The 230,686-nt window shown below is 47.8% G+C and carries 217 protein-coding genes, 3 tRNA genes and 1 other RNA gene (2 of these 221 cut by a window edge); 113 read left to right on the top strand and 108 right to left on the bottom strand.

The window, feature by feature from the left end; translation table 11 throughout:
• Both glnA and SIB74_RS05805 read left to right on the top strand, forming a co-directional pair.
• Nucleotides 1-821, top strand: the 3' portion of a protein-coding gene (gene glnA, locus SIB74_RS05810; RefSeq protein ID WP_063395811.1) for a type I glutamate--ammonia ligase. It extends 601 nt beyond the left edge of the window; the window shows 821 of its 1,422 coding nt (coding positions 602-1,422); the start codon falls outside the window, past its left edge; it ends in the stop codon at nucleotides 819-821.
• Between the two features lie 845 nt (nucleotides 822-1,666).
• Nucleotides 1,667-3,112 (top strand): M48 family metalloprotease, encoded by a 1,446-nt coding sequence (locus SIB74_RS05805; protein ID WP_063395813.1) that lies wholly within the window; start codon nucleotides 1,667-1,669, stop codon nucleotides 3,110-3,112.
• 139 nt (nucleotides 3,113-3,251) lie between these two features.
• Here the strand turns inward: SIB74_RS05805 and SIB74_RS05800 are convergent, their stop codons facing one another.
• Genes SIB74_RS05800 through mnmH form a run of 4 tightly spaced genes read right to left on the bottom strand, consistent with a single transcriptional unit; the run spans nucleotide 3,252 to nucleotide 6,845 of the window.
• Nucleotides 3,252-4,253 (bottom strand): AI-2E family transporter, encoded by a 1,002-nt coding sequence (locus SIB74_RS05800; protein ID WP_063395814.1) that lies wholly within the window; start codon nucleotides 4,251-4,253, stop codon nucleotides 3,252-3,254.
• On the bottom strand, nucleotides 4,250-5,332 hold the full coding sequence (locus SIB74_RS05795) for an AI-2E family transporter (RefSeq protein ID WP_011826272.1): 1,083 nt from the start codon (nucleotides 5,330-5,332) through the stop codon (nucleotides 4,250-4,252). Before SIB74_RS05795 ends, SIB74_RS05800 begins: the two co-directional genes overlap by 4 nt.
• 33 nt (nucleotides 5,333-5,365) lie before the next feature.
• A complete protein-coding gene (gene psb28 / locus SIB74_RS05790) occupies nucleotides 5,366-5,719 on the bottom strand; it encodes a photosystem II reaction center protein Psb28 (protein ID WP_011826271.1) in 354 nt (117 codons plus the stop codon).
• A gap of 25 nt (nucleotides 5,720-5,744) precedes the next feature.
• Entirely contained in the window at nucleotides 5,745-6,845 is a 1,101-nt protein-coding gene (gene mnmH, locus SIB74_RS05785) for a tRNA 2-selenouridine(34) synthase MnmH (RefSeq protein ID WP_063395815.1), read from the bottom strand.
• Nucleotides 6,846-6,884: 39 nt separating this feature from the next.
• Between mnmH and SIB74_RS05780 the strand changes: the two genes are divergently transcribed.
• Nucleotides 6,885-7,601 carry a GUN4 domain-containing protein gene (locus tag SIB74_RS05780; RefSeq protein ID WP_063395816.1) on the top strand — a complete coding sequence of 239 codons (717 nt, stop codon included), beginning with the start codon at nucleotides 6,885-6,887 and terminating at the stop codon, nucleotides 7,599-7,601.
• 64 nt (nucleotides 7,602-7,665) lie between these two features.
• On the top strand, nucleotides 7,666-8,136 hold the full coding sequence (locus SIB74_RS05775) for an ATP-binding protein (RefSeq protein WP_156486110.1): 471 nt from the start codon (nucleotides 7,666-7,668) through the stop codon (nucleotides 8,134-8,136).
• A gap of 109 nt (nucleotides 8,137-8,245) precedes the next feature.
• Here the strand turns inward: SIB74_RS05775 and SIB74_RS05770 are convergent, their stop codons facing one another.
• The 3 genes from SIB74_RS05770 to SIB74_RS05760 form a co-directional block, all read right to left on the bottom strand.
• Nucleotides 8,246-9,217, bottom strand: a complete 972-nt coding sequence (locus SIB74_RS05770) for a hypothetical protein (RefSeq protein WP_156486111.1) — start codon at nucleotides 9,215-9,217, stop codon at nucleotides 8,246-8,248.
• A 172-nt stretch (nucleotides 9,218-9,389) separates the two neighbouring features.
• Complete coding sequence (locus SIB74_RS05765) at nucleotides 9,390-9,689, bottom strand: DUF3104 domain-containing protein (RefSeq protein ID WP_063395818.1); 300 nt, start codon at nucleotides 9,687-9,689, stop codon at nucleotides 9,390-9,392.
• A gap of 195 nt (nucleotides 9,690-9,884) precedes the next feature.
• Nucleotides 9,885-10,139 carry a DUF6439 family protein gene (locus SIB74_RS05760; protein ID WP_036915335.1) on the bottom strand — a complete coding sequence of 85 codons (255 nt, stop codon included), beginning with the start codon at nucleotides 10,137-10,139 and terminating at the stop codon, nucleotides 9,885-9,887.
• A 54-nt stretch (nucleotides 10,140-10,193) separates the two neighbouring features.
• Between SIB74_RS05760 and SIB74_RS05755 the strand changes: the two genes are divergently transcribed.
• Nucleotides 10,194-10,463, top strand: a complete 270-nt coding sequence (locus tag SIB74_RS05755) for a hypothetical protein (RefSeq protein ID WP_063395819.1) — start codon at nucleotides 10,194-10,196, stop codon at nucleotides 10,461-10,463.
• 19 nt (nucleotides 10,464-10,482) lie between these two features.
• Here SIB74_RS05755 and SIB74_RS05750 read toward each other — a convergent pair whose 3' ends face one another.
• The 11 genes from SIB74_RS05750 to rsmA form a co-directional block, all read right to left on the bottom strand.
• The gene (locus tag SIB74_RS05750; protein WP_063395820.1) at nucleotides 10,483-10,803 is read right to left on the bottom strand and encodes a hypothetical protein; all 321 of its coding nucleotides are present in this window, start codon (nucleotides 10,801-10,803) and stop codon (nucleotides 10,483-10,485) included.
• A 96-nt stretch (nucleotides 10,804-10,899) separates the two neighbouring features.
• The gene (locus SIB74_RS05745) at nucleotides 10,900-11,973 is read right to left on the bottom strand and encodes a class I SAM-dependent methyltransferase (RefSeq protein ID WP_063395821.1); all 1,074 of its coding nucleotides are present in this window, start codon (nucleotides 11,971-11,973) and stop codon (nucleotides 10,900-10,902) included.
• Between the two features lie 524 nt (nucleotides 11,974-12,497).
• Complete coding sequence (locus SIB74_RS05740; protein WP_063395822.1) at nucleotides 12,498-12,737, bottom strand: Nif11-like leader peptide family natural product precursor; 240 nt, start codon at nucleotides 12,735-12,737, stop codon at nucleotides 12,498-12,500.
• 836 nt (nucleotides 12,738-13,573) lie between these two features.
• A complete protein-coding gene (locus SIB74_RS05735; protein WP_082818471.1) occupies nucleotides 13,574-13,768 on the bottom strand; it encodes a hypothetical protein in 195 nt (64 codons plus the stop codon).
• A 166-nt stretch (nucleotides 13,769-13,934) separates the two neighbouring features.
• Nucleotides 13,935-14,195, bottom strand: a complete 261-nt coding sequence (locus SIB74_RS05730; RefSeq protein ID WP_063395824.1) for a hypothetical protein — start codon at nucleotides 14,193-14,195, stop codon at nucleotides 13,935-13,937.
• Nucleotides 14,188-15,267, bottom strand: a complete 1,080-nt coding sequence (gene secF, locus SIB74_RS05725) for a protein translocase subunit SecF (protein WP_063395825.1) — start codon at nucleotides 15,265-15,267, stop codon at nucleotides 14,188-14,190. The genes SIB74_RS05730 and secF overlap by 8 nt, the downstream gene beginning before the upstream one ends.
• 3 nt (nucleotides 15,268-15,270) lie before the next feature.
• A complete protein-coding gene (secD, locus tag SIB74_RS05720; protein WP_011826255.1) occupies nucleotides 15,271-16,758 on the bottom strand; it encodes a protein translocase subunit SecD in 1,488 nt (495 codons plus the stop codon).
• Between the two features lie 3 nt (nucleotides 16,759-16,761).
• A complete protein-coding gene (locus tag SIB74_RS05715) occupies nucleotides 16,762-17,745 on the bottom strand; it encodes a pyruvate dehydrogenase complex E1 component subunit beta (protein ID WP_011129997.1) in 984 nt (327 codons plus the stop codon).
• 203 nt (nucleotides 17,746-17,948) lie between these two features.
• On the bottom strand, nucleotides 17,949-18,302 hold the full coding sequence (locus SIB74_RS05710) for a DUF3082 domain-containing protein (protein WP_011129998.1): 354 nt from the start codon (nucleotides 18,300-18,302) through the stop codon (nucleotides 17,949-17,951).
• Nucleotides 18,299-19,258, bottom strand: a complete 960-nt coding sequence (ispE, locus tag SIB74_RS05705) for a 4-(cytidine 5'-diphospho)-2-C-methyl-D-erythritol kinase (protein WP_063395826.1) — start codon at nucleotides 19,256-19,258, stop codon at nucleotides 18,299-18,301. The genes SIB74_RS05710 and ispE overlap by 4 nt, the downstream gene beginning before the upstream one ends.
• Entirely contained in the window at nucleotides 19,255-20,097 is an 843-nt protein-coding gene (rsmA, locus tag SIB74_RS05700) for a 16S rRNA (adenine(1518)-N(6)/adenine(1519)-N(6))-dimethyltransferase RsmA (protein ID WP_063395827.1), read from the bottom strand. The genes ispE and rsmA overlap by 4 nt, the downstream gene beginning before the upstream one ends.
• Nucleotides 20,098-20,136: 39 nt before the next feature.
• Between rsmA and SIB74_RS05695 the strand changes: the two genes are divergently transcribed.
• Nucleotides 20,137-20,505, top strand: coding sequence for a hypothetical protein (locus tag SIB74_RS05695; RefSeq protein ID WP_063395828.1), 369 nt, complete (start codon nucleotides 20,137-20,139; stop codon nucleotides 20,503-20,505).
• A 302-nt stretch (nucleotides 20,506-20,807) separates the two neighbouring features.
• Here SIB74_RS05695 and gdhA read toward each other — a convergent pair whose 3' ends face one another.
• Together gdhA and SIB74_RS05685 are read right to left on the bottom strand one after the other, a co-directional pair.
• On the bottom strand, nucleotides 20,808-22,163 hold the full coding sequence (gdhA, locus tag SIB74_RS05690; RefSeq protein ID WP_063395829.1) for an NADP-specific glutamate dehydrogenase: 1,356 nt from the start codon (nucleotides 22,161-22,163) through the stop codon (nucleotides 20,808-20,810).
• Nucleotides 22,164-22,405: 242 nt separating this feature from the next.
• On the bottom strand, nucleotides 22,406-22,786 hold the full coding sequence (locus tag SIB74_RS05685; protein WP_063396003.1) for a YraN family protein: 381 nt from the start codon (nucleotides 22,784-22,786) through the stop codon (nucleotides 22,406-22,408).
• A 638-nt stretch (nucleotides 22,787-23,424) separates the two neighbouring features.
• On the opposite strand from SIB74_RS05685, the gene SIB74_RS05680 reads away from it, so the two are divergent.
• The 4 genes from SIB74_RS05680 (at nucleotide 23,425) to SIB74_RS05665 (ending at nucleotide 25,976) form a co-directional block, all read left to right on the top strand.
• The gene (locus SIB74_RS05680) at nucleotides 23,425-24,357 is read left to right on the top strand and encodes a DMT family transporter (RefSeq protein WP_063395830.1); all 933 of its coding nucleotides are present in this window, start codon (nucleotides 23,425-23,427) and stop codon (nucleotides 24,355-24,357) included.
• Between the two features lie 231 nt (nucleotides 24,358-24,588).
• Complete coding sequence (locus SIB74_RS05675; protein ID WP_063395831.1) at nucleotides 24,589-25,065, top strand: pentapeptide repeat-containing protein; 477 nt, start codon at nucleotides 24,589-24,591, stop codon at nucleotides 25,063-25,065.
• A 22-nt stretch (nucleotides 25,066-25,087) separates the two neighbouring features.
• Nucleotides 25,088-25,513 (top strand): hypothetical protein, encoded by a 426-nt coding sequence (locus SIB74_RS05670; protein WP_063395832.1) that lies wholly within the window; start codon nucleotides 25,088-25,090, stop codon nucleotides 25,511-25,513.
• A gap of 268 nt (nucleotides 25,514-25,781) precedes the next feature.
• Nucleotides 25,782-25,976: a hypothetical protein gene (locus SIB74_RS05665; RefSeq protein WP_063395833.1), complete on the top strand. Its 195-nt coding sequence runs from the start codon at nucleotides 25,782-25,784 to the stop codon at nucleotides 25,974-25,976.
• A gap of 738 nt (nucleotides 25,977-26,714) precedes the next feature.
• Here the strand turns inward: SIB74_RS05665 and SIB74_RS05660 are convergent.
• Nucleotides 26,715-27,068: a rhodanese-like domain-containing protein gene (locus SIB74_RS05660; RefSeq protein ID WP_063395834.1), complete on the bottom strand. Its 354-nt coding sequence runs from the start codon at nucleotides 27,066-27,068 to the stop codon at nucleotides 26,715-26,717.
• 533 nt (nucleotides 27,069-27,601) lie between these two features.
• On the opposite strand from SIB74_RS05660, the gene SIB74_RS05655 reads away from it, so the two are divergent.
• Nucleotides 27,602-27,973 carry a DoxX family protein gene (locus SIB74_RS05655; RefSeq protein ID WP_063395835.1) on the top strand — a complete coding sequence of 124 codons (372 nt, stop codon included), beginning with the start codon at nucleotides 27,602-27,604 and terminating at the stop codon, nucleotides 27,971-27,973.
• 534 nt (nucleotides 27,974-28,507) lie between these two features.
• On the opposite strand, the gene SIB74_RS05650 is transcribed toward SIB74_RS05655, so the two are convergent.
• The 3 genes from SIB74_RS05650 to SIB74_RS05640 all read right to left on the bottom strand — a co-directional run bounded on the left by SIB74_RS05650 (nucleotide 28,508) and on the right by SIB74_RS05640 (nucleotide 30,347).
• Nucleotides 28,508-29,140 carry a hypothetical protein gene (locus tag SIB74_RS05650; RefSeq protein ID WP_063395836.1) on the bottom strand — a complete coding sequence of 211 codons (633 nt, stop codon included), beginning with the start codon at nucleotides 29,138-29,140 and terminating at the stop codon, nucleotides 28,508-28,510.
• A 464-nt stretch (nucleotides 29,141-29,604) separates the two neighbouring features.
• Nucleotides 29,605-29,790 carry a hypothetical protein gene (locus SIB74_RS05645; RefSeq protein WP_063395837.1) on the bottom strand — a complete coding sequence of 62 codons (186 nt, stop codon included), beginning with the start codon at nucleotides 29,788-29,790 and terminating at the stop codon, nucleotides 29,605-29,607.
• Between the two features lie 383 nt (nucleotides 29,791-30,173).
• A complete protein-coding gene (locus tag SIB74_RS05640) occupies nucleotides 30,174-30,347 on the bottom strand; it encodes a hypothetical protein (protein WP_156486112.1) in 174 nt (57 codons plus the stop codon).
• 26 nt (nucleotides 30,348-30,373) lie between these two features.
• Between SIB74_RS05640 and SIB74_RS05635 the strand changes: the two genes are divergently transcribed.
• The 4 genes from SIB74_RS05635 (at nucleotide 30,374) to SIB74_RS05620 (ending at nucleotide 32,795) form a co-directional block, all read left to right on the top strand.
• Nucleotides 30,374-30,823, top strand: a complete 450-nt coding sequence (locus SIB74_RS05635; protein WP_197459761.1) for a 23S rRNA (pseudouridine(1915)-N(3))-methyltransferase RlmH — start codon at nucleotides 30,374-30,376, stop codon at nucleotides 30,821-30,823.
• Between the two features lie 359 nt (nucleotides 30,824-31,182).
• Entirely contained in the window at nucleotides 31,183-31,443 is a 261-nt protein-coding gene (locus SIB74_RS05630) for a 2TM domain-containing protein (RefSeq protein ID WP_063395838.1), read from the top strand.
• Between the two features lie 232 nt (nucleotides 31,444-31,675).
• Entirely contained in the window at nucleotides 31,676-32,137 is a 462-nt protein-coding gene (locus SIB74_RS05625) for a cupin domain-containing protein (protein ID WP_063395839.1), read from the top strand.
• A gap of 181 nt (nucleotides 32,138-32,318) precedes the next feature.
• Nucleotides 32,319-32,795, top strand: a complete 477-nt coding sequence (locus tag SIB74_RS05620) for a LexA family protein (RefSeq protein WP_063395840.1) — start codon at nucleotides 32,319-32,321, stop codon at nucleotides 32,793-32,795.
• A gap of 113 nt (nucleotides 32,796-32,908) precedes the next feature.
• Here SIB74_RS05620 and SIB74_RS05615 read toward each other — a convergent pair whose 3' ends face one another.
• Nucleotides 32,909-33,547: a hypothetical protein gene (locus SIB74_RS05615; protein ID WP_063395841.1), complete on the bottom strand. Its 639-nt coding sequence runs from the start codon at nucleotides 33,545-33,547 to the stop codon at nucleotides 32,909-32,911.
• Nucleotides 33,548-33,673: 126 nt separating this feature from the next.
• Complete coding sequence (locus SIB74_RS05610; protein ID WP_413681795.1) at nucleotides 33,674-33,826, bottom strand: hypothetical protein; 153 nt, start codon at nucleotides 33,824-33,826, stop codon at nucleotides 33,674-33,676.
• Nucleotides 33,827-33,911: 85 nt separating this feature from the next.
• Between SIB74_RS05610 and SIB74_RS05605 the strand changes: the two genes are divergently transcribed.
• Nucleotides 33,912-35,186, top strand: a complete 1,275-nt coding sequence (locus tag SIB74_RS05605) for a Y-family DNA polymerase (RefSeq protein ID WP_063395842.1) — start codon at nucleotides 33,912-33,914, stop codon at nucleotides 35,184-35,186.
• 428 nt (nucleotides 35,187-35,614) lie between these two features.
• Here the strand turns inward: SIB74_RS05605 and SIB74_RS05600 are convergent, their stop codons facing one another.
• The 4 genes from SIB74_RS05600 to SIB74_RS05585 form a co-directional block, all read right to left on the bottom strand.
• On the bottom strand, nucleotides 35,615-35,911 hold the full coding sequence (locus SIB74_RS05600; protein ID WP_011826228.1) for a hypothetical protein: 297 nt from the start codon (nucleotides 35,909-35,911) through the stop codon (nucleotides 35,615-35,617).
• Between the two features lie 39 nt (nucleotides 35,912-35,950).
• A complete protein-coding gene (locus SIB74_RS05595) occupies nucleotides 35,951-36,205 on the bottom strand; it encodes a hypothetical protein (protein WP_036915281.1) in 255 nt (84 codons plus the stop codon).
• A gap of 345 nt (nucleotides 36,206-36,550) precedes the next feature.
• Entirely contained in the window at nucleotides 36,551-38,605 is a 2,055-nt protein-coding gene (dnaG, locus tag SIB74_RS05590; protein WP_063395843.1) for a DNA primase, read from the bottom strand.
• Nucleotides 38,606-38,790: 185 nt separating this feature from the next.
• Nucleotides 38,791-39,603 carry a CsgG/HfaB family protein gene (locus SIB74_RS05585; RefSeq protein WP_231906062.1) on the bottom strand — a complete coding sequence of 271 codons (813 nt, stop codon included), beginning with the start codon at nucleotides 39,601-39,603 and terminating at the stop codon, nucleotides 38,791-38,793.
• Nucleotides 39,604-39,823: 220 nt separating this feature from the next.
• On the opposite strand from SIB74_RS05585, the gene SIB74_RS05580 reads away from it, so the two are divergent.
• From SIB74_RS05580 to SIB74_RS05565, 4 genes are all read left to right on the top strand, one after another.
• On the top strand, nucleotides 39,824-40,738 hold the full coding sequence (locus SIB74_RS05580; protein ID WP_063395844.1) for a DMT family transporter: 915 nt from the start codon (nucleotides 39,824-39,826) through the stop codon (nucleotides 40,736-40,738).
• A 1,275-nt stretch (nucleotides 40,739-42,013) separates the two neighbouring features.
• Complete coding sequence (ruvA, locus tag SIB74_RS05575) at nucleotides 42,014-42,691, top strand: Holliday junction branch migration protein RuvA (protein WP_063396005.1); 678 nt, start codon at nucleotides 42,014-42,016, stop codon at nucleotides 42,689-42,691.
• Nucleotides 42,692-42,749: 58 nt separating this feature from the next.
• Entirely contained in the window at nucleotides 42,750-43,019 is a 270-nt protein-coding gene (gene rpsO / locus SIB74_RS05570) for a 30S ribosomal protein S15 (RefSeq protein ID WP_011130024.1), read from the top strand.
• 36 nt (nucleotides 43,020-43,055) lie between these two features.
• On the top strand, nucleotides 43,056-43,541 hold the full coding sequence (locus SIB74_RS05565; protein ID WP_063395845.1) for a PAM68 family protein: 486 nt from the start codon (nucleotides 43,056-43,058) through the stop codon (nucleotides 43,539-43,541).
• Here the strand turns inward: SIB74_RS05565 and SIB74_RS05560 are convergent.
• The 8 genes from SIB74_RS05560 to trpD all read right to left on the bottom strand — a co-directional run bounded on the left by SIB74_RS05560 (nucleotide 43,530) and on the right by trpD (nucleotide 53,677).
• A complete protein-coding gene (locus tag SIB74_RS05560; protein WP_063395846.1) occupies nucleotides 43,530-47,045 on the bottom strand; it encodes a DNA polymerase III subunit alpha in 3,516 nt (1,171 codons plus the stop codon). The genes SIB74_RS05565 and SIB74_RS05560 overlap by 12 nt on opposite strands.
• A gap of 76 nt (nucleotides 47,046-47,121) precedes the next feature.
• Complete coding sequence (gatA, locus tag SIB74_RS05555; protein WP_063395847.1) at nucleotides 47,122-48,582, bottom strand: Asp-tRNA(Asn)/Glu-tRNA(Gln) amidotransferase subunit GatA; 1,461 nt, start codon at nucleotides 48,580-48,582, stop codon at nucleotides 47,122-47,124.
• 36 nt (nucleotides 48,583-48,618) lie between these two features.
• Nucleotides 48,619-48,876 carry a DUF1816 domain-containing protein gene (locus SIB74_RS05550; protein WP_063396006.1) on the bottom strand — a complete coding sequence of 86 codons (258 nt, stop codon included), beginning with the start codon at nucleotides 48,874-48,876 and terminating at the stop codon, nucleotides 48,619-48,621.
• A gap of 83 nt (nucleotides 48,877-48,959) precedes the next feature.
• Entirely contained in the window at nucleotides 48,960-50,603 is a 1,644-nt protein-coding gene (gene rlmB, locus SIB74_RS05545; RefSeq protein WP_063395848.1) for a 23S rRNA (guanosine(2251)-2'-O)-methyltransferase RlmB, read from the bottom strand.
• Between the two features lie 14 nt (nucleotides 50,604-50,617).
• Complete coding sequence (locus SIB74_RS05540) at nucleotides 50,618-51,025, bottom strand: Mini-ribonuclease 3 (RefSeq protein WP_063395849.1); 408 nt, start codon at nucleotides 51,023-51,025, stop codon at nucleotides 50,618-50,620.
• Nucleotides 51,022-51,378: an STAS domain-containing protein gene (locus tag SIB74_RS05535; protein WP_082818472.1), complete on the bottom strand. Its 357-nt coding sequence runs from the start codon at nucleotides 51,376-51,378 to the stop codon at nucleotides 51,022-51,024. Before SIB74_RS05535 ends, SIB74_RS05540 begins: the two co-directional genes overlap by 4 nt.
• A gap of 73 nt (nucleotides 51,379-51,451) precedes the next feature.
• Nucleotides 51,452-52,591, bottom strand: coding sequence for a glutamine-hydrolyzing carbamoyl-phosphate synthase small subunit (gene carA, locus SIB74_RS05530; protein WP_063395851.1), 1,140 nt, complete (start codon nucleotides 52,589-52,591; stop codon nucleotides 51,452-51,454).
• Nucleotides 52,592-52,621: 30 nt separating this feature from the next.
• Nucleotides 52,622-53,677 carry an anthranilate phosphoribosyltransferase gene (trpD, locus tag SIB74_RS05525; protein WP_063395852.1) on the bottom strand — a complete coding sequence of 352 codons (1,056 nt, stop codon included), beginning with the start codon at nucleotides 53,675-53,677 and terminating at the stop codon, nucleotides 52,622-52,624.
• A gap of 500 nt (nucleotides 53,678-54,177) precedes the next feature.
• On the opposite strand from trpD, the gene SIB74_RS05520 reads away from it, so the two are divergent.
• Entirely contained in the window at nucleotides 54,178-55,929 is a 1,752-nt protein-coding gene (locus SIB74_RS05520) for an ABC transporter ATP-binding protein (RefSeq protein ID WP_063395853.1), read from the top strand.
• A gap of 327 nt (nucleotides 55,930-56,256) precedes the next feature.
• Nucleotides 56,257-56,568 (top strand): thioredoxin family protein, encoded by a 312-nt coding sequence (locus tag SIB74_RS05515; protein ID WP_197463281.1) that lies wholly within the window; start codon nucleotides 56,257-56,259, stop codon nucleotides 56,566-56,568.
• 598 nt (nucleotides 56,569-57,166) lie between these two features.
• On the opposite strand, the gene SIB74_RS05510 is transcribed toward SIB74_RS05515, so the two are convergent.
• Nucleotides 57,167-57,976 (bottom strand): ABC transporter ATP-binding protein, encoded by an 810-nt coding sequence (locus SIB74_RS05510; RefSeq protein WP_063396008.1) that lies wholly within the window; start codon nucleotides 57,974-57,976, stop codon nucleotides 57,167-57,169.
• 919 nt (nucleotides 57,977-58,895) lie between these two features.
• Between SIB74_RS05510 and SIB74_RS05505 the strand changes: the two genes are divergently transcribed.
• Nucleotides 58,896-59,621: an esterase/lipase family protein gene (locus SIB74_RS05505; RefSeq protein ID WP_063395855.1), complete on the top strand. Its 726-nt coding sequence runs from the start codon at nucleotides 58,896-58,898 to the stop codon at nucleotides 59,619-59,621.
• Nucleotides 59,622-59,710: 89 nt separating this feature from the next.
• Here SIB74_RS05505 and nadA read toward each other — a convergent pair whose 3' ends face one another.
• Entirely contained in the window at nucleotides 59,711-60,694 is a 984-nt protein-coding gene (gene nadA / locus SIB74_RS05500; protein WP_197463282.1) for a quinolinate synthase NadA, read from the bottom strand.
• A 55-nt stretch (nucleotides 60,695-60,749) separates the two neighbouring features.
• Here nadA and SIB74_RS05495 point away from each other — a divergent pair, with 55 nt between their 5' ends.
• The 3 genes from SIB74_RS05495 (at nucleotide 60,750) to SIB74_RS05485 (ending at nucleotide 63,743) form a co-directional block, all read left to right on the top strand.
• Entirely contained in the window at nucleotides 60,750-61,595 is an 846-nt protein-coding gene (locus SIB74_RS05495) for a TIGR04168 family protein (RefSeq protein WP_082818473.1), read from the top strand.
• Complete coding sequence (locus tag SIB74_RS05490) at nucleotides 61,589-62,665, top strand: hypothetical protein (RefSeq protein ID WP_063395857.1); 1,077 nt, start codon at nucleotides 61,589-61,591, stop codon at nucleotides 62,663-62,665. The genes SIB74_RS05495 and SIB74_RS05490 overlap by 7 nt, the downstream gene beginning before the upstream one ends.
• Nucleotides 62,666-62,942: 277 nt before the next feature.
• The gene (locus tag SIB74_RS05485; protein ID WP_063395858.1) at nucleotides 62,943-63,743 is read left to right on the top strand and encodes a glycoside hydrolase family 104 protein; all 801 of its coding nucleotides are present in this window, start codon (nucleotides 62,943-62,945) and stop codon (nucleotides 63,741-63,743) included.
• Between the two features lie 12 nt (nucleotides 63,744-63,755).
• Here the strand turns inward: SIB74_RS05485 and SIB74_RS05480 are convergent, their stop codons facing one another.
• Nucleotides 63,756-64,565 carry a TPM domain-containing protein gene (locus SIB74_RS05480; RefSeq protein WP_063395859.1) on the bottom strand — a complete coding sequence of 270 codons (810 nt, stop codon included), beginning with the start codon at nucleotides 64,563-64,565 and terminating at the stop codon, nucleotides 63,756-63,758.
• A 31-nt stretch (nucleotides 64,566-64,596) separates the two neighbouring features.
• Between SIB74_RS05480 and SIB74_RS05475 the strand changes: the two genes are divergently transcribed.
• On the top strand, nucleotides 64,597-65,814 hold the full coding sequence (locus SIB74_RS05475; protein WP_063395860.1) for a class I SAM-dependent methyltransferase: 1,218 nt from the start codon (nucleotides 64,597-64,599) through the stop codon (nucleotides 65,812-65,814).
• Here the strand turns inward: SIB74_RS05475 and aroB are convergent.
• Nucleotides 65,807-66,925: a 3-dehydroquinate synthase gene (gene aroB, locus SIB74_RS05470; RefSeq protein ID WP_063395861.1), complete on the bottom strand. Its 1,119-nt coding sequence runs from the start codon at nucleotides 66,923-66,925 to the stop codon at nucleotides 65,807-65,809. The two genes, SIB74_RS05475 and aroB, sit on opposite strands and share 8 nt — an antisense overlap.
• Before the next feature lie 84 nt (nucleotides 66,926-67,009).
• Here aroB and SIB74_RS05465 point away from each other — a divergent pair, with 84 nt between their 5' ends.
• The 3 genes from SIB74_RS05465 (at nucleotide 67,010) to ssrS (ending at nucleotide 69,347) form a co-directional block, all read left to right on the top strand.
• Complete coding sequence (locus tag SIB74_RS05465) at nucleotides 67,010-67,918, top strand: carbohydrate ABC transporter permease (protein ID WP_063396010.1); 909 nt, start codon at nucleotides 67,010-67,012, stop codon at nucleotides 67,916-67,918.
• Nucleotides 67,919-67,975: 57 nt separating this feature from the next.
• Nucleotides 67,976-69,157 carry a 5-(carboxyamino)imidazole ribonucleotide synthase gene (locus tag SIB74_RS05460; RefSeq protein WP_231906063.1) on the top strand — a complete coding sequence of 394 codons (1,182 nt, stop codon included), beginning with the start codon at nucleotides 67,976-67,978 and terminating at the stop codon, nucleotides 69,155-69,157.
• A gap of 6 nt (nucleotides 69,158-69,163) precedes the next feature.
• A non-coding RNA gene (gene ssrS / locus SIB74_RS05455) (6S RNA) lies at nucleotides 69,164-69,347 on the top strand.
• Here ssrS and SIB74_RS05450 read toward each other — a convergent pair.
• Nucleotides 69,342-69,632, bottom strand: a complete 291-nt coding sequence (locus SIB74_RS05450) for a DUF2103 domain-containing protein (protein ID WP_063395862.1) — start codon at nucleotides 69,630-69,632, stop codon at nucleotides 69,342-69,344. The genes ssrS and SIB74_RS05450 overlap by 6 nt on opposite strands.
• Nucleotides 69,633-70,442: 810 nt before the next feature.
• The gene (clpS, locus tag SIB74_RS05445; RefSeq protein ID WP_011826187.1) at nucleotides 70,443-70,739 is read right to left on the bottom strand and encodes an ATP-dependent Clp protease adapter ClpS; all 297 of its coding nucleotides are present in this window, start codon (nucleotides 70,737-70,739) and stop codon (nucleotides 70,443-70,445) included.
• Nucleotides 70,740-70,812: 73 nt separating this feature from the next.
• Between clpS and petN the strand changes: the two genes are divergently transcribed.
• The 4 genes from petN (at nucleotide 70,813) to SIB74_RS05425 (ending at nucleotide 72,560) form a co-directional block, all read left to right on the top strand.
• Complete coding sequence (gene petN, locus SIB74_RS05440; protein WP_011826186.1) at nucleotides 70,813-70,914, top strand: cytochrome b6-f complex subunit PetN; 102 nt, start codon at nucleotides 70,813-70,815, stop codon at nucleotides 70,912-70,914.
• 1 nt (nucleotide 70,915) lies between these two features.
• Entirely contained in the window at nucleotides 70,916-71,068 is a 153-nt protein-coding gene (locus SIB74_RS05435) for a hypothetical protein (protein ID WP_011826185.1), read from the top strand.
• A gap of 434 nt (nucleotides 71,069-71,502) precedes the next feature.
• Nucleotides 71,503-71,649, top strand: coding sequence for a hypothetical protein (locus tag SIB74_RS05430; RefSeq protein WP_413681794.1), 147 nt, complete (start codon nucleotides 71,503-71,505; stop codon nucleotides 71,647-71,649).
• Between the two features lie 38 nt (nucleotides 71,650-71,687).
• The gene (locus tag SIB74_RS05425; RefSeq protein WP_231906065.1) at nucleotides 71,688-72,560 is read left to right on the top strand and encodes a hypothetical protein; all 873 of its coding nucleotides are present in this window, start codon (nucleotides 71,688-71,690) and stop codon (nucleotides 72,558-72,560) included.
• Here SIB74_RS05425 and psb29 read toward each other — a convergent pair.
• Nucleotides 72,527-73,255: a photosystem II biogenesis protein Psp29 gene (psb29, locus tag SIB74_RS05420; protein ID WP_063396012.1), complete on the bottom strand. Its 729-nt coding sequence runs from the start codon at nucleotides 73,253-73,255 to the stop codon at nucleotides 72,527-72,529. The two genes, SIB74_RS05425 and psb29, sit on opposite strands and share 34 nt — an antisense overlap.
• A 59-nt stretch (nucleotides 73,256-73,314) precedes the next feature.
• Here psb29 and clpP point away from each other — a divergent pair, with 59 nt between their 5' ends.
• A complete protein-coding gene (gene clpP, locus SIB74_RS05415; RefSeq protein WP_071818070.1) occupies nucleotides 73,315-73,929 on the top strand; it encodes an ATP-dependent Clp endopeptidase proteolytic subunit ClpP in 615 nt (204 codons plus the stop codon).
• Between the two features lie 256 nt (nucleotides 73,930-74,185).
• Here the strand turns inward: clpP and ftsH (SIB74_RS05410) are convergent, their stop codons facing one another.
• From ftsH (SIB74_RS05410) to pyk, 3 genes are all read right to left on the bottom strand, one after another.
• Complete coding sequence (ftsH, locus tag SIB74_RS05410) at nucleotides 74,186-76,102, bottom strand: ATP-dependent zinc metalloprotease FtsH (RefSeq protein ID WP_063395865.1); 1,917 nt, start codon at nucleotides 76,100-76,102, stop codon at nucleotides 74,186-74,188.
• Between the two features lie 314 nt (nucleotides 76,103-76,416).
• Nucleotides 76,417-77,646, bottom strand: coding sequence for an ABC transporter permease (locus SIB74_RS05405; RefSeq protein WP_011826179.1), 1,230 nt, complete (start codon nucleotides 77,644-77,646; stop codon nucleotides 76,417-76,419).
• A gap of 6 nt (nucleotides 77,647-77,652) precedes the next feature.
• Nucleotides 77,653-79,437, bottom strand: a complete 1,785-nt coding sequence (gene pyk, locus SIB74_RS05400) for a pyruvate kinase (protein WP_063396013.1) — start codon at nucleotides 79,435-79,437, stop codon at nucleotides 77,653-77,655.
• A 79-nt stretch (nucleotides 79,438-79,516) separates the two neighbouring features.
• Between pyk and SIB74_RS05395 the strand changes: the two genes are divergently transcribed.
• Entirely contained in the window at nucleotides 79,517-79,846 is a 330-nt protein-coding gene (locus SIB74_RS05395) for a nucleoside triphosphate pyrophosphohydrolase family protein (RefSeq protein WP_063395866.1), read from the top strand.
• Nucleotides 79,843-80,391: a hypothetical protein gene (locus SIB74_RS05390; RefSeq protein WP_063395867.1), complete on the top strand. Its 549-nt coding sequence runs from the start codon at nucleotides 79,843-79,845 to the stop codon at nucleotides 80,389-80,391. The genes SIB74_RS05395 and SIB74_RS05390 overlap by 4 nt, the downstream gene beginning before the upstream one ends.
• Here SIB74_RS05390 and SIB74_RS05385 read toward each other — a convergent pair.
• The 3 genes from SIB74_RS05385 to ilvA are packed head-to-tail and all read right to left on the bottom strand — an operon-like array spanning nucleotide 80,382 to nucleotide 82,823.
• Nucleotides 80,382-80,681 (bottom strand): YggT family protein, encoded by a 300-nt coding sequence (locus tag SIB74_RS05385; protein WP_011826175.1) that lies wholly within the window; start codon nucleotides 80,679-80,681, stop codon nucleotides 80,382-80,384. The genes SIB74_RS05390 and SIB74_RS05385 overlap by 10 nt on opposite strands.
• 26 nt (nucleotides 80,682-80,707) lie before the next feature.
• Nucleotides 80,708-81,241 (bottom strand): SMC-Scp complex subunit ScpB, encoded by a 534-nt coding sequence (gene scpB, locus SIB74_RS05380; protein WP_011826174.1) that lies wholly within the window; start codon nucleotides 81,239-81,241, stop codon nucleotides 80,708-80,710.
• Between the two features lie 37 nt (nucleotides 81,242-81,278).
• Entirely contained in the window at nucleotides 81,279-82,823 is a 1,545-nt protein-coding gene (ilvA, locus tag SIB74_RS05375) for a threonine ammonia-lyase, biosynthetic (RefSeq protein ID WP_063396014.1), read from the bottom strand.
• Between the two features lie 117 nt (nucleotides 82,824-82,940).
• Here ilvA and dxs point away from each other — a divergent pair, with 117 nt between their 5' ends.
• Together dxs and SIB74_RS05365 are read left to right on the top strand one after the other, a co-directional pair.
• Nucleotides 82,941-84,875, top strand: a complete 1,935-nt coding sequence (gene dxs / locus SIB74_RS05370; protein WP_011826172.1) for a 1-deoxy-D-xylulose-5-phosphate synthase — start codon at nucleotides 82,941-82,943, stop codon at nucleotides 84,873-84,875.
• 4 nt (nucleotides 84,876-84,879) lie between these two features.
• Entirely contained in the window at nucleotides 84,880-86,097 is a 1,218-nt protein-coding gene (locus tag SIB74_RS05365) for an NAD(P)/FAD-dependent oxidoreductase (protein ID WP_063395868.1), read from the top strand.
• A 21-nt stretch (nucleotides 86,098-86,118) separates the two neighbouring features.
• On the opposite strand, the gene psaK is transcribed toward SIB74_RS05365, so the two are convergent.
• The 3 genes from psaK to SIB74_RS05350 form a co-directional block, all read right to left on the bottom strand.
• Nucleotides 86,119-86,379, bottom strand: coding sequence for a photosystem I reaction center subunit PsaK (gene psaK, locus SIB74_RS05360; RefSeq protein WP_011130065.1), 261 nt, complete (start codon nucleotides 86,377-86,379; stop codon nucleotides 86,119-86,121).
• Nucleotides 86,380-86,447: 68 nt separating this feature from the next.
• A complete protein-coding gene (locus tag SIB74_RS05355; protein WP_369818702.1) occupies nucleotides 86,448-86,741 on the bottom strand; it encodes a DUF3593 domain-containing protein in 294 nt (97 codons plus the stop codon).
• A gap of 41 nt (nucleotides 86,742-86,782) precedes the next feature.
• Nucleotides 86,783-87,085 (bottom strand): DUF2499 domain-containing protein, encoded by a 303-nt coding sequence (locus SIB74_RS05350; protein WP_063395870.1) that lies wholly within the window; start codon nucleotides 87,083-87,085, stop codon nucleotides 86,783-86,785.
• A gap of 72 nt (nucleotides 87,086-87,157) precedes the next feature.
• Between SIB74_RS05350 and csaB the strand changes: the two genes are divergently transcribed.
• On the top strand, nucleotides 87,158-88,222 hold the full coding sequence (csaB, locus tag SIB74_RS05345; protein WP_063395871.1) for a polysaccharide pyruvyl transferase CsaB: 1,065 nt from the start codon (nucleotides 87,158-87,160) through the stop codon (nucleotides 88,220-88,222).
• Between the two features lie 108 nt (nucleotides 88,223-88,330).
• Here the strand turns inward: csaB and SIB74_RS05340 are convergent, their stop codons facing one another.
• From SIB74_RS05340 to SIB74_RS05300, 9 genes are all read right to left on the bottom strand, one after another.
• Nucleotides 88,331-89,299 carry an ABC transporter ATP-binding protein gene (locus SIB74_RS05340; protein ID WP_063395872.1) on the bottom strand — a complete coding sequence of 323 codons (969 nt, stop codon included), beginning with the start codon at nucleotides 89,297-89,299 and terminating at the stop codon, nucleotides 88,331-88,333.
• Nucleotides 89,296-90,114 carry a carbohydrate ABC transporter permease gene (locus SIB74_RS05335; RefSeq protein ID WP_063395873.1) on the bottom strand — a complete coding sequence of 273 codons (819 nt, stop codon included), beginning with the start codon at nucleotides 90,112-90,114 and terminating at the stop codon, nucleotides 89,296-89,298. Before SIB74_RS05335 ends, SIB74_RS05340 begins: the two co-directional genes overlap by 4 nt.
• A complete protein-coding gene (locus SIB74_RS05330) occupies nucleotides 90,111-90,977 on the bottom strand; it encodes a carbohydrate ABC transporter permease (RefSeq protein ID WP_063395874.1) in 867 nt (288 codons plus the stop codon). The genes SIB74_RS05335 and SIB74_RS05330 overlap by 4 nt, the downstream gene beginning before the upstream one ends.
• Entirely contained in the window at nucleotides 90,974-92,242 is a 1,269-nt protein-coding gene (locus tag SIB74_RS05325) for an ABC transporter substrate-binding protein (protein ID WP_063395875.1), read from the bottom strand. The genes SIB74_RS05330 and SIB74_RS05325 overlap by 4 nt, the downstream gene beginning before the upstream one ends.
• Before the next feature lie 197 nt (nucleotides 92,243-92,439).
• Entirely contained in the window at nucleotides 92,440-92,676 is a 237-nt protein-coding gene (gene rpmB, locus SIB74_RS05320; protein ID WP_011130073.1) for a 50S ribosomal protein L28, read from the bottom strand.
• Between the two features lie 67 nt (nucleotides 92,677-92,743).
• On the bottom strand, nucleotides 92,744-94,654 hold the full coding sequence (gene htpG, locus SIB74_RS05315; RefSeq protein ID WP_063395876.1) for a molecular chaperone HtpG: 1,911 nt from the start codon (nucleotides 94,652-94,654) through the stop codon (nucleotides 92,744-92,746).
• A 90-nt stretch (nucleotides 94,655-94,744) separates the two neighbouring features.
• Complete coding sequence (locus tag SIB74_RS05310) at nucleotides 94,745-94,969, bottom strand: indolepyruvate ferredoxin oxidoreductase subunit alpha (RefSeq protein WP_063395877.1); 225 nt, start codon at nucleotides 94,967-94,969, stop codon at nucleotides 94,745-94,747.
• Between the two features lie 35 nt (nucleotides 94,970-95,004).
• On the bottom strand, nucleotides 95,005-96,183 hold the full coding sequence (locus tag SIB74_RS05305; protein ID WP_063395878.1) for an ATP phosphoribosyltransferase regulatory subunit: 1,179 nt from the start codon (nucleotides 96,181-96,183) through the stop codon (nucleotides 95,005-95,007).
• 22 nt (nucleotides 96,184-96,205) lie between these two features.
• Nucleotides 96,206-97,093: an inositol monophosphatase family protein gene (locus tag SIB74_RS05300; protein ID WP_063395879.1), complete on the bottom strand. Its 888-nt coding sequence runs from the start codon at nucleotides 97,091-97,093 to the stop codon at nucleotides 96,206-96,208.
• Nucleotides 97,094-97,331: 238 nt separating this feature from the next.
• Between SIB74_RS05300 and SIB74_RS05295 the strand changes: the two genes are divergently transcribed.
• A tRNA-Ser gene (locus SIB74_RS05295) sits at nucleotides 97,332-97,418 on the top strand.
• A 345-nt stretch (nucleotides 97,419-97,763) separates the two neighbouring features.
• Here the strand turns inward: SIB74_RS05295 and pstB are convergent.
• The 3 genes from pstB to pstC form a co-directional block, all read right to left on the bottom strand.
• Complete coding sequence (pstB, locus tag SIB74_RS05290) at nucleotides 97,764-98,582, bottom strand: phosphate ABC transporter ATP-binding protein PstB (RefSeq protein WP_063395880.1); 819 nt, start codon at nucleotides 98,580-98,582, stop codon at nucleotides 97,764-97,766.
• 68 nt (nucleotides 98,583-98,650) lie between these two features.
• On the bottom strand, nucleotides 98,651-99,571 hold the full coding sequence (pstA, locus tag SIB74_RS05285) for a phosphate ABC transporter permease PstA (protein WP_063395881.1): 921 nt from the start codon (nucleotides 99,569-99,571) through the stop codon (nucleotides 98,651-98,653).
• Between the two features lies 1 nt (nucleotide 99,572).
• Nucleotides 99,573-100,526, bottom strand: a complete 954-nt coding sequence (gene pstC / locus SIB74_RS05280; protein WP_063395882.1) for a phosphate ABC transporter permease subunit PstC — start codon at nucleotides 100,524-100,526, stop codon at nucleotides 99,573-99,575.
• Between the two features lie 147 nt (nucleotides 100,527-100,673).
• Between pstC and dnaK the strand changes: the two genes are divergently transcribed.
• The 5 genes from dnaK (at nucleotide 100,674) to SIB74_RS05255 (ending at nucleotide 105,664) form a co-directional block, all read left to right on the top strand.
• Entirely contained in the window at nucleotides 100,674-102,668 is a 1,995-nt protein-coding gene (gene dnaK / locus SIB74_RS05275; RefSeq protein ID WP_063395883.1) for a molecular chaperone DnaK, read from the top strand.
• A complete protein-coding gene (locus SIB74_RS05270) occupies nucleotides 102,652-103,554 on the top strand; it encodes a DnaJ domain-containing protein (protein ID WP_063395884.1) in 903 nt (300 codons plus the stop codon). Before dnaK ends, SIB74_RS05270 begins: the two co-directional genes overlap by 17 nt.
• A 51-nt stretch (nucleotides 103,555-103,605) precedes the next feature.
• Nucleotides 103,606-104,016: a DUF3110 domain-containing protein gene (locus tag SIB74_RS05265; protein ID WP_063395885.1), complete on the top strand. Its 411-nt coding sequence runs from the start codon at nucleotides 103,606-103,608 to the stop codon at nucleotides 104,014-104,016.
• 2 nt (nucleotides 104,017-104,018) lie between these two features.
• Entirely contained in the window at nucleotides 104,019-104,969 is a 951-nt protein-coding gene (gene murQ, locus SIB74_RS05260) for an N-acetylmuramic acid 6-phosphate etherase (RefSeq protein WP_063395886.1), read from the top strand.
• 266 nt (nucleotides 104,970-105,235) lie between these two features.
• Nucleotides 105,236-105,664: a peptidylprolyl isomerase gene (locus tag SIB74_RS05255; RefSeq protein WP_063396015.1), complete on the top strand. Its 429-nt coding sequence runs from the start codon at nucleotides 105,236-105,238 to the stop codon at nucleotides 105,662-105,664.
• 20 nt (nucleotides 105,665-105,684) lie between these two features.
• Here SIB74_RS05255 and ribBA read toward each other — a convergent pair whose 3' ends face one another.
• On the bottom strand, nucleotides 105,685-107,472 hold the full coding sequence (ribBA, locus tag SIB74_RS05250) for a bifunctional 3,4-dihydroxy-2-butanone-4-phosphate synthase/GTP cyclohydrolase II (protein WP_369818020.1): 1,788 nt from the start codon (nucleotides 107,470-107,472) through the stop codon (nucleotides 105,685-105,687).
• Between ribBA and argC the strand changes: the two genes are divergently transcribed.
• The gene (gene argC / locus SIB74_RS05245; RefSeq protein ID WP_063396016.1) at nucleotides 107,449-108,564 is read left to right on the top strand and encodes an N-acetyl-gamma-glutamyl-phosphate reductase; all 1,116 of its coding nucleotides are present in this window, start codon (nucleotides 107,449-107,451) and stop codon (nucleotides 108,562-108,564) included. The genes ribBA and argC overlap by 24 nt on opposite strands.
• Here argC and purN read toward each other — a convergent pair.
• Nucleotides 108,561-109,283, bottom strand: a complete 723-nt coding sequence (gene purN, locus SIB74_RS05240; RefSeq protein WP_063395887.1) for a phosphoribosylglycinamide formyltransferase — start codon at nucleotides 109,281-109,283, stop codon at nucleotides 108,561-108,563. The two genes, argC and purN, sit on opposite strands and share 4 nt — an antisense overlap.
• Nucleotides 109,284-109,518: 235 nt before the next feature.
• On the opposite strand from purN, the gene SIB74_RS05235 reads away from it, so the two are divergent.
• Both SIB74_RS05235 and SIB74_RS05230 read left to right on the top strand, forming a co-directional pair.
• The gene (locus SIB74_RS05235) at nucleotides 109,519-111,216 is read left to right on the top strand and encodes a PDZ domain-containing protein (RefSeq protein ID WP_063396018.1); all 1,698 of its coding nucleotides are present in this window, start codon (nucleotides 109,519-109,521) and stop codon (nucleotides 111,214-111,216) included.
• Complete coding sequence (locus tag SIB74_RS05230; protein WP_063395888.1) at nucleotides 111,198-112,136, top strand: N-acetylmuramoyl-L-alanine amidase; 939 nt, start codon at nucleotides 111,198-111,200, stop codon at nucleotides 112,134-112,136. Before SIB74_RS05235 ends, SIB74_RS05230 begins: the two co-directional genes overlap by 19 nt.
• Here the strand turns inward: SIB74_RS05230 and SIB74_RS05225 are convergent.
• Nucleotides 112,128-112,940, bottom strand: a complete 813-nt coding sequence (locus SIB74_RS05225) for a hypothetical protein (RefSeq protein ID WP_063395889.1) — start codon at nucleotides 112,938-112,940, stop codon at nucleotides 112,128-112,130. The genes SIB74_RS05230 and SIB74_RS05225 overlap by 9 nt on opposite strands.
• An 87-nt stretch (nucleotides 112,941-113,027) precedes the next feature.
• Between SIB74_RS05225 and SIB74_RS05220 the strand changes: the two genes are divergently transcribed.
• Entirely contained in the window at nucleotides 113,028-114,626 is a 1,599-nt protein-coding gene (locus SIB74_RS05220; protein WP_063396019.1) for a glucose-6-phosphate isomerase, read from the top strand.
• 6 nt (nucleotides 114,627-114,632) lie between these two features.
• Here SIB74_RS05220 and leuS read toward each other — a convergent pair whose 3' ends face one another.
• Together leuS and SIB74_RS05210 are read right to left on the bottom strand one after the other, a co-directional pair.
• Nucleotides 114,633-117,269: a leucine--tRNA ligase gene (gene leuS / locus SIB74_RS05215; protein WP_063395890.1), complete on the bottom strand. Its 2,637-nt coding sequence runs from the start codon at nucleotides 117,267-117,269 to the stop codon at nucleotides 114,633-114,635.
• Nucleotides 117,270-117,326: 57 nt separating this feature from the next.
• Nucleotides 117,327-117,548 (bottom strand): Hfq-related RNA-binding protein, encoded by a 222-nt coding sequence (locus SIB74_RS05210; RefSeq protein WP_063395891.1) that lies wholly within the window; start codon nucleotides 117,546-117,548, stop codon nucleotides 117,327-117,329.
• Nucleotides 117,549-117,574: 26 nt separating this feature from the next.
• Between SIB74_RS05210 and dapF the strand changes: the two genes are divergently transcribed.
• From dapF to SIB74_RS05185, 5 genes are all read left to right on the top strand, one after another.
• Nucleotides 117,575-118,546 (top strand): diaminopimelate epimerase, encoded by a 972-nt coding sequence (dapF, locus tag SIB74_RS05205; protein ID WP_082818474.1) that lies wholly within the window; start codon nucleotides 117,575-117,577, stop codon nucleotides 118,544-118,546.
• 127 nt (nucleotides 118,547-118,673) lie between these two features.
• The gene (locus SIB74_RS05200; protein WP_063395892.1) at nucleotides 118,674-119,873 is read left to right on the top strand and encodes a cysteine desulfurase family protein; all 1,200 of its coding nucleotides are present in this window, start codon (nucleotides 118,674-118,676) and stop codon (nucleotides 119,871-119,873) included.
• Nucleotides 119,874-119,910: 37 nt separating this feature from the next.
• Nucleotides 119,911-120,546: a DUF1995 family protein gene (locus tag SIB74_RS05195; protein ID WP_074159133.1), complete on the top strand. Its 636-nt coding sequence runs from the start codon at nucleotides 119,911-119,913 to the stop codon at nucleotides 120,544-120,546.
• A 122-nt stretch (nucleotides 120,547-120,668) separates the two neighbouring features.
• Nucleotides 120,669-121,184, top strand: coding sequence for a DUF4330 domain-containing protein (locus SIB74_RS05190; RefSeq protein WP_063395893.1), 516 nt, complete (start codon nucleotides 120,669-120,671; stop codon nucleotides 121,182-121,184).
• Nucleotides 121,181-122,500 (top strand): D-alanyl-D-alanine carboxypeptidase/D-alanyl-D-alanine-endopeptidase, encoded by a 1,320-nt coding sequence (locus SIB74_RS05185; protein ID WP_063395894.1) that lies wholly within the window; start codon nucleotides 121,181-121,183, stop codon nucleotides 122,498-122,500. The genes SIB74_RS05190 and SIB74_RS05185 overlap by 4 nt, the downstream gene beginning before the upstream one ends.
• On the opposite strand, the gene SIB74_RS05180 is transcribed toward SIB74_RS05185, so the two are convergent.
• Nucleotides 122,463-123,398: a hypothetical protein gene (locus tag SIB74_RS05180; RefSeq protein ID WP_063396021.1), complete on the bottom strand. Its 936-nt coding sequence runs from the start codon at nucleotides 123,396-123,398 to the stop codon at nucleotides 122,463-122,465. The genes SIB74_RS05185 and SIB74_RS05180 overlap by 38 nt on opposite strands.
• A 20-nt stretch (nucleotides 123,399-123,418) precedes the next feature.
• Nucleotides 123,419-123,892 (bottom strand): pantetheine-phosphate adenylyltransferase, encoded by a 474-nt coding sequence (gene coaD, locus SIB74_RS05175; RefSeq protein WP_011826135.1) that lies wholly within the window; start codon nucleotides 123,890-123,892, stop codon nucleotides 123,419-123,421.
• Nucleotides 123,893-123,966: 74 nt separating this feature from the next.
• On the opposite strand from coaD, the gene SIB74_RS05170 reads away from it, so the two are divergent.
• From SIB74_RS05170 to SIB74_RS05155, 4 genes are all read left to right on the top strand, one after another.
• Nucleotides 123,967-124,449 (top strand): flavin reductase family protein, encoded by a 483-nt coding sequence (locus SIB74_RS05170; RefSeq protein ID WP_041374810.1) that lies wholly within the window; start codon nucleotides 123,967-123,969, stop codon nucleotides 124,447-124,449.
• Nucleotides 124,406-126,409, top strand: coding sequence for an excinuclease ABC subunit UvrC (uvrC, locus tag SIB74_RS05165; protein WP_063395895.1), 2,004 nt, complete (start codon nucleotides 124,406-124,408; stop codon nucleotides 126,407-126,409). Before SIB74_RS05170 ends, uvrC begins: the two co-directional genes overlap by 44 nt.
• 66 nt (nucleotides 126,410-126,475) lie before the next feature.
• Nucleotides 126,476-127,063: a protoporphyrinogen oxidase HemJ gene (gene hemJ, locus SIB74_RS05160; protein ID WP_011826132.1), complete on the top strand. Its 588-nt coding sequence runs from the start codon at nucleotides 126,476-126,478 to the stop codon at nucleotides 127,061-127,063.
• Nucleotides 127,056-127,712: a PHP domain-containing protein gene (locus SIB74_RS05155; RefSeq protein ID WP_011826131.1), complete on the top strand. Its 657-nt coding sequence runs from the start codon at nucleotides 127,056-127,058 to the stop codon at nucleotides 127,710-127,712. The genes hemJ and SIB74_RS05155 overlap by 8 nt, the downstream gene beginning before the upstream one ends.
• A gap of 549 nt (nucleotides 127,713-128,261) precedes the next feature.
• On the opposite strand, the gene cobN is transcribed toward SIB74_RS05155, so the two are convergent.
• The gene (cobN, locus tag SIB74_RS05150) at nucleotides 128,262-132,041 is read right to left on the bottom strand and encodes a cobaltochelatase subunit CobN (RefSeq protein ID WP_063395896.1); all 3,780 of its coding nucleotides are present in this window, start codon (nucleotides 132,039-132,041) and stop codon (nucleotides 128,262-128,264) included.
• Nucleotides 132,042-132,120: 79 nt separating this feature from the next.
• On the opposite strand from cobN, the gene SIB74_RS05145 reads away from it, so the two are divergent.
• Both SIB74_RS05145 and metH read left to right on the top strand, forming a co-directional pair.
• Nucleotides 132,121-133,041, top strand: a complete 921-nt coding sequence (locus tag SIB74_RS05145) for a branched-chain amino acid transaminase (protein ID WP_063395897.1) — start codon at nucleotides 132,121-132,123, stop codon at nucleotides 133,039-133,041.
• A 57-nt stretch (nucleotides 133,042-133,098) separates the two neighbouring features.
• Nucleotides 133,099-136,743, top strand: coding sequence for a methionine synthase (gene metH / locus SIB74_RS05140; RefSeq protein ID WP_063395898.1), 3,645 nt, complete (start codon nucleotides 133,099-133,101; stop codon nucleotides 136,741-136,743).
• 95 nt (nucleotides 136,744-136,838) lie between these two features.
• Here the strand turns inward: metH and SIB74_RS05135 are convergent, their stop codons facing one another.
• Nucleotides 136,839-137,069: a hypothetical protein gene (locus tag SIB74_RS05135; protein ID WP_413681793.1), complete on the bottom strand. Its 231-nt coding sequence runs from the start codon at nucleotides 137,067-137,069 to the stop codon at nucleotides 136,839-136,841.
• 1,254 nt (nucleotides 137,070-138,323) lie between these two features.
• On the opposite strand from SIB74_RS05135, the gene SIB74_RS05130 reads away from it, so the two are divergent.
• The 6 genes from SIB74_RS05130 to rlmD all read left to right on the top strand — a co-directional run bounded on the left by SIB74_RS05130 (nucleotide 138,324) and on the right by rlmD (nucleotide 146,604).
• Nucleotides 138,324-139,283, top strand: coding sequence for a SpoIID/LytB domain-containing protein (locus SIB74_RS05130; protein WP_231906069.1), 960 nt, complete (start codon nucleotides 138,324-138,326; stop codon nucleotides 139,281-139,283).
• Nucleotides 139,273-140,118, top strand: coding sequence for an ATP adenylyltransferase (locus tag SIB74_RS05125; RefSeq protein ID WP_063395900.1), 846 nt, complete (start codon nucleotides 139,273-139,275; stop codon nucleotides 140,116-140,118). The genes SIB74_RS05130 and SIB74_RS05125 overlap by 11 nt, the downstream gene beginning before the upstream one ends.
• A gap of 88 nt (nucleotides 140,119-140,206) precedes the next feature.
• On the top strand, nucleotides 140,207-140,920 hold the full coding sequence (locus SIB74_RS05120; protein ID WP_063395901.1) for a sigma-70 family RNA polymerase sigma factor: 714 nt from the start codon (nucleotides 140,207-140,209) through the stop codon (nucleotides 140,918-140,920).
• A 382-nt stretch (nucleotides 140,921-141,302) separates the two neighbouring features.
• Complete coding sequence (locus tag SIB74_RS05115) at nucleotides 141,303-142,871, top strand: DUF3370 domain-containing protein (RefSeq protein WP_231906070.1); 1,569 nt, start codon at nucleotides 141,303-141,305, stop codon at nucleotides 142,869-142,871.
• 25 nt (nucleotides 142,872-142,896) lie between these two features.
• Nucleotides 142,897-143,964: a J domain-containing protein gene (locus tag SIB74_RS05110; protein ID WP_063395903.1), complete on the top strand. Its 1,068-nt coding sequence runs from the start codon at nucleotides 142,897-142,899 to the stop codon at nucleotides 143,962-143,964.
• 1,242 nt (nucleotides 143,965-145,206) lie between these two features.
• Nucleotides 145,207-146,604 carry a 23S rRNA (uracil(1939)-C(5))-methyltransferase RlmD gene (gene rlmD / locus SIB74_RS05105; RefSeq protein ID WP_063395904.1) on the top strand — a complete coding sequence of 466 codons (1,398 nt, stop codon included), beginning with the start codon at nucleotides 145,207-145,209 and terminating at the stop codon, nucleotides 146,602-146,604.
• Here rlmD and pheT read toward each other — a convergent pair.
• On the bottom strand, nucleotides 146,594-149,041 hold the full coding sequence (gene pheT, locus SIB74_RS05100) for a phenylalanine--tRNA ligase subunit beta (RefSeq protein WP_063395905.1): 2,448 nt from the start codon (nucleotides 149,039-149,041) through the stop codon (nucleotides 146,594-146,596). The genes rlmD and pheT overlap by 11 nt on opposite strands.
• A gap of 123 nt (nucleotides 149,042-149,164) precedes the next feature.
• Here pheT and rpmG point away from each other — a divergent pair, with 123 nt between their 5' ends.
• From rpmG to SIB74_RS05085, 3 genes are read left to right on the top strand one after another with little or no spacing between them, the layout of a single operon-like run.
• Entirely contained in the window at nucleotides 149,165-149,365 is a 201-nt protein-coding gene (gene rpmG, locus SIB74_RS05095) for a 50S ribosomal protein L33 (RefSeq protein WP_011826119.1), read from the top strand.
• Between the two features lie 38 nt (nucleotides 149,366-149,403).
• Nucleotides 149,404-149,625, top strand: a complete 222-nt coding sequence (gene rpsR, locus SIB74_RS05090) for a 30S ribosomal protein S18 (protein ID WP_011130118.1) — start codon at nucleotides 149,404-149,406, stop codon at nucleotides 149,623-149,625.
• A gap of 11 nt (nucleotides 149,626-149,636) precedes the next feature.
• Nucleotides 149,637-151,688: a ribonuclease catalytic domain-containing protein gene (locus tag SIB74_RS05085; protein WP_063395906.1), complete on the top strand. Its 2,052-nt coding sequence runs from the start codon at nucleotides 149,637-149,639 to the stop codon at nucleotides 151,686-151,688.
• 45 nt (nucleotides 151,689-151,733) lie between these two features.
• Here the strand turns inward: SIB74_RS05085 and SIB74_RS05080 are convergent, their stop codons facing one another.
• Nucleotides 151,734-153,545 carry an FAD-dependent oxidoreductase gene (locus tag SIB74_RS05080; RefSeq protein ID WP_063395907.1) on the bottom strand — a complete coding sequence of 604 codons (1,812 nt, stop codon included), beginning with the start codon at nucleotides 153,543-153,545 and terminating at the stop codon, nucleotides 151,734-151,736.
• Nucleotides 153,546-154,244: 699 nt separating this feature from the next.
• Between SIB74_RS05080 and metG the strand changes: the two genes are divergently transcribed.
• Nucleotides 154,245-155,789, top strand: coding sequence for a methionine--tRNA ligase (gene metG / locus SIB74_RS05075; protein ID WP_063396022.1), 1,545 nt, complete (start codon nucleotides 154,245-154,247; stop codon nucleotides 155,787-155,789).
• Nucleotides 155,789-156,973, top strand: coding sequence for an LPS export ABC transporter periplasmic protein LptC (gene lptC, locus SIB74_RS05070; RefSeq protein WP_063395908.1), 1,185 nt, complete (start codon nucleotides 155,789-155,791; stop codon nucleotides 156,971-156,973). The genes metG and lptC overlap by 1 nt, the downstream gene beginning before the upstream one ends.
• Here the strand turns inward: lptC and SIB74_RS05065 are convergent.
• The gene (locus tag SIB74_RS05065; RefSeq protein WP_063396023.1) at nucleotides 156,945-157,568 is read right to left on the bottom strand and encodes a cofactor assembly of complex C subunit B; all 624 of its coding nucleotides are present in this window, start codon (nucleotides 157,566-157,568) and stop codon (nucleotides 156,945-156,947) included. The genes lptC and SIB74_RS05065 overlap by 29 nt on opposite strands.
• A gap of 17 nt (nucleotides 157,569-157,585) precedes the next feature.
• On the opposite strand from SIB74_RS05065, the gene SIB74_RS05060 reads away from it, so the two are divergent.
• The 8 genes from SIB74_RS05060 (at nucleotide 157,586) to SIB74_RS05025 (ending at nucleotide 163,958) form a co-directional block, all read left to right on the top strand.
• Nucleotides 157,586-158,044, top strand: a complete 459-nt coding sequence (locus tag SIB74_RS05060) for a tellurite resistance TerB family protein (protein WP_082818484.1) — start codon at nucleotides 157,586-157,588, stop codon at nucleotides 158,042-158,044.
• 33 nt (nucleotides 158,045-158,077) lie between these two features.
• A complete protein-coding gene (gene psb32 / locus SIB74_RS05055; protein ID WP_063395909.1) occupies nucleotides 158,078-158,761 on the top strand; it encodes a photosystem II repair protein Psb32 in 684 nt (227 codons plus the stop codon).
• 10 nt (nucleotides 158,762-158,771) lie between these two features.
• On the top strand, nucleotides 158,772-159,920 hold the full coding sequence (gene pxcA, locus SIB74_RS05050; protein WP_063395910.1) for a proton extrusion protein PcxA: 1,149 nt from the start codon (nucleotides 158,772-158,774) through the stop codon (nucleotides 159,918-159,920).
• Entirely contained in the window at nucleotides 159,907-160,467 is a 561-nt protein-coding gene (locus tag SIB74_RS05045) for a bifunctional adenosylcobinamide kinase/adenosylcobinamide-phosphate guanylyltransferase (RefSeq protein ID WP_063395911.1), read from the top strand. Before pxcA ends, SIB74_RS05045 begins: the two co-directional genes overlap by 14 nt.
• Nucleotides 160,464-160,964 (top strand): tRNA (cytidine(34)-2'-O)-methyltransferase, encoded by a 501-nt coding sequence (locus SIB74_RS05040; RefSeq protein ID WP_063395912.1) that lies wholly within the window; start codon nucleotides 160,464-160,466, stop codon nucleotides 160,962-160,964. The genes SIB74_RS05045 and SIB74_RS05040 overlap by 4 nt, the downstream gene beginning before the upstream one ends.
• Nucleotides 160,965-161,083: 119 nt before the next feature.
• Nucleotides 161,084-162,085 carry a M23 family metallopeptidase gene (locus SIB74_RS05035; RefSeq protein WP_063395913.1) on the top strand — a complete coding sequence of 334 codons (1,002 nt, stop codon included), beginning with the start codon at nucleotides 161,084-161,086 and terminating at the stop codon, nucleotides 162,083-162,085.
• Between the two features lie 38 nt (nucleotides 162,086-162,123).
• Nucleotides 162,124-162,197 (top strand) — tRNA-Met (locus tag SIB74_RS05030).
• A 687-nt stretch (nucleotides 162,198-162,884) separates the two neighbouring features.
• The gene (locus SIB74_RS05025; RefSeq protein WP_063396025.1) at nucleotides 162,885-163,958 is read left to right on the top strand and encodes a peptidoglycan DD-metalloendopeptidase family protein; all 1,074 of its coding nucleotides are present in this window, start codon (nucleotides 162,885-162,887) and stop codon (nucleotides 163,956-163,958) included.
• 352 nt (nucleotides 163,959-164,310) lie between these two features.
• On the opposite strand, the gene SIB74_RS05020 is transcribed toward SIB74_RS05025, so the two are convergent.
• Entirely contained in the window at nucleotides 164,311-164,604 is a 294-nt protein-coding gene (locus tag SIB74_RS05020) for a hypothetical protein (protein ID WP_063395915.1), read from the bottom strand.
• Nucleotides 164,605-164,774: 170 nt separating this feature from the next.
• On the opposite strand from SIB74_RS05020, the gene SIB74_RS05015 reads away from it, so the two are divergent.
• Nucleotides 164,775-165,377, top strand: coding sequence for a peroxiredoxin (locus tag SIB74_RS05015; protein WP_063395916.1), 603 nt, complete (start codon nucleotides 164,775-164,777; stop codon nucleotides 165,375-165,377).
• Nucleotides 165,378-165,399: 22 nt separating this feature from the next.
• Here the strand turns inward: SIB74_RS05015 and SIB74_RS05010 are convergent, their stop codons facing one another.
• Together SIB74_RS05010 and ftsH (SIB74_RS05005) are read right to left on the bottom strand one after the other, a co-directional pair.
• Complete coding sequence (locus tag SIB74_RS05010) at nucleotides 165,400-168,162, bottom strand: UPF0182 family protein (protein WP_231906078.1); 2,763 nt, start codon at nucleotides 168,160-168,162, stop codon at nucleotides 165,400-165,402.
• 122 nt (nucleotides 168,163-168,284) lie between these two features.
• Complete coding sequence (gene ftsH, locus SIB74_RS05005; protein ID WP_063395918.1) at nucleotides 168,285-170,144, bottom strand: ATP-dependent zinc metalloprotease FtsH; 1,860 nt, start codon at nucleotides 170,142-170,144, stop codon at nucleotides 168,285-168,287.
• Between the two features lie 86 nt (nucleotides 170,145-170,230).
• Here ftsH (SIB74_RS05005) and rpmF point away from each other — a divergent pair, with 86 nt between their 5' ends.
• Nucleotides 170,231-170,407, top strand: coding sequence for a 50S ribosomal protein L32 (gene rpmF / locus SIB74_RS05000; RefSeq protein WP_063395919.1), 177 nt, complete (start codon nucleotides 170,231-170,233; stop codon nucleotides 170,405-170,407).
• Here the strand turns inward: rpmF and SIB74_RS04995 are convergent.
• From SIB74_RS04995 to SIB74_RS04985, 3 genes are read right to left on the bottom strand one after another with little or no spacing between them, the layout of a single operon-like run.
• Nucleotides 170,380-171,429 carry a hypothetical protein gene (locus SIB74_RS04995; protein WP_063395920.1) on the bottom strand — a complete coding sequence of 350 codons (1,050 nt, stop codon included), beginning with the start codon at nucleotides 171,427-171,429 and terminating at the stop codon, nucleotides 170,380-170,382. The genes rpmF and SIB74_RS04995 overlap by 28 nt on opposite strands.
• Entirely contained in the window at nucleotides 171,392-171,727 is a 336-nt protein-coding gene (locus tag SIB74_RS04990; protein ID WP_011130137.1) for a DUF565 domain-containing protein, read from the bottom strand. The genes SIB74_RS04995 and SIB74_RS04990 overlap by 38 nt, the downstream gene beginning before the upstream one ends.
• On the bottom strand, nucleotides 171,724-172,482 hold the full coding sequence (locus SIB74_RS04985) for an HAD-IA family hydrolase (protein WP_063395921.1): 759 nt from the start codon (nucleotides 172,480-172,482) through the stop codon (nucleotides 171,724-171,726). The genes SIB74_RS04990 and SIB74_RS04985 overlap by 4 nt, the downstream gene beginning before the upstream one ends.
• A 69-nt stretch (nucleotides 172,483-172,551) precedes the next feature.
• Between SIB74_RS04985 and recJ the strand changes: the two genes are divergently transcribed.
• The 16 genes from recJ to SIB74_RS04905 all read left to right on the top strand — a co-directional run bounded on the left by recJ (nucleotide 172,552) and on the right by SIB74_RS04905 (nucleotide 192,445).
• Nucleotides 172,552-174,450 carry a single-stranded-DNA-specific exonuclease RecJ gene (recJ, locus tag SIB74_RS04980; RefSeq protein WP_063395922.1) on the top strand — a complete coding sequence of 633 codons (1,899 nt, stop codon included), beginning with the start codon at nucleotides 172,552-172,554 and terminating at the stop codon, nucleotides 174,448-174,450.
• The gene (locus tag SIB74_RS04975) at nucleotides 174,447-175,814 is read left to right on the top strand and encodes a chloride channel protein (protein ID WP_063395923.1); all 1,368 of its coding nucleotides are present in this window, start codon (nucleotides 174,447-174,449) and stop codon (nucleotides 175,812-175,814) included. The genes recJ and SIB74_RS04975 overlap by 4 nt, the downstream gene beginning before the upstream one ends.
• 194 nt (nucleotides 175,815-176,008) lie before the next feature.
• Nucleotides 176,009-176,383, top strand: a complete 375-nt coding sequence (locus tag SIB74_RS04970; protein WP_063395924.1) for a YkgJ family cysteine cluster protein — start codon at nucleotides 176,009-176,011, stop codon at nucleotides 176,381-176,383.
• 52 nt (nucleotides 176,384-176,435) lie between these two features.
• Nucleotides 176,436-176,735 carry a TMEM165/GDT1 family protein gene (locus tag SIB74_RS04965; protein WP_063396026.1) on the top strand — a complete coding sequence of 100 codons (300 nt, stop codon included), beginning with the start codon at nucleotides 176,436-176,438 and terminating at the stop codon, nucleotides 176,733-176,735.
• Nucleotides 176,736-176,743: 8 nt separating this feature from the next.
• A complete protein-coding gene (locus SIB74_RS04960) occupies nucleotides 176,744-177,052 on the top strand; it encodes a TMEM165/GDT1 family protein (protein WP_063395925.1) in 309 nt (102 codons plus the stop codon).
• A 118-nt stretch (nucleotides 177,053-177,170) separates the two neighbouring features.
• On the top strand, nucleotides 177,171-179,564 hold the full coding sequence (locus tag SIB74_RS04955; protein WP_063395926.1) for an RNB domain-containing ribonuclease: 2,394 nt from the start codon (nucleotides 177,171-177,173) through the stop codon (nucleotides 179,562-179,564).
• Between the two features lie 3 nt (nucleotides 179,565-179,567).
• Nucleotides 179,568-180,176, top strand: coding sequence for a flavin prenyltransferase UbiX (locus tag SIB74_RS04950; RefSeq protein ID WP_011130145.1), 609 nt, complete (start codon nucleotides 179,568-179,570; stop codon nucleotides 180,174-180,176).
• Complete coding sequence (locus SIB74_RS04945) at nucleotides 180,173-180,706, top strand: hypothetical protein (protein ID WP_074159134.1); 534 nt, start codon at nucleotides 180,173-180,175, stop codon at nucleotides 180,704-180,706. The genes SIB74_RS04950 and SIB74_RS04945 overlap by 4 nt, the downstream gene beginning before the upstream one ends.
• A gap of 78 nt (nucleotides 180,707-180,784) precedes the next feature.
• The gene (locus SIB74_RS04940; protein ID WP_063395928.1) at nucleotides 180,785-181,294 is read left to right on the top strand and encodes a DUF2996 domain-containing protein; all 510 of its coding nucleotides are present in this window, start codon (nucleotides 180,785-180,787) and stop codon (nucleotides 181,292-181,294) included.
• A gap of 153 nt (nucleotides 181,295-181,447) precedes the next feature.
• Entirely contained in the window at nucleotides 181,448-182,908 is a 1,461-nt protein-coding gene (locus SIB74_RS04935; RefSeq protein ID WP_231906079.1) for a TldD/PmbA family protein, read from the top strand.
• Complete coding sequence (locus SIB74_RS04930) at nucleotides 182,908-184,296, top strand: TldD/PmbA family protein (protein WP_063395929.1); 1,389 nt, start codon at nucleotides 182,908-182,910, stop codon at nucleotides 184,294-184,296. Before SIB74_RS04935 ends, SIB74_RS04930 begins: the two co-directional genes overlap by 1 nt.
• Before the next feature lie 2 nt (nucleotides 184,297-184,298).
• A complete protein-coding gene (fmt, locus tag SIB74_RS04925) occupies nucleotides 184,299-185,327 on the top strand; it encodes a methionyl-tRNA formyltransferase (protein WP_082818476.1) in 1,029 nt (342 codons plus the stop codon).
• A 453-nt stretch (nucleotides 185,328-185,780) separates the two neighbouring features.
• Entirely contained in the window at nucleotides 185,781-186,263 is a 483-nt protein-coding gene (locus tag SIB74_RS04920; RefSeq protein ID WP_231906072.1) for a hypothetical protein, read from the top strand.
• Nucleotides 186,264-187,153: 890 nt separating this feature from the next.
• Nucleotides 187,154-188,464 carry an aromatic ring-hydroxylating dioxygenase subunit alpha gene (locus SIB74_RS04915; protein ID WP_063395932.1) on the top strand — a complete coding sequence of 437 codons (1,311 nt, stop codon included), beginning with the start codon at nucleotides 187,154-187,156 and terminating at the stop codon, nucleotides 188,462-188,464.
• Between the two features lie 147 nt (nucleotides 188,465-188,611).
• A complete protein-coding gene (gene mfd / locus SIB74_RS04910; protein WP_063395933.1) occupies nucleotides 188,612-192,193 on the top strand; it encodes a transcription-repair coupling factor in 3,582 nt (1,193 codons plus the stop codon).
• Nucleotides 192,194-192,322: 129 nt separating this feature from the next.
• Nucleotides 192,323-192,445 (top strand): hypothetical protein, encoded by a 123-nt coding sequence (locus tag SIB74_RS04905; RefSeq protein WP_255359773.1) that lies wholly within the window; start codon nucleotides 192,323-192,325, stop codon nucleotides 192,443-192,445.
• Between the two features lie 81 nt (nucleotides 192,446-192,526).
• Here SIB74_RS04905 and SIB74_RS04900 read toward each other — a convergent pair whose 3' ends face one another.
• The 3 genes from SIB74_RS04900 to SIB74_RS04890 are packed head-to-tail and all read right to left on the bottom strand — an operon-like array spanning nucleotide 192,527 to nucleotide 195,742.
• Entirely contained in the window at nucleotides 192,527-193,888 is a 1,362-nt protein-coding gene (locus tag SIB74_RS04900; RefSeq protein ID WP_063395934.1) for a S41 family peptidase, read from the bottom strand.
• A 37-nt stretch (nucleotides 193,889-193,925) separates the two neighbouring features.
• The gene (ispG, locus tag SIB74_RS04895) at nucleotides 193,926-195,146 is read right to left on the bottom strand and encodes a (E)-4-hydroxy-3-methylbut-2-enyl-diphosphate synthase (protein WP_063396028.1); all 1,221 of its coding nucleotides are present in this window, start codon (nucleotides 195,144-195,146) and stop codon (nucleotides 193,926-193,928) included.
• 44 nt (nucleotides 195,147-195,190) lie between these two features.
• Nucleotides 195,191-195,742: a uracil-DNA glycosylase gene (locus SIB74_RS04890; protein ID WP_063395935.1), complete on the bottom strand. Its 552-nt coding sequence runs from the start codon at nucleotides 195,740-195,742 to the stop codon at nucleotides 195,191-195,193.
• A gap of 308 nt (nucleotides 195,743-196,050) precedes the next feature.
• Between SIB74_RS04890 and SIB74_RS04885 the strand changes: the two genes are divergently transcribed.
• From SIB74_RS04885 to SIB74_RS04860, 6 genes are all read left to right on the top strand, one after another.
• On the top strand, nucleotides 196,051-197,229 hold the full coding sequence (locus SIB74_RS04885) for a pyridoxal phosphate-dependent aminotransferase (RefSeq protein WP_063396029.1): 1,179 nt from the start codon (nucleotides 196,051-196,053) through the stop codon (nucleotides 197,227-197,229).
• Between the two features lie 23 nt (nucleotides 197,230-197,252).
• Nucleotides 197,253-198,152 carry a putative selenate ABC transporter substrate-binding protein gene (locus SIB74_RS04880; protein WP_063395936.1) on the top strand — a complete coding sequence of 300 codons (900 nt, stop codon included), beginning with the start codon at nucleotides 197,253-197,255 and terminating at the stop codon, nucleotides 198,150-198,152.
• Nucleotides 198,149-198,892, top strand: a complete 744-nt coding sequence (locus SIB74_RS04875) for an ATP-binding cassette domain-containing protein (RefSeq protein ID WP_063395937.1) — start codon at nucleotides 198,149-198,151, stop codon at nucleotides 198,890-198,892. Before SIB74_RS04880 ends, SIB74_RS04875 begins: the two co-directional genes overlap by 4 nt.
• The gene (locus tag SIB74_RS04870) at nucleotides 198,889-200,454 is read left to right on the top strand and encodes a hypothetical protein (protein ID WP_063395938.1); all 1,566 of its coding nucleotides are present in this window, start codon (nucleotides 198,889-198,891) and stop codon (nucleotides 200,452-200,454) included. Before SIB74_RS04875 ends, SIB74_RS04870 begins: the two co-directional genes overlap by 4 nt.
• 22 nt (nucleotides 200,455-200,476) lie before the next feature.
• The gene (locus SIB74_RS04865; protein ID WP_063395939.1) at nucleotides 200,477-201,154 is read left to right on the top strand and encodes a GDSL-type esterase/lipase family protein; all 678 of its coding nucleotides are present in this window, start codon (nucleotides 200,477-200,479) and stop codon (nucleotides 201,152-201,154) included.
• A gap of 166 nt (nucleotides 201,155-201,320) precedes the next feature.
• Nucleotides 201,321-202,037, top strand: coding sequence for a sigma-70 family RNA polymerase sigma factor (locus SIB74_RS04860; RefSeq protein WP_231906073.1), 717 nt, complete (start codon nucleotides 201,321-201,323; stop codon nucleotides 202,035-202,037).
• Between the two features lie 4 nt (nucleotides 202,038-202,041).
• Here the strand turns inward: SIB74_RS04860 and SIB74_RS04855 are convergent, their stop codons facing one another.
• From SIB74_RS04855 to SIB74_RS04845, 3 genes are all read right to left on the bottom strand, one after another.
• Nucleotides 202,042-202,794 carry a DUF92 domain-containing protein gene (locus SIB74_RS04855; protein WP_063395940.1) on the bottom strand — a complete coding sequence of 251 codons (753 nt, stop codon included), beginning with the start codon at nucleotides 202,792-202,794 and terminating at the stop codon, nucleotides 202,042-202,044.
• A gap of 305 nt (nucleotides 202,795-203,099) precedes the next feature.
• The gene (locus SIB74_RS04850; RefSeq protein WP_063395941.1) at nucleotides 203,100-203,876 is read right to left on the bottom strand and encodes a 16S rRNA (uracil(1498)-N(3))-methyltransferase; all 777 of its coding nucleotides are present in this window, start codon (nucleotides 203,874-203,876) and stop codon (nucleotides 203,100-203,102) included.
• A gap of 8 nt (nucleotides 203,877-203,884) precedes the next feature.
• Entirely contained in the window at nucleotides 203,885-204,334 is a 450-nt protein-coding gene (locus SIB74_RS04845; protein ID WP_063395942.1) for a DUF3531 family protein, read from the bottom strand.
• Nucleotides 204,335-204,451: 117 nt separating this feature from the next.
• Here SIB74_RS04845 and SIB74_RS04840 point away from each other — a divergent pair, with 117 nt between their 5' ends.
• A complete protein-coding gene (locus SIB74_RS04840) occupies nucleotides 204,452-205,084 on the top strand; it encodes an ABC transporter ATP-binding protein (RefSeq protein ID WP_063395943.1) in 633 nt (210 codons plus the stop codon).
• Nucleotides 205,085-205,463: 379 nt separating this feature from the next.
• On the opposite strand, the gene SIB74_RS04835 is transcribed toward SIB74_RS04840, so the two are convergent.
• On the bottom strand, nucleotides 205,464-206,159 hold the full coding sequence (locus SIB74_RS04835) for a CPP1-like family protein (protein WP_063395944.1): 696 nt from the start codon (nucleotides 206,157-206,159) through the stop codon (nucleotides 205,464-205,466).
• Nucleotides 206,160-206,227: 68 nt separating this feature from the next.
• Between SIB74_RS04835 and SIB74_RS04830 the strand changes: the two genes are divergently transcribed.
• Entirely contained in the window at nucleotides 206,228-206,443 is a 216-nt protein-coding gene (locus SIB74_RS04830) for a hypothetical protein (protein ID WP_063395945.1), read from the top strand.
• A gap of 82 nt (nucleotides 206,444-206,525) precedes the next feature.
• Here the strand turns inward: SIB74_RS04830 and SIB74_RS04825 are convergent, their stop codons facing one another.
• Entirely contained in the window at nucleotides 206,526-208,208 is a 1,683-nt protein-coding gene (locus SIB74_RS04825; RefSeq protein WP_369818023.1) for a peptide chain release factor 3, read from the bottom strand.
• A 412-nt stretch (nucleotides 208,209-208,620) separates the two neighbouring features.
• A complete protein-coding gene (locus SIB74_RS04820) occupies nucleotides 208,621-209,301 on the bottom strand; it encodes a class I SAM-dependent methyltransferase (RefSeq protein WP_063396032.1) in 681 nt (226 codons plus the stop codon).
• Between the two features lie 126 nt (nucleotides 209,302-209,427).
• On the opposite strand from SIB74_RS04820, the gene nrdJ reads away from it, so the two are divergent.
• The 3 genes from nrdJ to SIB74_RS04805 all read left to right on the top strand — a co-directional run bounded on the left by nrdJ (nucleotide 209,428) and on the right by SIB74_RS04805 (nucleotide 212,822).
• A complete protein-coding gene (gene nrdJ / locus SIB74_RS04815; protein ID WP_197463290.1) occupies nucleotides 209,428-211,770 on the top strand; it encodes a ribonucleoside-triphosphate reductase, adenosylcobalamin-dependent in 2,343 nt (780 codons plus the stop codon).
• A gap of 172 nt (nucleotides 211,771-211,942) precedes the next feature.
• Nucleotides 211,943-212,209 carry a hypothetical protein gene (locus SIB74_RS04810; RefSeq protein WP_063395947.1) on the top strand — a complete coding sequence of 89 codons (267 nt, stop codon included), beginning with the start codon at nucleotides 211,943-211,945 and terminating at the stop codon, nucleotides 212,207-212,209.
• Between the two features lie 355 nt (nucleotides 212,210-212,564).
• On the top strand, nucleotides 212,565-212,822 hold the full coding sequence (locus SIB74_RS04805; protein ID WP_063395948.1) for a hypothetical protein: 258 nt from the start codon (nucleotides 212,565-212,567) through the stop codon (nucleotides 212,820-212,822).
• 44 nt (nucleotides 212,823-212,866) lie between these two features.
• Here the strand turns inward: SIB74_RS04805 and SIB74_RS04800 are convergent, their stop codons facing one another.
• The gene (locus tag SIB74_RS04800) at nucleotides 212,867-213,319 is read right to left on the bottom strand and encodes a hypothetical protein (RefSeq protein ID WP_011826057.1); all 453 of its coding nucleotides are present in this window, start codon (nucleotides 213,317-213,319) and stop codon (nucleotides 212,867-212,869) included.
• A 475-nt stretch (nucleotides 213,320-213,794) separates the two neighbouring features.
• Between SIB74_RS04800 and SIB74_RS04795 the strand changes: the two genes are divergently transcribed.
• Nucleotides 213,795-213,881: transfer RNA gene (locus SIB74_RS04795), tRNA-Ser, on the top strand.
• 97 nt (nucleotides 213,882-213,978) lie between these two features.
• Here SIB74_RS04795 and SIB74_RS04790 read toward each other — a convergent pair.
• The 3 genes from SIB74_RS04790 to SIB74_RS04780 all read right to left on the bottom strand — a co-directional run bounded on the left by SIB74_RS04790 (nucleotide 213,979) and on the right by SIB74_RS04780 (nucleotide 217,829).
• Nucleotides 213,979-215,064, bottom strand: coding sequence for a fatty acid desaturase (locus SIB74_RS04790; RefSeq protein WP_063395949.1), 1,086 nt, complete (start codon nucleotides 215,062-215,064; stop codon nucleotides 213,979-213,981).
• A gap of 833 nt (nucleotides 215,065-215,897) precedes the next feature.
• Entirely contained in the window at nucleotides 215,898-216,641 is a 744-nt protein-coding gene (locus SIB74_RS04785) for a type 1 glutamine amidotransferase (protein WP_063395950.1), read from the bottom strand.
• Between the two features lie 774 nt (nucleotides 216,642-217,415).
• On the bottom strand, nucleotides 217,416-217,829 hold the full coding sequence (locus tag SIB74_RS04780) for a hypothetical protein (RefSeq protein WP_063395951.1): 414 nt from the start codon (nucleotides 217,827-217,829) through the stop codon (nucleotides 217,416-217,418).
• A 950-nt stretch (nucleotides 217,830-218,779) separates the two neighbouring features.
• Here SIB74_RS04780 and fldA point away from each other — a divergent pair.
• Nucleotides 218,780-219,304 carry a flavodoxin FldA gene (fldA, locus tag SIB74_RS04775; protein ID WP_063395952.1) on the top strand — a complete coding sequence of 175 codons (525 nt, stop codon included), beginning with the start codon at nucleotides 218,780-218,782 and terminating at the stop codon, nucleotides 219,302-219,304.
• A 455-nt stretch (nucleotides 219,305-219,759) separates the two neighbouring features.
• On the opposite strand, the gene SIB74_RS04770 is transcribed toward fldA, so the two are convergent.
• The 4 genes from SIB74_RS04770 to SIB74_RS04755 all read right to left on the bottom strand — a co-directional run bounded on the left by SIB74_RS04770 (nucleotide 219,760) and on the right by SIB74_RS04755 (nucleotide 224,818).
• Nucleotides 219,760-221,355: an iron uptake porin gene (locus tag SIB74_RS04770; protein WP_063395953.1), complete on the bottom strand. Its 1,596-nt coding sequence runs from the start codon at nucleotides 221,353-221,355 to the stop codon at nucleotides 219,760-219,762.
• 353 nt (nucleotides 221,356-221,708) lie between these two features.
• A complete protein-coding gene (ppk2, locus tag SIB74_RS04765; RefSeq protein WP_063395954.1) occupies nucleotides 221,709-222,638 on the bottom strand; it encodes a polyphosphate kinase 2 in 930 nt (309 codons plus the stop codon).
• A 120-nt stretch (nucleotides 222,639-222,758) separates the two neighbouring features.
• Nucleotides 222,759-224,093, bottom strand: a complete 1,335-nt coding sequence (locus SIB74_RS04760) for an ATP-binding protein (RefSeq protein WP_063395955.1) — start codon at nucleotides 224,091-224,093, stop codon at nucleotides 222,759-222,761.
• The gene (locus tag SIB74_RS04755; protein ID WP_011130183.1) at nucleotides 224,093-224,818 is read right to left on the bottom strand and encodes a response regulator; all 726 of its coding nucleotides are present in this window, start codon (nucleotides 224,816-224,818) and stop codon (nucleotides 224,093-224,095) included. Before SIB74_RS04755 ends, SIB74_RS04760 begins: the two co-directional genes overlap by 1 nt.
• Before the next feature lie 193 nt (nucleotides 224,819-225,011).
• Here SIB74_RS04755 and SIB74_RS04750 point away from each other — a divergent pair, with 193 nt between their 5' ends.
• Nucleotides 225,012-225,485, top strand: a complete 474-nt coding sequence (locus SIB74_RS04750; protein WP_063396033.1) for an EF-hand domain-containing protein — start codon at nucleotides 225,012-225,014, stop codon at nucleotides 225,483-225,485.
• On the opposite strand, the gene SIB74_RS04745 is transcribed toward SIB74_RS04750, so the two are convergent.
• The 3 genes from SIB74_RS04745 to SIB74_RS04735 form a co-directional block, all read right to left on the bottom strand.
• On the bottom strand, nucleotides 225,482-225,883 hold the full coding sequence (locus tag SIB74_RS04745) for a hypothetical protein (RefSeq protein ID WP_063395956.1): 402 nt from the start codon (nucleotides 225,881-225,883) through the stop codon (nucleotides 225,482-225,484). The genes SIB74_RS04750 and SIB74_RS04745 overlap by 4 nt on opposite strands.
• Before the next feature lie 130 nt (nucleotides 225,884-226,013).
• Nucleotides 226,014-226,631: a DUF4335 domain-containing protein gene (locus SIB74_RS04740; RefSeq protein WP_063395957.1), complete on the bottom strand. Its 618-nt coding sequence runs from the start codon at nucleotides 226,629-226,631 to the stop codon at nucleotides 226,014-226,016.
• Nucleotides 226,631-227,230, bottom strand: a complete 600-nt coding sequence (locus SIB74_RS04735; RefSeq protein WP_011130187.1) for a DUF3038 domain-containing protein — start codon at nucleotides 227,228-227,230, stop codon at nucleotides 226,631-226,633. The genes SIB74_RS04740 and SIB74_RS04735 overlap by 1 nt, the downstream gene beginning before the upstream one ends.
• On the opposite strand from SIB74_RS04735, the gene SIB74_RS04730 reads away from it, so the two are divergent.
• The gene (locus SIB74_RS04730; protein ID WP_413681792.1) at nucleotides 227,229-227,792 is read left to right on the top strand and encodes an adenine phosphoribosyltransferase; all 564 of its coding nucleotides are present in this window, start codon (nucleotides 227,229-227,231) and stop codon (nucleotides 227,790-227,792) included. The two genes, SIB74_RS04735 and SIB74_RS04730, sit on opposite strands and share 2 nt — an antisense overlap.
• On the opposite strand, the gene SIB74_RS04725 is transcribed toward SIB74_RS04730, so the two are convergent.
• The 4 genes from SIB74_RS04725 to dapB form a co-directional block, all read right to left on the bottom strand.
• Nucleotides 227,783-227,995 (bottom strand): DUF2949 domain-containing protein, encoded by a 213-nt coding sequence (locus SIB74_RS04725; protein ID WP_011826043.1) that lies wholly within the window; start codon nucleotides 227,993-227,995, stop codon nucleotides 227,783-227,785. The two genes, SIB74_RS04730 and SIB74_RS04725, sit on opposite strands and share 10 nt — an antisense overlap.
• A gap of 21 nt (nucleotides 227,996-228,016) precedes the next feature.
• Nucleotides 228,017-229,162, bottom strand: coding sequence for an FAD-dependent monooxygenase (locus SIB74_RS04720; RefSeq protein ID WP_063395958.1), 1,146 nt, complete (start codon nucleotides 229,160-229,162; stop codon nucleotides 228,017-228,019).
• A 416-nt stretch (nucleotides 229,163-229,578) separates the two neighbouring features.
• A complete protein-coding gene (locus tag SIB74_RS04715; RefSeq protein ID WP_011130191.1) occupies nucleotides 229,579-230,235 on the bottom strand; it encodes a hypothetical protein in 657 nt (218 codons plus the stop codon).
• 17 nt (nucleotides 230,236-230,252) lie between these two features.
• Nucleotides 230,253-230,686, bottom strand: the 3' portion of a protein-coding gene (gene dapB / locus SIB74_RS04710; protein WP_063395959.1) for a 4-hydroxy-tetrahydrodipicolinate reductase. It continues 418 nt past the right edge of the window; 434 of the gene's 852 nt are visible here — the last part of the coding sequence; its start codon lies beyond the right edge, outside the window — the gene reads right to left on this strand; the stop codon is at nucleotides 230,253-230,255.

Below are 230,686 nucleotides of genomic sequence, written 5' to 3'. Positions count from 1 at the left end.
TGATGGGGCAATTAGGAATCCCGATGGAGAAGCACCACCATGAAGTTGCTGGTGCTGGCCAACATGAATTGGGGATGAAGTTCGCTGAGCTGATTGAAGCTGCGGACAACGTGATGATTTACAAGTACATCGTTAGGAATGTTGCACGTAAGTACGGTAAAACGGCAACGTTTATGCCCAAGCCGGTGTTCAACGATAACGGCACCGGGATGCATGTTCACCAGAGCCTCTTTAAAGGAGGCCAGCCCCTCTTCTTTGGAGAAGGCACCTATGCCAACTTGTCACAGACGGCTCGCTGGTATATCGGTGGCATCCTTAAGCATGCTCCCTCCTTCCTAGCTTTCACCAACCCCACAACCAATAGCTACAAGCGTTTGGTGCCAGGTTTTGAAGCTCCTGTAAACCTTGTTTATTCCCAGGGCAATAGGTCTGCAGCTGTTCGCATTCCGCTCACTGGCCCAAACCCGAAAGCCAAGCGTCTTGAATTCCGCCCAGGCGATGCCTTGGCCAATCCTTATCTAGCTTTCAGCGCAATGATGATGGCGGGGGTTGACGGCATTAAAAACCAAATTGACCCTGGCGATGGTTTCGATGAGGATCTATTTGAACTACCAGCAGAACGCCTTGCCAGCATCCCCACAGTGCCAGCTTCACTTAATGGTGCGCTCGAAGCATTAAATTCAGACAAGAACTACCTCATGGAAGGGGGAGTCTTCACTGAAGACTTCATTAACAACTGGATTGACATCAAATACGAAGAGGTGCAGCAATTGCGCCAAAGGCCTCATCCCCATGAGTTCACCATGTATTACGACGCTTAATAGTAATTGCAATTTGTGCTTAGATCTTAAGCCCCATTCGCGTTCTAAGAGAGCCAAAAGCCTCTGATTTATAGAATCAGAGGCTTTTTTATATGATAGATAATCAATTTGTAGTCAATTTATAATGCTTTTGGCCTATAATTAATGCAAGAGCTCAAAGCAAGTTTGAGAAGTTCCACATCTTTTCTCAAGTCCGACCTTAAGCCATAAGGAAAGGCCGATAACATCAAGAAAGAGCAAATTTTCATCCGGCTTGTCTTTGTTGATTACAAAATGATTGAAACAATGCTTTAATTGTTGATGAGCTTAGCAGATCTCTTTATGAGTGCTCTTTCGCCTCCAAAGTAGTTCTTGCAGCAGTTATTCTCAATTCCCTGCAGTTTTTTATCAGCTTTTACAGAAAGGATCCATTGCCAATCGATCTCTCCAAAGCTGGAGGGAAGGGTTTCGAATGCTAGAAATACAATGTTCCTGCAGGCTGGCATTTATTTAAACAATAATAATCTTGCTCTTGATGCGGCTGATCACAGATGAATGTATTTAGTGGAAGCTATTTCAGAGTGATTAGCGATCTGACTGCTAATTAAGCCTTCGAATTCCTAGAATCTTATTTAAAGGGGCCTATTCACATAGACCAAATAACAGTAATCTTTCGCATGATGCTTATGTAAATTAGGCTTTCGCAAAGTCAATCGCTATCATTGAACCAAGCTCAACTGGCAATGCAAGCTATCAGGGTTTCAATCGAATATTAATAGTAAGCAATTGCTTCAATTGTCCGCCATTAAGAGACGAGAGCTGTCAAAAGAGTTATTGTTTTTATATAAATAAAATAAACAAGGTAAATGAATTGGAATTTCGGCAATTTTCTTCCCATTCTTTTGCTTCCATTTATTGTCAGCAATGGTGCGGTTGGATTACCTGCGCAGGCGAACGATCTCAAAGAGAGAAAGAGTTTGGCATACGATAAAGCCAAGGAGTTGATGGATCCTGATCTATATTTTGTTTATCGCTTGACTGATCGTATTATTACTACAAATGCAATAAAAAGGCCTATTAGGGTTGCTGTCCGAACAGGAGCTAATTGCTCAGGAATGCTTGGCATTGATCCAAAAAGCGAAAAATGTAGAGCAATTAATCTTTTGCCTAGAATAGATCAAAGCTCAAATTTTGATATTTGGGCAGCTCAGGTTGTAGAGACCATGGCAGGCAGCCCGAATGCATTTGCGATGAGTAGCGCTGGAACATTCTATATAAATGTAGCGATGCTTAAAGAATTGACTGGCAAGATTGATCAGGCTGCCTGTGTTATTGGCCATGAGTTGGCTCACATAACACAAAATCATTCTGAAGAAATGGCCAAGAAAAATAAAGAGCTTGACAAAAAAGCCGGTAAGAAGATTGCTAGTGCAGTGCAAAATGCTCATAATGCACAGTCTGGTCAAAGAACAATGGCGTTAATATTTGGAGGAATAGCAGCCATAGGCGGAGATTCAAGTTCACTTCAACAGACTCAGTTTAATATCGCCATGCAAAACTTGTCTGCACAGCAAATAGCACCAACAATTGTTAATAAGGCAATGAAGTTAGCACCTGAATCTGGAGAGGCATTTGGCAAGATGCAAGGCTTGGCCCCTAATTTTGTCAAACGTACACTTCGTGATATCAATAACTATCTTCGCGATTATTCTTTAGAGTTGGCTGGCCTTTCCAGGCAACTCGAATATGAAGCAGATTTGCTTGGCCTTGAGTATGTTGCAACCGCTGGGTTTGAGCCATCTAAGTGCAAAAAGCTTTTTACAGAAACATTGCCTCATACTCAAGATAAATTGATCAAAAGATTGCTGCCTGAAGGAATCAAGGATCCAGGTGTAACAACAAAAACATCAGGAGGCTCTGATTCCTCTGGTCTGTCACTCGATGAGTTAAGAAAAAAAGCTTATGAAAAAAGTATTGCTGCTTCTAAAAAAAATCAAAAGGAATCAAAGAAATCCAAAAAGATTGAATCTGATGATATCCCTGATGATGTAATGGAATCACTTGAATCTACACATCCTGATGGGCTAGACCGAGCAAAAGCAATTGATAAACATCTAATGGATAGGAAACGGTTTGCTAAGCTTACGGCCACTGGAGCGGCTAAGCTAAATAGCCTATTCATGCGAAATTGGAGTTATGATGATCAATCAAATTCTGTTGTCATATCATCTGAGATGGTAAGGCCTGAGGACATAGGTAATTCTTTCACTGGCACGGCTGGTATTGACGTAGATAAAGAATTAGGGTTTTAGCAAGAAAGAGGTTTCCGATTGGAAAATAACAACGAAAACTGATCTATGCGCTAGTGTTGATAACAACCCTTAAAGTTTTGATTGTATTTTGATTTATTCATGAATGACTGCCTGATGCCAAGCGAATATTGTTGGATGATTATGCCCAACGATCCATGATCTGTTTAACAACCACCTGCTCCATTCCTACCTGCAAAACCACCACAAGTGGCAGGGCCAACAACACCCCTGGTAGGCCCAATAAGGCGCCCAAGCTCAGTTGAGCCATTAATGCCACGGTGGGAAGCAGGTTGACCGTACGCCGCAATAACAGGGGAGTGAGCAAAAACGCCTCAAGATTCTGCAAAATCAGCCGCAACACCAGCACTTGCAGCATCAGTAGGGGTGAAACAAGCAGGGCCATGGCCAATGGCAGCAGGGAGGCGGCCGTTGGTCCAATGGTGGGGACGAAGGTCAGCAAGCCACAGACCAATGCACTCAATAGGGCCAGAGGAACCTTGAGCAGTGCAAGCCCTGCCCAAGTGAGCACAAACACGCTGCTGGCTGAGATTGTCATCCCAGCCAGCCAGCCACCAAGAGCCAAACGGCATTGATCAAGCAATTCAGCCATCTCCTGTCGCGCAGGCCGAGGCGTTGCAGCAATCACCATTTGACGATGGGATAGAGGGTCTAGCGCTAGCAAGACAGCCAGCAGGCTCATCAACAACAACTGAATCAGGCTGTTGGCGGCCCCGCCTGCAACACCAAGCAATTGCGAGCCCAAGGGTTGGATCCGATCCCAGCTGAACTGTTCGGCAAAAGACTCTTCCAGATTCATCAGTCGCGGGTTGCTGACCAGCATCGATTTCAGCTTGGTCATCAGGGTGGGCACGAGGTTGCCCAACTCTTGAACCTGGGTGATCAACTCAGGCACCAGCAGCTGGAAAACCAAGGCACCACCAAGCAGCAGCACTACCAGCACCACTGCTAGCGAAAGGGGACGAGGCCAGGAGAGGTGGTCCTGAAGTTTCTCAATTAGGACATCAAGTGCTACTGCTAATACCACTGCTCCAAACAGCACCAACAACACCCAACGCAACTGCCAGGTGAGCAAAGCCAGCACCACCAGAGTGAGTGCGACAAGAAGGGTGCGGGCATTCATGGCGCCAATCGCTTTTTCTTCCAGGGATCAAGCAAATCGTGGATGACCACCTCGCGAATCAACACTTGCAGCACGACAGCGAGTGGCAGCGCCAACAGCAGGCCGAGAGGACCAAACACAACTGTGAATACAAACTGGGCTGTGAGAGTCAGCCCAGGCAACAATTTCACTTGGTGATGCATCACTGATGGAGTGATCACATAACTTTCCAGGTTCTGAATCACCACATACAGCCCAAGCACAGCGACTGCTTTCCAGGGTGCATCAAGTAGCGCTACCGACATCGGAAAGATCGTGCTCAAGGTAGGCCCCACATTTGGGATCACGTTGAGCATCCCAGCAAGCAAGGCATTCGCCATCACCAGCTTGATCCCAAGTAGTGAAAGGCCGATTGCTGCAAGCAGGGCCACGCAAAAGGAACTGATCAGTACACCCACCATCCAGCTGCTCAGCGCATCTCCGCATTGGCTCAGGATCGAGCGGGCTCGTCGCCTATAAAACGAAGGCAATAACGAGATGGCTACATCTCTGTATGCCGTCGGTTGCACCGCCACCATCAAGCTCATCGCCAACACAAACAGGAGTTGCACCAAGCCGCTGCCGAGGTTGCCTGCAAGGCCCAGAAGGCCTTGCAGGCCTTCCCTCACTCCTGAGGCCAAGCTTGCACCATCTGGTAATGCGTTTAACCCATTTGCAAACAGCTGTTCTTCCCAGCCACCCTTGCTGTTGTTAACTCCGTAGACCATTGCAGAGGTTTGGTTGATGGCGCCGATGGCCAGCTTCCAGAGTTCCTTAGCTGCTGAAGGTAGTTGTAAAAGCAATTGGTGGAATTGCTCTGTAAAGGGGGGCACCACAATGGCGGTCGCCATACTCACAACAAGCACAAGCGCGACTAAGCAGATCAGGAGGGCCATGCTGCGAGGCATGGGTTTCCTTGAGCGCAGCTCACCCACCAGAGTGCAGAGAGCCATGGCAAGAACAACGCCTGCAAAGAGGTGGATCAGCACCTCTCTAAGGCTCCAAAACAGCACACCCGCAGCCATCAGTGCAGCCAGAGCAAGCCATTGGGAGAATTTCACCCGTTTTCAGGCGGCAGCCTTTGCATTCTCGCCTTAGTTTTGGGAGTAGCCCAGACCGTTGCAAGCTGCATAGCGTTTGGCAAAACGCATGAAGCGTTCAAAATCCTCTTCTGATTTCCAGATATAGGTGACTTCAAGTGCGCTTGGTTGGCCATTCACAAAACGTGCATTCACCTCACGCGTCACGAGTTCGCCTTCTTCGTCGAGCATGAACATGCCGGTGATACCTGCCCACGTTTCCGGAGCCATGATTTCTGGCTGATCAAAGACAAAAAGAGCTCTGCCGGTACGGCCGTCACTACTGCGTGTGAGTTTGATGTCGGGAACGACAGGTTCATCAACACCACGTATGAACTGAATTGCCGCAGTTTTGTTCGCTTTAGCCATTGATCTCTACGACACGATATGGATCTTACGTTGAGCTCATAACCAGCTGTGGCTTGGGGCTTGATCTGACAAGCTCTCGTTCAATCAACATCTCAGCGGCTTTGGTTGTGTTCAGTCCGCAAAGATCCACGCTTTGTCTTTGAGGGGTCCTGCTTAGTTCGTAGTCATAGCAACGGTCGTAGTAATCCAACATGGCGCGACAGGCTTGGTCCCAGTTCTCAAGAGCGATTGCATCCAAGGCCTGTCGTGTGCGCTGTGGGCCTAAACGGCGGCTGATGCGTTGGGTCGCTTCCTGCAAAGACTCACGGCCATGCTGGCCATACACATCAACCAGTTGAGCAACCCGTTCATCAAGTGAACGGTTGATCTCCAGCACTGGTGCCATTTGCATCTGATGGAAAAGTGCTCGGGGGATTCTGCAACGACCCACCTGTGAACTTTCCGCTTCCAACCAGATTTCATCAGCAGAACTGTTTTGACAGCGCTGTAAATCTTCGGCAAGGAGATTTTCGTAATGTTCAGTGCTTGGTTGTGGGGGTAAGCCCAACCCACCAAAGCTGCTGCCCCGATGGTTCGCCAAACCTTCAAGATTGACTACAGCGACCCCCCGTTGTGCCATGGCAATGAGCAGATCAGTCTTGCCCGTGCCTGTTCGTCCACCGAGTAATCGCAAAGGCCAGGTTTGCTCAAATTGTTGCAGCACCCATCGCCGATAGCTCTTGTATCCACCCTCCAGAAGCACAGGCTTGAGATCCAGAAGACCCGCTAGCCAAGCAACACTCGCGGAGCGCATGCCTCCTCGCCAGCAGTAAATGCGTAGATCAGAGGCTGAGGCTTCTTCTGATTCAGGGGTTGGATCTCTGCTGAGTTTCGCCAGGGCTTCAGCAAGACCTGACAGCTTTGGACCTGTGAACTCAAGACCTAGCTTGATCGCTTGCTGACGACCTTTTTTTTTGTAAGTGATGCCGACAGCCGCCCGTTGCTCATCGCTGAAGAGAGCAAGGTTGATCGCACCTGGCCAATGCCCCTTATTGAATTCAGCTGGACTGCGAACGTCCACAACCGGACCATTGGCCTGACGGAATCTTTCGATCGAGTAAGGAGTATGGGTACCCATTCCTGACATAGTGGGCCAGCGGCGAGCCAGAAGAGCCGGTTTCGATCCATGATCTCCGGTCCCCCCCCCTCCACCAACCAGAGCGTTGAAGAACTACTGGAACGATTCACCAGTGGTTCAAAGCGTCAACGGCTCAGCTTGGTTAAAACGATTGAAGAACGGGCAGAAGAGCTGGCTGCATTAGCTCAAGCAGCTCTTGCCTCTTTTGACCCAGACGGAGACGACTGGGCTGCAGGATGGATTCTGCAGGTTTTTCAGCGTCATCAGCCACAGGTTTTGCCCAGCCTGTTGAGCAGTGAGTCGAGTGGCTGGTTCTCGACCCCATCAGCTGTGGGGATCGACTATGAGCCTTTGCAACGTGACCTACTAGCCGAAAACTTTGAGGAGGCTGATCGCTTCACCAGTGCAACGCTGCGCAAGCTCGCAGGACCTGGAGCCGAGCAGCGCGGTTACGTGTACTTCAGTGAGGTGCATGCGATCAATGGCCTCGACCTGGTCACAATCGATCGTCTCTGGACTGCATATTCACAAGGAAGGTTTGGGTTTACGACCCAAGCGCGCTTGCTGAACGCTCTCGATGGCAGATATCACAGTCTCTGGGCTCGTATTGGTTGGAAACATGAGGGAACATGGACACGTTATCCAGGCTCCTTTACCTGGTCTCTCTCTGCCCCTGAGGGGCATATGCCTTTAATTAATCAGCTACGGGGTGTGCGCTTAATGGATGCGGTGCTGCATCATCCATCACTTGTAGCCCGTCGTTAGAGCAGATTTCAGCTTGAGGCACCGGCCTAGACCACGCGAACGGTTATGGTCAAAACAGGTCTGAATGGTCCTGATGCCTTCCTGGTCACGGGCAGCTTCTAGGCTTCTATTCAGCGTTAGCCCCCAAGGGGTGGCCCCGCTGTTTCGTTGGGCTGACTTCATTCTTCCTTCAACCTTGCAGCTCACTCCTTTACTGGAGATCCTGCTTGAACCTGTTGCCTGTCAGGACACCAGCTATCGCCTACAGCTCGGATTGCAGGAGGCCTTGGTGAATGCAGTGCAACATGGCAATTGCGGAGATCCAGGCAAATCCCTGCGAGTTCGTCGAATCTTTACGCCTAACTGGATGATTTGGCAGATCCAGGATGAAGGGATCGGTGTACCACTCAATGCTCGAGTTGGTTGCCTTCCAGCTCAACTCGAGGCCAATAGTGGACGTGGCATGTTTCTGATTCATCAGTGTTTTGATGATGTGCGCTGGAGCCAGCGCGGCAATCGTTTACAACTTGCATGTCGACGCCCTAAAATCAATTAAAAACAAGCAATATTTCAAGGTAATTTTATTAAATCCAATCATGCTTAACGCTGATCGATATGAAACTAAAAATCTTTTCCACCCATAGGCTGATGCAAACTAGACCCTGCTAAGCAAGTAAGTCTGTTGTTGTTTTTGACAGGGTTTCCTCGGCGATTGAATAATTCCAACCATTTGGGGTGAGAACCGGAATCTTTAAAAATGTTGCACTTGCACCTATTATATTTTCGAAGGTAAGAGTCGCACTGGTTGGATCAAAATGAAAAGTAGCAGGCAGTTTATAGTCACCATCTATACTTGCAACAATAACATCTCCAACGCCTGGGATGGGTGCTCCAATCCCAACCCTGGCTGTGACTTTTGGTGTCAAACCCACATCGAATTCAAGGCCTGTTATTGGATCACTTGAACCAACAACTGAGACCGAGCCACTCCTGTTATTTTTCGTCTCAGAAGCATTAAATCCATTCGCTATACTCAGGTCTAATTTTGTAGCAAAATCTTGATCAAATTCCAGCTTCACCGTTTTGTTTGTTGCGGCAGGGTCGATCGTTATGTTTGCGTTAAAGTTCAAGCCAACTTCTCCTCCCACAACCAACCCTGGATAAGGCGGATAATTGATTGAAATAGGAGGCATAATTGTCGTGTCAGCCAAGCTAAATGTTCCTGTTTTTTCTCCAATTTCTAAAGTCATTGAGCCTCCCCAGTTCATGCCCAAATCGGTCCATGCTTTAATCTTCTGAACATCGTCAGCCCACTCCCAAGGCCAGTTACCCCAGTCAGGTAAGCTAACTCCTCCGTTTATACTTGGACTGCCGCTAAGCCCAAATGACATGTATGAATCAGAATCTCCTAATTTTATTTTTGGCAGGTTCCATGGAGAACTTAAGCCTACTGAATTACTGTTAGTATAAATATTTTCTATCAAGTCTTCTATATCTGTTCGATTTTGTATTCCAAATAGGGATATTGTATCAACTGTAACAGGTTCCTTCTTGCCATCAATGCTTACGAAGAAGTCGGTATCACTATCTACAAACTCATCGAATAGTGAGTGTAATGATTGCAAATAGTCCGCCATGCCCTGTTCCAATTGGAAATCACACCTTTATAGCTTTTGGCCTGCCCAGCTTGTTCAGGGTTGATATCATTTGGAATGATTAGGAACTGTCAACATGAAGACCACGACACGTCAGTTATAGCTTGTCTTGTCTTGATAAAAGCTTGAATGGCTATCAACTATTTTTTCGTGATCAGACATAGCGCATGAGCGCTTTGTCTGATGAACTGACTGATCGGACCACCTTCGTGACTTGATCAGCATTGACGGTTTTGATTACACCAGTATCAATACAAGCGACCTGAAATAGGGACGGGTCAGGGCCTCTCGCTCCAGGCACAATATGGATAATTTCTCCCATCCACCAACTCTCAGGCGCATGCCGTTGATTGTCTTGAACAATCACCACATCTCCACAGGTAACAGCAAGGAAGATTGATTCCTCTGGCAAAAAGCCTGGACCTACTTCTGCGGACCTCGATAGCGACGCCAACCTGTTCCATGCTAGTACATCTGTCCTAGCATGGATATCGCACTTTGCCTGGTTGAGTGATTGTGGGTTGCTTCGATCGCTGCAGGCCCGGCTACCGGCATGAATGGGAATTGCTCTGATGAATGTTTGAAGGTGAAGGTTTGAGGCTGAACTAGGACCATTGCTGTAAAGGCCATTCCTGTTGCAACAACCGTCTTAATCCCTGCCGCAACCAGGAGCTTTCAGTTCGCGCCTTAGCCAGCGCAGGCTTTGATCGGTAAGTGCCTCAACATCAGAGCGTTCTCCACCTTGAAGCAGCTGGACTAAGGCCCCAGCAAGAAGCTCTGCAGCTCTGCGGTCTGCATCTCCTTTTTGTTGATGCCAGTTGTGATCATTGAGGCTTAACTGAGCATGAAGTTCCATGGCCTGGCGTTGGACCTCAATTGGCCACTCAGCTTGTTTGATTCCCATCTTTATCAGCGGATCACTTGGTCTATTTTGCTTGTGATAGTAAAAGCCGTCTGAATGGTGATACGGCCACGTCAGGTTCGACTCCGTTGGCTGCATGGGCTGTCAAGGCTGATGCTTTTGGGGCATCGCCAGGACAGACTGAAACGATCTCCCAAGATGCTGGCAGCAAGACGGAGCAAACAGAGGAGGCAGCTTGCGCGTCAGATACTGGAAATACCTTCAGAGCAATGGTTGCGGCCTAAGTCATCTGGCGAGTGGATTTGGCGGGCCCTGCGTTGGGGTGGACCTGGAGTTGCCCTTGGTTGGTGGCTCAGCCAACGCTAATCATTTCGTTTGAGTTGAATCAAACTGCCACTGGCACAGCTTGATTGACCACCACTAGGGATCTAGAGGCATCAGGCGTGGCTCGCTCAAGTGCAGGACTTGGCATGTTGGCAGGTTGTCGAGGTCTTTCGCCGCGAATCCAGGCCTTGCGCAGGGTTCGCCGTCGTTGATCTTCTGCAAGCACCAGTCGGTCTGCAGCGGCTGAGGGGCTTTCACCGTGAAGTAATGCCGTTCGCAGGCAAATTCCAAACCCTTGAGCCTCGACTTGCACTTTGCCTTCCATTAAGACAGTTTGAAAGGTCCAGCCCTGTAACCACCGCAATTCAAAGGGATTACTCATGTTGTCCCTTCTGGAAAAAATACACCGGATTGTGCATCTAATAAGAGCACCCTATTTGTGAGGCTCGATTGAACTACCGAGTGTCAGGAAACCCGCTTAAGCGTTTTTCTTGAGCGGTTTGAAAGCAGTCCAAACTCGTGTCATGAAGTGAGACTCGGCAGCAATGCCCTCAAAACCGCTTGCTTGGAAACGTGCCTCAATGTTGTCGGAGATGTAATCGCGGTAGTACGGCTCATGAAATATTCGCCGGAAGTTCTCCATGGCAGGGATGAACTTGGGCGAGTCTTCCATTTGTACAGAATCTGCTAGGACCAAAACCCCGCCTGGTTCGAGCACTCGCCAGCATTCGTCAAGAACATTTTGCCGCGCCGAGCTCGGCAATTCGTGAAACAGGAAAACGCAGGTGATGCCTTGCACACTTTGATCAGCAAACGGCAGCTGTTCAGCATTACCGCGAACCAGTTGCGCGAGTTCTCCATTGCGGCTGTTGAGCGAGCGGCTGGCCTGACGTAAATAAGCTGCTGATAGATCCAACCCCAGCAGTTCCACTTTGGGTAGGGCGCTGCGAATCTGTTGCAGGGTTCGACCGGTTCCGGTTGCGACATCCAACACCCGAAGACTGGCGGAGCTGCGGCTTTGGAAGCGTTTCAGCCCGCGCTTGAGAGGCGCTAAAACCCTGCGCCGCATGGAGTCTGCCGTGCCGTTAAAGAGAATCTCTACCTGCAGGTCATAAAGCTCTGCAGAGTGGTCGCTTAGATAGCCATCGGTTTGATGATGAAAGTTTTGCAGGTAGTAATCGGGATAGATCTCTGAATCGACATCGTTCGGCAGATCATGAATATTGCGTGCCTTGCGCCGCTGCCATGTCGAGGGAAGATCTAACCAGATCAAGGGGTAACGGCTAGCCCATTCCAACCAAGGAGCTTCAAAGAGCTGCGTTTTTGGATAAATGCCTTGCTCAGCTTCATGCCAGTCAAGTTGCTCGAGAGCTGACATTGAGCTGCGCAGCTCCATCAGCAATTCTCGCGGAATCGGTTCAATGCTTGGCATCGCATCAGGTGCCAGCAATTCCATCAGCTTGGTGCTCAATTCCTTGTGGGCCAGGCCCGCAAGAGTCTTGCTCTGCTGAAGGGTTTGATAAGCGAACTTGGTGAGGCTTGGCTGCGCCATGAACCTGATTTGGGTGTGCTCTATGTCAGCGGATCAGCCTTGCAATTGCTGCCATTTCAGATTATAAGCCTTGCCTATTCAGTTAAGGATCTATGACAATGCATATGAAATGCTTCGCGAAGCTTTCGCTTGTGATTGCTTGAATCCTAATTTTTTGTTGATAAATCCAACAGATCATGATCTAGTTACGACAAAAGATTAATGGCTAAAGGCCTAATCGTAAGGATAATTCAGAATAGTCATTGGAAGTACCTATTGATTTTGTGGTAATCAATTAGCCTTTGAGATTGATGCTCATAGAAAGAGTATAGGCAGTCCAAATGTATGCTAAAGACATACATATTGGTAATAAAGAGTAATGCAAATGAAAGGCCATGTCAACAATGCTTGTGATGCTTTGCAATGAATCCCTTTGCAAACTTATACAGAGAGCATTCAGTTGATATTAGAAGCAATGAAGAGATGAATCATCTCACGAAAGGTTCTTTGGCCAGATCAGTTTAAATTGCTACTCGTCCACAATTTTATAGCCAGGGACGCTCATCTGTAGTTTGATTATTCAGCACTCCATCAGCCTGCTGAAGGTCCTTACTTTCTAAAGCCTGAGTTTGTTTTTTGAGGTTGTCCACTGTGATAGAGAATCCAGCTTCTTTGGCAAGCACCACAAACCAATGAGTGTCAACACGTTGTGCTTCAAGCTTCTGCTGAAGCACCGGATCTGATGCAACTTTGGAAAGCAGCGCTTTCAGATCCTCCTCTGGCATGCCGATCAAAGAATGAAGAAGACAATTATTTTACTATAAATGGGAAATAATCTCGAAGAGAATCATATAAGTCATTCATATTTACAGAGAGTTTTGCTATGGATAGCCTGTTTGGCTGGCCGATGTGCTTAGAAATAGTGTAAACCTGCTTTGCTTAGCTTCTTGCAAAGCTCTGTAGTTGAGCTTCTGTGGAGTTCATGCCTTTTTCAATGCTGAATGCTGTCCTGAAATAGGTCGCCTTGAATGAAAGAACACCATTGGGGCTGATTTCCTATTCTTGTGGTTGCAGGAGAAACGTTTGCAGTTAGGCGCTTGTGGATCTTGTGCCTAACCATTCTCGCGCACTGAGAAATTGGCTGAGGTGATGCATCCAACCAATCCTCAGCTATGAAGGTGGCATATGGAGACGAAACAGGCGACATGAATTGGAAGCGGTACACATGTACTAGCGCGCCAGTATGGCCTTGTCAACTCCAGCTATCACTGCGCTCTCAAGCCAGATCTGAATTGATGTGCAAGCCCATCGGTGCAGAACCCGCCCTTGTTGATTTAGTGAGAGAGGCCAGATCGTGGAGAGGGGCATCCCACAGGCCCCATGGATCAAGCTGGTAAGTCAGATCTAAAGTTCACTTGCCAATACCTGTGGGGATCAAAACCTGCTTGAGCTGCTAAGCCGAAATAGAAATCATCGAAGGGATTCTTTCAGCTGCCTTGCACAACGATGAATGCAGCTGAATAGGCTCAAAATGCCATTACTACCCATGCCTTCTTCCCCCTCAAATTAATAATCTCAACCCGAACTGATCATCGCCATTTCAGATAACAGTAGCTTCTCTTCATTGAGGATCGGTAAAGTGCACTCTGCAGCGATAACGAGTGTTGCCAAGCCCGACTTCAATTGTGGTGCACTTCTCCCCGCTGATCGTGGTATCTGCAGGTATTTGCTGCCTGGCCCGCTCGATGGCGTTGTTCTGATTCCAATCTGATTCAGCGTTAATACTGCCGGCCCAACTCAATGGGACAACAAGCACACTGATTAAAAAACTGTTGCCAACAGTGGAGCTTTCAGAGTGAGATGGAAGCTTGCAACATCAGTCTTTTGATTGAGGACATTATTCCCTTTATCAGCTTGCCAACAGGAATTCTAAGTCGTATCAATAACCTCGCGAAGAGATTATCCAAGACTTCATCCCTGCATCATTCAATTGGCCCTTTAATGTTGCCGCCAGCATCTGAACGCCGCCGCGAGACCCCATATCGCCGCCAAAGCGAAGGACTGCAAAACAGCACAATCACAGCAAGGCAGTGATGGCGAACAGCAAAAATCAACTGTGTAAAGGTGAAATGCTCCCAGAGCAAGAGAAACTCTGTTCGTAAATCCCAGAGAGACAGACCCAAAAGCAGAACGGGCAACCAACGATCGCCAGATAGGCCACGGGAGCGTGTCGTTTCAGCCATCTGACATCACATCTTCTCCCTCAAGCGGAGGCTGGGAGGAAGACAACGGCGGTTGTGGAGCCGCCGGAGGTGTTGATAAAGGCGCTTTCGGAGGACCACTGCCTTGCCAGAGGCTCAACAATGAAGGGGCTAGGGCAATACTCGACCAGCTACCAACCACCACTCCAAGAGCAAGTGCAACCGCAAACCAGTAGAGCGTCGCACCGCCAAAGAGGATCAGAGCGAGCAGAGGCAGCAGGGTCGTACCGCTGGTGTAGAGGGTCCTTGTGAGGGTCGCGGATACGGCACGATCAACCTGTTCCGTCAGTGGCAGTGAGTCATCTTCGCGACTGCGCTCACGAATCCGGTCAAAGACCACCACAGTGTCATTGACCGAGTAGCCGGCAATGGTGAGCAGCGCTACAGCGAAAAGGCTATCCACCTCAAGCGTTATCAGCAGGCCCAGCCAAGCGAATATCCCACAAACAATGATCACGTCATGGGCAAGGGCGACAAGGGCCAGAAGGGCATAGCGACGGTCGTAACGGAGGCTGATGTAGATGGCGATTCCCGTGAACGCCACCAAAAGAGAAATCAAGCTGCTGCGCAGCAATTGGCCTCCCAGACTTGGGCCAATGGTGTCGACCGATTGACCACCACTCTGAAACGGACCCGCTACAGGATCCATTGCCTTGATGACAGCCTGCCCCTGAGCCGCAGAGAGGAAGGGCAACCTCAAGACCAGAGACTGACCACCATCAAGAAGTTGAACCCTGGCTCGGGAGAGGTTTGGAGCAACCTTGTCTTTGTCAGCGGGTAACTCAAGAGCCCCCAAAACCTCTTCAACACTTTTGGTTTTCAGCGACTGACAGCTCTTGCTACAGCTGCGCTCAAGCTGGATTTGAGTTCCTCCAGTGAAGTCAAGTCCTGGACGAAGGGGAGCCCCAATCGAAGGGTTTAGCCAACAGAGGATCAAGCCCACCAAGCTGAAAACCACAAACAGGCCTGAGACTCCCCAAACGCGTCGTCGTTGACGACAAAGTTCAAATCTCAGTGGGCGTTGAGGAGTTCCTGAAGATGATGAAACAGCCATGGATCAGGCGAGAGAAGAAGGCAACTGTTTGGCAGGCAAAAAGTTGGTAGGTCGCCTCAAAGCCTGATAGCCCATCAAAAAACGCAGCAGAGTGCGAGTGCAGCTCAATGCCGTAAACAAACTGAGCACAACACCGATGCCGAGGGTGGCGGCAAAACCTTTAACCAAACCCGTACCCAGAAAAAAGAGCGCTGCGCAACTAATCAGAGTGGTGAGATGGCCGTCAACGATCGACGACAAAGCCTGGGAAAATCCAGTCTCGATCGAGCGAATCAAGGTGTTGCCACGCCGCAATTCATCTTTGACACGCTCAAAGATCAGCACATTGGCATCCACTGCCATGCCAATACTGAGGATGAAACCAGCAATCCCAGGCAGGGTAAGGATGACAGGAATCAGAGCATACATAGCCAGATTGAACAGGGCATAAAGACTCAATGCCAACACCGCCACCAAGCCCGCAAGGCGATAAGCCACCACCATGAAAACAGCCACCAAGGCGAGACCAGAGAGCGCTGCGATCAAGCTGCGGCGAATGTTTTCAGCACCAAGGGTGGGACCAATGGTTCGAACCTCGAGAATTTCTACTGGTAATGGCAACGAACCACCTCGCAACTGAACTTCCAGGTCGCGGGCATCTTCAGCATTGAAATTACCGCTGATCGTGGCCGCACCACCAGTAATGCCAGCGGCTCTGAACTGTTCCCCGACGCTGGCTTCACTGATCGACCTTCCATCAAGAACGATGCCAAGTAGACGACCTGTGCCAGCAATTGATTGTGTTAGCTCGGCGAATTGATCTCCGCCTTCTCGGTTGAAGCTAAGTGTCACCTCCCAGCTATCAGGAACGTTCTGCTGTTGCTGACGCCCAGCTGTAACTAGATCCTTCCCGGTTAAGGACGTGGGCTCGAAGAGTTCAGCGATCTTGATGCTGACTTTCTCATTTAACTGTTCCAGCTGCTCGATCTCACTGCCAACACTGCCTTGCAAACCAAAGGCCTGCTGCGCTTCAACAAGTTGCTGTTTGTCGAGTTCATCATCAGAGGGAGACTCTCCGGATATCGCACGCTCCTGCTTGGACTTGAGAATGCTCTCTACCTGTCGTTTTAGGCGCTGAAGGCCGCGAACCTCCTCTTCTGTGCCAGGTTTTTGAGCTCGAAACTCAAGTAAGGCCGTCTCGCCAAGCACCTTGGCAGCCCTGGTGGGATCCTGTTCTCCTGGAAGCTGCAACACCAGTTGATTGTCACCAATGGTCTGCAGTGTGGATTCGGCAACACCCAAGCCATTGACGCGACGATCCAAAACAGCTTTGACCGCCTCTAGCTGCTCGGCTTTCACGCGAGTGATCTCACCAGCGGGCTGCACTTCAAGAGTGAGCTGACTGCCACCACGAAGATCAAGGCCCAACTCAAGCGGAAAGCTTGCAGTGACAGAACCTGCCGCAATGGCAAGAGCAAGAATGAGCGCAAACCAGCCTTGTTGACGTGCCATCAATCAAAGCCCCTTAAGAACAATCTGCTTAGCCGCTTCAACAATCTGATGAGGCTGAATGATCGTGAAATTCTCCAATTTGCCGTTATATGGAGTGGGAATGTCCTGACTGGAGAGGCGAATTGGGCGAGCATCGAGTTCGTCAAAACACTGCTCAGTAATCAGCGCAATCAACTCAGCACCAATCCCACCAGTTTTCATACACTCCTCAACCACAATCACCCGATGGGTTTTACGGATGGAGCGAACAATGGTCTCCATATCGAAGGGCTTGAGACTAATCAAATCGATCAATTCCACATCGATGCCGTCTGCCTCCAACTGTTCAACAGCCTTGAGACAGTGATGACGCATACGGGAATAGGTGAGGATCGTGACGTCTTTACCCTCACGAACCAGATCTGCTTGATCTAGGGCACAGACATAATCACCGTCTGGGAGCTCCTCAATCAGGTTGTAGAGCAGCACATGCTCGAAAAAGAGAACTGGATTGTTGTCTCGGATCGCGGCTTTCATCAAGCCCTTGGCATTGGTTGGCGTGCTGCAAGCAACGATCTTGATCCCAGGCACAGCGTGAAAATAGGCCTCAAGTCGCTGACTATGTTCAGCACCGAGTTGGCGCCCCACACCACCAGGCCCACGCACCACGGTGGGAATTGTGAAATTTCCGCCACTGGTGTAACGAAGCATTCCCATGTTGTTGGAGATCTGGTTGAAAGCAAGCAGCAGAAAACCCATGTTCATGCCCTCCACAATCGGGCGTAGGCCAGTCATGGCGGCGCCAACGGCCATACCCGTAAAACTGTTCTCGGCAATCGGTGTATCCAACACCCGCAACTCGCCATATTTCTCGTAGAGATCCTTGGTGACCTTGTAGGAGCCGCCGTATTGGCCGACGTCCTCTCCCATCACACAAACATGCGAATCTCTGGCCATCTCTTCATCGATGGCATCTCGAAGAGCATTAAAGAGAAGCGTCCCTGACACGTTTTCGTTGCAATCCCGGCCATGCCGGTGGAAGAGGCCAAGCTATCTCAGCCTGAGCAGCATTAGCCTCCTGCGGCAAATGCTGAAAGCAGCAAAACGGACAGCAACAGGCCAGGAGAGAGCAACAGCACCAACTGACCAAGATCGTGAGGCGTCATCTGTAGAAGTCCTGAATCGGCAATCAGGCTGTCAACCCACAAAAGCTAGGCAGCATCTGGCTCCTTGCCAGCAAACAAACTGCGAATAAACACAAGGGTTAGTCCAAAACCAATGAAGGCAAAGCTGAATGTGGCTAGAAAGCACATGCCGATGATCAGGGTTTTAAACCCCGAAGCAATGCTTTGGGCAATCGCAGAGCTGTAATTAGGCGAATGAAGAGCGAAATAAGTCACTGTCTTCTGGCTCAAAATCAGGCAAAGCCAGGCAAAAAGTCCACTGGTGATCGCCCCAGAAAGAAAACTGAGCGGGCCCTTACGTGGTGTCGCAGGCGTCTCTGCCAATGTGTTGGATGACTCTGCATCTGCCTTCTCGAAAGAGCTGTTTTTGGAATCGCTCATGCTTCCAGTTTGATGCCTTCAGAGCGGAACGCGCAGCACCAACTGCTTAAACCAGCTGCGGCGAAGGCAGGCTGTTGGAGCTGAAGTGCAGCCTGAGCTGAAGCAACGTCAGCAAAAAGGGCAAAACAGCTTGGACCAGATCCACTCATCGATACTGCAAGAGAACCAGGCAAATCAGTGAGCAACTTCAATGTGGTTTGCACAGCCGAAACTTCGGGTGCAACCACCTCCTGAAGGTCGTTGCGCAGAGGTGGCGGATCATCAGCCCGTAAAGGATTCAGCCAAGAAGATTCTCTGAGCTGCTGACGACGTTGCTCAAAATCAGATTCCTTTGAAAGATAACGACTACTGAAAAGTTCCTTACAGCGTCCATAAGCCCAGGGGGTTGAAACGCTCACTGATGGATCCTTCACTAACACCACGGCCATTGATGCTTTCATCGCTTGTAGCGATTCCAACCTTTCCCCACGGCCGAAACACAATTGGCTTCCACCTGCCAGGCAAAAGGGCATGTCGGAGCCAAGCTCAGCCGCAAAACCTTCAAGTTGACGCTGAGAAAAATTGAGATTCCAGAGACCGTTTAACCCCACCAGTGTTGCTGCACCATCACTTGAGCCGCCCGCAAGACCAGCTCCAATTGGGATGCGTTTTTGCAATTCAATCGCGGCACCAAGGTCAGAGAACCCTGAGCGCTCGCGTAATAAATGCGCAGCTCGCACGATCAAATTGTCGCCAGCAGTGCTGAGGCTGGAATCATCGCAGCGAAGGCTGATGCTGCCATCAGCCGTATTGCGGAAATGAAGTTGATCAGCGAGTTCGATGCTCTGCATCACCATCGCTAGCTCATGAAAACCATCAGACCTCAGGCCAAGCACCTCAAGATGGAGATTGATCTTGGCTGGCGCCGAGACGCTAACCAGATGCCCTGAAGCAGCTGAAGGGTTAGATATGCTCATGGCTCAGGGTCTACTAGATCCGCCCGATTCAAACCCCTCGCCAATTCCACCCAAGTGGCAGGGGACAGTTCTTGGGGGCGTTGCTGAAGGCTGATGCCAAGATCATCAGCAAGAGCATTCAGTTCAGCAGCAGGAAGAACCTTGGCAAGAGTGTTGCGCAGCATCTTGCGCCTGGCCAAAAAAGCCTGACGCAGCAAAGACTCAACACGTTTGGCGAGCAGTGGCTCAAGGCGCTGTTCAGGAGCAAGAGGTTCAATCAAGATGACCTCAGAATGAACTTTCGGCGGCGGTTTAAAAGAGCGCGGCGGCACTGGGCAAACAGTTGTGCAACGAGCGAGCAACTGCAGGCGCACGCTTAGAGCACTAAAACAGCTCTGCCCGGGCAAGGCACGAATCCGTTGAGCGACTTCCTTTTGCAAAAGAAGCACAAGGCGTTGATAGGGATGATCAACAGGTCGATCCAAGCGACCGAGAAGACGCTCAAGCAGAGGACCGGTGATGTTATAGGGAATATTGGCCACCACTTTGGTCGCAGCACGGCCATCAGCAAGAGTCAATGGAACAGACAACACATCACCTTCTTGCAAGCTGAAGCGGGCTTGATCTGCAAAACGCTGCCTCAACCCAGAGACCAGATCGCGATCAAGTTCAACAGCATGAACAGCAGAGGCAGAAGAGGCCAGCAACCTTTCAGTGAGTGCTCCACGACCAGGGCCTACCTCCAGCAGACGATCATCTGGTTGAACATCAGCTGCATCGAGAATCTGAGTCAACACAGCGGCATCGATTAGCCAGTGTTGAGCAAAGCGCTTGCGAGCGTGATGTCCGGAAAAGGCCATCCCTTAACTTTGCACCAATCGGTATAGAGGGCGGCGCAATTGATTGAAGATCAAAAAAAGCTGCAGACAAAACTCGGAGTCAAACTCGCTGTTCCAATCAAAAGCGGCGATAGATCCCTGATTGTTCCAAGTCTGCGCACTGCATGGATTCTTGATTGGCATCAAAACAACTCAGCTCAAACAATTGGCTTCATCTATAGACCGACAACACCCTTTCCTGCTCATCCCACCAAGACGATCAAAATGGCGTGCTTTTGGAATCCGGGCTCGATTACACCACTAACAACATTGCCTCCACATGATTCAAGATCTATGCACGTGGTGGCGTTGAAATCTGGGATTCATCCAACCGAAACATCGATTGGAGAGCTTCTGCTGGTTTTACCGTCCAATTCTGATTCAAGCTAAAAAATCAACACAACCCTGTTGATCCACTGAGTTGCTTTAATTAGCAGCATCAATGTCAAAGTCGTCAATTCGAATCCAATCGAGTGTGTTTCGATATTGACGGTCACATCTAATAACGACTTCAAGGAAATCTATATTTTTATTGGTTTTTTGCAATCTATACAGGCACAATAAAAAAGAGAGATTATTAAAGTTCTATTATCATCAACCCGATACACAGAGTGTAAAAATCATGAAACTTTGCTTGTCCCTTTTGATTCGACCTCAGCCGAACATAATCATATGTATTCACTGATATAAAATCAAACAATTCCATAAGCCAGCATTGCATTAGCAACTTTCGTAAATCCGGCAATATTGGCTCCTGTAATGTAATCAGTGTAGTCTTCGAATTTATGACTATGCTGAACACATTTGGAGTGAATTTCCAACATGATTGACTTTAAGCGTTGATCGACCTCTTCACGACTCCAAGATAGACGCAATGCATTCTGACTCTGCTCAAGGCCAGAGACTGCGACACCACCAGCATTTGCAGCCTTGGCAGGAGCAAGTATTACTTTTGCATGACGAAATTCATGAATGCCGTCAAGATTGGTTGGCATGTTCGCACCTTCAACAACTGCTTTAACACCATTGTTGATCAGTTCCTGTGAATCTGCACGGTTAATCTCATTTTGAGTAGCACAAGGGAAGGCAATATCACAGGGAACATTCCATGGGCGCTTTCCTGCGTAAAAATCAACGCCTTTGTAGTGGTTAGCAAATTCATGGATTCGCCCACGGCGAACAGTCTTTAGCTCCTTGACAAACGCAAGCATCTCGAGATTAATGCCGTTTGGGACGTGTACAAAACCATCTGAGTCAGAAAGAGTAACAACTTTGGCTCCTAGTTCAATGGCCTTTTCAACTGCGTAGAGGGCTACGTTTCCAGAACCGGAGATGGAACATATTTTGTCAACGAGGGAGTCCTCTATATGATTGAGCATATTTTCACAGAAATAAGCACATCCGTAACCCGTCGCTTCAGTACGAACAAGACTTCCACCGAATGACAGCCCCTTGCCAGTCAAGATTCCACTAAACCGATTTTCAAGGCGCTTGTACTGACCGAACATATAACTAATTTCACGAGAACCGACTCCGATATCACCAGCAGGTACATCTGTGTCTTCACCAATATGTCTATGAAGTTCAATCATCAGAGATTGACAAAATCGCATTATCTCCCGGTCACTTTTACCTTTAGGATTAAAGTTAGATCCACCCTTCCCTCCACCCATCGGCAGACCAGTAAGACTGTTTTTAAAGGTCTGTTCAAAACCTAAAAATTTCAGTACACTCAAGGTGACATTGGGATGGAAACGTATTCCACCTTTATAAGGGCCAATGGAATTATTAAACTGTACACGCCATGCTCGATTTGTGCGGATATTGCCTGAATCATCTTCCCAGCAGACTCTGAAGATAACGACGCGGTCAGGTTCCGTCATCCGCTCCAGAATCTGTGCATCTTTGTAAACACGGTTGGAAAGAATAAAAGGAATTAGAGTTTCAACAACTTCATGGACGGCTTGATGAAACTCAGGCTCTCCAGGATTTCTCTTCATCAGACCTTTCATGAAATGATCTATCTCATGGCTAGTAGCATCAGACATCAGCTGTCCTTTCTCAAGAAGTCATTTAGTATGATTTCATGGCAAGCGCCTAAAGTGACTTTAATACAGAATATTATCCAGATCAGCTTAAAAGTATGACCAAGGCATTCTCAGGAATCATGAAAAACTTGGCAATAAACAGACAACAGCCTGATCCAGTTTTATGATGCATTTTATCCGCCTAGCAAATAGTTAAGGAACTGTCAGCAATCTGTCTTCAAGAGTTGAAGAATTGAGTTGCTTTAATCAGCAGCATCAATGTCAAGGTCGTCAATTCGAGTCCAATCGAGTGTGTTTTGACTCGGCGGTAAGGGCACCAACGCCAACACCAACTCCAAGCTGTGTTCAGCGAAGTAAGGATGAGTTGCCAGCCAACATCCAATCGCACGCTTCAATCTCAGCTGCTTTCCCTTGTTAAAGGCACACAATCCCCAATGATCTAATCCACGACAACGACGAGACTTCACTTCCACAACCAGCAGCCGTTGCTGCTTCTCAAGCACAAGATCTAACTCGCCATAGCGACATGACCAACGTTGGCTCACCAACTGCCATCCGTGTCTTTGTAGGAGGCGTAACACCCGCTCTTCGCCCCAACACCCCTTCCCGGTTGAATCCATCATTTGCTGCTGCATTCACATGAGAATTCCACCCATGCATCGATGCTGTACCAACACACAAAGCAGCATGTATGAATTCAACGCGAAAAGTTTAAGAGAATGATGCCCCAATCATTTCTTATTAAAGTGATAGGTAGATTCATTACTTTAAAGCTAAACCCAATAAGATAGGCAAAACCAGTAGTTTTTATTGCTGATAAGGTATAGATTGTGCTGCATTCAAAATCTATTCAATACACTTTTTGATTCGCCGGGCGATTGCCTTGTTTGATAGAATTGCAGTTTTTAGACTATTTGAAGAAGAACATTTTTCAGTGAATTTATTGAACGACTTGTATTTGAAGAGTTATCTCCACTTGGGTATTTTAAATTGAAGCGATTGAGGAATTTTGCTGGCAGCAGTGCAGAGTAAAGTCCTAATGCAAAGCAGCATGAATGAACGTCAATGCTAAATTTGTAAACAAGATGAGTTGAATAACGGTATTCTTATGCTTGTTGTTATTACAAGCTTTGGCTAATAAGGAATTTTTTTCAGATGACCTAATTGATAATGCTCAGATGATTGAGCTAAGCTTCCTTAATCATATGAACTAGGATGCCTCTTATGGCAGTAGGATTAAAAAATATATAGCTATAAAACGATGGGACAGACAAATCAAATTCAGGGATCTCGATCTCGATATGTACTTCTCGTCTTGATTGCTCTAATCTGGGGATCTCAGTTCTTACTTAATGATCTTGCTCTAGAGGTCTTTACTCCTCAAGCAGTTTCATGGCTTAGAGCGACGATTGGATTCCTAACACTGAGTGGATTCTTGTTTATCTTGCCTGAAGCTCACGACAATACGGTTTCAAAGATTAGTTATTGGCGTCGTATCCTTATGATTGGCTTCTTTGAAGCAACTCTTCCTTTCTTCCTTGTTGCCTGGGGTCAGCAACATGTCAACAGCGCTATTGCGGCGATCCTAATGTCACTCGTAGCAATCTTTACGTTGATTTTAGTTGTTGTTTTTGTTCGCAGTGAGCCAGTTACGAGAGGAAAGTTTATTGGTATTGCTCTCGGTTTTGCAGGTGTTGTTATCTTGCTATGGCCGCAGGTTAGCCAGTCTCAACAAGGTAATAGCCTACTTGGAAGTGCTGCAATTCTAACCGCTGCACTTAGCTTTTCGATTAGTCTTGTATTGATTAGAACCCTGCCAGAGATGGGTACTCCGATAAAAATTGCAAGAGATATACTTCTTTGTGGTGCCGTCGAGCTAGGTGCTCTACTGCTTTTGCTTGGCCAACCTTTAACGCACCATCCTCTAGAGAGTAATGCCATGCTTGCAATGGTTGCTCAGGGTGCTTTTGCTGGAGGTCTGGTTTATGTGTTGTATGTTCGTCTTGTTGGTCTTGCTGGAGCTTCATTTGCCGGCTTCGTTAACTATCTAGTTCCTTTAGTAGGAGTTTTTCTAGGAGTTGTTTTCCTGCAGAACAAGCTTTCAGCAAGTGCCTATCTTTCTCTGGTGATTCTAGCGCTTGCAGTCTTTGCGAGTGAGTGGAAGCCAACCCGTAAATTAGTAGGTAGGCAATAATCACAATAGTAAATCTTTAAACAGTCTTTTAGTTTTCAGATTGATTATAGAATTTACTGTTTTGCAATTAACATGATAAATTATCTACTTAGAGGATTCATGGCTAAATGTTGATAGATCTCGTAGGAGCGTTCATGGGGATGCGGATGCGTAGCTCAGCAAACTTCTTTCTCATGAGCCATCATTCCTCTACCTATAGACCTATGGTTTAACTATTTAACCCCTATCCCAATGTTCGCCCGACTACTTGGCTTTGCTGCTGCTGTCCTTCTACTTCTATTGCCACTGCAACCAAGCTGGGCAATCATGAATCATTCCCAACAGGTGTTGGTCAATGCAGATTTCTCGAACCAAGATCTGCGAGGCGACACATTTAATCTTGCCAACCTGCGCGAGGCCAATCTATCTGGGAGTGATCTAGAAGGATCCACCCTTTTTGGAGCCAAGCTTCACGATGCCAACCTCAGCAACACCAACTTGCGAGACTCCACACTTGATTCCGCCATATTTGATGGGACTGATCTCACCAATGCAGTGCTTGAGGACGCCTTCGCCTTCAACACCCGCTTCAAAAACGTGACCATTACAGGTGCCGACTTCACCAATGTGCCCCTGCGAGGCGATGCGCTCACAACGCTGTGTGAGGTGGCGGAGGGAACCAACCCGATCACAGGTCGCAACACTGCAGACAGCCTGGGCTGCAGGTAAATACTCCACGCCAACCACTCCGATGAGTTTCGATCCCCGCAGTCTTGATCGTCTACGTGAACTGGGTCGCCAGTTACCCCGGCCCTTGCCAACACCAGATGCTTCAAGTAAAGCAGAGCCTCGGGCAAGCAAACGTCGCCATCGCATCGAAACCGAAGACAATCCCCAGGCCCTCTTCCAGGAATTGATGCAGGTGAGCCCTGATGGCACAGTTCCTCCCCACTTGATGGCCCGCCTTAAGGACGCTGAAGCAAAGCGACAGATCCAGGAGCAGCCTGAAGGACTTCGCCAACAACAAGGCGAAATGAACCCCCTCGACAGATCCTCCCCCGCCAGAAAAGGTAAAACGACCGTTGCCAAAACACCCCCGCTGACGCCTGGCAGCACAGAGGAAAGTCTCTATGTTGCTTTCGGGCAGTTGCTTCTCGAACACGAAGACGAGATTTGATCGTCTTAGAACTGAATCCGGCTTGATCAAACCACGTGATGAAAGTGCTTAGCCTGGATAGGTTTCTTAAGACAATGATCGATGCAAGGGGCATCTGCAAAGAGGGCTTAGGTAAAGGTTTCATTAGCGAGAGAAGGCAACATTCACCTATAGATTCCTTCATTTGAAGGGTTGAGCTAGAGCAGAAAAGGGTTTAGATCTGAATTGTTAATTCCAGAACCTTTGGTTGGAGACTTTCCTTTAACTCTGATCATTTGAACCCTTTCCGATGAAGTACAACACTGGTTGGATTGTTTTGGTTTCCACTGGATTGCTTCGTGTAGCTCTTGCTGCAGTTTTAGCGGTAACAGCAATTCCATCAATGCGGATGTCCTTATCAAACCCGGTAAAAAAACAATTTGAACTCACCACAGGCCAAAGAGAGTTTTTCGGCAGTTTGATCAAGAAGTTGAATAAAGACTAATTCTAGTTTCTTTAAGTCTTTCAGCTGCTTCCATCGTCAAAGCAACAACACTTGCCTGTGGAGATACCAATCTGTAAAGGCGGGCAATTCTTGCCGTTGGTGGGAATGCTTGGCAATCAGATCATGCAATAGATCGATTTGGAACTCTATTCTGTAATAGCAAGGTCGCTGCGTAATGGTGAGATTTAACTACCTCACTCTAGGATCTTATCCTCTAAGATTGCTAGAAGCCTGGGAGGGTATTGTGTCATGTAAATAGCAAAAATTTACGCAAGATTGTAACAATTTCTGGTGACATTGCAAGCATAACGATGCTTCTATCTTTTCATACTCATTATTAACATATAATGCATGTAATCTCTTCAGCTTCAGGCTTTGTGAGCGGGTCTGCTCTTTCTCAGGCCCTCAATCTCACTCAATCAAGCACTCCTTCCTCAAAGCAGATTTCTCTGTTCGGTCAAAAATATTATGTCTGCCATGATCGAGCATTTGATCTGATCTTATCTAGCAACTTCTGCATTTAATGGCTGCCCTGCTCTCGAGAAGAGCCATTGGCCTTTTTTGCGTCTTTATTGACCTACCATCAAAACTATGTCTCGTGATCAGGCCTAGTTTTAACTGTTCAACCTCAGAACAGATCGAGCAAGCTGACAATTCTTTAGTTGATTTCTACATTAGAATAAATCTCGGCTTAGTTTTAGATCAATCTGGAGCTTTGCATGTGTTTTGAATCCTTGCTTAATAGCGGGGCACGCTTGAGTCGACATTGATGCTCCAAGCGTCGATTCCGCCTTCTAGATTCCAGACCTGATAACCATTATCCTGCTCTAAAAGCCAGCTCCCGAAGTTCCAACTGCGTATGCCAGCATGGCAAATCACGACGACAGGGCGGTCATTTGGTAATAGTTGAGGCAGAGTTTCCATCCAATCAGAAGATCGACTCAGCGGCAAATGCAATACATCGGCTGGGAATGGGGCTAACTCCAGCTCCTGGTCTTCTCTCACATCCACACAGATTGGTAGAGAGGACGAGTCGCTCAGCCAGCGATGCAGATCCTTTGCAGAAATAGGGGTTGGAGTGGGCTGATTCATCGTTAAATGATTGGCTTTCGATGTGAGCTTCGTTCATCACGATCCACTTTGATCGCCATTGGTACGGATGATCCTGCATTGCGGTTTGATGTAACGCAATGACTATGAATCAGCCGTAGCAAGGCTTGCCCCAGAGATCATGGCTAATACTTAGAGGCAATCACCTGAGTGTCTCACGGTCAAGTCAATGAAGATCATATTCATGACAGTACTGTGCCTCTTGACAGCCTGTAGGTTATGCATAGCTCTGCTGAGAATACTCCTTTCAACTCTATTGCTGCTATCAGACCATGGCACGAGCAGACAATGGATCTAGTGGGTGCTTCAGCAAAGCTTTAGCTGGCTCTGATGACCAAACGCTTTGGCTGATCGAAACCAGTAGAGCCCTCAGGCTTGGACTCGCTTATCTTCATTGCAGATAGCTATCAATCCATCAGGATTGCTTTTGTCAATGCCATTTTGGTAAGGAATCAAGTCCATTTGGGTCTGCACAACATCATTCGTTGATAATTGGCAGAGAACCAATCAGAACAATGCATCAACCACATGTATGGAAGTCAGTTGATTTCATCGGCAGGCTTTGTTTATCCGCTGTTTTTGTTGTCGCAGTACCTTCAAAGATTACCAAGTTCTCATCAGTAGTTGAAACAATTTCAGGGCAAGGGGTCCCAGCAACACTAGCACCCTTCTTGTTGTTGGCAGCAATTGCCTGCCTTGTTGTTGGCTCAGTACTTCTTGTATTTGGCAAGAGTCAAAAACTTGGAGCATCACTATTACTCATCTTTCTTGTGCCTACAACAATCATCTTCCACGCATTCCCCTTCCAGCCTAAAGCACTATTTATGAATCTTGGATTGATTGGTGGCCTTACTCTAGCCTTGACTAGACCAAAATTCCCCGAATGAGAAGGTTGGCGATAAATAGTAAATGATAGGTTTTTTCTATTGTTCATATGTTATTCATAGCCATAACATTTATTGTCTAGCAAGCTAACATCAAGGCTTATAGAACATTGTCGAATGGCAATATTCAATAGCTTTAAAGATAATATCAGCCTGCCTTGTTAACACAGCTCTAGCCTTCCATGACTTGAAAAATCTAATTTTAATTTAATGGTTTCTTGTTCTGCCTCATGATCAACTCGATACCAAAAAGTTTTGGCACTATAAACATGAATCTTATTTCTATCTGATTTAGCGTTCGGGATCTGTTTTGTTCATTAAAAATGCTCATTCTAATGCTACGATTAAATATTTAAGCCATATTCCATTCCATTAATCGTTTGCCCACTCCTTGTTTTGGCATGATCATCTTCACTTTTAACCACTCTTTTACACTTTAGATAATGCTTCGTGGTTTCATCGCTGCTTTGTTATTGACTTGATATCATGATAAATACTAATGCTGTTATGTTAGTTTTGCAGATCAGTAAAATCAACCTAAGATAAAGGACCTGAATTAGAATCCAGGTAGTCTGCCTGACCACTATCCAAATAAGGCTTGATGGTGTTATTGAAATCATCTTCGCTACAAGTCAGCATGATCAATCCGTTGCTTATTTCCCAATCCCAGTGTTGTTCTCTTTCTTGCTTGGCAAATTCTAAATTTCTTACTGTTACAGGTAATGAGGATGTGATTAGTCTAATACTCTCATTTTGTTGTGCTTCAATCCCGTCATTACACTCTTCTTCTAGAAAAGCATCCCATTGCTTAGCAATCGATTCCAATTCCTTATTATTAGAGTTTTCAGAAAGCCACTGCCTATTGAAATCACTAGCGCCAACATCTTCTCTGCCCTCCTCAAGAATAGACCTCAAGAGGTAGTCTTTATTCCGGTCAAAAAGTTCTATTTTTTGGCCATTCGACAAAAGCAGTAGTTGTGCTGGAGGGGGAGATTTATAGGCTCTGCCAATAGAAGGAAGGTCAAGCCCACCGATCCTTCCCTGAACATCATCCCAACAGTAATTTAACCAACGATCAACCCAAAAAACCTTATATGAGATCAATTGTTGTTGACTAAGGCTGAAGTGTTCATCAAGAAAGTCCTCTTGCTTGTTGCCGTTAGCGGTCATAAGGTCGATTTTTACTTTTCAATAGATTGGAGCGCCTCTACCTCGACCTGTAAAAGGTTTGAAGCCTAGGGATTGCATCCTAGCAATTCACGCTATCACTTAGGCCTATCACTATCACCTTTTATAGAAATTTAAGATAAAAAGTTGCTATTACTGTCATGAACATCACCACTGTCGAATGTTTGTCACAAACTTACTAACCACTACAATTAATTTGTTGCGGATAACAATATCTTTGAGCTTGATCTCTATCGCCCCTCGGCTCTTAGCTTTGTCTTCTTCTTAAGTAGCATCTTTAAGTGCCAGGAGAGGGTCGAAGCATTGTTTTCAAGTATACAACTTTTCAAGGTTAGTTGATTACTCGGTTTATCTTTAACTGCTACTGCAAGGCCAGAACAACCCCAGCTTATTTCGCTGCAGTTGTTCTCGTAGTCGTTTTAATCATCCGCCCAGTGTTGTCTCATTTAAATAAAACGACGTCGTTGAGTAGCTACAGGTCCGACATCAATACCAGTTGGCCTAAGCCAATATGGCCTTCTAACGTTGCCTTGAGTGCTAATACGTCTAACAACAAAGCCAACACGGCTGCCAGCAGTGATGTCTCCAAGTTGATCAAGGCTTAATTCTTGTTCGTGGCGTTCAATGGACATTGATTTACTCTGGCTGAGAAGGTTGTTTGTCTTCGATGCATTTAGCTTCTCGCTGATCATTCGCTCTGGAGGTGATCTGGCTCAAACGCAAGTGTGAGCTTGCTTATAGATCTCTAACTCCAGGGAATGACCCACTGGCGAATGGAGAACGCTTGATGCGGCTGTCTATTTCCTTTCCTTTTTTGTCTGTTGCTTTTTTCGCCATTTCCTCCAGGGAGGAACTGTGTGATCACAAGCGACACACCACAATAAAAAAAAAGGCAAAAACCAGCCAGTGCTGCCTCCGGCGAGCATCCCCCAGATCCCAATTGCAAATAAAGGCCAGGCCAACCATTGTGACCACTCCCTCGCATAGAGCTCCTGCCACTGCACCCAGAGCTGTCTCACCCTTCTCCCCGTTGACGATATTGACGTGTTAGCAAACCATTGGATGCTGTTATGACCTGTACTAATCGATCGCGCCATTGCCTGCCTTCTATGCGTTGCTTCGCTCTGCGGTATTCCGCCTGGAGGACTTCAAGCAAAATTCTCTTCTGGGGATCTGTTGAACAGTGCATCTAAGCGGGCATCATGGAGATGAATCTTGCTGCAGTTGTTCTTGAGAAACTGTGCCTTTAGAATTATCGCCGTTGGCAAGGTACGCAAAGGCTGGATTCAAGACGGACTAGCTATGTATCAAAAGCGCTTACCAGGACTCATGATCACAGAGGTTCGTGATGCATCTCTGCCGCGAGAAGCAGAAGCGATCCTGGCCGCATTGAATAGCAACGAAGTGCTGGTCCCTCTCAGCGAGGAAGGGGAAGCGCTCACTTCAGTGTCCTTTGCTAACCGCCTTGAAAAATATGGCTCTCAACGTCTTGCCTTTGTGATTGGTGGCGCTGATGGCCTATCAGCAGAGCTGAAAAACTCAACCCAATGGCAGCTCAGCTTGTCTGCGATGACGCTTCCCCATGAACTTGCTCGCCTGTTGCTTGTGGAGCAGCTCTACCGAGCCCAGACCATCCTGCAAGGAGGTAAATACCACAGGGGCTAATGATTCAGAAGATCTGAATTGCGAGCACTGATAAAACAGCTGCATTTGATTAATGCGATAACGCTTGAGCACACTGAAAAGGAAATCAGGTTATGGCAATGAAGATGCTCAAATGTAAGCCTGCTTCAGCAACATATGCCACAACACTTTCTCCAGAATGAAATTCAACCATCCTCCTAGTCTTTATCAGTTCCCAGCCTACGCATCTGTTACTTCTTGGCTAATCAATTAATATGAGAACCTTGAAATAGGATGCTGGTCAAGTTCATATCACTAATATTTACTTTGAGATGACTAAGCTTACAGTTTCCTTTAAACTGCTTATTGTCCATCAACCGATCAATTGAGGTCTTTTTGATATGCCTGACGAAGAAGTTTTACGCAAGAAAGCTTTATCACAACTCAGGAAGAAAAGGATATTGAAGAGGCAGGTTCAGACCTATTTCACTGTGAACCTTGCTCTGATTGTGATTTGGTTGCTAACTGGCATGGGCTACTTCTGGCCCATTTGGCCTGTTTTTGGATGGGGCATTTCTCTTGCTGTTCAGTCTTGGAAGCTTGCTCATCCAGAGAGAGACTTCAGCACAGAAGAGATCGAGGCAGAGATGCGTCGCAGTTGATTGAAATCAACAATATTTTATACGCCTATCATTGCAAAGAGCTCAGTTTGCCGAATGCCAAGAGTCTTGGCTGAGGTATAAGTGATCACTGTCCTGAGGAATATCATGGCCTTAATGTTTACCTATACCTTTCCTTATTTTGGTCAATTAATGATATTAAAGATATTTAATTGAAGAGAGCAGGCTAGACTATGAATTTAGTCCCCTCTCTTCACCCTTTTATTAAATTATCATGCAAAAACTATTACTTGCACCGTTAGCAATTATTGCGACTTCGACCATGTTATCAACGTCCTTAAATGCACATGAAAATGCTAAATATAGCAAGGATCTTGGTATTAAGATTGAAACACTTGTGCAAAGCACTAAGCAATGGGATGGAAATTTTCTCCCGCATTATCCAACCAGCAATGCTGAGATCACAGTTCTGCGTATCACGATTCCAGCCGGAGTTACCCTGCCATTGCATACCCACCCAGTCATCAGTGCAGGAGTAATCCTTCAAGGCACGCTTCAGCTAACTCTTCAAGATGGAACGACACGTCTTTTCAATCAGGGAGCTGCGCTGATTGAGACAGTGAATACAGTTCATACCGGAAAAAGTCTTGGTCCAAAAGATACTGTTGTTCTCGTCTTTTATGCAGGTAGCAAGCACCTTCCGACGACTGTTCAGGTGAAAACGCAAGCCCTTTGAGAAAGGTTCCTTAGGCAGCGCTTAAAACGTAAAAGCTGGCAGGTGCAACAGAGCAGCTCGATCAAGCACAAGCAATCTTGTAAAGAGGTTGCTACCGCCTGGGGGCACGCCCCTATCAAGCCAAATCAGAAAACCGCTCTGAGTGGAACAGGTGTACTATTAGGGTGATGCCGATGTTGCGATGGAGTTCAGCGAGCCTCTTCTTCATTTGCTCTCCGAGCGGAAGCAGCAGATCCTGCCATTAGCGAGTGAGCACGTGGCGGCAGGCTTCCCCTCCCCTGCTGAGGACTATATCGAGATCGGCATCGACCTCAACGAACAGTTGATTCGTCATCCAGCTAGCACCTTCTTCCTGCGTGTTAGCGGTCACTCAATGACAGGTGTTGGCATCCACAATGGCGACCTCTTAGTTGTCGACCGCAGCCTAGATGCACGCCCCGGTCACATCGTGGTGGCGATTCTTGATGGTGCCTTCACTCTCAAACAACTTGTCCGCCACCGTGGCGTACTGCGTCTAGAGGCCGCCCATTCCAATTACCCACCGCTGGATCTGGCTCGCTTCGGTGACGTGCAAATCTGGGGTGTGGCAGTGCATTCCATTCATAGCCTCAATCCTGCGCAGCAAACATCCCACTCAACACAACGCCTAGATGAATAGGCTCAAAATAGGCAAGACGATGAATCAGGCTGCCCAGTATAGCAATAGTGTTGTTGCTCATCTTTAAAGATATTGCCTTTAAATCGTATATAGAGATAGGCACGTTTGGTGCATCAAATGGCTGACTTTTGTTCACCCAGATCGCGCAAGGCAAGGATGCGATCAGACCAATAACAATGAGAGGAGCCTTTGAAATCCCATAACGTGTCGGTTAACTGACCAAGCCATTGACGCCTTTCTTGTTGTTCATTTGCCTCTTGATCGGAAACCCAAGCAGAAACAGAGCTGTGGGAATAATCCAGGGATTTCTCCTCCGGCCCCCTTGCCCAGCCAAGATCTTCCAGATACTCATGAACACATTCATCTACAAATACAAACCAATCATGCAAGTGCTTAATACCATTGGCTTTAATAGCTTTTTGTTGAAGCTCTGATGCTCCTTCTGGAGACTCAATATGGCCATGCACAGCTAAGATTTCTTCTCTGATATTGAGCCATTCGCAATCACCCTGTGATTGAAGCCCATAGTAACGATGACGGAACTGATCATCTTCCTTGCAAAGCCATTCGATCCAGACTTCTTCCATCAACTCTCTGATCTCTTGCCTATCTCCTCTCGATAGCCATTCAGAGAAGGTTTCCTTATTGACTCTCTGAATAATATCTTTCTGATGCTTGCTTAGAGTTGGTGCCATTGCAAATCTTTTTGTCTTGTTAGTTTTACAAAAGACCCGACCGACGCGGTTGCTCATAACATGGAATCAACCTATGTGGCCAGATCCAGCTAAGACGTCATAGACGACTTATCTGTAGACATTGTTAGGGATTCAGCTACTTCTAGCCGGCCATTGAGTCAGCATCCTCTATTGCAAAGGTCTCTAGGTCATAACGACAGGCTTGACGGTGGAAATCTTGAGGCAGACATGCAAGACCAATGCAGCCAAACAGCCAATCAAAGTGATGATTGGTCGCCAGTCTGCATTGACATTCTCCTCGCCACATCGACGACAACCATTGCGACTGGCTGTCACAGCAAAGCACGATCTCGCTATCAGGCAGAAGCTAGTGCGTCTGTACTAGCATGAGACATTCTTTCGCTCGCTTTCCTCCAGCGCCATGTCTCGGGTCACGGCCCTGATCGACGGCAACAATTTCTATGCCTCCTGTGAGCAAAGCCTTGACGCCTCGCTAATCGGTCGTCCTCTGGTCGTGCTCTCCAACAACGATGGCTGCATTGTTGCTCGCAGCTCCGAAGCGCGCGCTCTCGGTATCAGTATGGGCACGCCCTATTTCAAGGTCCGTCACAAATTGGACCGACTTGGCGTTGTCGTGCGCAGCTCCAACTACGCCCTCTACGGCGATATGAGCCAACGACTGATGAGCTTGCTGGAAGCCCATTGTGAGGAGCTGGAGATCTACTCCATTGATGAAGCCTTTGCTTATATCAATGGTCCCTCTGATGACAACCTAAAGCCCTGGGCCCGTCATCTACGGGCCCAGGTGCATCGCAACCTGGGCCTACCGATAGCAATCGGACTTGGCGCCAGTAAAGGTCAGGCCAAACTCGCCAACCACCTAGCCAAGGCCATACCGGCTCACGCTGGAGTTTTCAACCTGCTCACCGCTAGTGATCCAGATACATGGCTCGAGAGCGTCGCTATCGAAAATGTATGGGGCATCGGTCGCAAGTTAGCCCACTGGTGCCGACTTAGAGGCGTAACCAATGCCCGGCAATTGCGCGATATGCCACGTAGCAAACTTCATGCCCGCTGTGGCGTTGTAGGCATACGCCTACAACGAGAATTACAAGGTCATGCCTGCCTTCCTCTAGCCCTAGCCCCAACATCAAAACAGGAAACCTGCGTTAGCCGCAGTTTTAGCCGACCAATCGCCAATCCAGAAGAATTACGCCAGGCAATCGCAACCTACGTGGTGCGCGCCAGTGAAAAACTGCGACGACAACAGCAACGGGCCGGGACCCTCACCGTATTCACACGTACCAGCCCATTTGCGCCAGCGTTTTACAGCCAAGCCGCTACCATCCAACTGGATCTGCCAAGCAACGACACTGCAATCTTGCTAGCAGCAGCCCTGCCACTAGTAGAGCGAATCTACCGGCCCCATTGCCGCTTAAACAAAGCCGGGGTGCTGATGCAAAACCTACAGAGTGCAGACCATCTGCAACAACACCTGCTGGTAGCAGTTCATGCCGATGAGCAGCATCGCCGCGATCGACTAATGAACACCATCGACCGACTCAATCACCGTTACGGCAGCGGAACCGTGGGTTGGGTAGTTTGTGGCATGCAGCCAGGATGGAGCATGCGTCGTCATCAACTCAGCCGCGCGGCCACAACTCGCCTTAATGACGTGCCGTTGGTGCTGGCCTGAAACTTAGAATTGAATGTCAACAGATCTCATTAGTTAGGGGATTGGGCTGGATTTGATTTGCTCGGTTCCATCCACATCTCCAATCCATAAAGAATGCGCCATGCAGAGAAGAAAGAAGTGAGAATAAATAGAAAAGTTACTATGGAAAAAGTCTTGGTCATTAGGCGAACAACTGAGGACCTGGCTGATGGCCTAGAAGGCAACAAGTGCGTGGATTCATGAGCCAGGCAAGTAGAACAAATTATTGATGACCCTCCCGTCAGCCGAATACTCTTGGCAAATGCTTCAGTAATCTCAACAGATTTACCGCAAAGTCTGCAAAGGTGACTGAACGCCATTAAAATAATCTCAAGGCAGAATAACTGGTCTGCAGATATATAATGAAGAAGAGAGGTTTTGTTGTTTGATCATTAGGGGGTGCATGCATTTTAAAATTGCTGTAGAAGCTGCACCTCCTCTTCGCGACGATTCAACAGCAATACCATGCGCTCACCATGGCAAGCGAGGCCGGTCTGATGACGCAGCAGTTCAGTACTAGCCAAGGCGACCCCACAAGTTTCAACCAAAAGCACCGGCAAAGTTTCAGCATGACCTTGCATGCCCTGCAAATCAAGCGCCTGAAGCACTGCGCGTTTTGATTTATCCATTCCCAGCCGCTCAACAAGCTGAGGCCAGAGATGATTCACCGGCGTGCAACCAGCAAAGGCAATAGGGAAGTCACTCATCGGAGGCTAATCGCAGCAACCTTCGGATTAAAACAACGCTCATGAGGAAAGTTGTTGAACAGCTCCTGCAATCATCGCCGGGGTTACCGGAATCGTCTCGATTGCATCGGCGTTATCAAGATAAGCGTCGAAGGAAGAGTAGTGATCCACATGAGGATTCGCCCCGTCCTTCGCACAGGCTTCTGTCCAGTCGCCATCTTCAGGTTTTACCACGACATAAGCCTGGAGAGACTCCTCTAAATCACCTCCGTCACCAATTCCCTCACCGTGCCAAATCGCTTCGTAGAAGCTCATGCCATTAAATTTAAGAAGAGATCATCAGTTTAAAGAGCCATGGTGCAGTTAAAGGGCCTCAGCACACCTGCGTAGAGACAACCATCTGCTTAGAATGACAAGTGAGTTTCATCTTTAAGCTCCACAACTTGATGCCTTATCTGACAGCCCTACAAAGGATTCGCTGAGCTGCGCAGCTGTTGCTAATGGACTTAAACGTAGATGGTAAAACCTCGCTGAGCGGTGCATTCAAAAGCTAGAAAGGATGAGCGAGAAGATGCAAGCAGGAATCGTGATGGTCAATCACGACAACAAGTTCCTTGATATCGCCGATTGGCTTGTGAAGCGCATCAACAGACTGATGACCTAAGCCGGAATGACATCCTGGCCTGAGAAGCCACCACAACGCTGCTGATCTAAGTGACCAATGTGCTTGCGTTCGCTGTAATAAAGCTCCTGGAAACGCAACGCATCGCTGTTGAGCTCCTCAAACATTGCTTCGATACGCATTTCCATATCGACCGATTCAGTAGGTTGCTGTCGCTCTTCTTCAATCAAAGCAGCAATACAACGCTCAAGAGTTTCAAGACGCTGACCACCCCAGGCCTCAAGAAGATGACGACAACGCTTGAGGGATTTCTGGCGTTCTAGAGCCGCTGCTGTGCCCCGGAGCTGAAGCAGTGGTTTAGCCATAGCAGCCAAATGAACCTCGCCAGGCTCTAATAACGGGGTAAGACGAGCGACTAGAGCACTGTTCTCCAGGAGCAACTGATCGGTAAGCAGCCGTGGTAACTCAATATCCTCCAAATCATGACCAGAGTCAGTTCCTCGACTGATCGCCTCTAAACGTCCTGCACCAAGATTGGTTTCCTCCAAATCAGTGATCGCCGCCCAAAGCAAACGGTGATGTTGTAAGGCAAAATCCTCCAGCTCTCGCTGTCGTAACTCCCTGCGAATGGCAGCCCGATGATTTGAGCAATGGAGATATAACCTCAGGATTTCCGCCTCGCTGCGCTCCCGTTGACTGGCCTCGCCAGGTTGCTCATGGCGACTTGAGCGGCCATGCCAGCGCTGCCCTTTCACTTGCTGGCGCAGATCTTCCTCCAACTGCAAGGCCAACCGGCCCTGCCCACCGCTTAAGCGTTCGGCAACCTGTTGCAGGTAGTGGGTCCGTACGGCCGACTGGGGCAACTTGCCGAGCAATGCAACCAGGCCACTCACTGCCTGCTGGAACTGATCCGCTTGACTTAAATCACGGCCCTCCAAAACCTGTTGAATCTGCCAATCAAGCCAAAGAGGTGACTGATCTAATAGAGCCCTGTAATCGCCAGCACCATGATCTTTGAGAAATTCATCGGGGTCTTTGCCAGAAGGCAAATGAAGCACTCGTAATTCCAACTGGCCCTGCAAAGCCAGTTGCTCAACTTCGCCAATGGCCCGGTTCGCAGCACGAACACCGGCTCCATCAGCATCAAAATTAAGCACGATCCGCTTCCCTTCGCTGCAACGGCAGATCTGGGTGATCTGCTGACTACTCAAAGCAGTGCCTAAGGAGGCCACTGAATTGGTGACACCTGCAGCATGCAATGCAATGACATCGAAATATCCTTCGACTACCACAGCCCGGTCATCCTTACGGATGGCATTTGCCGCCCGATCCAGTCCAAACAAATGCTTGCCTTTCTCGAACACGTCTGTCTCAGGAGAGTTGAGGTACTTCGGCTCTGAGCCATCAAGACTGCGTCCGCCGAAACCAATCACCCGTCCCTGGCGATCGTGGATAGGCACCATCACACGATGACGAAAGCGATCGTAAAAACCTCCTCCACCCTTGCGCGCCACAACAAGCCCGGCGGCTTCCAGTAATTCAGCAGACAAACCTTCCACCTGCTGGAGGTGCTTGAGTAAACCATCCCATTGCTCAGGGGCATAGCCCAGCTCGAAGGATTCCAGGGTGACTTCACTAAGGCCCCGCTTCTCAGTGAGGTAATTCAGCGCATTTGCGCCAACTGGCGTACGTAGCTGGCCACGAAACCAACTGGCCGCCAATGCAAGCGCACGATGAAGCTTGTCTCGACGAGAGAGCTGCTGACGTAGTCGTTCCTGCTGGGGACCATCGACCGTTTCAACAGGAAGTTGATACTTGCGAGCAAGCTCCAGCACCACATCACCAAAACTCTGGCGCTGAAACTCCATCAGGAACTTGATCGAGTTTCCACCAGCTCCACAAGAGAAGCAGTAATAAAACTGCTTCGCTGGCGAGACCGTCATCGATGGTTTGCTGTCGTCATGGAACGGACAGATCCCTACGAATTCACGGCCCTTTTTCTTTAGAACCACATGTTCGCCAACGACATCAACAATGTCGGCACGCTCCTTGACGGCCTCGATCGTGCGCGGGTGAAGACGGGGGACGGGCATGACCTTATTTTGCTGGTTGCGCCGCGAGAGGTCGAGAAGACAACATGATCAGCAAAAGCAATCCATACGACAAGCAAGGCCGAGATCAATAAGAACTCAAAACCTCTTCAAAATCGTCCCCTCTGCATTGGCAGCGCAAACGGCTTAATCAGCCCTGCCGCAAAACGACAAAACTTTGATCGACATCAATCGAGTTGCAGCACATCACGTGTATTAGAGCGTCGAATTGCTTCCTGCTGCTGATAAGACGCCAAACAGCCATCACGAATCACCAATAGGCAATTCACATAATCAGCACCATCAATGAGAGCTGCGCGAATGGCTTTTGCTGCGGGAGTGCGATTACTTTCGCTGGATGATTCTTCGTAACTAAAAGTGCCTGCAGCCGCAAGGCCATAGGCCCCTGCCCCTCTTGCACCGGTTGCACCTCCTACAATCCCAGCCAAGGGAGCCAAAGATCCGCCGGAGCCTTTCTGCTTAGCTGTGCTGGTCGCACGCCCCTCAACTGTTCGCGCACCGACAACCTCTCCAGTGGAGGAATCCACCACCCGTAGGTCGATGGAAACATAAGCCTTGGATTCCGAAACAGTCTTCGAGCCTCCAAAACCCATAAAGCGCATCCCACTTCCAGATTGCTTTGTTTCAACCCCATCCTCGTAGCCACTCACACGCCCCATAATCAAATAGCGGGCGCCACGCATTTGACGGCTACGTGCGGCGTCTCCGTCGTTTCGCACAATCCCCAACTCGGCAAGCTCTTGCTCAGAGAGGACCGCCTTGAGATTCTGCCGTTCCACGACAGTTAGTCCACCAGCAAGGGCTAGTTCATTGGAAAGAGCATCCGCGAGCTGACGGCTCACACGCGGGCTCCACCAAGACAACCTTCCTACCTGGTTTTTAAAGTCGGGTACAGAAACCGTTGGGCCAGCCCAGGCGGCTACTGGAACAAACACAAAGGAAGCCACCACAGCAGCAACTCCAAAGGAGGAGAGTTTCACGGCTTTTGAATCCATTAGAGATTTGTAGTCGGGCAATTTAAAAAGAATTAGGAGAGTGGGTTGCTTCTCGTAAAGCAACGCGACTTGTCATCACCAATTTGGAACGTCATGGCGATCTCAATCCTATTGCTGGTCTTTCCTTGCGGCAAAGGCTTTCAGGGATGGCCTCTTCTGTTGTGTTGTTGACTATGCCATTGCCTCAGTTCTGCGGATGAGATGAATGATGTCGATGCAGGGCAACAACCAACTGCAGACAAACAGCCAATGGCGTGGGTTCAAATCACTCCTGCTCGCCGCTCTGGCCTTCAGCTTGATGACCGTTTGCGTCAAACACCTTGGTGGTCGTTTACCGGTCGCAGAAATTTTGTTCGCAAGATCTCTGATCAGCTTGGCAATTACTCGGTTCATGCTCAGTCGGGTTGGGGTTTCCCCCTGGGGACACCGTAAAAGGTTGCTGTTATTGCGCGGGCTGCTGGGCACAGCGGCATTGTTCTGTGTATTTGACGCCTTGGCGTCCTTACCCCTTGCTACCGCAACCGTTCTGCAATACACCTATCCAACATTTATTGCGTTAGCGGCATGGATGTTTTTAAGAGAAAGAATCCATCATCGTATTGGCATAGCAGTACTTCTCGGTTGGTTGGGGATCACTCTTATTTTAAAACCAGAATGGCTTGGCACAAGCTTCACCGGTTACTCCCCTTTATCTGTCTCTATTGCACTTTCAGGTGCTCTATTTACAGCTCTGGCCTACGTCTGCGTACGTGAGCTTTCCAAGCAGGAACATCAACTCGTGATCGTTTTCTACTTTCCATTGACATCAGTACCAATAGCCTTGCTCTTCCTCGGGAATCAGGGAGTCTTGCCACTTGGAATCGATTGGCTCTGGATAATGGGCATTGGCCTATTTACCCAACTTGGACAAATCTGGATTACCGAGGGATTAACTCTTTTGCCAGCAGCCACAGCAGGTTCAATTGGCTATTTCCAAGTTTTGTTCGCAACTTTCTGGGGTGTACTGCTGTTTGCTGAACCCGTTGATGGCTGGTTCGTGATTGGAGCTCTGATGGTATTAGGAGCAACACTCATCAGCTTCAGAAGCAGACAAGAGAATATCCAAAAGCAACCAACATGAGAAAAAGATTGCGACCTCAATCTTGTTGATTGAGCTGTAAACAATCGGATGGCAATTTCCGTAAAAAATCCTTAAAGCATGCCTGTAAGAACGCCTGATGAGAACTAAATCTCGTCACCTGTAAGACGTCGAAACCTGTCGTAGGCAGTCCAGGATGGAAGGGAGTCTTACAGCCCCCTTCCTGGTCCTAAGACAGGTGAAGAACGTAGTGTTTTCGACTGGTAAGGACTGTTCCGTTGGAGAGATAAATCCTGTCCTCTAGATTTCTCCTAATCTTTATGTGTTACACCAGAACCGGAACCTGTTGGGTCATAAGGAATCCTACCTTTCTTTTGTCTGTTAGTTACTCTCGGAATCTCAATTCACGCACTAAAGACTCCACTACTAACATCCTTCAATTCGTCAGTTGAGAGTTCCTCCGACTTTTGTTCCCAGTACTGAGAGCTCCTCGTTTCTTCGTCAGTTATTAGGTGTTTATGCTAGATCTTTTAATGATAGACTCTATGAGGAAGTAATGAAGTTACCTGTATCTAAAAGAGATAGAATCTTTACTGGTCTCTTAGTTATTGTGATTGGGACTCAAATCTCTACTGCAGAATAGGAGCACAGGATAAATGGATATCTAATGCTGATAGAGGTCTATATTAGATAAGGTGAGTGGGGAGGAGAGAAATGGGGAACCTGACTTGAAAGGCTATTTGTAAAAAAAAAATAATTAGGTTCTCCTCTCGGTCTGTGAACCTTGCTCAATAGATGAGGTTGTCTAGCTTAGTCATAGGTATAGGCCATACGGTATCCGGGTTCTAGTTCTTCTTTTAGTAGATCGTTTGGGTTTCTTTTCTGAAGATGGTTATCAATAGACAGGCAAATGCGACTCACCCTTTTTGAAAATGCTCTAGAAACTATTCAAACGAACTTTCTACAGTCAGTGAATCACCAGGTAGCTGTTAATTAAAGTCACCCATTACCCTCAAGACCCAATGCTCACGTAGGTGACTGTCATCTCGCTTTTTAACATGCACTCGGCCCATGTCTGCTGAATTCCCCGTCTCAAGATCTAGGCGGCTGGTAAGAGCCGTTTGCAACAACTCAATCTGTAGTACCAGGGCTTCCGGCTTACATCCACTAGCAAGGCTACTGATGACTATTGCAGGAATTGAGTTTTAGACCGGTCACGCAAAGCAAAACAAGCTCCATACGCTCTGAGCAGGACCTCGAACGATCAAGCAGAGGCTGGACAGATCAGGCAGTATGTATGACATCAAGAGCAACCTCATGATCGGCTGGCTGCAAGGGCAAAAAGTAGAAGCCTGGCAGCAAGGGACTCGGCAAGGAGTCGTTTTGGCATGTGCTGGTGTTGGTTACGAGGTTCAGATTGCGCCGCGCCATCTCAGCGGAATGGAGCACGGGCAAAACACATTCATCCTCTGGATCCATCAGGTGCAGCGTGATGATGGATCCAGCTTGTTTGGCTTCCCGGAACGACGAGAACGGGACATGTTTCGTACCTTGATTGGTGTTAGCGGAGTGGGGCCCCAGATGGCCCTCGCTCTTCTAGAGGAATGTCAGACCGGAGAACTTGTAGAGGCGATTGTGCAGGGAGACCTACGCAAGCTTTGTCAGGCTCAAGGTGTAGGCAAGCGCACAGCCGAACGTCTTGCGGTGGAATTGCGCACAAAGTTGGCTGAATTTAGTTGTCGTGATCCTGGAATGTCCCTGGTGGATAACGGTGTGATCGATTCGCACCAGCTCAAGGATTCAAGTCTGCATGAGCTACAGATCACCCTCGGGGGCCTTGGTTACGAAGATCTTGAAATACGCCGTGCCATAAGGGCTGTGGCCAGCGGTGCTGCAATAGGAGCCAGGGACATGCCTGAGTCTGTTCCCGCCATCGACGACACTGACGCCTGGCTGAGAGCAAGCCTGCGCTGGCTTAGTCAGGAAGCTGCCTAAACAATGGTCCTCAAAGAGTTAGATTGTTTTTTTGGTCTCTTAGGGCAAAACGCCAAGCATGTCGCTCGATACAACAGAAAAGCAACAGCTGATCAACGCCAACCAAACCCATGGCACCGATACGGGGTCTGTGGAGGTGCAAGTGGCAATGCTTAGCGAGCGGATTACCAAGCTCAGCTCGCACCTGCAGGAGAACAAGCACGACTTCTCATCCCGTCAGGGACTGCTCAAGATGATTGGTCGTCGCAAGCGCCTGCTCAGTTATGTACGCGGAAAAAGTGAACAGCGCTACAACGGCCTGATCACCAAACTAGGCATCCGCGGTTAAATCCCTTTTGGCGATTTCCCTCTAATTCTTAAGCAGATGGCCGAACGAAGCAAAGCTATGCCTTTCGGGCCTGACAAGAGCGGAACGGCCAACAAAAGCCTGCCCCAAAAGGGATCCAAATCGCCACAGATCAAGAAAGCAAAAGCGACCTCCAGCAGTCAGCAGGCCATTCCCAAGCCGGTGGCCAATCGCATGCTGCGGCGCGTGATCTTTGCCTCGGGTCTTCCTACTGCTGCAGGGATGGGTGTTTTTGTAGCTAGTTATCTGATTGTGAGCCGAGGCATTGCTGATATCTCACCATTCATCACGCTGATTACTTCAGGAGCTTGCTTCCTCGTTGGCTTGATAGGACTGAGTTATGGGGTTCTATCTGCCAGCTGGGAAGATGCCCCAGGCAGCCTGCTTGGACTGGAACACATTGGTCGCAACATAGGAAGAATGCGCGATTCAAGGAAAGCTAATCAACCAGGCTCAAAATCAGAGACCAAGCCAAAGGAATCCGGACAAACATCAGACAAATAGTCGGTCGCTGCATCGAGCTTTGAATGCTTGCTGTTGAAGGGAACTGAGTGCAGCAGAAGCGTCACGAACGCAGAACTGATGACCTAGGCATACGTAACGCACCTGGGGACCCTGGCGAACCGCTGCCACCACGGGTACCCGCACGCCAAATTCATCCTTGGCTGGGCGATGCTGATGGAGACATTCCCGAAGCTTGTGCTGCACAGTGATGTCACAGGCTTCATCAGGCATCAACTCCACCAACAGCAGTCGAAGGTCATCGATGGCGCGGCAATCATCAATGATCAATTGGATACGGTCGTCGCGACGATCAACAGAGCCCCAGATAAGCAGTCGCGCTTCCAACATGAGGTGATCTGATAGACGGGCATAGCTTTTTGGGAACACCACAGCTTCGCAACCACCGGTGAGATCCTCAATCTTGAGAACTGCCATGCGATCGCCCTTGCGGGTTGTGACTTGGCGCATCTCCGTCAGCATCGTGATCACACTGACCTTCGCCTTGTCAGGCTGATCCTCAAGGCTGGCAAGACCAATGGGCGCCAGCAATTGAGCTGGAGCAGTGAGCTGCTTGAGAGGGTGATCAGAAAGGTAGAAACCAACCAACTCTTTTTCAAGTCTCAGCTTTTCAGTCGGTGGGTAGTCGGGAACCGGTGCTGCCTTGGGTGCAGTGCTCAGCTCATCAGACGTTTGCTCTTCTGCTGCTCCAGCCACAAGATCAAATAGGTTGCCCTGACCACTTAGTCGATCACGGGCACGAGAAGCAGCCCAGTTGATCAGAAGCTCCAAGTCGGCAATTAACTGGGCCCGGTTCGATTCAGGGTCTATGGCATCTAGGGCTCCGCAATGAATAAGAGATTCCAACCCGCGACGATTCAGAACATTGGAAGGCAGACGATCACAGAGATCGGCAAGGGAGACAAAGGGGCCATCACCATCGCGATTGGCAATTAGCTGCCTGATTGCACCATCGCCAAGATTTCTCACAGCAGAAAGACCAAACAAGATGCGATCACCAGCAGGGGTGAAATCAATCCCTGAAGCATTCACATCTGGCGGCATCACTTCAATCCCCATCGCATTGCAATTCGAGATATAGCGCTGCACCTTGTCACTAGCGCCAGCATTGACTGTCAGTAATGACGCCATATAGGCGACTGGATAATGTGCCTTTAAATAAGCAGTTTGATAAGTAACAGCGCCATAAGCCGTTGAGTGACTCTTGTTGAAGCAATATTCGGCGAACAAAACCATTTGGTCGAATAGCTCATCGGCGATCTTCTTATCAACACCACTTCGACTTGCACCTTCAACAAAAATACTGCGATGTTTCTGCATCTCTGAAACCTTTTTCTTGCCCATTGCACGCCGCAGCAAGTCAGCTTCGCCGAGAGAATAGCCAGCAAGATCCTGAGCAATCTTCATGATCTGCTCCTGATAAACCATGATCCCGTAAGTCTCCTTAAGGATTGGTTCAAGGGCAGCATGAGCAAAATCAATTGCCTCCCGACCATGTTTCCGATTGATAAATTTTGGAATCAATCCGGCATCCAAAGGACCTGGTCTGTACAAAGCTAAAATTGAGGAGATATCTTCAAGAGATGAGGGGCGAAGGTCACGCACAATCTGTCTCATCCCACTCGATTCAAGTTGAAAGATGCCCTCAAGATCTCCCCTTGCAAGTAAGGCAAAAGTTTCAGGATCCTCTGGAGGCAATTGATCAGGATCAATTCTCTCTCCATTGCTGACTTCAACAAGCTCAAGTGTTTTGTCAATCATGGTGAGATTCTTGAGCCCAAGAAAATCCATCTTCAATAACCCCATCGATTCCACATCCTCCATGAAGTATTGAGTAATTACCTGTCCATCGTTATTACGCTGAAGCGGTACAAGATCATCTAGGGGCTCAGCAGCAATGACGACTCCAGCGGCATGAACGCCAAAGGTTTTATTTGTACCTTCAATGCGCATCGCCATATCGACCCATTTTGTAACTACTGGATCGTTCTGATACTTCTCACGGAATTCAGCATTCGGCGAATCGCTGCCGATCATCGCAGCTAGCTTTGCAGGCTTTCCCCTTACTACGGGAATAAGCTTGGCAAGTCGATCGGCATCTCCATAGGGAATATCAAGCACCCGGGCTACATCCTTCAAGACTGCCTTGGAGGTCATTCGGTTAAAAGTGATAATTTGAGCAACCTTGTCTTCGCCGTAACGACGAGTGACATAGTCGATCACCTCACCACGACGCTCAATACAGAAATCAGTGTCAATATCAGGCATCGACTTACGCTCAGGATTAAGGAATCGCTCAAATAACAATCCGTTTTGAACAGGATCAATGTTGGTAATACCAAGGGCATATGCCACGAGTGAGCCAGCGGCTGACCCCCTCCCTGGTCCTACTGGAATGCCCTGTTCACGTGCAAAGCGGATGTAATCCCATACCACCAGGAAATAGGTGGGAAAGCCCATCTGTTCCATCACGCCAAGCTCATAGGTGAGCCTTTCGCCGTAATGGTCATCAATTGGATCTGCCGTTGCCAGTTTCAACCTTTGCCGTAGCCCCTGCTCTGAGACCTCGTGTAGATAACTCACGGCGCTATGTCCTTCAGGAATAGGGAAACGAGGCATCTGATAACTACCGAGGATTGAGTATTCCTCAACCTTTTCGGCAACGGCTGCTGTGTTGGCAATAGCCTCTTGCAGCACATCAGGCTCGAGATGATCGGCGAACAGCCGTCCCATCTCCTGTTCAGACTTGATGTATTCAGTACCTGTGTATCGCAGACGCTTCTCATCACTGATCAACTTGCCTGTCAGTACACAAAGCAGGGCGTCATGGGCCTCCACATCGTTCTTGCTGAGGTAATGGGCGTCATTGGTCGCAATCAGCTCAATCCCTAGCTCTTTGGCGATGCTCACAATCTCCACATTGACGATTCGGTCTTCCGGCGAGCCGTGATCCTGAACTTCGAGATAGAAGTCTTTGCCAAAGACCTTCTGGTACCAACGGGCCACATCCTTTGCTACATCAATGCGACCGCGCAAGATGGCTTGAGGAATCTCCCCACCAAGACAAGCGGTGGCAACAATTAACCCCTCGCTATAGGCCTTGAGCAGTTCTTTATCAATGCATGGTCTTGCAAAGATGCCTCGGCCGCGCATACCGCGCAGATGGCTAATGCTGGTGAGTTTCACAAGATTGCGATAGCCAACAGCGTTCTTAGCAAGCACCACCAGGTGATACCGACGCTCCTTCTTCGGTTGTGGATCCTCAATGGACCCGTTGATCACATACATCTCATTGCCGATGATCGGCTTGATCTCAGCGTTCTTACAAAGCTTCAGCAGTTCAATGGCGCCATACATCACACCGTGGTCGGTGAGTGCCAGAGCGGGCATGCCTAGCTCCTTGGCTCGCTTCACCATCTGGGGGAGCTGTGTAGCTCCGTCCAGAAGGCTGTAGTCGCTGTGGTTGTGAAGAGGAACGAATGCCATGCCCCCAGCCTAGGAGGAGGCGCAAGATGCAGGGTTGTTCATGTAGCCAAACGCTGCATCTAGCGCAAGAGATCGTTTAGGGAATGAAGTTTCCCTGCGGGTGATTTGCCATCACGTTTGCTGATTGCTCATAGTGAAAAGCCACTTGTAGGAGGCGTGACTCCTCCAGCACATTGGCAATCAACTGCACCCCGATGGGAAGGCCATCGTCATCGAATCCACAGGGAAGACTGATGGCAGGCAAGCCAGCCAGGTTGGCTGGGATAGTCAGCAGGTCAGCCAGGTACATGGCAAGTGGATCATCAGCGTGGGCACCGACTTGGAATGCAGTGGTAGGTGATGTGGGTGTCAGCAGCACATCGACCGTTTGGAAGGCAGCATCAAAATCTTGACGGATCAATGTGCGGACCTGCTGGGCTTTCTTGTAGTAAGCATCCATGTAACCAGCCGACAGGGCATAGGTGCCGATCAGGATGCGTCGCTGCACCTCGCTACCAAAACCCTCTGCGCGACTTCGGGCTGTCATCGAGGCTAGAGCATCAGCTCCTTCAGCTCGGTAGCCGTACTTCACACCGTCGTAACGCGCCAAGTTGGCTGAAGCCTCCGACGGGGCAATCACGTAATAGGTGGCGATGCCATCGCTAAAGCGTGGGCAACTCACTTCAACCAGTTCCGCTCCCAAGGATTGCAGCTTCTCTGCAGCTGCCAAAACTGTTCTCTTCACTTGCGCATCCAAGCCGTTCTGATCAAAGCACTCTCGAATCAAGCCGATGCGTACACCAGACATTGGTTGCGAAAGGGCAGAGCAATAATCGGGAACAGCAACATTGAGACAAGTTGAGTCACGAGGATCAGATCCTGCGATCACTTGTAAAAGCTCAGCAGCATCGGCCACGTTGGTCGTGAACGGTCCAACTTGATCAAGAGAACTGGCAAAAGCCACCAAACCCCAACGACTGACGCGGCCATAGGTGGGTTTAAGGCCTACGACCCCACAGAATGAGGCAGGCTGACGGATTGAGCCCCCAGTATCCGAACCCAAGGCAGCCATGCATTCACCTGCCGCAACAGCTGCTGCACTGCCACCAGAACTGCCACCCGGCACCCGGCTGATATCCCAGGGATTGGATGTAGCCCCAAACGCAGATGTCTCGGTCGAGCTACCCATGGCGAACTCATCGAGATTTGTTTTCCCGAGAAGCACAGCACCGGCCTGCCAGAGGCGCTCAGTGACGGTGGATTCATAGGGCGGCACAAAGGTTTCCAGCATTCGACTGGAACAGGTGGTGCGTATTCCTTTCGTGCAGAGGTTGTCCTTAATTGCCAAAGGCACACCAGCCAGAGGTGGCAGAGACTCACCTGCAGCCAAGGCCTCATCGATGCGATCGGCATCGGCACGAGCTCGCTCTGCTGTGACATCCAGAAAAGCGTGCAGAGTGGGATCCACCGCTGCGATACGAGCAAGTTGGTGATCTGTGAGTTCCCTGGCGGAAACCTCGCCGAGCTTTAGTTGCTGACGCCATTCAGCGATCGCCATCGGCTTGCGGTGCTGTGCTGTGCAGCAGCGACGCTATCAGTCGTCTGACCAGCCTTCGACTGCGATCGTCAGCGGCTCGACGCGACGACACCGCACGAGGGTGTGATTCACAGACGCAGGTCCCTCAAAAGAGAGATCCGCAACAAAGGTCGACAGCTTGACCTCAAGACTCTTTCGGGTCAAAAAAGGGCCGAACCAATAGGTGACATTTGGTTCACGGGTTTCAACCCTGGCCCACCAAGCCAAACCAAAGACATTGACGAGGCTACGCAGCGGCCTAATCAATGAACCCATGATTGAGGTTGGCGGATGAGCATTATTTTGCCTCGTCATGTCCCAATTGGTTTTTCGCTGTCGGCTGCCAAGGAACTTTTGGATCAACCCTGAACACTCTCTTCATCAGGTGACTGATCCTCACGAACGTCAAAATTGCAAAGCTGACTGGTCAGCAAATCCTCATCCTCAATCGAAGTTCTTTCTGCCTGCAAATCCCCTATTTGGCGATCCATCGGTGGCTCATCATCTTTGGAACAAAGTTGCTGGTTGGCCAAGCTGGACGGCAAAGCCTCACCAAACCGCTCAATCTCATCCGGCTGATGGATTGGCGAATGATTGGTTTTGGCAATGGGTTCTGACTCCACGGAAATGGAGTCGCAAGAGATCACCGGCAAAGGGCATTGAGGCCGAACGATCCTGGGTGATGGAGCTTGGCCATGAACCCCCTTCATCCAGCCACGACGAGCAACCTCGTATAAACACATCGCAGTAGCAACAGAGGCATTCAGACTGGGAGTAACCCCTCGTAATGGAACGCGTACAAGCTGATCACAATGGCGACGAGTTAGGAGAGAGATCCCCTGCTTCTCTGATCCCGTCACGATCACTAAAGGTCCGTCTAGATCGACATCTGGAAGGGTGATGTCCCCTTCCTCCGCCAGGCCAATAACTCGATATCCCGCTTGCTTCAGTGCTTCTAGAGAGCGATTGAGATTCACGACACGCGCTACTGGTAGATGCTCCAAAGCGCCTGCTGCAACCTTGGCCACAGAACCAGTGAGACCAGCACTTCGTCGTTGTGGGAGAACAACCCCATGGGCGCCAAGAGCCTCTGCAGAACGAATAATGGCGCCGAGATTGTGGGGATCCGTTAGGCCATCGAGGGCAAGCAAAAGGGGCGATTCCCCAAGACCCGCACATCCCTCGATCAGACTTTGCAAATCAAGGGTCTCCGCTGCAGCAGTCTGCAGAACAATTCCTTGATGCACAGCACCACCTGTGAGTTGACCGAGACGAGCCCAGGTGACCTCTTCAACAAGTACTCCTGAGGCTTTGGCCTCACGAAGCAATTGCAAAAACCTTGGTGCGCTTCGTAAATCTGATGTGCACCAGATGCGATGAATCGGACGCCCAGCTTCCAGAGCAGCTTGGCTGGCATGACGTCCCCAAAGCAGATCATCGGCAGCAGCCGGTCCGAATGCTTCCGCTTCTGGAACGCGATCCGAAGTAGATGGATCTAATCTTTTTGAAGACAACAGCCTGTCTGTAGGACGTGAACGTTCTCCCAAGGAGGAACGTCTCCCTAGCCGTTCATCGCTACGACGTCGTGATGGTCTCTCATCACGAAATCGACGAGCCTCTTTTCTGTCAGTTTCATTTGCACGCCCCTGCTCAGAGCGAGGACGATCCCGGCTAAAACGCCCCTGCTCAGATCGAGGACGGTCCCGGCTAAAACGCCCCTGCTCAGATCGAGGACGGTCCCGGTTGAAACGGCCCTGCCCAGAGCTCTCACCATTGAATACTTTTGAAGGGCTATCACCAGATTCTCCATCAGGCCTGGAGCGATACACCCCTCGCGGTCCAGAGGAACGACCACCCGATGGCCGGCTGCCGGAAGAGCGGCTTCCGTAAGCAGAACGACCAGAATCCCCCTCGCCATCCCGTCGGATGCCACCAGGACGACCTCCTCTAGGACGACCACCGCGAGGGGGGTTTCCTGAACGGCGATCAAAGCGGGAGCTCATAAGAAGTGAAGAAGCTATAGCCAGTCTTGTTCGGTCTCCTCCAGTTGATCCAAGAGCTGCGCAAGCCGCGCCGGATTCTGCAAAAAGAGCCAGCCAACCATTGTCTCAAATCCTGTGGCCTTGCCGTAGGTCGCTGCATCTCCACGGCGTGGTCCTCGTCCGGATTTGTTACGACCTCGCCGTACCAAATCCTTCTCAAGATCTGAAAGATGCGGATCTAAACGAAGCAGAGCTTCTGCCTGAGCAGCGGCCTTAACCTCGTCAACAACAGCTCGATGTAGATCTTCAGATCTGCCAGGTTGGTAACAATGACGCAGACGCTGATGCAATTCCCAAACAGCATCACCAAGCCAAGCCAACTGCAACGGTCCCAGTTCATTAGCACCGCCAATCGCTGATTGACTCCGAATCCAATTGTTCAAGCTTTCAACTGATTTAAAGCTGTACGCAGATCAACTGCCAGGTGGAGAAAATCCTCAAGCCGCACAAGCTTCACGGTTTGGACCACCCTTGCATTGCCTACAAGGGCAAATGACCGTTTGGCATCGGTGCACTTCTTGGCAGTTTGAACCAAAGCCCCTAGGCCAGAAGAGTCAAGAAAGTCAATCTTGTTCAGGTCAATAACCAAAGGAGCAGGATTGGCCAGGAGCACATCCTCGACGTAGGTGATGAACTGCTTCTCGGAATAAGCGTCTAGCTGGCCAGTGAACTGGAACACCAGACAACCCTGCCGCCGTTCAAAACCCCCTCTTAGAGAAACGGTCAGTCGCTGCAATTCGGTGATGGGACCAGTCCCCCGGGACGCAATGGCACGAAGTGTAGTGATACTGAGTGATCCGCACCACGCTTCAGCGACGATCTGCCATCAGCTCAACAAAGTGAGCGAAGTGGTGGTCTGCATCATGAGGACCAGGACTCGCCTCCGGGTGGTATTGCACACCAAAAACAGGTCGATCCCGATGCGCTATTGCGGCAACAGTGCGGTCATTGAGATTGAGATGGGTCACAACCACGCTGACCTGTGACAGAGACGAGGCGTCAAGTGCGAATCCATGGTTTTGACTGGTGATCTCCACCTGCCCCGTTGTGCCGCAGGGATGGTTGAGCCCGCGATGGCCATAGGCCAATTTGAAAGTACGGCCACCCATGGCAAGCCCAATAATCTGATGACCTAGGCAAATACCAAACAGGGGGATATCAACCTTATTGAGAAGATCTTTAACCAGGGCAATACCACCAGTCACGGCAGCAGGGTCACCAGGTCCATTAGACAGAAATACGCCCTCGGGTTGTGAACTCAACACGGTGGCTAAATCGGAACTGGCCGGCAGTACGGTGACCTCACAACCGTGAGCGACCAAACGGTCGAGTATGGCCCGCTTGATACCGAAATCAATCGCGACAACGCGATAGGGCGAATCAAGGTGTCGCTTCAACCTTTGATCAAAGCCCACAGCACAAGTCGATCTCCAGCTGTATGGATCTTTTGTTGAGACCTGATCTGCAAGGTTTAATCCCTCCATCGATGGAGCCTGCTGCAACAGTTCCATCAGCTGCTTAGGGGTGGAACCATCGCTGCTTATGACGCCATTCATGGCTCCGACCTCGCGCAGATGTCTCACAAGCGCCCTGGTGTCAACACCTGAGATACCAACAACTCTTTGCTCCTCAAGCCAAGTCTGCAGCGACTGTTGGCAACGCCAACTGCTCGGCGTTGGGGAGAGTTGACGGGCGATGACACCCCTTGCATGAGGCCGGGATGATTCTTGATCATCAAGATTTACGCCTGTGTTGCCCAACTCTGGATAGGTGAATGTGACCAACTGACCGGAGTAACTGGGATCCGTAAGTACTTCCTGGTAACCCGTCATGCCGGTGTTGAAAACCACCTCGCCCATCGCGGCACCGCGATGACCAAAGGCCTCACCCTCAAGCACCGTGCCATCAGCAAGCACCAAGAGCGCCGAATTTCGCGATGAAGCAATCATCAGCAGAAGGATCCCGAAGTCATCGCAGTCTCATTCTCCAATTTGATGATCAAGTGCCATGCGGAGCCCTTCTAGCCGCTGCCAGGGGAGGCCCTCCTGCAGGCAAGTCTTTGCAGCAGAAACACCTGCTCGTAAATCATCTTGTAGGCCAGCAGCCCAGAGCACTAGGGCTGTGTTCAATGCCACCACATCCCTTTGAGGGGCGGTGCCGCCTCCCTGAAGTACAGCGGAAAGAATCGCTTGATTTGTTGCCAAATCACCCCCCTGGAGAGCCTGCAAAGGAGCTCGAGTAAGCCCGAGTTCTGCCGAATCGATCGATGCTTGTCGCACATGACCATCCTCAAGCAAACGCATTGCATTGACTCCCTCCAACGACGCTTCATCAAGGCCACCGGCGCCATGGACAACAACAGCCCGCTGCAAGCCAAGCCGTTGCAATGCTTCCGCCATTGGATTGAGCAGCTCAGCCTTAGCTACCCCGAGAACTTGGGCATTCGGTTGTAAAGGATTCACCAGTGGACCCAGAAGATTGAACACGGTGCGCACTCCAAGGCTGCGCCGCAACGGGGCCAAGTTGACCAAAGCGGGGTGCCAGGCCGGGGCAAATAAAAATGTGACGCCTACCTCAGCCAGGGCCTCCACCACAGAGACAAGAGGAGCCTTTAGCTGCAGACCCAGGCCCTCGAGAACATCTGCTGAACCGACTTTGCCACTTGCACTGCGATTGCCATGCTTAGCCACATTCGCCCCGCAGGCGGCAGCAGTAAACGCCACTGCGGTTGAGATGTTGAAGGTATCTGCACCGTCGCCACCTGTTCCACAGGTGTCGACCATAGGGATGTCTGGCAATGGGCAAGGCAAGGGACAAGCACCTCGCAACACCTGGGCCATGCCTGACAACTCACTTCCGGTTACCCCCTTGGCTCGCAAAGCTGCTAGAAACGCACCGGTCTGCACAGGGGTTAGTTGTTCCGCCAACCAAGCCTCCATCAAGGCAGTTGCTTCCACCTCGGGAAGGTTTTGTCCCTCGAGCAACATCTCGAGGATTTGCGACCAAGAGGGAGAGGCAATAGCTGAAGTAGGCATCGGAGCAGAAAAAAACCCGGGTGCGAAGCACTCCGGGCCGGGTGATGGGGACAACACCACTATCCCCTAAAACTTTGCTACTGGCGAGAATCTCTACAAGAGAACAGCAAGAAAGAACTCTGATCCATCCAAACGGCGCTATTGAAGCTGGATAGGAACGACTTTCTGAGCGCTGGAACTAGCGCCAAGGCCAAAGGTCTCAGCTATTTAGCGCTGCGTCATGCAATCCCAAAAACTTGAGGATCTTGAGAAATTCACACTAAAAATCTTGCACCCTTTAAGAACAATGACCCGAATCAACAATCAGGGCATAGAGACCAGATCGACATCCGGAGGTCATTCGTTATTGAGCAGCAACGCTGCTTAATCGCAAGCATTCACCTGGATTGGATGGTTCTAATGCTGATTAGCTAAGGATCTGTGATCGCAACGTTTCAAGAATCCCCCTAGGCTCGCTCATCAAACTGGCTGCATAGGTTGAACCATGTAGCGATACCTGCATGGCAGCATTTCGCCTCGATCTCATTGGTCGTTATCTAAAGCCACATCGCCGCACTGTGCTGATGGGTGCAATGGCCCTCGTGGTGGTGAACATTGTCAGCGTCATCATCCCCCTAGAGGTGAGGCGCATCATTGATGATCTCCAAGAAGGCTTTGCCATCACTGACGTGATGCGTCAGGCCAGCTGGATAGTGATTCTCGCCAGCATCATGGGCATCGTGCGTTTGGTGTCTAGGCAACTGGTGTTCGGTGTCGGTCGCCAAGTGGAGGTGGACCTGCGCCAGCGCATCTTTGACCACATGCTTAGGCAGGAACCAGGCTGGGTGCAGGAGACCGGTAGTGGTGAAGTCATCAGCCGCGCAACCAGCGATGTTGAAAACATTCGTCGTCTACTTGGATTCGCGATTCTTAGCCTTACCAACACTGTGTTGGCTTACTGCTTCACTCTTCCAGCGATGCTGGCCATCGACCCAGGGTTAACCCTGGCCGCGATCTCTCTCTATCCAGTAATGCTGGGCACTGTGCGCCTGTTTGGGGGGCGAATGATGCGCCAACAAAAACGCCAGCAGGAAGCTCTATCAAGTCTCAGCGAACTGATCCAGGAGGATCTCTCAGGCATAAGTGCAATCAAGATCTATGGCCAGGAGCAACCTGAACAGGATGCCTTTGCTGAGCGAAACAACACCTACAAAGACAGTGCTATTCGCCTGGCACGAACTCGCAGCACCCTCTTCCCCTTGCTGGGTGGAATCTCTTCGGTTTCACTGCTCCTACTTTTGGCACTTGGCAGCGGCCAACTGGAACAAGGCACCCTCAGCATCGGCGGATTGGTGGCCTTGATCCTTTTTGTGGAGCGCTTAGTTTTTCCTACTGCACTTCTTGGTTTCACCCTCAACACTTTCCAGACCGGTCAGGTGAGCTTGGAGCGTGTGGAAGAGCTTTTGCAGCGTATACCGATGATTCGCAACCCAACCACACCATTAATCCTGGAGACGCCGCTCAAAGGTCGAATCGAAGCACGTGAACTGCGGATTCGCTACGACAAAAGCAAGACCGACTCGCTGTCGGGACTGAGCTTTGTGATCAATCCAGGTGAACTCGTCGCCGTGGTGGGGCCAGTGGGATGTGGAAAAACGACCCTGGCAAGAGCTCTCGGAAGGATGGTGGACGTTCCAAGGGGGCAACTTTTCATTGACAACCATGATGTCAATGATTTGCTGCTCGAGGATCTACGCAGCAATGTGGCACTTGTTCCGCAAGAGGGATATCTATTTACCAGCAGCCTCGCCGATAACCTTCGTTACGGCGATCCTCAGGCCTCCATGGAGCGAGTTGAAACATCTGCGAGGCAGGCCCGACTGATGGATGACATCAGGGGCTTCCCGGATGGATTGGAAACGCTTGTAGGCGAAAGAGGCATCACTCTTAGTGGCGGGCAGCGTCAACGAACTGCTCTTGGCAGAGCACTTTTAGTGGAGGCTCCTGTTGTGGTTCTTGATGACGCTCTAGCAAGTGTTGACAACAAAACAGCTGCTTCAATTCTGAGCTCGATTCGTGCCCAACAGAATCAGACAATCCTGATGATCAGTCATCAGCTTTCTGCTGCAGCGGCCTGCGATCGGATTCTTGTTATCGAACAAGGACGGCTTGTACAACACGGCCATCACACTGATTTACTTGCTGTCCAGGGACCATACCGCCGGCTATGGGAACGGGAGCAGGCCAGTGATCAAATGGAAGCCGTTGCCTAATCAAATAAAGCTATTATCAATGGAATGGGTTGATAACAATGGAAGGCTAATACGTATGTTGTTAATACAAATCTAATAACCTTCTAAAGCACAGTGCACTAAGCATAAGATTGGTAGTATTGCTATTTTCTTTTGTACTACAGAGCTGTGAAAATCTATTTTTTAGTTTCTAGGTAGTCATTACGATCAAGCCAATTTAACTTAATACAATTAACTTCCATCGATTAGTCTTCTCTTAATGTAAGAAACCTTTAGTAAATCTGCCTTTCTGTTTGCTTTGTATTTTATGGTAGCCTATTGTCTAGCTATCATTATCAGCCGAGCTTCATGGGATCAATCACAGTTTTAAAGTTCAGCTCAGAGGATTGTGGTACTTGTCACCGTATGAGTCATTACGATGAGGCAGTCAGTAAAGAGCTTGGCTATTCCTTTGTAAATGTCATGCTTCAGGATACAGATATTTATCGCCGCTACCGGCGATTGCTTCTTGCCCAATACCCAAATAAGGTAGGTATGGGTTGGCCTACTTACCTGATCGTTAGTGATCCAGAAGGTGAATTTACAATCCATGGTGAACTTAAAGGAGGCATGCCAAAGGGAGATTTTCGCAACAGACTGTCCTCAATTGAAATCAACTAACATCTCTACTCTTTTTAATGTTTGATTTTTATCCTGTTAGTTACTTAGATATATATTTGTCTTACATTATATTTAGAACTTTTGTTTGATTTATTGCTTATCATTAATAACCCCACATCATACTTAGTCTAATCCTTTGGATGTACTCTTCATTCTTGTATGTTGTAGCCATTTCATTTATCTTTCTGTCTCCGTCCTGAAATTTCCCTTTGATGCATTTCTGTTCTTTCGTTGATAACCTTTGTTATGTACTCTATTATATAATTTTATGAGCTCTAGATCCTGTAGTTATTGTGGAGGAAGAATGTTTAGAGCTGACCGTTCTCTTGCCGGACGGTTGGTTTGCAACAGCTGTGGAGCACCATTAGGGCCTAATGTTCGTAGGCGACAAAGCATGTCATTAAGAAAGTTCCAATTAAGTTCGAAATTGAAGTTGCGATGGCTGATTATTCTAGCAATCTTTGCCATAAGTTTATTGATTATTTTAATGTGAACATGATTACTTTAGTGCCTTAAGATTGCTTTGAGTATATGCATTCGCAAAATAAAATCTTATATAATTATTCTTGATAGTTAATAATGTCTTTGGCTTGAGTTCCTATGGAAGGCTTTTTAACTGTCCAGGCATTGCCTGATAATGTCCATTAACATAAATAATTTCTAGTGGTGTTTCATATAGATTTCCTAGTGGTTCTGATTTTAGTAGATCATTAGGTGCGCCATCCCGAATGATTTCTCCTTTCTTTAGGAATATGACTCGTTGCATTTCCTCTACTATATCTTCAACACGATGTGTTATTAAAATTATCGTTGTTTTGCCTTTGCACAACATGCGAATACATGCCAGTAACTGGTGTCGTGATTTCAGATCGAGTCCATTTGTGGGTTCATCCAATACCAATATTTCCGGCTTATGTATCATTGCTCTGGCAATTAATAAACGACGTTTTTCTCCATCTGATAATTGACCGAATGGTCTCGAATATATCTTTTGCAATCCTAGCTCTGACATTAGCTTCTGCACTTTTTTGATCTCTTCCTCTTTTTGTATACGGTTAATGTTGATTCCTATTGACCCATAAAATCCAGATAAAACTACATCCTTAGCTCTAATAAAGTCTTGGGTGCGTACCTCCAGGTCAGTCGAAACCACTCCAATACGTGTACGTAGCTGATTGACTTTAATTGTTTGATCTCCGAAGATACTTATCATAGAATCGGTTTTGACTATGGGATATATATTGCGACTGATTAATTTTACAAGTGCTGTTTTACCAGATCCATTAGGCCCTAAGATTGCCGTGTTTTCTCCTTGAATTAATCTTAATGTTAGGTTTCTGAAAACCTGGGTAGGTCCAAGCCAGGCCTCTACGTTCTTTATTTCTAGCCATGGTGTTTCGTCTGTCATTAGCTTAAGACTAGAATTTCTACAATTCCTATGCACGTATATTATTATCTTTCTTTCTATACAGTCAAGCAACTGCTGACTTGATTATAAATATGCAATAACAAAGTTTGACTCATGCTTCCTGCTCTCTCCTGTTAGTCATATATCCTATAATGTAAATAACCTAGCATTTAACAGATCATACCTTTTCCTTCTTTCCATAGTCAATTGTTCATTAATATTTCATCCAATATTGTTCAGGCTTCAGAATATATTTCATGATGTCATTCCTAATCCTAGTAACTTTATCCATGCCCCTTTAACGGCTTACCCGTGCGTTAACATCGCGATGATTCTGCTCTGTTAAATTTGATTTGCATTTGAATAAAAAACTCTTCCGTATAGAGTAATTTATTATAAAGTGAAAGAATGAAGCAATCTATTTTCTTTCGCCTCATTGCTTCGATAACATTTTTGCTGTCTAGTTATTCATGGTGGCTTCTTTATAATCAACAGTCTCTTTGGTGGGTCTTGCTAGGGCTAATGTTACTTGTTACATTGATAACTTCGATTTTTGGTTTAAAGTCTGTTCGCAGGATTCTAATCGTGCCTGGCTTGAGTCTCCCAGTCTCAGATTTCCTTCTCACCTCCTCTGCCATTGGATATTTCACTTCAGCTTTAGTTGGATTTACGATTATAATTTTGCAACTACCAATTAATGATAAGAGCTTTATGATCTTCCCCCTACTTATCGCTATATTAATATTTGGAGGAGTAACACTCGGTATTTACCAAGATCAGATTTGATCACCTTTGATTTTTCATGATTATTACTAACTTTTCATTTTTTATACTATCGGCATCTGTTTAAATACTTTTATGCATCTTACAACAGTCACCTTATCTCAATCATCGCTCCTCTCCCTAATTAAGTTACTCCATGCAACCTGTCGATCCTAATCAACCTGTTTTAATCCTTGGCGGTTTCTTAATCACAGATGAGGCCTATGCATCCTTGGCTGGCTGGATTCAGAGCCATCAAGGTTCGATTGTAAGGGTCGTACCTTCATCCAAATTTGATTGGCTACTCACTTCATGGGCCATAGGCTGGCGAAGACTCCTTGATCGTGTTGATGCAATTGTTCAAGATCTTCAGTCTCTATCCCATACCGGAAAGGTGACACTTATTGGTCATAGTTCTGGAGGTGTAATGCTACGCCTTTATCTTGGAGATCAGCCCTTTTCTGGTCGTGTATATGCAGGTCATCTAAGATGTAATCGCTTAGTGATGCTTGGCAGTCCTCATCAAGCTGTTCGTGCCACACCTCTACGCGCCCTTGTTGATAAACGCTATCCGGCTTGTTATTTCTCACATGAAGTCGATTATATTTCAGTCGCTGGCCGCTTATTACTAGACACTCCATATGCTAGCCAGTTTGCAAAGCGTAGTGCAGCAAATTCTTACCAGAGTATCTCAGGTGATCCTCAATCGCCTGGGGATGGATTAGTACCGCTTAGTTCCGCATTGCTTCTTCAATCACGAAAACTAGTCCTTGAACATACAGCCCATGGTGGTCTATTTGGGAACTCCTGGTATGGATCTCCAGATCGAATAGAACAATGGTGGCCTATCGCCATGGGATTTAATCAAGGGATCAATGCTTAAGTTTACGCATTAAACGCATTTATTCTCAATATCTAATATCTTTATTGTCCCTTTAGACATTAATCATTTTGCTTGTAGCGAGTAGTAATTTATTTTGCTTTCATGTTTAACATGCGTTGAATCGGAATAAGCGCCTTTTGACGTACTCCCTCTTCAATTTCTATTGATGGCTTCATTGTGCTTAAGCATCTCCAGAGTTTTTCTAGTGTATTTAGTCTCATGTAAGGGCATTCATTGCAGCTGCAACCGTCAATACCTGGAACATCCATAAATCCTTTGTTTGGCATCCTCTGTTTCATCTGGTGCAGGATGCCTGGCTCTGTTAGTACGATAAATTTTGTGCCAGGGTTTGTTTCTGTATATTCAAGTAATTTGCTCGTTGAGCCAACATAATCCGCCAATTCTAGTAGATTTTCTAGGCACTCCGGATGAGCTATTACTTTAGCTTCGGGGTGCATCATTTTTAGTTTTAGCAAAGCTTCTTCGCTGAATGTTTCATGCACCATGCAGCGTCCAGGCCAGATCGTCAGTTCTCTTCCGCTCTGCTTTTGAACCCACCTGCCCAGGTTTTGATCCGGTGCAAATAGGATCGGTCGATCCTTTGGTAATTGGCTTACAAGAGCTACAGCATTGCTACTCGTGCAGATCAGATCGCTTTGGGCTTTAACAGCAGCTGTGCAGTTGATATAGCTCACCACAATGTGGTCTGGGTGCTTGTCTCTGAAAGCAGCAAACTCATCGGCAGGGCAGTCATCAGCAAGGGAGCACCCCGCTTCGAGATCCGGTAGCAATACAATTTTTTCCGGGCTGAGAATCTTTGCTGTTTCTGCCATGAAGTGCACCCCGCAGAACACGATCACATCAGCATTTGTGCTAGCAGCTCTACGTGAGAGTTCCAGGGAGTCGCCAATGAAATCGGCGATGTCTTGTATCTCTGGATCCTGGTAGTAGTGAGCCAGGATCACGGCATTGAGTTTTTTGCGTAGCTCAGCAATGGCACCCTTGAATTCTTTTCTAGTTGATGGCACTGGAGAGACCGTCTTGGCGGTGCAAACAGCGGTCATTCGGACCATCTAGGGCAGTATGGCCATAGCCTAGACATTTGCCCTGTCACACCAGAGCCTCGCCATCGTTGGAGACCTCCATGGTGTATGGACTCCTGATGATCAGTATTTACTGACTGAACTTCAGCCAGACGCTGTGTTGTTTGTAGGTGATCTCAGCGAAGGTGACCTCAAGTTGGTCAAAGCAATACAACAGCTTCCTCTGCCGACAGCTGTCATTCTTGGTAATCATGACCATGGACGTGATCACAGTGGCGAAGTCCTCCGACGTCAATTGACGTTATTAGGTGACCGTCATTGCGGTTGGAGTTTGCGCCAATGGCAGTCTCCACCGATTGCTGTCGTTGGTGCCCGCCCTTGTAGTGCTGGTGGTGGCTTTCAGCTTGCTAAAGCCGTTCAGGCGATCTTTGGCCCAATGTCGGCGAGTGAATCTGCTGATCGGATTGAGGCCGCTGCTAAACAGGCACCATCCCAATGGCCATTAGTGATATTGGCTCATTCCGGTCCGACGGGCCTCGGCTCAGATGCTCAAAGCCCTTGTGGTCGCGATTGGAAAGTACCCGCTCTCGATTGGGGTGATCAGGATCTTGCGATGGCCCTTGATCGGATCCGTAAGGATCGGGTGCCAGATCTGGTTGTCTTTGGCCACATGCATCACGATCTAAAACGCGGAACAGGTTTGCGGCAAACCTGCGTTCAGGATCGTTTTGGCACTGTCTTTCTCAATGCTGCTTGTGTTCCGCGGCGTGGCAGTGATTCCTCTGGTCGTCAGTTGTGTCACTTTTCCTGGGTCGAGTTTCTTGATGAACAACTAAGCCAGGTGAGCCACCGTTGGTTTCTTCCAGATTCATCCTTGGCCTATGAACAGATTCTGTTTGAAAGAGCAACACCATTGGTGAAACAGTGCTGATTTACCTCTGCTTGAGCAGCCATGGCTATGGGCATGCAGCACGCCAGGCATCTGTACTTATAGAACTGCATCGCCTTCAGCCGCAATGGCGCTTGGTAGTGAGCACGGATGTGGACTTCCAATTCCTCAACCTTGCGCTCCAAGGTGTCCCTTTCGAACACCGCAAACTGCGCTGGGATGTGGGCATGGTTCAGGCGAATGCCTTAGCCATTGACCAAATAGCCACTCTCAAGGCTTTGCAGGAACTTGAACAACACATTCCTGCCCAGATTGCGGCTGAGGTCTCTTGGATCCAGTCTCAACACATGTCGGTGCTTGTACTTGCTGACATTCCACCAGCTGCCGCTGAGTTAGCTGATCAGCTTGGCGTTCCTTTGGTATGGATGGGCAACTTTGGTTGGGATGAGATCTACGCTCCTCTTGGTGATTCTTTTCTTACCCACGCTGAAGCTGCGGCAGCTGAATACTCACGTGGGCAGAAGTTGTTACGTTGCCCATTCTCTCTTGCAATGGACTGGGGGTTGCCTGAACAGAGCCTTGGCATAACTGCGTCTTCACCTCGATCACTACCGCTAGGACTCCAGCAGAAACTTGAATCTTTTAAAGGTCCAATCGTGATGGTGGGATTTGGCGGGCTGGGTTTGGCGCTCGACTCAGAGTTGTTCCAACGCTGGCCTGATCATCTCTTTTTGATGCCCAAACCACGATCTGTTGGCACTTTTCTGAGCATGCAATCACCTGGCAATGTTTTCTATCTACCCAGGTCAATTCGAGTTGTCGATGCTCTTCCTTACTGCTCTAGGCACCTTGGGAAGCCTGGTTACAGCAGTTTCTGTGAAGCCATCAGCTTGGGTGTCGGTCTCCATGTGGTTCTTCGAGAAGGCTTTGCAGAGTCCAGGGCGCTGATCAACGGCTTGCAAAGCCATGCAGCCCATCGGCTGCTTGAGCGCGAGTCCCTCGAGCTTGGAGAATGGGAGTTAGATCAACCATTGATACCAGCGGCTCAGCAACCGCTGGAAGTCGATGGATCGATGGCGGCAGCAAGCGCTGTAGTTGAACTGGCCGCTTAATCAGAATTACTAATCAAAAACCTTAGATCGTTCAATTTGTACAACGCTGATTCTTCAACTTGGATGTCAGCGATCTTTGGCTCCAACTGAACAGTTGTCACGTGTGGACGACTTGCGCACCGGCATACGCGGACTGTCCCTTTGGGCTAGCTTCGTCAAAGTCAACCCGATTGTTAAATAATTTGGTTTAATAGTCACCCTTGGCTCGTCGGCAACTCCCATTCGCTTCTGGGAATTGCCCAAACCTTCCCCCAGTCCAAGGTTTTTTGTTCTCTGAATGCAACGAATGATCGCTCCTGCATCGACTGTCTATCGTCTTCTCTCAGCAGTCGCAGCTGGTTTTCTCCCTTTCTCAATAGCAGCTGGAGCAGCGCAAGCAACTGCAACTGGAGCAGCGCAAGTAATCAATATCCCTATCCCTCCCCCAGTTTCAATTCCCTCTGTTGAGCTAACAGTACGTTCCCAGTCGCTAAGTACTCCAGAAGAGGTTTCCTCAGCAGCATTGCCATTTGTGATCACCCCGGAACGTCGGGCCCTTCTCAACACCATTCGCTTTGCCGAAGGTACCTGGAAGAATGGACATGACCTTGGCTATCGAGTGATGTTTGGTGGAGGCCTCATGGCCTCACTCGATCGACATCCCAATCGAGTCATTTACTCCTCTCGTTACGCAAGTGCAGCTGCAGGGGCTTATCAATTCATGCCTTTTACCTGGGACATGGTGACGCGCAGCCTTGGTTTGCGTGGTTTCGGTCCAGAAGTTCAGGATCAGGGTGCGCTCTTTCTTGTTCAACGTCGCAAGGCTTTAGGGCTTACCGATTCAGGGTTTATGACCCCTCTATTAGCAGCAAAACTTGCGCCTGAATGGGCTTCATTCCCCACTCTGAGCGGGAGGAGTTACTACGGTCAGCCTGTGAAACGTTTTGCCAGCTTGCTTGGTTTCTACAAGTTCAACTTGGCGCAGCTCAGGTCGATTAGGGATCAGCGCCGTCAAGATCTTGCTGAACCTGGTAATGACGCAGCTAGGAGACCTGTCTGCACCCCCCCCACAATTCTTTGCAGCATTCAAAGCCGCTGATATCAATTGAAGCTAAGCCTCTGACTCTGGCTTTTGCCTACCCCCCAATGTTGCTTGAGCAATAACGTATGCCGCTACAGCTCCTCCCAAAAAGCCCAGCCCGTTGCGCAGTAGCGGTAGAAGATCGCTAGTTCGCGATACGACAGGGGCAATCCCGAAGATTCCAAACAACATGATCCACAGCGGGGAAGCGAGCAATAACCAAGGCCAAGCGATCAGTTCACCTTCTTTCCTGGGGTAGGAAGCAAAGCCAGCAACCAAACCACCAATGAGTGATGTGGTGAATGTCAACAACCATTGCTCCAATGGCAGCCCGGGAACAAATTGACAACCACCTCTATCCAAACAGGTTTCTACGGCATTGAGTGAATCGAGGATGGCGATGTCCTCGCCGTGATCCTTCACGTAAAACTGGTTTCCATAGCGGGTTTGCAGCTCTACCCAGTAGGTACGAGGCATCAGTGCATATAACGCATCACCCACGTTGAAGTTGAGCAGATTTCCACCGCGTGGGTCGGCGACAACAAGCAAACTACGTTCATCAAGCCCCCAGTATTCTCGAACTGCAAGCCCAGGAGTTCGTTCGTACTGGGTCAGTACACGTAATTTCCAGCCTGTTCTCGTTTCAAAATCGTCTAGTGATTTTTCCAGGTTGGTGAGTTGGCCTTCGCTGAAGACCTTCCCCAGATCAATCACTGGTGTTTGCTGCTGGGGAAGTAGTTCAGGGTTGTCATAGGCGTAAACCGATCCTGCGCAACACAGCAAGCAAAGCAAACATGCCAGCAGGCTTTTAAAGGGTCTTTGCCTCTGATGTGCTCCCATGGGCTTGTCTCAGTGACAGGCATTCTCTCTAATGGATCTCTGCTCTGTGCCTTGTCCAGCTTGGTTGGCCAATCGAATAGTTCAGGCGGGAGGAAGCATCAGCTTCTATCAGTACATGGACTGGGCCTTGCATGACCAGGTCTATGGGGCCTATGCCTCCGGTCAGCTTCATATTGGTCGCCAGGGTGATTTCGCGACTTCTCCTTCCTTAGGCGCTGACTTTGCCCAACTTTTGGCCATGCAACTGGCTGATTGGTTCCAGCAACTTCAGCAGCGTGTTGACAAGGGAAGGCCTCTATCGTTGATAGAGGTGGGTCCTGGTGAAGGCGATTTAAGTGCTGATCTGATCTCAGCCCTGGAGGATCTTTGCCCAGCGCTGATACCAAGGCTGGAACTGGTTTTGGTGGAGAGCAATAAGGCCATGGTCCAGCGACAACGAGAGCGACTGAAATCTGTCACCACTGTGCCGATTCACTGGCGAAGTCTTGATGAGTTGGCTCAAGCTCCCGCTATCGGCGTGATGCTTGCTCATGAAATGTTGGATGCTCTGCCGGTGGAGCGGTTGGTGTGGCGCGATCAACGTTTATGGCGTCAGGGTGTTTGTCTTGAGAACGTCGATTCGGTTGCGCAGCTTCGCTTCACTGAGCTTTCTCTTACAGACGCTTTGCATTCAGCTTTAACTGAGGCCCGAATGTTTTGGGGCATTCAGATTCCCCCTCCTGATGCTGACGATGGTTGGTGCAGTGAATGGCATGGTGAACTGAAATCGTGGTTGAGTCAGGCAGCCTCTGCTCTGCTTTACGGCCCCTTACTAATCATCGATTATGCCCTCGAGGCCCGTCGTTATTACAGCGCGATGAGACCCTGCGGAACTCTGATGGCTTATCGCCAGCAGAGAGCTAGTGGCGCATTACTTCAAGATCCCGGTCTGTGGGATCTCACTGCACATCTGTGTCTCGAAACTCTTCAACACCAGGCCGAACAGCAGGGTTGGACCTTTCTCGGTGAGTCTCGACAGGGGCAAGCACTCTTGGCACTTGGCTTGGCAGAGAGGCTTCATGCTCTCCAAAGTCTTCCTACCAGTCAGCTCTCTGCTGCCCTCAATAGAAGGGAAGCACTGTTGCGTCTTGTTGATCCAGCCGGTTTGGGAGAGTTTCGTTGGTTGGCATTTGAGTTGAGGCCCAAACCTTCTGTTGATGCCGAGGTCAGTGAACTTCGCTGCCGGTTCCTAGAGGAACCAGTTAGCTGAGCTCTGATAGGCATTTTCGGATTTCTTCTCTGCTTACGTCATTTTTGATTTCGACGTTGCCAATGCCGGTGGGAATCACAAAGCGAAGCTTTCCATCTTTGACCTTTTTATCCCCTTGCAGGGTATACAGCACCTCCTCTGGATCAAGCTTGGGCCAAGCAATCGGCAGCCCTGCCTTTGCGATCAGAGACTTTTGCCTGTTGGCATCATCCCTGTTCCAGCTCTGTCGCAACACCGCCAGCTCCCCAACAGCCACCATGCCGATGGCGACAGCTTCACCATGCAGCCAGGTTCCATAGCCGCAGAGGGTTTCCACCACATGCCCGAAGGTGTGCCCGTAGTTAAGGATGGCGCGTAGTCCGCCTTCTCGTTCATCTGAGCTCACCACTCTCGACTTCGCGAGTGCTGAACGTTCGAGAATTTTCTCCAGTAGGTCTGGATGGAGTTGTGATGGTGTGTTCAGTTCTGGAATGCCTTCTAGGAGTTGAAAAAGTGCTGCATCACCGATCACCCCGTATTTGATCACCTCGGCCATCCCTGCCCGGAATTCACGTTCCGGCAATGTATTCAGAGTTGAGGGATCGATTAATACAAGCCTTGGTTGGTGAAATGCTCCGATCAGATTTTTCCCGCCCGGGTGATTGACGCCTGTCTTGCCACCAATCGCGGCATCCACCATTGCCAGAAGGGTTGTAGGAAGTTGCACCACCGAGATACCTCTTAGCCAAGTGGCTGCTGCAAATCCAGTCATGTCGCCCACGACCCCACCGCCAAGAGCAACCATCAAGGATCCTCTTTCTAGCTTTGCTTCATAGGCTGCATCGTGAATTAACGCCACGCTCACTGGCGTCTTTTGATCTTCTCCGGCCTCGATCACCAGCAGAGTGGGCCTGTACCCGCTGTCCCTAAGGCTTTGGAGGCAAAGATCACCATATGGTTCAGCAACATCAGCATTGCTTACAACCAATACCTTGATGCCCTCTTGCAGCCCAGCACGCCGAAGCTCCTTCCCAACACCCCGCAAGCCTTCACCCCCAATGACCACCTCGTAGCGCTGGTGGCTCAGTGCTACGGGGATGCGTTGGGCGTCGATATTCACGAAAGCGGACATGAAAGAGCAAGTCTGCTGATCTCAGTTTGCCGGGTGGCATCAAACGCTCCCACGTAATCTCCTGTCAGTACAGGCATTGTGGTGATGGCTGGCCCTCTGTTTCGGGGAATAAGACAGTCTTGGCGGACCACTCTCGCGGCATGGGTATTCCTCTTGCCTGCGCTCGTCCTGCTCAGCTTGTCCGTGCTGATACCAGCGCTGATGGCTCTTGTGATGAGCTTCACCAAAACAGGTCTTGACGTTACAGAACCCCTTGTCTTTGTGGGTTTGGCCAACCTGCGACGTCTTGCTGGTGATCCGATGTTTTTTAAGGTGCTGATCAATACTTTGATCTACCTGATTGGGGTGGTTCCACCGATTGTTTTGGGTTCTCTTGCACTGGCGGTGTTGTTGAACCGCTCTTTACCAGGTATCCATTTTTTACGCGGTGCGTTCTACACACCCGTGCTCGTGTCGATTGTGGTTGCGGCCATCGCATTCCGTTGGCTTTATGCAGAGAACGGTCTTATCAATGGCTGGCTTTCTGCCTTTGTTGGCACAGATTTCGTGCCGATTGGTTTTCTCACGAATCCATTTTTGGCACTCCCGGCAGTGATGCTGGTAACCCTGTGGAAGGGGCTTGGCTATTACATGGTGATATTTCTTGCTGGCCTCCAAGGAATTCCTAAAGAGCTTTATGAGGCAGCCGAACTTGATGGCAGTGATGGTTTGCGCAAACACCTCGACATCACACTTCCGTTGTTACGGCCTTACGTGACCTTGGTGGCGGTGGTCTCATCGATTGCGGCTACAAAAGTGTTCGAAGAGGTGTTCTTGATGACTCAGGGAGGACCCGCCGACACCACTCGAACCCTTGTTTACTACGTTTACGACCAGGCATTTGCTGAGCTTGAGATCAGTTATGCCTGCACGGTGGGCTTGGCGCTTTTCCTTTTGGTCTTGTTGCTCACTGCTGTGCGGTTGACCTTCGCTGGTGATCAGGGCTTGCTCTGAAATCTCAATTTTGTTGGGATGCAATGCTTGCATGATTGCGTGGTTGATTCTCTCTGCATGAGCAGCGTTACAAGCCCAATGATTGGGGTCGTCGGTGGTGGTCAGTTGGCTCAGATGTTGGCGCAAGCAGCAAAAAGACGCGCTGTGGATGTTGTCGTGCAGTCGGGATCGGCAATCGATCCCGCTGCTATTGAAGCAACTCGACTTGTCTTGGCCGACCCAGTGGATGTAGAAGCTACTAGCAAGCTCGTGCAGGGCTGTTGTGGCGTCACGTTTGAGAACGAATGGGTCGATATTGAAGCTCTGATTCCCCTTGAACAACAAGGGGTGTGTTTTTCTCCGTCTCTTACTGCGCTTGCTCCATTGGTCGACAAAATCTCGCAGCGTCAGTTGCTTCGTGAGCTTGATCTTCCTAGCCCTAATTGGACTTTGCTGAGTTCGATTTCTTTTGATCAGCCCGAGCTTCCTACGGAGTGGAACTTTCCGGTGATGGCCAAGTCAAGCCGGTGGGGATATGACGGCAAAGGAACCAAGGTTCTCAAGAGTGTCGAGGATTTGTCGCAACTTCAGCGCTCAGTGGATCCAACTCAATGGCTGCTTGAGAGCTGGGTGGCGTTCGAAAAGGAATTAGCCATTGTTGTTAGTCGAGATGCTCAGGGCCGTGTTCGTAGCCTGCCACTTGCTGAGACTCATCAGTTCCAACAGGTGTGTGATTGGGTGATTGCACCTGCGAGTGTTGATCATGCTGTGGAAATGATGGCCTACAACATGGCAGCTTCTCTTCTAACAGAGCTCAATTACGTGGGCGTGCTTGCTGTTGAATTTTTCTACGGACCAGAGGGACTACAGGTCAATGAAGTTGCACCTCGCACTCATAATTCCGCACATTTTTCGATCGAAGCCTGCAGCAGCAGCCAGTTTGATCAACAACTTTGTATCGCGGCGGGCTTGCCAGTGCCTGCAACCGATCTCCATGCACCTGGCGCCTTAATGGTGAACCTTCTAGGTTTGCAACAAGGGGCTGAGTCCTCTCTAGATGAGCGCCTAGCGAAGCTGCGTAGTTGTGATCGCTTCCATTTGCACTGGTATGGAAAAGATTCTGAAACTCCAGGACGCAAGCTCGGTCATGTGACCGTGCTGCTTCATGGTGTTGATGCGCCCAGCCGTCAGCTCGAGGCGGAAACTGCCTTAAAGCATATTCGCTCAATCTGGCCGACGCAGGACACCGTTTGCGCTTAAATTCTGCTTGAACTGCTGTGTTGGTGACGGCCTTTTTCTAGTGCTCTGATCTGACTCTCTTTCGATTTGGGGAGACTGTCGTGAAGGTGACGTAGACCGGACTTGCTTCCGGAAACGAAGCCCCACTTTGCTTCCCCTTCTGGTTCTTCCAGGTCGAACACTGGGGCTCGCACGGCATGGCGGTTCACCTCTTTTGAACGCCAGGACGGCTGTGATTCAGTCGTTTCAATAATGATGCTTCGTCCAGTTTGGTGACTACAAAAACCTCCTGAGCTGAGCTGCCAAGTCTGGCAACCAGTTTGAAACCACCCTTGATCGGCGTTGTAATTCTGAGGCGAAGTTCTGGACAATGACCTTTGACGCGTCGGATGACGGCTGGTGTAATCGTTTGAATGTTCTTCTCCTCTGAAAGGCCCTTTAACCAAGGAATGAGACCCTCTACGTAGGTGCTGTGCGTGATTACAACTCGGCCCATCTCAACTTTTTCGCTGTAATTGAATCAAACTAGCCAAAGTTTCAAGGAGAAAGCAGCTCTGTTTGAGACGCGATACTTAAATCCTTTATTTTCTTGCGGTGGTTTCGACCCCAATCAGTCTACTTTTGCTCCCAGGCAAAGCCCTCCCCGCAAGGTTTATGGCGAAGAGATTCACCCGTTGTCTATCCACCCTGGCGTGGTTGTGTTCTATGTAACGGAGTGGGGTCTAACCCTTTTAATTGAGTCTATAGGCTCGATTTCATTTTCCTTGCTCTTGCTAGTATGTTCATTCAAAGCCCAGATGTATTCTGGGTATATTATAAACCCAAAAGTTAAGAATAGTTCTTCTTTTGAGCAATCCCTCAGCAACTATATTACGAATCAAGCTTATAAGCTTGATTCGGCTTTTACTTGCTAAAGTAAGTATTTTGAGCTCATAGAGTAATATTCAATTAACTATTTGCTGATGACTGTCGAGCATTGGTCATGATCGTGCCATTAGAGCATTGTCATCTTTAGATTTTTCAAAACAGTCTTGGCTGATTTTCCTTGTGTTTGCTAATGGAAGTTGAACTATCTATGTTCATTAGGTTGTCGATACTTTTCTTTTTATGGCAGGATCTGTTTCTTTTAAGTTAATCAATCGTAATTTTTTATATTAAAGCTTTAAAGATTTTGTTCCATGCACATTGCCGTAGGCATTGAGCCCTCAATGTTTTTGCCGTTGCTGCTTGACGAGCCTTTTATCAGTCTTGCAAAAAGGAACAAGTTCACTGAGCTGCATTGAACGTTGATCAGCTTTGCCCTGTTTCAGCACCGTTCAAGTGGTGCCATCGTTAGCCCCTCCCCAGACAGTTGCTGGTGGTAGAGCTCGGCCTGCTCAAGTGGCCCACACCAGACCTCAGCTGAACCTTGACCGTCGATTTGATGCGCAAGATTCCAGGCTCTCTCCTCGCTCATACCTGGAATGATCCTTCGCAGACAATCGACGACGTGCTGAAAGGTGTTTACATCATCGTTGAGCACTATCACGCGGGCTTGCGGATACCTCTGAGTTTGCTTGGCACGTTCAAGAAGTGGCGTAGAACCAGGAGTCGCGAACGTCATGACTGATGAAAGGCTTTGACGTGTAAAATGGTTGAAGCCTTAACAGGCTAAGCCAATCTGAATTTCGTCTTCTATGTTGTTCACTCTCGCCTGGGCCTCACTGGCGGCTGTGTTCAGTTTCTCTATCGCCATGGTCGTGTGGGGACGTAATGGCGACGGTTCACTGAACTTCTGAGGTGCCTGAGGCTTTCCAAAGCCTAGGGACCAATCAGCTTCTCGCTGGAGCAGCTGTCGTCCTTTTGGCTTTTGTGACCATTTCGGTTGTCTATCTTTCAGTCGTTGATCGGCTTGATCGTCGTAGGCGCAAAAAGACAAATGAGAAAGTTTGATCCCCAGCTGCCATAAGGAAAGGGTGATTGGATGTCTCTGCACTCCCTAGGCCATTTAAGGCTGAAGACGATTGTCTACATCCCTTGTCGCTTTCCTGTCAGTTCGGCGGGGATTTTCTCGCTGCTTTTGATCCCAACGATCGTTCTCCTGCTTTTCAAGGGGCATCTGACATCTAGCCGCACAGACAGGTTAGGGACATTTGCTCCGTTGATGACAGAGATGACGTTGATCCAGAGTTTTCGAGGAGATCCGCAACGCCAAGCCCCGCGTCTATGGCAGGACCGCCTTGGGATGAACCTGGCCAAGGACCTTTGGCGACGTCAGGGTCGGGGTCTCTGGTGGCAGGCGTGGGCAAATGATGGTGAGGCTTATCTGCTTCTGCCAGAGATCCTTTGGCCGATGAGTGTTAATTCAAGCATTGCTTTTAAGCGTCTTGATGACATGGTTGTCATCGCTTCAGATGGCTTGCATCGCCAACAGCTACTCCAAAGCCTTGGTGAAGGATTTGTTCATTCTCCTGCTGGTCAATCGTCTTTACAGCGTTTTTGTAATTCTGTTCTACAACATGGGCCAGCGGTGACCTGGAGTCCCGATGGCTTGGCTTCAGTGAGTGGAGCCATGGCACCTCTCTTGCAGATTTCACGCTATGGATGTTTGTCATTGCGATTGGACCGTAATCAACTCAAATGGCAAGGAGTTGTTGGTTATCGTCCTTTTGGTTTGGCTCCAGTTGGCATCGATGCCAGCCCTTTTCAGTATCGCCCTATGGCGATTAAATTAGCAGCGAGACCTGATATTGATCAGGCTTTGCTGAATATGCAAGTGAAGAGTATGGATTTGCTTTTTGGCAGTTTGCTTTCGAAGCAGATTATTCAGGATTCTCTTGATAAGAACTATGGCATAAATCAGCAATTAAGAGTGAGACTGGCATCATTACCACTTGATTTTAGCTTAGGCAAGCAGCGTAAAGGCCCTTTTCAAGCCAGTATTCAACTTCAACTTGATCTACCAGAGGGCTCTTCAGGATGGCAGCCAGTCATCGATACTATTAGTCAACGTCTGGAAGCTCGAGACTTCATTAGAGAAGGTAAATCTGTTGTGCAAAAAGATCTAAATATTGATGTTGACTTTTCAGGACTTACGCTCTGGCGCCAACCTTACTCGGATGGTGAGAGAATAGTTGGTGGGTGGGTTTGGCGACAACAAAATGGAAAACCTACCCGTTTTGGCATTGCTCTTGGCGATTCACCCATGCTGACTGATATCTCTAATAAACCTATCGAACTAGTCCATCCTGATGTCATGAAACTGACTGCTGATACGGCTGGATTGTATCGGTTAGGCTTACTTAATGGATTCTGGCCTGCCCCCGTAAAACAAGCTAAGTTGTTAACGATGAACCTAAGTTATTTGCGGGGTGCCAAACTCAAAAAAACAGACTGGTGGTGGATGTCAGGTCAGCTGATATTGGAACAAGCTTCAACCCCCTGAGACATTTGGTCTGATGATCCAGTGTTGAGTTTTTCAGATTCCTTTTGTTCCCGTTTGCGACGTTCAGATTCGAGAATTTGTTCAGTTAGTTCTACAGCCTGGGCCATCTTCTCGAGGTTGGACTTGTAGAGGTTCAGATCTTTTTCGACTCTGGCTTTAGTGAATCCAACTGATTCACTTAGTTCATGGGCGATCTGGCTCAGTTTTTCGGGATCAGAGGATTCATCACCTTGGGCAGATGCGAGAAGGCTTAGCAACCCCACGGCCATTAGGCGTGAGTAATGAAAGGTGTTGCTGCCAGTATTACGTAATGCCTGGGCGAGAGCTTCAGGAGCCCCTTTGCCTTGTTGTTGGATCCAACCTTGGACCTCCTCAAGATCGTGACCACGGACCGACTCAAGAGTTTTTTGGGCCTGCTTGCGCAAAGCATTTGGGTCGAAGCCGCAGCTTCGACATAGTGCATCGAACAAGGTCTTGACGTGAGCTTCTGGTCGGTAACCACGGGTGAAGACATCAAAAACTTGGCTAAGGCCAATAGCAAAGAGTGCGTCAGGGTGGAAATGCTTCTGGTGGCTCAGGAGATGCAGCTCGACAAGAAGTTCATCGGTTGTACGTCTGTACAGCGAGGGGATGACATGAGGGAAATCATGATTAAACGCACGTTTGCTGTCAGCAATGGTCTTTCGGTCACTCAAGTGCTTGGCCCGACCTTTTCGCATCCGACCATAGCGCTGCTCACGGCGCCGTTAAGATCGTGAAAACCGAGCAGAGCAGCATGATCCCGATTGTGATTGAAGAGTCGGGCCGTGGGGAAAGGGCCTTCGATATTTATTCGCGCCTCTTGCGTGAACGGATCATCTTTCTTGGCGAGCCTGTAACAAGCGATTCGGCAAATCGAATTGTCGCTCAGATGTTATTTTTAGAGGCGGAAGATCCTGAAAAAGATATTTATTTGTATATCAATTCACCAGGAGGTTCAGTATATGATGGCCTTGGAATATTTGACACGATGCAGCATGTCAAGCCAGATGTTCAAACCGTATGTGTAGGACTTGCAGCAAGTATGGGAGCGTTCCTTCTCTGCGCGGGAGCAATGGGTAAACGCAGCAGTTTGCAACATTCTAGAATTATGATTCATCAGCCGCTTGGTGGCGCCAGAGGGCAGGCGAGTGATATTCGTATTCAGGCTGATGAGATTCTCTTCCTTAAGGATCGATTGAACCGTGTATTAGCAGATCGTACAGGTCAACCGCTAGAGAGAATTCAAGAAGATACCGATCGAGATTTTTTCATGTCTCCCGCAGAAGCTGTTGGTTATGGACTTGTCGATAGTGTGATCGATAAGCGTCCGGTTCATTCAGTCAATTGACAAGGCTGCCTTGTGATAGATAGGTATTGCTAGGCAAAGGATTTTCTAATGGATATTTATCAATCCATCCACCCTGAAGGAATCGATTGACTTGTTCATAATTATGAAAACATAGTTTTCATGCCTAAACTTGGCATCAAAATACTTTTTATTCTTAAAATAAATATTTTATCTTACAATGAGCAACCATGCATTGTAAGGATCTATTCGCTGTTACTTGGTTTCTTGAATGATGATTATTTAGCTGTTATTTCGATTAGCTCTGAAGGATAGGTATGCTTCTTTCCTTCTCTGGAACAGATGTAAATTCTGCTACTACTGAAGTGAATTCTTCTCCGTCTATGGTTTCCTTTTCGATGAGGATTTCAACGAGTCTATCCATAGCCTCCCGATGTTGCTTGACGATTTTTACAGTTTCGCTATAGCAAAGCTTAACCATTTCCCGAACTGCCTCGTCTATTTGGCGGGATATTGCATCTGAGATCTCGCTTCGAGTCATCAGGTCACGTCCAATAAATACTTCTTGATTCCCGCTCTCCAGAGCGACTGGTCCTAAATCGCTCATGCCAAAACGTGTCACCATTTGGCGTGCCATGGATGCAACCTGCTGGATGTCACCACCTGCACCTGTTGTGATCTCTGCATCGCCAAAAACAACATCTTCTGCTGCCCTGCCTCCTAGTGCTCCCATGATTCGAGCCTTGAGTTGGGCACGAGTAACCAGCATTTGCTCTTCATCCGGAGAAAACCATGTCAGCCCCTGAGCCTGACCTCGTGGTATCAGAGTCACTTTTTGGACAGGGTCATGATCTTTAACTAATGTTCCTATTAGTGCATGCCCAACTTCGTGGTATGCGATCAATCTCTTGCTACGTCCATCAGTGAGTGGGCGCCCTTCCATGCCCGCGATGATTCTGTCAACGGCATCGTCAATTTCATCAAGGCTGATAGCCTTTTTACGACGACGAGCTGTGAGGATTGCCGCCTCATTAAGTAGGTTGGCAAGGTCTGCCCCGGTGAATCCAGGTGTGCGTCGGGCTACATTCTTTAAGGAAAGATCTTCTTCAAGTTTCTTGTCACGTGCGTGCACTTCAAGAATTGCAAGTCTTCCTTTGATATCTGGTGAATCCACACTGACTTGCCTGTCAAAACGCCCTGGTCGCATCAGCGCAGAATCCAGTACATCAGGACGGTTTGTTGCTGCAATAATGATGATTCCGCTATTACCTTCAAATCCGTCCATTTCTGTTAAAAGTTGGTTGAGAGTTTGTTCTCGCTCATCATTCCCGCCACCTATTCCGGCACCACGTTGTCGGCCTACTGCATCAATTTCATCAATAAAGATTAGGCAGGGTGTGTTCTCTTTTGCCCGCTTGAATAAATCTCGGACTCGACTCGCGCCGACACCAACGAACATTTCTACAAATTCCGACCCAGAGAGTGAGAAGAAGGGAACACCTGCTTCTCCTGCAATTGCTTTAGCAAGAAGGGTTTTGCCAGTACCTGGAGGCCCTACCAGCAGAACACCTCTTGGAATCTGAGCACCTACCGAGGTGAAGCGTTCGGGTTTCTTCAGGAAAGTCACCACTTCCTCAAGATCCTGTTTTGCTTCACTTACACCTGCAACATCATCAAACTTGACTCCAGTTTCAGCTTCCATTGCGAAGCGGGCTTTTGTCTTGCCGAACTGCATTGCCTGCCCGGGGCCGCCAGGCATTGAGCTGGATCGACGGGCCAGCAGAATTAGGCCGCCAATGAGGAGTAGAGGGAAGAGGAGATTGCCTAATAAGCCAAGCGCCGGCGGAGTGGTACGAGCAGGATGAATATCGAAACTGATCCCCTCGCTTTTGAGTGTATTGATTAACTCTGGGGCAAGACCGGGGAGATCAACTCTTAGTCGTTGTATGCGATTGTCGAGTTCGGGATCTACGGCTTCTACTACTGCATTCCGTCCACCGTCGTAAATGTCCACGGCGGTGACCCTTCCTGCTTCCACATAGTCGAGGAAGCGGCCGTAGCTCATCCGCGTAACCGCAGCATTGCGCGGAGCCATAGTGGTGTTACTCGGCTGCTCTCCTGTGAGCTTGCCATTTCCTAAAATTTGCCAGGCGAGCAGTAAGGCAACACCGATGGGCAGCAGCCAGAGAGCAATGAGACGCCAGCGTTGATTCATCTGCTAGAGGATGGTTCACTGACTGTAACGGTGTCGATGGTTAGGTCGTTGGTTGCTAGATCTTCTTCAGGCACCATCTTCCTCAGCTTTTGAGCTCAGATTCCCACTTCCGCTTTAGATGCTGCTTTGAGCAACCAATATCTGTGAGCTAAAAACCGTTTTTTATAGAAATAACCCTTTGGCTGCTTCAGTCATGAATCCCCATCAGCCTGCTTTGCTTGCGTTAGGCGCTTGACTTCATTGTTTTCGCTGCTGGGGAGTTGTGATTGCTATCACCTTTTTGCTTTGCCTATTCTCTGAAAATCAAAAAGGATTTACAAGCGTCGGAGGGCAACGATTGGGTCAAGTCTTGCTGCACGTCTGGCGGGCAAAACACCGAAGATCAAACCAATTGATCCCGAGAGAGTGACGGTGATTAGAACGACGCTTATTCCGATTGATGCCGGGAGAGGGGTCAAAACTCCGATTGTTGTGACGGCGCCAATACCTACAGCTGTGCCGATGACACCACCAAAGCTTGCAAGAACGAGTGATTCGATCAGGAATTGGCTCAATACATCGCTATTACGAGCTCCTAGGGCCTTCCTTAGTCCGATTTCCTCAGTGCGTTCACTGACCGCAACCAGCATGATATTCATGATTCCGATTCCTCCTACTAGCAGCGATATCCCTCCGATTGCTGCCAACATGAGTGTTAGTCCTCCGGTGATTGTGTTGACGATGCTGAGGGCATCTTTCTGTGATCGAACTGCAAAGTCGTCATCTCGCAGGATTCGATGTCGTTGACGGAGCAGGTTGGTGATCTGGAATTTTGCAGCCCCCGTGCTTTCTTCATTCTTGGCTTCCACACTGATAAAACTAAGGCTGACGCCATAGGTTGGATCTCTGCCTGTGAGCCGGCTCACCATTGTTGTGAGCGGAATGTAAGCGTTTTCATCTTGATTGTTTCCAAACACCGCTCCTTTAGGAGCCATTACACCGATCACTTCAAAGGATTGATCCTTAATTCGTAGAGTCTTACCGACTGCCGCACTCGTTGGAAATAGTTTGTTGACAAGGTCGGGACCAATCACAACCACCTTGCGTGCGCTACGAAGATCAAGATCACTAATAAATCTTCCACGAGCTACTTCGAAGTTGCGCACTGGTAGAAATGCTGGGGTCACCCCAGAGATTGAACTCGTAGCACTTTGGGCACCCGCTTGAATTACCTCGCTTGAGCTGATCTGCGGTGCAACTTCTTTCACGCTTGGAACTTGCTCAGCGATTGCATCTGAATCTTCGATCACGAGATTTCGCGGGAAGGCCACACCGCGACGACGAGTGTCGTTGTTGCCAGGCACCACAAACAACACATTGGCGCCCAGGTTGCTTAGTTGAGACTCAGCCAGATTCTGAGCTCCCCTGCCAACACCTACCAGGGTAATGACAGAAGCATTGCCGATCACAATGCCGAGCATTGTCAGGAGACTCCGTAGGCGATTGGCTTTAAGGGTTGAGAACGCCATGCTCACCGTTTCGATGAGCGGAAGGGAGCTATTCATGAACCCTCAGAGCATTGAGTCGGGCTTCATTGGCAGCTTGCCGCCTGTGCCGCGATGAACTTTGCCATTACTGAGCTGCATTGTTACCACCTCTCCTTCAAGCAGGTTTCTCGTGGCATGTGCTATCCCAATGATGAAAGGAATCCCTAGGCGTTTTGAGATCACGGCTGCGTGGGATTCCTCTCCTTCTTGTTCTGTAATCACTCCTGCAGACTTTCTGATTGCATCGAGATAGTCATCGCTTGTTTCATGAATGACCAGAATCTCCCCTGGTTCAATTTTTGTTGAGTCGTTTGGAGAGAAAGCAAATCTGACCTTGCCGCTAACGGTTCCATTGCCAATACCGATCCCTTGGCCAAGCACTGCACTGACAATTCCTACTTTGACAAGATCTGTGGACCCGCTCACGCCAGCAAGGGTTCCTGCAGTTTGAATTGTTAGATCTCCTTCTTTGAGAAGACCCAATTCCTGGGCAACAGCAATTGCAGCACTGAAGGTTGCAGTGGTGCTTTTCTGGGTTGGGACAAGCAGTGGGGTGACACCCCATGCCAATTGAAGTTTTCTTGCTACAGCCAATTCGTTGGTGACGGCCAAAATTGGCGCTGCTGGGCGGAATTTACTGACGTTGTGTGCAGTGGCACCACTTTCAGTTAGTGGCACGATTGCTGCCGCGTTGAGATGACTGGCGATGCTGCTTACGGCTGAACTAATCGCGTTGGAAATGGTGCTGGCCAGATAAGTTTCGATTGGACGCTGTGGATAGTCCCGTTCAATCCGTCTGGCAATGGTGGCCATCGTTTGAACTGCCTCCACTGGATAGTCTCCTACAGCGGTTTCGTTCGAGAGCATCACTGCATCAGTACCATCAAGGATCGCATTTGCTACATCACTCACTTCTGCTCTGGTGGGCCTCGGGCTCGAGGCCATCGAGTCGAGCATCTGGGTGGCTGTGATGATTGGAATTCCAAGGCTGTTGGCCTTGCGAATCAAATCCTTTTGCAGTAGAGGCACCTCTTCGGCTGGCATCTCAACGCCTAGGTCCCCCCTTGCAACCATGACTCCATCACAGAGAGGAAGGATTGAATCGATTTGATCAATCGCCTCAAATTTCTCGATCTTCGCGATCACTGGGGTGCTGTGCCCATGATCCCCGATGAGTTTGCGGATCTCTTTCATGTCCGAAGGGTTTCGCACAAAGCTCAGTGCGACCCAGTCCACCCCTTGCTGGAGGCCAAAGGCGAGATCTTGGCGATCTTTCTCTGTAAGGGCGCGAACCGATAGCTGTACATCAGGGAAATTCACTCCCTTGTTATTTGAGAGCACCCCTCCCACTGTGACGATGCAGTGCAAGGTTTGTTCGCTTTGATCGATTTTTACGACTTTCATCTCCACTCGACCGTCATCAAGCAAGATTCGACTGCCGGTCGTGACTTCGTCTGCAAGCTTGTCGTAAGTGACGGTTGCCACTGACTGATTGCATTGAACTTGTTTGGAGGTCAGTGCGAAGGGATCGCCATTGGCCAAAGTGATAGGCCCCTTATCAAAACGACCCAGGCGAATTTTGGGGCCTTGTAAGTCTTGAAGAATGCCAATGTGCATCCCCAATTCATCAGAGACCTGGCGGATGGTGGAGATGCGCTTGGCGTGCTCGTCATGGTCGCCGTGTGAGAAATTCAGCCGGAAGGTGGTAGCACCTACCTGAACGAGTTCTCGGATTCGTTCGGCGGTCTCGGTTGCCGGACCTATGGTGGCAACGATTTTGGTCCGTCGTGTCAGATCGATCTGGGCCATCAACGGGACCTGAAACATCGCGGAAACTACCATCCAGGCCTCAACACGTAGTTGTTGACAGCGTTGCCAATGTTTTTCTATGGACATTAATCATTACCAGCATGGAGCTCGAGCTACGGCCAGCTATCCGAATGTGGGTCAGAACCCGATTTATCCAACCCTTGGGCTCGCAGGTGAGGCAGGTGAAGTCGCGGACAAGGTCAAGAAGGTCCTTCGCGATCAACAAGGTGTTTTTGACCTGGATACGCGCCAAGCAATCAAGCTTGAGTTGGGAGATGTGCTTTGGTATGTAGCCCAGTTGGCTAGTGAGCTGGGCTTTGATTTAGAAGATGTGGCACAAGCCAATCTCGATAAGCTGACTAGCAGGGCATCACGTGGCCAGATCTCAGGGAGCGGTGATCAACGATGAAGATGAATTTTTTGCAAAGCTCCATCTTGAAGGCAGTGCTCACTGCAGTTTTACTGGTTTTTAATCTGGTTTTCAGTGATCAAGCCTTAGCGGCAAACCTCAGCTTGGATCAGTTGAGTATCGATGCTTGTGCACAAACAGATCCAGGTGCGCAGCCAAGCCTGACTAGGCCTGTCGGCGCAAGTTGCTATGTGCTTTCAGGTGAGGTGACCAATCCAGGCAAGTTTGCCGTGATTGATAGTGATGTCTTTGCTCAGATCTTGGATCCAAGTGGTGAACCTGTATTGCCAAACCGTGCTCGCGTTGGTTCTATTGGCGATGTGCAACCCGGGTCAAGTTCTTTTGCATTGCGGTTGGCGATTCCGTCAGGAACGCCAGGGCCTTTACAAGTGAAGGGGGCAAAGGCAAAGGGATTCAAGGCTCCCGTTCGTACTCGTGCTGGCGACGATGATGAGCTGCTACCGCTTGAAGAGGCTGTAGACCCTGGTCTTTTATGGGGAACCAAGGCAGTGATTCCTGTGGACCAACCACTAGATCAGCTGTAATAGCTCATTCCACTATTCAAGATCGCCACACTTGCGCTATTCAGCATTTGTTGCAGAAGACTCAGGGCTACTAACGCCAGGATCGCTGATAGATCCAAGCCTCCAAGGGGAGGAATCAAACCACGAAAAGCATTGAGGTAGGGGTCTGTGATTGAGCTAACGGTGCTCAACACTGGATTCGCCCAGTCAAGATTAGGGAACCAGCTCAGCAGCACGCGCACGATAAGCACCAGTGAGTAGATCTCAAGTGTCTGGGCTAGCACCTGTAGCAACGTGGCCAGGATTTGCATGGGTGAAGACAACTATTCTGAGAACTCTATGCAACCTGAGAGGGTTCGGCTGTACCTAAATCAGGAAGTACTGAGAAGGTTCGATGGAACTTTTCAGAGAGCGTGAGCCAATAAGACCTGCCCTCGCTCTGTCGTTTGCGTTCGATGAAGTTCTGAGCAACGAGTTCTTTGATGTGGTCGTAGGCGCCTGATCCCCGTAAATCGACCAGCTCCGATTGAAGAATTCTTTTTTTCAGGGCAATGGTGGCCAGGGTTCTGAGTGTTGCTATGGAAAGATCAACGGGTAAAAGGTGGTGGACCAGCTCGCCAAGGCCTGGACACAATTGAAGGCTATATCGACCATTGTTCTCTTGGATCTCTAAGGCTGTATCTCTCTGTGCATAGCCTGCCATCAGCGCAAGTAGAGCTTGCTCAATCAGATCCTCAGTCTCATTGGCTAGCTCTGCCATCTCTTTGAGCGTTACAGGGCGACCCTTCAAATAAAGAATGGCCTCTAAACGTGCTGGTAAGGAGAAGCTGGAGACCTCATCCCTCTCTTGAGCTGGGGAATCGGTGGCCATGGCAGGCCCTGCTATGGAATATGCCAAGTTACCGCGATCAAACGGTCTGTGCACCCAGAAATAAGCAGTAGGCGGGGTTGTTGGTTTCTTCCCAGTTTGGGTAGCCCAGATCGTCAAGAAAGCGCTGCCAATTTTTCATTTCGTTGTCCTGGACCAACACACCTACAACGATCCTGCCGACATCTGCTCCGTGATTGCGGTAGTGGAAGATGCTGATACTCCATTCGGGGTGAAGGGCACTAACAAAGGTCATAAGAGCTCCTGGACGCTCAGGGAACTCAAAGCGATAGAGCAGTTCTCGACATCCATCTCGGCAAAGGGTTTTTGCTGAGGCAGGAAGCCGGCCACCCACCATGTGACGAAGGTGCCCTTTGGTCAGCTCGTCGTTGCTGAGATCAAGGCATGGGAATCCTGACGACTGCAGTCGCGTTAAAAGTTTGGTTCGATCATTGAGGTCGAAAACCTGTACACCGATGAATATTTGGGCTCTATCCCCCTCTGCCATTCGGTAACTGAATTCGGTGAGATTTTTTCCCGCTAGGACGTTGCAGAGCTTGCGCAGGCTGCCTGCCTGCTCTGGGATCTCTACCGCGAGTATTGCTTCCCTTTCTTCCCCTAGCTCTGCTCTTTCGGCGACAAAACGGAGCCGTTCAAAGTTCATGTTTGCGCCACAGGCCACGGCCACAAGATTGCGGTCTTGAAGATCACGTTTGGCGATATCTGCCTTCATGCCAGCAATTGCCAGTGCGCCAGCTGGTTCAAGAATTGAGCGGGTATCTTCAAAAACATCTTTGATCGCTGCACAGATTTCATCAGTGCTTACCGTCACCATCGCGTCTATATGCATCTGAGCTAATGAGAAGGTGTGTTTGCCTACTTGACGTACAGCGACTCCGTCGGCAAATAGACCTACTTTTGGCAGCTGAATGCGTTCACCAGCTTCAAGAGAGAGCGTCATTGCTGCAGCGTCGTGGGGCTCGACACCAATAATTTCGACTTGCGGCCACAAGCTTTTGACATAAGTGGCAATCCCGCCGATCAGTCCGCCACCGCCAACTGCGACATAGATTGCATCTGGTGGATCTTGGATCTGGCGCAGGATTTCTAGAGCAATCGTCCCTTGCCCAGCAATCACCTCTGGATCATCAAACGGGTGGATAAACGTGAGTCCATCTTTTTCGCTTCGACGCATGGCCTCTTGATAGGCCTCGTCGTAGGTCTCTCCATGAAGTGCGACTTCAGCGCCAAGAGCACGGACTGCCCGTACTTTCATTTCGGGTGTGGTAATCGGCATCACAATCACAGCTCTGCAATTGAGATAAGAGGCGCTCAGTGCCACCCCCTGAGCGTGGTTTCCAGCACTTGAAGCAATCACGCCACGCTGCAACTCCTCTTTACTGAGAAGGGACATGCGGTTATACGCACCACGAAGCTTGAAGGAGAAGACTGGCTGTAGGTCCTCACGTTTCAACCAGATCTTGTTCTGAAGACGGCGACTGAGGTTTTTTGCCAGTTCCAGGGGGGTTTCATGGGCTACGTCATAGACACGTGCCCTCAGAATCCTCTGTAGATAATCGTCCATCACGCCAGTCTTGCAATATTCAGATCCGGCAACTGTTTGCACTTGCCAGGGTTGCTTTCGCCGTTCTATAGCTGAGAAGACCTAGATTGAATGGGTTGGAGTGGGACAGGAACGCGAATGCGTCTGAGCGAGTTAACCCATCCGAATCAGCTTCATGGCTTGAGCATTGCCGAGCTTGAGGATGTAGCACGTCAGATACGGGAACGCCATCTTGAGGTGGTGTCCACCAGTGGAGGTCATTTGGGGCCTGGGCTCGGTGTTGTTGAACTCACCCTTGCTCTTTATCAAACTCTTGATCTAGATCATGATCGAGTTGTATGGGACGTTGGCCATCAGGCTTATCCACACAAGCTGATTACTGGCCGATACGGCGACTTCAATACCTTGCGTCAGCAGGGTGGTGTCGCTGGCTATCTGAAGCGTTGTGAAAGTTCTTTCGATCATTTTGGTGCCGGCCATGCCAGCACCTCGATATCAGCAGCACTGGGCATGGCCGTTGCTCGTGAGCGTCGTGGTGAATCGTTCAAATGCGTAGCTGTAATTGGTGATGGGGCTCTTACCGGCGGCATAGCACTAGAAGCGATTAATCATGCCGGCCATATGCCCAACACACCTTTTCTGGTTGTTCTCAACGACAACGACATGTCGATTTCTCCGCCAGTAGGAGCGTTGTCGACCCATCTAAATCGCATGCGCCACAGTGCGCCTGTGCAGTTCATCTCGGATAGCGTCGAGGAGAGGGTCAAGAGTCTGCCTTTCATGGGAGGGGAACTGCCTGCCGAACTAGACCTGCTCAAGGGCAGTATGCGCCGATTATCCGTGCCGAAGGTAGGGGCTGTTTTTGAGGAGCTTGGCTTCACCTACATGGGCCCTATTGATGGCCATGACATTGAACGCATGGTTCGAACCTTTGAGACGGCTCACAAGGTTGGTGGTCCTGTACTCGTTCATGTGGTTACGACCAAAGGCAAGGGCTATCCATATGCCGAAGCAGATCAAGTTGGCTATCACGCCCAATCAGCGTTTGATCTAATTACTGGTAAAGCTCTTCCCTCAAAAGGAAAGAAACCACCGAGTTACAGCAAGGTGTTTGGCGAGACGCTCATTAAGCTTTGTCAGCAGGACAGCACTGTCGTTGGGATCACAGCCGCGATGGCCACAGGTACTGGCCTTGACCTCCTGCAAAAGGCTGTTCCTGAGCAATACATCGATGTAGGTATCGCTGAACAGCATGCTGTAACTCTTGCTGCTGGGATGGCTTGTGAGGGGCTCAAGCCTGTGCTGGCGATTTACAGCACATTCCTGCAGCGCGCCTTCGACCAATTGATTCACGACGTGGGAATTCAGAACCTGCCAGTGACCTTTGTGATGGATCGCGCAGGCATTGTTGGCGCTGATGGACCGACCCATCAGGGTCAGTACGACATCAGTTATTTCCGCGCTATTCCTAATTTCACCGTGATGGCGCCCAAGGATGAGGCTGAACTTCAACGCATGTTGGTGACATGTCTTCAGCATCAAGGCCCTGCAGCTCTCCGTATTCCAAGAGGATCAGGAGAGGGAGTACCTCTGCTTGATGAAGGCTGGGAGCCTTTGGCAATTGGTCGAGGCGAAGTGCTTTGTGAAGGTGATGATCTATTAATCGTTGCTTATGGAGTAATGGTGCCTGCTGCCATGATCACAGCTCAGCTGTTGCAGGAAGCAGGTGTCAAGGCCACTGTGATCAATGCTCGCTTCCTAAGACCACTTGATCAAGCCTTGATTCATCCGTTAGCCCGTCGTATCGGTCGTGTCGTCACGATGGAGGAGGGTGCTCTTGCGGGTGGTTTTGGTGCGGCTGTGGTTGAGTCCCTTAGTGATCAAGATGTCTTGGTGCCAACGTTCCGAATTGGAATCCCTGATCAATTGGTAGACCATGCCAGTCCCCAACAGAGCCGGGAAGCACTGGGGCTCACACCAACACAGATGTCTGAACGAATTCAAGAACACTTTTGCTTGAATTCGCAGCCTTCTCTTGTAGGGCAGGAAGCACCGCAGGCCCTGTCAACCTGATCAATTGACTGTTTTGGTAGCAGGTGCAGGGCCAGCAGGAGCCCGACTTGCACAACGACTTGCTAGCCAGGGGATTGCGGTAACTCTTGTTGAACGCCTAAGAGAAGCCAATCAGAATGCCTTTTCTAGTGCTGCCATCCCTATCCAGGCGGTGTCTGATCTCTGCATTCCTGCTGAAGCAATTGCCAGCCATTGGAATGGCTGGCAATTGGTGGATCCAGATGGAATTCAACATCAATGGTGGTCTCAACATGACCTTGGTGTGGTTCTCAACTTCGGCTCGCTACGTCATCAGCTCTGGCAGCAAGCTATAGAAGCAGGTGTTGAATTTTTATTGGGTTGGCGTGTTCACTCCGTTCTTACGGTCAATGACGGCGCAAACGTTGAATTGATTGGTCCAAATGGCTTGTGTCAGAGAAGGAGAGTGAGCTGGGTGGTAGATGCCACAGGCCATCGCCGCCTTTTATTGGGTTCAACTGAAGCATCCAAGCCTTCCGATACCGATTGCATGCTTGAAGGGGCTGGCGTTGAGTGGATCCTGCAGGGTGATCAAAAAACAACAGCTCTCTGGCGTGACCGGGTTTGTTTTTTTTTGGGATGCCAGTGGATTCAACATGGTTATGGCTGGATTTTTCCCATGGCTGGTAATCAGTTGAAGGTAGGAGTTTGCCGTCTACCTCCACCAATGAAGGAGTGCCTCGAACCGATGAGCAGCATCTTGAACCGCCTGCTTATCAAGAACCAGCTTGATGAGTTACCAGTTATCGATAGACATGGCGGAATCTTGCGCAGCAGCTTAAGGCGCAGTGAAGCTCACGTTGTTGGCAGGATTGTTGGAGTTGGCGACGCTATTAGTACTGCCAATTTGCTTGGCGGAGAAGGCATCCGTCATGCTCTCGTTAGTGCAGAGGTGCTTACTCCTTTGCTTGTTGAAGCCTGCTGTCATCCATCCAGCTCAAATCAAGACAAAGACAACAAGGTCTTGATGCAATTTGAACGGCTCCTGCGTCTTCGTTTGGGTTGGCGCTGGAATCTTTCAGGTCGCTTGGCTAAGCGAACATGGTGGGGTTTGTGCGATCAAAAAGGCGATCGACGCTTGGCTCGATTGATTAATGGGCTGTCAATGCGAGTCAGCGCTGAAGATCTGAGCCGATTGCTGTTCGAATACCGCTTTGAGCGCTACGGACTCCGTCTTCTTCCTTATTTAATGGGCTGGCGATGAATTCGCCAGCCCTAGTGCTTTTCAGAGAACGCCGCGTGAAGCTAATCCGAGGATTGTGCCCATGCCAAGGATGTGGCCTAAGCATTGGGATCCGACAACGGAGGCGTGGCTCATGCCTCCATAGAATTTGTTGTTAGGCATGTCGAAGCCTTCATTTTGGTGTTCGATGTTGGCCTTAGCAATGACAAATGCGAGCACGTTGCAAGCGATCATCACCATGCCCACCGCAGGCGACCAGGTGAATGTGGAAGGAGCTGCAGCAGCCAGGAGGTGCGTGAACATTTAGACCGTGGAAGCGACGCCTTATTGTCCGACATTGATCGCAGTTCTTGGCATAGAAGCCATACCTCTTAAGAGTTTTTCACCACCTGTTGTTGGCCAGCACGGATAAATCCCAAAACCACGAGGGCATCGCTTAGCACCAGAAAGGCTTCTGCTGCCCCATGGAAAGCATCAACTTCAACCAGTTCAAGTCCGTAAATTTGATCAGCCAGGATCGCAAAAATGATTGTCATAAACACAAAAAGAAGCGTGAGCCGGAATCCCCAGATGGATAGTCTTGGCAAGCTCTTGCTCTGTTGAGCCCACCACAGGAAACCGAGATAGGGAATTAAAGAAAGGCCATATAGAGGACCTGGGTCCATCTCAATGAGGGAGTTCAAAATCTCAGTAGAAGTGGCAAAAATCATGATTGCTGTCGTTCTGAACGCAACAAATTCCAGGTGGCTGCGGCCAAACAGCAGTTGCCAATCAGCGTCAGCCAAGCTTGGAGCACAACAATTCCGCTAAGGGCTTTGCTGTTGTCAAAAATATGCCAGGTGATGGCTGTCATGGCACTCACCAAGTTGGGGAGCATTGCTAGAGCCAACCATGACATTGCCCTGCTTTGGTTCCTTCTCCCCCATTGCACCACCAGCACAATCGCAAGCATCCATTCGAACAAGGATGCGAGGTGGATCCACCAGGTGCCTAGAGATAGGGCGTGCACGTGATTCGCTCGATGGCAGCAGCCTAGGGAGGCTTGGTCGCCGTTAATGTTTGATGCAGCTATTGCTTGGCTATGGCAGTTCAGGCAAAGCAATGCAAGGCAGTGCTGTTATGCGGCTACTACGGCGAGCACAACCTTGGCGATGATGCTCTTTTGCAGGTTTTACTTCAGGAGCTTCCCTCACATTTGCAGCCTTGGATCACGGCAAATGATTCAAATGTGATTAAGGCCTTAGCTCCGAAGGCTCAAGTCATTAACCGACGCTCATTGCTGGAGACCATTAGGGCACTTTTTCAAGTTCAGGGTTTGATTCTTGGTGGCGGCAGCTTGCTGCAGGACAGCACGAGTTTTAAGAGCCTGATCTACTACTTGATCTTGATTGTGATAGCCCAACAACGTGGTGTTCCTGTTGTGCTTTGGGGCCAGGGCCTGGGGCCATTTCGTCATCACGTGAGTCGATGGATGGTTAGGAGAGTCCTACGTAGGGTGCAGGCGATCAGCTGGAGAGATCCAGAGTCTTTTCAGTTTGCTCAGCAATGGTGCCTACCCTCTCCGATGCTGATGGCACCAGATCCAGTTTGGCAACTTCCCTCTAGGCGCTGGCAGGGTGGCCAAGCAGTTGTGCTTTGTTGGCGTCCCACGTCAATGCTTGATCACTTTGGCTGGCAGCATTTGCTCCAAGCCCTTGAGATAATCCTTAAAGATATTGATGCTCCAGTTCATTGGCTTGCTTTTCATCAACGTCAGGATGAACAGCTATTCCGACAACTAGATAGACAAGGACTGATCAGTTCCAGCTTGAGATTAAGAAGTCATTCCTTTGCATTTGATTCACTAACAGATGTTATGAATCAGTTCTCGATGGCCAGATTGGTTCTCCCCATGCGACTGCATGCACTCATCCTGGCCCAATTGGCTGGTAGTCCCACAGTGGCACTCAGCTACGACCCGAAGGTGTCATCTGCAGCTGTGATGGCAAATGTGCCCTTTACTGATTTGCAATCGTTGCCTGATATTCGTTTGCTTGCTGGACTATGGAGGCAGGCCTTAGATGTTTCTCCAGACCTGGGAAAGATCGAAGCAATCCGCAAACAAGCTTCTCAACACAGCAAGATATTAGACAAGGCCTTTAATTAACGTTTACGCTTCACCCCTTTGATTATTATTAACCATAAAATGACTATGAATTTTATTGATCAACACAATTCTGGATATCCTTTACGAATAAAATCTTGTGAACTCTTGTCAGCATCTTCCTCCTGAACTGGCATCGAACTGATGTTCTCTTTCTGGGGACCAATTGAGCTTAATGGTCTCAGGAATTGTGATCTCACTAGCGCAAAGCATCCTTAGTGGACCTCTGTTGCTCTCAAGAATGAGCAACTGGGATGTTCCCAGCCACTCCCTGTAGACAAGACGGCAAGCAATCCCTTCTGAACTTAGTTGAAGATGTTCTGGTCGAATTGCTTTGATAATGCCTGACTCTGCTGGCAGAAGGTTGATCTGAGGGCGTCCTATAAAGCTGGCCACAAAGAGTGATAATGGATTGTGGTAGAGCTCTTGGGGAGTACCAATTTGCTCTATCTTTCCATCTCGCATTACGGCAATTCGATGTGCCATGGCCATGGCTTCATGTTGATCGTGTGTGACGTAGATAACGGGCTGACTGCCTTGAAGAATCAAACGGCGTAACTGAGGTCGCAGATCTTCTCGCAGTTGAGCATCCAGATTGCTCATTGGCTCATCAAGTAAATACACCAGAGGGTCTCTGAGCAGAGCTCTGGCGAGGGCCACTCTTTGACGTTGCCCACCTGAGAGTTCTGCCGGATGTCGCCCTGCAAGATCCTCTAATTGCATTAATGCCAGAACAGATTCCACTCGTTGCTTGCGATCATTGGCGGCTATTCCACGAACCTGAAGACCAAGTGCAAGATTGGCGAAAACTGTGAGATGGGGAAATAATGCATAGCTCTGAAACACCATGCCGATGCGTCGGTCAACAGGTGACACCGTCGTGACATCCTCGCCAGCGATAGTGATCGAACCTTCGTTGGGCTGGTCGAGTCCAGCTATCAGCCTGAGAGTGGTGCTCTTGCCACATCCACTTGGTCCAAGTAGGGCAAGGCATTCACCCTCACCCACTTCAAGGTCTAGATGACGGACAATCCAGTTTCTACCGAAACGGCGACCAATGTTTTGTAGAACAAGATTCATCCTTTAATCGCTCCCTGTGTCAGACCGGAAACGATCTGTCGCTGAAAGATGAGCACGAGTAACAAGAGTGGCAGAGCACCTAGAACGGTGGCAGCTGCATAAGCGCCATAGGGAATTGAGTAGACCGATGAACCTGCAATTCGTGCTATGGCAACAGGAAGTGTTAGCAGATCAGCTCTACTAATCCAGGTTAATGCGATTGGATATTCGTTCCAGGAGAAGAGAAAGACCAAGATGGCAGTGCTTGCGGTTGCAGGACCTATTAAGGGAATTAATACCCAGCGCAATCTCTGCCATAAGCCCAGACCCTCAAGCCTCGCGGCTTCTTCTAGTTCAGAAGGTAGATCGCGGAAGGCTGATAAAAGCAGCAGCACTGCCAAGGGCATCGACAAGCCAGCGTAGGGAAAACTGAGCGCAAGCAAATTGTTCCCGAGGTTGAAACTCCTTGCAAGTTCTAATAATGCCAAAAAAAGCAGAACATATGGAAATAAAGCCGCACCAAGCAGTATAAATCTAGCCATTCTGGCAATATTTTGCGAGACTTTTGAAAGAGAATAGGCGGCTGGAATGGCTATCAGTAGGGTTAATCCTGTTGAGCTAATGCCAACGATGACACTGTTCAATAGATAACGCCAGAAGGGAGGGTTGGTTGTCAATACCTGGCGATAGTTGTCAAGTGTCCAACGCTGATTATGCTCAGCCAATGGTTGTAGAAGAGCTTCATGGGTGCAAAAAGATGTATAGAGCTGCCAAAGCAGAGGCGCTAAAGACCAAAGCAGGAGAACAGTGATCCAAAGATTTCGCTGACGAATCATTTCATTGCCTCTCGCCAATGGCTGGCCTGTTTGATGATTAGAAAAACAAGCAGACAGGCAATAACAAGTAGAAGAAACCCGCTGATCATTACCGTGGCGCTATAGCCAAAATCGAGGAATCGCATTGCGTTTAAATAAGCATATAAAGCAAGGCTTTCCGTGCTTCCTGCAGGACCCCCACCAGTCATCACCTGAATCAAGTCGAAAACGCCGAAGGCCTGCGCAAGGCGAAATAAAAGACTAAGGAGTAAATAAGGCTGCAAGAGCGGCAAGGTGATCTGAAATAGTGCGGCACGTGGATGGCCACCTTCGAGATAGAAGGCTTCGTAGAGATCATTGGGAATGGTTTGCAAGCCAGCCAAAAGAATCAGAGCCGCAAATGGCGTGGTCTTCCAAACATCACCAACAACCGTGGCAAGCCAGGTGATATTTGGATTCGAAAGGATGTTTAGAGGTTGTAGTCCAATCAGTTCTGCGAATTGTTCAATAGGGCCGTAAGGTGTATTAAAGATCCAACGCCAGCCAAGAGCCATTACAGTAGTTGGCAGAGCCCATGGGAGCAAACTTATGGCCCTTACAACACCTCGACCACGCCAACGCTGATCGAGTAAGAGGGCTATCGCTATAGCAAGTAATAGTTCTAGGCTGACTGAAACGGTTGCGAAACGGGCTGTCTGATAGGTGTCTTGCCAGAAGCGTTGGTCGTGCAGTAGACGAAGCCAATTCGCACCATGATTGGGAATCGCAACTAAGCCTGTGAGGACTGAATCAGCATGGAAGCTCAACCAGGAATAACGAAGTAGAGGGATACCAAAGACGAAGGCAATTAATAGAGATGCCGGGAATAGAAGCAATTGGATCATTTAGTTTCTCTTGCCGCCATAAGAATCTTCTCGGTGTTTGCTTGGGCGTTGGACATTGCATCGCTAACGCTGGATTGGCCTGTTAAAATTGAGCTCAGATTTCGTTGTAGTACATCACTAATCTGTGCATATAGAGGAGTTGCTGGACGTTGATCAGTGCTTTGTAGGGCATTAGCAAGCTCCGGAAGAATTTGTGATTTTGAGAGCAGTTCTGGGTCTTTAAATAGTTCTGCTTTGGTTGGGGTATAGCTGTCGTTCAAGAACAGTCTTTTTTGTGCAGATGTTGATGTGAGGAAGGCAATGGCCTCTGCTGCAGCTTGTGGATTAGATGAGCCCTTGAGGATCGAGAAGCCCCAGCTACCTAGGGTTGATGTGGATCGATTGGCAGCGGTAGCAACCATCGTGGTTACTCCAACATTGCCTCTAACATCGCTGTTAGGCTTCTGCAGTTCTCCCCAGGCATAAGGCCAGTTACGCATTAGCGCAACATCTCCAGACTTAAAGGCTTGAAGAGTTTCATTTTCGGCATAGTTGATCACTGCTTCGGGGCTCACTCCACTGCTGATCAGTTCACGCAACCAACTTGCAGCCTGAAGACTTGCGGAGCTGTCGAGGCCAACATTATCGGTTTCGGGTTCAAGCCATTGTCCTCCAAATCCGTCAAGAACTTCTAGAAATACACAACTTAGGCCTTCATATTGACGGCCTTGCCAGACATAGCCATTAGCAATACGGCCTTCTTTTTGGAGCTTAAGACTAACTTTAATGAGTTCCTCAGGGGTACGCGGTGGTTCACTCATCAAATCTGTCCGCCAATAAAGCAATCCCATGTCAGCCACAAGTGGCCATCGATACAGTTTCCCGTCGAAATTATTTCCAAGCATTGCCCCCGGAGCAATGGAATCAATCTGTTGTTGATCGATCCATGGATCCAAGGGAATAAGCCATCCTGCGGCGGCGTATTTCGGCAACCAAGTTACATCAATTAAAAGTGCATCGAATGGACTTTTACCTAAAAGAAGACTGCTGATGGCTAAATCCGATACTGCTTCTGTTTCAAGTGGACCTCGAGTCACCTGAAGTTGGATCCTGCCGTGATGATCTTTGTTGAATTTTTGGACCAGATCAGTTGTTGACTCAGCAAATGGAGCTGGCATTAAGATGTTGATCTGAACAGGGCGAGTGCTCAGGGCCCAGCTTGCAAATAGTGCAACGCTGGTCAAAGAGAACAGCAGAGCTATTTTCCAAAATGTCCTTCTCTTCATGGTTGCGTAGCTTCTATTTTATCAACCAAACTTTTCATTTGCTCTTCTGCCCAATCCTTGACTGTGCATGAGTCGACAGTAGCAATCGTTATCACATTGTTATTTTCTGCACTTGTATGCATGTTTAGCAATTTCAGACAAGTTAATGCCATTCCCCATCATCTTGATGGTAACTAGTTTGCTGAATTATTTAGTGATTAGATCTTGTTCAGGTCAATCCCTAACGATTTGGCATAGACACCGAGACCCTTTTTTTGGATGGTTTTAAGTGCACGGGTGCTTACACGTAGTTTCAACCAACGGTTCCCTTCAGCCCACCAGAGGCGCCGCTGCTGCAGGTTGGCCTGTTGCAGCTTCTTTGTGCGGATGTGGGAATGGCTCACAGCCATGCCGTTGTTGGCGCGAGTTCCAGTGAGCTGACACACCCGGGACATGTCTTGATCCTCTACAGAGCTAGGGCGCTGAACCCAAACTAAGATTTTATCAAATCCTCCCCTCCTTTTAAAAAGCCCGATCCATCAGCTGTCCCATTAACACAGCACTACGGCTTTGGAATCCAGCAAGTTCATTGGGCTCCAAACCTCCTACACCGAGGCGAGCCATGTCGTATAGGTGACGGGCTAAGCCTTGTGCCAAGGTTTCGGTTGGAGACACACCTGAAGTGCTGACCAGCACGGATCCAGATTTAAGTTTCACAAGTCCTTCGACAAGTGGATGACGACGATTGACAAGAAGGACATGATGCTCGGGAAGGCCTGGCAGCCTTTGATCCATGAGAGCTCCAAGGTCGTTCATACGTCGCATCTGTTCTGGCAGCAGAATCATTGCTGGAGGTGCGTTATCTCCCTTAAGTGCTTGTACTTGAATGGTCACCTTGTCGTTATTTAGTGCTTGCTTCATTAGAGTTCTCAGGCTTTCAGACTTGGTCTCTCCTTCCTGATCAGTTAGTTCAGGTTTGTCGTCTTTAAGAGTGTCATCCAGTTCGGCATCAACGCGCTGGAATCGGAGGTCGTTATGACGAGCTTCAAGCCATGGGAGGAATTGGCTGTCTATAAACGTTTCGGTTTTAAGAATTTCAGCACCCTGTGAAGTCCATAAGCTGAGGGCACTCGCTTGGGCCACTTCATCCGTGCAGTAAAGAATGCGATTGTTTGCTTCTGTACTCAGACGACTTTGGTATCCACTCAGCGTAGTAAAGGCTTTTTCGCCACAAGGAATTGGGTCTGGAGTGGCCCCATCTGTTTCTGTTGAAGCCAGAGCAGTCGTGCCAAACATGATTAGGTCGGCAACTTGATCAGCAAACTTTTCATCTTCCATTGATCCTATTTTGACGAAGGGTGCTAATGCATCCCATGCTTCAGCATAAAAAAGAGGTTGTTCCGCCTTTAATCCTCGCAGGCGATCGGCAACTTTCTTTGCAACAAAATTGCCAATAGATCTAACACGTCTGTCTGTCTGTAATGCGCTACGACTGACATTAAGTGGGATGTCAGGTGAGTCGATCACACCTCTTAGCGGAAGGAGGTAGTGTGGTACTACTTCTTTAATTGAATCACTGACAAATACTTGATTGCAGTAGAGTTTTATCTCACCTTTTTCCCAATCTGCGCGACCACCAATCCGAGGGAAATAGAGAATACCTTGAAGGTTATAGGGGTAATCAGTATTTAGGTGTACCCATAGAAGAGGATCACCTTGGAATGGATATAGATAATTATAGAGTTCGATATACTCCTGATCAGTGATTTCTCTTGGGTTGCGCCTCCAAAGTGGATTTCGCTTATTAATTGACTCGCCTTCGAGTTTTACCTCAATAGGCATAAAGTCACAGTATTTTGTGATCAGAGTACGGATTCGACTTGGCTCGATGTATTCCAACTCTTCATCCATTAGATGAAGGATGACATCGGTTCCTGCTTCATTGCGTTCGGCCTCTTGAATGTTAAATCTTGGTGAACCATCACAACTCCAACGAATAGCTTTACTCCCGGAACAAGCAGACTTAGTGACTAGCTCTACATGTTTCGATACCATGAAAGAAGAATAAAAACCCAACCCAAAATGACCAATAATTCCGTCACTTTCCTGCTTGTATTTTTCAAGGAAGTCTTCTGCACTTGAGAAGGCAACCTGATTAATGTACTTCTTAACTTCATCGGTTGTCATGCCGATTCCGTTGTCAGAAATAGTGAGTGTCTTTGCTTCTCGGTCAATCTTGATATCTATGACTCCTTCTTCAACTTCAGTGCAGTCACCTGCTATGGCTGCCATGCGTCTTTTGCTTATTGCATCGACGCCATTGCTGACTAGCTCCCTCAAGAAAACCTCGTGGCCGGAATAAACGGCTTTCTTGATGATCGGGAAAATATTCTCGGTGTGAATCTGGATCTGACCTTCTTCCAGCACAGTCATTGGTTTCACTTTTTAGGATTTGACCTTAGGTAGTCTTTGCCTCATGTCTCAAGCTGGTTTTAGGTGGGGTGACCGTACCTAGTGATTAACTCAGCTGCCTCGCTGTAGGTCACCTCGCTCCTCGGGAAGGACAGCTCCTTCTACGGGGCAGACCTGGAGGCAGATACCGCAATCAATGCAGATGTCGAAATTAATCAAATAGAAATTTCTTCCTTTGTCGTTTTTGCCTTGACCAGGCTGAATGCAGCCGACAGGGCATGCCTGCGCACAGTCAGCAACCCCTTCACAAATTTCTGTCACGATGCTGTGTGGCATGGCCTTGCAGATCGGACGACGAGATTCTCGAGATCCTAATGATCTAACCAGTCCAGTGTGCTACAACCCCGATCTGCTAGACGGCTGAAGGCTTCTTCACGATCGTGACAGGCTTCAAGTTCAACAACGGCACGCTGGCCCTGTTTGTGCCAGTGACGCTGACGCTTGAGTGCATGTTCCAGCGTTGCTTGCTCGCCATAGGCAACAAGGGTTGATTCAACAGCTTCATACGCTTTGATCTCCTTGGTAAGCAGTTCACGAATATCGTCTATGGCGAAACTAAAGCCCACCCCTGCTGCTTGAAGCCCTTTGGCACCGCAACGAGCTACAAGGTTGTCGTATCGCCCCCCACGAGCAATCACGACAGGTGCAGCATCGCTTTGACATACCAACTGAAACACCAGCCCGGTGTAGAGCTCAAAATGGGGCTGAAAGGTTGGATCCAGTTGCAGGTCAATCCCCTGATCAGCGGCCAGTGGACCCATCTGCTCAAACAGCCTTTGCAGGTTATTGAGTGCTTGCTGAGTTCCAAATAGGCCTGATAAGCGTTCGAGCACGTCTAGGGGTTCACCACGGCACTCCAAGTGATGGAGGAGGCGCTCGAATTGATCATTCGGCAGTTGCAGGTTTTCAAGCGCAAGGCGGTCGTAGTGGATCAATGCTGTTCTTATTTTTTCGCGCAGATCGTTTTGAAATGGCAGCATGATGAGATCCATTAATGCTGTGTGGCCAACGAGTAAACGAGGCTGGTGTTGTTTACTCAGTTCGAGAGTCTCCACTGCTGAAAACAACAGGGAAAGAAGTTCCATTTCCGCATTGATGGGTTCGACCCCGAAGAGCTCTACACCGCTTTGAAGGTTTTCTTCGATGCAAAGGCTTCCTTCATCAGCAGTACGGCTTTCAAAAATTGTTCCTGCAGCCCATAGCCTCAAAGGACGAGGTCTTTGTCTAAGCCTTGTACAAGCGGCGCGGGCAATTGATGCTGTCATCTCTGGTCGTAGCCCAAGGGGTTCATCGGCCACCAATCGCACGATGTCCTGACTGGCAATAGCACCACCAGCTTTCAAGGTTTCGAGTCGCTCGACCCTTGGAGGAGAGACTTCGTCGTAGCCCCATAGCCGATAAACCTCGGCAAGTCGCTGGCTAAGTTTTTGGTTTAGCTCGACCTGCTGGGGGTTCAGATCGCGAGCACCCGCTGCCGGTTGCAGGGCCATCCCTGATTTTCTCGGAGTGACTTCAGGATCCCATGCCCCTGAGTTCGGGAGCGCCAAATGAATCTGCTTCTAGGGGTTTTACTTTGCTGAGTTGATCAACAAGCAACTTCTGCATTCCAGGCGGACAGGCCAGCACCCTGCCACTATTCAGATCAAATGTGTCTCCGCGGTAATCAGTCACCTTCCCTCCAGCTAGCTCCACCAGGGCTACTCCAGCAGCAAGATCCCATGGAGCAAGGCCGCGTTCCCAATAACCATCGAGTCGTCCAGCTGCCACAAAAGCCATGTCCACTGCTGCTGCACCACCACGTCGCACGCCACGTGTTCGGTGTGTCATCCAGCAGAATTCGGCGTAGTTGTTGTCTAAGCGGTTTTGCCTGTCATAGGCAAAACCAGTCACAAGCAAGGAATCAACCAGACTTTTGCATGATGAAACCTTGATCGGTTTTTGATTGCAGAATGCACCCAGGCTTGGGGCTGCCCAGTAGATCTCTTTAAGGAAAGGCACAGCTATGGCGCCAAGGATTGGTGTTTGCCGCCAAGTGAGGCCAATCGACGTAGCGAAGAACGGATAGCCATGAGCGAAATTGGTTGTTCCATCTAGTGGGTCAACACACCAACAAAGCGAGCCTTGGCCAGCAAATGATCCGCTTTCTTCTGCGAGAACGGCAATGTTAGGAGTTTCCTGCTGGAGAATTTCGAGTACACACTTCTCAGCGGCTAGATCTGCATTGGTGACAAGATCGCCACTTCGACCCTTGGTTTCGATGCTTTCAAGATGTCCATAGTGGTCCATCAAAATGGCACCACCACATTCAGAGGCCTTACGCGCTACCCCTGCAAGGCGAGCCAGATCTTCATCGTTCAAGCCAGCTTGCTCAGCAGCAAGGGAACAGTTCAGAGTCGTCAAGCTTCACTCCGTATCAATTTGGGATGTCATCAGGAATTTATAGATTGAATGATCCTCTGAACCTCAGTCCATAGAGGGTATCTTGATCCTGAGTTTCCGTTTCCAGTGGAAGGATTGCTTTGTGCTCTCAAAGTTAGGTCATCTCGTTTGTCGCTAGTGGACTGGGATTCTGTGTTTTGGTGTCATGTATGGGTCAACTGGAGAGCCCTGCTACATTCACGAGGGCCTGAAAGCCGCTGGAGAGGTGGCCGAGTGGTCGAAGGCGCAGCACTGGAAATGCTGTATAGGGGCAACTCTATCGAGGGTTCGAATCCCTCCCTCTCCGTTTCAAAGGAAGTCTGATTCCGTCTGATGCGGTATCAGACTTCTTTTTGGCACGTTCTTATAGCAGTCGTTTTTGGGCATTATCGGGCTGTCATCCGTCTGATGCAGTCTCGTAGTGTCTGACAGGTTTTTTGGTTTTGTATTCGTAGCGTGTCGGCACGAAGACCAAGGCGTTTGTGCACGAGCAGCGAGAATTAGGCAATCGATGTCGTGCAACTTTGCTATTAATGCCTTGTATTAAAGTAGGTTGTAATATTATTTGCTTCTAGAGATTAGTTGATATTTATTACTCGCCACTTCAAAGCAAGCTATAAACTTTGTATCTTTAATAATACCATCACCCCCTTCAACCAAAGCGGCCGGAAATATAATTCTGAGTAGCCTCCTGAGCAGGTGCATGGAAGATTTTTTCTGTTTCATTGAACTCGACAAGATAACCAACTTTTCCTGATCCACCTTCCTGTGCCTCAGCATTGAAGAAAGCTGTAAAATCACTAACTCGAACAGCCTGTTGCATATTATGAGTGACGATTACAATGGTAAATCTATTTTTTAACTCATGCATTGTCTCTTCAATTTTAAGTGTAGAGATAGGGTCGAGAGCTGAACAGGGTTCATCCATTAAAATGACTTCTGGTTCAATAGCGATTGTCCTTGCTATGCATAGCCTTTGTTGTTGACCACCCGATAGAGAGCAGCCACTCTCCTTAAGCTTATCCTTGCATTCATCCCATACAGCTGCTTGACGAAGTGAGCGTTCAACAAGCTCATTCATATCACCTTTATATCCATTAATTCTTGCTCCAAATGCAATATTTTCATAGATACTTTTAGGGAATGGATTGGGTTGCTGAAATACCATTCCAATGCGTCTGCGAACCTCAACTGGATCGATATTTGGGGAATATAAGTCGTCTCCATCAAACATCACTCGACCTGTAAGAGAACATCCTTCTATTAAGTCATTCATGCGATTTAGAGATCGCAGAATTGTTGATTTACCACATCCAGATGGTCCGATTAAAGCTGTAATTTTGCCGCGGGGTATCTCGCAGTAAACATGCCGCACGGCTTCAAATTCATTGTAACTTATAGTGACGTTCTGAAGTGATATGCAGGGATCAGTTGAAATCTGCTTTAGCCGCGGAGAGGAAGTGGCTGTCATCGATCAGCGCGCGATTAATAGTGAAGGCAATTCAGTTGTCACGATAGAAATAGTCTTGTTTAAGTGACTCATTTTGAGGTTAAGTGGCCAATCCAGCGTGAAAGGATATTCATCGCGAGAATAAATACTACAAGAATAAATGAAGCTGCCCAAGCCAATTCATTCTGGACTTGATAGGGTTGAGTTGAAAAATTATAAATTAAAACCGAAAGTGTCGCGATTGGATTGAAGAAAGCATCTGAACCAGTAGGCCAAAAATATGAAAAGAGTGCTGTAAAAATCAATGGTGCTGTTTCACCAGCTGCTCGAGCAACTGAAAGAACGACTCCTGTAGCGATTGGAGTAAATGCCATTGGCAATGTGATGTGGGTAATGGTTACAAATTTAGAGGCGCCTACTCCAAGTGCACCTTTGCGTAGGTTGTCTGGTACCAGTTTTAGACCTTCATCAGTGGTTTTTATCACTGTTGGCAACATCAGGATTGAGAGTGCTACTCCGCCAGCTATGGCACTGTATGAACTGCCAAGGATGACCCGTGAAGAGACAATTATATCGTAAACAAAGACACCAGTAATAATAGAAGGAACACCGGAAAGAACATTGGTGCCAAAACGTATAAATCTAGAGAATGCTCCTTCACGTGCATATTCGGCTAGGTAGATACCTCCACCAACTCCAACAGGTATAGCGATCATTCCGGCTATGCAAGTGACAATAATAGTTCCCAAGATGGCATTGCCAATACCTCCGCCATCGAGTCCTGGTGGAGGCGGAAGCATAGTAAAAAGTGAGATGCTTAATCTGGTTGCTCCTTTGATAATTACATAGGTTAAGACAAGAATTAGTGGCAGAATGGCTATAAATGAAAACAATCCGGATAATATTGTAAAAGCTCTATTAATTCTATTGCGTCTCAAAGCGGGCTTGTAGTAAAGATTTGAGGATAGATCCCCACTTGTAGAAGTCGCTTCGCTAGTCATTGATTTCATGTTAGTACTTAAGGCTTAGTCGTTTGACCATCCATTGTGAAATGATATTTACCGCAAGCGTTATCACCATAAGAATAAATGCTGCATAATAAAGTGATGAGACCTGAGTTCCATCTGCTTCTCCAAACTGATTGGCTAGCATCGCAGCGATTGTGTTGCCTGGGCCAAGCAATGACCAGCTAAAATTATTGGAATTTCCTATAATCATTGTTACTGCCATTGTTTCACCCATGGCTCTTCCCAGAGCGAGTAGTACGCCTCCAGCAATGCCCGAAATTGCCGCTGGTAGAATGACATTAATGATTGTGCTCCAGCGGGTTGCTCCAACCCCATAAGCTGCTTGACGCAGGCTAATTGGTACTTGATTGAGTGAGTCTCTCGAAATAGCTGTAATGATAGGCAGTATCATCACAACAAGGATCAGGATCGCTGGGGTCATTCCAGGGCCCATTGGCTGAGTACTAAAAAATGGAATCCAGCCAAAATATATATACAGGAAAGAAAGCAAGGGTCTTAGGAACGGCTCCATTACAAAGATTGCCCATAGGCCAAGTACCACAGATGGAATGGCCGCTAGTAGTTCAATCATTACTCCTATGATGTTTTTAGCTCTTGTAGGTATGAAGCTTTCGGTTATAAAAATTGCTGTTCCAACACCTAGAGGTATAGCAATTAATAGTGATAGCAATGAGGTTATCGCTGTTCCATAGATGGCGGTTAACACTCCGTACTCATCATCAACAGGGTTCCAATTTGATGTCACTAGAAATTTCAACCCGTAGCGCCCCATCGACTCAAGTGACCCCCAAAAGACAACGATCAGGATCGCTACAAGTATCAGTGCAACCATGGATGCCATTGATATGGCGATAGTTCTAAAGCTGCTGTCGACGAATTTTTCATAAGCTGGACGTCTTCTGAGCACGTACAGCTCCTTCTGCACACCAGTTGGCATACCACTGCAATACAGACATAAGAAACCTAATCCTGAGAGGGCTGCTTTTGCATTAACAGGCCATTAACAGTCCCACATCCACATTGCTCAAAAGGCTTGGTTTAGGGTGCTTTTCGCCGTTACCTTGGAGCTTCAGTAAACGAGGCCATGGGGCGGATTGTTGGCATAGACCTAGGGACAACAAACTCCGTTGTGGCGGTGCTTGAGGCTGGTCGCCCTCAAGTGATCGCTAATGCGGAGGGCAGTCGCACCACTCCCTCAGTAGTGGGTTACAGCAAAGAAGAAGAGCTACTTGTCGGTCAGTTGGCACGTCGCCAGTTGGTGCTCAATCCAAGAAATACCTTTGCCAATCTCAAGCGCTTCGTGGGACGAGGCTGGGATGAAATGGAGGACAGCAGTCTCTCTGTTCCATACACCGTTAGGGCCAATGAACAGGGGAATGTACGTGTCTCCTGTCAAGTGACGGAGCGTGAATATGCACCCGAAGAACTTGTGGCGAGCATCATTCGCAAGCTTGTGGATGATGCGGCGACATATCTAGGAGAGCCTGTTGAGGCTGCTGTAGTGACAGTACCTGCCTATTTCAATGATGCCCAACGTCAGGCGACTCGTGACGCCGGCAGGCTCGCTGGAATCACAGTGGAACGGATCCTCAACGAACCCACTGCTGCTGCTCTGGCCTATGGCTTTGATCGCAGTGCCGCACGCCGTGTTCTTGTCTTCGATTTGGGTGGCGGGACGTTTGATGTCTCACTGATGCGTGTCGCCAATGGTGTTTTTGATGTCAAGGCCACATGTGGTGATACCCAACTTGGGGGCAATGATTTTGATCAGCGGATTGTTGATTGGCTCGCTGAAGCTTTTAAGACGAAGCATGGCCTCGATTTACGCCGTGATCGCCAGGCACTGCAACGCTTGATTGAAGCAGCAGAAAAAGCGAAGCAGGAACTCTCTGGTGTGCTTAGTACTCCGATTTCTTTGCCCTTTATCGCGACGGGGGCTGATGGCCCCCTTCATATCGAGACCAGCCTTGATCGCCCTACTTTTGAAGGCCTTTGCCCCGACCTTCTCGACCGTCTTCTGAATCCGGTGCAGACAGCTCTGCGTGATTCTGGCTGGTCTGCTGATGATGTTGATGATGTTGTGCTTGTTGGGGGTGGCACCAGAATGCCGATGGTTCAGCAATTGCTGCGAACCCTCGTTGCCAGTGAACCTTGCCAATCAGTCAACCCTGACGAAGTCGTTGCTGTTGGCGGAGCTGTTCAGGCCGGAATCCTTACCGGAGAGCTTCGAGATCTGATGCTCAATGATGTCACTCCCCTTTCACTAGGGCTTGAAACCGTTGGTGGGTTGATGAAAGTGCTGATCCCACGAAATACACCAATACCAGTGCGCCAATCCGACGTGTTCAGCACCTCAGAGGCCAATCAATCGTCTGTTGAAATTCATGTCTGGCAGGGTGAACGTCAGTTGGCAGCAGATAACAAGTCTTTGGGTCGCTTTCGCCTGTCTGGCATTCCACCAGCACCAAGAGGTGTTCCCCAGGTGCAGGTGGCCTTTGATATCGATGCCAATGGTCTCTTGCAAGTGAGTGCAACTGATCGCACCACAGGCCGCAAGCAATCTGTGAATATTCAGGGAGGTTCCACCCTTAATGAAGAGGAATTGCAAGCCTTGCTCGCCGAAGCTGAAGCGAAGGCAGGAGAAGATCGTCGTCGTCGTGCATCAATTGATCGACGTAATGGTGCACTCACACTTGTTGGTCAAGCTGAACGAAGACTTCGCGATGCAGCTTTGGAGCTGGGCCCCTATGGGGCTGAGCGGCAGCAGCGGGCTGTAGAGACAGCGATGCGCGATGTGCAAGACCTGCTTGAGCAGAACGATCTACAGGAACTTGAGCTTGCTGTTGCTTCACTTCAGGAAGCCCTTTTTGGCTTGAACCGACGAATTTCATCAGAACGGCGTACTGACGCCAATCCACTCCAGGGCATACGTAACACTCTTGGCTCGTTGAAAGATGAGCTCTTCTCAGATGATGACTGGGATGACGATCCTTGGAATAGCCCTGCCCGGTCGTCCGACGGCCGACGCAGCTACAGGGGACGTGAGCTAAATCCCTGGGACGATGACTTCTACCGCTAAACCGGATTACTGGTCTTTGCTAGGTGTCTCTCCAGACAGTGACGCCTCCCAGCTCAAAAGGGCATTCCGTCGCGAAGCACGACGATGGCATCCAGACCTCAATGGCAATGACAGCCACGCCGAGGAACGCTTCAAATTGGTTAATGAGGCCTATGCGGTTCTCAGTGATCCAAGACGTCGCGCTGCTTGGCAGGGATCGATGTCGACAGAGCAAGCCATTGCTGATCCTTTCGCAGTTGGTTTTCCAACTTTCGATGAGTATCTCGAAGTGGTCCTTGGTTTGGAGCGCACAGACGAACAGCCTGGTGACGATGCTGATCCTTTCCCCTCAGAACAAGTCGACTGGCCTGCGACGTCTCCACCACCACCGCCTCCTCCTGTACAGGCCACTGATGATCTCGAGACGTTGGTCGAGTTGACCCCTGAGCAAGCCCTCTATGGAACTTCAGTGGATCTTGAACTCGATGACGGCACTCTTGTAGAGGTTGATACACCGCCTTTGGCTGGCGATGGTTGGCGGTTACGTCTTGTGGGCGTAGCCCCTGGAGGACGTGACCACTTCCTTCAGTTACGCGTTCAAACTGAAGACAGACTGAGGATTGACGGACTTCGTGTGCTTTATCGCCTTGAGTTGTTTCCACCTGATGCAGCTCTTGGCTGTGCTGTGGATGTCCCAACTCTGTCTGGTCCTGTCACACTCCAAGTGCCTCCTGCATCATCAAGTGGTCGTTTATTGCGCCTTCGCGGACGGGGACTTGAGCTTGATGGACGCAGGGGCGATCAATTGGTTGAAATTGTGGTGGTTATTCCTGCTGAACTTGCTGAAGCCGAACGAGCCCTCTACCGACGACTTCAAGAATTGGCTCTTGATCCGGATAATCTATAAAGCCGAATTAGATAATCAAGTGAGAGATCCCATCTGTCTGGCCTAATCCACATGCGCGTGTTTGTCCTTCTCTATGACGCCGGTAAAGATAACGAGGGTATTCATTCCCTCGAACTTGCTGGTAAGACAGCTGTGCTGATGTTCGAAAACGCTGATGATGCCGAGCGTTATGCCGGTCTTCTTGAAGCTCAAGACTTTCCTTTGCCGACTGTTGGAGAGATTGGCCGTGATGAGATTGAAGATTTCTGCCGCCAGGCCGGATATGAAGCTCGTTTTGTGGAGGTTGGCTTTATGCCAAAAACTGATGAGGAGCGTCTTTTATTTGCTCCACCAGAATCAAATCGAGATGTGAGTCACTGGCAGGATGAGGATCGTTCCGTTGCAGACAGCAATGGATTGGATCAGCAAGTTGAATCAACAGATCTTGAAGAGATTCGCAAGCGGCTTGAAGGGTTGATTTAACCATGACCAATTTATTTGAAGATCTCAATTTGCACCCTTCAGATGATCGAGGGCATCTGTTGACTGAACAGGTCAATCCCAAAAGTGAATGCTTGGATCAACTAAGCACAGAGTCCTTAGTGACACTCTTCTGCGAAGAGGACCGAGAGCCACAGCGTGCCGTCGCAGCGGCTATACCCGAACTTATTCAGGCAGTTGAAGCAATTACGGAACGGCTTCGAAGCGGAGGCCGCCTTTTTTATTTGGGTGCTGGCACCTCAGGGCGACTAGGAGTTCTTGACGCCGCAGAGTGCCCACCAACCTTTTGCAGCGACCCTGATCTTGTTCAGGGTGTTCTTGCTGGTGGGAGCGCAGCTTTGCTGAAAAGTTCCGAGGGACTTGAAGACATTGAACAGGCAGGGCAAAAGGATCTTCAGGAGCGTGGCTTTAGCTCTGCTGATTGCCTTGTCGGTATTGCGGCCGGGGGAACGACTCCTTATGTCAAAGGAGGACTTGCCTACGCAAAGAAAATCAATGCTTTGGCGATTGCAATTTCATGTGTGCCTATAGAACAAGCTGAGTTGCCATGCAGCATCGATATTCGTCTTTTGACTGGCCCTGAATTACTTACAGGTTCCACGCGCTTGAAGGCCGGTACCGCAACAAAGATGGCTCTAAATATTCTTTCAACCTGTGCAATGGTTCGTCTTGGCAAAGTCTTTGGTAATCGCATGGTTGATGTTGCTGCTACCAACATCAAGCTGATGGATCGTGCCTTGCGAATCCTGCATGATTTAGCTGATGTTGATCGAGATCGTGGAACTGAGTTGCTTCAAGCAAGCGATGGCTCTGTAAAAGTGGCTCTGCTGATGCATACTTGCGGTTTCGATGCTGAGGCGGCCCAGAAACTGCTGATAGAGCAAAACAATCAATTGCGAACAGCTTTGGCGAGTTGTGGTAATTGCCTTTCTTGATTTTAATTGTTTCTTTGCTAAAAGGAAGATGATAAGTTCATTCTTCTCGGTATGTTAACGCTAGTAATAACAGATTTGAAGCGCATGGAATATCCTTAAATTGCTTAGATAGTCTGCCCATGAATCGTTCCATGCCTTGTTAAAGGCTGTCAATATTTCAATTGATTCTATTGCTTTGATTTAATTAATGTTTCTTGAGATGTCGCGAAAGTTGGCATCACTGACTAGACTTATTTTTTGAGCATCCAACTGTGAGCAAGGCCCTGATGGACACTGATGCTGGTTTGATTGAGTTAGACCTCTTTGATGATGATGCTCCCAACACGGTGGCCAATTTCACAAAGCTGGTTAAAGAGGGTTTTTATGATGGTCTGTCTTTCCATCGTGTGATCGATGGTTTCATGGCTCAAGGTGGCTGCCCAAATACACGTGAGGGAGCAAAGGGGATGCCTGGAACCGGTGGACCTGGCTATACGATTAATTGTGAAATAAATAGCAAAAAGCATCTTGCCGGTTCTCTTTCTATGGCTCATGCAGGAAAGAACACTGGTGGAAGTCAATTCTTTCTTGTCCATGATGCTCAGCCACATCTCGATGGTGTGCATACCGTTTTCGGTCAGGCTGCCAACATTGATGTGGTCTTAGCCTTAAAGAACGGCTCTAGGATCAATAAAGTAACCATTCAAGAGGATTGAAAATATATAGTTGGACTCTTTCACGACCAAAGGATCAGATTGGGAAGGCTCCAGGCATCCCAATCTTTTAGTGGGGAAAAATCATCTTTAAATAGTGATGCCAACGACCGCTCTTCTCTCTTTAGATCCTGAGGAGGATGCATTGCTTGCTCAGCGCGGTCAGTACGCAGAAGGCCAATTCGACGGCTCCCTGACCATTGAATCAATTCTTGAAGCAGTAACTCCAGCGATGCTTTTTCAAGTGGATCTGATGAAACCTCAGAAGAGGTTTTGACTCGTGGACATACACGCCATACAAATAGGGGGCGATCCCATAGAGCAAGTAAACGGGGTGAGCTTTCTGCTATGAGCTCAAGTTCATTGCTTGAGGCCCAATCATTTGCACGAGTCCTCAGTTTAGCCAGCGTCTCTCCATTCACCTCACCGTCCCAGGCAACTACAACAAAAGGTCCAACTTCTGGAGCTTGATTCTCTGATTTCCCAGTATCCATCAAGTGTCCAAGTTTTTCCCGCTTTACAGCTAAATAAGCGGCGTTGTGATCTCCAGGACAGATCACCAGGGGGACACGACTTTCGACTTGTAAGCCATATCCACCCAGTCCAGCAATTTTGCGTGGGTTGTTTGTAAGTAGGCGTAAACGGTGAATGCCAAGGTCAGTGAGAATTTGAGCACCAACCCCGTAGTTACGCAGATCTGCAGGGAAACCCAAACTTTCATTGGCTTCAACAGTGTCTAGACCACCATCCTGAAGGCTGTAGGCCTTTAATTTGTTAATTAGACCAATGCCGCGACCTTCCTGGCGGAGATAAACAACCACGCCTTCACCTTCCTGTTCAATGCGAGCCAACGCTGCTTCAAGTTGGGGGCGACAATCGCAGCGCAGTGATCCAAAAGCATCTCCCGTAAGACATTCGGAGTGCATGCGCACTAAAACTGGTTCTTTCAGTTCTCGTGGATCGCCCTTGACTAGAGCAATGTGCTCTGAACCATCCAAACCATTTAAATAGCCGATTGCCTGAAAACTGCCAAAGAGACTTGGTAACTCGGCAGTGGCTTGACGGTATACAAAGCGTTCGTTCTCAAGACGGTAACGAATGAGATCGGCAATGTTGATGAGCTTGAGTCCCCAACGCCGCGCATAGTTTTGCAACTCCGGCAGTCTTGCCATTGACCCGTCTGAGTTTTGGATCTCGCAGATCACGCCAGCTGGAGCAAGTCCTGCCAGCTGTGACAAATCCACGGCGGATTCGGTATGTCCAGCCCTTTTGAGAACACCTCCTTGACTCGCTCTAAGGGGGAAAATATGTCCTGGGCGGCGCAGGTCTCTTGGACGAGTCTCCGGATGCAGTGCAACTTGAATCGTGCGCGCTCGATCCTCTGCTGAAATACCAGTAGAAACCCCTTTCTCAGGGCCTGCATCGATGCTAACGGTAAAAGCCGTTTGGTTGGCATCTGTGTTGCGATCAACCATCAGCGGCAGGTCGAGTTGATCTAGGCGACTGCCTTGCATAGCAAGGCAGATCAGACCACGAGCCTCTGTGGCCATGAAATTGATTTGCTCAGGCGTAGCGAACTGAGCAGCACAAATCAGGTCGCCCTCGTTTTCTCTGCGCTCATCATCAACAACCACAACGCATTCACCGTTTCGGATCGCGGCAAGTGCGTCAGAAATGTCGTCGAAGCGGATATCGACCGATTCAGCGGGTATAGGAGAAGTCCTCAGGGCCTTAGGGATGAACGTACTTGGTTCATTATCGACACCAGTACGATCAGCCGGCGTCCGATGAAGGCAATGGAAAGTACCCATCGCTCTCCAGCCTCTGACATTTCTCAGGTTCGAGGCAGACGAGTAGCGGTTATCGGCGCTACGGGCTACGGCGGTCTTCAAACCATCAGATTGCTTGAGGACCATCCTCAGCTCCATGTCACCTACCTGGGCGGCGATCGAAGTGCCGGCAGGCGATGGAGTGAGCTTTGCCCTTTTTTACCCATCCCTGATGATCCTGAAGTTCAATCTCCCGATCCTGACAAGATCGCTGAATACGCCGATTACGCAGTCCTCAGCCTTCCCAATGGACTTGCCTGCCAGTTAGCACCGGAACTGCTGAAGCGCAATGTTCGGGTTGTAGACCTCTCTGCTGACTTTCGCTATCGCTCACTGGAACAATGGAAACAAGTTTATGTCCATGAAGCTCAAAACCTCAATCGAGATGATGTTCAGCTTTGTAGAGAGGCTGTTTATGGGTTACCTGAATGGAAGGGACCTGAAATTGCAGTTGCAAATCTTGTAGCTGCACCAGGCTGCTTCCCAACCGCAAGTCTGTTGCCCTTACTGCCTTTTCTAAAACAGGGATTGATCGAAAACGATGGTTTGATTATCGATGCAAAGACTGGCACCTCTGGTGGAGGGCGGGTGGCTAAAGAACAATTTCTTCTGTCAGAGGCCTCGGAGTCGATCATGCCTTATGGCGTGGTTGGGCATCGACATACATCAGAAATCGAACAACTTGCTAGTGAGGTTGCCGGACAACCGATTGAGCTTCAGTTCACACCCCATCTCGTACCGATGGTGCGTGGACTGCTAGCGACGGTTTATGGACGCTTGAGAGATCCTGGATTGACCGCTGAGGACTGCACAACTGTGCTTAAAGCGGTCTATCGACATCATCCCTGCATCGATGTTCTTCCTGTGGGAACGTATCCAGCGACTAAGTGGGTGAAGTACTCCAACAAAGCTGTTCTTTCTGTTCAGGTCGACAACCGCAACAGCCGGCTTGTCTTGATGAGCGCTGTCGACAACCTGATTAAAGGACAAGCTGGTCAAGGGGTTCAATGTCTAAACCTGATGGCTGGATTGCCACCAAGCACAGGGATGACTTTACTAACTTTCTACCCTTAATTTTGAGCTTCGTTTCTCCAATTCTGGCCTGCAAGAGCAACAGATAGTGGAAGCAGTTGATGCTCCATGCGCTGGATCCTTTCGCTGAGGCTCTGATGGTCGTCTGAGCTCAAGACTGGCACTGCAGCTTGCGCAAGCACCGGACCGTCATCTACTTGAGGTGTAACCAGGTGAACGGAACAACCACTGATAGGAACTCTCGCTTTTAGTGCTTGCCCAACCGCATCTAAACCGCGAAAGCTAGGTAGCAGAGATGGGTGAATATTAATAAGGCGATTCGGGAAAGCAGCAATCAGGATTGGGGTGACGATTCGCATCCAGCCGGCCATCACCACGCCTTCTACAGCATGCTTGGTGAATGTCTTTACCAAGGCCTTATCCAGTTCTTCTCGACTACTAAATTCACGATGATTGTGGATGACACAAGGCACACCTAGTCGTTGAGCTCGACGACGTGCTTCACAATTAGGGTTATTAACCACCAATATGGAAATATGGGCATCAAGTTGAGAATTTTGAATGGCTTTAACCAGGGCTTCAAAATTGCTGCCATTCCCTGATGCCATCACTCCAAGATTTAAGCGAGGGTTGAATTTTGGGCTGGCCTGGGGGGGTGGCCAGATCAGCGATCGCTTCGCATCCTTTTCATAGCAACTGTTCTGACGAGGATTTGAAGCAGAGCTGGTCAGACAATTCTCCTTTTTATCTAAGTTGTTCATCTTGTTGACGTTCGAGAAGACCAGCTACATGCTCTAAGCACATCCAATTCACAACCTAATTCCTATATTCAGCCTCCAATTGGACCCCCTTCTGCGATCCATGATTTTTTTAGACAAAGTCAAGCCTTCAGATGGCTCAAAGCCATGAACCAGAACATCTTCCGTCAAGATACCCTTTACCAGGACCATTACAGTTGTTGCATAACGTCTGAGCTTGTTTTTGAGGTTGAGTGAGGTGGTCGAGGTTGTTGACGTCCATCTTGATCTGTGTGACAAGGCAAGTCAGACCTTTAAGGTCAGTCTGAAATGGAAGCCAAGAACACATCGTCAGAGCTGGTCTCTGCCGATATGGACCCCCGGCTCATACACCATTAGAGACCATGTTCAGCATCTCCACAGTCTGAGCCTTTCTCAAGCCTCAAATGATTATCAAGTGCAACGGATCGGCCCAAGTGGTTGGAAGGCTGATCTCGACACTCTTGATCTTGTCACCCTTGGCTATGTCATTGAGGCTCGACAGCTCACTGTGCGCACCTGCTACTTAGATCCGGAGTTTGCATCCCTTTGTCTTGCGGCTGCTGTGATGGAAATCGATGGTCAGCGTTGGACTCCTCATTGCCTCACCCTGGCCCTACCAGTGGGTTGGAATGCCTACGTTCCTCTGGCTGGAGAGGAAACACTCTGGGCTAAGGATTTTGATCATCTTGTCGATGCTCCTGTTCATGCTGGCTGTTTCGTTTCTCAGCCCTTTGTTGTCAAAAAAAATTCTCATCAACTTCTGTGCATAGGCGATCCTCCTATGGGATGGCCGCCAAACCTTGTAAATGATGTGAGCGCTGTTTGTAAAGCTACTTCTTGTCTAATGGATGAACCTCCACCAGCCGGAGATCTCTACCAATTAGTGATTCATATGTTAGAAACTGGTTATGGCGGTCTTGAGCATGATTATGGCGCAGTTTTGCATTATTCCTGGCGTGCATTAACTGAACCTGATGGCTATCGGAAGCTCCTACAATTAATAGGGCATGAGTATTTGCATCAATGGAATGTGAGACGTCTTCGACCCAGGGAATATCGACCTTATGATTATTCTCAAGCTGTGATAAGTGATGGACTTTGGTTTGCTGAAGGAATCACTAGCTACCTGGACCTCACCCTACCATTTCTTGCTGGGCTGAGCGATCGCTCAACATTACTAAAAGATTTATCTCTAGAGTTTTCACCTCTATTGCTCAATCCAGGTCGTCAATTACAGAGCCTGGCTGACAGTTCACGTGAAGCCTGGGTGAAATTATATAAAGCAACACCGGCCAGTGCCGATACACAGGTCAGCTACTACAAGCTTGGTGCTGCGATGGCCTTTTGCCTGGATGTTCGCCTACGTCAACAAAACTCGTCATTAACGCAAGTACTCCGTGACCTTTGGCGGAAGTTTGGTCGTAGTCATCGAGGCTATTCAAGGTTAGACATCAAAGCTGCTATCGCCAAGTTCGATCCCAATACTGCGAATGATGTTGATGCATGGCTTGATCAACCTGACTCTCTCCCGTTGACTTCGACAGTTAAAGATCTTGGACTAAGGTTTGAAGAGAGATATTCAAACAAAAGAGAAACAGGGCTTACCTTAGTTGAACGAGAGGGTCTTGTTTTGGTGTCACGAGTTTCTCTGTCTAGTCCCGCCCATCATGCAGGTCTTGTCGTTGGAGATGAATTGCTTGCTGTAGGCGGATTTCGATTGCGTAAGGTCGATGATTTATGCAAACTTATCTCAAATGAAGAGCCTGTATCGATAATCTATTCAAGACGAGGACGACTTAGTGAAACTGAACTTTCGAGTGGTTTGCCCCAAGTTGATCACTGGGAGATTATTATTGATTCTGAGGCACCATCTGAGTTAAGCAATCTAAGGGATCGATGGTTTCAGATTATTTAACCACTCTAATTATGTCTATGAGCAGCAAAACTAAACGATTCCTAGTTATACTCATACTTACTCTTAGTGGTTTGACAATATTCATCTGGTGTACAAAGCATAGCATTCGTGATGATCAACCAGAATTAAATCAAAGTCTACAAAGTCATCTAGAACGACTGGGCCAATTCCCTGAAAAATACAATCAAAAGTCCAAAGACATGCCATCAACAAGTCAACAAAAACCGCCGCGGGCAATATCATGGTCATCGCCACTTTCAAAGCAATGTTCTGATATCGATCAAGGCCTTAAGAAAATTCTTAACCGCCGTAAAGACCAACTGGCAACTGAGCGTAATAATGTAGTCATTGATTCATCCAATTATGGTAAGAGATATCGCTGGGATCTTTATGGCCGTCGAATTGATCCAACGCCTAGTGTCGTGATTCTGCATGAGACTACGGATTCGTATCATTCTGCACTCTATACATTTAAAGATTATCATCGGAAGGATGAAGATCAAGTTAGCTACCATACATTAATTACACTGGATGGACTAATCATTGATGTTGTAGACCCTATTAATAGAGCTTATGGAGCAGGAAACTCTGCTTTTCTTGGTGAGTGGGTTGTGACAAATCCACGCTTTAAGGGATCCGTTAATAACTTCGCTTTGCATGTCAGCCTAGAGACACCATGGGATGGTCGCAATGGCTATCTAAATCATAGTGGTTATAGCAACAATCAATATGATTCTCTTGCTCTAGTCTTGGCAGACTGGATGGATCGTTTCAATATTCCCCCAGAAAATATCACTACTCATCAGCATGTTGATCTGGCAGGTGAGCGATCAGACCCCCGTAGTTTTGATTGGTCAAATCTACAGCAAAGACTGGCAGCGATTGGTTATCTTTGTGTAAACAGCAGTCCCTCAGATTAAGGGCAGTTGGGCTGAAGAACGTTGGGAATAAATCAGACCATGTAGTTCAGGGTCTTGCATATAACGAAGGATTCTTGCGGGATAGTCAAGCTTCCCATTATGAAGATAAGCCAGTGTGGCGATCGCCTTGGCATGTTTATAACAGTGACTAGCTTGGATTAAGGCATTAGAAGATAAGCCTAAGTCATCCTTTAGACGCGCAATCTTTCCTGCAAGCAACTCAATATTAGATTCTGGATTGAGAAGCAAATTACGTGCACTTGAAATCTGTTCTGCCGTTGGATGTTGAGGCAAACGTTTTTGATGGATGAGTTCGGAGATGCCTAGTTGGGCTGGCCCATGGGTCTTCAATAGACCTGAATGAGCCACAAAAGGGATGTCTTCGCCTGGTTTTGAATGTTGAATTTCATCAAAAAGGATCGCTGTGACCAGCATTGGGTTGACGCGGTATCGTTTGGATTCGCGCACGATCACAGGTTTTAATCCATCCAGTCGATTCACTGTCTGAGCTCGCAGTGGCTGGAGGTGATCAATTCCGCGTGTGAACAACTGAGCTAAAGGCGTCTGAGGGCCATGGACCCCGAAACGCTTTTGAAGATATCTGAGCTCTTCTGCTGTGAAATCAGTTGGATCAAGGTGATTAACGGTTGCAATATTGAGCGGTGGTGATTGCCGTGTGTGGCTTGCATGCCGGCCATGATTCTCTGTCATGAGAACCAGGAAAAGCGAAGCCAGGACTACAACGTTGGTTAGTCGAAGACCTCTTTTGAGCGGTTGTAGGAGTCTGAAAAGAGTCTTGATCATCGCGCGAGGTTAGCCTGAGTGTCTGAGAAAATGGGCAAGCGTTTTGATCGTGGATAGTTTCGAGCTGTGAGCGACGTGCATCAGCTGATGAGTTTCCCGGATTTCAGCGCCAGCGATGCCCATGTTCAGTGGCAGCGCTTTAACAATTTGCTTTGGTATCACAACGATCTTGGAATTTGGCTGGACATTAGCCGAATGCATATCAATGCAGAAGATTTTGAGCGGCTAGGTCCACGCTTTGATCAGGCTTTCCAGGCCATGCAGGCTTTGGAACAGGGAGCTATCGCTAATGCAGATGAACAGCGGATGGTTGGCCACTACTGGCTGCGGCAGCCGCAGCTGGCGCCTGATCAAGAGGTCCGTGATCACATTGCCAAGGAAATTGACCTGATTGAGACCTTTGGCAGCAATGTCGTCAATGGCCTCATCAAAGCCCCCAATGGCAAACAGTTCACCGATGTGCTTTGGATCGGGATTGGAGGCAGTGGCCTAGGACCTTTATTAATGATTCGTGCTCTTCAGAATGCAGAGCAGGGATTGCGATTCCATTTTTTCGACAATGTGGATCCTGATGGCATGAGTCGCGTTCTTGGCAATCTTGGAGATGCCCTGAGCACGACTTTGGTTGTCACGGTAAGCAAATCTGGCGCGACTCCGGAACCACACCTCGGCATGGAGCAGGCTCGTCAACGTCTCGAAGAGATGGGAGGTCGCTGGGCCGGTCAGGCCGTTGCCGTGACGATGCTCAATAGCCAGTTAGATCAGCTTGCACAGAAGGAATCCTGGCTTAAGCGTTTTGACATGTTCGATTGGGTTGGCGGTAGAACAAGCATCACGAGTGCTGTTGGCCTTTTGCCGGCAGCTTTGATTGGTTGTGACACCCGCGATTTTCTTGCTGGTGCTGCCCAAATGGATGAGGCCACACGTGTGTCTGATCTGCACAGCAACCCAGCAGCTTTGATGGCCGCTGCTTGGTTTGTTGCAGGAGATGGGCTTGGACGTCGTGACATGGTTGTTCTTCCATATAGAGATCGCCTTGAGGTCTTTAGTCGTTACCTGCAACAGCTGGTAATGGAGTCGCTAGGCAAGCGTCTAGATCGGGATGGCAATGTTGTGCATCAAGGCCTTGCTGTATATGGCAACAAGGGTTCAACTGATCAACATGCTTATGTGCAGCAATTGCGCGATGGTGTTGACAATTTCTTCGCCACATTTATTGAGGTGCTTGAGGATGTTGAGAACATACCGGCGATCAACAATGAGCATCCAGGTGATTTTCTCGATGGCTTCCTGCAAGGCACTCGCGCAGCGCTCAGTCAGGGAGGTCGTCAGAGCCTCAGTATTTCGATGCGTCGATTTGATCCTCGTCGACTCGGCGCATTAGTTGCTTTGTTTGAGAGGGCAGTTGGTTTATATGGTGAACTTGTCAATATTAATGCGTATCACCAGCCTGGAGTGGAATCAGGTAAAAAAGCAGCCGCTGCAATCCTTAACTTGCAGTCTCGAGTCGAAGCCTTGCTTGCTGATGGAGTCGACCGTTCAGTTGGAGAGATCCATCAACTGATTGGAGATGGGTCAGAAGAAGCCATCTTTTGGATCATGAGGCATTTAACTGCGAATAAGCGTGGTTACGTTGCAGAAGGTGATTGGGGAATTCCGACTTCACTACGTTTCAGCAAAGGCTGATCGTTTCTATGGCACTAGGTTCACCAACTTGCCTGGAACAATGATGACCCGTCTAGGCGATTGACCCTCTAACCATTTAACGGCGATGTCACTCTTTAAGGCCAATTCTTCTAATGCCGTTTTGTCTGCGTTAGCAGGAACCTGGATTGTTCCACGTACCTTACCTTTGACTTGAATGACGAGCTCAATTGTTTCGAGCACAAGTGCGCTTGGGTCAATTACAGGCCAGGATTGTTGATGGATGCTTCCTTGCCCATGAAGCTTCATCCAGAATTCTTCTGCAAGGTGAGGAGCAAAGGGTGCCATTAATCGAACTAAAACTGAAAGAGCCTCTGCAGCCACTTCAGTACGAACCTTATCTAGTTTTCCACCCAAGGAGTTGGATAGCTTCATGAGTTCGGAGATAGCTGTATTCAATTGAATGTCTCCACTTAAATCCTCAGTTATTGCTTCTATCGCCATGTGAGTAGCTCTTCTCATATTGATCTCTTCTTCACTGAGATCAGCTGAAGATATCGTCAAGTTTGTGGAAGAAATGGAGGCATTATCCTCATCAGTTTTAGGCCATACAAAGCTATCAATGAGACGAATAAGTCGTTGCAGAAAACGAAATTGGCCTTCAACATCTGCATCGTCCCATTCCAGGTCTTTCTCTGGTGGCGCTTTAAAAAGAATGAACATCCTAGCGGTATCAGCACCGTATCGATCGATTACAACGGCAGGATCAACGCCATTATATTTAGATTTAGACATTTTTTCAAACAGGATCTCTAGCTTATCTCCAGACTCTGGGTGCCTCGGATCACCTTCATCACTAACAAGTTCAGGAGAAATATAACTGCCATTTTTAGTATTGCGGTAGGTGAGCCCTTGAACCATCCCTTGAGTAAGCAATCTATTAAATGGTTCTTTAAAGCCAATCAAGTTTCTATCGTGGAGTGCTTTGGTGAAAAAGCGTGCATATAGGAGATGGAGGATTGCATGTTCAATACCACCTACATATTGATCAACAGGCAACCATTCATCAACAATATCTTTGTCAAATGGACGTTGACTATTGAGTGGATCAGCAAAACGTAGGTAATACCATGAAGAACACATAAAGGTGTCCATCGTGTCTGTTTCCCTGTGAGCCTTTTCACCACAAATAGGACATTTCACCTCAACCCAATCCTGTTCTTGAGCTAAGGGGGATCCTCCTTTTCCTGAAAGATCTATGTCCCTAGGAAGGGTTACAGGGAGGTCCTCTTGCGGAACAGGAACGATTCCACAGCTTGCACAGTGAATGATTGGAATCGGGCAACCCCAGTAGCGCTGACGCGAAATAAGCCAATCGCGCAAACGGTATTGCACTTTGCTTTGAGCCCAACCCTTAGACGCACCATGGGTTGTAATCGCAACCTTCCCTTCCTCTGTGGAGAGACCATCAAAGGCTCCGGAATTTACAAGTACTCCGGCTCCGGTCCAGGCTTTTCCATCATTGTGATGCTTGTCTGAATCTGGCATCTGAACCACAATGCGTATCGGTAGTTCGTGGCTGCGAGCAAAGATGAAATCCCTCTCATCATGAGCGGGTACTCCCATGACTGCTCCTGAGCCATAGTCAGCCAATACGTAATCGGCAATCCAAACTGGTAGCGATTCACCATTCACTGGGTTGATCACCTGTGCACCTATCGGAACCCCACGTTTTGGTTGGTCCTCAGCGGTGCGATCTTTGACGCTGAGTTGGCTTATAAGGTCACAGAATGCAGTAACGGCAATACGTTGTTGCGGACTTGTTAGGGCTTCAACCAAGGGGTGCTCAGGTGCCAAAACCACATAGCTGGCACCGTGAAGTGTGTCTGGCCTTGTTGTGAAGACCGTGATGATTGAGTTGGTCTGACCAGCAACTCTGAACTTAATTTCAGCACCATGAGAGCGACCAATCCAATTGGCTTGCATCGTGCGGACACGCTCGGGCCAGCCAGTCAATTCATCAAGGTCATCAATTAACGCATCGGCATAGTCGGTGATTCGCAGGAACCATTGCTTGAGTTGTCGCTGTTCCACAAGAGCGCCTGATCGCCATGAACGACCCTCGCCATCTACCTGTTCATTAGCCAGAACAGTTTTGTCGATGGGGTCCCAGTTGACTGTCGCTTCCTTCTGATAAGCCAGTCCACCCGCAAAAAGTTCAAGGAACAACCACTGGGTCCAGCGGTAATAGTCCTGATGGCAAGTCGCCTGTTGGCGGTCCCAGTCAATCGACAAGCCCAGCCGATCAAGCTGGGCCCTCATTTGGGCAATATTTTGGTCTGTCCAATCACCTGGATCCACGTTTCTGGCAATGGCTGCATTCTCAGCTGGTAAGCCAAAGGCATCCCATCCCATTGGGTGAAGTACCGCATCACCGCGCATGCGCTGCACCCTGGCAATCACATCGGTAATCACGTAATTGCGTACGTGGCCCATGTGCAGTTTCCCTGATGGATAAGGAAACATCGACAGGGCGTAAAAGCGTTTCTGGTTAGTTTCAGCGACTGGCGTTCGATCTAATCCTTGTCGTAACCACTCCTTTTGCCAACGCGTTTCAAGCTCAATAGGGTCATATCGAGCTGAGGAGTGGCTGGAGGCAGACGTTGAGGGGAAAGACTCCGTCACGTACAAGTTTCACCAACTTTCGATCGTGCCATAACAAGATGACGCTAGGGAGTTGAGTTAGCCCAGTGGACGAATTATCAGTACAGCCCGACGGTTAATCAGCACAGGTTGACTCGATCCAGGCCGTTCCAGGGCAAGGAATTCCGGGTCCTGCCATAGTAAGCGGCCTTCCAATCGGAGCCCATCAGCTAATTCAAGACTGAGAGGGATCTCATCGCGCACCCAACCCTGAATCAGACGAATCCCTGGAAGGCTGGGATTGAGAGGGGGGGGCTCCATAGGATTGGGATCGTTACAAGCTGGTTATGTTGCAGTTCAGCAAATATCAGGGTCTCGGCAACGACTTCGTCCTGATTGATGGGCGTGAGGGTCAGTTGTCTAATCAAGTGATCAATCCTGATCCAGCCTGGGTACGAAAAATCTGTGATCGACACTTCGGGATTGGAGCTGATGGGCTGATTCTTGCTTTACCACCTAGGGCTGATGGTGATCTGAGAATGCAAATTTTCAATGCTGATGGCAGCCTGGCCGAGATGTGTGGCAATGGAATCCGTTGCTTAACACGTTTCTTGGCTGATATCGACGGAGATTTGTGTGCTCAGCTGTGGAACATAGAAACCCTAGCAGGAATAATTTGTCCAATCTTGCAGGAAGATGGACAAATTTGCGTAGATATGGGATCTCCATTCTTAGACCCAGAATCGATACCTACCACCCTGACAATTGGTTCTGCTGGATTGCCCCAGGGCGAGTGCCACTTGGGTGGTACATCATTGAATGTTGCAGCTGTAGGAATGGGTAATCCGCATGTGATCGTGCCTGTTGAAGATCTTGAAAGTATTCCATTTGAAAAATGGGGACAAAGACTTGAAAAACATGAGACCTTCCCAGCCAAAACAAATGTTCATTTCCTGAAAATACACAGTACGAATCAACTTGAAATTCGGGTTTGGGAACGTGGGTCGGGACCAACCCTGGCTTGTGGTACAGGAGCCTGTGCATCTCTTGTAGCAGCTTGTTTGCTTGGTCTTTCTGATGACCATGCGGAGGTTCTTTTACCAGGAGGTGTGTTACAGATCAGTTGGCCAGGGCGTAGGGGTTCTGTTTTTATGACGGGGCCCGCTGAACCTGTCTTTGACGGGGTTTTAACACCTCTTCTCACGCCAAGTCATCCTGAGGTCTTACCTCAAGATGATCAGATCAAATTCGTTGAAGACATCGAATATTCTGGAAACATTAAAAGCTCTAGAATTAATAGAGACTCCTATCTTGGATAAGATAAAAACCCTGAGGTTGATTCCCTTAAAACGGTGAATGATTGTTTAACTAATCCCTTGTTAGAAAGCATGATCGCTCCTGCTTTTGATTCATTGGGGCATCACACTCAAATCGTTCTAGGAAAGGATGGTCAGATCTAGTTCGTGCCCTTCTGAAATTTATCTGGATGCTTGTGCAACGACTCCGCCTCGACCAGAGGTGATTCAACGCATCTTGGAAGTTCAGGAGAGTGTCTGGGGTAACCCCTCGAGTCTTCATGGCCCAGGCCTGATCGCTGCTGAATTACTTGAACGCAGTCGTCAGATGATCGCATCATGCCTAATGGCCAGCTCAACAGAGCTGGTCTTGACCTCGGGAGCTACAGAATCTATTCATTTAGGCCTTTTGGGCATGGCTCGTTCCATGCAGTCGGGCCGTCTAGTGATTTCAGCGGTAGAACATCCTGCTGTTCTTGCAGCAGCTCAGGTCCTCAAGCATGAGGGCTGGGACGTGTGTTACTGGCCTGTTGATCCTCTAGGTCGCGTCAAACTTGAGGATCTAGATCAGATGCTTGCTCCGCCAACACGATTGGTCTCAATTATCTGGGGTCAAAGTGAGGTCGGTACCATTCAACCGATTAAGACGATTGGCTTAGCTTGTAGGGAAAGGGGCATTGTTTTTCACACTGATGCCACTCAAGTTCTTAGTCAGGGACTACTGCATTGGGCTGATCTGCCGGTAGACTTACTTAGCGCATCAGCACACAAGTTTCAGGGGCCTAAGGGAATTGGTTTGCTCCTATTACGCCCTGAATTGATAGAGGTTTTACAACCTTTACAGGGTGGTGGTGGCCAAGAACAGGGGCTTCGGGCTGGTACAGAATCTGTCGCCTTAGTAGCAGGCATGGCGATGGCCCTCGAACACTTGAAGCTATCCAGGCCAGGGTGTGCTGATGTTGAGTTTGCCGACCAGGTCAAAGTTCAAAGAATGCGTGACGCGTTAAGAATCAACCTGCAGACCTTACCCGGACTTCACTTCACCGGCGATCCAATCAATCGTTTGCCTCACCATATATCTATGCTTGTGGGATCAGGAGATGACCAGCCCATCTCTGGTAGAGCTGTTGTGCGAGAACTTTCACGACTTGGCGTGGCAACAAGTAGCGGTAGTGCCTGTATGGCAGGGCAACCAAAAAACAGTGCTGTCCTGGAGGCCATGCAGATCAAACCTGAGTGGCTTCAGTCAGGATTACGTTTCTCTCTGGGGTCATGGTTAGACGAAACACAGTTGGATCAGATCCCTGATCTTCTGGAGCAGGCCATGATTGCAGCAGCATCGCCAGAATGAGCCTTACTTCTAATCCTTAAATCATCCATCCCACCCTGTGATAAAAACTCTTCCCGCTGACCTCCTCGCTGCCGAAAACATGGTTTTGGAGGCTCTACAAACCTCTTTAAAGGATCAACCCCTGGGGCGATGGGAGGTGAATTTGAAGTTTGAGGGCTTGAAATTGATGCCCGTGGCTCTACGCCTGATGCAGAATCTGCAAAAAGATGGGTTTGAGATTGTTCTTGTTTGGCCTGATATGGGTGGTGCAGCCCTGGCTAAACACAATGCTCCTGAACTTGCTAATCAGATCTCTTCAATCAATGATTTACTCGCTGAGAAGAATGGAAAAGATGATGATCGTATCTTTTTAGTTGTTGCACCACAACCCAGCGATTACGAGCAGTTTGAACTCCTATGCAACAAACATTCAGGTGCTGTTGTCATGCTGAACGGCCGTTTGGAAGATAGTGCTGTAGGAATTGGAGGCGTTGCTAGACAACGTAGACGAGGATTTTTATCTTTATGGCGTAAGGCCTATTGGCTTGAACCATTGGAGTCTGGTGCGTTGATGCGTTCGCACCCAGGCGAATGGATCTTGTTTCGTGCTGATGTTGATGGATATCGAGAGACCACTACCTTCGACCAGCGTCCAGATGCTGAAGCCATCGACGCTGCTCTTGTTAGCACTTAGTACATCAAGCGGACATCAGGCAGACAACAGTAATCAGTTCATTGTTTGCATCGCTTGAGAGACCAATGGTTGACTTGATCAATCGGATCGGTCTCCGTATGGTGCAGCTCTGAAGAGTTTTTATGAGTCGCCCAACCCTTTTGAAACAATTCACCCCTATTGATGGGATTGCCGCAATCGTGGCACTCATCGCTCTGGGGGGTGTGTTGTGGAGTCCGAAGTTAAGTCATTCATTGGCCAGGGCGACAGGCCTCATGAGGCCTGTGCAGGTTTCTGTCGATGTTCGCAACGTGCCTACAGCTGAGCCCAATGCACTGATCGAAGCGGCCTTGGCCCAGGGCAGCACCAGTATCGTTATTCGCAATCAGCCTGCCGGTTCACTGAAACTTAAGGGCATCGAAGACCTCAGAAGCAAGCTCGTGGCGGTCCAGCCAGACGGCTCTGTCGTCATCGCAACAGATCCCAATTTGGCTGCCAACAGTATTCTTGATGCTCGCTTCATACTTGAAGGTGACGGCACAGTCTCCAAGGCGGGAGTTGTGTTAGCTGGAACAAAACTCAAAATTGGCACACCAGTTGAGCTAGAGGGATCCACCTATCGAATTAACGGAACCGTGAGTGGTGTCAGTGTTCAATGAAGATTATCCCTGCAAGTTTCCAGATCACTAAGAGAACCCATTCTCAATTGTTGATCCGAATTCTTGGAGCTGGGGGAATCCTGATCGGTTCTAATGTGAATGCAGCCCCAACTGTTCTTTCACCACCCCCTCCAGTTGCCGTCCAGGGCTGGCCTTCTCTTCAATCTGGGCGACTCTGCCCTTCCTTGCAAAGGAGTTTCAAATCCTTACTCGGCCAGGGCTCATCGGCATGGAGCGTGAGCGTCGTAGATCGTCACGGTCAGCTCCTTGCAGACATCAACGGAACTGTTGCCAAAGTTCCAGCCTCCAATCAGAAGTTGATTACAACGGCCTTTGCGCTCGATAAGCTCGGCCCTGATTTCAAGTTGCACACCCAACTATTGCGACGCCCTGATGGGGTACTTGAAATCAGTGGTGAAGGTGATCCTGATCTAGGTGTCACAGAGATACAACGCTTTGCGATGGCAGCTCTTGGTCAGGGTGGTTCGCGCACGTTTCGTTCACACGACGATCTCCAGTTACTGATCCGTGAGGAGCCTCAACAACGCTGGTGGCCAAGTGATTGGCACCCAGCTGACCGCATTTATGCCTATGGAGCACCGATCACCCGTCTTGCACTAACAAGCAATGCCCTTGATGTGGCTGTGACCAATCCAATTGGTCGTTTACAACGCTTGCTAGAGCGCGAAATACATCGGCAGGGGGGCAAAGCTCATTTAAGCCTTGTCAACCACGACCAGGTGAAGACAAGTTCTGCCCAGTCCGTTCTTCTTCATGAGGAAGATTCCGCACCGATGCATGCCTTGGTGAGTCTTGCTAATGCGGAGAGCCATAACTTCACGGCAGAGGTGCTGCTTCGACACGCCGCTGAAAGCTGGGATGTGAGGCTTGCCTCCAGGGAGGCTATGCGCTGGATGCAAAGACAAAATCTTCCTCTGACAGGGCTACGCATAGCCGACGGCAGCGGGCTCTCAAGGAACAACCGAATGAGCAGCCAAACTCTGGCGACTTTGTTGATGCGTATGGGACATCACCCTCTTGCTCCCTACTATCAAGCCTCAATGGCCATAGCAGGACAGCGTGGAACGTTGCGCAAACTGTTTAGAGGTACTTCCCTAGAAGGGAAATTCTGGGGAAAAACAGGCACTCTCAATGGAGTGCGTTCTATCTCAGGAATTCTTGAGACAGTAGATGGACCACGCTACGTGAGTGCAATAGCTAATGGCGCCAGCTCACCAAATAGAACAATCGGCTTGTTGTTGAAGGCTACCCAACGCTTCAGCCCGTGTTCTTCATCGCTCTCAACTTCGAATTAGCTCTACGCCCCCGGTTGATCGGCACGGCCTTGTCTGTGTGTTGGTCAGTTGAACCGCGACTTTCATGACTGCTGATGGTTTGGATTTTCACCAGCTCTTGGCGACCAGCAATGATGACTTGAGAGATTTCTTTGAGGCGATGCTCAAGTTCTCCAAGGGTCTGTTCGGCATAACGGTTTGCACCATCCTGGACACCAGCGGCTTCACGACGACTGCGCTGAATAAGTGACTCACATTGCTGGTGAGTTTGCTGCCTGAACTGAAGAGCATCGTTATGTAGCCGTTCAGCTTCGTTCTGAGCTTCCTTCTGGAGTCGTGATCCCTCTGATCTGATCTGATCTAGTTCTTGGATTGCTTGTTGACGGTTGCGTTCGTGCTGTTCGGTCAGCTGCCTTTTGATATCAATGGCTTCACGATCCAGTTGTTGTCTACGCTCCAGGGCCTCCTGCTCAAGTTGCTGTCGACGGCTAGCGAACTGCTGCTCAAGTTGAGCAAGTTTCGACTGCATCTCATGTTCCAGCTGAGCAGATTGCTGCCTAGTTGTTTGTAGCAGCTGTTCGCATTGTTGGCGACTCTGATCACGAAGCTCGGCAACCTGTTTTTCCGCTTCTTGACGAATGGACGCTGCATTGACCAACTGCTCGCGCTGTTGATTGGCCTGCTGAACAATCTCTTCTGCTTGTTTTCGAGCAGTTGTGATGAAATCATCACGTTTTTGGAGCAACTGATCGGCCTGGTTCACTTGCCCAGGGAGGGTCTCTCGAACGGCATCAAGCACTTCGACCGCTTCCTGTTCATTCACTAGGCGAGAGCCACTAAAGGGAATACGGCTGCCTTCCAGAACTATCTCTTCGAGTTGGTCGAGCTGTTCGAGAACGGTGAACCTAGGCTCGCTCATCACAATTTTAGTTTTAAAGCTCAATTAAATAACCTGTGGAGGTCTTGTGCCACCACCTCAGGCACCATGTGATCAATATTGCCACCAAAACGGGCGACTTCCTTCACCATAGAACTACTGAGAAAGCTGTGATGAGCTGCAGTCGCAAGGAAGATTGTCTCAAAATCTGGAGCCAGGGAGCGGTTTGTATGAGCAATTTGGAGCTCATACTCAAAATCACTCATCGCACGAAGACCACGCAGGATCAGATCAACCTGGTTGTGACGAGCACATCTCACTGTGAGGCCATCAAAGCTGATCACGCTTACGCCCTTGCAATGTGCTGTAGCCACATGAATCTGGTTAAACCTCTGTTGCAAGGTGAATGCTGGCGTTTTGGCAGGGTTGCTTAAAACCGCTACCACAACCTCGCCGAAGAGTGCGCAGCCACGCTCAATCAAATCCAGATGACCCAGTGTTAAAGGGTCAAAGCTGCCTGGGTAAAGGGCCCTCATGATCCAATCAAACCACTTCTGGATCCTATGCAGTGAGGTGCTGCTTAGAGTTGGTAGATCTGATGAGATTCTCAATGGCACTGGATCTAGAAGCGAAAAAGGTTTTGCTTCGCAAAATCCCCCATGGTCTTTTTATTTGTGGAGTCCGTGAAGGTGATGAAATCAATGGCTTTACAGCAAGTTGGGTGACTCAAGGGTCGTTCGAACCACCTCTTGTTGTTATGGCAGTTCGATCAGAAGGAAGCAGTCATGGAATCATCGAGCGAACCAAGCATTTCTCGCTCAATGTGCTTCGGGCTGATCAGAAAGAACTTGCGGCAGTTTTCTTTAAGCCTCAGTCGGCGATGGGAGGCCGCTTTGAGTCAGCCCCCTTTCGTTATGGCGAATTGGGTCTACCCCTGCTAGAGGATGCTATTGGTGGAGTTGAGTGTGAACTTGTGGGCCAGGTCGTCCATGGTGATCACACTGTTTTCGTCGGAGAAGTGAGATCAGCCCATCTAAATCAGGATGGGGATGCGCTTAACCTCGCTTCAACGGGTTGGTCATACGGCGGTTGAAAATAATTTGACCAACGCTTCTCAGCGCACCATCCTTCTAAAGGATGAAAAAAGACTTGAGCAAAGGCTTAAGGAGATTCCAGCTGAACCTGGTTGTTATCTCATGCGTGATGGAGAAGACAGGTTGTTATATGTGGGTAAATCAAAATGTTTACGAAATCGAGTAAGAAGTTATTTCCGAAGTAGCAGTGATCATGGGCCTCGTATTCGATTGATGGTGCGACAAATTGTTGAGATTGAATTTATCGTAACTGATAGCGAGGCTGAATCCTTAGTTCTGGAATCTAACCTGATAAAGAATCAACAGCCACATTTCAATGTGTTGTTAAAAGACGACAAAAAATATCCCTATATTTGCATTACATGGAGCGAGGAGTATCCACGTATCTTTATCACAAGGAGGCGACGTTTCCGAAATAAGAATGATCGCTTCTATGGCCCATATGTAGATGTAGGACTATTGCGTAGAACCTTATTTCTTGTCAAACGTTCGTTCCCGCTGAGACAACGACCACGGCCATTGCACCAGGATCGTACCTGCCTTAACTATTCAATTGGACGTTGCCCTGGCGTATGCCAGCAGAAGATCACACCAAAGGATTATCATCATGTTCTTCGCAAAGTTGCGATGGTTTTTCAGGGCAGGAATCAAGAGCTTAAGGTTTTGCTTGAGAGGCAAATGGAACGTTATTCAGATCGATTGGACTATGAGTCAGCCGCTAACATAAGGGATCAGATTAAAGGGTTAGAACAACTTACAGAAGAACAGAAGATGAGCTTACCAGATTCAAGCGTAAGCCGAGATGTACTTGCTATTGCAAGCGATCATAGGGTTGCGGCAGTTCAGCTTTTTCAGATGCGTGCAGGTAAACTTGTTAATCGTCTTGGCTTTACTGCTGATGCAGTCGATCAAACTCTTGGAAGTGTACTTCAGCGAGTTATCGAAGAACATTACAGTCAAGTAGATGCTGTAGAAGTCCCGCCAGAAGTTCTTGTTCAATACTCATTACCTCAGCAAGAATTACTAATTGATTGGCTCAGTGAGCAACGCGGTCGGCGTGTTCAAATCAGTTGTCCTCAACGCCAAGCAAAAGCAGAGTTGATAGAACTTGTTGAACGCAATGCAGTATTTGAATTATCTCGTGCGAAGAGTGGGCAGCAACAACAGGAATTGGCAACAGAGGATCTTGCCCAGTTGCTTGAACTCACGACACTGCCAAGAAGAATCGAAGGATATGACATTAGTCATATCCAAGGAAGTGATGCTGTTGCATCACAGGTTGTATTTATCGATGGGCTACCCGCTAAACAGCATTACCGAAAGTATAAAATTAAAAGTAGTAGTATCAAATCTGGCCATAGCGATGACTTCATGGCGATGGCTGAGATTATGCGCCGTCGCTTTCGTCGTTGGGCAAGGGTGAAGCAAGAAGGATCAGATTTTGAAAACCTGCAGCGCTGCAGTGGCAGCACCTTGCAGACAGATGGTCTCAATGATTGGCCTGATGTGGTGATGATTGATGGCGGTAAGGGTCAGCTTTCATCAGTCATGGAAGCATTACGCGAGCTTGACCTTCATGAGGATCTCGTCGTTTGTTCATTGGCTAAGAAACATGAACAGATCTTTGTACCTGGACAAAGAAAACCATTGGATTCTGATCCTGATCAGTTGGGTGTCGTCCTTTTAAGGCGGCTTCGGGATGAAGCACATCGCTTTGCCGTGAGTTATCACCGCCAACAAAGAGGGGTAAGAATGAACAGATCGCGGCTTACAGACATCCCTGGACTTGGGCCTAGGCGTGTTCGTGACCTTCTTGCACACTTTCAATCCATTGATGCTATTCAGTTGGCTAGCGTCCAGCAAATTAGTCAGGCACCAGGGCTTGGACCAGCACTTGCCTTTCAGGTTTGGACCTATTTCCACCCTGAAGCCGATAAGGCGTTGGAGGAGGTTGCCTGATCAAGACGGATCACTTTTTTTAATTCTCATTACTACCTCATCTCAGCAGATTGCTGATAGTTATCCATGACCTTTCCGCCCGAGGCATACCTGTGGTTCAAAACTCTCCACATTGTTGGGGTTGTGGTTTGGTTCGCGGGCCTTTTTTATCTTGTGCGCTTGTTTATCTATCACGTGGAAGCAGCTGAATTGGAACCAACTGTCAAAAAAGCATTTGAAGAGCAATACACGCTGATGGAGCGTCGATTGGCAAATATCATCACCACTCCCGGGATGATTCTTGCCGTTTCCATGGCTGTTGGATTGCTGATCACTCAACCGAGTTGGCTCAATCAAACTTGGATGCAAGCAAAGCTTGCTTTGGTGGCTGCGCTAATCGCCTACCACATTTTCTGCTATCGGCTAATGGGTCAGTTGAATCGCGGGGAATGCAGCTGGAGCGGCCGTCAGCTTCGTGCCCTAAATGAACTTCCAACTTTATTCTTAGTGCTAGTAGTGATGCTGGTTGTCTTCAAAAACCAGTTTCCAACAGGTGCAGCTACTTGGTTGATCGTTGGCCTTGTGCTGTTTATGGCGGCATCAATTCAGTTTTATGCGCGATGGAGACGATTAAGGCTTAGTCGACAATTAGAAAGCCCGCTAAATAATGGCTGATGTTTCTCATCCTCTAAGGGAAATCCTCTTGGGTGTTAGTTCTGAGAGTTGTCCAAATACTATGAATTTTCACTGTCATACTATTTGCAGTGATGGCAGCCTTGAGCCAGAGCTTTTAATTGCGCAAGCAAGCGAAAGGGGTTTGCAACATATAGCGGTCACAGATCACCACAGCACTCAGGCCCATCATCCCATGAAGGAATGGCTTGCTAGGCGAGGTGATCAAGGATTACCGGTTCCAAGACTTTGGAGTGGTTTAGAAATCAGTTGCTTGTTGAAAGGTTGTCTTGTCCATGTCCTGGCTCTTGGCTTTGAGGTTGGGCATCGTGCTCTTCACATCTATTGCCAAAATAACTCTGCCACTGGGGGATCATTACAGGCTAAAGCTGTAAAAGAGGCGATTCATGAGGCAGGAGGATTGGCAGTGCTAGCCCATCCAGCTCGATACCGCGTGCGGCATACTCTGCTTATAGAAGCAGCCGCTGAACTTGGCTTCGATGCTGGTGAAGCATGGTATGACTACGACTTTCAGACCAATTGGCATCCAACACCATTCATATGTGAAGAAATCGATCATCAGTTGCAGGGTCTTGGGCTAATGCGTACATGTGGAACTGATACACATGGATTTGACCTCAGCGGACGCTAAATCCATTCCTGCTCATTAGTATGACTATGATTTTAAGATTAAGCTTACAAATTGACCAGTTAATGGCTTTTTTACATCTTTAGGACAGGTGCTTGTAATAGAATGAAACCCTGAAACATGCTTATAAATCTGGCAATAAGGGGGTTCTACTTGATGGAATCAGCTTAGCATTCACGAGACAACCTAACATTGAAATATAATTCAGGGCCTAGTCTATAGCATTACAAAAGATAGGTTTCATTTCCTAATGGATGCCTAGCCTAGAATTAAAAATCATTTAGTTCGTTGATTACTACCTTAATCCTTTGTCAGTTGGATGCAATACTTATCCAGTATTTGAAATAACTATAGTCTTAACAGTGAGCCAATTGGCGAAGAGACAAGCATGTCATTTTCCATTGGCTCATCAATTAATCCCTTGATCACATAATCTCTTGACCAACTATTCTCTATGCTCTTGATAATTGTTAATAAAGAGAAAATGTGAGGCGTGATTCGTATCAAATATTTGTGTTTAGAGAAATGTGTATGATCAATATTGATGGGCGATTATTTAATCGGCAAAAAATCGTCGGGCTTTGATTCAATCTGAGCCTCACTGGTGTAAACAAGTTGTTTTAGTATTGCTATCTTGTCGAGCGATGCTGATTTCCACATGCCACGGTTTGCGGCTTCAAGTAAGCGTTCGGCCATATCTCTAAGAACCCATGGGTTATTTTCTTGGAGGAAATCTTGAATATCTTTTTCTTCTAACCATTGCTCACATAGAGCGCTATAACACCAATCTGGAATACGATCAGTCGTTGCATCATAAGCGAAGAGATAATCCAAGCTTGCACCCATTTCAAATGCTCCCTTATATCCATGTTGTTTCATACCATCGATCCAGCGTGGATTCAACAATCTGCTACGTACGACTTTGTCGATTTCTCGTTCAAGTCGACTTAGCCTTGGACGCTCTCGTCGAGAATGATCTCCGAACCAAAGTTCAGGACGTTGCCCTGAGATCACTTCCACAGCAGTTGCTAATCCACCGTGAAATTGGTAGTAATCATCTGAATCGAGGAGATCATGCTCGCGGTTGTCTTGGTTGTGAAGCACGACCTGCACATCCTGCAAGCTGCGCTCAAGCCCCTCTCGATCAAGGCTTGGATTAGATGCACCGTCATATCGCCATTGGCTCCAGCTCAAATAGGCCTCGCCAAGATCAGAACGATCTTCCCAAGAGCCAGAGTCAATTAATGCTTGAAGCCCCGCGCCATATGCCCCTGGAGCAGAGCCATAGATTCTGCCTTGAGGTCCGTGCTGGCGCGTCGTTGCTGCCAAGGGATTGAATTTGTCATCTTCTTCTAGATTTGAAATGAGTTGTTGAGCCTGATACACCCAACTCACAAGTTGGGGGAAAGCATCACGAAAGAGACCTGAGATCCTTAGTACAACATCAACCCTTGGACGTCCAAGAAGGCTTAAGGGGATGACCTCTAGATCAATCATTCGCCGACTGGGACCATCCCAAACAGGTCGAACACCGATCAATGCCATCAGTTGCGCGATGTCCTCGCCGCCATTGCGCATGGTTGCTGTTCCCCATACAGAAAGCGCAAGATGAGTTAGTGGCTCACCATGATCAAGTAGATGTAAGTCCAACAACTGTTCTGCACTTCGCTGCCCCAGGTCCCAAGCTGCTTCTGTAGGTAGTCCACGTAGATCCACTGAATAAAAATTTCGGCCAGTAGGAAGAACTTCTGGGCGACCACGAGTTGGAGCTCCAGAAGGGCCACTTGCTATACGGCGTCCAGAAACAGCCTTTAGGAGTGCTTCATGTTCTTTCCTCGGGCTAGTGATAAGCCGAGGCCAGAGGTCATGTTTGATTCGTGAAAGTAGTGGATCATTTTTAGAAGACTTGAGCCAATCTCGTAGTGGCTTTACAAGTGATAGTTGATCATTGCCCTTCCTCTTTTCAATCTGTTTTTTGTCTAGAAGAACATTTAAAAACATCAAAGCTTGTTCTTCGATCCAGGCCACTGCATCGCCTGTTCTTCGAGCATTATCAAGGCCAAAGCTGATTAAAATTTTGGTATCATGGCTAGAAAGCAACTCACCTTCTTCATCACACCAGGGATCACAGTTCAATTCGAGGTGCTTTGCGATGGCCTGTGTAAGTCCTGGCTGATCCGAAGAAGGTGACCGAGCTATTGCCAGAAGAAGTTCAACAGCACAGTTATCAGATGGTGCCTGACCAAAGCGATGCAACCCTGTGCGAATTTGAGACTCCTTAAGTTCACAAAGATAGGCCTCAGCTTGATCAAAACTTGTGATCAGTAAATCACGGTAACTTTCTGAGTTATCGAATACCTCAGGCAGCCCAGGAAAATTATTTAAGCGTAAAAGATTCAACAATTCTTCCTCAAGTTTCTGCACTCGTTTAGCCCCCAACTGTGTGGCCTCGACATATTCATCCAACAAAGACTCAAGCCTAAGTAAGTCTCCATGAAGTCCGGCTCGACCAAGGGGTGGTGTGAGGTGATCGATGATCACAGCAGCTCCACGGCGCTTGGCTTGAGATCCTTCTCCAGGGTCATTAACGATGAACGGATAAGCATGTGGTACTGCTCCAAGAGCTAGATTTGGATAGCAGGATTGACTAAGACCTACACCTTTACCTGGTAACCATTCAGCACTTCCATGTTTACCAACGTGTATCAACAGATTGGTTGCATGTACCTCTCGCATCCATAGATATTGAGCGAGGTATCGATGAGGTGGTGGTAGATCGGGTGAATGAAGGTCAGCGATTTCATTGCTGTCGTAGCCACGACTCGGCTGAATCATGACCACGACCTTTCCAAAAAGGATGCCATGGATAGCAAAACCATCGGCTTCAAGATCCTCAGCTTGTTCAGGTAACCCCCAACGTTTAACAATCGGCTCACATGCTTCTACTGGCAGGGTTTTCCACCACTTCAAATACTGTGAAAGTGAGAGATAAGACAGAGGTTGTCGGTTTTGGCTTTCTGGATCATTGGTACGCGATCTGAGTAGATGTTTCATCAAATCCTGGCCATCTGCAGGAATCGGATTGCAACCAAGGTCATGTCCGCTCTCTTGCAACCACCCCAAAATGGACGCTGTGCTTGCAGGAGTATCCAGCCCTACGCCATTAGCCAGACGCCCATCGCGGACGGGGTAATTGGCCAGAACAAGACTGATGCGTCGTTGCTTGGGCTGAGATTGTTGAAGCTGAATCCAGGCCTTTACATGAGTGATTGCCCATGCCAGTCCGTCATCATCAGGCTCCATAACCTGTACAGCTGTTGCGAGTGAGGCATTCGCCTGCACAGTTGAACGAAAAGCACCAGGTCGAGAAGTGATCCGCCCATCTAGTTCTGGAAGAACGACTTGCAATGAAAGATCTAGAGGGTCTAACCCTCTACTGCTGTTGATCCATTCGTTGCGGGAGCGACCGCTGCTGAGTACCTGTACAACCGGTACATCCAAGGCCTCCCATAGATCTGAACCAAGCCCAGCTTCTTGAAACTGCACCGATGCAAAGGAGGTGGTCGTCATCACTGCAGCGACGTTCTGTTGCTTAAGCAGGTGTTTGACGCCCTGCTGAACGGCAGGATCTCTAAGGCTGCTGACCCAGAGAGCACGCGGGACTAACCCTTGTGCACGAAGTTGCGTATTAAGGGCTTTTGGAAAGGCAAGATCTCCGGCCTGAGAAAGGGCGCGATACAGCACAACTCCCACCTTGGGTCCATCTTCATGTCGCCAATCCCAAGGTGAAGGGTCAACCATCGCTTTCAACACGATGTGATCAAGATCGATGGGAGTGCCAACGAGAAGTTGCTCAATGACTCCCAGAAACATCACCATGTTGTCCACACCACCTTCACGCATCAGCTGAGCGAGCCGATCAGCCAATGGGATGGGGTGGCTCCCGAGGGAATGAAGCTCAAAATCCAAATCAGTAGTGCCAGAAAGAATCAGCAATTGACGAGACGAGGCTCGTTGTTGCCAAATCCCGAGTTGTTCAAGCCCATAGCTCCAGTGACCCCGACCACCAAGAAGGCGCACAACGATGAGCTGGGCTTTTGCTGCCGTCGTAGCGAGATAGTGATCAACCTGAGCTGGATGGGAAAGAGCGGCGAGAGGTAGCGCGCGAATACGGCCCTTCCACGCCTGCTGTGATGGAACTTCAAGAACAGAGGCAAGAGTGGAAATATCTGTTTTCGCACTTGTCAGTAGAAGGATTTGTGCCTGTGGTTGTTCAACGAGGAGCACCTCCTCGGCTGTTCCTTCACCTGGCAGGCTTGCTAATCGATGCATTGGCTCATTCTTTGATGGAAAATGGCACGTGTGAGACGAGGTAATGAGAAGATTTGGCCATTAGGGCCCTATCCAAGTAATGCATCAGTTCCTGCCTTATGCCTGGTTCCAGGGAGCTTGTGTTCCATTCGAAGAGGCCAAGATTTCTGTCGCCACACATGCTTTGCACTACGGCACAGGCGCTTTCGGAGGCATGCGTGCCATACCTGATCCCCAAAACAGCAACACCATGTTGCTCTTTAGGGCAGACCGTCATGCCAAAAGACTCAGTCAAAGTGCTCGATTGTTGCTGACGGAACTCAGCGAGACAAGAATTCTGTCAGCGCTTGAGGCAATGTTGCAGGCGAATCGACCAACCACTCCCATTTACCTGCGACCATTCGTCTACACCAGTGATCTAGGCATTGCCCCTCGACTCCACAATATTGAAACTGACTTCCTTATCTATGGTCTCGAACTTGGAGACTACCTCTCTCCAGAAGGCGTGAGCTGCCGGATCAGTAGTTTTACGCGCCAAGAGGATCGCTCACTGCCGCTACGAGGCAAAATCAGTGGTGCTTACATCACAAGCTCTCTCGCAAAAACGGAAGCGGTCTTAAGTGGATTCGATGAAGCATTGTTGCTCAATAGCAGAGGCAAGATTAGTGAAGCAAGTGGCATGAACCTATTCCTGGTCAGGGATGGTCAGTTGATTACCCCCGGGGTTGATCAAGACATTTTGGAAGGGATCACGCGATCAAGTGTCCTTGAACTGGCACGTGTGATGGGCTTATCTGTGATCGAACGCCCTGTGGACAAAACGGAACTATTTATTGCTGATGAGGTGTTCCTTACGGGAACAGCTGCAAAAATCACGCCAATACGTCAGCTTGAATCAACCATGTTGGCTACAGAACGACCGATTATGAATGCTCTTCGAGACCGTCTATTGGAGATAACTCAAGGACGTGATAAGGATTATGAGCACTGGATAACACGTATTTGTATGACTAAAGACTGATTCTTGAGAAGACCAACCGGTCTATCAGTAAGGGGCTATCTAGGATCGCTTCAAAGCATGAGAGACAGGATGACAGCAGGCCCATTGGATATCACCAGACCAGAATCAGCTTTTTTGGCTCGCCTCCACTCGTCAGAACGTCCTGTTCTTGTTTTTGATGGTGCCACGGGTACATCCCTGCAAAAACAGGATCTCAGTGCTGATGATTTTGGTGGTGCATTACTAGAAGGCTGTAATGAGAATCTTGTCATTACTCGACCAGATGCAGTGAGGGAGGTCCATCGCCAATTTCTTGAATCAGGTTGCGATGTCATTGAGACGAATTCCTTTGGTGCAGCTTCCATTGTTCTTGCGGAATACGGATTAGAAGACCAGGCTTTTGAACTAAATAGACAAGCTGCACAGTTAGCAAAATCAATGGCAGCTCAATACAGCACAAAAGATCAACCTCGTTTTGTCGCAGGATCCATCGGACCAACAACAAAGTTGCCCACACTTGGACATATCGCATTTGACACGATGCGTGACTCCTTCCAAGAACAAGCAGAAGGACTATTAGCAGGTGATGTTGACCTTTTCATTGTTGAGACTTGTCAGGACGTCTTACAAATCAAGGCAGCGTTGCAAGGAATCGAATCTGCATTCTTAAAAGCTGGTGAACGTCGCCCTATCATGGTTTCAGTGACAATGGAAACCACAGGAACGATGCTTTTGGGTTCAGACATCGCTTCTGTTGTGACAATTTTAGAACCATTCCCTATTGATATTCTTGGTCTTAATTGTGCAACTGGTCCCGAACAAATGAAGGAACATATACGTTATCTGTCAGAACATTCACCTTTTACAATTAGTTGCATTCCAAATGCAGGGTTGCCGGAAAATATTGGCGGAGTTGCTCATTACAGATTAAAGCCACTGGAACTAAAAATGCAACTCATGCATTTTGTAGAGGATCTTGGTGTTCAAGTCATAGGGGGTTGCTGCGGTACGACTCCAGAACACACTTCTGCTTTGGCAGAACTTGCAAAAGAGATGCGTGCTGCTGAAAGACCATGTCGACAAGGTAAAAACGAACACCAACGTCAGCTCTTTGGTTATGAACCATCAGCTGCTTCAATTTATGGAATTACTCCCTATCACCAAGACAATTCGTTCTTGATCATTGGCGAACGTTTAAATGCAAGTGGTTCAAAGAAAGTTAGAGAGCTATTGAATAGTGAAGACTGGGATGGTCTTGTTGGTCTTGCACGAGGGCAGCTTAAAGAGAATGCCCATGTTCTTGATGTTAATGTCGACTACGTTGGGCGTGATGGTGAGAAAGATATGAATCAACTTGTTAGCCGTCTTGTCACTAACATCAATCTTCCATTGATGCTCGATTCAACAGAATGGCAGAAAATGGAGGCAGGGCTGAAGGTTTCAGGTGGTAAATGTATACTTAATTCCACAAACTACGAGGATGGAGAGGAACGTTTCTTCAAGGTTTTAGATCTGGCCAAAAAATATGGTGCTGGATTAGTCATTGGCACCATCGATGAGAATGGTATGGCAAGAACAGCGATGCAGAAGGTCGCGATTGCAAAACGGGCTTATCTTGATGCAACTAAATATGGCATACCTGCTCATGAAATATTCTATGATCCACTGGCTCTGCCAATTTCAACTGGTATCGAAGAGGATAGACGAAATGGCATTGAGACAATAGAAGCAATACGAATTATTCGTGAAGAGCTAGAGGGTGTACATGTTGTTCTCGGTGTCTCTAATGTAAGCTTCGGATTATCTCCAGCTGCCAGGATTACTCTCAACTCGGTATTTCTTCATGACTGTACTGATGCTGGAATGGATGCAGCTATAGTTTCACCAGCAAAAATTTTACCTCTCAACAAAGTAAGTGATGAACAACAAAGGATATGTCGTGATTTAATAAATGACCAAAGACGCTTTGAAAACGACATCTGTATCTACGATCCATTAACAAAACTAACGAGTCTATTTGAGGGGGTTAGTGCCAAGGAAGCACGCGCTTCAGGCCCTTCATTGGCTGATTTGCCTGTTGAAGATCGACTCAAACAGCACATTATTGATGGAGAGAGAATTGGATTGAATGAAGCCCTCGATGAAGGTTTGGAATCTTACAAGCCTCTACAACTTGTCAATACATTTCTGCTTGATGGAATGAAGGTTGTTGGAGAGCTTTTCGGTTCAGGAAAAATGCAACTCCCCTTTGTTCTTCAATCAGCTCAAACGATGAAGGCAGCCGTTGCTTACCTTGAACCGTATATGGAGAAATCAGAAGGAGACAACGCATCGAAAGCAAAATTCCTAATTGCTACAGTAAAAGGCGATGTACATGATATTGGCAAAAATCTAGTAGATATTATTTTAACAAATAATGGTTATGAAGTGATTAACTTAGGGATTAAACAGGACGCGGCTTCAATTATAAATGCTCAAAAGACACATCAGGCAGATTGTATTGCGATGAGTGGACTATTAGTAAAGTCAACAGCATTCATGAAGAATAATCTTCAGGAATTTAATGATTCTGGTATTTCCGTTCCAGTGATATTAGGTGGTGCTGCTCTGACCCCTAGATTTGTAAACCACGATTGCAGTGAAGTCTATAAAGGGAAGCTTATTTATGGCAAGGATGCATTTACAGATTTAAGGTTTATGGATGCCTATGTAAAGGCTCTTTCTAATGATCGTTGGGATGATTGTAGAGGTTTTCTTGACGGCACTCCTGATGGCTTGACTCTAGGAGGTCAATCTACTGAATCTGATTCTCCTCCATCTAATAAAGACGAACAGCCTCAAGAGGAAAACGAAAAGAACATCCAACATATTAATTTACCAGTTAATACTAATCGTTCTGAAAAAGTTACCCAAGAAGACGCAGTAACTCCTCCATTCCTTGGTTCAAAACATCTGAAATTAGATAAAATTCCACTTGATGAGATCATTCAATATCTAGACCGAAACGCTTTATTTTCAGGACAATGGCAAATACGTAAGAGAAAGGATCAATCTCGTGAGCAATATGATCAGTATATCAATGATGAAATAGAACCAATATTGCAGCATTGGCTCCAAAGAATTCGTAACGAGTCACTTTTACACCCTGGAGTCGCATATGGGTATTTCCCATGTGGTCGGAAAGATAATGATCTTTTAGTCTTCAATAACGAAGGCAACAGTCTACTAGGCCAGTTTAATCTTCCACGACAAAAAAGTGGCAATAGATATTGTATTGCAGATTTCTATAGAGACCTGGAAGGGGGATCGCCTAAGGATATTTTACCTATGCAAGCAGTAACAATGGGCGAGAAAGCGAGTATTTTTGCGCAGAAGTTATTTGAATCAGATGAATATACAGACTATCTCTTTTTTCATGGACTTTCAGTTCAACTGGCTGAAGCTCTCGCAGAATGGACGCATTCTCGAATACGTTGTGAGTGTGGTTTTAATTCAGACGAGCCTAAAACTTTGCAAGATGTTCTTGCACAGCGGTACAGAGGTAGTCGGTTTTCATTCGGCTATCCTGCCTGCCCAAACGTTGGCGATTCTCGCCAACAATTGAAGTGGTTAAAAGCCGACTCAATCGGATTGACAATGGATCCAAATGATCAGCTACATCCAGAGCAGAGCACAACCGCTCTGGTGACTCTTCACAGTAAGGCTAGATATTTCAGTGCCTAAAATTCAAGTTTTTATTCAGCGACTTGTAAATTGAATCTTGCTGTTCATTTTCAGGACAAACTCATGTCCCATGAAAAGAGAGCCTTTTATCTGATCTAATCCTGGCAAAGCGCCTCCATTGTATCGATCACTTCCTGTTGAAAATCGTCTAGAGAACCTGCGTCGCTGAGGTCCAGTCCTTCTCCCGCAGCGTTTTGGGTCAGTTCATGGAAGTGAAAAGCACCCTCCCCATTAGCGAGGAACTCGATAGCCGACGATTCACCGCTTTCGCGAAAGGCATCGCAAAGAGCAAGGAAGGCGGCGTCTTCTGTGAACTCCCAATCCATTGAGGAGGCATATCTGATTGACCTTTAACGCCTGCCCCCCGTCATCCGTCAACCATCTCGAAGAAAAATGTGCCAGTACTTCGGCAGACTCCTATGCTCAAAAAGAGGAGCGATAGCTCAATGAAGTCAGTGATAGCAATTGATTACGACGAGAGAGAAGTCTTTCTGACTGTGATTGCCAAAGAATATTTGGTGAAGCTTGGTCACATCGGATCCAGACGCATTTTGGCTTTTGTTGCTTGAGCTGCGCTTGCGACATCAATGCAACACCTCATGGCCATTAAGCAAGAGTGGCCGTGGGAGCCTCTAGGGAGGCTATTCGAGGGGTGGTCCGGCAAATTCCCCACAGAGGGCCTATTGAAACGCTTGTGAAGGCGTTAGCGGCGCATCGATGACCATTGGCGGCATCCTTGATAGCCATGGTTCTGATCTTGTACTGAATGCATGGGTTAAACACGTATAACTAATCCGGAAAAAATTCTGTAAAGAACCAATTTGGATCTGGTTTATCTGGCTTATGTATTCGGCTTGGGCTTTAGATCGAGTTAAAAGCTTTGACTAAGGCCTCCACCAAGCTTTCATAAATAAAATGACTTCCAAGACAAGCGCTGCATAAGGAAAGTATTTCTTTGCAAGGATATGCAATAAAGTTACCAACAATAGTAAAAACTACTAACAATAGCTTACCTTATAAATTACACTAAATATAATCAGGTCGACGACAGGCATAGACTTCCCTTCGTGACAAGTACTAAAATATTGCTTATTTATAAATTTTAGAAATAGGTATTGGCCCGTAATCACAAGTCCTTATATTACAGCTATTCTTTATTTGGCCTTGAAGAAGGCGACACTAGATATTCGCTGAAGCTGTCAAACTTCCGAGCTATGGTAAATATTTAATGGATCTTGTAAAGCATTTACTTTACAAGATCCATTTTCGAAAAGATACATTCTTATCTTAATCTGAAACAATCTCTAACATATCTATAGCATGGAATGTGTCGAAAAGAGAAAGAGTTGGTAGACAGTTAAATTAGAATATCATTGTAATCGAGCACTTTTCTCTAATCCTAAAGCTTATGGAACTTTTGAGTCAATTGTCAGACTTTGTCCATAGCTTTATTTGCAGTTCCATTAATCAAACTCTCAAAAAGATTGACAGTGGGGCTTTCAACTGTAAAATTATCTTATAAATTTATTTAGTATGCACGAATCAGGGGAAACCTCTAAGGTTTTAATTTAAAACTTTCTGTGAAACTGCAAGCTCATAGTTTTCTGTATTTTTCACAAGCCATACTAGCTTGTGGGCTAATCGTAGCTATCGTTAATATCCTTCTAATCTCAATCAATGGCTTCCATCAAACAAAAGCAAGAAATCAACTTATGCAGCTCCTTCTTGAGGGTGGAAAGCCAATACGAGATGATAAATCAGTTTCAACGAATGCAAAGACCGTTTCGTCGCAACCAACACCGTATTTTGCTTCTCAATCCTCTCAGGATGTCAATTCATTGTCTTTGGAGTTAAGGGTTGGTCTGATTAGTCAAAGTCCACCAATACAAATCAAATTAAAGGATTCAGGTTTTTGTAAATTTCACTCAGGGAGGATGATTAATGAGTATACTCTCAATAACATGTTGAAGATAAATAAGAAGCAGATTGCTGATGTCAAATGTGTTGCCACAGACAGTAGCGGCATCCATGTTAACAATCAGGCTTATAGATCTAAAGTTTATTTAGTTAACCGTGGCAATGGCTGGATTGCAATTAACCAACTCTCGCTTGAGGATTATGTCGCTTCTGTTGTTGGTGCTGAAATGCCCAGTCTTTGGAATATCGAGGCACTTAAAGCCCAGGCTGTTGCTGCACGTTCTTATGCGCTTGCCCATATCGCAAGACCTGCGAACAAGGATTTCCATCTGGGTGACACCACACGTTGGCAGGCATATCGAGGGATTTCAAGCCAAACATCACGCTCTACGCAAGCAACTCAAGCCACCAAGGGAATTGTTCTTCGTTACAAGGGAGGAATTGTTGAAAGCCTTTATGCGTCAACGGCAGATATCAGTTTGCAAGCTCATGGCCACCTAGGAGCGAGCATGAGCCAGCATGGGGCCCAGCAATTGGCACGTCGTGGTTTGAAGTTCAATGAAATTCTTGCTAGGTATTACACAGGTGCTTCCTTAGTCAAACTACAGAGCCGTGGCAATTGAGCATTACTGGGATCAGGCGCTTGTACGCAGCACTGCAGCACAATTAAATGGTGCTCTGGTACCTCTCAGCACCGAGCTCAGCAAAATTCCTGCACGACAAGGAGAACCCTTTGAACTGCGCAAGCTAAAAGGACCACCGCCATCTCATCTCGTAGCCAGAGGTCCCAAACCCAACCCGTTTTTGCCTTGGGACCCAAGGTTGGAGGTTAGTCAAATTGGCATGAGACATGTGCTAATTCTCAACAAATATCCTGTGCAAAAGGGTCACATGTTGTTGATCACACGTGAATGGGCTCCTCAGCATGGTTGGCTTAGTTGTCATGACTGGGAGGCACTACTAAGTGTTGATCAGGATACCAAGGGGCTTTGGTTTTTTAATAGTTCTCCAGCGGCTGGAGCTAGCCAACCTCACAGACACTTGCAATTTCTAAGACGAAGCGATGATGATCGCAGTTGTCCTCGACAGGAGTGGTTTCAATCATTATTGAAGGCATCACCCAAGAAAAGCTGTCCACTCACTCAATGCTGCGCTGCAACAGCTAGAGCACAGAATTATGAATCTGAAATTCATTATCAAGCTTATCTAACGCTTTGCGAGCAGATTGGACTTGGTAATCCGAAAGAGAATCAACATCCAAGACAACCATACAATTTGCTGCTCACTAAGGAATGGATCGCACTGATTCTTCGAAGTCGAGATGGAATCGCAGGCTTCAGCATTAATGCTCTTGGATTTGCCGGTTACCTTCTATCCACAGAAACATCTGATCTGGCCTGGCTTAATCGTCATGGGCCTGAGGCCTTGCTGGAAGGCGTGGTCAAAACGATTCCGTGATTTTACGGTTGTGCTGCAGGGCAATTACATGGATCGCTAGAGGTACAGGCGATCTCTAAACGACCGCTTTTTACTTCCGATTCAAATCATGAATGAAAAAATCAAACGTCGAAATAAGCAGATCGAAGAACATCTGCAACTCGTTAGGCCAATAGCGCTTCACTACGCTTTTCGAACTGGACAGGACAAAGAGGACCTCACTCAGGTCGGGATGTTGGGCCTTATCCGAGCAGCACAATTTTTTCAAAGTAGCAAGTCAGTACCATTTGCTGCCTTTGCAAAACCGCATATACGCGGTGCAATCCTTCACTACCTCAGGGACAGCCTGGGGCCAGTCAAAATACCTAGGCGAGTAGAGGAGCGAGCTCAGACACTTCTCAGAGATTCAACCTTGATGGACAGTGCCAGTTTTTTTGAAAAGCTCAGTGCTGTCGATAGGACAGCCATAGTGAGCTACAAGCAGAAAGGACGCTGGTACCCACTCGATCATCAGTTCATAACAGCTGGTAAAGATCAGTGGAGTGAACTGGCCGACAAGGAACGCAATCGAATGCTTATGAATGCTCTAGAGAAGCTCGATTGCCAAGAGTATGCGGTGGTTGATCACGTAGTCCTCAGAGGAGAAAGCCTTCGCAGTACAGCCAGTTACCTGGGGATCAGCTGTATGACCGTACAAAGACGTGTAAAGCGAGCCCTTCGGCGACTCGCTGTTGATTGCGCTGAGTTGGCTCCTGACGCTGTTTGCCCTCTCAGGAAGCAGGCTTTTGATCCCTCTGGATCTGTTGCTCCAAGGTCTCTATAGCGGCTTTCACTGCAGACAGCCGACGCTCTAGACCATCACGCAGGAAAAGAAGCATTTCAAGCTTCCTATTCTGATAGTGACGTCGACGGTCTGCCGAGTCAACATTTGAGGGGAGACAAAAGGGAGAGAACATGCCGTTCCAACAGGTGGGTGAATCTTCGCGAAATTCTGCCAAGAGTGCGTATTTTGTCTTTCTTGGCGGTATTGGCTGGTCTGACTAGGTTTGAATTGCCCGAGTTGCTCTAGGCGCTCGCTCCTCAACGTAACAAATCCATCGGTTTCAAAGGTGACACTAAAGATCTCATTACTAGTCTCATTAAGTCTCTCAACTCTTGCCTGTGAGATTGCTCTCGCAAAACCTTCCTGGTCGTCCGTGCCCTTAATGGCTGGACAGTCAGCACGTCCTCTCAATGGAAGCTTTAATAAAGTTCCCGTTCTCCACTCCAACCAGCCTGAGACAGTTGTTGGCTCAGGGATACTCGTTAATACAGCTCCAGGTTCAGCAGTAGTCGTCCGTACAGGTCAACAAATAAGAAATGCAAAATTTACCTTTGACGGTAAGTTCGGGATTCATATTCATCATAAGTATTATCCTCGCGACATCCGTAAACTTGGCAACATCCGACAACGTGGATTGCTTACTATTGCAGCAATAGCAAACAATCCAACAGATTCATCAATCGAACTTAAATTTGATCGAGGTTCAGTTAAAAACAGTTTTGAGGCTCCTTACCATTCGAATAAACTTATGGGTGTAAAGCCCCTGGGTCCTCGTCCATGGAATACAGGTCCGGGGGATGCAACAGCTGTACAGATGCTGAGAGGTAAATTGGACAGAAAATTAGTAGATAATATTGTCATTCCACCTCACACTCAAAAACTTGTATTCACAACACAAATACCTGCAAGAGGTATTGCCAACGGACTGCTTAGTGGGACTAGCAACGGACCTTTTCAATTAGCGGTGGTTGCTGCAGAGGGGCCAACATCAGAAAAGAATCTGATAGATATTCTTAATTCCGGGCGATTGGCGCCCGGACGTACTTATCTTAATAGAATTAGTGAAATTGAAACGGGCAAGGTTTTTTCGCGTGTAGCAGGAGTAGCAATTGGTGATCACTATACCGCTAAACTAAATCATGACCTTAAGAATGGTGCTCTTCATGTACCTCTTACCAGTACTCGTAAACATCATTTTGGGACCAGAGAGATCCAGGTCAACCCTCTGGGAACTCGTATGATTGATTCTGCCGTAAATAATGTAGGAACTTACGGTGTACGTTTTGATATCACCCTTAATCTAAAGGGCTCAGGCGCTCATCAATTAGTTTTAAGCCACCCTGCAGCAACAGGCAAAAAGAAACCATTCACAGCATTTCGTGGTTCAATCGGAATCGAAACTGAGAATAAATATAAAGAAGTTCATGTAGGACTACGCTCAGGGCAAAGTCTTCCTATATCAGACCTAGAACTGACAACAAAAAAGGATAATCCTGTTACTATTAGTTTAGTCTATCCTGCAGATAGTACACCTGGACACCTACTTAGTGTTGTTCCAGTTGCACAGTATAATAAGGTTATGCAAAAGCAAGAAAAAGTAAGCCAAGCCAAGCTACCAGTGACAGTAAGTAAGAATTACCATGCCAAACCATTAACTCCTAAGCCTATAGTGAAAGCGAAAACCGTTGAAACGAGTAGGAATTCGAAGAAACAAAGACATCATGATACTTACAAATCGAGCACAAACAAAAAGCAACTATTAGCGAATGAATCCAATAACCACAATTCTCCGGTCAGCAAGCCACCAATACTCATTTCCAGTCCTAGTAGAAATAATGCTATGCCATTAGCAATTATCAATACGCAAAGAGTCAATTCGAGCCTTGGAAAACACTACACCGAAGCCATAAAGGCACAACAGCAATGGTTGCATCAATTGCAAAACCAATAGGCTACCTACAGTTGTTCGGGTTCAAGTGAAAGCGTCCGAAGACAATTCGAGGCGACGGATTACCGTTGAACTACCAAATCATCTAATCGCAAGACTTGATGAACTTAAAAGGGAATGGGGGTTAAGAGCACGAGGGGATCTTTTAGCACGTTTACTTGAAGAACTGTTTACCCCTCAAGAGAATGATCGAGATGATCAAGAGGCTGGAGATTTATTTGAAATAAATGAACAAAATCCACTCGAAATCGATGATAGTGGATCATTGTCTAGATCTTTACCGCCCGAATACAATGAGACAAAAGCACTGGTATTGATAGGGCAGGGATCGAATGCTAGAGGTGAACCTGGCTTAAAGCCAGAGGAAGACAAAATAAAGAGTAGTCATGAAGTTAAGACAACACATTCAGTTGGGATAGATTTGCCAGGCTTTGTGCGTAAACAAACGGATAATCTTCGAGAAAGTCTTGGCAACAACAAACCAGGCAACAATTCGAGGGACTTGCCCTTAGTTACAACAGTTGCTGAGACTGATGTGATTCAAAGTCTTAATGCCGCAAATCGACACTGGATTTCACTTTATGGCAATCCACCAGGGGAGACAGTCGTTGAAGCTGCAATGATCTGGTTGGCGAGGGACATATGGCTTCATGTCGATGGCACTGATGGACGGCCGTTCACATGGAGTGCCGCAAATCGACTGATGACGGAACTCTGTTCAAGTTGGCAGGTGAAACCGGCGACCTTTGAGCTTGTGATGGTGGTTGCTGGAATTTTGGAAGATCCGTTTGCCTGCAAGAGCCTTTCAGAGAGAATGCCCACACTGATCCGCAGATTTGTCAATCGCTTTAAACGGAGTCGTCAGGTCACCTCTTTCCAAACACTTGAATCAACAATGACACTACATGGAGCACTCAAACTTCTCAAACTGCCATCTCTTGCAGGTGCACCAATGACACTTTCTACCATTCGAGAGGCCTACAAATTACAGGCCATAACCATCCACCCGGACGCAGGAGGTTCAACAGAGGCAATGAGAAGGCTTAATGAAGCATATCAATTGCTTAAAGAGCTCTACCGCGAGAAACCAGATTAGTCTCGATAGTCTAATTAGTGGCTCAAGATTAGTCTATTAGTGAGAACCAATTGATACTTAGTAGGTTGGCATGGAGAATCTTTTGGCTGCGTTCGGCTTACTTCAAACAACAAATGCAATAACTGGGCAGAAATGTCTCTATAGGAGAAAAGCTCAAACTGCCAAGGAGTTGCGGCTAAGTCATCAGAGAGTTACTCTCGTTACTATATTATGAGACTAACTAAGAGACTATGAATAAGATTCAGGCGAGATCAAATAGAGTGTGGAAAGGCTATTGCTGTTGTTATCAGTAAAAGAATTAATATCCTCAGATTCAATATTCGCTAATACCTCGAACGGTAACGCGAATTTATTGAAAAACCCGTTTACTTGTGCTCAAGCTGCACTTCCTCATCGGTCCATGCTGCGTCCAATGGCTGTTGTACCCATCATAAAAGCTGTCTAGCACTAACTTTATAATCCTGCGTAACTGCATTTTACACAGGTACGCAGCATTTGCTAATACCACTCCAGCTCATGGGGGGGGGGTATGTGGGAACAAGGAAGCTAAACATACAACGATCGGGCAATAGGAGGGTCTATTCCACGGCGTCCTGGCTACCACTAATCATATAAGTCTAGACATAGGACCAATGATGTGTCATAAATTATATTCGTGAGATACGAGTTCGACTTACCTATCTTTCTATAGACCAGGAGTGAGACTGATTTCAAGTCTCGTATAAGACTGCTGAGGCAAAGGTCTTAGCGGGAATAATCAGGTCGATTCAACGCGTCATCAAGCATGCATGAGCTATTCAGTGGGTTGCCATACCCGATCCAGAATATTTTTCGATCCTAAATTCTCAAGCAAGTGGCGATATGCGCAGAAAGCAAAATCTCAATTGAGATCGTGACAGTGCTTATAAAATCCACTATTTCGATGCCATAAGCCTGGCTGACAACAACTCTTCGTTGTGAAGTGACAGTTTTTCGATGCCGATTATCGAGAATAAGACTTGAGAGTGCGCTCCTGAATAATCCACCTTCGTTTCGATTGAATTTAATTATTTATGCTCAGACTCATGAACATGGAGCTCACTCTAAGCAATCTATAATAAAATGGCATCCGAACACTTGAAAGGCTCCTGGATCTGACTAAGATTATGTTTCCCAAAGCTACACCACATATCTGGATATTTATAACTTATTTATAGACAGTGTTGACTTTATTGTTATGCCTAATCAATAGGAAGGCTTGGTATGACTAGCTCTACAAACTCAAGTTTGACATCAACACCAGCCCCAGGTGATAGGGTTGAGATCACATGCGTAGATTTAGATCGTCATGGCAATGGACTAGCGCGATGGAACAATTGGGTTGTGATAGTCAATGACCTTCTACCTGGTGAACGTGCACAAATAGAGTTTGTAAGACGCCATCGAAACCAGTTGTTAGCCCGCAAAGTTCAATCACTTGAGACAGTTTCAAGTCGCAGACACCCACCATGCAAAATCGCAAAAGAATGTGGAGGTTGCTCAATACAGCACCTTAATGATCATGGACAGAGCTTATTAAAGCAAAGTCATCTACGGGAAATACTTCTACGTTTAGGTCAATTGGATCATAAAATAGAACCAATCATGACTGATTATACTAGAGCTCTCGGATATCGTAATAGAGCCTTAATTCCCCTCTATCGCAATAGAGAAGGACAGTTACTTATGGGTTATTACCGACGCGGCAGTCACCAAATTATTGATCTCGATCGATGTCCGGTACTGGACCGAGGCATCGATCAATATCTGGCTTGGATCAAAGATGATCTTCAACAGCAGAATTGGCCGGCAGATTCAGACCTATCTTCTGGGGAAGGACTCCGTCATCTAGGCATTCGTATTGGCCAAAAAACAAGACAAGTGTTGATCACACTGGTAAGTAGTACCACTGAACTCTACGGCCTACATCAACAAGCTAACGAATGGTATAGGCGTTGGCCGGAAGTAAAAGGAATAACTTTAAATATCCAACGACAGAAAAACAATCTTATTCTTGGTCAAGAAACTATATTGCTTGCTGGTGATCTTTATATTGAGGAGCATTTTTATAATCTCTCCTTATTGCTTTCTACTACAACATTTTTTCAAGTAAACACTATGCAGGCAGAACGTATAGTCTTTAAATTACTGGAATGGCTATTCACTACTTTACCTGAAATCAATATAATTGACGCATATTGTGGAATTGGCACAATTTCTCTCCCCATCGCAGCAGCTGGATATAACGTAATAGGTCTTGAACTTCATGCAGAAGCTATTGCTCAAGCAAAGAAAAATGCCTTGCGGAATAATCTGGATAATGTTTCGTTTTTGTGCGGTGATGTTTCCTTGTTACTGGCCAAAATACTTCAACATCATGATGTGTTAGTGCTGGATCCACCGCGTAAAGGTTTAGATCAAATGGTGATTAAAACAATCCTTTCAGTTCGACCAGAGAGAGTGGCATATCTTAGTTGTGACCCTGCCACATTGGCTCGTGACCTCAAGCAATTGATAGTACCAAATGGACCCTATCAGATTGATCAATTACAACCAATTGATTTCTTCCCTCAAACAATGCATATCGAATGTCTGGCACTGTTAATTCGTATTAGCTCCTGAGCTCTGCAGAAAACTGCTTTACAAGTGCTTGACGTACCTTCTCGTGAATCGGGTTGACCCTGTCTTCACTAAGAGTGCTGTCTTTACTCCGATAACGCAACCTGAACGCTTGACTGCAAGAGTCATGATCAAGCTGTCCACCCTCAAAACGATCAATCAGCTCTACATGCTCTAGAAGCGGTTTACCAGCTTTTTTGATGGCTTGGATCAAATCTGAACAACTACATTCCTTTGAAACGATCACAGCTAAATCAAGTTCCATTGCTGGAACTGTCGGGAATGGTCGGAAGATAGGGTTCCATCGATTAGATCGTGTCGAAGCTTGAATGATGCACTGCAAGTCCAACGCGAATAGATAGGTTGCTTCAGGTAGATCAAGACGTTCCGATAGTTCTGGATGAAGCTGCCCAAAATCCCCGAGCAGTTTGCCTTCGACAAATAACTCTGCAGACCGTCCAGGATGAAGTGAAGGATTGTCCTTGATGGGACGGTCGTTAATGTCCAACTTCAACCCTTGAAAGACTTGGGAAAGCTGACCGCGTGCCTGGTGATATGTCATTGACTTGATCTTGCCGCTTGTACTCCATCGTTCAAACCTTCGCTCTGCACAGATCACGCCAGCAAGAACAGCGCGTTGGTTGATGAGCTCGTCAGTGAATGTATAGACATTGCCTATTTCATATAACCAACAACCAGGCTGCGATGACTGGAGGTTACGTTGGCAAATACGTAGATGCTCCTCCCAAAGATTGGTACGCAGGTGGCTGGTCTCAGCCAATAAAGGGTTGCTAATTGCAATTCGTTGTGGTTCATCACTGTCAGCACCCACTAGCGACAAGGTGGTGACTTCCTGCAATCCTGCTCCGCACAACATCTGCCTCAATCGGCGTTCAGCTGTTTGAGCAGTCGTTAGCCCACCAGGTTCAAGCGGATCTGGCAGGTTGGCCTCAAAACGATCAAAGCCAACAAGGCGAGACACCTCTTCGATCAAATCAACCTCTCGCGAGAGATCTCTACGGCGTGATGGTGGAACTATGACCAACCACCCTTCGTTATAAGGAGACAACTCGCATCCGAGAGCAAGCAGCGAAGTCTCGACAATGTCGTCTTCTAGATACCTATTGTCATTCTCATCAGCTATTGGTCCGAGTAAGCGATGGATAGCTTCGCGGCGAAGTTTTACCGGCTCAGCAGTTTTTAGGGGCTCACCATATACCCAACATCCATTTGATTTAATGCCTAGATGTTCCTCCATTAGTGTCACAGCTCGACGCGCTGATGCCAAAGTCATTTCAACAGGCAACCCTTTCTCAAAGCGACTGCTTGCATCGGTCCTCAAGCCAACAGCTCGGCAGGTCGTTCTCACGGCCGTTGGGGTAAACATTGCAGATTCCAGCCATATTCGCCTTGTCTTTGCAGACACGCCGCTTTCAGCACTACCGATAACACCCGCAAGCGCTATAGGAATGTCATGGCAGGTGACGATCTGGCAATTTTCGTTCAGTGCAAGTTGATTTCCATCTAGGCCATTAAAAACTTCATTGTTTCTTGCTTGTCGAAGGCCAAAAGATTCTGCGGAAACTGTTTGACCTGTGATCAATTCGAGAGCATCAATATCAAATGCATGCAATGGCTGGCCTTGCTCCAACATCACCAGATTTGTAATATCAACGACACCATTCACTGATTTCAATCCTGAACGCTCCAAGCGTTGTTTTAACCAGGCAGGAGAAGTTAATCCACCATCTACATTCTCTAAGGCGGTTAAGCCATAAAGACCACCCTTCAGCATGGACACAGAACTGGTGGAATCAGGCCTGAAAGATTTATGGATTGGGGCCATATCAAGTTGCGGAAGCTGCAGGATTGCACCTGTTAAAGCAGCGACTTCCCTTGCGATACCAACCATCGACATTCCATCGGGGCGATTGGCTGTGATTGCCAACTCAAGCACTGTGTCATCGAGTCCGAGCAGAGGAGCTACAGGCTGGCCGAGCTCTGGAACATTTTCAGCGATCTCTTCAAGGATGGCTATTCCATCACCATTTGATTCCAGTCCTAATTCCGATAGAGAGCAGATCATTCCTTGACTTGGCACCCCCCGAAGCTCACTGGCTTTGATCTTGATTCCAACTGCTGGGAGGGTTGCACCAACCATGGCAACAGGTACGTGAATACCAAGCCGAACATTTGGAGCCCCACAGACGATCTGAAGACATTCACCCGACCCAACATCCACCTGACAGACGCTGAGTTTGTCTGCATTGGGGTGGGGTTGATGGTCTTTCACCAACCCAACGACCACGCCATCGGCACGGCTGGCTAAATCATCAATAGCCTCAACCTCAAATCCAGCCATCGACAGGCCTTCGGCGAGGTTCTCGACGGTCTCATTCAGCTGTACTAGATCCTGCAGCCAGGAGAGAGAAACCCGCATGGATCAGCAAGAGGCCGCAAGAGATCTTACGAAGCAAGCGAACGAAGGCGTCAAGTCATGTGAGGCTGCCCTGTAGGATCTTAGTTCTTCACTACGCTTCGCATCTGCGGCGCAACGTCCTTTATGGCCAAAAACAAGGGCGTCCGGATCGTGATCACTCTTGAGTGCAACGAATGCCGGTCCAATCCCGCCATCGACAAGCGGTCTCACGGGGTGTCCCGATACACCACCGAAAAGAACCGCCGAAACACCACCGAACGGCTGGAAATCAAGAAATTCTGCCGTTACTGCAACAAGTCAACAACTCACAAAGAGATCAAATGACTTTGCAGTCACGAAAAGCACACCAGCGTTCTTAAATCATGTCCAGTTCATTTTTTAAAAAGCGGCTGTCGCCAATTAAGCCTGGCGATCCCATCGACTACAAGGATGTTGATCTCCTCAAGAAGTTCATTACTGACCGTGGCAAGATCCTGCCTAGACGCCTTACAGGTCTAACGTCTAAGCAACAACGTGACCTTACTAATGCTGTAAAACGTGCACGTATTATTGCACTTTTGCCATTTGTTAATCCAGAAGGCTGATTGCAACAGCTTTGACGCCTTCTCTACAGCAAGGTGATTTAGTTGGCTTTGTTTTAAAAGGTCAACCACAAATTGGCCTGCTAACTTCCTTGAAGGGCAGCCGAGCAATCGTAAGCGTTGCAGGAACACGGCGAGAACAACAGCTGGCCAGTCGAGAGCTGTCCGTTCTAAAGCAAAAACACAACATGGTAGAGCTGGAGACATCTCTACCCACAATGAGTGAGGTCCGTAACCTTAGTCTTAATTCACGCGATTTAATTGCTGGTTGGCGATTGCTCGAAGGCGAAAGGCGTAAAAGTAAGACTTCACCAACAGCACTCAAAATTACAGAACTAGCTGATTTACTCCTTCATAAAAAGGATCCTATCCATCTCGCAGCATTGTGGTTTTGGCTTAATAGCCACCAACCTTTATTTCGAGTTCGACGTGACCACATGGTTGAAGCACGTCAACTTATTGATCTGCGCCGCATCCGCCAGCTGCGCCGCAAGCAACAATCTCGAGTGCAGCAACGCCTAGATTCTCTTGCATTGCTGATAGCAGATACACCTCTGAGCAAAGATCAGTGGCAGGATTTACCCTCGGATCTTCAGTTAACTATCAACCGTTTAATCGAGTTGGCTGACGGTCCAGAGGATGCTTTTTTAACAGATGAACAAGCTCTTGAGCTGATTAAAGATTTAAAGTTGGGTCGATCGCTGAGCGACCTCCGTTATTGGTTGATCAAGAAAGGCTGGCGCGATCCACACGATCTAACAACTCTCAAAGGCAGTATCTGGACAAAAAGCTTTGAAGGGAGTGTACAAGCTCAAGCGGACCAATTACTCAATAAGTTTGAGCAACTATCGTTCGCAAGCGATGATAGTCGTCTTGATTTGAGTGATTTAAGAACCTACACCCTCGACGATCATCAAACTCAGGAAATTGATGATGCAATCTCTTTGCAGTGTGTTGATCAAGACAACTGGATTTGGATCCATATCGCCGATCCGGCCAGACTTATTCCTGTTGACAGCCCCTTAGATCTTGAGGCTCGTGCAAGAGCAACCAGCCTCTACTTGGCTGATGGCCTAAGACCAATGCTGCCATTGAGTGTTGCCGCTGAACTTCTCAGTCTTAAAGCTGGCCGTCGCTGTGCAGCGTTGAGTGTTGCTGTGGTTCTAGACCAATCAGGATGTATAGCCGACACTCGTGTTTGTCGCACTTGGATTCGCCCCTGCTATCGACTCACTTATGAGGATGGGGATGAATTGATTGAGCTTGCGCCTCCTGGCGATGAAGATCTTTCAACACTCGCAAGCCTGCTCAAAAAACGTCAATTATGGCGTGCGCGACAAGGTGCACTGCTGCTTGAACAATCTGAAGGGCGATTCAAAGTCAAGGATGATCAGCCTGAGCTTCATGTTGTTGAGTCAACTCCAGCCAGACGGTTAGTAAGCGAAGCCATGATCCTGATGGGTACTGTTATTGCTGAATTTGGAAAGCGTCAAAACCTTGCTCTGCCCTATCGCAGCCAGCCTCCAACTCAACTACCCAGTGCAACTGACTTATCACAGTTGATTGAAGGACCTGTCCGACATGCCGCGATCAAGCGTTGCCTTAGCCGAGGTGTCCTTGGTACTCGTCCGATGGCTCATTTCAGTCTTGGCCTCTCTGCCTACGTACAAGCCAGTTCGCCGATCCGTCGCTATGCAGATTTACTTGCCCATCGACAGGTGGTGGCTCACTTAGGAGGCTCAGTTCCATTAAGCGAGCACGCTCTCATGGTGCAGTTGGATGCACTTGAAGACCCTCTTCGCCAAGCACAGCAAATCCAACGCGAAGACCAGCGACACTGGCAAAAGGTGTGGTTTTTAAAACATCGCCATGAACAATGGCCAGCCCTATTTCTGCGCTGGTTGAGGCCACATGATCAGATTGCACTTGTGCATGTGGAATGCCTGGCTATGGATCTTGCCTGCAAGCTCTACGGTTTGATCGACCCTAGTCCAGGTCTTGCATTGATCATGACAGTTCTTGCAATTGATCCGTTGACTGATCAAATTGAGTTGGTCGCCAAGTAGCTTCTCAAAGCAAAGAAACAAAAAACAAACTACCAAAAGCTGCTATTAATCTAAAATGCGAATCAACCTCAGCCATGGTCCCCATGGATTAGCAACTGCTAGTAGGTGTACATTCTGCTGGTCTTCACATGATTCCAGCCACCGCTTTAATGCCGGCTCCAGTGTTATTAATCGCCAGGATTTAAACTTGGTGTCAAGAGAGAATGTCTGATCAGAATGAATACGAAGGGAGCCTGAAAACTTTTTCACATGTTTATTGAGTGGTGTTTGATCTGGTAGTGGCATTTCTCCTACATTTGCTTTAAGATTAAAACCTTCAATCACGCTATGGTTGCTGAGGCACTCTGGTTGCGCCAAAACAAATTTCTGTGCATTACGCCAGTGAGGATGCCATGCAGGCCAATCCCAAATTGGAACAATAGCGGCTGGGGCATAAATATCATGCAATAGTTCATGCTGTATGTCTGAAATATCAACTTCTGCTGGTTGAAGCCTCTTTTTCAAGGCTATAGCTGCTGCCATTCCAGCAGCCTGGCCAAGATTGAAAATCATTGGCTGTAATCGAGTTGCACCATTGGCTATATGACTCACACTAAAAGCCTTATCAGCTATCAGAATATTCTCCACTTCGCTACTCAGTAGAGCCCCGTAAGGAATGCAGAATGGAGTACCTGTCCATCTCCCACCCCATCTACAACTTTTTGAGGCTAAGGGCCAATCTTTACCAGGATAATGATGATCATTAGCGTAAGTCCCTACAGCAATACTGGTGCAACGTCCCTGTTTATCTAAAGGGATTGGTCCTCGGGCTGCACCAGAGGCTAATGGCAGAAGATCTCCTTCCACTAAGGTGTATTGACCTTTAAGGCGTCGACCTTCTCGCCAATAGGGCATCAATGCCAGGCTTTGATTGATCCCTGGAAACACCTTGCCAGGCTTAAGCCAACCCTCACTAACTGTTTGAAGAGCTTGTAGGAATGACAAGCTATATAGCTGCATTTCTGCAGCAAGCTGGTTTTTAATTTTGACGTCTGAGCTGCGTATACGCTCCAAGCCTTTATGCCAGTCGTTTCCATGAAGGGGCCAGTTGAGCATTACTAAACCGCCTGGAAGGCGGCCATAGGTAACGGTGCGCTCAAAACCAAACGCCTCAGTTGCAGCTTCGAATGGTCGAGGCAAGCACCCTGGTGATGAAGGTGATTGTGCATGTTGATCGAGTTGACCCATCACAACCCAAGTAGGGGATTGAACAGGCTGGCTGGCAAAGAATGGATCGCAATTCAATTGTTTTGCAGAAGGGGCGCTTGGCTCATTCCAGAGTTCTTGTGATTCCCAACCCCAACGGTGTGAAATGTCTGCGAGTGAAAAGCTGTCGCCTAAATCACTTCCATCAATGAATAAGTCGAAGCGCAGTTGATGCTGTCGCCCTTCAAGCTCCAGCTCAAGCAAAACAAGGCGATCCCCCTCACGTAACAGTGATTTGAGCTGAACGTCAGACCACCATTCGAGATTGGGGAGATCGACAACCCAGCTCCGCAAAACCTCTTCTGCGCGAGCGGGATTAAAACCAAAGCAACTCACCCAGTTCTGATCCAGTCCATCCTGTTCAACTTTGGCGATGTCTTGAAGGAAGGCCCCCCACAAGCCTGTCTGCCAGCAACTGAGTTCATGGCCGTCTGGAGCCGAAACGCCTGCTGCACTGACCATTCCACCAAGCCACGCGCCTGGTGTTAACAGAAGAGTTCTAATTCCATGTCGAGCAGCTTGTACGGCTGAGGCGACGCCTCCTGTGCCTCCACCCCAGACCACCAAGGGCACCTGCGTAGTGGAACAAGTTTTGGTCGCAGACACTGTCATCCCAAAACATAATCATCTTTGCCAGAAAGCAATTGAGCTTCATAACAAAGGTTGCTTAAACAACGCTGGCGAGGCGCAACAAATTGTTCATAGAGGCGATTTGACTTGATCATCGTCGAAATAAGAACAATCTCCAGCCCAACATTCTGCTGTCACTCTCAAAAGAACATTGCCCCCACTCTCATGTGCCCGATGAATTTGGCGATAAGGGGGGCATCAGGATCAAATTATCAAGCCAGTGCCAGATGGAAGCTAAAGGTCGAAGGTCTTGATCACTTTCACCAGGCCAAGACTGAGAACATCTGAATATCAAGCGCTGCTGCCAAAACCTTAACCATAGTAAGTTCTTCTGTTTTGATATGGCCATATCTACCATTGGCTCCCACAATCGTTGTACGCAGAATCTCTGCGGACTGAATCGGTGCCGCCGCAAAGTTCTTGACGAGTTTTTTGTATCGTGTGCTGCTTGAGAATCCCAGTCAAGGGGTGCATCCGGCTGCATCTCAGCTAGGTTTTCAGCAAGTCGTTGAGGCTTGAGGAGGGCAAAATTTCCGTCGGCTTGATCTAGCTGTTGATAAACACAACGCTAGGGAGGCATGGCTTGGTCTGAGAGATGACGGCAGACGATCAATAAGCTGAAATGAATTGTTCTGGTTAGGATCCGGCCGCTCTGCGCAGCAGCAGAAACTCCCCACAATGATGACCTATACCATTACGACCCCTCTTTACTACGTCAATGACAAGCCCCATCTAGGCAGCCTGTACACGACCATGGCCAGTGATGCACTGGCTCGTTTCCAGAGACTAGAAGGTAAGCAGGTCATGTTTGTTACAGGTGTCGATGAACACGGCCAGAAAATTCAACGCACAGCAGAAGTCAATAACATCAGCCCCCAACAACATTGTGATCAGATCACAAGGAGTTATCAAAATCTATGGTCTCGCTGGGATATTTCAAATGATCGCTTTATTCGTACAACAAGCCACCGCCATCAGTTACTGGTCGAGGCTTTTTTTCAACGTGTAGAGACCTCCGGCGATGTGTATCTTGGTCGGCAGCAGGGTTGGTATTGCGTCGATTGTGAAGAATACAAGGACGAACCTCCGCAAGCCCAGTCACCCTCCTGCCCTATTCATCAGAAGCCTCTTGAATGGAGGGATGAGGAGAACCTTTTTTTCAGACTTTCTCGTTTCCAATCACAAATCGAAGATCTAATTTCACAGCCAGATTTCATCTGGCCAGTCAGTCGCCGGAATGAAATACAGAATTTTGTAGCTCAGGGTCTTAGGGATTTTTCAATTTCAAGAGTTGATGTTGATTGGGGCTTACCAGTACCTGGTTATCCAAAACACACCTTTTATGTCTGGTTTGATGCTCTTGTAGGCTATTTGAGTGCTCTTTTAGATGATGGTGGCCAGGTTCGAATAGAACGTCTTGAGGAGTGTGGATGGCCTGCCTCAGTACATTTAATTGGCAAGGATATCCTCCGTTTTCATGCAGTCTACTGGCCCGCAATGCTGAGCTCAGCAGGCTTACCCTTGCCAAAACAAGTTTTTGGCCACGGCTTTCTCACTCGTGAAGGTCAAAAGATGGGTAAATCACTAGGGAATGTACTTGATCCAGAGAAACTGCTTGAAGTGTGTGGTGAAGATGCTGTTCGATGGTATTTATTGCGTGACATCCAGTTCGGTCATGATGGTGATTTTCAGCAGAAAAGATTCATGGATTTAGTCAATAACGACTTGGCAAATACAATCGGAAATCTGCTGAACCGAACTTCGACTATGGCAAGAAAATGGTTTGAAGGATCTGTCCCTTCACATCGCAATGAAATAGATTATGCTCATCCCTTAGTGACCACTGCTGAAACAACTATTACCATCGTACGTCAATCAATGCCATCCATGGCTTTTCATGATGCAGCTGAGGCGATCCTTAAATTGGCTATTGCAGCCAACGTCTACCTCAATGAGACTGCACCTTGGAGTCGAATGAAGACGCCTGGTAATGAAGCCGAAGTGGCTGATGATCTTTACTCAGTTTTGGAGGCATGCCGACTTGTAGGACTATTAATTAATCCTCTTGTACCTTCTCTAAGCGAACGCTTGCTCAACCAATTAGGACTAAGTATTGATGGCAATGACTGGTCTAACAGTTTAGCTTGGGGACAATTGCAAAGTGGAGCTTTATTGCCACCCTCTCAACCTGTAATGCAAAGACTAGAACTCTCTTCTTCCCTCTAATGCGATTCAACCTTCTACCATCACGTCATCTTGGCAGTCTGCTGCTGATCTTATCGATGGTGGGATGTCAGGATTCCCCATCACCACAGAAGAAATCATCAGTTCCTTTTGTATTTAAATCTCTAGAACTTCGCCACAAGCAAGCTGATGGTTCACGAGACTGGGACCTAAACAGCCCCTTAGCTCGCTATGAATTAGGCAGCAGAGTTGTAAGGGCTCGCGACCCAGAGGGTGTTCTGTACAAAGATAACAAACCATCATTTAAAATTAGGGCCCAGGCTGCCACAGTTGTAAATGATGGTGAGACTGTGCTGCTTGAAGGAAATGTAAATGTTCAGCAGCTTACAGGAGAAAAAGTATTGATTACTGGTGATCGTTTGCGTTGGACACCTGAGGAATCGAAGATGGTGATTGAGCAACGACCCCAAGCTCTTGATAACATTTCAAGAATTAGTGCCAAGATAGTATTGTTTCAACAGTTAACCCAAGAAATTGTATTTAAAGGTCCAACAAAATTTGAACGTTGGAAAAAACAACGCAAAGACAGTAATGAACCCTCCATTGTGATCCGAGGACGCAATGGCCTTTGGAATCTAGACAGCGGTAACCTTAATGCTATGGGACCAATCCTTGGCCACCGAATTGTAAGTAACAGTGATATTCCACAGCAACTTACAGCCACAAGGTTGCAAGGAAACACGAAGAAGGGTTACCTCGATCTAATCAAGCCTGTTACACTTACCATTCCAGAACAAAAAGCAAGTTTACTTGCACAGACCACGCGCTGGAAATTTAATAGCGAAAAGATTGAAAGCAATAAGCCTTTCACTGCAACTCAGGAAACATCAACCTATCGCGGAGATAGTTTTAAAGTTGATCTTGCCCGTACAGAAGTAGAAATTCCTCAGAAATGTGAACTCAGTCAACCTGGCGAACAACTCAGGGCTGAAAAATGTATTTGGAATTGGAGCACGGAGGAGGTTCAGGCAATTGGCGATGTAATCTTGAAGCGAGAAGAAAATAATCAGATTACTCGAAGTGATAAACTAGAAGGACGCATTGGAGATGAGGGAAAAGTGTCTTTCTCGTCATCTGGTTCTAAAGTGAGATCACAATTAACAATTGAAGAAGCTAAGGAAAAATCGATCCTTTCCTCTAAGTCCTCTCCTCCAGTTCAGTTCTAAGACGTTGCGACCATCCAATCAACCAGAGTTCATCTGAACGACTAAAACATCGCTCGGAACATCCACCCAGGACAACCCAACCATTTGATGCTAATGGATACACCATAACAGCAGGTAAATTCTCAACAATTGGATTAAATTCGATTCTTCCAGGAAACAGTGATGTGTTAACCAATGAAATCAATTCGCCTCGATCTCTGGCCTGGTTACAGATCTCACCTGGAACGAAATTACCATTACCACTAATTCCTCGACGTATAAGAACTTGATTATTCCAATACACTAGGATCACTGCCGCTGGGGTTGCTGTGAGTAATAAATGACTTCCCCAGGCAAGTTCTTTTTGTAATACATCATTCAATCCATCTACTAATTCGAATGTCTGATTTCCCTCAAGGATCTGCTTGCTGGGAGCCATCGGGCTCGCTTGTGTCCATAACACTGCCATAAGCATCAATCCGACGGCGGCAACGCCAGCCAGGACCTCAGCACGCTGAAAGCTCGGCGTAACAAGCTCCACTGTTAAAGCATTGAATACAGCCAAAGACAGGGTCAACAGCCCGGCGAGCAGGGAAATACGAGCAACTGGTCGCATCGAACGAAACAAAAATGATGTCAGATGCACGCACTCTTGCTCAAATGGGTTGTGTTGTTCCAGCTTTCATGACCGATGCTGAAGCCTTTGCAGCAGTCGCCCTCGCCGCCGTTTCTTGTGACGGGGTCTTCGGTCGCGACGAAGCCCATGCCCTTCGTCGGCAACTTGAATTCAGATACCCCTATCGGGAGCGTTCGGAAGCAGCTATGGGCGAGCTCTTTGATCAACTCCTAAGCCTGTTGCGTCAGGAGGGTGTAGATGGACTGATTAGCAAAGCATTACCTGCCCTATCTTCGCTCCAACAGGAAAGTGCCTTGGCAGTCGCCGCCCAGTTAGTCCATTCAGATCGAGAGGTCTATACGGAGGAAGCTGCTTTCCTGGAGGATCTAGCTTGCAAGCTTGACTTACCTTCTGATCGAGCAAGGATTGTGATTCAAGCAATTTCTGCTCTAAATCGAGACAGCTTGCTCAGCTGACGGCAGACTGCATTATGAGCTGTTGTTGAACTGATGCCTGTTCTGAGGTCAAGCCGCATTCTCGGTGTTCTGATCAGCATCCTCCTGGGTCTGATTCTCCTTGTACCAGGAGCCTTTGCCATAACAACAGATGATTTTCCTGTTGCAAGGCCTGAAGGCCATGTTGTCGATTCTGCTGATGTCCTCAGCAGAGTGTCTCGTTCTCAGATTGAAGGACGTCTTGTTGAGCTCGGAAACGAAAGACTTGATGCTCGCTTGATTACTCTTCGTAAACTTGATTATGGTGTTTCCCTTTCCAACTTCGGCAGTTCTCTGATCGATCGATGGTCCACAAACGCTGGTGAAAAAGAGCTGCCCTTGCTAGTGATGTTGATAGATGCACAAACCAAGCAAACTGTTGTCTTGGCAGATACAAGTTTAAGAAGCACATTACCGGACGCCCTTTTGCAGAGCACTGGCCGTACGACAATGAATAAGCCGGTGGTGGGAGGAGAGCGCTACCAGCAAGCATCCTTTGATGCAATTGCTCGCTTACAAGTAGTATTGGATGGAGGGGAGGACCCAGGACCTCCTATAGAAACGTTTAGCGCAATTAAGCAAACCAATATCCCATCACAAGAACAAACACAAAGTAGTAATGCAACCCTAGTGGTCGTTGTCTTGATGGTTGTCGGCACCATCGTTCCGATGGCCACTTGGTGGGTGTTCTCTCGCTGAGTCAATCACCATGACGCTTAGGGACTGGATGAGAACATTTGGGGAAGCTCGATCGATAGACATCAATAATGACCTTGAACGTGGTTACGAAGCAGCACTTCTGATCCAGACACTTGAGCTTGAATACTACGGCGATCGGCCTATAAGACCCAACCTGCAACTTTCTGTTCCTCGATCATTACAGTCAACCATATTACGTAAATTTCATACGGCCGTAAATATCTGTCGTTTAACGTTTGAAGCTATTAAGCCTAATATCAGCCAACTCGATAGTCAGGAATATAGAAAATTTCAGTTAATAGAGACGATTGTCAATCGCTATGCCCCGAAGCGTTCGTCAAGAGCAACGTCTATGAGCAGGGAACCCGACCCTCTTCCAAGATCTCTTCTTGGTTTAGTTGATAAGGTGCGTCGACAGCTTGATCCAACATCCGAGGCGACATTGGTTGCAGGTTTTCGCCGTCGTCGCGATTCAACTCTGATCTCACTAAAGATCATCTTGCTGCTAATTCTGGTGCCGTTACTTGTGCAACAGATGAGCCGAACTTATCTCATTACCCCGGCGATTGACTACTTAGCCCCAGAGCTTCCATTCCTGAGTTATCCCAAACCACAACTGGAAGAACAGGCGGTTGAAAAACTAAGAGTATTTAAGGCAGAGATAGAGTTTGATGCGCTACTCAAAGGTGATTCAATTCCCAGCCAAGACGAACTACAGAAGGCTCTGGCAATAAAAGCGAGTCAACTTAAAGATGAAGCTGATAAAGAAAGCACACATGCAGCAAAGAATGTCTTAGCAGATATCGCAGCACTGATTGCTTTTGCTTTTGTTTGTATAATTAATCGGGAAGAGTTGAGAGTTCTCAGAGGGTTCCTAGACGAAGCAGTTTACGGCTTAAGTGACTCTGCAAAGGCATTCGCAATCATTCTTTTTACAGATATGTTTGTAGGGTTCCACAGTCCCGAAGGATGGCAGGTATTATTGCAGGGAATTGCAAATCATTTTGGATTTCCAGCTCGAGAAAATTTCATACTTTTATTCATTGCCACCTTCCCTGTGATACTTGCAACCATCTTTAAGTACTGGATTTTCCGTTATCTCAATCGCGTCTCTCCCTCTTCTGTTGCAACCCTACGCGGAATGAATGGTAGTAGCTAACACTATTCCTAAACTTAATGGCCTTACCCTAGTTTCAGGCCCAAGCAGAGGTGGAAAGAGTCGATGGGCTGAACACTTGGTCAAACAATTCAAGTCTGTAACTTATATCGCCACCTCGCCTACAAGAGCTGGCGACCTGAATTGGGAGCAAAGGCTTGAACAACACCGTAATCGTCGACCAAAACATTGGTCAGTGATTGAATCTGGACCAGACCTTAAAAAGGCAATCATTCAAATGCCAAGATCAGATGTTGTTTTAATTGAAGCGTTAGGTGGTTTTGTTACATGGCACCTCGACCAACCTTCGAGCTATTGGAGAGTCCTGAAGACCGATCTACTGCAAACGATTAAACAACACGATGCATCCATCGTGATTGTCATTGAGGAAACTGGCTGGGGTGTTGTACCCAGTACATCCAATGGAGGTCTTTTTAGAGATCGTCTTGGGAAGCTATCTCAGGAACTGGAACCGTTGGCATCAAACAGCTGGCTTGTCATACAGGGTCGAGCATTGAATCTCAAACAGCTTGGTATTGCGGTGCCATGAGCGATCCAAGTGAAATCTCACCATTACGCGTAGCTTTATACGAACCACGGATTCCACCCAATACAGGGAATATCGCCAGGACCTGTGCGGCCTTCCGCATACCACTAGATCTGATTGAACCTCTTGGGTTCAGCCTTGATGATCGCTATTTACGTAGAGCAGGACTTGATTACTGGCCTCACGTTGCTTTGTCAGTTCATTCTGACCTGGATACATTTCGCAAGTGCCTGCCATTAAATCATCGACTGATCGGTTGCAGCAGATTTGGAGGAATCCCCCTCCGTTCGATGCGTTTCCAAACCGGAGATGTTTTGCTTTTCGGCCGTGAGGACACCGGGCTTCCCACCAAAATCCGTCAGCAGTGTGATGAGATCACGACAATTCCCATGCCTGGAGCAGCAAGTGAACAGGGGCAGGGCGGCGTAAGGAGCCTCAACCTTTCTGTGGCTTGCGCCATCGTGAGCTTTGAGGCTGGCCAGCAACTGGGGCTGTGGTGAGTAAACCGAACCAAGCTTGCTTCTGCCCCCCCTTGCCTAATCGAGGTGAGATCAGCTAACTTCTCCCGGACTCCGGCCAAGTTCGGCTTGATAGGGGTTTTGAACATCGACTTTATTGAATGAAGCCCCTGTTGTTGCTTATCTCTTCCTTTGCAGCACCAGTGCTTGCTTTAGGGAATCTTGGGTCCTTGCCTGGCTATGCAGATAGTGCTGTACAGGAGAAGGTCAAGATCTCAAGCACAACCTCACAGCAACTGATATGGATAAAAGTTGCCCTACCAGTAACCATAGAACAATTAGCAGGCAAACTTGGGCTGAAAGCGACTGAACTGTCAAAACTCAATAAAAAGTCATCCAATACAGAACTAACCAAAGGTAGTTGGATTGTTTTGCCAAGATCTGCTCACCACCAATTGAGGCGTATCAGTTACCTAGATTCTGAGCAGGTGTTGTTGCATAACCCTCGTAACAGTAAAAACCTACTAAATAACAATCGATTAAGTCGACTGCTTGATGAAACTAAGAAAAAAAACACGTTGTATTCGTTGAATGATCACAATAAGAATACAAATCGGGTACAGAACCAAACAAAAGTAAGTAGCAACAACATCCTTAAGAAGGAGTGCTCCCTTGAGTCTCCATGCAATTGCCCCACCTGCTTAGATGTTGAATCACCAGAGAGCACAGTAGATCTGTTCACCAGACGTAATGACATGCTTCAGCTAGGAAGCATTGATTCTGATTCCTACATATGGCCTACTAAAGGTGTTTTCACATCTGGTTTCGGATGGAGGTGGGGGAGAATGCATCAAGGTATCGATATCGCAAATAAAGTGGGCACTCCCGTTTTTGCAGCAAAAGACGGAATAGTCACCTATGCCGGATGGAGGGGGGCCTACGGCTACCTCGTAGAAATTGCACATGGTGGCGGCTCCACAACTCGCTATGCCCATAACAATCAGATTTTGGTGCGCAGTGGTCAGTTCATACCGCAAGGAGCAACGATCTCGAAGATGGGCAGCACAGGTCGGAGCACTGGTCCACATCTCCATTTTGAGATCAGAAAGAAGGGTGGCTTAGCAATGAATCCAGTCACGTTGCTTCCATCGAATAAGGTCTGACCAGAGAGAGGTCCATCGTTTATTGTTATTAACGACAAGGCTCGGTAGCTCAGCTGGTTAGAGCGTGGGATTCATAACCCCAAGGTCGGGAGTTCAAGTCTCCCCCGAGCCATTTTATCTTTTCTAGTAAAAGACCTTCCGCAATTGATTTATTGTGCAGTTGTATCTAAAAGCTAAGTATAACTTTAGATGAAATCTCAATCTCAATAATTTCCTCTGACACACATTTGCTCGGCTAACGAATCGGACTTATACCTTGTTCAAATAAACCAATGAGCCTTCACCACAACAAATCAAATCAGACCAAATAACAAACGGAACATCATTCCGAAAGCGTAAGCGGAAATCAAAGGTAATTCGAAAGTGAATCGAGGTAAATATAAGCAAAGTTGTCGACAATATCTAGATCTATCTGACGTCGAGTGAAAAAGATATCAACCTCCGGCAAGAGCTGATTAGCCAGATTTGAGGCTCTTGGCCATTGTTTTCGCCTCAACAATATTTTCAGAAGCACACTCACCTTAACGAAAATATCAATGGCTTTGTCCTGACAAAGGAAACAGGCGACAGCAACGACGACTGCCTGTGAGTAGAAACACCTACGTAGCATTGATTTGCCCCAGGGATTAATCGCGTTTCTCTCAGTTTTACCCTTGCGGGAATATTTCTAGCTTTCCCATGAGATCAAATCATGAAAGCCAATCAAGCACCCCTTGCGGATCTCTAATTCAAACGTTAACTTTCGCGCGCACTCCTCAAGGCTGAATGTCTAAGGGGTATATCACGTTGATTGGCCTCCATGAACTCGCTGCCGTTGCTGATCTCAACCATCGCCGCGCCAGTACTTGCACTCGGGACACTCAACCACCTGCCTGGTGAAGCCAGTAAATATCATCATCCCGCCTCCCATCCATTACCACCACCTGTTCTCCCTCAGCCTGATGGACAGATATGGGTCAAAATCAACAAACCAGCAACGATTAAATTCATTGCTCATCAGCTTGGCGTCTCTTGGTCTGAGATTTCAGCGCTCAATGATCATTCATCAGCAAACAGGCTGATGGCCGGCAGTTGGATTGTTTTACCTGTGTCAGCTATGGCTCGGTTGCAGCAGTCCAAGTCTTTAGACATAACAACAGTCAGCCACAAACAGCCGCCAGTGACCCCCCCGGCTCCACCCGCAAGCTTGGTCAAAATACAAAGCGGAGACTCTATTGCATCAATTGCCAAGCAGCATGGACAAACACATCAGAGGATTCGTCAGCTAAATCCAGGTCTTGAATTCAATCAACTCACAGTGGGTAGGAAAATTCGAGTTGCCAAGGCAACGCGTCCTCAGAAGACGACTTTAACGACAAGTCTTGGCAGTAACAACCTTCAATCCCTTTCTCTACTCACTGATGGTGGTGGATGGATAGATCTAGATGACACGAACTCTTATATTTGGCCCACAAAAGGTGTAATCACTTCAGGCTATGGCTGGCGTTGGGGAAGAATGCATCAAGGTATTGACATAGCGAATAAGGTCAATACACCTATCCTTTCGGCAAAAGGCGGCATTGTTTCCTATGTGGGCTGGAAAGGAGCTTACGGATATCTTGTAGAAATAGCACATGCAAACGGGGATTCAACTCGTTATGCTCACAACAATCGACTACTTGTTAAAAAAGGGCAGATTGTGCCCCAAGGAGCCACAATCGCAACAATGGGGAGCACAGGACGTAGCACTGGGCCTCACCTACACTTTGAGATAAGGAAGAAGAGTGGTACAGCAATCAATCCAGCAAACCTCCTGCCCTCAAAAATAGTAACAACAGCGCCCACTTTTCACTATTGCTATCATCACAAATCCTTCCACGAACATCATGTATGATTAGATATATAATGCCTTTATGAGACCATTTAGCCTGTTTTTACTAGGTCGTTATGGATACGCAAGCGATTACAAGTCTGTTGTTGCAAGTATGTATTCTTGCAAAAGATAGGTTCATACAATGTTAATCAAATAGCGACAACATTCGTTTCGCATGATTAGATAATCCGGGATTAACGAAATTCTTTTTTTCTCATTTTTAATCACTATTAGGAGCCGATGTAAAAGCTAGCTAAAACCATAGTTTACTTGCTCTGAGGAAGGCAATTGCTTCTCCTCTAACATTATCATGAATCTATTAATTTGTATCGGTATTTATTACAGTGATCTTAACTAGTTCACAATCTAAACTCTAACGCATCTCAATTGCATCAAGCCTTTGTCGAAATGAACTCTGGTTCTCTTTCGCTTCTGCAACCTGTGTTTTATCGCTTTGGGATACCTCAGGCGTGTAGGGGCGTCTATTGCCTCGCTGGCTCCCAGATCGAATCGGCATCGCCTGCAGGGTTAGCTTTCTGGTGTTGGAGTCGCGAATTAGTGGTTGGACCTTAAGTTCAGACCTAAGTTGATTGAGTAGTCGAAAATGGCCTGTGCAACTGAATTTACGTAGCAAGGCTTGGTCCCAGGATGTTGTTTGTTTGAGCATGTAAGAAGTTTAGATGATTCCCGTCTGAGCCATATTGATACGCTTAGGCCTAGCGATCAAAACACGCATGGCATGATAAATTTGAGAAGCCAACTAGAAGTCATATCGACTTCAGTATAGCTCTGATTAAGCACATCTCTTGCAGAGCCATCAACTCTTAACTCTCCATCATGACGACCAACGAATGCCTACGGGTGGGTCAGCAGGCCCCAGACTTCAGCGCTACAGCTGTTGTTGATCAAGAGTTTAAGGAAATAAGCCTTTCCCAGTACAGGGGTAAGTATGTGGTTTTATTCTTTTATCCTTTAGATTTCACTTTTGTATGCCCAACAGAAATTACAGCATTTAGTGATCGGTACACTGATTTCTCAAGCCGAAACACGGAGGTATTAGGTGTTTCAGTTGACAGTCAATTCAGCCATCTTGCATGGATCCAGACATCACGTAAGGAGGGAGGGCTTGGTGACATCAACTATCCACTAATAGCTGATCTCAAGAAAGAGATATCTACAGCCTATAACGTTTTAGATGATGCTGCTGGAGTAGCCCTACGTGGTTTGTTTATCATTGACCCAGATGGAGTAATAATGCATTCAACAATCAACAACCTTCCAGTAGGAAGGAACGTGGATGAGACATTACGTGTACTGCAGGCCTTTCAGTATGTACAGTCACATCCAGATGAGGTATGTCCAGCTAATTGGACACCAGGAGAAAAAACAATGAAACCAGACCCAGTTGGAAGTAAGGAGTTCTTCTCCTCAATAAATTAATCATTAATCTATCAATACATCATTAATTTGATTGATCTGCTGCCTTAATTGGTGGCAGATCAATTCTATTTAAATACACTCCTTTTTTGCTTGATCCATCAACCAAGGCCCTTAGGCCTTCGCCGAGATCCTCACCCATAGCAATCCTTTTGCCATCACTAACTACTACCCTGGTAAGGGTTGGTAAACCACCTTGACGTGCCCTTAGGTAAACAGGTTCTACATAAAGAAGGGCCTTGCCTAGTGGTACAACAAGAAGGTTCCCTTGCACAACTTCAGATCCAGCACGATCCCAAAGACCAAACTGTTGACTGATCTGAGGATCCTGATTGATAAGCGCCTGAATCTGTTCAGGGCCGAAGATTGGTGTTTGACTTGGGAAACGTAGCAACACTAATTTTCCATAATGATCACCATCACTTCGAGCAGCGAGCCACGCAGAAAGATTGGGGCGAGCAAGTGGTGTTAGTGGTTGTAATAATAGAAATTCCGAACTTTCTTGATTACCTAATTGTGCAGTGATGTGATATGGATCAACAGGAACCTGCCGCTTACCATAGAGTTCCTTTGGAACCTGCCAAACATCATCACCGCTATAAAATATACGAGGATCAGTAACGTGGTATCTAAGTAATTGCTGTACCTGTACATTAAACAAATCTGTAGGGACCTTAAGATGCTCTCGTAAGCTTGAAGGCATCTCCTCAAGCGGTTTAAAAAGATCTGGAAATAATCGCTGCCAACCTAATATTATCGGATCCCGCGGTTCGCTCACATACAATTGAACACGACCACTGTATGCATCAACAATAGCTTTGACTGAGTTACGTAAATATCTCAACGGGCGACCATCTGGTAGGTTTGCTGCGTAGGGATATGTGCGTGAGCTTGTATAAGCTTCAACAATCCAATATTGATTTTGCTTAGCTTCATAATCAAAATCTCTAGAATCAACAGATGTAGAGACCAAATATGGATCACCAATAACTTCAAGGAATGGCGCTATTGCACTCACTCTTTGTCTCACTTCTCGCCTAATAAGAAGCTTGGAATTAATCGTTAGCGACCCTGTATTAAGAAGACGGGGTTCAAAAAGGTACATAGCTGCTGCTAATTGTTGCCAGGGATGACCCACAGGCACACCTCCTGATCCTAAATAGTGATTGTAGATATTCTTATCACCTACTGGATAATCTAGTTCTTTTAGTTTGCTAGGAGCAAGAGCATAAGGAGAGGGAAGCATTCCAAAATAGAGAGCTGCTCGCCCAATAGGAACTGCCTCTTTGACATCTTCACGAGTAATGCCTAGCTCAGTACTACCTTCAAGACGTGTTGAGGTTCCTAGATCACTTATAAAATAGTCTGGTAGACCATCGGGTGCTCTTGTATTGACTGGACTGAGAGTAAAGCCATATCCATGCGTGAAAACAAAATGACGATTCAACCAAGTACGTGAACGTTTTGGAAGTGCAGCCTGATCAAGTTCGCGTGCTGTGATCATGACCTGTTGCCGGTTCGCCTTGTCAGGCACAAAGCGATAACGATCTACCGCCGCATTTGAAAAGCGATAGTAAACCCTCAATTGCTGTAATTGACGATTGGTTGCCAAGAGAGGCTGGCTGTCCCATAGACGAATATTCCTTAGGGTGCTTGCACCTTGTTCAAGATCAAGTTGAGTTAACTGAGGTTGAGGATTAATAAGTGTAGTCGTAATCGAGTCAAGCTGAAATGCTTTCCTTGTGGCCTTAATTGCTCGAATGATGTAAGGGGTTTCTAGTTTCAGTTCTCTAGGTTTGACGACCATCCACTGGACAAAAGGAGCCAAAAGCATTTCGAGAATAATTGCTCCTACGCCAATAATTGAAGCGATTAATCTCCATAGACGTCTTTGTTTTATCCATGGAAATGGAATCACCAGAAATGCGAGAACCAAAATGGACAAGCTCGCCAAACTTCGTAGAGGAAGTATCAGGTGAGTATCCAACCAACCAGCTCCGGCTACCGTACCGTTCTGCGTCCACAGAAGTTCATGACGTGACAACCATAAAAGTGCTGAAAGTATTAAAAGTATGATGCCAATTAATGGCCTCATAACATCACACTGTCTAGGCGATAAACCTTTGAAAACCCAATCCGAAAGAGATTCAGGCTGGGCTAACTTCATCCATATTGTCGTACTCGTTGTTAAGACTAGTTGGGCCAATAGAACAACCAAGGCAAAGGCAAGTGCTGGAAATTGGCCGAGCCCAAAACTCACATCAGCTCCCAGTAGTGGTTCTTTAATACCTGTAGGAGGGATAGCAAGGGCGAGTGACCATAGTCCCCAGCCTCTAGCGATGGAGAGACTGAAGCAAAAACAACCCATCAAATGAGCAATCCTTCCCCCTCGGGCATTGCCAAGCATCAAGCAAATTGAGATGAATACACAGGACAGCGGAATCACCACCGCCCAAATGTCTTCAAAAGGTTCACTCCACCAATGCCCAAGGACAAATGGTTGAAAACAAGCTAACCACGCCAATCGACTGAGTAATACAAGATCACCGACCACCACCACGAAGCAGCCAAGTAGCCCCAAGCCATAACGCCATCCATGCAGGGGAAGGGATGGCTCTGCCAAGTTGCTTGCACCTTCGAGTTTGATCCAGTTGCGCTGCCAAAGCTGACAAGTCGCTACAACCAGAAGGGCGAGGAGAAGTCCTCCCAATTGCCAGAGCCAACGGCGGAGAAGCATCCCTTGCCAATCAAATTGACCGAACCACAACCATTCGACTTGAACCCGCATCAACAACCAGAAAGCTGCGATAGAGAGCAAGAGCCAAAGCCACTGGCTCTTGAACCATTGCAAGGGTCGGGCGAAACCAGCCAAGCCCATCTACTCAATCAACACAGGCTAAGTCGTTCTAGTTACACGCCCACTGGCTGTGACTGATCAACAGTCAATCCAGCCAATTGCAGAAAACGTTCAGTATGGAGAGTTTCCTCCTGAATCAGAGCATCAACCAACAGATCCATCACTTCCCTTCTTGGCGAAAGCAAGTTAATTGCCTGCTCTAAGGCTTCAACCGCTAACGCTCGTATCTGCTCGTCTATGACTTTGCCAGTCGATTCCGCGTAGCTCGGGCGTGTATGGATCAAATCACGTCCTAGGAAAACCTCTGAGCCCTCTGTCTCCAAAGCGATAGGCCCAAGGCTCGAAAATCCGAACCGCGTCACCATCTCTCGAGCCAGATGCGCAACGCTCTGCAAGTCGCCACTTGCACCCTGGGTGATTTCATCGAGTCCAAAGACCACCAACTCTGCTGCCCGGCCGCCAAGGGCAACCACAAGCCTTGCGAAGAGATATCCCTTTGTGACCAAACCTGAATCAAGGATTTCCTCATCTGGCCAGAAACGAGTAAATCCGCCAACGCCTCCGCTACGGGGCAAAAGTGTGACCTTGTCAATACGGTCGGCATGAGGGGTTAAAGCTGCAACCAGGGCATGTCCAATCTCGTGATAGGCAATCAACCTCTTTTTTGCACTGTCTTGTAGAGGTGCTGCAGAGAGTCCCATCGTGATCCTTTCAAGCGCCGCTTCAAGCTGTTCAGTGCCAATCGATACTTTCTCCTGCCTTGCTGTGAGAATGGCAGCTTCGTTCAATAAGTTGGCAAGATCAGCCCCTGAGAAACCAGGCGTTCGACGTGCCCAATCCTGCAAACACACCTCCTCAGCAAGGGGTCTAGTTCGAGCATGAACAGCCAGGATTTCCTTACGGCCCCGACGATCAGGAAGGGAAACTTCAATACGACGATCAAAGCGTCCAGGCCGCATCAGTGCAGCATCAAGCACATCTGGCCGATTGGTAGCTGCAAGAAGAATGACGCCAGAATTATCTGCAAACCCATCCATTTCTGTCAGAAGCTGATTAAGAGTCTGTTCTCGTTCGTCATTTCCACCACCGATGCCAGCCCCTCGCTGTCGCCCCACAGCATCAATTTCATCTATAAACACGATGCACGGGGCTTTCTCTTTAGCTTTGCGGAATAGGTCCCTTACACGACTAGCGCCCACGCCAACAAATAATTCCACAAATTCAGAGGCGGCCATAGAGAAAAAAGGAACATCTGCCTCACCAGCAATTGCCTTGGCCAAGAGGGTTTTCCCTGTTCCAGGAGCACCCACTAGAAGAACACCCCTTGGGATAAGGGCGCCAAGCTTGATGAAGCTCTCAGGTTGCCGCAAGAAAGTAACCACCTCTTGCAGCTCCTCTTTCGCTTCTGTAATCCCCGCTACATCATCAAAGCGAATAGGTAGATCCTCTTGCGGTTTCAACCGAGGTTGACTACGTCCAAATCCCATTGCTCTGTTTGCGACTTGAGCAGAACGACGAAAAAGGAACGTCAAGCCAACAACAACCATCAAGATCAATACAAGATTGCCGGCCATTCCTGCAAATGCCTGTTCCTGACGAATGTCCTTCACCGTCAGAGAGGTATCAGCAGCCTCGGCAACTCGTAGGATTTGTTGGTAATTATCGAAGATCGCCACCTTCTCCTGGTGTCCATCCTTGAAAAGCACCACGACTTCTCGCCGAGCTGGTATCAACTCCAACGACTCAACCTTTTTCTCTTTGATCTGATTGAGCAGCTGGCTATAGCTGATTGAGGGTTTCTGCTTGAAGGGCGCAAATGATACAGCTTCAGATGAATGCTGAGACTGATCTGCTTCAAGAGATGAACGCTTCAGAGATGGCGACCCCTGGAGTGCCGATGGACCTGAACTCACAGCAACGTTGCGGTGTCCAGAGCCTAGCTATTTGACGCAAGGCCTTACTAAAGGGGAGGATTATCGTTTGGCTTTTCCTGCCTGAGATGGCTGTACCGAAGAAAAAAACCTCCAAAGGCAAACGTAATCAGCGTCATGCCATCTGGAAAGCTAAAGCCGCCACAGCGGCTCAACGCGCTCTATCAATCGGCAAATCGGTTCTAAGTGGTCGAGCACAAGGATTTGTTTATCCAATTCAAGAGTCTGATGATGATGAGTCTTGATATCCCCTCTGACCGACCCACATCAACTGGCGGGCAGGCGTAAGGGTAGCTACGACATCAGCCTCTATTCCATCGAGACAAGTTAAGGGAATAGAGGTAAGGATCATGCGCACAAAACCCTCAAACGATTCTTGATCAAGGCAAACACCACGATTTAGTTGCATCAAGCGCTCCTGGTTGGCTTTCCAAATTCGTGTAGAGCTTGGGTCGATTGCTTTCAGGTGCCAGAGAGTATCTAAACGTTCCCATATCGGCTCATAGCCGTTCAACGCCTCTTGGACAACAAGGCGATAATCATGTTCAAGCTTGTTGAGCGGTGGTACGAGCTGATCCGAAAATTGGTCTGCCTCTTCAAATTTGCAAGGTAAGCAACCAAGGATCCATCCTTCTATGACAAGTACCTTTGGATCAGAAAGGTGCCAGCCATCTCGATCACCTCGACCATGACGGAGCGCTTTGTCGAACATCGGTGCCTTTAAGTGACCAGTTGACTGCCATGTATCCAGAACACTGGCCAACAAATCGAGATCATGGCTGCCTGGAAGGGCTCTAGGCACTCTCCAGGGATTACCGCTCATGCTTCGATCGAGTTCAGGGAATGGCCAATAAAAATCATCCAATGAAATCACCTTGATCGGCCAACCCAGTTCTCCAGCAGCGGCTTCGAGCCAACAGCCAAGGCTCGTCTTTCCACAACCCGGAAGACCTGTAATACCAAGCAATGATCGATTGCTTTTGCCAAGACAAGCTTCCACAAGTGTGAGTAAAGGCAAACCAAGCCCCCAAATCCAATCGGTGCGGATAGATGGATGCCAGGAAGACCTTTTTAAGGTTATGCCGCCTCGGTTTTGCCAATGGATAAGCCAAGCTTGTGGATCAGGCCAACCCAACTGAACGAGTAACTGTTCAAGAGGTTGAATTGGAAAGAGAATCTGGGGGTCGGCAGGGTCAGACCAAGGCGTTAAAAATTTATTTTGATGGTGATCAAGAACCAAGCTTGAAGGCCTCGAGGACAACTGCATAAACCGCGCCAATCCTCAGGTTGTCCAAAGCCAACCAGTGCAACGGCCAAGGCTCAATCTCAACACGGCTACGCAAGAAGACCAATAGCTCAATGATCAAAACCATCACAATGACAACAAGCGGTCTCATATCAATCTTCTGCAGGTAATAGACAGTGAGGTTGCTCCCGAGATAAAAACCAAGCAACAAAGCGATGAGAGCAATGCTGCGTCGCCGCCATGATCCAAGCCAAGCTTGAGCAAAATGCCCCCACAGCTGACGCTGGAATCGTGCAAAGCGTGTGTTTTGTAGGCTCATGAAGGAGCCATAATGATGAGTCTTTGTAAGTACTCCAGCTTGACCTGTCCTTGAATACAAGGAGGGCCAACGAGCACCTTGCAGGGCAACTCTTTGTCACCAAGATGGTCGAACACCGCATTGGCTTGGTGAAACTGTGATTTGAGTTCCTGATCCCATGGGGATGGGGTGAGCAGGCATGGCAGATTCGCAGCTCTAGCGGCAGCAAGTCCAGCGGCAGAATCTTCGATCACTATCACCTCATTCTTTTTGAAACCACTGGCGCAAAGTGCATGCAGATAACCCTCTGGATGTGGCTTGCCGAGGTAAACATCCTCAGCGGTGATGCATCCCCTGAACGGTGAATCACCAGAAGGGAAACTCACCTCAAGTAAGGCGTTTACAGAGTCACGACCGCTTGCGGTTACCACCCATTGCTCCACTCCATTCAATTGGAGTTCCGTGAGAAGACGCCGCACACCAGGTCTCCAAGGGACGTGTCCAGTACGTATTCTTTCGATGTAGTGGTGTTGTTTACGCTTACGCAACTGAGCCAAAAACTCTTCATTGAACTCTTCTCCCAGACGCTCAGCATAGGTCTCTATACGTTTTCTCCCACCTTGTATTCGTAGAAGCTCAACGTATAGGAGTTGATCCCAGTACCAAGCAAGCCCGGCCTCAGCAAAGGCCGCATTGAAGGCCACACGATGACCTTCCATTTCTGTGTCAGCAAGGGTTCCATCAACGTCCCAGAACACTGAACAAAGCTTGTTCATGCCCAGCGGCAATTCAACTTCCTCACAGCTTGAAGCAGCGCTAAAAATGCAGAAGGTTGCCTGTGACCATTGTCATCATCCGAACATCCCTCCTGGAGCTGGCAGCTGCCGACGCCCATCACCTCTGATCCTCTGCCAGAAGTTCCTCTTCCTTTGCCTCTAAGAGCCGTACTGGTTCGCAGAGGCGTGCTGGATTCCTCTACAGCTACAACGATTCTGGAACCACCCAAACCACCAGATCCTTGCGATCACTTTCCTGATCTAGCGAAGGCCATTGTGCGTCTGCAGCGAGCCTGTCAAATAGCAGAATCAGTCGCCATCTGTGGTGACTACGACGCCGATGGGATGACCAGCACAGCCTTGCTAATGGTGACGTTGAAGTGTCTTGGCGCTCAACCAATAGCTGCGATCCCGAACCGAAAAAGTGAAGGCTATGGGCTCAATCGCGACATGGTGATAAGGCTTCATGAACAGGGAATTCGACTAATTGTCACCGTCGACAACGGTGTAACAGCCCAAGAGGCACTGCAACAGGCAGAAAATCTCTCTATGGAGGTGATCCTCACCGACCACCACACGCTCCCAGACTCACCTCTTAATGTGCTCTGCCTGCTTCATCCATCAGTAACACCTCAAGACTCACCCTACCGATGCCTGGCAGGCGTAGGTCTGGCATACCTGCTTGCTTCATCTCTTGCTGAAGAGATGGATTGCAAAGAAGCTATAGGGCCTGCAAGAGATTTATTCTGTATTGGAACAGTAGCGGATATGGCACCGCTCACTGGTGCAAATCGAGCCTTCTTGAGAGAAGGCCTGAACAATCTGCATCGAACCCGATGTAAAGGCCTTAGAGCTCTCCAACGACTGGCTGGTATAGAAGAACGTCCCCATAAAGCCGAAGACATCGGCTTCCAGCTAGCCCCAAGGATCAATGCCGTAGGGCGTCTAGGTGATCCGCAGCTCGTGGTGAAACTTTTGACTGTCGATAACGAAGACGAGGCCATGACCCTTGCTCGTCAATGTGACCAGCTCAACCGGCAGCGCAAGGATCTCTGTAATGCCATTGAGGCAGAAGCTATTGCCCTGGTTGAGGCCGAGGGTGCAACCCCTCCACCATTTTTGATGCTTGCTCAGAATCATTGGCACCATGGCGTGATCGGAATCGTGGCAGCTCGTCTAATGGAAAGATATTTTCGCCCAACTGCATTACTTGCTGGGGAGGGAGACGGACGTCTACGTGCCTCTGTACGTGCACCATCTGGGTTCGCTGTGAATGATGCTCTCAAGGCCTGTGCTGTTCATCTTGATCGCTTTGGTGGCCATGCAGCAGCAGGTGGTTTTACGATTCGAGCTGAAAAAGTAGGAGCACTGCATGAAGCATTAAATAAGCTGGCTAGCAATTGGCATGCAACTGTTGGTGGTGGGGTCTCTATTTCACCAGAAACACTTTTAAAGCTTCATGAGATCAACTTGGATCTATGGAATAGCCTTCAGCAACTAGAGCCCTTTGGCATTGGTCACCCAGCTCCACTGTTCTGGGCACGGAATTGTCTTGTTGTTGACCAGCACAGAATGCGTGGTGGTCACCTGCAACTAATTTTGGCCCAAGGTGACTGCCAGAGAAGGGCAATTGCGTGGCGATGGATAAGCGAAGCCCAAGTTCCTGAACGGATTGACATAGCATTCCGGATCAACATGAACCACTGGCAAGGGGAGGACCGCCTGCAGATGGAGGTTGTCACCCTACGAGCATATTGCCCTGAAATCAACCTTCATCGCAAAGATAAAACCTATCGCTGCCTTATCGACAAAGAAGGTGAAATAGTACTAGTTAATCCTAAAGGTGAGGTTCTAAAAGCCATCTTTTCAAGCAATGGAAAGCTTAAATGCACTGACAGTCGAGCTAGACATCCTTACATTCATAACCTGATCGAAGAGGGATTAATAGGTCTGGGACTTCGCCCATGAGTCTTGATCTACGACGGCTCGAACAATTAATCCCAGGAGTGATTGGAAGAAAACAATCTGAGATTATTCAGCTCTTACAACATCTTTTATGTCTTTTGATTATTGGCCTGCTAATCGGCCTTGCATGCCTGCCACTCAACCTGATTGATGGAATTCAAAAGTCTCTATTTCAGCAGTTACCAGCAACAACAGGAAGTGCCTGGCGGCCCATTGGTCTGATATTGGCACTTTTGCCGATAGGAGTGATGCCAATCCTCTTGTTACTGCAGCGGGGGCCATGGCGAGATGCAGCTGGCTCTGGGATACCCCAGACGATGAATGCTCTTGAAGATCACTCACAGCTAGCCCCTGCTCTCGCTGCACCTAGAACGATTCAACGTGGCCTTCTCTGGACTATTGCAACGGTTGCTCTGTTCCCGCTTGGACGGGAAGGGCCAGTTGTACATGTAGGAGCAGCTGTTGCACGTGCAATTCACAAACGTTTTAAGCGTTGGCTCCCTTCAGTGAATGAGCGTCAGATTGTCGCTATTGGTGGCGGTGCCGGACTTGCAGGAGGTTTCAATACGCCTCTACTAGCACCAATATTCATGATTGAGGAACTCACAACTGAATATTCCCTCACTTTGATTTGGCCTGCTCTTGTGATTGGAATCTCCGCGGCTTGGTTTAGCAGCGTTGGCGGAGAACCAATCTTTGGTCTTGGCATGATCAATGTGATGGCTCCAGAATCCGAGCAGCTCTTAATTGCTATTCCAATTGGGATTTTGGCTGGGCTTGTGGGGGGATTCTTTAATCGAGGCCTTGTCTGGTGCTCTTCATTTCTTGAACCATGGGTACGTCAACGACCAATCCGCACTGGGCTTTTGCTTGGAATATGCCTAAGCACCTTGGCTCTAACCAGCTGGGGGACAAGCACAGGTGATGGAGAGGGGCTTCTGCAATTGTTGATTCAAGAAGGCATGCCGAACCATTTCCCTGATGGTGGCTCTATTTCACAAGGAATAACGTCTATATGGATCACCTTGGTTCGCGTCTTGGCTCCGATGATTGCACTTTCACCTGGTGTACCTGGAGGCCTTATTGACCCTTCACTTGCGTTTGGAGGCCTCCTCGGTTACACATTCTGTGCATTGGTTGGTTCAAGCACTCATCTCGGCCTAGCGCTTGGAATGGCTGCTGGTTTGGCTGGTGCCACACAGCTTCCCCTTGTCTCGATTGTGTTCGCCTGGAGACTAGTTGGCGATCAGCAACTTTTTGCAGGTGTGATTCTTTGTTCTGTGCTGGCCGCCTACATAGGACGTTTGGTGGCACGTAAGCCCGTCTATCACGCTCTTGCCGAACTTCAAAGACCTAATCGGTTTTGATAAAAGCATAGAAATATAATTGCTGGACCGGCTAGGGCGACTGCGCCAAGTGGCCCAAAGATCTCGAGAATGCGGATGGCAGTGTCCATAGCGACTTAGAGATGATCCCTTTTGACTGGTAGAGAATACGAGATTGCGGTCACATAAAGTGTGACTGATTACTGACTCTGTGATGCCTTGTCACAGCATGAAGGATGAGCGATGCCTGGACGAAGTGGCAATGCATACAAAATTGCGGAGCCTGCTGCCGTCTAGATCCCACTGATCGAGGAGAAGCGATCGCAGTACTGAATGAAAGGCAGCAAGAGATTTATTTCGGGATGGTCAACCCCGACGGCTGGTGCAAGCATTACGACACTGGTGGACGTCGTTGTCGCATCTATAACTCCCGCCCTGATTTCTGCAGGGTTGGTTTACTGGCATCACTTTTCAATCTGCCGCAGGACAAATCAGAATCATTTGCAATCCACTGCTGCCGCCAGCAGATTCGATCTGTCTATGGCGGTAGAAGCCGAGAGCTACGAACCTTTGAACGTAGCCTGCGCCTGCCATTTCAAAAAGATGGTTAAGGCACCAACTTCTAAGGACACAATTCCAAAACCCGCTCCAGAGAACGGAGCAATGGGTTTCACAACGGTGTTGTTAACGACATTCACAACAGTCTTTTTGGCTGAACTTGGCGATAAAACCCAGCTAGCAACCCTATTGCTATCAGCTCAGTCAGGCCAACCATGGGTTGTGTTTCTCGGGGCTGCCCTAGCTCTCATCTCCTCCAGTTTGGTGGGCGTCTTGGTGGGTCGCTGGCTGGCTGAAATCCTGCCACCAGAACGCCTGCAAAAAATGGCCGGGGTGCTGATGGTGGGCTTGGGGTTATGGCTTGGACTACAAGCAACACAGTCTCTGCTAATCGCAAGCCAATAATTAAGTCTATGGATTTCACCCTGCTGTTATCGACATTCATCACAGTGTTCCTTGCCGAACTCGGTGACAAGACACAGCTGGCAACCGTAGCCATCAGTGGAACAACAAACAGACCTTTTGCTGTTTTTCTTGGTTCTGCAAGTGCTTTGGTCTTTGCAAGCCTGTTGGGGGCCATGGCCGGAGGATCGATGGCTGCTTTAATCCCTGAAAACCTTTTGCAATTGCTTGCTTCGTTAGGCTTTCTGATCATTGGCCTACGCCTTATGTTCTCAAACCTGAGTCTTTCTTCTGCAGAGGAGGAAGCCCCTGAGAAATAAATGCGACTAAATGTCTAGAATTAACTCATAGCCAATGTTGACTCTGCGCTGTCTTCGGATTCCTCTTTGGTGATGGCACCGCCGGTCATGAAGACTGGTCTTCTACCTTCCTATCTCAATGAAGTTCACGGTCGCTGACCTGCTTGACCAGTTACCCCCCACTGGGGGACTGGAGATCAAAAAACTAGAAAAAATTCTCAAGCTCACCACAAAGGCCGATCGCGACGGTCTTGAAACAGCCCTTCAGGCTCTCTTGAAGCTCGGCATTGTCAACAACGAAGAAGCCGGTGCAATAAAGCGTAGTGATGACGAGTCACTGATTGAAGCTCGTTTGCGCTGCAGCAGTAAAGGATTTTGCTTTGCCCTAAGAGATGATGGGGGAGACGATATCTATATTCGCGATCATCAGCTCAACCATGCCTGGAACGGAGATCGGGTACTAGTCCGCATCACAAGAGATGGGGGACGTCGAAGATCGCCAGAAGGTGGAGTGCAATGCATCCTCGAAAGGACCACCACCAGCCTGCTTGGTCATGTTGAACGCAAAGATCAAAAAATCCTTGCAATACCTCTTGATGACCGCATCTTTGCAACGATCCAACTGCCAGATGGTGATCAAGCCCATCTGAATGATGGGGAGCAGTCAAGCGTGGTGGAGGTGAAGCTTGATCGCTATCCCATTGCCCAGTTCCCCGCTGAAGGGCATGTAGCACGGTCACTTCCCTTGAATGGAGGCCACTCAAGTGATCGTGATCTTCTTCTTACCAAAGCCAACCTTCAAGATCGACCTGCTCCACCACGCAGCAGCCTAAAGACCCCAACGGCTAAACATCGGCAAGATCTGAGCTCGCAACCAGCGTTGCTACTGCGCAGCTGGCAGGTATCTGATGCGCCACCCCTACCAGCGGTCTATGTGGAGCCCCATGCAGGTGGCACACGTCTGTGGATTCATGCGCCTGCTGTAGCAGAACGTCTGAGTATTGGGAACAACCTGGATCTCTGGCTAAGAGATCGAGCGGAAGCTCTCTGCCTTGGCGAAGTTTGGCATCCCCTACTCGGCCAAATTCTTTCAAAAGCCTGTTCATTTAAAGTTGGGGAAATCAACGATGCAGTAAGCGTTGCTCTCGACATCTCGGCAGATGGTGAGGTGACTAATTGGCATTTCAGCCTTAGTTCAATCAAGCCAGTAGCCGAAATCGGACCTAAGACCCTCACAGCTCTTAGCAACAGGAAACCAAAGGCAAGAACAGTCCCTGCTGCTCTGAAGTCCGTTAAGGATCACTTAGCCCAACTCGAGACATTGATCTTTTGTGCTCATACATTACAAATGGGAGAACAGGCCAGTGGCTCTATAGAGCTGGATCTGGCTGTTCCAGAACTTCAATGTCTTGGCGACCTCCGCTGGGCAGACCCTGATTCATATCATCATCAATGGGCTCTTCCTCTTGATCAAACTGACCCCCAATCAGTTTTGAGCCCAATGATTAGAGCTGCTCATCGTGCCTGGGCGCAACATGCCCAGAACTTGCAACTCCCTGGCCTGGTGATTGAGGCTTCAGAAGCAGACAACAACGCCTTGAACGACGTTGCTAAATCAGCATTAGCTCTTGATATTGCCTTGGAACTTGATGAAGAAGGTAGTCCTGCTGCCACAGAGCTTGCAAAAGCATTTTCGACAACAGCCTGTCGAAGAGTGCTGGATCAGCAACTACGCCATGCACTGCCAGAAACTGTGTTAAGACTGGGAATTCATGATAGTCAGAAAGAGAATGGAAACATTGATTCCGAGCATGAAGACACAAAGACAAAGGATTCGAACCTACAATCACCTTGGTGCTGTCCAACTATCCATTACACCGATCTTGTTAATCAAGAGATCATAGTGTCACTTTTAAGTAACGGTAAAGATCGTCCAAATGTCCGACAAAAGGAAAAAGTGGTTCTGGGGTCCCGTGAATGCTGGCAACAAATCAAATGGCCACTATTCAGCACAAGCCAAGCAAAGAACCTCGAAGAAATCTGCAGTAAAAGCCTCGTGCATCGCCTCAACACACTGCGCCGTCAAGCTGAAGAGCTTCGACAAGACCTGATCGCTATGGTTCAGGCACGTATCGTGGAACCCCTTGTGGGGGAAGAGCATCAGGGGGTGATAAGCGGAGTTCAGAGTTATGGGTTCTTTGTGGAAATTCCACCTTCTATGGCAGAGGGCCTTGTCCACGTCAGCTCTTTAAATGACGATTGGTACGAATATCGCTCACGTCAAAACCGATTGGTGGGTCGGAAGAATCGCAAGATCTATCAACTTGGTGATCAAGTAAACGTGAAGGTTGTCAAAGTTGACGCCTTACGGAACCAAATTGACCTCGAAGTTAATGGATCAGCAATAACTGTTGAAGCCAATATGAATGTTAATTCTGATCTAACCAATCAAGCAACAACAACAAAAAAAAGTGAGGTCAAAGGCAAAATCACCAAGAATAATGAACAACTAGTCAGCTCAAGTGAGGCATAGTTTGTGGATCCCTATGTCCTTGCCGTTTCTGGAGCTTCAGCTCAACCTCTAGCTGAAAGATCGCTGCAGCTCTTGCTCGAAAACAACCGTGACGTCCATTTGATTTTCAGCCACGGGGCTCTTCAGGTGTGGAAAGCCGAAAGAGGAATTGAAGTCCCAGTGGATCCTTCTGATCAGGAGAAATTCTGGCGCGATCATCTACAAGTAAAAAATGGCAATCTGACATGCCATCGCTGGAATGATCAATCTGCCTGCATCGCAAGCGGTAGCTTCCGCACCCGCGGGATGGCAATCGTGCCCTGCAGTATGGGCACAATTGGTCGAATCAATGCTGGTGTATCAATCGATCTAATCGAGCGTTGTGCAGACGTTCACCTCAAAGAGGGGCGACCTCTGGTGATTGCGCCAAGGGACATGCCCTGGAGCATCATTCACCTTCGCAACCTCACATCACTTGCAGAAGCAGGAGCCAAAATTGCGCCACCAATTCCTGCCTGGTACACAAAGCCAAACACAATTGAAGAGATGGTTGATTTTCTTGTTGTGAGATTGTTCGACCTCTTTGATGAAAGGCTCGCCCCCATTAACCGCTGGAATGGTCCTTCACAATGACAAGACTGCAGAAGTACTTACTTTTGCCTTGCCTGAGTCCTCTGCTGGCTGTGGTTGTAGTAGCAGGTTTCAATCTCAACCAACCTGTCAACCTACGGATATTGAATTGGCGATCTCCAACCTGGACACTAGGTGGGTGGATGGTCCTTGGCAGCAGCGCAGGGGCAATTTTCGCCCTAACCACAAGTCTCTCCATACCACTAAGCAAAGACCCATTACATGATCATTTCCATCAAGGGGTAAGAGAGGCTTCGCCCAATACCAGCACCACGTGGCAACGAAACTGGCAGGCAGCTAACGATGAACCATCCCAATCAAGACCAAAGCATGATGAGAACCCAGAACGGGATTTAAGAGATCCATCTCCCACGGTGGCTGTGCCATTCCGAGTCGTACGAAGATCATCAGTAAGGCGACAAAAACATGTTGATAAATCGCCCCAGCGTCAACCTGTCGAGAGCAACGTTCCACATAGATATTCATCAACAGAAAATGATTCTTGGGGAGATTCACTCAGTGAGGACTGGTAAACCAAGAGCGCAACAAACTCAACAGATCGTTGAGTTTGTTGCAAATCTGATTAAAGTTCATTCGTCTGTACTGATCCAGTGAACGACAACGACAACCGAGTAAATCCTAATGCTGACGCTCAAAAGCCAGCTGAACAAAAACCAACTCTAGAGAATCCAGTGAAAACCAACCCCACTGAAGATCAACAGGAGGGAGCAAAGCCTCAAACCGCCAAACCTCCAGCTGCAAAGGTAGAAGACAAACCTTTTGAGACCTTTATTCATGATCACTTTCTTCCAAACATAAAACAGGCACTTACTGAAAGAGGTATGCCACCATCAACTCTTGAGCTGATTCAAGGAGATCGACCAGTTGTCGGTGATCCTTGCTGGATGGTCTGTGGTGAGATCCCCCTCGGTCGTCGCTTTTGGCTTTGCTTTGCAAGTGATTCAATCGCTTCTAAAAAGACTATTTCTCTAGCTGAGACTGGAACAGAACCGAGTCTCATAGAGCCATTCCTAATTGATGAAAAAAAGATGACATTGACTTTATTGCGCTCACGTCTGTTGCAGCGGCTCAATGGTCAGAAATGGTTGACTGCAAACTGAGCGACTGATTAGTTTCTTCAGGCTTTTAAACGTTTTTTCGCCGTTTCCAAAGCCACGATGCATAGAACAAAATAAGCATTTTTTTTGCGGTTCGCCTGGATCGGCGCTGTCCATCTACATATCTACGCAAATTTTCTCCATAATCAACGCAAGATGCAGGAGAAATGGTTGGTCTCGACCTACACCCCAGATCAAAGCCTGGTGCATAAGGCAGAAGCCTTTAATAGCCACTGGCAACCACAACTGGAATTGCTACTAGCGCGTGGTCGAACTGCCGGTGCTGATCTGGTGGAGGTCTACCTGGAGCAAATTGATCATCTCAGCGTCCTAGCTGAACAAGACACCATTACCAGTGTCAATCCATCCTTCGGTAGGGGTGCTGGGATCAGGGTGTTCCTGGGCAAACAAGATGGCTTTGTCAGCACCAATGATCTTTCAGATGCAGGCCTGAAGCATGCATTAGAGCAAGCTCTCAGCATGCTTGGGCTTGAGGTTAATGAGGCTGTTCACTCATCATTTGATGGTCTGCCGAACCTTCGTGATTTCGCCATCGATAAGGCCCACTGGCTCAACCAATGCCCAGAGCTGTATGAAGCAAGTGATCGCCTTCTAAATGGAACTCAATTGCTTGATCAATATGGAACCCATCTGCAGGTGCGCCGAGGCAGTTATGCCCGCGACTGGCAGGAGGTTCTCGTGGCTGCAAGTGATGGCACCTTTGGACGGGACATCCGCTTGCATCAGTCCATAGGGCTTAATGTCCTTGCTACAGATGGCGAGCACCGCTCAAGCATTGGTCGCCGTTGTGGCACATCGGGACGTCCAGACGACCTTCGCAAGTGGGATGCCGAAACGAGCGCCAAGGAAGTTTGCGAAAGCGCAGGCACGATGCTTTATGCCGATTACGTGGACGCCGGTCAAATGCCAGCTGTACTCGCCAACCGCTTTGGTGGTGTGATTTTTCACGAAGCATGTGGACATTTGCTCGAGACCACTCAGATCGAGCGCGGTACAACACCTTTCAGCGACAAGTTGAACCAATCGATCGCCCATGAAGCTGTAACGGCAATCGATGAGGGGATTACTGATGGGGCCTTCGGTTCCCTGAGCATGGATGACGAAGGCATGGAAAGTCAGCGAACGGTATTAATTGAAAACGGTGTGCTCAAGCAATTCATCAGCGATAGAGCCGGTGAGCTCCGTACCGGTCACCAGCGCACAGGCAGCGGCCGACGTCAGGCCCACACATTCGCTGCAGCTAGCCGCATGCGCAACACTTATATCGCCGCCGGCCAGCACTCACCAGAACAACTCATCGCCTCGATCGACCGAGGCCTTTACTGCAAATCAATGGGTGGAGGAAGCGTTGGACCCACAGGTCAATTTAATTTTGCCGTAGAGGAGGGATATCTGATCGAGAAAGGCAAGCTCGGCAAACCTGTTAAAGGAGCCACTCTGATTGGCGAAGCAAAGGATGTGATGCCACGGATTTCTATGTGTGCCAAAGATCTTGAGCTGGCAGCCGGTTTCTGCGGGTCAATAAGCGGTAACATTTTTGTCACCGTAGGGCAGCCTCATATCAAAGTCGATTCAATCACCGTGGGAGGGCGTTGATGATGTCCGAAATAAAAGGAGCAAATGCAATCGAACTCGACACTCATTCTCTACGGGATAAACTCAGTCAACTTGCTAGCCGCGAGAGGATCCACCAATGGGATTTAGGAGCAGCATGCAGCACAGATAGCTCTGTTCAAATTGATCGTGGCGAAGCCAAACAAATGAAGGGTGCGCAACGCAGCTCAATCACAGTACGTGTATGGAACAACAAAGGGCTTGTAGGCATCACAAGCACGTCAGATCTTTCAGAAAAAGGAATAGAGAAAGCGCTTATTGGTGCTCGTCAGGCAAGTGACTTTGGCAATGCAGATGACGTTCCTGCCTTCTCAACACTCGCTAAATCTCCGTTGCCAAAGCTAGAGCGACCTCTAAGACCAGCACAGGGAATTCAACGAATGCTTGAGGTTCTTAAAGAGGCCGAAGCTGATCTTCTTAGTCGACATGCTGCTATACAGAGCATTCCCTACAACGGTCTAGGAGAAGCAACCTACGAACGAGTTTATCTCAATAGCGATGGTGCGCTTCGTCAAATGAAGCGTAGTCAAGCCAGCCTTTACCTTTTTGCCCGCGCAGAAGAAAGTGGACGTAAACCACGTAGTGGTGGTGCAATTCGCCTTGCTCTAGGTAGTCACGATCTGGATATTGATGGATGTATTGATGAAGCAGCAGAACGAACAATCAGCCATCTTGACTATCAGCCGATCGACACTGGGTGTTATCTCGTCTGCTTTACACCAGAGGCTTTCCTAGACTTGATCGGTGCCTTCAGCAGCATGTTCAATGCCAGAGCAGTGCTAGATGGCGTCAGCCTCAGCCAACGAGAAACAATCGGGAAAAATATCGCCGTTCCATTCTTCTCCCTTCATGATAATGGCCTACATCCTGCACATGTAGGGGCCTCTAGTTTCGATGGTGAAGGCACACCTACTCAAAAACTTTGCTTAATCAACGGTGGAAGACTTGAGAGTTTCCTGCACTCGGAAGCTACCGCAAGGGCATTTGGTGTACCACCAACTGGCCATGCCGGACTGGGAGCAAAGGTATCAGTGGGACCAGATTGGTTTGAAGTGAGCAACACTGAAGGTCAAAACAGTGCAAATACTCATCTGCAACACAGCAACAGCAAAGAAACCTTCGTGTTAATCGAAGGGTTAAATGCTCTACATGCTGGGGTTAAAGCAAGTCAGGGTTCATTCTCTCTGCCATTTAATGGTTGGTTGGTAATCAAAGGGGAAAGGGTGTCGATCGAAGCAGCGACAGTTGCTGGAGACATCCGTAAGCTGTTGAATAGCATTGTGAATATGGAAGCTGAACAGGTGATCACACCTGGTGGGGTATCTCCTCATGTGTGGGTCGAAGGCTTATCAATTACTGGTGAAGCGTGAGGGTGCTGTTCTGGGGTACCCCCAGCTATGCAGTGCCAACTCTGGATGCCTTAAATGACTCAGGCTATGAAATTGTAGGCGTGGTGAGCCAGCCTGATCGTCGTCGTGGGCGTGGTAATCAGCAAATGGCCTCACCCGTCAAACAACGAGCAATGGATCAGGGGTTGCGTGTATTCACCCCTGAACGCATTAGGGATGAGGGCGACATTCAAGCAGAATTAAAATCACTAAAGGCTGATATTTCTGTTGTAGTCGCCTTTGGGCAGCTTCTTCCTTCAACAGTTCTCAATCAACCTCCTCTCGGTTGCTGGAACGGTCACGCTTCACTGCTACCCCGCTGGCGAGGAGCAGGACCGATTCAATGGAGTTTGCTAAGTGGTGACAGCCTGACAGGCGTTGGAATCATGGCAATGGAAGAGGGGCTTGATACAGGCCCTGTTTTAGTCCAGGAAAGGGTTTCTATCGGCTTACTCGAAAATGCGAATCAGCTGTCTAACCGTTTGAGCTCTATAACAGCAAAATTGTTTTTAGAATCAATGCCAAGGATTGCAGCAGCAGGCCCTGGAGTCGAATCGGAACGTTGGAAACAATTGGAAGTCATCAAACAGGAAGAGATTGAAGGTGACCCGACATATGCCCGAATGCTCTCGAAAAAAGACCACATTCTTGATTGGAATCAATCTGCAATGGATTTGCATCGCAGGGTTATGGGCCTTTATCCAAACGCATTCAGCAGCTGGAATAACAAAAGGCTGAAAGTACAAGCCACTGAGCCACTTGATGAGGAATTGAAATCCAAGCTTTCTGAAGAAGTAAGGCCACTGCTTGGACGCTGGCAAGATGGAGAACATGAACCAGGAAAGATCCTGGCTTGCGAATCCGATCTGGGCCTAGTCGTAAGTACAAAAACGTGCCCTTTACTCATTCGAAAAGGCCAATTGGAAGGCAAAAGCAAGGCACTTGGAGAGGTGTTAATACAACAATTACAAGCGACTGTTGGGCAGGGTCTTGGGGTGGGGTTCAACATCTAACTCAAGGGGTATCATTGCCAGATATCCTCCTTTAGCGTGTTTCAAAAATTGTCATAGATTCAAACCAGACTTGACCAATCCTGATTGGAGCATGCTTAGAAGAGCAATACCAAAAAGGCGAAAGAAATAGAGAAATCACAAACAGCGCAGTTATGAGTTGGTGTGGTCAATAATGCCCAGAAAGACTGGCTTTAGCCGTTGGTGATGCAGATCCAGGTAAAGTTGTGCCACACAGACTCAAATCGTTGCATTGTGCACGTATCGGGTTGGCAAGGTGGTGATCCTCTAGGAAGTGCCTTAGGAGAGGGACCGACAGCTGAGTCTGCAGAAGACCGAGCGATAGAAAGGCTGATCCAACGACTAGCCAACAAGACAAGCCTTCTCTATGATAGTGATTTAGTTGAGACTCAAGAAACTGGTTCAGATTCAAGCACTAATAAAAGATTAATCAGCGTGCCATTCCAAAAAGATGAGCAGAATCATCAACCAAACAATATAGAACAATTATCAACATCAGAGCATCAAGTATATAATCAAATGGACCCCGAAGACTGGAGTGATGAATTGGCAGCAATAGATCATGAGCTGCAAAGAGTCGGATGGGATAGAGATCAGGAGATGCTTTACCTGCAGAAGTGCTTTGGTCACTCAAGTCGTCATCGCATCACTCGCTACAGTGAGTTAAATTCCTATCTTAATCAACTAAAAGAATTAAAGCCTGGTGAAGGCCCTAATGAGGCTGGTAAACCATTACGCCGAACAGATCTTCTGAACCAATGTGATCAATTACTCGAGAAACTTAGATGGACACCAGAGCAAGGCAGAAGATACCTACAAGAGCAACTAAAAGCGAGAAGTCGACAACAATTAAATGATCAACAATTGCTCAGTTTCAACATGCTGCTAGAAGCAGAGCTGATATCAAATATGCAATAGTGAACATAAAAGTATTGTCAGCATGATTCGTATATGTTGACTGTTTGATAAAGAAAAAAACTTAAAGATAGCGATCATTGAGGCAGCAAATAGTAAATATATCGTCCAAAGCTTTATAAAACATAGAGAGGGGCATCAATGCAGACAAACTAAGACTGACTTTTAAGTTCGCATGGAACTAATATGCACAAACGTTAAAAGCTCAAAAGATAAATTCAAGGGGTATCAATTCTCTAGGTCAATATGAGCTTGAAAGACAATCAGAATTTGAAGCCTGAAAGCAAGGGTGAAAGCCTATACAATAAGGTTTTGAGCATGCGGAACAATTAGTACGACCCATCCTGTTACACCGGAAAGAATCAATGGCACGGAATCGGGCCTCAGGGAATATTGTCTTACACCATCTTATGAATCTAAAACTCTTAAGCTGACAAAAGATCCACAATAAGTTGTTGTAATCAGTTGAAGCTTAATTAGAAGGAGTACATAAGAGTTAAACTGCCAATTGAAATCCAGGCAAAGAGATACTGCTAGTCTGTTCGTTGATTATTCAGCGTTGGTATATTGCATGAATTGTTAGCGTTAAAGAGTTTTATCCTGAATAATCAACTGGGTTGTCAAAATTCGAAGGAGCCGCAACCCGTGCCGTCAAGGCAGGAAAGATCTACCAGAAAGCGGTGAGCCAAGTGCTCTGAAGCTCCTGTCAGGGGGTTGAGACCCTGGGGGGCACCCGTGTGAGCGCCTGCAGCGCAACAGTTTACGAGTCATAACGTCGCATCCAAGAGGCCAATGAGAAGCTCAACAGAATATCAATATTATTACGCCATAACTGCAGAATTTACAAACCAGATGCCTGCACGATAAAATCGAATTAATAAAAAAAGACCAAGTTGACCGTTGAGTCTCCAATCGAGAAAGCCATACGTCCTTCAGTAGGCCTACTGGGTTGGTATTCCGTCTGTGCTAGTAAGTTATTAAAAGAAGATGAATTATATCATCTGTCCATGTTTAATGAGCCATTAGTAATATACAGAGACAAGAATAATAAACCGAGATGTATCAAAGATTCATGCCCTCATCGATCGGCATCTTTTCGTGGAGGAGAAAATAAAAACGGTGAAATCGTTTGTCCATATCATGGGGCTCGCTATACGCCATCCTGCAATCAGGATGGATCAGATAGAATAACATGCAACCATATTATTGACTCTCATTATGATAACTTCGCGAAACATTTACACCTGAGGCAATATCCCTGTGTAGAGCAAGGTGACTATATATATATTTATTATACAGGAGAAGCACAGCCTAGCCCAAAAGATTTTCAGATAAAATCTCACCTAGAGAATAGCCTTCCAGAGGCATATGGCTTTGACTTGAAAGATTACGAATATGAAGAAGTATTTATAGACTTTAAATGCGATTGGTCTCGTATCATAGAAAATCATTTGGACATCTTACATATCTTTTGGCTACATGGTAATACATTGCCAGGAAATGATGTCAATAGAAAAACAATTAAAAGCTTCAATCAGTCAATTAATAAGGACGAATATCATCTTCGAAGCGTCTATCATGAGAAAGAAAATAAAAAGGATGAATTTATTTCTCAAATCTTTATCCCTCCTGGTCGTGTGATTATTTTCAAGGGGGAAACTGAGCAGGCAAGATATGTACAAGTTTTAGATCATATCCCCTTATCACATAATAGAGCACGAATCATTGTTCGTCATTATAGAAAGTTTCTTAGGAATAAGCTTCTTTGCAAATTACTTCTCTTTAAACAAAGGCAGCAAAAAGTTTTTTATAAAATTTTCTCGGAAGATTATCTCGTCTTACAAACTCAAACATTTAATGAGCAGATGGGATACATGAATCAAGAACAAAACAAACTTTTAGCAGAAGATAAGATGATTAAACTTTTTTGGGATTGGCATCAACACTCAATTGAGAAAGAACACCCATGGGATATACACCCCACAACCGCACATACAAATACAATTCATCAAGATATGTTGATGCAATACCCTCCCGCAAACCTTCAGTTATCTCATGATATTAAACGTATAATCGATCGTAAAGTAGCCGTTCGCCTATTCTCTATAATTCTCATCATACTCGCGTTCATTTTTGCGCCAGACTTAGTTCAACAAATAAAGTCTGGTAATGTTTCAATCCCCATGGTTGGAACTCAAGAATAGAGATCATAATTTTCTAGAGATTTTGATTTTTATTGATATGAGTTCTGTTCAAGAATTAGGCCTTACCTAACAATTGAACAAAACACTTCACTTGGACCTCACAAGCTATATTTATAACTTGTCAATTTTGATGATTATTTAGCAACCATGCCTCTGAGCTCATTAGTTCGTCAGCTTCAGAAGTCGACTCTCACTGGTGAGTTGGTGGACAGAAGTAATCGAAATGACCGCTTACTGATGCGTGGAGCCGGGCGAGTCGGGCGCGCATTAATTGCAAGTGCAATAGCTCGTAAGCAGAGCCGTCCACTGGTTGTGATCGTACCGACACTAGAAGAGGCGAATCGCTGGTCTTCGCTGCTTGCAATGATGGGTTGGTCGCATAATCATCTCTACCCAACAAGTGAAGGCTCACCTTATGAGCCATTTGACCCAACAACAGAAATCGTCTGGGGGCAATTGCAGGTTCTAAGTGAACTTCTTGGAGAATCAACCAAAAGTTGGGATCGAGCCATTGTGGCCACAGAAAGAGCTTTGCAGCCACATCTACCTCCTGTTGATGCACTCGCATCACAGTGTGAAATACTCTGTCGTGGAGAGCATATAGACCTGGAAAGCTTAGCCAATACTCTTACCAAGCTTGGATATGATCGAGTTACAGCCGTTGATCAGGAAGCTACCTGGAGTCGTCGTGGTGACATCGTTGATATATTTCCAGTAAGCAGTGAATTACCAGTTCGCCTGGAGTTATTCGGCGATGAACTTGACAAATTAAGAGAATTCGACCCAGTCAGTCAACGTTCCCTGGATGAAGTTAATGAGCTTTGCCTAACTCCTTCAGGGTTTAGTCCATTAATTGCTCATCAACTACGACAGTCCATGCCCGATGGGCTTGACCGTCTTGTTAGTAAGGAGACTTTAGATCAACTATTCGAAGATTCTACACCAGATGGTATAAGAAGGTTAATGGGTATTGCATGGAACAAACCTGCCTCGCTACTTGACTACATTCCTGCCAGCTCATTTATCGCAATAGATGAGAAGCGTCATGGCTCTGCACATGGAAAGCTATGGCTTCAACATGCAGAAGAACATCACATTGATGTCGGTCAATCAATGGGCTTGTCCATTGATGAACAAAAAAAGTATTGGCCTCCATTGCTTCATCGCAGCATCGAAGAAAGCTATGCAAACACAGATGGCTTTGCTGGCATTGATCTTGCCGAACTCCATGAAGACGATGGTTATGCAAATAGTTTTGATCTTGCCAGTCGCCCAATTCCAGCCAACCCAAACCAATTCGGCAGGTTAGGAGAGCAAATCAAAAATTATCAAAAAGAACATCATCCCGTTTGGCTTTTATCAGCGCAACCAAGCCGTGCTGTGGCTCTTCTTGAGGAGCATGACTGCATCACACGCTTCGTCCCAAACGCTAAAGATCACCCAGCCATTGAACGTTTGCTCGAGCAAAATACCCCAGTAGCATTAAAGACAACTGGTTCTGTGGATTTAGAGGGGCTGATCTTGCCAGCCTGGCGTGTTGTTTTGATGACTGACCGTGAATTTTTTGGTCAAAAAACCCTTGGCTCTACCGGTTATGTTCGACGACGACGACGGGCAACGAGTCGTACTGTTGACCCCAATAAAATGTGCACTGGGGACTTCGTCGTGCATCGCAATCACGGCATCGGTCGTTTTCTGAAGTTAGAAAAGCTGGCCATCAGTGGTGAGGTCCGTGACTATTTGGTTATCGAGTATTTGGATGGAACACTCAGCGTGGCCGCCGATCAGCTCGGCAGCCTTGGTCGCTATCGATCAACAAGTGAATCGCCACCAAAACTCAATCGCATGGGAGGAACAGCGTGGCAAAAAATTAAAGAGCGAACCCGAAAGTTAGTTCGCAAAGTTGCGATGGATCTGGTCAAGCTCTATGCAGAGCGACTCCAGGCCCCTGGATATGCCTTCCCACCAGATGGACCATGGCAGATTGAACTAGAAGAGTCTTTTCCCTATGAACCAACACCTGATCAGGTGAAGGCAGTCGTTGATGTAAAACGCGATATGGAAGCAGCACAACCTATGGATCGGCTTGTGTGCGGAGATGTTGGTTTCGGGAAAACGGAAGTAGCAATACGAGCGATCTTCAAAGCAATCACGTCTGGACGCCAGATAGCCATGCTTGCCCCCACAACAGTGCTAGCCCAACAACACTGGAGAACACTTTCAGACCGCTTTGCTCCCTACCCAATCAAGGTCGCTTTACTGAACCGATTCAGAACAGGCTCAGAACGAAAATCAATACTTAATGGCCTCAAAGAAGGGACAATCGATGCAGTTGTCGGCACCCACCAGCTACTCAGTAAAAACACAACATTCCAAAAACTAGGGTTGTTGGTTGTTGATGAGGAACAGCGTTTTGGAGTCAATCAAAAGGAAAAGATCAAAGCTCTTCGTAAGGATGTAGATGTTTTGACCCTTTCAGCCACACCAATTCCGCGAACGTTATACATGAGCCTTTCAGGGGTAAGGGAAATGAGTCTGATCACAACCCCTCCGCCATTACGCCGTCCTATCAAAACCCACCTAGCTGCTTTTGATGAAGAAGCAGTTCGTAGTTCTATACGGCAGGAACTTGATCGAGGCGGACAGGTGTTCTATGTCGTTCCTCGTGTTGAGGGTATTGAAGATGTAGCCAGTCAACTTCAACAGATGCTGCCCGATTTGAAGTTGTTGGTAGCCCATGGTCAGATGGCAGAAGGCGAACTTGAGAGCTCGATGGTCGCCTTTAATGCAGGGGAGGCCGACTTGATGCTATGCACCACGATCGTTGAAAGTGGCCTCGATATCCCACGTGTGAACACTATCCTCATTGAGGATGCTCATAAATTTGGACTAGCACAGCTCTACCAACTACGTGGACGTGTGGGTAGAAGCGGTGTTCAAGCGCATGCATGGTTGTTCTATCCGGGTGACGCATCCCTCAGTGATGCCGCTAGACAACGCCTAAGAGCAATCCAAGAATTTGCACAGCTAGGCAGTGGCTATCAATTAGCCATGCGAGACATGGAAATCCGTGGTGTGGGAAACCTTCTCGGGGTTGAACAAAGTGGACAAATGGAAACCATTGGTTTCGATCTTTACATGGAAATGTTGCAGGAATCACTTGCTGAAATCCAAGGACAGGGCATTCCATCTGTAGATGACACTCAAATCGATCTACCGGTAACAGCATTCGTGCCAGCGGAATGGATTGTTGATGGTGACGAAAAGATCGCTGCTTACCGAGCTGCAGCAAATTGTGCTTCTCATGAATCACTGATTGAATTGGCAGCTAGCTGGACAGACCGCTACGGAGCCATTCCTGGTCCTGTGCAATCACTTCTTCAACTCATGGAGCTCAAACTCTTAGCTCGTCGCTGCGGGATCTCGAGAATTAAGCCAGAAAAGCCAAATATTGCGATGGAAACGCCGATGGAGGAGCCCGCCTTCAGGCTACTTAGACAAGGTTTACCGCAACACCTGCACGGCCGACTGATTTACCAGGCTGGAAGTGGAAATAAAGCCAAGGTGCTGGCAAGAGGTCTAAGCGTCTTGCCTATGGAAAAACAGCTTGAACAACTGATGGAGTGGTTGCGTCTCATGGCCACTCAGATTCCTTGCGAGGATGGATTAACTGCAATTCAGCAAAAGCAGCAAGCCGTAGAGCGAGACGAGGCTGTCATTACGCCCTAAGCCCTTCTCGCGCAACTATATTAAGAAGTCTTTACAAAAACGCAATTCTTCGTTACATTTGCGCAAATAGCGAAAACTGCTTTGGGGGAATTCACTGAGATCGGGAGCAATCAGGGAATCATGGGATTCATGAGCGGATTATTCAGTCTCGCCGCCATTGCCATTTTTGCTTTTCTTCAAAGCGAAGCAGAAAACGATGACGACGACTCGAATTCAGGTGGGGATGGTGGCTTAATGCAACCTGTTACTTAGAGATTAAACAGCAAGTAATTATTATGTGCTCGACACATCCTGCAAGATCATAAATCAATACAAAATCTAACTGCTTAGAAATTATAGTGTTGACGGAATAGCCTGGGGAAGGTTAACTCCTACAGGCTTATATGATGGCCCATCAAGTACTTTTTTCAGGGCTTTAATTAGTGTTGTTTCGGCCACCTTATATTGACTATCCTTCCCAGAGCCAAGATCCTCAAGCTTAAGATTATTGATTTCTTTTTCGGACATCACGGCCTTAATATCTGGCTTGATGCCATTTTTATGAATGTCCGTTCCGCTTGGGGTGAGATACTTAGCAATCGTGACAGTAAGACCAGAGCCGTCAGAAAGACCTCGAACAGATTGAACCAAGCCCTTACCAAAGGTCTTCTGTCCTACAAGTACACCACGATCATTGTCCTGTAGTGCTCCTGAGAGGATCTCACTTGCACTTGCTGAGCCTTCATTCACCAAAACCACAACAGGTAGTTTGGTTAAGGCACTACCATTCGCTCGGCGTACATCTTGAATGCCATCACGAGTTTTTGTTCGAACAATTGTACCTTCATCAAGCCATTGGCGTGCGATATCAACACTGGCCTCAAGCAACCCTCCAGGATTACTACGCAAGTCGAGTACATAGCCTTGAACACCATCTTTTTCTAAATTCTTGATAGCACTTCGCATACCTTTAGCTGCATGGGCATTAAACTGTTTCAGGCGGATATAACCAATCTTTGTACCATCAACTGTGGTATTTAACTGGATATCAACTGCCTGTATCTCAATCCGTGCACGAATCAACGGGACCTGGATAACGTCACCCTTGCGACGCAAACCAAGGGTGACCTCACTACCTTCTTTACCACGAATCAACTTAACAGCATCCGCTGTAGACATGCCCTTAGTGGATTGTCCATTAATGAAAACGATCACATCCTTAGGTTGGACACCAGCCTTAGATGCAGGAGTTCCTTCAATTGGTGAAACCACAACTAATTCTTTTGTATCCTTGTCTAGAGAAAGCTGGATGCCAACACCTGTTAATTCTCCTGAGGTGTCGATCTGCATTTCCTTAAATTCCTTTGGATCTAAGAATCGTGTATAGGGATCATCCAAGCTCGCTAACATGCCACGGATCGCTTCATATGATTCTGAAGTGGCTGAATAGTTCTTGGCTAATAAGTCCTTGCGTAGTCCCTTCCAGCCTTCAGGGTTATATTGACCTGTGGAATCAAGATAGTCACGATATACAATCTGCCAGACCTGATCAATCACCTCTTTGGGGCTATCGCTAATAGCTGAAGAAGAACTGCTTGGCAGACCCAAACTTGGAGAGGCAAGTGCAATTGCAGTAGCGGCTCCTCCCGCGCCCAGAAGGACCAGCCATGAACTGCGCTGGCGGCCTAATGAGCGAAAACTTCCAGAGATAGGCATGGCGTCCAAATTGGACTGATCTCACACAATAACGACTTCATGGCGGATCCACCCATCGACCGTCGTCCTTGATCAACTGGATCAACGCATCTACACCCTCAGACTCAGACACCTTGCGAATCTCATCTCTGCCGCGGTAGAGGGATATCACTCCTGGGCCTTTACCAACATAACCATAGTCAGCATCTGCCATCTCACCTGGGCCATTCACAATGCAACCCATCACCGCAATATCCAAACCAACAAGATGTGATGTGGAATCGCGCACTTTCTGAACAACCTCTTCAAGGTTGAACAACGTTCGTCCGCAACTTGGGCAGCTGATGTACTCGACCATCGTTTTGCGCAGCCCGATGGATTGAAGAATCGAGTAACAAACTGGAATTTCTTTCTCAGGCGCCTCGGTCAATGAAACTCGGATGGTATCTCCTAGCCCTTCTGCTAAAAGCGTTGCGATGCCCGCTGTACTTTTAATCCGTCCATAATCCCCATCACCAGCCTCGGTTACGCCCAAATGAAGGGGATAATTGAAACCCTCTTGATCCATGGTGTCAGCCATCAATCGATAAGCCGCCAACATCACAGGCGCTCTAGAGGCCTTCATCGAAATCACGATGTTATGAAAATCGAGCGCATCGCAAATGCGTACGAATTCCATTGCTGACTCAACCATCCCAAGAGGTGTATCTCCATAAGCAAAGAGCATGCGTTCAGCAAGCGAACCATGATTCACTCCGATACGAAGGGCCTTGTCTTGCTGCTTGAGAAGGGTGACAAGGGGTTCGAAATTCTCGGCAATACGTTCTCTAATAGATGCAATCTCTTCGCTGCTGAACTCTGTTCGATTTGGATCAGCTTTATCAAACACGAAAAGGCCTGGATTGATCCTCACCTTGTCGACGTGTTTTGCCACCTCAAGGGCAATTTTCATGCCGTTGTGATGAACGTCAGCCACTAGTGGTACTGGCTGATAAGTCTGCTTAAGGCGTTTGCAAATCTCTCCGACAGCCTTGGCATGACCGAGAGATGGAACCGTTAGGCGAGCAATTTCACAACCAACTTCATGCAAGCGACGAATGCCTGCTGTTGCACCCTCCACATCAAGGGTGTCTTCGTTGATCATCGACTGCACCCTGACAGGATGATCACTACCAATCAAGACACCTCCTACGTTGACAGTGCGCGTTACACGTCGGTGGATCTGGGTGTCGTATCTCCTGGATGTGCTGATTGGAGACTCGGCCATGGTTGCGCTCATGGCAGTTGGTGGTTGGCTAAATCCAACACTGGCACAACGGCATGTCAATCAACATTACTAAGCCTATGGCGAATGCTCATCAAATCGCCTCTGGTCAGCGCGATAGGGGCACCATCGACTGGAGATGGGTTGCGAAGAAGGTAGGCAGGATGCAAAAGCGGCATCAGTAAACGGCCATGCCAGTGCTGCCATTGACCGCGAAGTTTCGTAATTCCTCCCTTGATGCCAAGGATGGCTTCGACTGCCGTCGAGCCAGCCAAAGCAATCACGTAGGGATCAACCAACTCAATCTGTTGCTGTAACCATGGTCGATAGGAGGCAATCTCCGCAAGTGTCGGTCGCCGATTCTTTGGGGGGCGGCACTTCACAACATTGCAGATATACGCGTCAACAACAGGATCAAGGCCAACACTCTCCATCAAACGATCCAAAAGTTGCCCAGAACGTCCTACAAAGGGTTTCCCCAACTCATCCTCGCGAGCGCCAGGCGCTTCCCCGATCACCATCAAACAGGCCTGTGGGTTTCCACGACTCACAACAACCTGAGGCTGTTGAACCGGCATGACACAGGCGCCACAGCCATTAGTGCGCTCCATATGAGCCCCATAGACATGGGTCAACCCTTGTGAGTTTTATTTTAATTAATTGCGAACAGCCGCAACGACTCTCTGATGGAAAGCAGCGACTTGCATTGAGGAGATCTAGGCGAATTCAGCCGAAAAAACCCTGAAGAGTCGCCAAAAACTAGCTCTTGTCAAGATCGATTGACCTCCAAAGAACAATGGTTTCCAACCCAAGCAAACCATGACCTTTAAAAAGCCAATTGAAAGAAGTTGGTTGTCCATGTCAGAGCATCAGGCAAGATGTGATCCTTACGGGCATCCCGCAAGGGGATGCGGCACCAATGCCACTCCCGCCTCATCTTTCCGACCGAGTCGTTGCCCTCCAGCCCTCACTCACACTGGCAATCAGTGCTCGAGCAAAGGCTCTTCAGAAAGAAGGCCGCGACATTTGCAGCATGAGTGCTGGTGAGCCGGATTTCAATACCCCTGAATTCATCATTGATGCCACGGTGAAGGCACTCCGTGACGGCATCACCCGTTATGGCCCTGCCGCTGGAGACCCTGAACTGCGTGAGGCAATAGCCACCAAGCTCAGCAAAGAAAACACTGTGCCAACCAATGCAGAGCAAGTTTTGGTGACCAATGGAGGCAAGCAAGCAATCTTTAACTTGTTTCAGGTGATCCTCAATCCAGGCGATGAGGTTTTAATCCCTGCTCCTTATTGGCTGAGTTATCCAGAAATGGCCCGCTTAGCCGGTGCAAAGGTGACAACACTTCCCTCCACTCCAGAAAACGGTTTCTGTCTAGATCTCAACAACCTAGAAGCTTCCATCGGCTCAAAAACCCGTCTTTTATTACTTAATTCTCCGGGCAACCCAACCGGTCGTGTGATGGCACGCAAGGAGCTGGAAGCTTTGGCTGATCTGCTAAGAAATTATCCCCAGATCCTTGTCATGAGTGATGAGATCTACGAGTTCATTCTTGAAGACGGGCAACAACATCACAGCTTCTCTGCTATAGCACCAGATCTTTCAGACAGAACCTTCATCGTTAACGGCTTTGCCAAGGGCTGGGCAATGACTGGTTGGCGGTTGGGTTATCTAGCCGGCCCCGCTGATGCAGTGAAAGCGGCCACTGCCCTCCAAAGCCAGAGCACGAGCAATGTCTGCAGTTTCGCTCAGCGTGGAGCCTTGGCCGCGCTGCAAGGCTCAAGGGAGTGTGTGAAGAAGATGGTTAATAGCTACAACACCCGACGCGAACTCCTCGCCTCTGGCTTGCTTGGCCTTGAAGGGATCAGCCTGATCTCTCCAAAAGGTGCGTTTTATGCCTTCCCAAAACTACCTGAAGGAAGCCTCGACTCAGTAAGTTTCTGTCAGCAAGCTCTTGAAAACTATGGGCTTGCCATGGTTCCAGGTGCCGCATTCGGAGACGACAATTGCATACGCCTCACTTGTGCTGTGTCCCATCAAACGATTTGCGATGGACTAGAACGTCTCCGCAAAGCTCTAAAACAGAGCTAAACACACAACACAACAAAGACAACATGCCTTCAAGAGCAGACCGGGTGTTGGTCCTCACTGCATTGATCTGCTTCTTTGGTTTACTGAGCTGCAGCAATCAAACTGAGAAGACACTTCGTATTGGGGCAATTCCCGATCAGAATCCTGAGCGATTGAACCGTTTATACGGTCTACTCTCGTCTGAACTGAGCAAAGAATTAAACGTGCCCGTTCGCTACAAAGCAGTGACGAACTATCCAGCCGCAGTCAGTGCCTTCCGCACCGACAGCCTTGATCTTGTTTGGTTTGGAGGCCTAACAGGTGTACAAGCTAGGTTGCAGAAGCCAGGAGCAGAAGTTATCGCTCAAAGAGATATTGATGCCAAATTTACAAGTGTATTTATAGCCAATACAAAGAGCGGAATTAAGCCATTAAAAAACCAGTCTGGACTTCAACAACTTAATGGGAAGCGCTTCACCTTTGGCTCAGAAAGTTCCACCTCTGGAAGATTAATGCCTCAGCATTTCCTTCAACAAGCAGGTGTGCAAATGACTGATTTTTCCGGAGGCAAGCCAGGTTTCAGTGGCAGTCATGATGCAACAATTGCTTTGGTGCAAAGTGGTTCATTTGACGCTGGTGCCCTGAATGAAAGCGTATGGAAAGCGGCTCAGAGAAATGGCCGCATCGATCCAGCTAAAGTTAAAGTGATTTGGAGGACGCCCCCATATGCCGACTATCACTGGCTAGCACAACCAAATCTCGATGAAAAATTTGGCGATGGTTTCACTGACAATCTAAAGTCAACTCTGACTGGGTTAAAGAAAGATTCAAAATCTCAAGAAAAAATACTTGAACTTTTTGGGGCAAATAGTTTTGTAGATGCAGACAAAACTCAATACATAACAATCGAGAAGATAGGTCGACAACTAGGAAAGATTCAGTGAGAAGATTGCTTGAAATAAGGGGCGTATTTGTTCAAAGCAGTAGAGGGAATCGGCTTAATGATATTAACCTTAGCATTTCCTCTGGAGAGCGTGTTGCACTTGTAGGTAGCAACGGATCAGGAAAAAGTAGCTTATTAGCGGTTGCCAATGGTACTCTTATTCCTGATTCAGGTAAGGTGCTTTGGCAAAATTATTCAACCTCAAACTTAGGGCAACGTCAACGACAAAAAATAGGAACTCTATGGCAAGATCTTCGTCTTGTAGAAGAGCTCAACGTTGCACAAAACATTAACAGTGGTGCGTTAGCCAACAGAAATTTACTATGGGCTCTAGCTAATTTACTCAAGCCAATCGAATTAAATGCCTGCAGTGAATGTCTTGAAAAAGTAGGTCTTTCAACGAGTATCCTTTCTGCAATGGTAAGCGAACTCTCGGGGGGACAGCGGCAGCGAGTGGCAATAGCACGCCTCTTACGTCAAAAACCAGAACTCATTCTCGCTGACGAACCTTTATTCAGCCTCGATCCAATTCTTGCAGAGGAAATCCTCCATCTTTTCTTGGACAACACGATGACGAGTGATATGGGCGAAGAAAGAACCCTTTTGATGAGCCTGCATCAACCTTCCTTTTGTCGGCACTTTGACAGGGTAATCGCACTTAAGTCTGGGAGAGTTGTCTTTGATCAAACTGCTGAATGTCTTGATGAAGAAGCCTTAGCCTTGATCTACGGATCTGCATGAGTCGCCTCAGTCCAACTCCTCCAATCCTGAGCCTTTTGCCAGCACTGGCTTTATTGCCTGTACTTATTTCTATACTCATAAGTTTCCACAATGGTGGAGTCACTCTCCTATGGGAGTTTCTTTGCGCTGCCGTTCATCCATCTATTCAAGCAGAGGTCGTTCAAAGTGCATTTAGAGGGATACAGATCACTTTGGCCACAGCTCTTCTTAGCTGGTCAATCAGTTCAATATTTGGAATTTGTCTTGGCATAGCCAGCGCCAGGGTGGTATGGGAGACCTTTTTAGGTAAAAGCTGGCCAGCGATTTTGATTCGCAGACTTTTGGCAATCCCGCGCGCTATTCACGAACTGCTCTGGGGTTTGTTGTTACTTCAAATGGTTGGACTAAGCCCTTGGGTAGCAATTGTTGCAATCGTCATTCCTTACACCTCACTTGTTGCTCGAGTCGTAAGCGATCAACTTGAAACCCAGGATCGTCGAGCCTTAAGGGGCTTAAAACAGGCTGGGGCGGGCTCCTCCTCCGCATTGATTACAGCTCTTGGCCCTGCGATGGGGCCTGTCTTATTGAGTTATGTCGGATATCGACTTGAATGTGCATTAAGGGGTGCAACCGTGTTGGGTGTTTTTGGATTAGGTGGTATTGGGACTGACCTTCAACTGGCACTTCAATCTCTTCAATTCCAGGACGTATGGACAGCTTTATGGTTACTGGCAGCAGTAATGTTTAGTCTTGAGCAGATATTAGGTTTGATACGTGGATATTTCAAATTATCGAAAAATGGAATTTGGCAAATTACTACAATGTTGATTGTCTTATTGATTCTTTGCGCACTAAGTATTCCCTGGCTCAATGCAGTTGATATTGATCTAGGAGAACCTCTTCACTGGAGTCCCCTTCCATTACCAACTGTTGATGAGCTAATAAATGCTATTCATGCTCTCCCATGGATCCAATTAATCAGCAGCACGATGTTGCTAACAGTGTTAGCAGCAGGAATAGCTATCGGAACACCGCCAGTAGCAATGATGCTTTGGCCAAGCCGACTGGGAATAGCAATACAAAGAATCATCTGGGGACTGCTAAGACTGATGCCAACCCCTCTTACTGTTCTATTTTTGCTGCTCTTCAGCAAACCGAGTGTGGCTGTTGCTGCTCTTGCACTTGGAGCCCACAACATTGGAGTGATGGGTCGCCTCTTAAAAGAAGGACTTGACCAACAAAGCGACAACAATTTGAAAGCCCTAAGCGCGACTGGCGCCGGAGCACGATCGGCTTGGCTCTATGGATGCTTTAGCGGCCAAAGCCGTAGCTATTTAGCCTATGCCGCTTACAGAACGGACGTGATTTTGCGTGAAACCGTGGTAGTTGGCATGGTTGGAGGCACTGGACTGGGTTGGCAGTTGATCGAATCTCTTGGTTCGTTCAACTGGGCGCAGGTCTGTGTTCTAATCGCGGTGTTCACAGCTCTGACCTTGATCGGAGAATCGATCACTGATCGCTTGCGATATCACTGGACTGGTTCAACTAAAAAGCTACCTATGCTTGTAGACCTACAAAGCTGATCAGGTTCCACTTGTCGATGTGATGGCCAATACATACAAGAGACTCGTTGTCATTGGTGACAGTGGTGTTTATGGATGGGGAGATCGAGAGGGGGGCGGATGGTGTGAACGTCTGCGATGCCAATGGATGAGCCTCCCTGATGCCCCAGTGGTCTACCAGCTTGGAATTCGTGGTGATGGGCTGGAAAGTGTTGCCAAACGCTGGCAACAGGAATGGCAAAGTCGAGGCGAACTCCGTCGTCAGGTTCCTGATGCAGTTCTACTGGCGGTGGGCCTCAATGACACAGCACGTATTGGACGCCCCGATGGCCGGCCCCAACTCACAGCAGAGGCCTTTCGCTTTGGCCTGCAGCAAATGCTGACAGAGATGAAACACCTCACCAAGGTGATGGTGATGGGCCTCACTCCTGTCGATGAAGCTGTAATGCCATTTGCGCAATGCCTCTGGTATTCAAACCAATCGGGGGCCGTTTATGAAGCCCAGCTTGAGGAAGCCTGTCTTGAGGTTGATGTGCCATTTCTGCCGTTGCACAACGCCATGCTCAATGAACCTGCCTGGCTCAGCTGGATCGAACCCGATGGTATCCATCTCAACTCAGAGGGACATGACTGGATCCACCATCGGGTGATGGCATGGACATCGCTGCTGGAGTGGGCACAGCTCGAACCACTAACAAACTTCACTCCTACGGTTGGCTGAAATCACCCCTAAGGAATCCGATGTTCATCCTTTAGATGGTTTACCAGCGTTGCAGAAAAGCAGAAAGTTAAGAATGTCAATAGAAAGTCAAGTCATGGCACAAACTTCTTACAAAACCTTGCTGAGAAAGAGAACAAAGTGCTCTAGGTATAAGCGTTCTTTCTCATTGCCCGAATCGATACAAAAACGCAATCAGGCTGTAATTGAACACCTTGGATTGGCACACCTTGCAGCAACTCGCCAGGCCACCCGTGGCGGAGAGGAACTGGATGATCTCATTCAAGAAGCAAGACTGGGATTAATCATGGCGATGGAGAAATTCGATGCCAATCGTGGATTTAAAGTAAGTAGCTATGCAATGGCCCGTGCCAACGGCCAGATCCTTCATTTCCGCAGAGACAGAAGCCAGATCGTGAGAGTGCCCTGGCGACTGAGAGACCTATATACCCGCGGCATGAGACTCCAGCAGATGCAGCAGAATGATGGGTTAAACCCGCTCACTGAAGAGCAGCTAGCTGCACAATTAAATGTAAGTTCAGACCGCTGGCATCAAGCTGCCGAAGCAGTATGGCAAACAAACCTTGTATCTCTTGATGCCAAAGAGACTTCAACAGCAGGCAATCATTCTGAGAAGAGAGTTTCATTATTAGAATTGCTTAAATCATCAAAGCAGAAAGAACCGGATCTGCAACAACAATGGCTAAAAAAGGCTATTGAGCGTCTAACACCCCACCAGCAACACTTGCTTTACGCCCATTACATCGATGACATCAGCTTGAGACAGTTAGCAAAGCGCGAAAAGATGAAGGAGAACATGCTGCGAAGGGTTTTGCGAGGTTTAATTAAACAACTTCAACTTTGGTCCACAAACAAATCTGATTAGCTCATCAAGCAGCCAATCCAAGCCAAGCGGCGATTGCGATGGCAAAAACAGCAGCAAAGCTTGTCTGTAAGCCATTGACAAGTTCATTACTCAGCCAACTAATTCTGTTCTGAGCAATTGCGCCTAAAAGGCTCTCCATAAGAGTGGCCAATAAGCCAATCAAAGCAACCAAGATCGCCTGGGAACCAAAAGACAACAGTGAGAGGGAGACCATCACGAAGGTCATCAAAAGACTGCCAAGGGCACTTGCGAGAGTGCCCTCGAGACTGATGGCGCCATCCGTACCAGCAGGTACAGAACGCAGCGTGGTGATGAGCACAGTGGTTCGGCCCCAACGTTTGCCTATCTCACTGCCGAAAGTGTCAGCAAGCTTCGCAGCAAAACTTGCTGCGAAACCGATCATCAGCAAAGACTGGGAACCAAGGCCCAATTTGATCAGGATTGCCACTACAGCACCAGTGGCTGCAGATCCCCAGACATTTTCAGGCCCACGCCTGCCACCACGTCCCTCAGCAAGTCCAGCGAGCTTCTTCTGGGCCATGCCAAGACGGGTGACCATCGATCCCAGGACGAGATAGATCACAACCGCAAGCCAACCACGCCAGCCAAGACATCCCCAGAGGATGGTGCCTAGTGCCCCGGCATGAATCCATCCGGCGGAAGTGAGTAATGGCAGCCTCTGGGCCAGCGCAATCAATAGAGCATTGAGAGCAAAAGCCCAGAGCCATTGAGCCAGAGTCGGATTAGAAAAAAGCATCAACTTTGATAGCACTGCCTTTGGCCAGATTGGACAAGAGACAGCAAGCGCGGGCTATTGCTTGACGCTGTCTGGCAGACCAGAGCATCAAGCAGAAAAAACAGCCTACGGTTTTGATCTTCTCAATCTCAGCATTGAGAAAATTATCACCTCAAAAGCCTCTGCAGAAAACCACTGAAGAAGTCCGAGCCCTCGAGTCAAAGGAAGCAACTATGAAATCAAGGTTTGCTTGAAACAGACGCCTATAAACGCTGACATTCGTGAGCAAATACGCAACCGCGAAGATCAAAAAAACCTGCAGGCATTCAATCAGATCTTGACTGGTCTCTTGCCAAGCTGATCCGTCGACTTGACACCATTGTTTGAGCTGCTGCCACAGCAGCTGTGCAAGTACGCAGGATTGAATCCCCCAACGCCACAGGCACCCAACCAGCGGCCTCAGCGGCACACTCTTCAATTGGGCTCCAACCACCCTCAGGACCAATCGCAACTGTGACTTGATTGATTTCTGGGGTCAATCCTTCCATCAAAAGTTGGAGATCAATCAGTCCCTGCCGACGAGTGGTGGCCAAAGCAAAAACTGCATGAACTGGTGCACTTTTCCACAAGGATGAAGCTTCTGCTATTGGCAAAAGTTCTGGCTGCCAAAGCTGCTCAGATTGCTCAACTGCTTCCCTAAGGATCACCTTCCATCGCAATGGTCGATCCTCCGCCTGAGGAGTACACCTATCAGAACGTAGAGGCTGGATACGGTTTACGCCAAGTTCACAACTCATCCTCAGAACCTCCTCAAAGCCACGCTTTGGGATAACAACAGCCAAACAGAGTTGTTGACGATGGCGAGGTTGTTGTAGACAAGGAGACGAAGGTGACGTGTCAAGTTTTAAAAAATCACCTGCTTGTAGATGGGCCTCCCAGAAATGGCCAACACCATCAACAACCGCAACCGCTTGCCCATTGCGAAGGCGAAGCACTCTGCGCAGGTAATGGACTTCGTCTTGCTTGAGAGATAACAAATGGTCAGAAGCAGTGATTGCCTCAAACCGCTGCGATTCAACCAAAAGGCGCCTGAGCTCAGCCAAGAGACTGCTTAGGCCTCCAAAGGGAAGATGCTGTCGGGATGGGGCTCAACAGGCCAGTCTTCATTGACACCACCAATCAGCACTTCATCCAACTGCACCACATCGGAGTCAATTTGCTGGAGAGCGTTGATCAGGACATCAAGTGCAACAGCATCACTTGTACCAAGATCAACCCAACAACGTGCCCAGCAGCCTTGATATTCCAACTGGCCCATGTTGTGCATCAGCGCAGGGATCACGGATCTGGCGTCTTCATTGTCGTAAGTGATCCAGCTGAGATCCGCACCTTCCTCATGGACTTGTAGGTTCTCAGCATTAAATCCACCCAAACGGCCAATCACGTACCAACTATCAAAGATGCCATCGACGTAATTTTGCTCACCCTGGCTTGGTACATCGGCAAAGTGAAGCCATAGCCAACAGTTGAATGGATCAACCTCGCGGAAACGAACGTCCATGAAAGCTCGACGATGGCTGCATCATCGCGGCATTCGACAGATCCGTCTGCATAAGCAAGCATTCATCAATCAAATTGGAGGATCATTGGCTGCTGTGACCAGAGAAGTGAGGTGCTCATGCTGGAGCTAAAAGACATTCAATACCGTCCTTCAACATCAGAAGAACCTGTGCTGCAGGGAGTTGATCTCATTGCTCATGCGAGCCAACCCGTTGTAATAGCTGGCGCTAGTGGAAGTGGCAAAACCAGTCTGCTAGAGGTGATCAGTGGACTTGCAAGTGCTCAACAAGGCGCCATTTACTGGGAACACAAGCCCTTAAATCAGCGTCAACGACGCTGGATGTGTGGGGTCGTATTTCAATTCCCAGAGCGGCACTTTCTTGGATTAACTGTTGCCCAGGAGCTGCGCTTAGGGCATCGCCGACTCACCAGTGGGGATCAAACACAAGCGCTACAAAAGGTTGGACTGGCTCAGATCAACATGAAGCAAGCACCGGAACGTCTCAGTGGAGGGCAACAAAGACGGCTTGCCCTTGCTGTTCAGTTGCTTCGCAAGCCAACCATTTTGCTGCTTGATGAACCGACCGCCGGGCTTGATTGGTCAGTACGTGATGATGTATTGGAACTGCTTTCCAAGCTTGCTCGAGATCAGTTGTTAATCGTGGCCACTCATGAGCCAGAACTCTTTGAGGGTTTGTCAAGTGCAGCGTATCGGCTCGATTCAGGTCAGCTTCATAAGGAGCCTCAATAGTTCTCAATCAACTTAGATAACTAGCTGCCTTCGTAATCGAAAGTCACAGAGAAGCAATTCACACTGGCCAATCATTCATGAGCAACGCTTTAAAAGCGAATTGGGTCAGCGATCTATAAATATCTTCCTGAGCTTTCAATCAATAGGTAGTTAATGAAGTTAAAAACATTATTTCCAAGGAGCCTTAAGCGCCGAAAAATATTGCAAAACTAAGTCTTTTTGCTGATGAACTCATAAAGTATTCTCCAGGAATGCTAGCAATATAGAATTGAATAACAATCAAAAAAATATTTAATTGCTTGGCAAAAGTGAAACAAGTCCTTTTTGTCAGTTGATTAGATGGTGAAAGTAAGCCATTATTTGCATGGGTCTTATCTAATCAATCCAAAAGGAGTGCACCAGCCCAAAGCAACAACACTGTTGGCAGCGCTTCAAGCTGGTCTCCTGTAATCGGCAGGGTAACGCTTGGCAAAGCTGTCATGGCTTGCAGGAGGAGTCCCCCAAGGATCAAGCCGCTAGCAAGTAACAGAACACTCCAGCCCAATGATGCAAGTGGGCGACGACCTCGTCTGATCTGACTCAGAAACAGAGCAATTGTTGATACAGAAAGGATAAGCTCCGTACTTCCAACAGGAGCAACGATCACAAGCAATAAGGCAAGTCCTCCCAAGACCAATCGAACCGTGAGGCCCTGTCCTTCAGGTAGAGAGAGATTCGGCCAGAATTCTCCTGGTTTGGTGTTAGCAGTTGAAGAATTGATATTGCGTAGGCGTGTAAGCAGTGCATTGCTTCCACCACTGCGAGCAGCTGTCTCGACCTGCACCTCCTCTCGCTGAGAGGCATTGACTGCAGCATTGCTCACTTTGCCAAGCTGACGTTCCTTGAGACTGGACATGAGCACAGCGTCATAAGACGCTTCAACCCTTGCCCTGGCTTGAAGGTCATCGCCTACCTCTAAAAGCCGCTTTTCCTTTGCTTTTTGCACAGATTCAAAGCTGGCTCCTGGTTCAAGACCAAGGATGGAGTAAGGATCCTGCGACCCTGGATTCGAACTGGAGCCGATGCCCGAGGCCATGGTTCTAAGAGAACTGCTCTGAGCGTATCGAGACCAGCTCAAAAGAGGGGCGAACCATAGCGATAGCCATGGCTGTTCTGGAGCTGTTTGCAACAAACCAAAGCCTCTTGCTGTCCCATCCACTGTCTACTCTTGAGCAACGGCATCTGTGGTGGAAGGTGGAAGCCAACAAGCATTTCAACCCTTTCAGGTTGATCATTGCAGCTTCCAGCACGAAAGCAAACGTACTCAGTGCCACCATCAACACAGGGGCGTATCAGCCATTGGTTGTCCACTACCACTGAAAACATTCTTTAACGATTCTGGCTAACTAGAGCAGTGAATCGCGAGTTCTTTTCGTCAGGGAAGCAGAATTAAGCCCAACGCTCAGAGGCTGATCGGCTCTACACCACTAACCACAGGCGCAACAGCACTAAGTTCCAACGCAGGGTGATCATCAAGAAGCTGGTTAAGGTTCCACTCGTTCTTGAACAAGAGAACAGGACGCTGCCAGGCATCCTGAACGGTCTTGCAATTAAATATTCGACCCATCTCATCTAGAGCAGGCCAACCATCACTGACCCACCGTGCCACCTGGAATCCCATAGGTTCTAGGCGGGTTTGAACGCCATATTCGTTTTCTAAACGATGTTGAACAACGTCAAGCTGCAACTGACCTACTGCAGCAAGAATCGGATCCCTCTTGCTCTGATCAGTGTCGTAGAGGATTTGTACAGCACCTTCCTCTCTCAACTCATTGACTCCTTTACGAAAATTTTTAAATGCTGAAGGATTCGGGTTACGTAACCAGCTAAATATCTCAGGACTAAAGCATGGTATACCCTCATATTCAACTCTAGAGCCTGTATACAGAGTATCACCAATCGCAAACATACCAGGATTATTTAGACCGATAACATCACCTGGATAGGCATCATCAACGACCGAACGTTCTTGGCCAAATAACTTCTGTGGGCGAGATAGGCGTACGGATTTGCCGGTTCGTGCTAAGCGCACCGTCATGTCCTTTTCAAAACGTCCGCTGCAGACCCTTACAAAGGCGACACGATCGCGATGACGAGGATCCATATTTGCCTGTAATTTGAACACAAAGCCACTGAAGGACGATCGCAAAGGATCAACAGGGCCCTCACTTGTAGAACGAGCTACCGGACGCTGCGCCATCTCAAGAAAGGCATCAAGGAAAGGCCTCACCCCAAAATTGGTCATTGCTGAACCAAAAAACACTGGTGTCAACTCGCCTGCATGGACTAATTCCAGATCAAGCTCTGCACCTGCTGCCTCCAAGAGCTCTAGCTCTTCCAAAGCTTGGTCCAAAAGCTCCTGCTCGACAAGGCTTGGTAATTCCGGATCGTCAAGATGAAGGTGTCGTTCACTGGCTTGGCGGCCCCTTTCCGCTCGTGTAAAAAGAACGACATTTCTAGTTCGACGATCAATAACACCACGAAACAACTCCCCACTACCAATAGGCCAATTCACGGCCCAAGGTATTAGTTCCAACTCTGCTTCAATCTCATCCAACAGCAACAGAGGATCCCGCCCTGCACGATCCATCTTGTTTATGAAAGTAAAGATTGGGATATTTCTCATGCGACATACCTCAAACAATTTTCTTGTCTGAGGTTCTAAACCCTTAGCTGCATCCTCCAACATCACCGCATTATCTGCAGCCGCCAGGGTGCGATAAGTGTCTTCGGAGAAATCCTGGTGTCCGGGGGTATCAAGAAGGTTAATTGTGGTATCTGCATAATCAAACTGCAGCACGGTGGAGGTGATCGAGATACCCCGCTGCTTCTCCAACTCCATCCAATCAGAGGTCACCTTGCGCTGCTCACCACGGGCTTTAACAGCCCCTGCTTGCTGGATCGCACCTCCGTAAAGCAACAATTTTTCTGTAAGGGTGGTCTTCCCCGCATCCGGATGGGAAATGATCGCGAAATTTCGGCGACGGCTAATGGCCTCGGCCAACGAGGCCTCAAGGACTTGATCTATATCGATTGAAGAGGCCGAATCAATCGGCGGGCTCGTGGAATCGGGAAGAGAGGTCAAGCGGTGACGAAGATCTGGCGGGTGCAAGTGCATATTAAAGGTGCGATAAATGATCAAGCCTTTGACTGCGTCTAAGATTCATAAGACAAGGAATTCACTTCTTGGCAGGTGCAAGGCTGATATTTCAGCCTCTGTCAATGATTGATTGTGATCAGTTTTTCAATCTCAACTCATCTCAGTGAGAAATGCTGTTCGGGCAAAGTGCTTAAGCGTTCACAATCAATCCTGATCCATCAAGGCAACCATGATCATCGATTTCTAGTACTGACCCCTACCTGATGGCCATGGCGCCAACACCAACGTTGATCTCAATACTTTCTTCAGCGAAAACTCAATTCAATGGGAAAAGACTTGCGCCCTCACTTGTGAGAACGGGCGAGAAGGCCTCATACGTCAAACTGACTCTATGCATTTAGATCGTGCCAAATACGTCGAGATACCTGTCCTCAACTTCGATCACATGCAAATGATCTAGCCCTGCATGGCCAAGCTGTGACTGCACCTCTTCCAAGGTGAAGGCTGCGTGCAGAGACGCCAAATAATCACGAATCAAAATAGAAGGTGCTTCCTGCATATGTTTTTGTTGAAGCGCAATAGCCTGTTTAGTCGATAAGGGTCGACGCAGATCGCGATGAAAAACAAACGCGCCTGGGGCTGCTAAATACTTAGTGACCTGCCATAAAAGATTGGGGTCATGAAGGTGGTGAAGCAAGCTATTACTAATAACGAGAGCAGCCGAACATTTCAAATCGACGCATTGGTTCACTAGTGATGAAAGATTGGAACAGCGATAGGTCAGTCCCTTAAGTTCAGCGGCCATCGCTTTTTGCCGTTGCAAAGCGTGATCAAGCATCGCTTGAGCACCATCAATGCCAAGCACCATCACATCAGGCCAGAGGCACTGGAGACGCTCGCAAATATTTCCAGGTCCACAACCAAGATCAACGATCATGCTGCCTGGAGAAGGAATCTTGCACAGGCTGATCAGATACTCCTGCAAGCGTTTGATCAATGCCTCATCACCACAGGAGAAATCTGCTTCGGCATAGGCCTTGGCCTGAAGCGGATCATCCATCAACTCCGGCTCAGGCAAACGCTTCACAAGATCTCAATCTGATTTCTCACTAGTCTCAACCAGGCACTGTCGATGGTGTTACTAAAGCTTGCAGACACCATGAGTGGCGGTAGCGTTCCCTTACTTATCGGCATAAGCCAACCTATGACCCTGACTTCGAGCAGACCTGAAATAGCAATGACAGCCTTAGAAGCCAGCGGACAACGTGGTGATTTCCCTGCCACGGCTCCAGCTGCTAACCCGGTTTTTTATCGCACTTATAGCCGCCGCACCTCGTCGGGACGAGAAAGTTGGAACGAAGTGAGCACACGCAACCTCCAAGGACTTCAGCAACTCGGCAAACTTAGAGCTGAGGAGGTAGCGCTGATGTCGCGCATGCAAGCCGAGAAAAAGGCTCTCCCCTCTGGGCGCTGGCTATGGATCGGTGGAACGGATTGGATCGAAAAAACAGAGAATTTCTCAGGTGCCTACAACTGCACATCCACCAACCTGGTGGACTGGGAAGCCTTTGGTCTAATGATGGACCTTGCGATGATGGGCTGCGGAACTGGTGCTGTCATTGAACCTCACTTGATTGATCAGCTTCCGTTGGTTCGCAACCCCATCAAAATCAATGATGTAACAGATATTGGCCTAACAGCAGCACATCAAAGACAAGAGCAAACAACGCACAGAATTGAAAACGACAACGTCTTGATCAAGGTTGGAGACACACGTCGTGGCTGGGTTGACAGCTATCAGTTATTACTCGAACTATGCAGCGATGAACGCTTCGCTGGACGAACCATCAATGTGAGTATTGACCTTTCAGACGTAAGGCCAGTAGGCGAGACCCTCAAGGGCTTTGGTGGAATGGCCAATCCAGTGAAGCTGAAGGATCTTTATACCCGTGTCGCTCGACTGCTTGGTAAAGCAGTCGGCCGTCGCCTCACATCAGTGGAGTGTTGCCTCCTAATCGACGAAGCCGCAGTAACGATCGTTGCAGGCAACATTCGCCGCAGTGCTGGCATGCGTCAGTTCTCGGCGGAAGATCTTGCAGCTGCAGATGCCAAAGAAAATCTCTGGCAACAAGATGCCGACGGTAATTGGCGCATCGATCCCGAAAAAGATGCGCTACGCATGGCCAATCACACCAGGGTTTACCACAACAGACCGAGCCGATCGATTGTGGTTGAGGCCGTAAGAAAACAATTCCATTCTGGAGAGGGCGCCATTCAATTCGCACCAGAAGCCATTGCTCGCTCCAATGCAGACCTGCTGACCACACAAGAATTACGCCAGGAATTCATTGGGATCTACTGCGATCAAGGAAGAGACGAAGCAGGTCGCTGGTTACAGACCAACCACGGTCCGATCGATGACAGCGAATTAAAGCATCGACTAGGCCGCTATGGCCTAAACCCATGCGGGGAAATTCTTGGAGCCGACTTTCACTGCAATTTGGCCGAGATCCATCTCAACCAAATCGACCCTTGCGATGAAGACGGTCAAGCTGATGCTTTCAAAGCTGCTGCTCTATCGGTTGCCTGCCTGCTAAACCATCGCTTTGAAGTCCCCAGATATCGCCAAAGCCGTGCCTGGGATCCAATTGTGGGTGTGAGCTTTACTGGTTTATTTGACTTCTTCGTACATGCATTCGGCACTTCCTGGCTCAGATGGTGGGAAAACGGGCGACCTGACACAGATGAAGGTCGCCATTTCAAGCAAAAGGAAGCATCCTTTTTGATCCGTTGGAAAGAAATAGTCAACGAAACGGTATGGGACTACTGCGATCGCCACGAGTTGCGTCGCCCTAGCCGTTGCACCACAGTTCAACCAGCCGGAACGAAAAGTCTGCTTACAGGAGCAGCACCGGGATGGCATCCTCCTAAAGCCCAGCGTTTCATTCGTCGGATTACCTTCCGAAAGAATGATCCAGTGGCGATGGCATGTATGGACTACGGATACACCGTTGTGCCGTCTCAATCTGATAAAGATGAGCAGGGTCGATTGCTGGATGATCCATTTGATCCACGCTGCAGCGAATGGTTGGTTGAAATCCCTACAGAAGTCAGCTGGGCCAATCTTCCTGGTGCCGATGCTGTCAATATCAATAACTTCTCAGCACTGGCTCAATTTGATTTCTACATGCAAGTGCAAAGCCATTACACGGCCCACAACACTTCAGCGACGATTGAACTGCGTGAGGATGAGATAGAGAGTCTGGGAGAAGCGTTGCATCAGGCCATTGACAACAGTGAGGGCTACATCTCTGCGGCACTGCTTGCTCGCTTCGATGCCAACAATGCCACCTTCCCTCGCTTGCCATTTGAACCGATCAATGCAAACACATTCGAACGCCTGCAAGCAGAGGTGGTTAATCGGAGGGTGAGGAGCAACTTCTTCGAGGCTCTTCACTCCTATGACCAAGGTGAACTGATGGAGGCGGGGCCAGCTGGATGTGACTCAGACAAATGCCTACTTCCACTGGCCAAACCTGGGAGCTGACTCAAACGCTGATGGAATCCGTCCTGGATGGTTCTCGAGGGCGGATCTCATGGCAAGGAGCATCGAATTCTTACGAAACCACATCAATTGATTGGTAAAGACCATTGCAACCAAAAGCGATAGGTGGCTATTTATGGAGTGAGGCAAGTTCGGTCTACACCTCCTTAAGCCAATGAACACTGCCAAGATCCAGGTCAATGCGATGAGTAAAAGCACACGAGAGGCAATAGTCGACAAACTTAGGGCTTGTCAAACAGACGAGCAGTTACTTGCATACGATGCTCAATTCAACATTGAATCCAATACAGGCCCCTTATATCTGGTGATTTGCGAATTTCTTCATAATCGCACCATCTCTCGTGCGATTGCCGCCAAGTGGCTAAAGACACTACTTGAAGACCGCGAAAATAAGCTTCGGATGGTGAGTGTAAAAGCCTAACAATGCTGTCTTAGATACACGTAAACAAGATGCTCATGAACGTGAAGAATGATAGACAGACTAACACATCAATAGTTAACAACTCTTCAATAGGAGTTTGACAAGAAGAATGAAGCAGAGACTCCAAGAAGCATAGAATTCATTCTGAATTTTTATCAGTGATATATAGGCAAGAAAACCTATCAATCATATGCTTCGAACAAACCATAAGAGCACGTTTAAAAACTGAAATGGTCTCAATCGCTGCACAAATACAATAACCATCCTCCTATCCAATTAATTGATTCATGTTTGCGATGGCTAGAGATAGGCAAGTAGCTTTAGGGTATCACTATTAACGAACAGCCATTCAAGCATGAAGCCTCAAATTACTGATGGACCAAATCAATCTAAACAAGAAGAACAGTTTGCTGGTTTTGCAAAGATTTTTGCTATTGGGATTGCTCCGCGTGGAATCATTGCAATCGGCATCGTGCCGATGGGCCTTGTGAGTATTGGGGTTGTATCCATGGGTTTAGTGAGCATTGGCTGCGTTGGTATGGGAGCCATTAGCGCCTGCCTGGTAGGCATGGGGATATGGGCTACGGGAATGAATGTTATGGGTGCTTGGTAAGCAGTACTAATCAGAGTGCATGGAATTGTTGGTTAAGAGGAATCCTATTCAGCTCTATTACAAGCTAAGCAACCACCATTGATTCGATAAGGAGAAAGGTGACCATTCAGACAATAAGTGCCTCTGAAAAATTTCTTTACTCCGATTTCCCTGGCATGAGCATCAGTTAAGGGAAGTTTTAGCCATTGATCTGGAACCTTACCGACAAGATTCTCTCGATTAATTAGCGCCTGCTTTCTTCTTAAGTTCTCCTCACGATCATTCTTATCACAAACAGCCTCGGTTGTGATTTCGCGAGAACATTCAATGCATTCGGTAATATTTTTTTTCTTTCTCAAACGATGAGATAAAGAGTCACTCGGAACTTCACGTTCATTGCCACAGCTACAACGGCACCACCAATAGGAATTGCCTGCTGCGGTTCGTCGATCTGATGCACGAACAACAGTTAGGCGTCCATAAACTTCTCCCAGCCGATCTCGAGGTTTACTAGGCATGTGTAACTTCACAAGTAATGCTTGGGCAAATATAATTGATCTTTGGAATCCAAACACCAAAAGCCTGTTTTGCAGCATTGAAACATTGGACAGTCAAAATATCCGAGACGGTCTTACAAGAATTGAGAACAGCGAATGATAAAACAATGAGGTTAATATATTGATGTTGATGGTTTAGCGAGATTTGTGCAAAGAAACATACTGTTGAGACATCGAGAAACTCACTTCACAGAGAGGGGACGATTGGGGCTGCCTGAATGAAAAGTTCTGAAATGACGAATTGTTTAGTGAAGCGAATAGTTCCATCGCAGACGAGTTCACAGATAATGGAAAAGATTTGATTGCCATGACCAGTGAATCACTTTTGCCGCGGTAGACACAAGACTCTAGAGGCTTATTGAAACAGGGGGTTGGCCATCATCCATTCAATGTCATGGTTTAAAATATCAAAGCTGACTTGATAGAGTCAGTTCAGGGAGAGGTGGTCGAGTGGTTGATGGCTCTGGTCTTGAAAACCAGCATGTCCGCAAGGGCATCGTGGGTTCGAATCCCACCCTCTCCGTTTTAGTTACCGTAACAGCAGATTATTAGATTTCAAAACAGTTTCTATGTTGATTGTGGTGAAAGCAAATAGTATATCTACGTTTAAGATAGGCTAGTCAAACAGATTGTAGATTTGCCTCTGCAAGTGTGACTAACTTATTGGAGTCTGAGTCCCAAAGAATATAAGCAAAACAATCTGGTATCTCAGTAATGCGTAATTTCTTTGCGCCATGCAGAAGTGCTTTATTATGTGTATGGCATGCCTTCAATCTATAATTAGGAATCCGCTCGCAAAGATGATGAATACTGTGGAACGAAATATCTGCAAAAAACCAATTAAGCCATAATGGAATATCTAAATTGCTACTCCCTTCAATTGCTGCAGTAAAGTAGCTCCAGTCGTCATTACCATGAGCATAGGAACCCTCGAAATTATGTTGAACAAAAAAGATGCAAATAAAGATTGCTGCCGAAGCTGTCATCACCAACGAGTAACAAGTCCAAAACAGACCGACTCCAAGCCATCGACTCATTAATAACCAACTTGCTAGTACGCAGAGGTTATTTGCCAGAAGATCAGCTAATTCTCCAGAGGTATACCAATAACTTGACTGATGCTTTAGTAATTGAGACCGAAAACTATTGATGCTGTTCCAGCCCTCATCTCGAAGACCTACAGCAAATTGATGGCACTTAGACCAACAATATTCTGTTAATCCCAGGATTAAGGCCAATCGAGGCTTAATTATGAGGTAAAAGAAACCACCAGGAAATAACATCAATGGATGCCGACTTATAAAATATATAATCTTGTTGATTTTAGATAGAGATTGATACTGAGCAAGAGTTAGTAAAGCTGAAGGGCCTCGATAAAGCTGCCAATTTCCATTGTGCTTATGATGATATGCATGACCTCGTGACCAAGGGTGCTGAGGTATCGCATTCAGCACTCCAAGAAAAAAACCGGCTGAGCGGTTGAGCCATCGGGAGTTAAAAAGAGAACCGTGTCCGCAATCGTGCATTAAAGCAAAGCAACGAGACGACAGCAAAACCAACAGGACAAGAACAATGAATAATTGAACAGCCTTCAGGCCAACTGGAGAGGATGCATGCCCAATCAATGACACCATCAGCCATAATCCTGCAATCGGAACAAGAGTGGAGAACAACTGCCAACAAGCCCAAGGGTCACTGCGTTGCAAGTAGGGCTCAATGACAAAATCAGTCCTGTTTAGAGGCCTGTTCTCTGGTGGGATTGGTGGATCGTAGGATTGTGTTGGGATCTGGCTAACGCTTGGAGTGTCCTTCTAATATGCCACGTTTATCAGCAAGCTGCGCCTTTGCATAGAGGTGGATGAAATCGCTAAGCGGGTTAAACACATTTGGGGCAACTGATCTGTTGAGGATGGCTAGGCAAGCAGCGCCTAAAAGGTATTGAGAACTTGATTAAGTAACAATACAGGAGAAGCAGAGATCCAAGACAAATACTAATCAAATAAATATATTGACGACATACCATAATGATTTAAAACTAAAAAAATCATGCAATGAATCAATTGTGATTCATTTAACGAATCCGAATTAGGCTGTCAACAAGAAATTCCATGGAATTCATGCTGAGAGAGAAAAAAACAATGTCATAAAGACCTAATCATCAAGGCATAGCAAAAGCCTTACTGCCCTGCAATAGGCATAAACGAAACATAATCAATAGGCAAAATACACATTACTAACAATAGAATGGGGCACGAACAAAACAATGAGAATGCTTCTTAAAACTTTTACGGAGGTTTCTTTATTTTAAAGAAATACAGCTAGGCATGAATCAAGTTGTCAAAGTTAAAAGTATTGAAACAGACTAATACTTGCGAGAAAACAATGATTGGCGCAACAAAGGCTCTATCTTAAGCCTACAAAGGATATAATCGTTAAATACATTGAAAAGCTAGAGACTAATTTGTTAAGTTTTAATTGTTCAATTAAACCATAAGCAGATCAAGCTTCCGTCGCAATAGATCAAAGAATATCTAATAATCTAAAAATATGATGGCCAAAGCTCGCGAAATAAATCTGTAAGCAATTTTAGCCGTCTAGGTCTACTACTACTGCTATACAATCGCTGCTGGTCACGCAAAATATGAGCGGCGTTATCGCCAAGGGCTGCACAGATAAAATCATTGTCTTCAGCAATCCAACGAAAAACATCTTCATCCTCGACCTCTAGATGAAACTGGAGGCCATATGCCAATGGTCCAATTCTAAACAATTGCTCACGACAGCGAGCACTGCTGGCAAGAACGTTGGCAGTTTCAGGCAGAATTATCCTGTCGCCATGCCAATGCAAAACATCAAGTGGCTGCTTTAAAGACGTTATCAGTGACTGATTTGCCGCCTCGAGCGTTGATGTAATTGGTGCCCACCCGACTTCCGCAAGGGGGCGCGTTGGATCGCCGCCCAACAGCGGTTCAACGCCTCCACCAGCAGCGTGTGCAAGTAACTGTGCACCAAGACAGACACCAACAAAAGGGATCTGATGCTCCAAGGCTTGTTGAATTAAAAGAACCTCATCCTCTAACCATGGGAAGGCTGGTTTGTACAGATCCGCTACGCCCATCGGTCCTCCTAGGACCAGCAAACCATCTCCTTTGACCAAAGAAGGCAAAGGTTCCCCTAGGTCCACACGGATTACATGGACTGCCATCCCATGTTGTTGTGCAAGGTCTTCAAACAAACCAGGAGTTTCACGTTCTAAATGTTGAACAACAAAGAGGGGAGTCATTTGAATAGAAAATGAATTTGTTGCACTGATATTGTTGAGTTTAAACGCTACAGCTCTATCAACAGCCTGATTGATAAGGGTTGGCTGCTGAAACGAGATCAATAAACAAATAAATGCAAATAAAGCAATAAGAAAACGAGTGGCTGAAAAACAATACCTTGTGTTAACCAATCACATTAACAGCAGGCAAGTTCGATTTATTTTAGAATCTTGAAAAGCAATAAGTTCATAGACCGAAAGCATTCCGCACAGCATTTCAATCATAAAAAAATATTAGGTTCTTATGGCAGGATAATTCAGCGGCTGGCTTGAGGATTTAATCAGCAGCATGATGAGCATGAATGATCTTAGACCTACAAAGTGAGATAATAAAGAATTTGATCAAAAATGACCGAGTAGCCCGAGTAAAGTTCACTGGGAAAATAAGATATAGGATCAGTAGTAGTTTTCGCTCAATATCGGGGTTCTGAAAGCAACTTCTATTGGAAGATCATGAAGGCCAAACGATCTAAGCAGTTAATATATACTAGAAAGATAGTAGTCAATCAATAATTAATTGGATTCACAGCAGAAATAATTTTGTCATCTAGCATCTATGATCGACCATTCGCAATCGAATAAAAGCTTCTATAGGGATGCTAGCTTAAGTATAAGAATCCATCTTACTAAGTAGATCAACATCAATACATTGCCCAAGAAAAACAGAGGTGATATTGATAAAGTCTAAAATCGTAATCATAAATAATCCCAGAATATATTTGCTTAGCCGATCCATTACCAAGCCTTGAAGCTAACTGGCTGATACTTGGCAAACTCTAGGGTCCAACCTCTATCGGCTATTTTTTTCAAATCCAGAAGGAAGCTCGAGAAATCCCCGCTTTGGATCCAGGCAGCCTTGATTGCGGGTAGATCCTCCGGCAAACGCTCTATTGGCAGTTCTACAAGTAGGAAGCTGTTTGCTCCAACAGCTCGGTTCAAGGGGCCGTCATCTGTACGTTGCCATATGCGCAGCAATAATTCCAACGCAAGGGCCATGCCATCATCTGATGGCATGGCAAGACGCGCCTGTTGACCACCAATGTCCGCATTGCTCGGTGGAAGAGACTGGGATTTACCTGAAAGTGGTAGTGCACGCTTACCATTTTGCTCAAGCAAGGCCAAGGCGATTAGATAGGGAGCATCTGCCATAAGGCATCATCGGATCCTCCATCATGACTGGTTAACAGGCCTGCAATGGAAAGAAAAGCAAAAAGGCTTTATTGAAATCACTCTAAGGAGAAATTGTCAAATCCAGAGAGTGCATCAATTCCTTCATCCAGATTGAATAATGAGGGAATGCTGCCATGATTTGAATTAATCATGAGTACGAGGATGGACAACCCAGAACGCCCTGTATGGATGAACTGGGCATTCCTAGGTATATTTCTTTGGACCAGCTGGCAGTTAGCCGGATTTTGGATGGAACGCCTCAACGGATAAGCCACCAGCTGAGTTAAAGCACAAAGGTATAAAGATTGCTGCCTATAGAGCAAAGCTCAAAAGAATCCTTTAACAATAATCCCCACAACCAATGATAATCCTGACTTCTTTAACCATGAGACATGAATCGAATAAGGTCAATTCAAGCTTTATTGAGTTTAAATCATTAGAAATTAAATAAACCAAGCGATAGTGAATAAAAACTGTCAGCAGAGGCTTGTAATATAAACAAGATGATCATTAATTTAAGAGTAAATAGAAAGGTGTAACAACATATACTGCAGAAGACACAATATCATGCTGAAGGCATATAGAATATGGGTTTGAAGGAACATAAATCACTAATTTGATTCAAATCCTGCAGTTCTTTAAGGGCTCATCTAGCCAGAGCCTCATTCAATTAACAAGCCTGACTAATGAGTCAGTTTCTTAAAGAGACAAGATTGAACAAATCATTGTCTATTCTCACCCTAAATTTCCAGAAAAAAACAACATTTTCTTCAATCTAAGTTGAATGCGGCAGAGCTTCCTTGAAAAGGCAAATCTTAGAACCATCTAGAACAACCAATATGTTGTATAAATAAGCACGGCATTGAGTTAATAATGGACGACATAAATATGCCTTGCTGCATTAAGACTGGTTTGCTTTTATTAAATCCATGGCTGTCGGCATCTACTTTTCAACAACAACAGGTAAAACTGAGGATATCGCTGATCGGCTTCATCCTCTCCTCAATGGCACTAATACACCTCAGGATTTAGCTGATCTACAGGACTTAAGCCAGCTAAACGATTTAGATGCGATTATCTGCGGTATTCCAACATGGAACACAGGTGCAGATAGTGAACGATCGGGTACAGCTTGGGATTCAATGCTCGAAGACATCTCCAAGCTAAGCCTAACTGGTAAACAGGTAGCTATCTATGGGCTCGGAGACTCATCAACTTATACCGAAAACTTCTGTGATGCTATTGAAGAACTTCATCAGTGCTTCAAAGATGCAGGCGCTACAATGGTGGGATATGTCTCAAAAGATGGTTATACATTTGAAGATTCAAAGAGTTTAATAGGGGACAAGTTCTGTGGTCTACCCCTCGATGAAGACAGCGAATCAGACATGACGGATGATCGACTGATGTCATGGGCAATTCAGCTTAAGCAAGAGATACCTGCGTTAAATTAATGATGCTTACAAGATATCTCTATTTAACAAGAGATCACAATTGCAAACAACTCATCCACTCTTTTTTTCACATATCATCGATCGATTAATAGTCTGGTATTAATCGATGAAGAGAGAAGATATTTCATCTCCACAATAAAGATACATGAATCAGACTTGCCTGATTCATGTATCTTTATTCAGAGATCAGCAGATTGTATTGAGCTCAATCAGGCCTTCTAGAGTCTGAAAGCGATAAGCAAGATACTTTTTTAGAGATGAAATTCGATAGGTTCTATTACTATGAAATGTGTAATATCTATATGGATTAAACAAATAGTACATCATATAAAAATTGCAAACGCATTTTACAATCAACAATTGACATATGAAGGAGTCTAAAAAAAATGCTCTAGATTTTCTTCTAGAACAACTTTGAAATATAAACCTGTTGATGGAAGTCAAAGCTTAACGATCTAGAAGCTAAATGTCGTTCTCAATACACCACCAAACTGGTTTAGTGTTTCATCAGTATCCATAAGCCCTGAGGCAGGACGGCTCAGATAGAAGAGGCCTGGGGTAACAACAATGTTGTCAGTCGCCTGGAACTTATACCACAGCTCGGAAACATAGTTCCCATCATGAGGTGTGTCTCCATCTTTGAGTCTGGTTGCGAATGGTGCCTGGCCAATCGCGAAACCACCAGCGTTACCTTCAACAAACAGATCATTCCATTCGAGACCAACCATCCATGACTGCGACTGAGAAACTTCTCCCTCATAAACATGATCGTCATCGTCAAAGCTGGTTGAATTGATGCCCCAGCCAATGCTGACTGAAGGGATCCAACCATTCTCTTGAGGCATCCAGTATGCAGACAATGCGAAGGCATTTGTATAGCTATCGGTTCCAGAAGTGAATCCGTAGCTATCAGCTACATACATGCTGGAGTAAAGGACAAGATCATTATTTTGAAGATAGCTATAGGTCGCAGCGACACCCCACTGCTCATCGGTATATCCGATTTGAGCAGTTCCTGTAGCAGCTGAACAATCATTAGCTATGCCACCACAAGGATCATCATTGGAATTGGGTTCACCGTTACGTCCATTAGCAGCGACATAATTGGCACTGATTGCCCAACCGTTGTTCTCACACCAAATACCAGCACCCTGACCCATGTTTTTGTTGAAAGCACCTACTGATGCACCAGGTAATGTGACAACATCCAAAACCGTTGAAGATCCATCACTTGCATAGGCCGTTGGCCAAATTGCAAGCATGTCTTCCTGGCCAACGATTGCACCAAGAGTTGCGGTGAAGCTCTCACCAATCGGGAGTTGGTAGAAAATCTTGTCGATATAGACGACATCGGCACCAGCTTCTGCCTCAGACGCAACTTCCAAGGTGGAGAGGTTTGTGGGACCATCTCCTCCGAATACAGTCTTTCCGAAATTACCTGCACGCAAAGTAGTAGACAGTGTGTCCTTACCTGTAAAGCTCGTGTTCAGCACAAGCTGAAGGTCATAGTTGAAGCTGGTTGAACCCCACTCTTTGTTATAGATATCTCTTGCGTCGTCAAGTGAGCCACCAAAGCTGTTGGCACCAATCACGAAGGATGTCTGACCAACAAGCTTGGTGGTGGTGGAGAACTGAGTGGCTTCGAGTTCACCAACGCGGGCTTCTAGGCCATCAACACGGCCCTTGAGGATGGCGAGCTCCTGCTCGAATTCGTTGAGCAGACGACGCAGTTCGTCGGTGACTTCAGTGATGCGATCGAGGCAAGCGTTCAACAAAGCAGCCGCTTCAAAGCGGGTCATTGCTCTGTTACCGAGGTAGCTACCACTTGGATAGCCAGCTACACAGCCGTAGCGCTCAATCAGGTTGCTCAGCGCCTGATATGCCCAATCGGTTGGGTAAACATCTTGGAATTGGGAGATGCTGGTGACCTGCTCGCTGGAGGCCGAATAATCGGACACACCTTTGATGTCGAGGTCTGCGGCATTAGCTGCCATAGGGGCCATCAGGCCCAAAGCAGCAGGTGCCACCAGCAATTGCTGGAAGAGTTTCATTTGGTTCCCAACACGAAAGCCGGCAAAACAGATTAATAATAGACTGTTAATAGTATTAATAATGCGCATGCTATTGATTACTTCAGCCGCAGCAATTGTTACGTCATTACGACAAAGTGCCTAAATTTTCTCGTAGTATTTAATACGAAACTCAAAGCACTCTGATCAATTAAACTATACTGTAGTCTGGCATAAAAATCAGCTAGATTAAAAATCTGAGGCTAGAGAATAAAAGTATCAATACATCATTAAACCCAACATTCTCAGTCATTGAGTATTGAAATAAGGGATGGCTGACTATTATTTTAAAATATTAGCTAACGGAAGAGCTGAATTGGGTCAAGCTCGATAGATCAATCATAGGGATAGGCATTGGGTACAAAAAACTGCTCATTAATTGGTGGGCGCTCATATTCACCCTGTTCAGGCCTAGAGGGAAGTTGGATGGCCGGCGGTGTCATATCTTCCCAGGGGACCTTGCTGAGCAAATGCCGAATACAATTCAGACGAGCTCTACGTTTATCATCAGCCTCTACGGTGAACCATGGAGCTTCAGGAATATTGGTGTGAGTGAACATCACATCCTTTGCTTTGGAAAATTCAACCCAACGATTACGAGCTTCAAGATCCATCTCGCTAAGCTTCCAACGACGCGTAAAATCGTTAATCCTTGACTGGAATCTGGCCTCCTGTTGTACGTCACTAACTGAAAACCAATACTTGAGTAAAAGAATGCCACTTTGTACGAGCATCCTTTCAAATTGAGGACAAGCTTGATAGAAGCGCTCTAGCTCATCTTGTGTACAAAAACCCATGACCCGTTCCACTCCAGCGCGGTTATACCAACTGCGATCAAACACCACAATTTCTCCAGCGCTAGGGAAATGATCAACGTATCGCTGGAAATACCACTGAGTCTTTTGTTGATCTGATGGGGTTCCCAAGGCCACAACACGGCAACCTCGGGGATTCATAGGTTCTGTCAATCGTTTGATCGTGCCCCCTTTCCCAGCTGCATCACGGCCTTCAAACAGCACAATCATGCGAAAACCAGTGGCTTTTATCCAGTACTGCATCCTCACCAAATCAGACTGAAGCTTCTTCAATTCAGATTCATATAGCTTCTTGTTGAGACGTTGAACACTTGAATGAGCACCATCTGAAAATGCTGATGGTTGTTTGATGTCTTGATCAGTCCCATCAAGACATTCCATATCCATCTCACTGATTTTGTCTGATGAGACGGAAGCCTTCTTCAGTTTCTTATTCTTGTCTTTACCCATCTCAACTTTCTAGCGGAGAAACCCTATATTGCCTGCTAAAGTGACAAAAAGAAACCATGAATCAAGCTTTCTCAATCCTTGAGCAATCTTACAAAAAACATTGAGAATATCAACGGCGATTTACTGCAACGACTTTTCAGGAGGGTCAAAAGGCAATTGAAGCCTTACCGCAAAGCGACCAGGTTGATCTTCACTGGTTGCATCAGAAGCAACAAAGCTAAGTTGGCCTGCATGTCGACTAACAACATGAGCAACGATCGCCAACCCGAGGCCGCTATGCCCTTGTTCCCGGCGTGATTCATCCAAGCGTTGAAAAGGTTGTACGGCTCGCTCCCACTGATCCATTGGCATGCCTTTTCCCTGGTCCCAAACTTCGATGCGATAGCTGTGTTCAAAGCCACGTAGCGACACAGTCACGGGGGCTAAACCGTAGGTAAATGCATTGTCGATGAGATTGACAACTGCTCGTCCCAAGGCAACAGGCCTCACCTTGGCCATAAGAGGTTGAAGATCAAGCCTCAGCAAATCGGCAGAATGAGTAGCGCAGACCTCAGCCATCCACGCATCTAGAGGCAGCTCCACCAAGGCTTCGCTATCACCACCACCGGCAAAAAGAAGAAACTGGCCAGTAATTCGCTCAAGAGACTCTAAATCCCTTGAACATTGCTCACGATCATTAGCACTGAGGGATGGCAAAGACAGCCGAAAACTGAGTCGAGTTATGGGGGCTCTCAGATCATGGGCGATGCCTGCAAGCATCGTTGCCCTTTCACGGCGGTTGGCCGATAAGCGTAAAAGCATGGCGTTGAAACGTTGTGTGAGGCGTTGAACTTCAGGAGCTCCCACTGCTGCTACAGCCTCAGGATCAATACCATCACCAACACGAGCGAGAGCCCTTTCCAGACCCCTCAACGGTCGATCAACCTGAAAGAGAAGAAAAAGACCACCACAAATCACCACGGCACCAACCAAAGCCAGCCCAAACATGATTGGCTCCGGTGGCCAAGCAAACGCGGAACGCAGTCCAACTCGGAGCCAAACGGGCTCCAAAGGGGAAATAAGTTCAATCCAAGCTCCACGTTGCGCACCTTCAGCCGAGAAAGGAACCAAAATTGGACAATGGGAGAGTCGTTGGCATAGCTGCCTCTGAAGCGCATCTGTTTGCCGCTGAAGAGAATGATCAAATCGGAGCGGATCTGGTGGTCGATCGATCACTGCTAGATCCAGCCCTGTTAGCTCAGAAACCAAACCAGGGGGATACCGCTCAAGAGCTAACTCAGTAAGACGAACGTTGAGTGATAGATCACGACCAAGTTGAACGGTCTGAAGCATCTCTAACTGTCGACCAAAGAGCACCTGCAATACCAATAAACAAAGCGCCCAACTGCCAAGAACAAGGCCACTCCAGCCCAAAGAAGTGAACACGATCGCCGACCTGCGTTGTGTCCGCGTCATCAGCGAGACCTGGGCTCACCATCAGGGACAAAAACATATCCATAACCCCATACCGTCTGGATATAGCGAGGTCGACTGGAATCGGGTTCAACCAACCTTCTCACCCTCGAAACCTGAACATCCATGCTTCGACTATCCGTATCACAAGCTGGCCCACGAGCGAGTTCGATCAATCTTTCCCTAGAAAGAGGGCGATGAGGATGTTGTACAAAAGCGGACAACAAGCTGAATTCTCCACTCGTAATCACAACTGGAGAACCATTTTGGGTCAGGGTACGAGCGGAAAGATTCAACACATTCCCACCAAAAACCACATCGCCACCCTCTGCTAAAGGAGTGCCAGCGGGAAGCGCACAGCGCCGTCTCAAAACGGCTTCAATACGAGCAGAAAGCTCGCGTGGAAGGAATGGCTTGCCGAGGTAATCGTCTGCACCTTGCTCGAGACCGATGATCCGATCAACGGCCTCCCCCCTCGCGGTAAGCATCACAACAGGCAAATCATCCCCTGCATCACGCAAACGACGCAGAGCGGACAGGCCATCATCACCCGGCAGCATCAAGTCAAGGACGACAAGATCAGGTCGTTGAAATTCCAACCGTGCTTCCAGTTGCTTGACATCGCTGAGACAGCGAACGTCATAACCCTGGTCAATCAGATAGGTACCCACCATCTGACGCAGTTCTGGGTCATCGTCCACAACCCAGATCATCGAGGAGCGTTCCATCACTATTGCGTGCTCTAGAAGCCACTGTTCCTCGATGGTATAGACAATCTCTATCGCTTTTTCTACAGGGGTTGGAGCATGTCACAGCTCAAAGAGCTTTGGTCATAGTTCAGTCATCGACATTGCTGAACACGATCCATAGGCTGATTGCATGACAAATCAGCCAAGGCCCCCTCTTTGCTGGCCGAAATCATTGGAGTCAAAGGTTTTCAGGTTCATCACTGCAGGACTGATCAGCGCTGGAACTCTGCTGAACCAAACCGGTGCCGAAGCAGTACCAGATGGCATTGAGTATTACGGCCAGCGCATGGAGGCCATGTTCATACGATTGGACCTCAACGGCGATGGTCGGCTGGATGCAAGCGAGGTTGGAGAAAAGACTTACCTGATAAGAAGGCTGAATAGAAAGAATTCACGTGGTTATTTAGTTTTAGAGGACTTGCGACCTGCCGGCACTCATCCAAACGGTAAACGTCTCCAACGACGTTTCAAGCAAGCCGATATCGACGGCAATGGGAAACTCAATCGCGATGAAGCTCAGTCAATCCGCTGGTTGGCCAACAACTTCAACAAACTGGATTTAAACAACGATAGCGATATAACCATGGAGGAGCTTTGGATGTTGCAAAGATCCCTGGCGCCGCATCCTCATCCTCGCAGGCACTAATGACTGATCTGGCGACGGATTGGCCTCCTGGAAACCTTCTTCGGCCTACTCCATAGTTGTGTAGAAAACCTCAACATCCGCCAGCTGCCACCAAGGAGAAGGATTAGTCCAAGCATCACGAGTCCAGCCAACAAAATCACCGAACCAAGACCCAAAAGGGCCTCAAGCAGATGAGTGATACCGCGAATCAGATCAGCGATTGCTTCGCTGACAATCACCACCCCATCGAGTCGTTGAGGCACCCAGTTCAAAAAAGCTAATAAACCGATGCCGCCAACCAACATCAGCATCGATTCAACAAATTGACGCCAAAGAGGAAGCACCTTTCTGGGTCGAGATCTGCGGAAAACCTGACGTTGACGATCTGAGTTGTTGAATTTTCGAAGAGGACTGCTCATGGGATAAGTCAGTAGGGGGGTCCGCTTCAACAGGACACGATTAATTCGATCTTCACGCCTGCATACCTGCCAATGGGAGGTATGAAAGTGTTTTCAATAGACCGTAATTCTGGCCTGCAAGATCTGTTCGTCAACGATCAGAACGTGATTGCAACTCTGGCGCATTTGGAGTGGCAGGGGACAGCGTTCCATCTGGATTGCGTGGAACAGGCAGCAACAGACCAAGACCTGCAATCAAAACCAATGCTGCGCCACCAATCAATGGAGCTCCTAAGCGTTGGCCAAGAGGGACTCGCTCGGCCAGTTCCTGACGAGGCAATGGGGAATCAATTGGCAACTCCCAGTGAACCTGAACACGCGAGTCAAGGCGAAGATCATCCAGACAACGCACGAGATCAGCAAGCTCTGCATCATCAAGGTTAAGAGTGAGAGGAGGGACATTCGGCTGACTACTACGCAAAAGCAGTTGATGTCTATCCCCATCAGGAGAGATCACAACCACACTGGTTTCGTCAGCAAAAGCTCGACTCACACCAGAAATGCGGTGGCGTGAATAGGGGAGCACAGCAGCCATCAAGGCCTGCAGATGTTCACGCTTGCCTTCTAGCTCTGGTGAACCAACCAACTGCAGCCGCCAACCCGACAGAATGCCTAGAGCACCATCCCCATGACCCGCGGAGAAATCTGGCAGGCCCTCCACCTGAAGGCGGACTGCCGTTTGGTCATAACGGAAAGAGAGGTTCAGCATCAGGGTGTGGGATCAAGCAGGCTGGCGCGCAGGCGATCGACTCCTCCATTACCAGCAGCAAGAGCAAGCGTAAGCACCAGCTCACGCTGAATAGGCTGAGATTGCTCTGGCCTCAACAGACGCTGAACCGCTCCGCGCCGAGGATTCATCCTCTCCTCGATCAGATCGCGCAGCCGCTGATCAAGCAAAGTCCAGCGCTGCAAATTGAGTTCTTCTGGTTCACGTGAAGAAAGCAGCTGATGAAGAAGGGGATAAAGACGGCTTGCCATGAAACAAAGCAAGCGAAGCAAAGCCTCAGTATCAATAGAACTGAGGTCACCTCGACGGGTAGCGCGTCTCAGTGGATTGTGACAACGTCGCTTCCAAAGCTCAACCCGGTTGGGGAACTGTTTCTGCAAACCCAACTGATTGGTTGCCCAGAGCATCGCCTCACCACCATTGAGATCAAGTGATTCGACCACAAGCAAGAGAAGGTCTAGACGCTCAAGTCCTCTCCTGCCAAGAACAGTGTTGTTCTGCACGCCGCTCTGCTTTTGCTCAAAGGGTTTCTGTGGCTGAACAGTTGATGAAGGATCTGAAGTGGTTGTTGCATTGATCATGGCTGCGATGATGCCAGGCTTAAGGCCCCTGCGTCACCACTCTTTGGATCTTCGCCACCTCATTCAAGATGTACCAGACTTTCCAAAACCTGGAATTCTCTTTCGGGACATCAGTCCCCTGCTGCGTGATCCCGATGGCTGGGATGAAGTGATGCGACAGCTAGGAGATCTCTGCACAGAATTCAAACCCGATTTAATTGTCGGAATCGAATCACGTGGATTCATTGTGGGAACAGCTTTAGCAACGAGTCGCAAAATCGGCTTTGTTCCGGTTAGGAAGCCTGGCAAATTGCCTGGTGATGTTCTTGGCATCGACTATTCCCTGGAGTACGGCAGCGATCGGCTCGAGATTCATGCGGATGCTCTGCAAGGTCATCCCCGTGTCTTAATGGTGGACGACCTTCTGGCGACTGGAGGAACTGCAAAAGCCACAGTCGAGTTAATCGAGCAGGCTGGTGGTGAACTGGTGGGATGTGGTTTTGTGATCGAATTAGCCGCTCTCGGCGGGCGTCAGCAACTTCCAGTTGAGATGCCAGTGAAATCACTGATTATCTACTCCTGATCATTTTCCCAATCGAGAACCTGCTGATACTGAGTCAGGCTGAGTAAACCGAAACTCCAAAGCACGACCGGCAGAGGGGCTTGCTCAAGTTCTGCCTGACGCAAGCCCAAGTTAAGAGCGTTCTCGCTAAGGCCGAGTTTCTGTTGCAAAAACTGCAGTAACTGGGGTGAGAATGACGGCTGCGGATGGCTACAGATCACCATTTAACCAACTGCAGTAGACGATCATTCTGGCAACAATCTGATGACTGTAATGGGTCCATCTGTCATGGCCTTCAAAAGCAACTGACGCAACAAAGAGAGGCGAGCCAGAAGAAACATCAGCGGCAGTCGAACCATCAGCAACAGGATGTTTCGACTGGAGAAAAAGCGCACGATCAGATCAGTAAATAAACCAACCAACACGAGATCAAAAATGCGCTGGCGGGCATAGACCTGAGGCAACTTCTCAACAGGCAACTTGCCCTCATCGACATTCTTCACAACGTTCATCAACGTGCTTACGTCACGCCAACAAAGATTCAACCCTTGTCCTCCGACAGGGTGACAGCGATGCCCAGATTCACCCACAAGGACGCCACGACCTCGCTGCAAACGAAAGGCAAAGGCGAGTTGGAGAGGGAATGCCGCAGGACGATCCAAGAGCACATCTGGCTGAAGGCCATCTGGTAACACCGCCGCAAGATGATCAAGAAAGCAAGAAGGAGAAAGACCAGCACGTTCTTGGCATCGTCTCAAAGGAGCACTCCAAACCATCTGGAAGACCTCACCTCCCATGGGTAAGACAGCTAGGGGGCCTTCAGCACGAAAAAGCTCATATGCCATCAAGGGATCAGCACCCCGAAGCAGCACCTTGGCTGTTAAGCACCCATTTTGATAAGGATGGTTCCAAGTGTTGATACCCCATGCCTGCCGGGTGAGAGATCTCGGACCATCAGCCGCAACAACCAAATCGTGCCCATCGAGATGATGATCATCACACCTCCCTAAATTTAAAAGCACCTTTGGAGATGTCTGAAGACGATCAATCAGCAATTCCATTAATGGTCGATGGTCAAGAATCCAGCCGACGGCACCGTGAAGCTGATTTTGGCTTGAAAGATCATCAACCTCAAAATATGTATGACGATTCAGCTCCTGATCATCTAGCCGCAATCTTGTAAATGGAGCGAGATGAGGAATCAGTGAGGCCCATAGATCAAGTGATTGAAGCAATCGCCTTGATGAATGCGTAAGGGCATAGGCTCTACTTCGTGCTGGCAACTCTTCAACTGTCAAGGGGTCACAGAGGGTGACGCTGTTACCTAGCCGAGCAAGAGCAAGCGCCAAAAGCGACCCAGTAGGACCAGCGCCAAGGATCTTCACTCGCATGTCAACTGGCAAAGACCCTTTTGCTGCAGAGTGGAACCGGTTCAAGTGGTCAACCAGAAAATGAGAAACAGATCACTAGTGATTTTGCTGCAAGTTCGCCAATAGCTGTGAATTGATCAATCATGTTCTAAAGCTCCTCAAAGCAGTTTCCCAACCATCTCTGCAAAAAGTGAAGGGCAATGCAATATCCCTGAGCATGGCGAAGCATCCACAGAGATGTCAACTGGTTGGCACCCCCCCCCGCTATTTCAGTGGCAAATCCTAAAAGTGTTCAATCTTAAAAGTATTGATTGATCAACCATTCTCTTGTTGAGAACCACAAGAGGAATCGAGTAATTTTATAAGTCAAACGAACGATGCCATTTGCACTCCTAAGACTTTTCAAGCTAGTGGCAAGAAAAATCTCTTAGCGCGATTCAGCTGGTCTGGCGAGCAAAACGCAACTGACACAGCTCCTCAAATGCAGGCCTTAGCAAAAAGGGATACTCCCCGACCCACAACCGCTGCCCTGGCAACCATGCATCAGTCAGTGCAGCGATACGGCTGAAATCCTTGCGATCGCTCAGCACAAGGCAACGAATGAGAGATCCAGCTCGGATGAACTGATGCTTCTTGGACATCGGAAAGCTCAATTGACCCAAATATCCATCTTCATCCTCTAACTCAAGAACAATCCAAGTACGTCTGTTCTCAACAAGCTCCAACTCACCAAGCTTGTTCGCTTGCTCATGACGGTCCAGCACTCGTTCACGGGTGAACACATTGGCCACCTCACCTTCGAAGATGGCCGCCGCCGGATAACGACGAAGGCCTGCATTGCGCTGACCCGCTTCAACGATTGGGCCCCAAAGCACATAAAGCAGAAGAGCCACTCCAACAACAAGCCAGACAGCACCCCATCGACTCGCCAGCTGACTCTGACTAATCAATAGTGTGATCACACCTCCAATGGCGGCGATCATGACCCTCTGCAGAATCTTGCGAGGGTTGCCAAGGGCCGCTGCGAATTGATTACTGGTGGCCACTGCAGGGATAAGCCTCTGAAGCTCTCCTGGACGCAAAGGGACCAACATCGACTCGCAAATGAATTTCAGATGAGGCGTTCAAGGCCATAAACCAGACCTTGAAGCTGTCGCACCTTACGAACGGTTAGCAACACACCTGGCATGTAGGCCGAACGATCAATGGTGTCGTGGCGGAGTGTATAGCTCTCTCCAGGAGCTCCGAACATCACTTCCTGATGGGCAACCAATCCAGGAAGACGAAGCGAATGGAGTCTTAAGCCACTAGCTCGTAAGCCACCACGGGAACCAGTCAGCGATTCATGCTCATCAACTTCAGGCGAATTAAAACTTTTACCGAGCTCCTCCATCATCTCTGCAGTTTTTATACATGTGCCACTCGGGGCATCAGCCTTACGGTTGTGATGCAGCTCAGTCAGTTCTGCATGTTGATAGAAGCTCGCTGCCGCGGCGGCTGCCTGTTGCAGTAAGACCATGCCAACAGAGAAATTTGGGATAACGG

It is taken from the genome of Prochlorococcus sp. MIT 1306 (genome assembly GCF_047304515.1).
Lineage (GTDB): Bacteria > Cyanobacteriota > Cyanobacteriia > PCC-6307 > Cyanobiaceae > Prochlorococcus > Prochlorococcus marinus_D.
Note: the sequence above shows the minus strand (reverse complement) of the source record. Positions and strands in the feature narration are given on the sequence as shown.

Excerpts from the sequence above, each read along its gene's own strand:
- SIB74_RS05805 (WP_063395813.1), top strand. The coding sequence starts at position 1,667 with ATGAATTGGAATTTCGGCAATTTTCTTCCCATTCTTTTGCTTCCATTT.
- SIB74_RS05800 (WP_063395814.1), bottom strand. The coding sequence starts at position 4,253 with ATGAATGCCCGCACCCTTCTTGTCGCACTCACTCTGGTGGTGCTGGCT.
- psb28 (WP_011826271.1), bottom strand. The coding sequence starts at position 5,719 with ATGGCTAAAGCGAACAAAACTGCGGCAATTCAGTTCATACGTGGTGTT.
- mnmH (WP_063395815.1), bottom strand. The coding sequence starts at position 6,845 with ATGTCAGGAATGGGTACCCATACTCCTTACTCGATCGAAAGATTCCGT.
- SIB74_RS05780 (WP_063395816.1), top strand. The coding sequence starts at position 6,885 with ATGATCTCCGGTCCCCCCCCCTCCACCAACCAGAGCGTTGAAGAACTA.
- SIB74_RS05775 (WP_156486110.1), top strand. The coding sequence starts at position 7,666 with ATGGTCCTGATGCCTTCCTGGTCACGGGCAGCTTCTAGGCTTCTATTC.
- SIB74_RS05770 (WP_156486111.1), bottom strand. The coding sequence starts at position 9,217 with ATGGCGGACTATTTGCAATCATTACACTCACTATTCGATGAGTTTGTA.
- SIB74_RS05760 (WP_036915335.1), bottom strand. The coding sequence starts at position 10,139 with ATGGGAATCAAACAAGCTGAGTGGCCAATTGAGGTCCAACGCCAGGCC.
- SIB74_RS05755 (WP_063395819.1), top strand. The coding sequence starts at position 10,194 with ATGGTGATACGGCCACGTCAGGTTCGACTCCGTTGGCTGCATGGGCTG.
- SIB74_RS05750 (WP_063395820.1), bottom strand. The coding sequence starts at position 10,803 with ATGAGTAATCCCTTTGAATTGCGGTGGTTACAGGGCTGGACCTTTCAA.
- SIB74_RS05745 (WP_063395821.1), bottom strand. The coding sequence starts at position 11,973 with ATGGCGCAGCCAAGCCTCACCAAGTTCGCTTATCAAACCCTTCAGCAG.
- SIB74_RS05740 (WP_063395822.1), bottom strand. The coding sequence starts at position 12,737 with ATGCCAGAGGAGGATCTGAAAGCGCTGCTTTCCAAAGTTGCATCAGAT.
- SIB74_RS05730 (WP_063395824.1), bottom strand. The coding sequence starts at position 14,195 with ATGGCTGAAACGACACGCTCCCGTGGCCTATCTGGCGATCGTTGGTTG.
- secF (WP_063395825.1), bottom strand. The coding sequence starts at position 15,267 with ATGGCTGTTTCATCATCTTCAGGAACTCCTCAACGCCCACTGAGATTT.
- secD (WP_011826255.1), bottom strand. The coding sequence starts at position 16,758 with ATGGCACGTCAACAAGGCTGGTTTGCGCTCATTCTTGCTCTTGCCATT.
- SIB74_RS05710 (WP_011129998.1), bottom strand. The coding sequence starts at position 18,302 with ATGAGCGATTCCAAAAACAGCTCTTTCGAGAAGGCAGATGCAGAGTCA.
- ispE (WP_063395826.1), bottom strand. The coding sequence starts at position 19,258 with ATGAGCATATCTAACCCTTCAGCTGCTTCAGGGCATCTGGTTAGCGTC.
- rsmA (WP_063395827.1), bottom strand. The coding sequence starts at position 20,097 with ATGGCCTTTTCCGGACATCACGCTCGCAAGCGCTTTGCTCAACACTGG.
- gdhA (WP_063395829.1), bottom strand. The coding sequence starts at position 22,163 with ATGTCTGATGCTACTAGCCATGAGATAGATCATTTCATGAAAGGTCTG.
- SIB74_RS05685 (WP_063396003.1), bottom strand. The coding sequence starts at position 22,786 with ATGATGGATTCAACCGGGAAGGGGTGTTGGGGCGAAGAGCGGGTGTTA.
- SIB74_RS05680 (WP_063395830.1), top strand. The coding sequence starts at position 23,425 with ATGGGACAGACAAATCAAATTCAGGGATCTCGATCTCGATATGTACTT.
- SIB74_RS05675 (WP_063395831.1), top strand. The coding sequence starts at position 24,589 with ATGTTCGCCCGACTACTTGGCTTTGCTGCTGCTGTCCTTCTACTTCTA.
- SIB74_RS05670 (WP_063395832.1), top strand. The coding sequence starts at position 25,088 with ATGAGTTTCGATCCCCGCAGTCTTGATCGTCTACGTGAACTGGGTCGC.
- SIB74_RS05665 (WP_063395833.1), top strand. The coding sequence starts at position 25,782 with ATGAAGTACAACACTGGTTGGATTGTTTTGGTTTCCACTGGATTGCTT.
- SIB74_RS05660 (WP_063395834.1), bottom strand. The coding sequence starts at position 27,068 with ATGAATCAGCCCACTCCAACCCCTATTTCTGCAAAGGATCTGCATCGC.
- SIB74_RS05655 (WP_063395835.1), top strand. The coding sequence starts at position 27,602 with ATGCATCAACCACATGTATGGAAGTCAGTTGATTTCATCGGCAGGCTT.
- SIB74_RS05650 (WP_063395836.1), bottom strand. The coding sequence starts at position 29,140 with ATGACCGCTAACGGCAACAAGCAAGAGGACTTTCTTGATGAACACTTC.
- SIB74_RS05645 (WP_063395837.1), bottom strand. The coding sequence starts at position 29,790 with ATGTCCATTGAACGCCACGAACAAGAATTAAGCCTTGATCAACTTGGA.
- SIB74_RS05640 (WP_156486112.1), bottom strand. The coding sequence starts at position 30,347 with ATGCACTGTTCAACAGATCCCCAGAAGAGAATTTTGCTTGAAGTCCTC.
- SIB74_RS05630 (WP_063395838.1), top strand. The coding sequence starts at position 31,183 with ATGCCTGACGAAGAAGTTTTACGCAAGAAAGCTTTATCACAACTCAGG.
- SIB74_RS05625 (WP_063395839.1), top strand. The coding sequence starts at position 31,676 with ATGCAAAAACTATTACTTGCACCGTTAGCAATTATTGCGACTTCGACC.
- SIB74_RS05620 (WP_063395840.1), top strand. The coding sequence starts at position 32,319 with ATGGAGTTCAGCGAGCCTCTTCTTCATTTGCTCTCCGAGCGGAAGCAG.
- SIB74_RS05615 (WP_063395841.1), bottom strand. The coding sequence starts at position 33,547 with ATGAGCAACCGCGTCGGTCGGGTCTTTTGTAAAACTAACAAGACAAAA.
- SIB74_RS05605 (WP_063395842.1), top strand. The coding sequence starts at position 33,912 with ATGTCTCGGGTCACGGCCCTGATCGACGGCAACAATTTCTATGCCTCC.
- SIB74_RS05600 (WP_011826228.1), bottom strand. The coding sequence starts at position 35,911 with ATGAGTGACTTCCCTATTGCCTTTGCTGGTTGCACGCCGGTGAATCAT.
- SIB74_RS05595 (WP_036915281.1), bottom strand. The coding sequence starts at position 36,205 with ATGAGCTTCTACGAAGCGATTTGGCACGGTGAGGGAATTGGTGACGGA.
- dnaG (WP_063395843.1), bottom strand. The coding sequence starts at position 38,605 with ATGCCCGTCCCCCGTCTTCACCCGCGCACGATCGAGGCCGTCAAGGAG.
- SIB74_RS05580 (WP_063395844.1), top strand. The coding sequence starts at position 39,824 with ATGATGTCGATGCAGGGCAACAACCAACTGCAGACAAACAGCCAATGG.
- ruvA (WP_063396005.1), top strand. The coding sequence starts at position 42,014 with ATGATCGGCTGGCTGCAAGGGCAAAAAGTAGAAGCCTGGCAGCAAGGG.
- rpsO (WP_011130024.1), top strand. The coding sequence starts at position 42,750 with ATGTCGCTCGATACAACAGAAAAGCAACAGCTGATCAACGCCAACCAA.
- SIB74_RS05565 (WP_063395845.1), top strand. The coding sequence starts at position 43,056 with ATGGCCGAACGAAGCAAAGCTATGCCTTTCGGGCCTGACAAGAGCGGA.
- SIB74_RS05560 (WP_063395846.1), bottom strand. The coding sequence starts at position 47,045 with ATGGCATTCGTTCCTCTTCACAACCACAGCGACTACAGCCTTCTGGAC.
- gatA (WP_063395847.1), bottom strand. The coding sequence starts at position 48,582 with ATGGCGATCGCTGAATGGCGTCAGCAACTAAAGCTCGGCGAGGTTTCC.
- SIB74_RS05550 (WP_063396006.1), bottom strand. The coding sequence starts at position 48,876 with ATGGGTTCATTGATTAGGCCGCTGCGTAGCCTCGTCAATGTCTTTGGT.
- rlmB (WP_063395848.1), bottom strand. The coding sequence starts at position 50,603 with ATGAGCTCCCGCTTTGATCGCCGTTCAGGAAACCCCCCTCGCGGTGGT.
- carA (WP_063395851.1), bottom strand. The coding sequence starts at position 52,591 with ATGATTGCTTCATCGCGAAATTCGGCGCTCTTGGTGCTTGCTGATGGC.
- trpD (WP_063395852.1), bottom strand. The coding sequence starts at position 53,677 with ATGCCTACTTCAGCTATTGCCTCTCCCTCTTGGTCGCAAATCCTCGAG.
- SIB74_RS05520 (WP_063395853.1), top strand. The coding sequence starts at position 54,178 with ATGGCAGCATTTCGCCTCGATCTCATTGGTCGTTATCTAAAGCCACAT.
- SIB74_RS05515 (WP_197463281.1), top strand. The coding sequence starts at position 56,257 with ATGGGATCAATCACAGTTTTAAAGTTCAGCTCAGAGGATTGTGGTACT.
- SIB74_RS05510 (WP_063396008.1), bottom strand. The coding sequence starts at position 57,976 with ATGACAGACGAAACACCATGGCTAGAAATAAAGAACGTAGAGGCCTGG.
- SIB74_RS05505 (WP_063395855.1), top strand. The coding sequence starts at position 58,896 with ATGCAACCTGTCGATCCTAATCAACCTGTTTTAATCCTTGGCGGTTTC.
- nadA (WP_197463282.1), bottom strand. The coding sequence starts at position 60,694 with ATGGTCCGAATGACCGCTGTTTGCACCGCCAAGACGGTCTCTCCAGTG.
- SIB74_RS05485 (WP_063395858.1), top strand. The coding sequence starts at position 62,943 with ATGCAACGAATGATCGCTCCTGCATCGACTGTCTATCGTCTTCTCTCA.
- SIB74_RS05480 (WP_063395859.1), bottom strand. The coding sequence starts at position 64,565 with ATGGGAGCACATCAGAGGCAAAGACCCTTTAAAAGCCTGCTGGCATGT.
- SIB74_RS05475 (WP_063395860.1), top strand. The coding sequence starts at position 64,597 with ATGGATCTCTGCTCTGTGCCTTGTCCAGCTTGGTTGGCCAATCGAATA.
- aroB (WP_063395861.1), bottom strand. The coding sequence starts at position 66,925 with ATGTCCGCTTTCGTGAATATCGACGCCCAACGCATCCCCGTAGCACTG.
- SIB74_RS05465 (WP_063396010.1), top strand. The coding sequence starts at position 67,010 with ATGGCTGGCCCTCTGTTTCGGGGAATAAGACAGTCTTGGCGGACCACT.
- SIB74_RS05460 (WP_231906063.1), top strand. The coding sequence starts at position 67,976 with ATGAGCAGCGTTACAAGCCCAATGATTGGGGTCGTCGGTGGTGGTCAG.
- SIB74_RS05450 (WP_063395862.1), bottom strand. The coding sequence starts at position 69,632 with ATGGGCCGAGTTGTAATCACGCACAGCACCTACGTAGAGGGTCTCATT.
- clpS (WP_011826187.1), bottom strand. The coding sequence starts at position 70,739 with ATGACGTTCGCGACTCCTGGTTCTACGCCACTTCTTGAACGTGCCAAG.
- petN (WP_011826186.1), top strand. The coding sequence starts at position 70,813 with ATGTTGTTCACTCTCGCCTGGGCCTCACTGGCGGCTGTGTTCAGTTTC.
- SIB74_RS05425 (WP_231906065.1), top strand. The coding sequence starts at position 71,688 with ATGGCACCTCTCTTGCAGATTTCACGCTATGGATGTTTGTCATTGCGA.
- ftsH (WP_063395865.1), bottom strand. The coding sequence starts at position 76,102 with ATGAATCAACGCTGGCGTCTCATTGCTCTCTGGCTGCTGCCCATCGGT.
- SIB74_RS05405 (WP_011826179.1), bottom strand. The coding sequence starts at position 77,646 with ATGAATAGCTCCCTTCCGCTCATCGAAACGGTGAGCATGGCGTTCTCA.
- pyk (WP_063396013.1), bottom strand. The coding sequence starts at position 79,437 with ATGGCCCAGATCGATCTGACACGACGGACCAAAATCGTTGCCACCATA.
- SIB74_RS05395 (WP_063395866.1), top strand. The coding sequence starts at position 79,517 with ATGGACATTAATCATTACCAGCATGGAGCTCGAGCTACGGCCAGCTAT.
- SIB74_RS05390 (WP_063395867.1), top strand. The coding sequence starts at position 79,843 with ATGAAGATGAATTTTTTGCAAAGCTCCATCTTGAAGGCAGTGCTCACT.
- SIB74_RS05385 (WP_011826175.1), bottom strand. The coding sequence starts at position 80,681 with ATGCAAATCCTGGCCACGTTGCTACAGGTGCTAGCCCAGACACTTGAG.
- scpB (WP_011826174.1), bottom strand. The coding sequence starts at position 81,241 with ATGGCCACCGATTCCCCAGCTCAAGAGAGGGATGAGGTCTCCAGCTTC.
- ilvA (WP_063396014.1), bottom strand. The coding sequence starts at position 82,823 with ATGGACGATTATCTACAGAGGATTCTGAGGGCACGTGTCTATGACGTA.
- dxs (WP_011826172.1), top strand. The coding sequence starts at position 82,941 with ATGCGTCTGAGCGAGTTAACCCATCCGAATCAGCTTCATGGCTTGAGC.
- psaK (WP_011130065.1), bottom strand. The coding sequence starts at position 86,379 with ATGTTCACGCACCTCCTGGCTGCTGCAGCTCCTTCCACATTCACCTGG.
- SIB74_RS05355 (WP_369818702.1), bottom strand. The coding sequence starts at position 86,741 with ATGGACCCAGGTCCTCTATATGGCCTTTCTTTAATTCCCTATCTCGGT.
- csaB (WP_063395871.1), top strand. The coding sequence starts at position 87,158 with ATGGCAGTTCAGGCAAAGCAATGCAAGGCAGTGCTGTTATGCGGCTAC.
- SIB74_RS05340 (WP_063395872.1), bottom strand. The coding sequence starts at position 89,299 with ATGAATCTTGTTCTACAAAACATTGGTCGCCGTTTCGGTAGAAACTGG.
- SIB74_RS05335 (WP_063395873.1), bottom strand. The coding sequence starts at position 90,114 with ATGATTCGTCAGCGAAATCTTTGGATCACTGTTCTCCTGCTTTGGTCT.
- SIB74_RS05330 (WP_063395874.1), bottom strand. The coding sequence starts at position 90,977 with ATGATCCAATTGCTTCTATTCCCGGCATCTCTATTAATTGCCTTCGTC.
- SIB74_RS05325 (WP_063395875.1), bottom strand. The coding sequence starts at position 92,242 with ATGAAGAGAAGGACATTTTGGAAAATAGCTCTGCTGTTCTCTTTGACC.
- rpmB (WP_011130073.1), bottom strand. The coding sequence starts at position 92,676 with ATGTCCCGGGTGTGTCAGCTCACTGGAACTCGCGCCAACAACGGCATG.
- htpG (WP_063395876.1), bottom strand. The coding sequence starts at position 94,654 with ATGACTGTGCTGGAAGAAGGTCAGATCCAGATTCACACCGAGAATATT.
- SIB74_RS05310 (WP_063395877.1), bottom strand. The coding sequence starts at position 94,969 with ATGCCACACAGCATCGTGACAGAAATTTGTGAAGGGGTTGCTGACTGT.
- SIB74_RS05305 (WP_063395878.1), bottom strand. The coding sequence starts at position 96,183 with ATGGCCCTGCAACCGGCAGCGGGTGCTCGCGATCTGAACCCCCAGCAG.
- pstB (WP_063395880.1), bottom strand. The coding sequence starts at position 98,582 with ATGACAGCCACTTCCTCTCCGCGGCTAAAGCAGATTTCAACTGATCCC.
- pstA (WP_063395881.1), bottom strand. The coding sequence starts at position 99,571 with ATGAAATCAATGACTAGCGAAGCGACTTCTACAAGTGGGGATCTATCC.
- pstC (WP_063395882.1), bottom strand. The coding sequence starts at position 100,526 with ATGCCAACTGGTGTGCAGAAGGAGCTGTACGTGCTCAGAAGACGTCCA.
- dnaK (WP_063395883.1), top strand. The coding sequence starts at position 100,674 with ATGGGGCGGATTGTTGGCATAGACCTAGGGACAACAAACTCCGTTGTG.
- SIB74_RS05270 (WP_063395884.1), top strand. The coding sequence starts at position 102,652 with ATGACTTCTACCGCTAAACCGGATTACTGGTCTTTGCTAGGTGTCTCT.
- SIB74_RS05265 (WP_063395885.1), top strand. The coding sequence starts at position 103,606 with ATGCGCGTGTTTGTCCTTCTCTATGACGCCGGTAAAGATAACGAGGGT.
- murQ (WP_063395886.1), top strand. The coding sequence starts at position 104,019 with ATGACCAATTTATTTGAAGATCTCAATTTGCACCCTTCAGATGATCGA.
- SIB74_RS05255 (WP_063396015.1), top strand. The coding sequence starts at position 105,236 with ATGGACACTGATGCTGGTTTGATTGAGTTAGACCTCTTTGATGATGAT.
- argC (WP_063396016.1), top strand. The coding sequence starts at position 107,449 with ATGAAGGCAATGGAAAGTACCCATCGCTCTCCAGCCTCTGACATTTCT.
- ribBA (WP_369818020.1), bottom strand. The coding sequence starts at position 107,472 with ATGGGTACTTTCCATTGCCTTCATCGGACGCCGGCTGATCGTACTGGT.
- purN (WP_063395887.1), bottom strand. The coding sequence starts at position 109,283 with ATGAACAACTTAGATAAAAAGGAGAATTGTCTGACCAGCTCTGCTTCA.
- SIB74_RS05230 (WP_063395888.1), top strand. The coding sequence starts at position 111,198 with ATGGTTTCAGATTATTTAACCACTCTAATTATGTCTATGAGCAGCAAA.
- SIB74_RS05225 (WP_063395889.1), bottom strand. The coding sequence starts at position 112,940 with ATGATCAAGACTCTTTTCAGACTCCTACAACCGCTCAAAAGAGGTCTT.
- SIB74_RS05220 (WP_063396019.1), top strand. The coding sequence starts at position 113,028 with ATGAGTTTCCCGGATTTCAGCGCCAGCGATGCCCATGTTCAGTGGCAG.
- SIB74_RS05210 (WP_063395891.1), bottom strand. The coding sequence starts at position 117,548 with ATGGAGCCCCCCCCTCTCAATCCCAGCCTTCCAGGGATTCGTCTGATT.
- dapF (WP_082818474.1), top strand. The coding sequence starts at position 117,575 with ATGTTGCAGTTCAGCAAATATCAGGGTCTCGGCAACGACTTCGTCCTG.
- SIB74_RS05200 (WP_063395892.1), top strand. The coding sequence starts at position 118,674 with ATGGTCAGATCTAGTTCGTGCCCTTCTGAAATTTATCTGGATGCTTGT.
- SIB74_RS05190 (WP_063395893.1), top strand. The coding sequence starts at position 120,669 with ATGAGTCGCCCAACCCTTTTGAAACAATTCACCCCTATTGATGGGATT.
- SIB74_RS05185 (WP_063395894.1), top strand. The coding sequence starts at position 121,181 with ATGAAGATTATCCCTGCAAGTTTCCAGATCACTAAGAGAACCCATTCT.
- SIB74_RS05180 (WP_063396021.1), bottom strand. The coding sequence starts at position 123,398 with ATGAGCGAGCCTAGGTTCACCGTTCTCGAACAGCTCGACCAACTCGAA.
- coaD (WP_011826135.1), bottom strand. The coding sequence starts at position 123,892 with ATGAGGGCCCTTTACCCAGGCAGCTTTGACCCTTTAACACTGGGTCAT.
- SIB74_RS05170 (WP_041374810.1), top strand. The coding sequence starts at position 123,967 with ATGGCACTGGATCTAGAAGCGAAAAAGGTTTTGCTTCGCAAAATCCCC.
- uvrC (WP_063395895.1), top strand. The coding sequence starts at position 124,406 with ATGCGCTTAACCTCGCTTCAACGGGTTGGTCATACGGCGGTTGAAAAT.
- hemJ (WP_011826132.1), top strand. The coding sequence starts at position 126,476 with ATGACCTTTCCGCCCGAGGCATACCTGTGGTTCAAAACTCTCCACATT.
- SIB74_RS05155 (WP_011826131.1), top strand. The coding sequence starts at position 127,056 with ATGGCTGATGTTTCTCATCCTCTAAGGGAAATCCTCTTGGGTGTTAGT.
- cobN (WP_063395896.1), bottom strand. The coding sequence starts at position 132,041 with ATGCATCGATTAGCAAGCCTGCCAGGTGAAGGAACAGCCGAGGAGGTG.
- SIB74_RS05145 (WP_063395897.1), top strand. The coding sequence starts at position 132,121 with ATGCATCAGTTCCTGCCTTATGCCTGGTTCCAGGGAGCTTGTGTTCCA.
- metH (WP_063395898.1), top strand. The coding sequence starts at position 133,099 with ATGAGAGACAGGATGACAGCAGGCCCATTGGATATCACCAGACCAGAA.
- SIB74_RS05135 (WP_413681793.1), bottom strand. The coding sequence starts at position 137,069 with ATGGATTGGGAGTTCACAGAAGACGCCGCCTTCCTTGCTCTTTGCGAT.
- SIB74_RS05120 (WP_063395901.1), top strand. The coding sequence starts at position 140,207 with ATGAATGAAAAAATCAAACGTCGAAATAAGCAGATCGAAGAACATCTG.
- SIB74_RS05115 (WP_231906070.1), top strand. The coding sequence starts at position 141,303 with ATGGCTGGACAGTCAGCACGTCCTCTCAATGGAAGCTTTAATAAAGTT.
- rlmD (WP_063395904.1), top strand. The coding sequence starts at position 145,207 with ATGACTAGCTCTACAAACTCAAGTTTGACATCAACACCAGCCCCAGGT.
- pheT (WP_063395905.1), bottom strand. The coding sequence starts at position 149,041 with ATGCGGGTTTCTCTCTCCTGGCTGCAGGATCTAGTACAGCTGAATGAG.
- rpmG (WP_011826119.1), top strand. The coding sequence starts at position 149,165 with ATGGCCAAAAACAAGGGCGTCCGGATCGTGATCACTCTTGAGTGCAAC.
- rpsR (WP_011130118.1), top strand. The coding sequence starts at position 149,404 with ATGTCCAGTTCATTTTTTAAAAAGCGGCTGTCGCCAATTAAGCCTGGC.
- SIB74_RS05080 (WP_063395907.1), bottom strand. The coding sequence starts at position 153,545 with ATGACAGTGTCTGCGACCAAAACTTGTTCCACTACGCAGGTGCCCTTG.
- metG (WP_063396022.1), top strand. The coding sequence starts at position 154,245 with ATGACCTATACCATTACGACCCCTCTTTACTACGTCAATGACAAGCCC.
- lptC (WP_063395908.1), top strand. The coding sequence starts at position 155,789 with ATGCGATTCAACCTTCTACCATCACGTCATCTTGGCAGTCTGCTGCTG.
- SIB74_RS05065 (WP_063396023.1), bottom strand. The coding sequence starts at position 157,568 with ATGCGACCAGTTGCTCGTATTTCCCTGCTCGCCGGGCTGTTGACCCTG.
- SIB74_RS05060 (WP_082818484.1), top strand. The coding sequence starts at position 157,586 with ATGTCAGATGCACGCACTCTTGCTCAAATGGGTTGTGTTGTTCCAGCT.
- psb32 (WP_063395909.1), top strand. The coding sequence starts at position 158,078 with ATGCCTGTTCTGAGGTCAAGCCGCATTCTCGGTGTTCTGATCAGCATC.
- pxcA (WP_063395910.1), top strand. The coding sequence starts at position 158,772 with ATGACGCTTAGGGACTGGATGAGAACATTTGGGGAAGCTCGATCGATA.
- SIB74_RS05045 (WP_063395911.1), top strand. The coding sequence starts at position 159,907 with ATGGTAGTAGCTAACACTATTCCTAAACTTAATGGCCTTACCCTAGTT.
- SIB74_RS05040 (WP_063395912.1), top strand. The coding sequence starts at position 160,464 with ATGAGCGATCCAAGTGAAATCTCACCATTACGCGTAGCTTTATACGAA.
- SIB74_RS05035 (WP_063395913.1), top strand. The coding sequence starts at position 161,084 with ATGAAGCCCCTGTTGTTGCTTATCTCTTCCTTTGCAGCACCAGTGCTT.
- SIB74_RS05025 (WP_063396025.1), top strand. The coding sequence starts at position 162,885 with ATGAACTCGCTGCCGTTGCTGATCTCAACCATCGCCGCGCCAGTACTT.
- SIB74_RS05020 (WP_063395915.1), bottom strand. The coding sequence starts at position 164,604 with ATGCTCAAACAAACAACATCCTGGGACCAAGCCTTGCTACGTAAATTC.
- SIB74_RS05015 (WP_063395916.1), top strand. The coding sequence starts at position 164,775 with ATGACGACCAACGAATGCCTACGGGTGGGTCAGCAGGCCCCAGACTTC.
- SIB74_RS05010 (WP_231906078.1), bottom strand. The coding sequence starts at position 168,162 with ATGCGGGTTCAAGTCGAATGGTTGTGGTTCGGTCAATTTGATTGGCAA.
- rpmF (WP_063395919.1), top strand. The coding sequence starts at position 170,231 with ATGGCTGTACCGAAGAAAAAAACCTCCAAAGGCAAACGTAATCAGCGT.
- SIB74_RS04995 (WP_063395920.1), bottom strand. The coding sequence starts at position 171,429 with ATGCAGTTGTCCTCGAGGCCTTCAAGCTTGGTTCTTGATCACCATCAA.
- SIB74_RS04990 (WP_011130137.1), bottom strand. The coding sequence starts at position 171,727 with ATGAGCCTACAAAACACACGCTTTGCACGATTCCAGCGTCAGCTGTGG.
- SIB74_RS04985 (WP_063395921.1), bottom strand. The coding sequence starts at position 172,482 with ATGAACAAGCTTTGTTCAGTGTTCTGGGACGTTGATGGAACCCTTGCT.
- SIB74_RS04975 (WP_063395923.1), top strand. The coding sequence starts at position 174,447 with ATGAGTCTTGATCTACGACGGCTCGAACAATTAATCCCAGGAGTGATT.
- SIB74_RS04970 (WP_063395924.1), top strand. The coding sequence starts at position 176,009 with ATGAGCGATGCCTGGACGAAGTGGCAATGCATACAAAATTGCGGAGCC.
- SIB74_RS04965 (WP_063396026.1), top strand. The coding sequence starts at position 176,436 with ATGGGTTTCACAACGGTGTTGTTAACGACATTCACAACAGTCTTTTTG.
- SIB74_RS04960 (WP_063395925.1), top strand. The coding sequence starts at position 176,744 with ATGGATTTCACCCTGCTGTTATCGACATTCATCACAGTGTTCCTTGCC.
- SIB74_RS04955 (WP_063395926.1), top strand. The coding sequence starts at position 177,171 with ATGAAGTTCACGGTCGCTGACCTGCTTGACCAGTTACCCCCCACTGGG.
- SIB74_RS04945 (WP_074159134.1), top strand. The coding sequence starts at position 180,173 with ATGACAAGACTGCAGAAGTACTTACTTTTGCCTTGCCTGAGTCCTCTG.
- SIB74_RS04935 (WP_231906079.1), top strand. The coding sequence starts at position 181,448 with ATGCAGGAGAAATGGTTGGTCTCGACCTACACCCCAGATCAAAGCCTG.
- SIB74_RS04930 (WP_063395929.1), top strand. The coding sequence starts at position 182,908 with ATGATGTCCGAAATAAAAGGAGCAAATGCAATCGAACTCGACACTCAT.
- mfd (WP_063395933.1), top strand. The coding sequence starts at position 188,612 with ATGCCTCTGAGCTCATTAGTTCGTCAGCTTCAGAAGTCGACTCTCACT.
- SIB74_RS04905 (WP_255359773.1), top strand. The coding sequence starts at position 192,323 with ATGAGCGGATTATTCAGTCTCGCCGCCATTGCCATTTTTGCTTTTCTT.
- SIB74_RS04900 (WP_063395934.1), bottom strand. The coding sequence starts at position 193,888 with ATGCCTATCTCTGGAAGTTTTCGCTCATTAGGCCGCCAGCGCAGTTCA.
- ispG (WP_063396028.1), bottom strand. The coding sequence starts at position 195,146 with ATGAGCGCAACCATGGCCGAGTCTCCAATCAGCACATCCAGGAGATAC.
- SIB74_RS04890 (WP_063395935.1), bottom strand. The coding sequence starts at position 195,742 with ATGGAGCGCACTAATGGCTGTGGCGCCTGTGTCATGCCGGTTCAACAG.
- SIB74_RS04885 (WP_063396029.1), top strand. The coding sequence starts at position 196,051 with ATGCCACTCCCGCCTCATCTTTCCGACCGAGTCGTTGCCCTCCAGCCC.
- SIB74_RS04880 (WP_063395936.1), top strand. The coding sequence starts at position 197,253 with ATGCCTTCAAGAGCAGACCGGGTGTTGGTCCTCACTGCATTGATCTGC.
- SIB74_RS04870 (WP_063395938.1), top strand. The coding sequence starts at position 198,889 with ATGAGTCGCCTCAGTCCAACTCCTCCAATCCTGAGCCTTTTGCCAGCA.
- SIB74_RS04865 (WP_063395939.1), top strand. The coding sequence starts at position 200,477 with ATGGCCAATACATACAAGAGACTCGTTGTCATTGGTGACAGTGGTGTT.
- SIB74_RS04855 (WP_063395940.1), bottom strand. The coding sequence starts at position 202,794 with ATGCTTTTTTCTAATCCGACTCTGGCTCAATGGCTCTGGGCTTTTGCT.
- SIB74_RS04845 (WP_063395942.1), bottom strand. The coding sequence starts at position 204,334 with ATGGACGTTCGTTTCCGCGAGGTTGATCCATTCAACTGTTGGCTATGG.
- SIB74_RS04840 (WP_063395943.1), top strand. The coding sequence starts at position 204,452 with ATGCTGGAGCTAAAAGACATTCAATACCGTCCTTCAACATCAGAAGAA.
- SIB74_RS04835 (WP_063395944.1), bottom strand. The coding sequence starts at position 206,159 with ATGGCCTCGGGCATCGGCTCCAGTTCGAATCCAGGGTCGCAGGATCCT.
- SIB74_RS04830 (WP_063395945.1), top strand. The coding sequence starts at position 206,228 with ATGGCTGTTCTGGAGCTGTTTGCAACAAACCAAAGCCTCTTGCTGTCC.
- nrdJ (WP_197463290.1), top strand. The coding sequence starts at position 209,428 with ATGACCCTGACTTCGAGCAGACCTGAAATAGCAATGACAGCCTTAGAA.
- SIB74_RS04810 (WP_063395947.1), top strand. The coding sequence starts at position 211,943 with ATGAACACTGCCAAGATCCAGGTCAATGCGATGAGTAAAAGCACACGA.
- SIB74_RS04805 (WP_063395948.1), top strand. The coding sequence starts at position 212,565 with ATGAAGCCTCAAATTACTGATGGACCAAATCAATCTAAACAAGAAGAA.
- SIB74_RS04800 (WP_011826057.1), bottom strand. The coding sequence starts at position 213,319 with ATGCCTAGTAAACCTCGAGATCGGCTGGGAGAAGTTTATGGACGCCTA.
- SIB74_RS04785 (WP_063395950.1), bottom strand. The coding sequence starts at position 216,641 with ATGACTCCCCTCTTTGTTGTTCAACATTTAGAACGTGAAACTCCTGGT.
- SIB74_RS04780 (WP_063395951.1), bottom strand. The coding sequence starts at position 217,829 with ATGGCAGATGCTCCCTATCTAATCGCCTTGGCCTTGCTTGAGCAAAAT.
- fldA (WP_063395952.1), top strand. The coding sequence starts at position 218,780 with ATGGCTGTCGGCATCTACTTTTCAACAACAACAGGTAAAACTGAGGAT.
- SIB74_RS04770 (WP_063395953.1), bottom strand. The coding sequence starts at position 221,355 with ATGAAACTCTTCCAGCAATTGCTGGTGGCACCTGCTGCTTTGGGCCTG.
- ppk2 (WP_063395954.1), bottom strand. The coding sequence starts at position 222,638 with ATGGGTAAAGACAAGAATAAGAAACTGAAGAAGGCTTCCGTCTCATCA.
- SIB74_RS04760 (WP_063395955.1), bottom strand. The coding sequence starts at position 224,093 with ATGACGCGGACACAACGCAGGTCGGCGATCGTGTTCACTTCTTTGGGC.
- SIB74_RS04755 (WP_011130183.1), bottom strand. The coding sequence starts at position 224,818 with ATGGAACGCTCCTCGATGATCTGGGTTGTGGACGATGACCCAGAACTG.
- SIB74_RS04745 (WP_063395956.1), bottom strand. The coding sequence starts at position 225,883 with ATGAGCAGTCCTCTTCGAAAATTCAACAACTCAGATCGTCAACGTCAG.
- SIB74_RS04740 (WP_063395957.1), bottom strand. The coding sequence starts at position 226,631 with ATGCTGAACCTCTCTTTCCGTTATGACCAAACGGCAGTCCGCCTTCAG.
- SIB74_RS04730 (WP_413681792.1), top strand. The coding sequence starts at position 227,229 with ATGGCTGCGATGATGCCAGGCTTAAGGCCCCTGCGTCACCACTCTTTG.
- SIB74_RS04735 (WP_011130187.1), bottom strand. The coding sequence starts at position 227,230 with ATGATCAATGCAACAACCACTTCAGATCCTTCATCAACTGTTCAGCCA.
- SIB74_RS04725 (WP_011826043.1), bottom strand. The coding sequence starts at position 227,995 with ATGGTGATCTGTAGCCATCCGCAGCCGTCATTCTCACCCCAGTTACTG.
- SIB74_RS04720 (WP_063395958.1), bottom strand. The coding sequence starts at position 229,162 with ATGCGAGTGAAGATCCTTGGCGCTGGTCCTACTGGGTCGCTTTTGGCG.
- SIB74_RS04715 (WP_011130191.1), bottom strand. The coding sequence starts at position 230,235 with ATGTTGGTCCCTTTGCGTCCAGGAGAGCTTCAGAGGCTTATCCCTGCA.